Below are 230686 nucleotides of genomic sequence, written 5' to 3' on the forward strand. Positions count from 1 at the left end.
ATTGTCTATGTCAAGGCGCTCTGGGCCATCATGGTGATGAGTTTCGTCAGCGCCGCTGTCTTTCTCTTCGGCATGGTCTCTTATGCCGTGCCGTTTAATTTGCTGGTCGTCGGTGTGCTGATCGCCCAGTTCCTGTTCTCCCGCTTCGCCATTGGCCTCAACGCCATCGATAATCCTGGCAAGCCTCGCATTCATCCTTCCGAAGAGTTCTGAAGTCCCATGTCCGACACATTCAAACTGAACATCGACGGCCAGGAAATCGACGTGCCTAAGCACTACACGCTGATGCAGGCGTGTGAGGAAGCTGGCGCCGAGATCCCGCGCTTCTGTTATCACGAACGTCTCTCGGTCGCGGGCAACTGCCGCATGTGCCTCGTCGAGTGGGAAGGCGCGCCCAAGCCGATCGCCTCCTGCGCGCAGATCGTTGGCGATATGCGCCCTAACCGTGATGGCTCTGCGCCGAACGTCCGCACCAAGGGCGCCTATATCGAGAAGGCCCGCAATGGGGTGATGGAGTTCCTGCTCATCAACCACCCGCTGGACTGCCCGATCTGCGATCAGGGCGGGGAGTGCGACCTTCAGGACCAGGCCGTTGCCTATGGCCGTTCGACCTCGCGCTATGATGAAAACAAGCGCGCCGTCGAAGACAAATATATGGGCCCGCTGGTCAAGACGATCATGACGCGCTGCATTCAGTGCACGCGCTGCGTCCGCTTCGCCGCCGAAGTGGCCGGTGTGGAAGAGATGGGCATGATCAGCCGCGGCGAGAATGCCGAGATCACCACCTATCTCGAAAAGTCGCTCACCTCGGAACTCTCCGGCAACGTCATCGACCTTTGCCCGGTCGGCGCACTCACCTCGAAGCCCTACGCCTTCAACGCGCGCCCCTGGGAGCTGCGCAAGACCTCCTCGATCGACGTGATGGACGCGCTCGGTGCATCGATCCGCATCGATGCCAAGGGCGATGCGGTCATGCGTATCATGCCGGAGCTGAACGAAGAGGTGAACGAGGAGTGGCTGTCTGACAAGTCTCGCTTCGTCTGGGACGGCCTTGCCCGCCAGCGCCTCGACAAGCCCTACATCCGTGAGAACGGCAAACTCCGCGCGGCCACCTGGGGCGAGGCGTTCGAGGCGGTCAAGGCCGCGCTTGCCGTTGGCGCCGACAAGACCGGCGTTGTCGCGGGCGACCTGATTGAAGTTGAACAGGCCAAGGCCGCGCTCGATTTCTTCCGCGCCCTCGGCGTGAAGAATACGGACTGCCGCCCCGCCGGCGCCGAATACGGCACCTCTGGCGTGCGTGAGCAATACATCCTCAACCCGACCCTGATGGGCGTTGAGGAAGCGGATGCGCTGCTCCTGATCGGCGCCAATCCGCGTGTTGAGGCTGCCGTCTGGAATGCCCGTATCCGCAAGTCCTGGCTCTGGGGCGATCTGAAGGTTGGTATGATCGGCGAAGCCGCAGACCTCACCTATGAGTATGCCCATCTCGGCACGAGCGCGGCAGACCTCGACAAGCTTGCCTCGACCGACTTCTACAAAGTTCTGAAAGATGCCAAGCGCCCGATGATCGTGATCGGCGAAAGTGCGCTTTGTGGCCCCGGAAGTGCCGAATTGTACGCAAAAGTACACAAACTGGCACAAGATGTATCCGCTGTGGTCGAAAACTGGGCCGGATTGGGCGTCCTTCACACGGCTGCTGGCCGCGTCGGCGCGCTCGATGTCGGGTTCGTTCCTGCAGAGGGTGGCCTGGCAACGGCTGGTATTCTCGGGGGCGACCTTTCCACAGTCTTCCTCCTCGGCGCTGATGAGGTTGATCTGTCAAAGCTCGGAAATTCCACGGTTATTTATGTCGGCTCGCATGGCGATGCCGGTGCCAGCCGGGCAGACATCGTTCTCCCGAGCGCCGCATACACCGAAATGACTGCAACCTATGTAAATACCGAAGGCCGGGTCCAGATGACCAGCCGCGCCGTCCAGCCCAAGGGTGAGGCACGCGAAGGCTGGGCAATTTTCCGCGCACTTTCAGGTGTTTGCGGTAAGGCGCTTCCGTACGACACGGCCGATCAGCTCCGGGCTGCCCTGCGCGGCAAAGAAGGTGAAAACACCGTCTTCTCCGGTCGCGGATATGCCCCCGGCGCGCGCGGTGTTGCCGCTCTCTCTCAAGCGGTTTCCGGAGGCTCTGGTGCGCTCAGCGACACGCCGTTCGCGAGCCCGGTTGTGGATTTCTACCTGACGAACCCGGTTGCGCGGGCATCGAAGACAATGGCCGAGTGTTCTGCGCTGGCAAGCCGCCTAGACACTCCGGTAGCAGCGGAGTAGGGCGGCGCCATGAGCAATGCGATCGAGTCTCTTGGTAGCCTCTGGGGGCCGCTGCTGGTGCTGGGCCAAATTGGCCTGTTCACTCTTGTTCTGCTGCTGTCGATTGCCTTCCTACTGCTTCTCGACCGGAAGGTCTGGGCAGGCGTGATGATGCGCAAAGGGCCAAACGTTGTCGGGCCCTTTGGTCTGCTTCAATCCTTTGCGGACTTTGGGAAGTTTCTCCTGAAGGAGATCGTCATTCCGGCGGGCGCCAACAAAGTTGTGTTCCTGATGGCGCCGATCCTAACCTGTACGCTGGCCTTTGTTGCCTGGACGGCAATTCCGGTCGCGCCAGGTACCGAGACTGGCACCAGCTGGGTCATTTCGAACCTCAATGTTGGCATCCTCTACTTGTTCGCCATCTCATCGCTTGGCGTTTACGGTATCATCATGGGTGGTTGGGCTTCGAACTCGAAGTATCCGTTCCTTGGCGCGCTTCGCTCCGCTGCGCAGATGGTGTCCTATGAGGTGTCCATCGGCCTGATCATCATCACGGTCATCTTGCTCGTTGGTTCCATGAACCTCACCAGCATCGTGAACAACCAGGATGGCGGTATCCAGAACTGGCACGTTTTCAGCTTCCAGTATTTCCCGCTGATCTTCGTGATGGTGCCGATGTTCGTGATGTTCTTCGTCTCGGCCTTGGCTGAAACAAACCGCCCGCCATTCGACCTTCCGGAAGCGGAATCGGAACTGGTCGCCGGTTACCAGGTGGAGTACGGCTCCACGCCATACCTGCTGTTCATGCTCGGAGAGTACCTCAACATTGTGCTGATGTGCGCGATGATGACGATCCTGTTCCTTGGCGGATGGCATGGCCCGATCGCTCTGGGCCCCGAGCTGACGGCAAATCTGCCGCCGCTCCTCATCAGCCTTGCTGGTCTCTTCTGGTTCATGGCGAAGGTACTGTTCTGCTTCATCCTGTTCGCAATGGTGAAGGCGATCGTGCCGCGTTACCGGTATGACCAGCTGATGCGCCTGGGCTGGAAAATCTTCCTGCCGACTTCGCTGGTCGCGGTTGTTGTTGTTGCAGGTTATGTGACTTTCGTTGGAGGTCTCTCATGAGCCTTGGACAGACTCTCCGGGGCGCTCTGCTCACGGACTTCATGGGCGCTTTCTGGATTGCCACGCGGGAAATGTTCCGGCGCAAGGCGACTGTGAACTATCCTTTCGAGAAAAACCCGCTGTCACCGCGCTTCCGCGGCGAACACGCGCTGCGCCGGTATCCGAGCGGCGAAGAGCGCTGCATCGCCTGTAAGCTTTGCGAAGCCATTTGCCCGGCTCAGGCAATCACGATTGAGGCCGAGCCACGCGAAGATGGAGCGCGCCGCACGACGCGTTATGACATCGACATGGTGAAGTGCATCTATTGCGGCTTCTGTCAGGAAGCCTGCCCGGTGGATGCCATCGTCGAAGGGCCGAACTTCGAGTTCGCAACAGAAACACGTGAGGAGCTGTTCTACGACAAGGAACGGCTGCTTTCGAATGGCGATCGCTGGGAACGGTTGATTGCCAAGAATCTTGAGTTGGATGCGCCGTACCGCTGAGGTTGGCGTCGGGTTGAAACAGCGCCGGTCGATTGAGCCGGCATAGTATCAGGAAGGGGCGGACAAGCCGTGGCGTTGATCGCTTTCTCTTTGATTGCAGCGGTTGTTGTGCTGTCGGCGATGTTTGTCATCGCGGCGCGTAACCCGGTGCATTCGGTTCTCTGGCTGATTTTGACCTTCTTCTCTGCCGCAGGACTACTCGTCCTGATTGGGGCGGAGTTCCTGGCGATGCTGCTGGTGGTCGTTTATGTCGGCGCTGTTGCGGTGCTCTTCCTTTTCGTCGTGATGATGCTCGATGTTGATTTCGTCGAGTTGAAGCAAGGCACGCTTCAATACTGGCCTATCGCATTGGTTGTGGGGGTCATTTTGCTGGCGGAGCTGGTGCTTGTGTCGGTTTCTGGCGCGGCCTTGCCGACAGGCGAGATGAATGCGTCGCCAAATGCGGCGACCAACGCGGAAGCCATCGGCCTCGTTATGTATACGGACTATCTGTTGCTGTTCCAGCTTGCTGGCGTAGTCCTGCTGGTCGCCATGGTCGGCGCAATCGTCCTGACCTTGCGCCACAAGCCGCACATCAAGCGGCAAAATGTTGCGAAGCAAACCGGCCGCCGCCGCGGTGACGCTGTTGAGCTTAAAGACCCGACACCAGGGCAGGGGATCTGACCGATGGAACTCGGACTCGCGCACTATCTCATCGTTTCGGCCGCGCTTTTCACGATTGGTGTCGTCGGCATCTTTGTGAACCGCAAGAACATCATCGTCATTCTTATGGCGGTCGAGCTGATCCTGCTGTCTGTGAACATCAACCTGGTCGCGTTCTCTGTGTTCAGCGGAACAATCCAGGGCCAGATCTTCGCAATGCTTGTGCTCACGGTGGCCGCCGCCGAAGCGGCCGTGGGCCTTGCCATTCTCGTCGTCTATTTCCGGAACCGGCGCGACATCTCGGTTGAGAATGTCGACCTTATGAAGGGCTGATAAGGGTATGCTTCCTGATAGCCTTCTCCTTTTTATCGTACTCGCACCCGGCGTGGCCGCTCTGTTCGGCCTGTTTCACAAGGTGATCGGCGACAGGCCGGTGATGTATGTGACGACGGGCACGGTGCTGACTGCTGGCGCTTTGTCGCTCTATCAGCTCTTCGCCTATGTTGCGGGCCTTGGTCATTCCGGTGGTCACGACGCACATGCGGCGCTGGATGCTTATCTCACTGCAGGCGCTGTGCACGGAACAGAGCCACTGAAGCAGCACATCATTACGCTGATGCCGTGGATCCAAGTGGGTGACTTCCAGGCAAACTGGGCAATCCGCGTCGACGCGCTCTCCATCGTTATGATGGCGGTGATCACTGGCGTGTCCGGCCTCGTGCACCTCTATTCCTGGGGCTATATGAGCGAAGAGCCGCACAAGTCGCGCTTCTTTGCCTATCTGTCGCTCTTTACCTTCATGATGCTCATGCTGGTGGTTGCTGACAACTTCATCCAGCTGTTCTTCGGCTGGGAAGGCGTAGGCCTCGCTTCGTATCTTCTGATTGGCTTCTGGTACACCAAGAAGGCGCCGAACGACGCCTCGATCAAAGCCTTCGTGACCAACCGCGTTGGCGACTTCGGTCTCGCGCTGGGCATCATGGCCGTCTTCTTCGTATTCGGCAGCGTTGAGTTTGGCCCTGTCCTGGATGCGATCCGCAACAATGCTGTTGTGACGCCGGCTGCATTCGCAGAAGCAGCGCCAGCCCGTGAGGTTGTCATCGAATTCCTCGGCCACCGTGTTTACGCGCTGGAGCTGATCGGCATTCTTCTGTTCATCGGCGCAATGGGCAAATCGGCTCAGTTCTTCCTGCACGTCTGGCTGCCAGACGCGATGGAGGGCCCGACACCAGTCTCGGCGCTTATCCACGCGGCGACGATGGTCACGGCGGGTGTTTACCTCGTCTGCCTCGTGTCGCCGATCTACGAATACACCTTCTACGCCGCAGGTATGATCACCATCGTTGGCGCGGTGACGGCGCTCTATGCGGCGACTGTCGGAATGGCGCAGAACGACATCAAGCGGGTCATCGCATATTCGACCTGTTCGCAGCTGGGCTACATGTTCTTCGCCGCGGGCGTCGGCGCCTATGAAGCGGCAATGTTCCACCTCTTCACACACGCCTTCTTCAAGGCGCTCCTGTTCCTTGGCGCAGGCTCCGTGATCCACGGAATGCACCATGAGCAGGACATGCGCCGGATGGGCGGCCTCGCGAAGTTCATGCCGCTGACTTACGCAGCGATGATGATCGGGACGATTGCCATCATCGGTCTCGGCATTCCGCACACCAAGCTCGGCTTCTCCGGCTTCTTCTCGAAAGATGCGATTCTGGAGAGCACGTTTGCGGGTGGCGCGTCGGCTGTAATGTTCGGCCAGATGGCATTCTGGTTCGGCCTTCTCGCGGCCTTCCTGACGAGCTTCTACTCCTGGCGTCTGATCTACATGACGTTCCATGGCCCGATGGCGTCGCATGATGACCACGCAGAACACGGTCATGACCATGCGCACGCTGACGATCATGCGCATGACGACCACCACGGCCATGATCATACACCCCATGAAAGCCCGGTCGTGATGTTGATCCCGCTGGGGCTGCTCAGCCTTGGGGCAATGTTTGCCGGCTTCTATTTCTACGACGCATTTGTCGAGACGAACAACGAAGCGTTCTGGGCGGGGGCGATTTATCGCGCGGCTGAGAACCATGTTCTCCATGATCGCCACAATGTGCCAGAGTGGGTGCTCTGGGCGCCGCTGGTTGTCACCATCGCTGGCTTCCTGCTGGCGACGATGACGTACTTCTTCAATCGGGGCGTCGGCGCACGCGTCGCGGCCAGCGGTGGACCGCTGCACGCCCTGTTCTCAAACAAATGGTATTTCGACGAGATCTATCAGGCCACGCTGGTCCGCGGGTCCGCCTTCCTTGGAAACATCTTCTGGAAGGCTGACAAGAAGATCATCGATGGCGTTGGGCCTGATGGTGTTGCCTGGCTGACCGGCTTCAGCGCGCGCCGTCTCGCGAAACTCCACACGGGTTATCTGTATCACTATGCCTTCGTGATCATTGGGGCCGCCATCGTCTTTGGCGCGATCCTGTGGCTGCGGGCTGGAGGGGCCAACTGATGGGCGGTTTCCCCATTCTTACTGCGATGACTTTCCTGCCATTGGTGGGGGCAGCGCTTATTCTTCTCGTGCGGGCGGCAACGGCAGGCAGCCGGGGCGCAGCGGATGAAGGCCGGCAAAACCGCGCCATTCTTCTGGCATCGCTGATCATCTCCGCAGCGACATTTGTTCTGTCGGTGGCGGCGTTCCTGTCGTTCGACAAAGCGCAGGCAGGCTATCAGCTTGTCGAGCACTACGCTTGGTATGGCCCGATCAGCTACAAGCTGGGCGTCGATGGCCTCTCCATGACGCTCATCCTGCTGACGACGTTCCTGACGCCGATCTGTCTTCTGGCCAGCTGGAATTCGATCGACAAGCGCGTGACGGAGTATGTCGTCGCGTTCCTGGTCCTCGAAACCTTCATGATCGGCGTCTTCACTGCGCTGGATCTGGTGCTGTTCTACATCTTCTTTGAAGCTGGCCTTATCCCGATGTTCCTCATCATCGGTATCTGGGGCGGCAAGGACCGGATTTACGCGTCTTACAAGTTCTTCCTGTACACGCTGATCGGCTCTCTTCTGCTGCTCGTTGCCGCGATCTACATGATCTCATCGGCAGGCTCGGCAGACTTCGAAGTGTTGGAGCAGTACGCGTTCGATCCGTCTGTGCAGACGTGGCTATGGCTGGCGTTTCTTGCGTCTTTTGCTGTGAAGCTGCCGATGTGGCCGGTTCACACCTGGCTTCCAGATGCGCACGTTCAGGCTCCAACGGCAGGTTCCGTTGTGCTGGCAGGTGTCCTGCTGAAGATGGGCGGCTACGGCATGCTGCGTTTCTCGCTGCCGATGTTCCCTGATGCGAGCGCGTTCTTCCAGCCAATGATGTTTGCCCTGGCTATCATTGCAATCGTCTACACGTCGCTCGTTGCATGGCGCCAAACGGACATGAAAAAGCTCATCGCCTATTCTTCCGTCGCGCACATGGGCTTCGTCACGCTGGGTATCTTCGCGTTCAACGAAACGGGTATCCAGGGCGCCATCTTCCAGATGCTCAGCCACGGCCTGATTTCTGGCGCGCTCTTCCTCATCGTCGGCGTCGTTTACGACCGGATGCACACGCGCGATATCGCCGCGTATGGTGGCCTCGTGAACAAGATGCCGATCTACGCCGGCTTCTTCATGCTGTTTACGATGGCAAACGTAGGCCTGCCCGGGACCAGCGGGTTTATCGGTGAGATCCTCACCATGGTCGGCAGCTTCCAGGCTGCGACTTGGGCCGCTGTTGGCGCAGCGCTCGGCGTGATCTTCTCGGCCGTCTACATGCTGACGCTTTATCGTCGGACGGTGTTTGGTGAAGTCACCAACCCCAAACTTGCCGACATCAAAGATATGAACCGGATTGAATGGATCTGCATCGCGCCTCTGGCCGCGCTGACCATACTCTTCGGTGTTGCCCCGAACCTAATCTTCGCCGTTACCGGCGGTGCCACGGAGCGCATTATCGCGCTCATGGCGGGAGGCCAGTAAGCGAATGTTCGATACTCAATCCGTCGTTCAGGCCCTTGCTCCGGAGCTGTGGCTCGCGGCTGCGGCCCTTGTGCTGGTACTCGCCGGCGCAATTATCGGTGAGCGGTTCAACAGCCTCTCATACAAAGTCTGTACAGCAGTTCTGTTTGCAGCAGCCGCGCTCTCGGCGCTTCATCTGCAGGGTGGGGAAGCCTTCAACGGCCTGGTTAAAACGACGACCTTCACGAACTTCACCAAGGTGATCAGCTATACATTGGCGGCAGTCGCGGTCTTCCTCTCGGAAGGGTTCCTGAAGCGACACGAAATCAGCCGGTATGAATACCCGCTCTTGATGGTCCTTGCTTCGCTAGGCATGGGGATCATCCTGTCGGCCAACGACCTGATGACGCTCTATATGGGTATCGAAACGCTCAGCCTGTCGTCCTACGTGCTGGCTGCCTTCCATCGCGACTCCGCGCGGTCTTCGGAAGCGGGCCTGAAGTATTTCGTTCTTGGCGCGCTGGCTTCCGGCATCCTGCTCTACGGCGCATCGCTGGTTTATGGCTTCACGGGCACGACTTCGTTCAATGGTCTTACAGAAGCAGGCGAGTCTGTAGGCGCTATGTTCGGCATGGTGTTGATGATAGTTGGCCTGGCATTCAAAGTTTCCGCAGCGCCGATGCACGTCTGGACGCCTGACGTTTACGAAGGCGCACCGACACCGGTTGTCGCGTTCTTCTCTTCCGCGCCGAAGTTCGCTTCGCTCGTGGTCTTCGCAAATGTGATGTTCACACTTTTCGGTAGCGTCATTGACCAGTGGCAACTGATCATTGCGATCATCGCGGGCCTTTCCATGATCGTCGGCTCGCTTGGTGGTCTTACTCAGAACAACCTGAAGCGCCTGCTGGCCTATTCGTCGATCGCCAACGTCGGTTATGCCCTCGTCGCTGTCGCTGCGGGGCAGGCTCTTGGTGCACCGGCTTTGCTGACATTCTCGACAATTTATGTGGTGTCATCTTTGGGGCTGTTCGCCGGAGTGCTGGCGATGCGCCGCCGTGGCGGCATGGTTGAGAGCATTCAGGAGCTCGGCGGTCTCGCCCGCCGTCAGCCAATCTTCGCGATCGCGATGACGATGTTGGTGCTTTCTGTTGCGGGCTTGCCGCCCTTTGGTGGGTTTTTCGGAAAGTACGAAATTCTGCGTGCGGGCGTCGACGCAGGTTTGATCCCGTTGACGATCGTGTTGGTGCTCGCATCTGTCGTGTCGCTGGGATATTATCTGCGTCTTATCAAGGTGATGTGGTTCGACGAGCCTAAGGAAGCGTTTGAACGCGTCGATGTGACAGTGCTTGGCACGGTCATCGCCTGTGCGGTTATCGCGGGTATCGTGTTCATGGTCTTCATTGGCGAGTTGGGCGCAGGTGGCTGGGCGAGCTATGCGGCAGCAGGTCTCAACCCTTGAGCGCCAACTGGCCCGTAGTCCGGTTCAGCGAGATTGACAGCACGAATTCGGAAGCCAAGCGTCGGGCGGCTGCCGGCGGGTTTCAGGATCATTGGATCGTCGCGGATACGCAGACTGCCGGCCGAGGCAGGCAGGATCGTGTCTGGTCGTCGCCTGTCGGCAATATATTCACCACGGCGCTGTTTTCTGAAGCCGGCGGCATCAATGTCGCGCTTCGTGTTCCGTTCTCTGCAGCGCTTGCAGTAGTCGATACTGTCCGCACCTATGCGCCGGATGCGGCTGCGCGGGTGAAGTGGCCAAATGATGTGCGCATTCACCAACAGAAGATTTCAGGCATCCTGGTCGAGACCGGTGGATCAGGACGCGATTTTTGGGTCGCGGCTGGTATCGGAATAAATGTCGCTTATGCGCCAGAGAATGTTGGACAAGGCGCCACCTGCCTCAATCAGCTCAGTGGGCGCGCTTTGGATTTCGGCGCCGTACTCAGCACCTTTCATATGGCATTCGAACAGCGGTTGGCGCAGGCTCGCTTGGGTTTTGATAGCCTGCGGCAGGATTGGCTAAGCGTCGCAGAAGGCAGGGGCCAAGAGGTCTCTGTTCGAGTTGGTGAGCAGTATGTTCAGGGCCAATTCGAAGACCTTGAGGCGGATGGGGCCCTTCGACTGCGGTTGCCCGATGGCAGCGCGCGCATCATAAGAGCGGGCGAAGTAAATCTGATCGGGCAGTCCTAATCATGCTTTTGGCCATCGACGTCGGCAACACCAATACGGTTTTCGCCCTTCATGATGGAGAAAGCTGGGTCAATCAGTGGCGGAGCGCTACGGATTCAACCAAGACTGCAGATGATCACGCCTCCTGGCTCTGGCGCCTGGCAGATATGTATGGCGTGGACCTTAGCCGGGTTGAGGGATGCGTCGTTTCTTCCGTGGTTCCACATGCACAGTTTAACTTCCGGAACCTTGCACGCCGTTACCTGAACGTTGAGCCGATGTTTATCGGAGAACCGGGATTAAAGACTGGGATGAACGTTCGCGTTCGTCACCCCGAGCAGGTTGGGGCAGACAGGATCGTCAGCGCATTGGGCGCGCATGTCGCCTACCCAGGTGACCTCATCGTTATAGACAGTGGCACTGCGACGACATTCGATATTGTTGCTGCCGATGGTGCTTTTGACGGTGGGATCATTTGCCCTGGCATCTACCTATCCATGAAGGCGTTGCATGAAGCGGCGGCTCAGCTGCCGCGTATTGCAATTCAAAAGCCGCCGCAGGTGATAGGCAAGGATACAGTGTCTGCAATGCAATCTGGTGTGTTTCTGGGCTATGTCGAACTGATTGATGGGCTGGTTCGTCGGATCAAAGCGGAGTGGGGTAGTCCGATGACTGTTGTTGCGACCGGCGGTGTCGCGTCGCTCTTCGAGGGCGCCAGCGATACGATTGACCACTACGATCAGGATATCCTGATCCGCGGCCTGCTTGAAATTTGGATACGGAACCGTTGAGCCTGATGGCAGATTTTGAAACTCAGCCTAGAGACGAACTAGTCTTCCTTCCCCTCGGCGGTTGCGGCGAGATCGGGATGAATTTGAATGCCTATGGCTATGGCCCGCCCGAGGCGCGCCGTTGGATAATTGTGGACCTTGGCGTTACTTTTGGCACGCCTGAGACGCCCGGCATTGATCTTATCTGCGCTGACCCTGCTTTTCTTATCGGCGAGCAAATTGACGCTGTGTTCCTTACGCACGCCCATGAAGATCATATTGGTGCTGTAGGGCTGATTTATCCACTGCTGCGCACACGCGCGCCGATCTATGCAACGCCGTTCACTTGCGAGCTAGTCCGCTCCAAGATGGATGAACGCGGCGTTGATCACAAATGGCTCAAGACCGTTTCAATGGGCGGTACGGTCAAGGCCGGCCCGTTTGAAGTTACTTATGTGACGCTTACGCATTCTATTCCAGAGCCCAATGCCCTCGCAATTCGAACCCCTGCAGGGACGATCCTGCACACGGGTGACTGGAAGATCGACCCATTGCCTCAAATCGGTTCAGCAACCGACATCGAAGGGCTGACAGCGCTTGGTGATGAAGGCGTGCTCGCCATGGTTTGCGATTCGACCAATGTCTTTGAAAATGGCGAGTCCGGCTCAGAAGATACAGTCCGCCAAGGCCTGATTGAGTTGATCGCCGAGCAAAAGCAAGCTGTGGCCGTCACGACGTTTGCTTCAAATGTAGCGCGGGTTAAGTCCATCGTTGAGGCGGCGGGGTTGGCTGGGCGAAGTGTTTGCCTTGTCGGGCGCAGCATGCACAGGGTTACAGCCGCCGCGAAGGCGGTGGGTATTCTGCCATCGCGCCTGGAGTTCGTGGACGAAGCAGAAGCAGGATACTTGCCTCCTGAAAACGTACTTTATCTGTGTACGGGCAGTCAGGGAGAACCTAACGCGGCGCTATCAAGAATCGCGCGCGGTAATCATCGGCATGTTGTGTTGCGTGAGGGCGATAGCGTCATATTTTCCTCGCGCCTCATTCCCGGGAATGAAACGTCAGTCTACTCCCTGCAGAATACATTGGCGGAGCAGGGTATTCGTGTGATTACGCCCCGCATGGTTCCGCAGACGATACATGTGTCTGGTCATCCGTGTCGGGATGAGTTGCGCCGTATGTATCAATGGGTTCGGCCAAGGGTCGCTGTTCCCGTGCATGGGGAGCGGAGGCATATCCTGGAACATGCTAGCTATGCTGAGTCTCTGCAAATCTCTGAAACAGTCGCGCCTCGCAATGGCAGCCTTGTCCGACTGGCTCCAGGCGAAGCGGAAATCATCGACGAAGTTCCTGCAGCAAGACTGTTCCTCGATGGAAGCCGCCTCGTTCCAGAAGGAGCTCAAGGCCTAATCGAGCGGCGACGGTTACACAATAGCGGCGTGATCTTCGCGACAGTCAGTCTCGATGATGTCGGGCGCGTGATCGATGGCCCAGTAATTGTGGTCAAGGGCTTTTCCGAAACGGACGGGCGCGTCGCTGAAGAGAGCCTGGAAGCACTGGAAGATGCGGCCGAGACCGCACTTGAAGGTTTGTCGCGCAAGGATCGCTCTGACGATGAGGCGATAGAGCGCGTTATGGGGCGTGCATTGCGTAAAGCCTGCGATATAAATTTCGGGCTTAAGCCGATGATAGAAGTAGTTGTGTTGAGGAGCTGAGATTTACATGAGCGAATTCAAGATCGGGCCGCTGAACCATGTCGGTGTTGCCGTTCCGGATATCGAGCAGGCTTGCGAGACTTATAGGTCGCTTTATGGCGCAACCGATATCACAACCCCGTTTGATATGCCCGAGCAGGGTGTAAAGGTTTGCTTCGTCAACCTTCCCAACAGTCAGATTGAACTGATCGAACCCCTGAATGAAGCGTCGCCTATTGCGAACTTCCTGAAGAAGAACCCAGCAGGCGGACAACACCATGTCTGTTTCGAGGTTGAGGACATCAATCAGGCCGTGATTGAGATGGAAAAGCGCGGCGCCACTGTGCTCGGCAAACCCCGTATCGGCGCGCACGGCACGATGATCATCTTCGTACACCCCAAGAATTCCAATGGTGTGCTGGTTGAGCTGATGGAAACGCCGAAAGGTCACCACTGATGGAGCTTTCCGGGGCGATCATTGTCTTTGTGCTAAGCTGGTGGATCACTTTCTTTGCGGTCCTTCCTATCGGCGTTCGTGGCCAATGGGAGGACGGTTCAACCGTTCCTGGGACAGAAGAAGGCGCCCCGAAGACGCCAATGGTTCTGAAAAAGGCCATTTGGGCGTCCATTGGCGCGGCAGTGATTACCGGCATTGCTGCCTTGATTATACCGCTCGTGCTTGCGCAGCAGGCTTAGCTGCGGCTAGTGGGCGCAAATAAATTCTGAAAAATCTGGATGATTCATGCGCCTGTCGAAGTTTTTCCTGCCCGTTTCCAAAGAGGCGCCGTCTGATGCGGCGATCGTCTCACACCAGCTGATGCTGCGCACCGGTATGGTCCGGCAGAATGGCGCCGGGATCTACACCTGGCTGCCTCTGGGCTACCGTGTTCTGAAACGCATCGAGCAGATCGTGCGCGAAGAAATGAACCGCGCTGGCGCTGTCGAACTGCTTATGCCGACGCTGCAACAGGCCGATCTGTGGCGTGAATCCGGCCGGTACGACGACTACGGCAAGGAAATGCTCCGGATCAAAGACCGGCATGACCGTGACATGCTGTACGGGCCGACCAATGAAGAGCTGATCACCGATGTCTTCCGGACTTATGTGAAGAGCTACAAACAGCTGCCGCTGAACCTCTATCATCAGCAATGGAAGTTCCGTGACGAGGTGCGCCCGCGCTTTGGCGTTATGCGCGGCCGGGAATTCCTGATGAAGGATGCCTACTCGTTCGATCTGACCGAGGATGGTGCCCGTGCAGCCTATCGAAAGATGTTCTGTGCGTACCTGAACGCTTTCAATCGCATGGGCCTGACGGCAGTGCCGATGCGTGCCGATACCGGTCCGATTGGTGGCGACCTCAGCCACGAGTTCATCATTCTCGCGGAAACAGGCGAAAGTGCCGTTTTCTGTGACAAAGCGCTGCTTGACCTGCCGCCTCCGGGCCTGGATCTCGACTTCGACGCGGATCTGACGAGCGAAGTTGAAAAGCGCACGCAGTTCTACGCGGCCACGGAAGAAATGCACGACGAGGCCGTGTTTGATGCCCTGCCGGATGACCGCAAAGTTTCCGCACGTGGCATCGAGGTTGGCCACATCTTCTATTTTGGTACCAAATACTCCAAGCCGATGAACGCTGTCGTGCAGGGGCCCGATGGTCAGATGGTGCCCGTGCAGATGGGCAGCTACGGCATTGGCGTGTCGCGTCTGGTGGGCGCGCTTATCGAGGCATGCCATGACGAGAGCGGCATTGTATGGCCGGAGGCTGTCGCTCCGTTCGATGTTGGCCTGATTAACATGCGTGTTGGCGATGAGGCGTGCGATGCGGCTTGCAAGGAACTTTATGCGGCGATGTCGGCCGCCGGGCAGGAAGTCCTCTACGATGACACCGATGACCGCGCCGGCGCAAAGTTTGCGCGGATGGATCTGATAGGCCTGCCTCGTCAGATAACAGTTGGCCCCCGCGGACTTGCTGATGGCAAGGTGGAAGTTAAGGATCGCAAGACAGGCGACAAACAAGAGGTCAGCATCGCACACATGCTGGCGCAGCTGAAGGCTTCCTGATGAGCGCAACTCCCTCGGCTACTCCGTTTGGAAAGCTGGAGCGAACGCTGGCCTGGCGTTACCTTCGCGCGCGGCGAGAGCATGGGGGCGCTAGCCTCATCGCTGTGATTTCCTTCATCGGCATTTTCTTTGCGGTTGCCGCACTGATCATCACCATGTCGATCATGAGCGGATTTCGAGCGACCTTGCTGGATGCGCTGCTTGGTGGTGAACCGCACATCGCTGCAGCGGTGGATGGTATTCCGCAGGATGAGGCGCAAGCGATCGCAAAGATCATCGCGGAAACCCCCGATGTTGTCAGCGTTTCTCCGTATATTGAGCAATTCGTCCTGCTTTCGGCAAACGGCGTCCGGACAGGGGGCATCGTTCGCGCCATTCCGCCCGCTGATCTGGCGACCATGCCGATCCTGAAGGATGGTGGACAGGCGGCACTGGCTGCCGGTTTTGGCGAAGGCCGCAATGGCGGCAACATCATCATGATCGGTCAGTATCTCGCCGCCAACCTGGGGCTGGAGCCCGGCGACAGTGTCGAGGTCGTTACCTCACAGATGCGCTCTGGTCCAATTGGTCAGACGCCCATTAGCAAGTCGTATGTTGTCGGAGACATATTCCGGACGGGATCGGCTCAGCTCGACAATGTATATGTCTTTATGCCGATGGAGCAGGCGCAGATCCTCTTCCAATCCAAGGGCAGGTATCAGAATCTCGATATACGAGTGAAAGATCCCGACATGACCGAAATTGCCATGCAGCGCATCGCCGAAGCGACGGGCTATAGCCTGCTGATGCGCGATTGGAAAACCAAGAACAGAACCTACCTCGGCGCGCTGAGAACCGAGCGTGTGATGGTCAGGCTGCTTGTTACCATCATCATGATGATTGCGACACTGAACATTATCGTTGGTGTTGTCATGCTGGTGAAGAATAAAACCCGCGATGTTGCTATTCTGCGCACGATTGGCCTCAGCAGGGGAGGCGTGATGCGCGTGTTCCTGATGGTCGGAACGGTTCTCGGATCACTTGGGGCGCTTCTCGGCATGGCCGTTGGTGTTCTGTTTATCCTGAACATTGAGCCCATCGAGGGCCTGATCAATTTTGTGATCGATGGCGAGGTTTTTCCTGCAGAGCAGTACGGCCTCGACCATTTGCCCGCGATCCTGGATTGGGCGGATGTGATCAGCACCGGCGCTTATGCATTGTTTATGTCTATGTTTGTCTCTCTGATCCCTGCCATGTGGGCCTCTTCACAGGATCCGGTCAAAGCTTTGAGGTTCGAGTGATGGCACCGGTATTGGAACTTCGGGGAATTGAGCGAACCTACCGCACCACTGCAGTTGATCTTCATGTTTTGCGCGGCACCGACCTGACGGTCGCCGCAGGCGAACTCGTTGGGCTCGTCGGGCCGTCGGGTTCGGGCAAATCGACGTTGCTGCATACCGCGGGCCTTTTGGAGCGCCCGGAATCCGGCACCATCCTTTTGGATGGTATCGACTGCATGAAGCAGAACGACAACGGACGAACGAGTATTCGCCGTAAGAAAATCGGCTTCGTCTACCAATTCCATCACCTGCTTCCCGAGTTCAATGCGATCGACAACATCGCCATGCCGCTCATGATCGCCGGCATGAAGAAAAAGGCTGCGCGCGAAAAGGCGTCGCGGCTGCTGGGAGAAATGGGGCTGGAAGACCGTGCATTTCACCAGCCTGGCCAACTTTCCGGCGGCGAGCAGCAACGTGTTGCCATCGCGCGGGCGCTTGCAAACGATCCGCGTCTTGTGATTGCGGATGAGCCAACGGGCAATCTGGATCCCGCGACCACTGAAAGGGTCTTCGGAACGCTTATCAAAATGGTGCGCGAAGAGGGGGCTGGTGTGCTTGTTGCAACCCACAATCTGGCGCTCACGCGTCACATGGACCGCGTTCTGACACTCAAAGACGGCAAGCTGGTCGAGTACGCCGAGTAACGGCTTGTGGACAGCTGATGGCTCCGGCTTCCGGGTTTGCTGATTCGGTGAGATGATCTGCGCCGAAGAGGGCTTCCGCGTGTCACAAACAGTATTCATCCATCTCGCCGTCAGATCCAGCTATTCGCTGCTTGAAAGCATGATCACGCCCAGTGATCTGGCAAAATGGTGCAAGCAGCATGAAATGCCGGCGCTTGCGGTGACCGACCGCAATTGCCTGTTTGGCGCACTGGAGCTTTCCACCAAGCTGTCGGACTATGGCATCCAGCCGATCATGGCCTGCTGCTTCGATGTGACGGACGGCACCCCGAAAAGCGAGCCGTTTCGTCTCTCGGTCTATGCGCAGAATGAAGTCGGCTACAAGCGGCTGATGTTCCTGTCTTCCAGTGCGTATCTGGAGGCCGACGATGGTGTCCCGCGCCTTCACAAGAAGCACATCCTGGAGAACACGGAAGGTCTCATCCTATTTACCGGGGGCGCGCAGGGCGAGATCGCACGACACATACTCAAAGGCCGGATGGCCGATGCGCGGACTGAGCTATCGACATTGGCCGCGGCGTATCCTGGACGGTGCTATGTCGAGGTAACTCGGCACGGCACGCAGGACGAAATCAAGGTCGAGCCAGGCTTGATTGAACTGGCTTATGATCTCGAGCTTCCGCTGATTGCGACCCACGATGCGCGTTTTATGAAGCCAGACGATGTGACGGCGCATGATGCCATGATGTGCATCGCGAATGGTCAATATCTGGGGCAGGATGACCGCAAGCGCGTGGAACCCGATCAATACCTAAAAAGCGCCGACGAAATGGTCGCGCTGTTTGATGATCTGCCGGAGGCAATCGCCAACACGCAGGAGGTTGCCACTCGTTGTGCTGTGCGCGCCGAGACCAGAAAACCAATCTTGCCGAACTTCAGCAAAGAAGGGCGATCAGAAGCCGAAGAATTGGCGTACCAGGCTAGACAGGGCCTGGAGCAGCGCATGGCGGAAGCAGACCGTCTTTATGCAGATCGGGAAAAATATATCGAGCGACTGGATTACGAGCTCAGTATCATCGAACGGATGGGCTTTCCGGGCTACTTCCTGATCGTCTCCGACTTTATCAAATGGGCAAAGGAAAACGGGATTCCGGTGGGGCCGGGCCGGGGATCCGGCGCTGGATCGCTCGTTGCTTGGGTATTGCTGATCACGGATCTCGATCCGCTCCGGTTTGATCTGCTTTTTGAGCGGTTTCTCAATCCCGAACGTGTTTCGATGCCAGACTTCGACGTCGACTTCTGTCAGGAGCGGCGCGGCGAAGTGATCCGCTATGTGCGGGAAAAGTACGGCGCCGATAGCGTTGCAATGATCATCACGTTCGGCACGCTGCAGGCGAAAGCTGTGGTTCGCGATGTGGGCCGTGTGATGCAGATGCCCTATGGTCAGGTGGACAGGCTCGCGAAACTGATCCCATTCAATCCGGCCAAGCCGCCGACGCTTGATGAGGCGATAGCAGCTGAACCAAAGTTTGACGAAGAGATCGCTGCTGACCCTCGTGTCGGCGAATTGATCGACACAGCGCGCGCCCTCGAAGGAATGTACCGGAATGCGGGCACACACGCCGCTGGCGTGGTGATTGGAGACCGGCCACTTGTCGAACTCGTGCCGCTTTACAACGATCCGCGTGCTGATCTTCCGGCAACTCAATTTAACATGAAGTACGCCGAAATGGCGGGCCTCGTGAAGTTCGACTTCCTGGGGCTCAAGACTCTTACGGTGATTGACCGCGCGCTGAATTTCATTCGACGCGATGGCAAAGACGTTGGGCCAGCTTGGCGGAGCATGGATGATCCTGAGACATTCGAATTGATGGCGAGTGGCGAGACGCTCGGCGTGTTCCAGCTCGAGGGCGCGGGTATGCGCGATACGCTTCGGCGTGTTCGCCCGAACAACATCGAAGACCTGATTGCTATCATCTCGCTTTATCGCCCCGGCCCAATGGAGAACATCCCGGTCTATGTTCAGGGCAAGGAAGATCCGGCGTCCGTCCGGTATCAGCATCCGGATCTGAAGCCGGTCCTTGAGGCGACCTACGGCGTTCCTGTGTATCAGGAGCAGGTTATGAGGATGGCGCAGGAGATTGCCGGCTATTCGCTTGGGGAAGCCGACCTGTTGCGTCGCGCAATGGGTAAGAAGAAACTTGAAGAAATGATCGCGCAGCGCAAACGCTTCGTTGAAGGCGCTGCGGCTAATAAGGGCATGAAAGACAATCTCGCCAACGAGATCTTCGACACGATGGAAAAGTTTGCCGGCTATGGCTTCAACAAGTCACACGCGGCCGCTTACGCGCTGATTGGCTACCATACCGGCTTCCTGAAATGTCATTATCCCAAGGAGTTCCTGGCGGCCTCCATGAGCCTTGATATCGGTAACACCGATAAACTGGCGGCTTTCTTCCAGGAGGCCAAACGCCTCCACATTCCGGTGCTCGCTCCAGATATCAACAATTCGGAATCCGATTTCGATGTGAATGATCAGGGGATCGTCTACGCCCTCGGCGCGATCAAGGGCGTGGGCATCGAAGCCATGCGCCATGTCGTTGGCATTCGGGCTGAAAACGGTCGCTTCAAAGATCTGTATGACCTGGCTGAACGTGTGGATCCCAAGCACGTCAATAAAAAGGCCCTGGAATCTCTCGCGAGGTCAGGCGCGCTCGATCACCTTGAAAGCAATCGGGCCCGAGTGTTTGGCGCAGTCCCGCTGATTGCACAGTATTGCGTGAGCCAGGCTGAAGATCGGAATGGTGGGCAGGGGGGGCTTTTTGGCGAGGCCGAACCCGCTTTGCGGCCGGAATTTCCCGCTGCCAAACCTTGGACGGGGCAGCAAAAGCTCGATGAGGAGTTCAAGTCGATAGGCTTCTACTTCTCCGGACACCCGCTTGATGACGTCCTTACAGCCATTGATCGTGATCGCGTGACACTGGCAATGGAAGTGCAGGACCGGGCGGCGGATGGGAAGCCGCTCGAAATGATCGGCATTGTTCGCTCCAGAAACGACAAACCCAGCCGGAACGGCGGAAAGTTCGCATTTTTGACTATCTCCGATCCGACTGGTGAACTGGAGATGATGGTCTTCAATGAGGGGCTTCAGCAATATGGTGACCTGCTTCAGCCGGGAAGGGCTGTCGCGATCACCGTTTCCGCCAAAATTAATGGTGAAGAGTTGCGTCTGAACCTGGACCGGGCGGTGGAGCTAGAGGCTGCCCGCCTGTCGAAGCCTTCCAATTCGCTGATGGTGCGGCTCGGGCCAGATGCTAACCCGGCCGACCTGGCGGGCGTCGTTCACCGTCTGGAGCAGGTTACAGATGGGGAACGCGGAGTCATCTACGTCGAAATGATCCTTCCGGATGGCCGGCTTGTCATGATGCGCTTGCCGCAGACTTATACGATAGGCCTGCGCGCGCAGCGGGCTTTGAAGGAAATTCCGGGCGTGGAAAAGGTGGACCTACGCGAAGCTGCCTGAAACTACAGCGTTTTGGGGCTTGCTGTTCCGCCCGAATTGGGTATACGGCGCGCATTCTAAACCATGTCGCGGGTGCATCCGGTGCGACGGGATTTCCCGTAGTTCCCCCTGCGACGGCCAACCGGATGGAGAAAATCGATGGCCCTTCCTGACTTCTCGATGCGTCAGCTGCTCGAAGCTGGTGTTCACTTTGGTCACCAGACCCACCGCTGGAACCCCCGCATGAAGCCGTACATCTACGGCGAGCGTTCCGGCATCCACATCATGGACCTTTCGCACACCGTTCCGTCGCTGCACCAAGCGCTGGTTTTTGTGCGTGACACCGTCGCCAAAGGCGGCCGTATCCTTTTCGTAGGCACCAAGCGTCAGGCCCAGGACCCGGTTGCAGAAGCGGCTCAACGCTGCGCGCAATACTACATGAACCACCGCTGGCTCGGCGGCACGCTGACCAACTGGTCGACCGTTTCCAACTCGATCAAGCAACTGCGCGAACTCAACTCGATGTTCGAAAGCGGCGGCGGTTCGGGCCTCACGAAAAAAGAGCTGCTGGACCTTCAGCGCCGCCGTGAAAAGCTCCAGAAGTCCCTCGGCGGTATCGCCGACATGGGCGGCCTGCCGTCTGCGATCATCGTGATCGACACGAACAAAGAAGCCATTGCGGTCCAAGAAGCTCGCAAGCTCGGTATTCCTGTCGTTGCTGTGCTCGACACGAACTGCGATCCGGCCGATGCCGACTACGGCTTCCCGGGCAACGACGATGCGGCACGTGCGATTTCGCTGTACTGCAACCTCTTTGCTGATGCCGTTCTGGACGGTCTGGCGGAGTCCACAGCCGGCCTCGGTGTGGACCTCGGTGCTTCTGCCGACGTGGCGGCACTGGCCGAAGCCGATGTCAAAATCGCTGATGAAGAAGCTGCGGGCGAAGCCTGATAGCCCGCCCGGCTAACTCAAGATGAAGGAACAATCTCATGGCTGAGATTACTGCTGCACTTGTGAAAGAACTGCGCGAAAAAACCGGCGCAGGAATGATGGACGCAAAGAAAGCGCTCGTCGAAAACGATGGTGATCAAGCTGCTGCTATCGAATGGCTCCGCGCAAAGGGGCTTTCGAAAGCCGCTAAAAAGTCTGATCGTGCTGCTGCTGAAGGCCTCGTTGCCGTCAAGGTTTCTGCCGACGGTAAGTCTGGAGCCATCGTTGAGCTGAACGCTGAAACGGACTTTGTTGCTCGCAACGAGATCTTCCAGAAGTCGCTGGTTGGCATCGTGGACGCGGCGCTGTCTACCGATGGTTCTGTTGCTGCTGTTTCGGGCACTGCCTCCCCGGATGGTGAAGGCACTGTGGACGACCTGATCAAGCGCATGATCGCAACGATTGGTGAAAACATGACCCTCCGCCGTGCAGCCAAGCTGACGGCTGAAGGCGCTGTGGCCGCTTATGTGCACAACGCAGCTGGCCCCGGCATGGGTAAAGTCGGCGTTCTCGTCGCGCTGGAAGGCTCGGGCGACCTGGAAGATGCCGGTCGCAAGGTTGCGATGCACATTGCTGCAACGTCGCCGGCAGCCGCTACCACGGATGAGCTGGACCCCACGCTGATCGAATCGGAGAAGCGCGTTCTCACCGAACAGGCCCGTGAAAGCGGTAAACCGGACGCCGTGATCGAAAAGATGATCGTTGGCCGGATGCAGAAGTTCTACAAGGAAGTTGTCCTTGTTGAGCAGCCCTTCATCATGGACTCCGACAAGACGGTTGGTGAATTCCTGAAAGAGCAAGGTGCTACGCTGAAAGGCTTTGTGCACTACAAGCTCGGCGAAGGCGTTGAGAAAGCTGCGGATAACTTCGCCGACGAGGTTGCCGCTCTCACAAAAGGCGCCTGATCGGGCTTGCCTTTCCGCCCGTGAGGGGCTTTGAACAATCCCGGCTGCCCCTTTGGAGTGGCCGGGATTATTTTATCCAGCGCTCAGAATACAAGGGATTGGGGTGTTCGTATGCCGTCCGGCGAGCCTGAAACTAGCAATTTGAAATACCGCCGCGTTTTGCTGAAACTGTCCGGCGAAGCGCTCATGGGAAGCGGTCAATTCGGAATCGATATCCCGACGTGCGAGAAGTTCGCCAAGGCCATCGCGGGTGCACGTGAAGCTGGTGCCGAAATCTGCCTGGTGATCGGCGGTGGGAATATATTCCGCGGTGTCGCAGGCGCTGCCAAAGGCATGGAGAGAGCGCAGGCCGACTCCATGGGCATGCTCGCAACAGTAATGAACGCCCTGGCGATGCAGAGCGTCCTTGAAAGCCTTGGTGTGCCGACGCGGGTTCAATCCGCTATCAATATGGATGCGATCTGTGAGCCTTACATTCGCCGCCGGGCGCAGCGGCATATGGAAAAAGGGCGCGTGGTTATCTTCGCTGCCGGGATTGGCAATCCGTTCTTTACTACGGACACTGGCGCAGCGCTTCGCGCGATCGAGATGAATTGTGATGCCCTGCTGAAGGGCACGCAGGTCGATGGCGTCTACACCGCCGATCCCAAGCTCGACTCAACAGCGACGCGCTATAATCAGGTGGCCTACCAAGAGCTTCTCGCAAAAGATCTCCGCGTTATGGATTCTTCCGCAGTAAGCCTAATGCGCGACAATAACATTCCGATCGTCGTTTTCTCGCTGAAAGAGGAAGGATCACTGCTGAATGTCCTTTACGGACGTGGCACATCTACGACGATTAGCAACAAGGGAGCAGACAACCCATGAGCTATAGCAAGCAGGATCTCGAGCGGCGGATGGAAGGTGCACTCGCGTCTTTGGCATCAGAGTTCGCTGGGCTTCGTACTGGCCGCGCTTCGGTCAATCTGCTCGATACGATTCAGGTGTCGGCGTATGGTGGTGTCGTTCCGCTGAACCAGGTCGCGTCTGTAACCGTAACGGATACGCGAATGCTGTCCGTGAACGTCTGGGACAAGACGGTCGTTGGCGCCGTCGATCGTGCGATCCGTGAGTCCGGGCTCGGGCTGAACCCGGTGATGGATGGCCAGAACCTCCGGATACCGATCCCGCCGCTGAACGAAGAGCGCCGCGTCGAGCTGACCAAGATTGCTGGCAAGTATGCAGAAGCCGCGCGCGTGGCGGTCCGCAACGTTCGCCGCGACGGAATGGACGCGTTGAAGAAGGCAGAGAAGGACGGGGAGATCAGCGAAGATTCGCATCGCGGCCTCTCCGAAGAAGTTCAGAAGGTGACTGATCTGTATGTGAAGCGCGTCGATGAGGCGCTGAAAGCCAAAGAAGCGGAGATCATGCAGGTTTAATGGTGCGGGCGGCCGTCCCTTCTGACTTGGTGCCAGCAGGCCCTCAGCCTGCTGCCCCCCGCCATGTTGCGATAATCATGGATGGGAATGGTCGCTGGGCGACATCCCGCAGCCTACCGCGCACTGCAGGCCACGAGCGGGGCGTTGAAGCGCTCCGCAGGACGGTAGAAGCTGCCGGTGACCTTGGCATAGAATACTTGACCGTCTTTTCCTTCTCGACAGAAAACTGGCGCAGGCCGGCGTCAGAAGTGAACATGCTGTTCGGTCTGTTAAAAGCGTATGTTCAGCGGGACCTTGCGCGCCTTAAGAATGAGGGGGTCCGAATCCGCGTAATCGGTGTGCGGGATGGCTTGCCGCCAGATGTCGCCGAGCTGGTACAGAAATCCGAGGCTGAGACACGCGAGAACCACAAATTCAACCTGACCATTGCGTTCAACTATGGTGCCAGGGACGAAATCTTGCGCGCCGCCCAAGCGTACGCTCGGGATGTGAAGGCGGGCGTTCGGGACGAGCAGATCACTGAAGCGGGCTTCCAGGAATATCTTGATACGCACGGAATTCCTGATCCCGATCTCCTGATCCGGACGAGCGGTGAATTCCGCATTAGCAATTTCCTCCTTTGGCAGGCGGCTTATTCGGAGCTTTTGTTTTTTGACGTGCTCTGGCCAGATTTTGGCAAGGCACACCTTGAGGAGGCGTTGCGCCGTTATGCAGAGCGCGAACGGCGCTATGGTGCTGTCGCGCCAGGAGCTGGCTGATGGGTGACTGGACGCCTGCCGAGAGGCGGTTTTCTGAACTTCCCGTCCGATTGGCGTCCGCACTGCTGCTTATTCCGATGGCCTTGGGCGCGGTTTGGATGGGCGGCGGTTGGTTGGCGGCTGCCTGCGCGGTTTTTGCAGGCATAATGATACTTGAATGGTGCGCAATGAGCGCTGCACCCAATGGCAAATTGCTCGCGCTTCTGGGGGGCGCTTTTGCCGCGTCATTCCCGTTTGGTGATTACCATATTACCCTATTGATCGGAACGACTGCGTTCGCCCTAGCAGTTTCCGGTGCGCGCAACGGCTTTAAATCCCGGCTGGTTGCAGGATTCGGCGTCCTTTACGTTTTCAGCATGGTTGCTGGGCTTTATTTGCTTCGGGAGGGGCCTTGGGAAGGCCGGAATGCTGCACTTTATTTCATGTCCTTTGTCTGGGCATCGGACGCCGCTGCGTATTTCACGGGTAGGGCGGTTGGTGGGCCAAAGCTTTTACCCAAGGAAAGCCCCAACAAGACTTGGAGTGGTGCAATTGGCGCTGTCATAGCGTGCGCCATATGTGGTTACTTCGCTGCGGGAATCGAAGGCGCTCAACTTGGCGCCTGGATTGCATGTGGCATTGCCATTTCGATTGTAGCGCAGGCGGGTGACTTGTTCGAAAGCGGTTTGAAGCGTCGTTTCAAGGTCAAGGATTCCGGGCGAATTTTGCCCGGCCATGGCGGCCTATTGGACCGGGTGGATGGTTTGGGCGCCGTCAGTGTCTTTGGAGCGGTCGCTCTTTACTGCGTTCCGGATTTCGCTGGATCTTTGGGACTTTAATGGTCCATGACGCGGAGTGTATCCATATTCGGATCTACAGGATCGATCGGGCGCTCAGCTATTGAGGTCATCCAGCACGCCAATGAGCTTGCTGAAGGCACATTCAGGATTGCCGCTCTGGCTGCCGGTCGGGACATAGAGGGACTTGCTGAGCAGGCCCGGCTGGTGAAGCCGGATGTCGCGGTCATTGCTGATGAAACACTCAAGTCAGACCTGTCAGACCTGTTGGCAGGCACCGGCATTGAAATCGCCGCCGGTGACGCGGCCCTAAATGAAGTCGCTGCACGGCCATGCGATCGTTTTTTAGCGGCCATCGTTGGGGAGGCTGGCTTAGGATCTACCTTGTCAGCTATTCGCGCGGGCAATGACATTGCGATTGCAAACAAGGAAAGCATTGTTTGCGGCGGACCTTTGATGCTCGCCGAAGCGCAGCGGTCAGGCGCGCGTATTTTGCCTGTGGATTCAGAGCATAGCGCTATTTTCCAGTGCATCGGTGATGGCAAACAACTCGAACGCCTGACAATTACGGCGTCAGGGGGGCCGTTTCGGGAATGGTCTTTGGAACAGATGGCGACCGCGACGCCAGCTCAGGCAGCAGCGCATCCTGTCTGGTCGATGGGCATCAAGAATTCGATCGATAGCGCGACTCTCATGAACAAGGCGCTGGAGTTCATCGAAGCGGCCGTCCTCTTCGACATTCCGGCGTCCGAGATTGAGGTTCTGGTTCATCCTCAGTCAATCATTCATGGAATGGCGCATTTTGCCGATGGGTCGGTTATCGCGCAGCTTGGCTCGCCGGATATGAAAACGCCGATCTCCTTTGCCCTGGGGTGGCCTGAAAGAGTTACTACAGCAGTTGATCGGCTTGATTTGGCGGCGCTCGGTAGGCTGGAGTTTGCTGCAGTAGACGAGTCGCGCTTCCGTTCAATAACGCTTGCGCGCCGCGCCATGCAGGAGGGGCCGGGCGCGCGGGTGATATTAAATTGCGCTAATGAAGCGGCGGTATCCGCTTTTGTCGCGGGTAAATGCGGGTTTTTGGACATTCCCCAATCTGTGGAAGCCGCATTGGAGTGCTTTTCATCGGGTAATTTTGCCTCTAGCAAATGCGAGACGCTTGAAGAGATAGCAGAATTAAGCCGATACGGACGGTTCCTTGTGTCCGACTGGCTTAGCAGCGCCCATAGCCGGGCAGGAGGATGATCGTATGGATCAGATTCTGAGCCAGGGGCCGCTCTTTATAATTTGCCTAGTGTTCATGATGGGCATCGTGGTCGTCGTTCACGAGTTCGGACACTATCTCGCCGCGCGGCTTTATGGTGTTGCCATTGAATCGTTTGCAGTCGGCTTTGGGAAGCCAATGGCCGAGATTCGCGACAAACGCGGAACGCGCTGGCGGGTCAACTGGGTGCCGCTCGGTGGATTTGTGAGCTTTCTGCCCGCGTCTGCTCGCGACGCCAATGATCAATATGCCAGTGTGATCGGCAAATCGTTTGACGACCTAAAGCCGTTTCCCAAAATCGTGGTGAGCCTTGCGGGACCTTTCGCCAATTTTGTGCTGGCGACCTTGGTGTTCGCGCTCGCATTCGGTGTGTTCGGCTCGCCCAAATACGAGGTGCTGGTTACTTCTGTCGCTGACGATATGCCTGCTAAAGAAGCCGGCTTGATGCCGGGCGACATCATTCGTCAAATCGACGGAAGAAATATTCTAAGCGGCGGCGACGCGACGATGCTGATTCTCGTTAGCCCAAATCGCGCGATGAATTTTCAGATCGAACGGGGTGAGGCTCTGATGGAGCTATCCGTCACGCCGCGTGAAATTGTGCGTCCGAACGAGTTTGGGCAAGTTGTGCCGCAGAGTACTGCGGGCTTTTCGCTCGCGCATTCGAAATTTATCGAACGGGTGCGTTATGGACCGATTGGTGCTGTAGTTGCTGGCACGGCGCAGACCGGTCGAACCATAGACCAAACGGTTAAAATGCTTAGCCGCATCGTGACCGGGAATATGTCAGTGCACGCGATGTCCGGTCCAGTCGGTGTAGGGGATATTTCGCGGCGCGTCGTCAACCGCATCATGGAACAGCAGGAGCTCACGGCTTGGCAGAAAACCGAGCAGCTATTCTGGATGCTCCTCAGCGTCTGCGCTGCCGTATCTGTCGGCGTGGGTTTCTTTAACCTGCTGCCGCTGCCTGTACTTGATGGCGGCCGTGTGGTGTTTCATGCATACGAAGCGTTCACTGGGTCAAAGTTACCCAGCCAAGTGGAGGCCTTCGCTTTGAGGGCTAGCGTGTTTTTGCTGCTGCTGATGGTGGTGGTTATCACCTGGGGAGATGTGCTTGAAACAGGCTTGTTTGGACGGGGAGGTGGCTGACCGCGGGTCAGCTCGTTACAAGAGAGTGATATCCAGAATGCGTAAGTTCCTCGCGGCCACTATTCTTGCGACAAGTGCCATTGGCTTGGCGGCCAATGGCTTCGGCCTTGCGGCCAGTGCGCAAGAGGATGCACTCTATGGCGGCACGATCCGCTCCATCGTTGTGGAGGGCAACCAACGTATCGAAGCACGTACGGTTCAGTCATACTTGTTGGTAGAGCCGGGCGATCCTTTCGATCCTGATCGGATTGACCTCTCTTTGAAGACACTCTTCGCGACGAATTTGTTTGCCGATGTGTCGATTGATCGCCGCGGCAGCGATCTCGTCATTCAAGTTGTTGAGAACCCGATCATTAACCGCGTTATCTTTGAGGGTAATCGTGCCCTTAAAGACGACAAACTGCGCGAGGAAATTCAGGCCGCGCCGCGGGGCATCTTTACGGCAGCACGGGTTCAGTCGGACGTGCAGCGTATCATGGAGCTGTACCGGCGTTCTGGCCGCTTCGCGGCGAAAGTTGAGCCGCAATACAAACCGCTTGAACAGAACCGCGTGGACCTGATTTTTGAAGTCACAGAAGGGCCGGTAACGGGCGTTCGCTCGATCAACTTTATCGGCAACGACGTTTATTCCGACTCGCGACTGCGTAGCGAGATCGTGACGAAGCAGTCACGCATTTGGCGTTTTTTCAGTTCTAACGACAATTACGACTCCAGTCGTCTTGAGTACGACCGCGAGAAGCTGCGCGAGTTCTATCAGAACAACGGGTATTATGATTTCCGCGTGACTTCTGCAGTCGCGGAGCTAACGCCGGATCAAAAAGATTTCTACATCACCTATACGGTGGATGAAGGAAGGCAGTACGACTTTGGCGTTATCAAAGTCGAGACCGCTTTGGAAAAGCTTGATGCAAATGTCCTGCAGGCTGTGGTGCCTATTCAGGAAGGTGAGCTTTTCCGTGGTAGCCAAATTGAAACGACGATCGACGCGTTGACCTACGCGGCTGGCGTCGCCGGTTATGCCTTCGTAGACGTCCGCCCACAGATCACAATCAATGATCAGACCGGTCGTATCGACATTACGTTTGCTCTAGACGAAGGGCCACGTGTTTATATCGAACGCGTGAATATCGTGGGAAACACGCAGACCCTGGATCGCGTTATACGCCGGGAGCTTCGGCTGTCGGAAGGGGACGCCTTTAACAGGATCCTTCTTGATCGCTCACGCAATAGGGTGCGCGCGTTAGGATTCTTCAAGGACGTTGAAGTGGTTGAATCGCCTAGCGAACAGCCCGACCGCACGATCGTCGACATTAAAGTCACGGAGCAGTCCACTGGCGAGCTGTCTTTCGCTGCCGGCTTCTCATCCGTCGATGCATATTTGTTTGACCTCAGCGCTTCTCAACGCAATCTGCGGGGGCGTGGGCAATCCGTCGTGGCGCGGACTTCCTTGTCCAGCCGCCAGCAGGTTGTGGACCTCCGTTTCACGGAGCCACGCTTCCTGGATCGGAACCTTTCTGCCGGCGTAGATATATTCGCAACGAAGCAGGACTTCGAAGAGTATACGGGCTTCACGAGCGATACCCTTGGCGGCGGCATACGGATGGCATTTCCGTTGACGGACCGTATGCAGGTTGGCGTCCGCTATCGTCTCCAGTCGGATGATGTGAAAATTTCGGACCAGAATATTATCATCGACTCTAATGGGATGTTCGTCACTCGGATTGTCCAGATCGCGGGGCAGGATACGCCAAACGATGTGACTGACGATGTTTATCGCGCTCCACAGCCGGGCGATGAAGGGCCAGGGCAGTCAGTAGTAGATATCTGCGATCCCGCCTATCTGCTGCGCAATACCATCTGTCGTTCCGAGCGTGCGGATATCTCAAGCATTGTCGGTTATGATTTCTTCTGGGATCAAACCAACGATCCGATCACGCCTACTCGGGGTTTCAATTTCCGTTTCAGTCAGGATCTGGCCGGTATTGGCGGAGACGTGAAGTATATCCGGACGGAATCTAACGCTTCTTTCTATCGCGGCATTTGGCGCGATATGGTAGCGAGCGCAAACTTCTCAGGCGGCATTATTGTCCCTCTGGATGATGATCAGGGTGTTCGCATCAACAATCGCTTCTTCCGGGGTGGAAGCACATTCCGCGGTTTCGATGTGGCCGGCCTTGGCCCCCGCGAAATTCAGAAGATTGTGGATCCGGCGACGGGCGAAGTCATCGCAACTCAGCGCCTGAATTCGCTGGGCGGCAATGCTTACTATCAGGGCACCTTTGAGCTGACGGTACCGAACTTCATTCCAGAAGAATATGGCATCAAGAGCGCTCTGTTCGTGGATGTTGGCTCGCTCGGCCTTCTTGAGGATGGCGATAAGGGCAGCACAATCATTCTGAATGATGGAGCGCCGCTTGGATATGGCGGATACGGAGTGGCTCGCTATACCAAAGATGCGCTCTCGCTTCGTGCTTCAGCCGGTATCAGCGTGTTCTGGGATTCGCCTTTTGGCCCCATCCGCTTTGACTTCTCTCAGATCCTCCGCAGAGAGGATTACGACCGAACCGAAACCTTCCGGTTCTCGACTTCAACGCGATTCTGATATCGCCAGCCCCAGAGTAGGACGCAAACAAATGTCTATCTTCAAAGCTCTTGCAGCTGCTGTGCTTTTCGCGGCGACTGCATCGGTCACATCCCTCCAGCCTGCGCAAGCGCAGGGTACTACTGTGATGGTAATTGATGACATGCAAATCCTTCGCGACAGCAAGGCGGGCAAGGACATCCAGAAAAAGCTCCAGAACATCGAGACTCAGATCAACAATGAGTTGGAGCCCACCCGGAAGTCTCTGGAGGATGAAGCGAAAGCTCTTCAGCCCAAGCTTGAAGGCAAGACACGTGAGGCAATTGCGGCCGACACGGCGCTCGTGAGCCAGCTCGGTGCTTTTCAGAAAAAAAGCAACGACTTCAACCAAAAACGGGCCATCGCAGCTCGCGAATTTTCTATGACTGAAGAGAAGGCGATTGTTGATTTCAACAAAGCGCTTGAGCCGGTGCTTATGGAGGTCATTCGTGAGAAAGGTGCGCAGGTTGTCCTGCTCAAGAGCCAGGCCGTTTTCTCTGCGGATACGGTTGACGCGTCGTCTGCGATCATCACCAAGCTGGACGCAAAGACGCCGGCAATTGCCGTGACGCGTCAGAAGTTGCCTGCTGCTGCCCCACAGGGCGGTAACTGATCGGGGGCCAGCCAGTGACTGTCGACACTCGCTTCTATGCGCCCTTGGGGGCTTTAACGCTGGAAGAGATTGCCGGCAGCACCGGCGCTACACTCTTCGGTGATGGTTCGAAAAGCATCACCGGCGTTGCTTCAGCGGCCAACGCGATGGCCGCTGAAATTGCGTTTGTGGATGGTGACGGGAAGTCGACGCCGGAACTCAGTTCAAACCTGTCTGCCGTATTTGTTAATGCTGCTACGCGTGTGTACGCGCCGGAAGGCGTTGCCATTCTCGAAACGCCGTTTCCGAGGCACGCACATGGCATTGTCGCCAAAGCTATGTTCCGTCCACGGCATTTGCTGCCCAGTGGAGCAGAACGTGTGTCAGAGCACGCTCAGATCCATTCGAATGCTGTGGTTCAACCTGGTGCGATTGTCGGTCCGGGCGCCGCGGTCGGCGAAGGTTCGGTCATCGGTGCAAACGCCATAATAGGTCCGGGCGTACAGATTGGCCGAAATACCCACATTGGAGCAGCCGCGTCTATTTACTGCGCCTTGGTTGGCGACAATGTCACGGTGCTGGCGGGGGCGAGGATCGGCGAAACCGGCTTTGGTGTCCTTGTCGGTCCCTCAGGCGCAGAAGATGCGCCGCATTTCGGCAGGGTTATTATTCAGGACAATGTAACGATCGGTGCGAACACCTGCATCGACCGCGGAATGTTTGAAGATACCATCATCGGTGAGCGGACGAAGATCGATAATCTTTGCCAAATTGCCCACAATGTGGTGTTGGGCAGGGGCGTCATCGTCGCCGCTTTCGGTGGGATTTCTGGGTCTGTGCGCGTCGGGGACGGCTCAATGCTTGGCGGGCGCGTGGGTATTGCTGATCACGTCAAGGTCGGGGAGCGGGTCAGTTTGGCTGCATCTGCCGGTCTGTTCCGCGATGTTGATGCCGGCGAAACCTGGGGCGGCACGCCTGCCAAACCGATACGCCAATGGATGCGTGAAGTCGCCTGGTTGCAGAAACAGACAAATCCGAAGAAAAGCGGTTGATGGTTGGATCGCCCGTCTGTCGTCAGAAAGTCTGAGTAATGAGTGTAGAGGTACACGCCACCGCTGTCGTCGAAAAAGGCGCCGTGTTGCATGATGGCGTGCGCATAGGCCCGTTCTGTCACGTAGGGGCTATGGCGGAGCTGGGCGCAGGAACAGAGCTGATTTCTCACGCATCTGTCACTGGCAACACCAGGCTGGGTGAAAACTGCATTCTTTATCCTCATGCGGTTCTGGGTTGCGGCCCACAAGTGCTCGGCGTCCGAGAGACGGCGGATTCGCGCCTCGAAATCGGCGCAGGAAGCGTGTTCCGGGAGTACGCTACGGCACACACCGGCAGCCCGAAGCATGGCGGTTTGACCAAGGTGGGCACATCCTGCTTCATCATGATCGGTGCGCACATCGCGCACGACTGTGTAATCGGCGACAATGTGGTGATGGCGAACAATGTCTCGCTCGCCGGGCATATCGAAGTTGGCGACAATGTCTGGTTCGGTGGCTTGGCTGCCGTGCATCAGTTCAGCCGTATCGGGCGCAACGCCTTCATCGGCGGTGGGGCAATCGTCGTCGAGGACGTGATCCCATTTGGCTCCGTCGTGGGTAATCACGCCAAGCTTGCCGGCCTTAACACTGTTGGACTGAAGCGTCGCGGCTTCAGCAAGTCGGACCTTCACGAGATCAGGTCGGCCTTCAAAGCTGTGTTCGAAGGCGAAGGTCTGTTCAAGGATCGTCTGGCCAAAGCGGCACAAAATTTTGCGGACAAGAAACTTGCAATGGAAATGATCAACTTCATCCTCGAAGGTGGTGATCGTCCAATTTGCAAGCCGGCTTGAGCCCGATGAGCGCGCCCCTCGGTCTGATCGCTGGTCTTGGAGAGCTGCCGGTGGCCATCGCCGAGAATGCGGTTGCCACGGGGCAGGGCGTTTATATTCTGCGGCTAAAAGGTTTTGAAGAGCCTAAGCTGAAAGATTACCCTGGCAGCATCGTTGGTCTGGGTGAGATTGGCGCCGTCATCGATCGTTTGAAGACTGCAGGATGCAAAGAAGTCGTTTTTGCTGGCAATGTCAGCCGACCGGATTTCAAAAATCTGAAACTTGATTTCCGTGGGATTGCTCTTTTGCCGAAAGTAATTGCGGAAGCTCGCAAGGGTGATGACGCTTTGCTCCGTGTGCTGGTGAATGAGTTTGAAAAGAACGGCTTTACGGTGGTCGGCAGCCAGGCGGCGCATCAACAATTGCTCGCGCCGGGCGGGTTGATCGCAGGCCCGGCGCCCAGCGCGTCCGCTCTGCATGACATCGAAGTCGCTGCCCGCGTCGCTGCTGCCACTGGCACATTGGACATAGGTCAAGGATGCGTCGTATGCGATGGTCTGGTGCTCGCCGTTGAAGCGCAGGAAGGCACTGATGAGATGCTTCGCCGGTGTGCCGGCCTGCCGACGACCATTCGTGGAACCTCCGATGATCGTCGCGGCGTCTTGGTCAAGCGACCCAAACCCGTTCAAGAACGTAGGATTGATCTGCCGACGACTGGGGTGTCCACGGTCGAACTTGCGGCAGAGGCAGGCCTCGCCGGCATCGCAATTGAAGCAGGCGGCGCGCTGATGTTGAATCGAAATGCGATGGAAGAAAGGGCAAACGAGCTTGGTGTTTTCATCTTCGGCTTTTCACCAGAACTCGGTGCTCCCTGAATATGGCTGACATTTATTTTGTTGCAGCAGAAGCGTCCGGCGATCTTCTGGCAAAAGAAGTTATTCAGGTTATCCTGCGAGATCGACCGCACTTGGAAGTTAGTGGTATCGGTGGTCAGGAGTTGGCCTCAATTGGTATCGCGTCACCAATTGATATTGCCCCTCTGTCCGTCCTCGGATTTCTTGAGGGGATCAAGGCTTATGGCGATGTGGTCAAGCTGGCAGATGCCGCGGCCGACGCAATCATTGCATCAGAGCCAAAAGTTGTGGTGCTTGTGGACTCTTGGGGGTTTATGCTGCGCGTCGCGCAGCGCGTTCGCGCTCGCGCACCACATGTTCGGCTGGTAAAGTTGATTGGTCCTCAAGTGTGGGCAACTCGGCCGGGGCGCGCCAAGACCCTGGCAGCAACAGTCGACCACCTGCTTTGCATGCACGATATTGAGGTGGACTATTATGCGCCCTTTGGCTTGAAAACGACGGTCATTGGGAATCCGGCTCTGTCACGAGGCGGGAAAGGGAACAGGGAGGAATTTCGGCGTCATAATGGACTTCTGGAAGATGATAAAGCCATTCTGGTTCTTCCCGGCAGCCGCCGCAGTGAGATCGAGCGCGTAGCGCCATCACTGATCGACGCTGCCTTGAGCGTGAAAAAGTCGCTGCCGGCCACGAGGCTTTTTGTTCAGCCTGCGGAGAGTGTATCAGATCTTTTCTTCCAATCATTCCCGAACGTGCGGAATGAGTTTGTTGTGCTGGGTAACGGAGAAGGGCGCTTTGATGCCATGGCTGGCGCAGACATCGTGATGGCATGCTCCGGTACTGTCACCAGCGAAGTGGCAATTCAGGAAACTCCCATGATCGTCGCTTACAAGACGGGATGGATCACCTGGGCGCTCGCGCGCGGACTCTTGTATAAGAAGAAACACATTACGCTTCTGAATATCCTGAACGATGATCAGGAAATCGCGCCGGAGTTTGTTCAAACTAAGCAAGACGCGGCGCTCATCGCCGCACAGGCTGTCCGCTGGCTGAAAGAGCCCGGCGCATTGGCGAACCAGCGTGCGCTGCAGGCGAACGCGCTTCTGCGGCTCCAAAAAGAAGAAACCCCGGCAGCGGTACTCGCGGCCGGGGCTATTCTGGAAGAGTTTTCCGAAGCTTAGCGCTCGGTCAGTGGTTTGTAGTCCCGCATAGCTGCGCCCGTGTAGATCTGGCGCGGACGGCCGATCTTCTGCGTCGGATCGTCAAGCATCTCGTTGAGCTGGGACACCCAGCCGACGGTCCGTGCGACGGCGAACAGCACCGTGAACATGGAGGTCGGGAAGCCCATGGCTTCTAGGATGATGCCTGAATAGAAGTCGACGTTCGGGTAGAGCTTCTTGGCGATGAAGTAGTCGTCCTGCAGGGCGATCCGCTCCAGCTCCATGGCAACCTTGAGCAGCGGATGGTCACGCAGGTCGAGAGCGTCGAGAACCTCATACGCGGTTTTCTGCATCACCTTTGCGCGCGGGTCGTAGTTCTTGTAGACGCGGTGGCCAAAGCCCATCAGGCGAACGCCGCTGGACTTGTCCTTCGCCATCTTTACGAAGTCTGGAACGTTGCTGATGTCGCCGATTTCGCGGAGTTGGCGTAGGGCCGCTTCGTTGGCGCCGCCATGGCTCGGTCCCCAGAGACTCGACACGCCAGCAGCGATAGCTGCGAAGGGGTGTGCACCGGAAGACGCAACAAGGCGAACCGTCGAGGTCGATGCGTTTTGCTCGTGGTCGGCGTGCAGCATGAAGAAGCGATCCATGGCGCGCGCCAGAACCGGATTTACTTCATAATCCTCGGCGGTGACCGAGAAGCACATATTGAGGAAGTTCTCGGAGTAGGAGAGACGGTTCAGCGGATCAACGAAACGCTGGCCGGCATTGTATTTCATGCAGCGCGCAGCGATCGTCGGCATCTTTGCGACCAGGCGGATCGAGCTGACGCGGCGTTCTTCAGGATCTTCATTGCCCATGGCGCCGGGGTAGAACGATGCCATGCCGCCGACAGCGCCCGTCAGCATAGCCATCGGGTGGCTGTCACGGCGGAAGCCGTCAAAGAAGCGGTCTTGCTGGGTATGAAGCAGCGTGTGATTCCGGATCTGCTTGTTGAAGTCGTCGTATTGTTGCTTATTCGGCAGCTCGCCGTTCAGCAGCAGGTAGCAGAGTTCCATATAGTTGGACTTCTCGGCCAGCTGCTCGATAGGGTAACCGCGATGTAGAAGGATGCCCTCGTCGCCGTCGATGAATGTGATTTGGCTTTCGCAACTGCCAGTGGAGGTGAAGCCTGGGTCGAGCGTGAAGTGATCGGTTTCAGCATAGAGTTTGCGAATATCGATCACATTGGGACCATGCGTGCCCGAATAAACGGGCAGATCTACCGTTTTGCCGCCGACTTCAAGTTTGGCTTTGCCTGCGTCTTTAACCTTGTTTTCCATCAGCCTCTAACCCTGTTCATATCTGTTGGCCGGCTTGCTTGTCAGCCGGCGAGTTGGTCATCAATACGTGCGAGCGTTTCTTCCCGGCCAAGCCATTCCATCACCGGCGCGAGGTCCGGAGCTGGAAGTCCGCCGGTAAGTGCGGCTCTGAGTGGCGGGCCTATCTGCCCCATAGATAGACCTGTTGCGGCGCAATATGACTTTATCGTTTCCGAAATGCTAGCGTCTGACCACTGCGACATTCGATGCAACTCGTCCTGGAGTCCCTTCAGGCGCGATTTTCCTTCGTCCGACAAAGCCTTACGCGCGTTTTTATTCAATTCGAGCGGCCGTTTAGCCCTCAAGAAGTCGAATGCGTTGGCCAACTCTATCAGCGTTGAGCCGCGATCTTTCATGTGCGGCAACGCTGTCCGGATTCGACGCGCTTCTTCATCTCCTATCGCCCCATCTGTCGTCAGGAAGGGGTAAAGCAGGTCAAACAGGCGATCATTGTCAGCGAGGCGAATAAAGTGCGCGTTGACGGTGGCAAGCTTGTCCAGGTCGAGACGGGCGGGGGCCTTGTTGATGCCGGAGACATCAAATACCCGGATGGCTTCTTCATCGGTGAAGATTTCCTGATCGCCGTGGCTCCAGCCGAGACGAAGCAGGTATGCTTTGAGGCCCTCGGGAAGGTATCCCATGTCGCGATAAACGGTAGTGGAAAGCGCTCCGTGCCGTTTGGAAAGCTTTGCGCCGTCATTCCCATGGATCATCGGCACATGCGAGAAGCGCGGCACATCCCAGCCCATGGCTTCATAAATTGGCACCTGGCGGAAAGTATTGCGCAGGTGGTCGTCGCCCCGGATCACATGCGTGACGCCCATGTCATGGTCATCAACCACTACGGCCAGCATATAGGTGGGCGTGCCGTCAGCCCGCAGCATGACGAGATCATCGATCTCGGACGCATCGATCGTTACTTGCCCCTGAACGCCGTCGTCGACTGTCCTGGAGCCGCTTTCCGGCGCGCGGAGGCGCACGGTGAACGGTGCATCAGGTGTCGGGGGCGTCCCACCGTCACGATAAGGCGACCGGAACGGCGCCAAAAGGCTTGAAGCCTCCGCCAACAGGGCGTGACGCTCTGTGTCGCTAATGCCGTCCTGCTTAGACGCCTGGCGCTTTTCCTCACCGAGTTCGCGGCGCGCCTGCAGCTCTTCGGGTGTAACGTAGCATTTGAACGCAGTACCGCGCGCAATCATCTCATGCGCGACGTCTGCATGGCGCCCGGCTTGTGCCGACTGCATGACGGGCGCTTCGTCAGGGGTCAGCCCCAGCCAAGCCATAGCGTCGAGGATAGCATCGGTCGCCGCCTGCGTTGAGCGTTCCCGGTCAGTGTCTTCAATTCTCAAGAGAAAGCGACCGCCATTACGGCGCGCAAACAAATAGTTGAAAAGTGCGGTCCGAGCGCCTCCAATATGCAGCATTCCCGTTGGGGATGGGGCAAATCGAGTAACGACAGACATCAGCGCTCATACTCCCTTTGGCGGTCTCGGGGACCGCAGCAGGGGTGGTCAAACACGAGGACGGGGCGAAGTGCAAGAGGGGGACAGCTTCTTCCGAAAGCTCGCGCGAGATGCGACCGCAATTGTTGGTCCGGATTCGCGCGCATTGCTGCTTGCGTTCGCCATGTGTGGCGGGGCCGCGGTCTATTTGTCGGTCCCATTTGAGCCGACCCTGACTGAAACCATTGGTCTGTTTTCCGGCGGCGCAATCCTCATTGTGCTCGTTCGCCGCTTTCACAGCTCCAACACTGTTTATGCTTCGGTGATCGCCCTTTTCGGCGTGGTGCTCGGCTATTCGGCGGGCGCGCTCAGGGCCAGGCTCGTCGATGCCCCCATTATCGAGCGCGAAACCCGACCTGTTATGCTTGAGGGGTGGGTGGCGAACATCGAGTCCGGCCAAAAGGGTCCAAGGCTAAAGATCAATGTCCATTCCATTGCGGGTTTTCCGCATGACGCGCTGCCCAAAACAGTAAGGGTCACCCATCGCGCGCGGATTGAAGTGTCGTCAGGTCGCTTCGTGCGATGTTGGGTCGTGCTCCGCCCCCCGCCATCGCCAACCATCTCCGGGGATTATGATTTCAGGCGGCAGGCATATTTCCAACAACTTGGCGCGGTTGGATACGTCCAGGGAAGATGCCGTGGCGGCGCTCTTGGGGCGCCGCATTCCTTTTCCGAGCGCGCCGAACTTTGGATTGCCGCAAAGCGCAGAAACGCGGCTGTGTATATCAACGATGCGGCCGGCGAGCGCGCCGGCGGCTTGGCAGCCGCTTTGATCGCCGGCGATCGCAGCTTTCTTTCTCAGGAAGATCAGGAAGCCATGCGGAACACAGGCCTCGCCCATCTTCTGGCAATTTCGGGACTGCATCTGTCGATCGTTGGCGGACTGACATTCTTCATGGTTCGACGGCTGCTTGTCCTCATCGAGCCTCTGGCGCTTCGGGTTCCGGTGCAAAAGATTGCGGCGGTTGTCGCGCTGACGGTCTGCGCCGCCTATCTGATTGCGTCCGGCGCAACGGTCTCTACGCAGCGGGCCTTCATAATGGCGGCAATTGTTTTCCTTGCGGTGGTATTTGACAGGGCAGCAATCAGTCTGCGCACCTTCGCCGTCGCGTTCATCGTTATCGTTTTGGTTCAGCCTGAAAGCGTTCTGACGCCGGGTTTCCAGATGTCTTTCGCCGCTACCGGCGCCTTAATCGCGGCGTACGAAGTGTGGCGCAATCATAGGTCTACGAAAGAGCGTGTCCTCGGCCCTATGGCGTTCGCCTGGGCGTCGATCATCGTTACATCAGTAGTATCCGATGCAGCTACCGCGCCATTTTCGTTCTACCATTTCGACCGCCTCTCGCCGGTGGGCTTGTTTGCCAACTTCGCGATCATGCCAGTCGTAACCTTCGTCGCGGCACCGGCCGCCGCCTTGGCGGTTATCCTTGCCATCTTCGGACACGCCGATATCGGTCTCCATCTATTTGGCCAGTCCCTGGAACTGGTCTTGTCGATGACGCATTTCTTCAACGATCTTTCCCCTGGCGTGGTGCGTATGCCCGTGCCAATGCCGTCATCCGCATTGCTCTGCCTGTCGCTGTCACTGGCGGCCATAATGATCTTTTCTGGCTGGATGCGCATTCTTGGCGGTCTGGCGCTCATGCTGCCCGCGGTCCTCCTGTGGATCGACGCTCCGCGCATTTTGCTTCATTGGTCAGCGTCCGGGGATGTATTCATTGCTGATGACAGCGGATACGTCTCACGGATCGAGCTGACGAAAGGGGAGGGGCTAGCGCCTCTGCGTTTCAGTGAGGCGGAAGATGCGCCGGTTTGTGGCGCGCCAGTGTGCGACTATTCCTCTCTGGACGGAAGAACAATCCGTATATCTGGAATGCCCGGCCAAACGGATGCCAAGTTCGTAGGCTTGCATATCGCCCTTGGGCGCAGCTCGACGCAGCCGGAAATGGAACTGGACTGGAGTGAAATTGAAGCTCTGGGCAGCGTCAGCATCTATATCCAGAATGGCGAACTGAGACTATCCCGAATGCAAAACTGCACCGAACGTCCATGGCGCCGGTGCAGTTCCAACGCTCAGTCCGGGCCGAAAGGCGCCGCTGCATATTTTTCAGAAATTATTCATAGCGGCGAATGAGGGCAACAAGTCTCCCCTGGACCTCCACCCGGTCCGGGCCAAAAATACGGGTCTCAAAGGCCGGATTCGCCGCTTCCAGAGCGACAGACGCGCCCTTGCGGCGCAGTCGCTTTAAGGTCGCTTCTTCACCGTCTATCAGCGCGACCACAATGTCCCCGGTTTGCGCGGTATTGGTTCGCTTCAGGATGACCGTGTCCCCGTTGAGGATACCTGCCTGGATCATGGAATCGCCTTGCACTTCGAGTGCAAAGAAGTCGTCTCCATCCGGCAAGCCGCCAGGGCTGGCGACCTGTCCGTTGTCCTGCTGGATGGCCGAGATGGGTGACCCTGCCGCAATCCGGCCGACGAGCGGAATCATGCCCGGTACGCGCGGGGTCTCTATGCCGTTCGAGGAAACCAGTGCTGGTCGGAAGTCTCGACGTTGACGCGCGCTGGTTTGAGGCACAGCGGAGTCCGGAAGTTTCAGGACTTCGAGCGCCCGCGCCCGGTTGGCTAGTCGCCGAATGAAGCCGCGCTCTTCCAGCGCAGTGATCAGCCTGTGGATCCCTGACTTGGAGGCGAGATCAAGCGCTTCTTTCATTTCATCAAAAGAGGGCGACACACCCGTTTCCTTGATGCGATCATTGATGAAGAGCAGCAGCTCTTTCTGCTTGGTTGTGAGCATGGAGCGGTTCCCGATGCGAATCTATGTTCGCTTTTGTTCTACAAGCGTTCCCGGTTCGGGTCAATCTCAACAGGCGAGTTTTAGACGCGTCACTTGCTCTGCGCGGGAGGCGCCCTGTTTCATCAGCCATTCGCCAATCAGGAACCGCCGTGCGCCGACATTTCGCAGGCGGACGATGCTTTCTGGATCCGCAATGCCGCTTTCCGAAACGAGGACGCGCCCTTCGGGAAGCATCGTGGCCAGCCTTTCCGTCGTCGTCAGGTCCGTGACCATGCGTTTGAGGTCGCGGTTGTTCACGCCGATGAGGGGAGAAGAAAGGCGCAATGCACGCTCCATCTCCACTTCATCATGGGTCTCGATCAAAACGTCCATGCCAAGACGGATAGCCGTGTCGTGGAGTTCTGCTGCAAGCACATCATCCACCGCCGACATAATCACGAGGATGCAGTCTGCTCCATGTGCCCGGGATTCGATGATTTGCACGGGGTCGATCATGAAGTCCTTGCGCAGCAATGGCATGCTGACGGCCGCGCGGATGGCGGCGAAATCTTCAAGCGTTCCGCCGAAGCTGGGCGTATCCGTCAGTACCGAGAGACAGGCCGCGCCGCCGCGTTCATAGTCCTGCGCGATCGCAACCGGGTCTGCGCCTGGGAGAATGTCGCCCGCCGATGGGCTCTTGCGTTTGATCTCGCAAATCAGGGCATTGTGGCCAGCGCTGGCGACGGCCTCCAACGCTTTTCCAAACCCGCGCACAGGAGACGCCGCCGCCGCCGCCGCTTCCAGCTCCCCTAGACTGCGCGCCAGCTTCAGGACGCGAACTTCATCCCGTTTGTAGTCAATGATGCGATCAAGGGCCGTGGCCATCTAGTCGATCTCCCGCGAGGTGCGGACAAGCGTGTTGAGTGTTTCCCGCGCGGCTCCGCTATCAATTGCCGCTGAAGCTTTCGTTACACCTGCAGGCAGGTCTTCCACCAGTCCGCTCACGAGCAGGCCTGCTGCGGCATTCATCAAAACAATGTCCCGGAAGGGGCCTTCTCGGCCATCCAGAAGATCTCGAATAGCTGCGGCGTTATCTTCCGGCGCGCCCCCCTCAAGGCGGGAGAGAGGGTGGGTTGGAAGCCCAGCATCGTCTGGAATAAGCTCGAAATGGCGAACCGTGTCCGGTGTAACTTCGCAAACCAGCGTAGCGCCGGAGATGGAAATCTCATCAATCCCGTCCACACCATGAACGACCCACGCCCGCTTTGTGCCCAGCGCTTTCAAGGCTTCAGCCATGGGGCTTACCCATTGCCGGTCATACACGCCGAGAACGGAGTATTCTGCGCCAGCAGGATTGGAGAGAGGGCCGAGCAGGTTGAAAATGGTCCGGATACCAAGCTTGTTCCGGATCGGCGCTACATGGCGCATAGCCGAGTGATAGCTGCGGGCAAAAAGGAAGCCGACGCCAGCGGTGTCGAGGCAAGCGCGGAACGCCGTATCGCTCAGCTCCAATCGCAGCCCGAGCGCTTCCAGCACATCTGCCGAGCCTGTCTTGGGCGGGACCGAGCGGTTACCATGCTTCGCTACCCGTCCACCGGACGCGGCAATCACTATTGCGCTCGCCGTAGATGTGTTCAGCGACTTCCAGGGGAGCCCGCCGGTCCCGCAGGTGTCCAGAAGAGGGCCGTCAACGCTGACCTGACGTGCATGCTGCCGCATGATGCGTGCGCCAGCGGTCAACTCATTCGCGGTCTCACCGCGAACTGTCAGGCCCGCCAGAAACGCTCCAACTTCTTCGGGTGACGCTTCGCCGGACAGCAAAGTATCGAATGCGCCTTCGAGAATGGGGCCATCGAGCGGCAGCCCGCGTGCGATCGCTTTGATCGCTTCGTTCAGCGCGCCCCCAGTCACTGCTTGATCCTTGAGAGAAAATTCTTGAGCAGGGCATGGCCATGTTCAGTCAGGATGCTTTCAGGGTGGAACTGAACGCCAAAGATCGGTCGGTCCTTATGGTGCACGGCCATGATCTCTCCATCGTCGGTATGGGCGTCGGCGATCAATGCATCGGGGAGGTCGTCGGTGCGGATCGCGAGCGAGTGGTAGCGAACCACCTGGTATGTTTCCGGCAGCCCCTCAAACAGACCCGTCTGATTGTTACGGATCTCGGAAATCTTACCGTGACGGATTTCCCGTGCACGGATCACTGCGCCGCCAAATGCCTGCCCAATCGCCTGGTGCCCCAGGCAAACGCCCAGGATGGGCAATCTCGCCGGCGCCGCCTTCAAAAGGTCTAGGCAGATGCCCGCTTCATTTGGTGTGCAAGGACCCGGCGAAAGAAGAACACCATCCGGCGCCAGGCCAAGCGCTTCCTCAACCGTCAGCTGGTCATTCCGCACGACATGCGTCCGCGCACCCAGTTCTTCCAGATAGTGGACCAGGTTCCAGGTGAAGCTGTCATAGTTGTCGATGACGAGGATCATTGGTCGTGCTCGTAGGCTGCAGCCAGCTCCGCTGCGCGTCGTAGCGCGCCTGATTTGTGGACCGTTTCATCGTATTCATACTGCGCATCGGAATCGAGAACGACGCCGCCGCCCGCCTGAATATGCAACACGCCGTCTTTCAGCACCGCCGTACGCAACGCGATACAGGTGTCGAGGTCACCGTTCCACCCAAAATAGCCCACCGCGCCGCCATAGATGCCGCGCCGATGCGTTTCCATCTCATCGATGATCTGCATGGCGCGGATCTTCGGCGCGCCCGAAACCGTCCCTGCGGGGAACCCGGCCAGCAAGGCGTCAACCGCGTCGAGGCCCGGGCGCAAATTGCCTTCTACATGGCTGACAATATGCATCACGTGACTGTAGCGTTCGACGATGAATTGCTCGGTCACTTCCACTGACCCGAATTCGGCAACCCGGCCAACATCGTTCCTGCCAAGGTCCAGCAGCATCAGGTGTTCCGCGCGTTCCTTTGGATCGTTCAGCAACTCCTCGGCGCGGCGCGCATCTTCTGCGGGGATGCCGCTACGTGGTCGTGTTCCAGCGATCGGGCGGATTGCAACCCGGCCCTCACGAAGGCGCACCAGAATTTCCGGGCTCGAGCCAACCAGCCGGACGGTGCCCAGATTAATATGGAACATGAAAGCCGACGGGTTCAGGCGCCGAAGCGCCCGGTAGAGGCTGATCGACTTCTGCCGGAAAGGCGCCGAAAACCGCTGACTGGGCACCACCTGAAAGATATCGCCTGCCTTGATGTAATCGCGACACGCTTCAACGATCTCGAAATATCGCTCCTTCGATGTGTCCGATATCAGATCGACCGCCTGTGCCACACCATCCTTGGGCGGAAGGGAGGGCAAACTTTCAAGTTGCGCTTCAACGTGATCCAGTAGGGCATTGATTTCGGCTTCATCAGCGCCATTCACACGGCCAATCAGCAGCAGTTCTTGATAGATGTGATCGAAGATCACCATGACGCGCGGGATGACAAGCAAAGCTTCCGGCACATCCAGCTGGTCAGGCTTGGTAATGCTGACGGGTTCGACATATTGGATCATGTCGTACCCAACATAGCCGAATGCGCCCGACGCCATGGGGGGCAGGGCCTCGCTTGTTTCAGCCTGGGCAGATTGGGTGAACACCCGCAATGCGTCGACCGGCGCCTGTGGCATAATCTGCGCATCGGAGAAGTCAGCGCTTTTGCTGGTTTCCGCAATGCCATTGTGGATACGAAACCAGGTCTCCGGCTTCAGACCGATAAAGGAGTATCTCCCTAGACGTTCGCCGCCGGCAATCGACTCAAACAGGAATGTGCCCGGGTCATCAGAGCCGAGCTTCATCATGGCGCCAACCGGCGTTTCAATATCGCCGATGCGCCGCCTGACGATTAGGCGGGCCGTCATTGTGCTGCCGTGATCGAGCGCTTGTAAGCAGCAATTGCGGCCGGGTTTTCGCGCACTTTCACCGCGCGGCGAATTTCGTCATCCAGCGCTTCGCCAAGGTCTGATGTCAGCGCGTTGGTGATGTCCGCTGTCGCAGCAACGCCCATGCCGGCCACTGTATCGGGGGTAGGCGGATTAACGCTGACGACCTTGAGGATGGCAAACATCGAACCATCCCCTGTCGGCAGGCTAACGATGCTTCCGGCCGGATTGTTGAACGTCGCCTGCATAAGCGGAGCGGGCACACCCATAGCCTGAGCGTTGGAGCGCGACACGGGTTCCGGCAGCCGGTCGACCTCGGCGCCCGCATTCGCTGCAGCCGCTTCAAACGAAACCTCGCGGCTCTGCAGTCTCTGGGTCAGCTCAGCGACGGCGGCTTGAGTGGCCGTCGCTTTGCGCTCAGCGACGACAAGCTCGCGCACAACGTTCTTGATCGTGTCGAATTCCGGAGTGGTCGGCGGAACAATCTTGCGCGGCGAGATGAGGATGACAGCCCCGGACACATCAAACCGGCTGCTGATTTCGTTCTCGGGCAGGCGGAACGCCTGGGGCAGGGCTTCCGGCACGTCAGCAAGCAGTGTCGTGCGGGCGCCATGTTCCATTGTGCCAGCCTGATCGATTGGAGCAAGGCTAATCACCGGCACGCCGATATCGGCGGCAATCTGGTTGATATCATGGCCGGCGGCGAGCGCTTCATCCATGGCCTCAAGGGCCGTGGCGAACAGCATCTGACCACGCTCACGGGCAAGGCTCATGCGGATCTCTTCGGAGACCTCTTCCAGCGGCTTCACAGCGCCCGGTTGGACTGAGATGAGGCGAGTGACCATCCATTGACTATTCACTTCGCGTGGGCCGAACATCGCGCCGCTCTGCTTGCCGGGGCCAAACATGGCGTCGCGCAGGGCTTCGTCCGCAATATCTTCAGCGCGCGCGGTGCGCATATTGATGGAGTTGGCTCCGGTGACGCTATTGGGGTCGGCGCCGCCCGCCAGAAGGCCAAAAGCTGTCCGGGCCGCATCTCGCGTCGGGAACAGAAGTTCAGCGTAGGTGCGCTGGTCCGGCGCCGAAAAACGCTCGGATTTTGTCGCTTCGTAAACTGTGGCGATCTCCTGATCGGTTACTTCCACCTTGCCGGTGAAGTCGTCGGTCGACACACGCAGAATATCAATCGCCCGGCGCTCGGGTTGCTTCAGACGCTCCAGGTGCTCGTCATAATAAGCTTTCACCTCGGCATCGGTCGGGGTTGCTGGCGCGGGCAGCTTTGAAGTGTCGAAGAAGAACCAGGCCACCTCGCGCGTTTCCCCCAGATACTGCGCCTGAATATCGGCTAGGACTTTGGGGCCGTACACGGCAACTGTGCCGCCTGTGCCAAGCGCTCGAATGAGAATGTCATCCTGCAGCTGACGCTCGAATTGTGCCGGCGTCATACCCAGCTGAGATATGCGGTCGCGGAACATGGCCGGGTCCAGTTCGCCTGTCAGCGGGTTCTGGAAGGCCTGAATCGTATTCATTTCCTCGACCACAGCTTCCGGTGAGGGGGAAATTCCGATGCTCTCGCCATAGCCCAGGCGTGTCACGCGGGCTTTTTCCACCTCGATGATTTGGTCAATCAGGCCTTCTTCAAGTGCCTCTGACTTGCTCATAGGCTTTTCAGCAGTCGCGTTGATGTTGCGCAGCACGCTTTCTACGCGGAAGTCCAGGTCCGCTGGATCGACACCGCGATTCCCGGCTGCCACTACGTTGGCGCCAAGCCCGCTGCGGATCTGATTGACGACGGCGTCAACGCCCCAAAACGCCATCCCGACGATAATGATGATGAAAACCAGCTTCCCGAGGGGGGAACGGGTCAGCTTCTTCATAAATGCGAGCATGCAGCGTTTCTCTATTTCTGGGGTTTGCCCGGTGGCTCAGAGCTTGCTAGGCGACCGATCTATGACTTGCAAGAGAGGGAAGGCCGCATGCCACGCACGCTGATCGCTGGAAACTGGAAAATGAATGGCCTGAGAGCCAATCTGGCGGAAATCGAACAGGTAGGCGCCGCTGTGCCTGCTTCCGATTTGGGACCGGAAGTCCTTCTTTGCCTGCCAGCGACATTGATTCAGGCCGCTGCGGCTTCTGTAGTCGGCTCCGGGCTTAAAATTGGCGGTGAAACCTGCCATTCGAAGGAAAAAGGCGCACACACCGGCGATATTTCTGCAGAAATGCTGAAAGATGCTGGCGCCAGCTTCGTCATCGTTGGCCATTCGGAGCGCCGCGCAGATCACGCCGAGACAGATTCTGTTGTCGCTGCGCAGGCGTCCGCTGCGCTTCGCGCGGGACTGACTCCGATTATCTGCGTTGGTGAAACATTGGCCGAGCGCGATGCCGGAGAGGTGTTGAAAATTATCTCCAGTCAGATGGCAGGATCGATTCCTCAGGATGCTGAAGCGAGCACCATTGTGATCGCGTATGAGCCAGTTTGGGCTATCGGCACGGGCCGCGTTGCGAATACGGACCAGATTGCTGAGGTTCACGGCCTGATCCGAAACCTTCTGACCGATCGCTTCGGAGAAGCTGGGAAGGGCGTGCGCATTCTTTATGGAGGCAGCATGAATCCCGGAAACGCTGCAGAAATTCTGGGAGTTGCTGAGGTAAATGGCGGCCTGATCGGTGGCGCCAGCTTGAAGGCGGCAGACTTTCTCGCCATCTACCGGCAGGCGGCCCAATAACTTGTATGGAACCGCTGACTTGGCGAACCGCATGATAGGGGTTATGCGGGCGCCTTGAAATTCAGGAAAGCTGGTCGCGCCCATGCAGAACGTCATTCTTGTTATCCATATTCTCGCCTGTCTGGCGATGATCGGTCTGGTGCTGGTCCAGAAGTCTGAAGGCGGCGGCCTTGGCATCGGCGGCGGCGGCGGTAATTCGCTGATGTCCGGCCGCGGTGCTGCAGGCGCGCTTGTGCGTACCACCATGATTTTTGGCGGTATTTTCTTCGTGACCAGCCTCGTCCTGACTGCCATCGCAAACCGCGGTGCCGACAATCGCAGCGGCATTGAGCGGATTCTAGATGAACAAAGCCCGGCGCTTGCGCCGCAGGAAGGCCCGGTCGATCTGTTCGATCCGACTGCGCCGCTGCTGGGTAATGAAGCGGCTGGTTCGGATAATGTCGGCATTGCGCCCGCGCCGGAGCCTGAAGCAACTGCACCGGAATCCTCGGTAGATGCGGCTCCAGCTACGGAAACGGAAGCAGATCCGGCTAATCCCCAGTAATTTTGTTTTGAAGGCTGGTTGAGGTCGCGCGGAAAGCGCGAATCATTTCATGAGTATAACCCCATGATCCGCTACATTTTCATCACTGGCGGCGTGGTGTCCTCGCTCGGAAAAGGCATCGCCTCCGCCGCTCTCGGCGCATTGCTCCAGTCACGCGGCTATGGCGTGCGGCTGCGCAAGCTTGATCCTTACCTGAACGTTGACCCCGGCACGATGAGCCCCCGCCAGCATGGCGAGGTCTATGTCACCGACGACGGCGCAGAAACCGATCTGGACCTTGGCCACTATGAACGCTTCACCGGCGTCTCGGCCCGCCAGTCGGACAACATCACCACCGGGCGCATCTACCAGCGCATCATCGAGAAGGAGCGCCGGGGGGACTATCTCGGCGCGACCATCCAGGTCATTCCGCACGTCACCAACGACATCAAGGAGTTCGTTCTCTCCGATCCGGGCGAGGGCGTGGACTTTGTCCTCTGCGAAATCGGCGGCACGGTTGGCGATATCGAAGGCCTACCGTTCTTTGAAGCGATCCGCCAGCTGGGCCAGGAACTCGGCCCCCAGCGCGCCTGCTTCATCCACCTGACGCTGCTGCCCTACATCCCGGCGGCCGGCGAAATGAAAACCAAGCCGACCCAGCACTCTGTCAAGGAACTCCGCTCGATCGGCATCCAGCCGCAAATCCTTCTGTGCCGCTGTGATCGGCCCATCCCGGTCAACGAGAAGGGCAAGATTGCCAGCTTCTGTAACGTTCGCCCGACGAGTGTCATCGAAGCGCGCGATGTCGGCCACATCTACGATGTCCCGATGGCTTATCATGCAGAGGGACTCGACTCCGAAGTCCTCTCCCATTTCGGCATCGCCGACGCGCCCCAGCCGGATCTGACCTCCTGGCAAAGCATCGCCCACACGATCCACAATCCGGACGGCTATGTCAGCATTGCGCTGATCGGCAAATACACCGACGTGCCGGACGCCTACAAATCCGTCTCTGAAGCGCTCGTTCACGGCGGCCTGGCCAACAAGGTCAAAGTCGACATCCGCTTTGTCGATTCGGAAAAGTTCGACGATCCCAATACCTCTCTTGAGGAGCTGGACGGCGTTGACGGCATTCTGCTCCCCGGCGGTTTCGGTGAGCGCGGCGCCCATGGCAAAATGCGTGCGGCCCGCTATGCCCGTGAACAGAAGCTGCCTTGCTTCGGCATCTGCTACGGCATGCAGCTTTCCGTCGTTGAAGCTGCCCGCAACCTCGCCGGCATCAAGGACGCCTCCACCTCCGAGTTCGGCCCGACCAGCGAACCGGTCGTCGGCCTGATGGGGGAGTGGACCAAGGGCAACGAAAAAGTCACCCGTGATGCCTCCACCGATCTCGGCGGCACCATGCGCCTCGGCGCTTACCCGGCGCGCCTGAAGGAGGGCAGCCTCGTCTCCGAAGTCTATGGCGGTCTCGATATCTCTGAGCGCCACCGCCATCGCTACGAAGTCAACGCCAGTTATATCGACCGTCTCGAAAAAGCTGGCATGATCTTCTCCGGCATGTCGCCGGATGGCCGCCTGCCGGAGATCGTCGAACTGAAGGACCATCCGTGGTTTATCGGCGTGCAGTTCCACCCGGAACTGAAGTCCCGTCCGTTCGAGCCGCATCCACTATTTGCGAGCTTTATCGCTGCGGCCGTGAAGCAGTCCCGTCTGGTCTGATAAGGATCAGGCGGGCCGCGTCACCTGGAACTGGCCGACATTGATCCGGCCATCGCTGAAGCCTGCTTCGCAATAGCTCAGATAGAAGTTCCAAAGTCGCCGGAACGGCTCATCAAAGCCCAGTTCGCGGATCTCGTCCCAGCGGCCGTTGAATGCCCGCGCCCATTCGCGGCAGGTGCGCGCATAGTCCTGCCCGAAATACGAGACGCCATCATGGCGTAGGCCCGCTTTGCTGAACTGTCCCTTCAGCGCTTCCTCACTGATCAGCATGCCGCCTGGAAAGATATGCTGCTGGATAAAGTCCACACGCTGACGATACCGGTCAAACAGTGCGTCATCGATGGTGATGATCTGCAGCGCCGCGCGCCCGCCAGCCTTGAGGGACGAGAACACCTTGTCGAAATAGCTCGGCCAGTAAGCCTCGCCGACTGCTTCAAACATCTCGATCGACGCGACGCCGTCATACTGTCCCTGATGGTCGCGGTAATCTTCGAGGCGAATATCGACGCGCTCGCTCAACCCTTCGCGTTGCATCCGTGCCAGCGCAAAATCCCGCTGCGAAGGAGAGATCGTCAGGCAGGTCACCTTCGATCCGCGATGCTTTGCGGCATATTCGGCAAACCCGCCCCATCCGCATCCGATCTCCAGGATATGGCTCGAAGGCCCAGCCTGGATACGGTCACAAATGCCGCCATACTTGTTCATTTGCCCCTGCTGGAGCGACTGGTTGGGGCTCTCGAACAGGGCTGAGGAGTAGGTCATGCTCGGGTCCAGCCACTTCTCATAGAAGGCGTTCCCCAGATCGTAATGCGCGATGATGTTTTTCTTCGCGCCCTCGCGGGAATTGCGGCGCGCAAACATATGCCGCAGCATATTCATGGAGCGGACGATCCAGCCACCACGCGCCAACTGCCCGGCAGCCTCAAAGTTAGCAGAGAAAAACCGCAACACTTCCGTCAGGTCCGGGGTCGACCACATGCCTTCGATATAAGCGTCGGCAAACCCGACATCGCCGCCCGCCATAGCCTTCCTGATGAAGCCGTAGTCGTGCACTTCGACCATCGCCTTCGGGCCAGCTTCCTTGTTGCGAAACACAAGCTCGCGCCCGTCAGGCAAAAGGAAAGTCAGTTCCCCGCGCTCTGTCTTCAGGAGCATAAGCGCCGCAATCCGGAACGACGCAGGCACCCCGCTCAGTGTCCGGATCGTGTTCGGGCTTGCGACAATCACTTGGTTCATACGAATTCTCCAGTCCTTGCGGGAGCCTTCTCGATGATCGGCTGGGCAACGGTCGCTGATGTTGTGGGTGGGGATGGCTTGCGGCGATAGCCTGCGCCGCGCATCCAGACCCTCAGCGCCTCCCAGTGGATTCCAATTATAACACCGATCGAGGCAAATGGTTGCATCAATGCCAATTTGGCGAATGCGGCCTTTGTAGATGGCTGCCGGCGCGCGGCGATTGTCGCGAGGTGGATGCGTTCGCCGTTTTCGCGGTTTTCGACGGTCAGGTGCAGCGTGTCTCCGGGTGTTTGCAGGGCAAAGCGATACTTCCCGGAAACGTCCATAAACGGCGAAACGTGAAATGACTTGTCCGCCTCGTGTACTGCGCGTTCCGCGTTTATCGGCGCAACATAGCAATGGTGCTCACCAAACGTATTGTTCACCTCATAGATCACGCCGGAGAGTTGGCCACTGGGGTTGTATCCAAACCAGACCGAAAGCGGCGCAAACTTGAAAAACATGTGCTTTGGAAATGTTACGAGGCGGATGGTTCCGCCTGATACGTCAACACCAGCGCCACCAAGCATTTCCGCTGCCCATGTGCGCAGGTCTGCGCCCGCTTTGCGTGGCCCGTGATCCTTCCGGTGAAAGCAGTAAAGCGCGCTTCTGTCGACGCCAAACGCCCATCCGAGTTTGTCGGCTTCGTCCAGTCGGTCAATGTCGAGATCAATCAGCGCAATCTTGTAATCAAACCGGCGCAGGAAGGGCGCAAACCGTTGATGCACGGTTTTGCCTTTCCACAACTGGAGCGCTGGCCGGGTCACGCCACCACCTCGACGGAGTGGCTCTCCACAGCCGCTTTGCGGGGAGTATAAGTCTCCACGCCCTCGGTGTTCCAGGAAACCTGTCCGCCCAGCGCCAGCCCGGCCGCGAGCCCCGATTTCAGCCCGTCCTCATGAAAACCGCGCCCCATCCAGGCGCCAGCAAACCAGATATTGTCCTTGCCCTGAATACGCTTCAGGGCCCGCACCGCGGCTTCAGCTGCAGCGTCAAACTGCGGATGATCGAAAACATAGTGATGGAAGGTTAGTTCCGGCCGGGGAGGGCAGGCCGGGTTCAGCGTGATGAACAAGGGCCGGTCAGGATCGAGCCCCTGCAGCCGGTTCATCCAATAGGTCAGGCAAACATCTTCACCTTCCTGTTTCAGCACGTTCCAACTTGCCCAGGCGCTCCGCCGTTTCGGCATCAGGGCAGGATCTCGGTGCAGCCAGATCGAATTGGGCCGATAGCGAACAGATCGCAGCAGGAATGCCTGATCCTGAAAACTGTCTTCCGTCAGCGCCAACGCCTGATCGGAATGCGCCGCCAGGATCACGTCATCGAATACTTCATTCTGGCCGGTGGACAAAGTGAGGGAAACCTTGCTCCCGAAGGGCTGCATCCGGCTGACGCCAACGCCAGTGCGGAGGCGGTTTCCCAGTGCGGCGGCAACTTTCGTTACATAGCTCTGGCTGCCACCGGTCACCGTACGCCATTTCGGGCGCTCTTTGTGCATCAGGCGGTGATTGTCGAAGAACTGGAAAAAGCTCTGCGCCGGATAGTTCAGCATGTCCCGCTCAGGTGTCGACCAGATCGCCGCGCCCATCGGCAGGATATAGTTCTGGCGGAACGTTTCATCGAAACCATGTCGGTCCAACCAGCCGCCAAGCGTCGCCGACTGGATGGCGCCGCTCGTCAGCTCTGCGCGTGCCTTGTCGTTGAACTTCAGGATCGTCCGCCAGAAACGGTGAAAGTCCGGGTTCAGAAGATTGCGCTTCTGGGAAAACAGGCCGGGTAGGGTGGAGGCCCACTCCCATCCGCTGGGGTCGGACACGGCAAAACTCATGTCCGACGCCTGCGTTTCAACGCCCAGCTCGTCAAAGAAAGCAATAAGGTTCGGATAGTTCAGCCCGTTATAAACGATGAAGCCAAGATCGACAGATGTTTTATGGCCGTCATAGTCAAAGGTGTGCGTGCAGGCATGGCCGCCGGGGCGATCGCCCTGTTCGAAAACCGTAACATGCGCATGGTCTTTCAGGGCCCAGGCTGCGCCGAGACCGGAAATGCCAGCGCCGATGATCGCGATCTTCTTCATGCGGAGGTCTTGTCCTCTTTCAGGGCGCTATAAGCATCGAGTGCGCGCTGTCGGCCAACCGGATGGTCCACCATGGGTTCCGGATAGGTGTTTCCGAGCTCGACTTTCGATCTTGCTAATATCTGCCGGTCAGCCTCGAACGGCGCATGCAGGTATTTGTCCGGCAGACGCGAAAGTTCACGGCACCAGCGGCGCACATAGGCGCCGCTCTCGTCAAACTTTTGGCCCTGCGTGATCGGATTGAACACCCGGAAGTAGGGCGCGGCATCGGCGCCGCTTCCCGCCGTCCATTGCCAGCTTGCAGGATTGGACGCCGGGTCGGCGTCCACCAGGGTGTCCCAAAACCATTTCTCGCCCCACTGCCAGGGCAACAGCAAATGCTTGGTCAGGAAGGATGCGCAGATCATCCGCACACGGTTATGCATCCATCCGGTATGCCACAGCTCGCGCATGCCCGCGTCAACGATGGGGTAGCCCGTCTGGCCGTGGCACCAGGTATCGAACGCCGCCTTGTCGCTGCGCCATTTCATGCGGTCGAAATTGGCGTTGTAGTTTGCGGTGGCGAGGGCGGGATTGTAGTAGAGCAGGGTATAGGAAAATTCCCGCCAGGCGATCTCGGAGAGGAACACGCGTGCAGACTCCTCGTCCGCGCTTTCCGCCTCGATCCGCGCCTTCACCGCCCGCCACACCTGCGCCGGGCCGATCTCACCAAAGCGAAGATGCGGCGAAAGCCTGGATGTGCCATCAGGCAGGTCTGGCCGGTTGCGCGTGGCAGCGTAGTGGCTCACTGGCCCATCCAGAAAATCGGCAAGCCGCGCCATCGCGCCTGCCTCTCCCGGAACCCAGGCCTCGGCCATCCCGCCGGACCAGTCCGGCTTCACCGGATGCAGCTTCCAGTCTTTTAGCTGGTCCCCGTCAGCTCGCGCGGTGGCAATCCTCTTCGGCGCCTTGAGGGCAGGGGGTGCGCGATAGTTTGCCTGCAGCGCTTTCCAGAACGGCGTAAATACCTTGTACCAGCCGCCGCTCCCGGTCTTTAGCTCCCACGGCTCCACCAGGAGGCGCCCATTGAAACTCTGGCAATTGATGCCCTTGTCTTTGAGGGCCTTCTTGACCGCAGCGTCCGTCTCCCTGTCGCTCAGGCCATAGCGCCGGTTCCAGCCGACTGCCTCTGCGCCTGTTTCCGCGACAAGGCCGGTGAGAACATCAAGCGCCGCGCCGGAGCGGAGCACTAGCTTACCGCCAATCCTTTCGAGCGCCCCGGCGAGTGCTGCGAGGCTCTTTTCCAGCCACCAGTCGCTCGCGCCGCCCGGTGTTCGCGGCGCTGTTTCGCCAGTTTCCCGAATGTAGAGGCAGATCAGAGGGCGCCCGGTTTCCGTCGCCCAGTTCAGCGCCGGGTTGTCGGCCAGTCGCAGATCTTCTCGGAACCAGACGATTGCGGGGGCGGAAGAGGACATGGACCCACCAGGTTGAGTAAGTATCTGAATAATAGCATCTTACGCCTCGGTGGAGCGATTGGATCACTCGTGCAGTGTCTTGCGCTTTTGCATGTCCGGCGTCCCCGCTATACGCGGTGTCAGGCACAGCTGCGGTTCAGCGGGAGACCTTCAACATCATGACATCCAGGCTCTCGGCACTGATTGAGCACGCCGCCGGCAAGCGCGTCCTCTGCATCGGCGACGTGATGCTCGACCGGTTCATCTATGGATCGGTAGATCGCATCTCTCCTGAAGCGCCCGTACCCGTCCTTCGCCACACCCGCGAGTCCGCCATGCCGGGCGGCGCCGCAAACGTCGTGCGCAACCTCTCGTCTCTCGGTTTGCAGCCGGTCCTGATCGGTGCGTGCGGTGACGATGATGCAGGAAGGCAGCTTTTGTCCCTGTTTGGGGCCGATGAGTCCTCAAAAGTACGCATTTTGACACTGAATGATCGTCCAACGACACTGAAAAGCCGCTTCGTCGCCGGGGGGCATCAGCTCCTGAGGGTGGACACCGAAAGGGTCGCGCCGATCTCAGAAGCCGCCGAGAAAGAGCTCGCGGCGATCATCGCCGAAGAAGCCGCCGGCGCCGCCGTCATCCTCATTTCCGACTATGCCAAAGGCCTCCTGACAGACGGCCTCCTGCAGGCAATCCTGCAGATCGCGGCCAAGGCCGGCATCCCCGTCATCGCTGACCCCAAGGGCAGGGACTTCACCCGCTACGGCGCCGTTGATGTCCTCAAGCCCAACGCTTCCGAACTGGCCGCCGCAACCGGAGCCTCCGTCGGCACCGACGAGGAGGCCGAATGGTCCCTCCGCAAAGCCTCAGACCTGTTGCCAGCACAGGCAATCGTGGTGACCCGCGCCGCCCGTGGCATGTCCTTCATCGCCGCTGACAAAACCATTCACCACGAGGCCGGCCGGGCCCGTGAGGTGTTCGATGTTTCCGGTGCCGGCGACACCAGCCTCGCCGCCCTCGCCACAGCCATCGCCGGGGGCGGCACGCTCGCAGATGCCGTCAGCCTCGCCATCGCGGCCTCCGGCATTGCGGTCGGAAAGGCCGGAACTGCAACAGTTTCAGCAGAAGAGCTCAAGGCTGTCCTCGCCGACACCGGCCCCGTTGGCAAAGCCGGCGTCCTGCCGCTGGACGCCATGATCGGACAGGTCGAGCGCTGGCGCGCCGCGGGCCTCCGGGTCGGCTTCACCAATGGCTGCTTCGACATTCTTCATCCCGGCCATGTCCGCGTCATTGAGCAGGCGCGCGCCAATTGCGATCGGCTGATCGTCGGTTTGAACTCGGATAGCTCAGTAAAGCGCCTCAAAGGCCCGGAGCGCCCCATCAACAGCGAACAGGCCAGGGCCGATGTCATCGCTGCGCTGGCCGCCGTCGATGGCGTCACCATTTTCGAGGCAGATACCCCGCTCGAAGTCATCACCGCCCTGAAGCCCGACGTCCTCGTCAAAGGTGGGGACTATACGCGGGACACAATCATTGGCGCAGATGTTGTAGAAGCGCGCGGGGGGAGCATTTTGGTCGTCCCGCTCGTGCCTGGACATTCCACGACAGCAACCATCGCCCGGAGCAAATCCGGCGATTAATTTGAATTTATAGTGAATTTTAGTTGGTCGCCTGCTTTTTCAGTTCGTAGGTGCCTTGTCCGGTCATCGTGAACCACTCCGAAATGTCGGGATGGCTCAACGGCACTTCTGAATCGTCCGGAATGAGGTTCTGCTCGGAAACATAGGCAATATAGTGCGTCCGGTCGTTCTCCGCGAACAGATGGTAGAACGGCTGGTCCTTGCTCGGTCGCACTTCTTCGGGAATGGATTCGTACCATTCTTCCGTGTTTGCGAATTGTGGGTCTACGTCGAAGATCACCCCGCGGAACGGGAACAACTTATGGCGAACCACCTGCCCAATCTGGAACTTGGCCACATGTCGGGAAATCGAATTGTAGTAATAGTGGCTGTCGACCATGTCCGTCAGCAACAGCGGACCAAGATCGGCTTGTTTCCCCCGTTTCCGGAAGATCTTGCTCAGCCAAGCGGTGCGGCCGCGTCTACTGGTCATTTTCAGCTCCTGTGGTAGACATTGCCCCAAGTTTTCCTTTCGGGCCACACTATGGCTGACAAAAAAGATCGGGGTGGGCCTCCCAAACGTGCGCAGGCCCGCTCTTCAACTGGGCGTCCGCTGTACGCAGCGGTCGACCTGGGCACAAACAATTGCCGCCTCCTGGTGGCAGAGCCGCGCGGGCAGACGTTCCGCGTGGTCGATTCTCATTCTCAAATTGCAAGATTGGGGGAAGGGCTCCACGATACCGGCCGGCTATCTGACGCCGCTATCGATCGGGCCATCGACGCGCTGCAGGCAATCCGCCGCAAGCTGCGCCACCACGGCGTTGGGCGTGTGCGATGCATAGCGACGGAGGCCTGCCGGAAGGCTGAGAATGGCGCTGAGTTCATCCACCGTGTTCACACGGAAACAGGTCTGACTTTCAAGGTTATAGGCGCAAAGGAAGAGGCGCGGTTGGCGACCATCGGCTGCCATGATCTGCTGGTCTCGCCCGCCAAATCCGTGCTGGTTGTCGATATTGGCGGCGGCTCGACGGAATTGTCCCTGATGGATGCAGAGACGGCCCGTCACAGAGGCCTCAAAGGCATTCTCGACCGCGCGCCCATAATCGACTGGACCAGCCTGAAGATGGGAGTCGTTACCATGAGCGATGCCTTCTCTGATCAGGACGAAGTCACCGCCTGGCCCCTGATGCTGGAAAAGGCTCGCGCCATCGTGGCGGCCTGGCCGGCTCTCGCGGAAGTTCAGAAGCGTCTGCAGGCCGATGAAGGTTATCTCATCGGCACATCCGGCACAGTCACGTGCCTGGCCGGCGTGCACCTGAAGCTTGACCGGTACCGCCGCGATAGGGTGGATGGCGCCTGGATGAGCCAACAGGAAGGCTGTTCGACGATAAATCTTCTTCGGGACCTTGGTGTCGAAGGCAGGGCCAAGCTGCCGACGATTGGGGAGGAACGCGCGCCACTCATGCTGGCGGGTTGCGCCATCACACTGGCAGTCTGGGAAGCATTCGAAGGCACGCGCCTGCGGGTAGCCGACAGGGGCTTGAGGGAAGGGCTGTTGCTATCAATGATGTATGGCCAACCACGCAGCCGCTCGCGCCGCAGAAAAGGCCGAAACAATAACAAGCCGCGTATTCAGGAGGCGCCGAATGAGTGACGAAGACAAACGGCGCTGGAAAGGCCCTGGTGCAGACCGGAAAGATTCTGGTCGCCGGATGAGCGAGCGCAAGGTCATCGCTCGAAACGCGAGGACCGAAAGCTCCAAACGCTGGATCGAGCGCCAGTTGCAAGACCCTTATGTCCGCAAGGCAAAGGAAGATGGTTACCGCTCGCGAGCCGCTTTCAAGCTTCTCGAGATCGATGAAGCTGCCGCCATCCTCAGAAAAGGCCAACGGGTTATCGACCTTGGATGTGCGCCGGGTGGCTGGATCCAGGTTGCGCTCCAGAAAGGCGCGTCGGAAGTGGCGGGCATTGACCTTCTGCCACTAGACCCCATCGAAGGGGCCCACATTATCGAGGGTGATGTCAACAACCCCGAAGACGTAGCGCGCATGATGTCCGGTCTTTCCGGCCAGCCAGACCTTATTTTGTCCGACATGGCCGCGAACACGACGGGGCATAAACAGACTGACCACCTCAGAACTGTAGCGCTGGTTGAAATGGCCGTGGCATTTGCGATCGAGCATCTCGCCGAAGGAGGCTCTTTCTGTGCCAAAGTCTTCCAGGGCGGCACCACCAAAGAGCTTCTGGTTTTACTGAAGCAGCACTTCAGGTCTGTGAAACACATAAAACCATCCGCCAGCCGCGCCAGCAGCCCCGAAATCTATGTGGTCGCCAAGGGCTTCCGGCGTTAGCATCCTCCAAAACTGGAGGATGCCATGAAAATTACGGGCGGTTGTTACTGCGGGAACGTTCGTTATGAAGCGACAGGCGAACCGATAATGAAGGCGCGCTGCTTTTGCCGCGAATGCCAATATTTCACCGGTGGGGAAGGCAACGACTTCATAGCGGTGCCCGCAGACAGCTTCAGTTACACCAAAGGCGCGCCAAAGCCCTTTGCCCGCGCAGACCTTCCCATGGCGAATACGCGGGAATTCTGTTCTGATTGTGGAACGCCGCTTGTCACACGAGCGCCGGCATTGCCAACTGCAGTCATCATAAAGGTCGGAAGTCTGGACGATGCGGCGGCGTTTGGTGGTCCACAGGTCGTCATGCAGACTGCGGATGCTCACGCGTTTCACCTGATGCCTGACGGTGTGCCCACTTTCTCTCGTTTTCCTGGCCAGTAGCGCGGCGGCAGCTCGAGGGGGCTTCACAAGGCTTCGCGACTCCCTTAGGAGGCCAAAAAGGGAGCTCCCCACATGAAAATCCGACAAGCCATTACCTTCGACGACGTGCTTCTTCAGCCCGGCGCAAGTGAGGTGTTACCGGCAGATGTCAACGTTTCGACGCTGTTGACCAAATCCATTCCATTGAACATTCCGCTTCTGTCCGCAGCGATGGACACAGTGACCGAGGCGCGCTTGGCGATCGCGATGGCGCAAGCTGGCGGCATCGGCGTCATCCACCGCAACCTGTCGATCGAGCAGCAGGCCGGCGAAGTCGCCATGGTCAAGAAATACGAAAGCGGCGTGGTGATGAACCCCGTCACGATCAGCCCCGAAGCCACCCTGGGCGACCTTCGCGAATTGAAGCGACGCACCGGCTTCTCCGGTATCCCGGTCGTTGAGACCAAGGGCACGGTGGTCGGCATCGTGACGAACCGCGACACGCGCTTTGCTGACGATCTCAACGAGAAGATCGCCAATCTTATGACGCGCGATGTTGTGACTGCGCGGATGGACATGGCGCCCGAGGAAGCGCGCCGCTTGCTGCACAAGCACAGGATCGAGCGTCTTGTGATGGTTGACGAAGCCGGCCGCTGCATCGGCTTGCTTACTGTCAAGGATATGGACAAAGCCGCCGTCCACCCAAACGCAGCCAAAGATGGCGCTGGCCGTCTCCGCGTTGCCGCCGCTTCGACGGTTGGCGATGCCGGGTTTGAGCGCACCCTGGCACTGATCGAGGCTGGCGCTGATGCGGTGGTGATCGACACAGCTCACGGCCACTCCAAGTCTGTTGCAGAGGCCGTCACCCGCGCCAAGAAGATCTCGAACTCTGTTCAGATCATCGCCGGAAACGTCGCGACAAGCGAAGCCACCAAGGCGCTGATCGATGCTGGCGCAGACGCTGTCAAAGTCGGCATCGGCCCCGGATCAATTTGCACCACAAGGATCGTTGCCGGCGTGGGCGTTCCTCAGCTCACGGCCATTGAGCAATGCGCTACGGCGGCCCAGGTGTCTGGCGTTCCGGTTATCGCAGATGGCGGCATCAAATTCTCAGGCGACTTCGCCAAGGCGCTTGCGGCCGGAGCCTCCACCGCGATGATGGGTTCTATGTTTGCCGGCACAGAAGAGGCTCCGGGCGAAGTGTTTCTGTATCAGGGGCGCAGCTACAAAGCCTATCGCGGCATGGGCAGCCTCGGCGCTATGGCGCGCGGTTCGGCGGATCGTTACTTCCAGAAAGACGCGGCTGCAGAAAAGCTCGTGCCCGAGGGAATCGAAGGGCAGGTGCCCTTCAAAGGCCCAGTCGGGGCGATCATTCACCAGATGGTCGGCGGCCTGCGTGCGGCCATGGGTTATGTTGGCGCCAAAGACATGCACGAACTGCATGTGAAAGCTGAGTTTGTTCAGATCACGGGTGCGGGCCTTCAAGAAAGCCACGTCCACGATGTGATGATGACGCGCGAAGCGCCGAATTACTCGCTGTCGCGCGGATAGTTGTAACTCGACCGGGGCTCGCGCCACATCGCCTCAAGCGGCGGCGCGCCGGGCCCCGGTTCGAACAGCTTCATCCGCTCGAAACCATGGCTCATATAGAAGCCAGTATTCGCCGGATTGGAGTTCTCCAGATAGCAGGGCAGGCAAGCGCGATCAGCGGCGGCGAGGGATGGTGTGATCAGGCGCTTTCCAACGCCTTTGCCGCGCGCCGCTGCGCGCGTTCCGATCGTGAATAGGTAAAGGTGTTCGCCCGCAGGATGCTCGCGAGCCATGGCTTCACCGGCGGCAATGGCTCTGCGCGCTGCGCTATTGGAGCCTTTCTGCAATAGGATCCATACCAGCGCCAGGGTCGGCAAAGCACCAAGTTCTTTCCGCTTAGAATTCAGTGCCCACATCGCGGCGCCCTCATCGCCGGCCAGATGGCAAATGCCGTGTGGTAGGTAGAGGTACTTTGCCAAGGTGGAGAATGTTGGCGCGAGAGCTTTGCGTTCTCCAAATATCCAAAGGTTTACCGGATCTTCCGAAAAGGCTTCGCCAGTAATCGCGCCAAGCTGTTTCCAGTCCCGCTTATCTGCGTTCCGCAAACCCTCATGCAGCTGAATATCCAGCATTTTCCGCCCTTTGTTGTTTTCTGCGAGCGCATTGGACGCTAACACCCACGCTTTCGCAACCGGAGAGCCGAACAATGCGTAACGGTGGACGTATCAGCGCCGCAATTTCTGTCCTGTCGGACGTTCTGCAACGTCACCAGCCGGTCAAGATTGCCGTGCGTGATTGGGGCAAGCGGGCGCGGTATGCTGGCTCCAAAGACCGGGCCTGGGTATCAGGTCTCGTTTTGGACGCCCTCCGCCGACGCAATTCCACGGCACACCACATGGGACATGACGACCCGCGCGCGTTGATCTTCGGCACGCTTCGCTTTGCCTGGAACTGGCCGGCACGCGACATCGAGCAAGCCTGCTACGATGATCACGGCCCGACACCCCTGACGAACGCAGAGCGTAGCGCCCTCATCATGGCGCCCGATCCGTCTGCTCCGGCTCATGTGCAAGGGGATTTTCCCGAATGGCTAACGCCGCATATGGAACGTGTCTTCGGTCCCGATGCGGTGATCGAAGCGCAATCCATGGCGGTTCGCGCCGATGTCGATCTGCGCGTCAACACGCTCAAGACTGATGTTGAGAAGGCTGCGTTGCCGTTGAAATCAGTTCGGGCTGAACCCTCAAAACTTTTGAAGAGTGCCTACAACATTCCAGCGCGCGACCCGACCGAGCGCGAAGACTCCATCGAAGGCATTCCGGCGTTCTCCAAGGGGTGGGTGGAAGTTCAGGATGCCGGCAGCCAGATCGCTGCCGCCGCTGCCAACGCCAAACCCGGCGAGCAGGTGCTCGACTACTGCGCGGGCGGTGGCGGTAAGACACTTGCCATGGCGGCCCAGATGGAAGGCAAGGGGCAGATCTTCGCCTATGACATCGACGGCAAGCGCCTGTCGGCTCTGATCCCGCGCCTTAAACGATCCGGGGCGCACAATGTGCAACTTGTTCACCCCAGCGAAGGCACCAGCCTGCAGCCTCTCGTTGGCAATATGGACCTGGTCTTTGTGGATGCACCCTGCACAGGAACTGGAACTTGGCGTCGCCGTCCAGATTCGAAGTGGCGCGTAAAGCCCGGCCAGCTCGACAAGCGCATCGAAGACCAACGCCAAATTTTGGCTGAAGCGGCCAACTATGTGAAAGTTGGTGGCCGGATCCTCTATGCGACATGTTCCTTCCTTATTGAGGAGGATGAGGACCGCGTGGCCGAGTTCCTCGCGGCAGCGCCGAATTTCAAAGAAGAGGATGCTGCGGAGGCGGCGATTGCGTCGGGCCTGTTGACCGACCACGGCGCCAGTGTTGTGCGGAAATTCCGCGGACCGACCGGCAGTGTGCGTCTGACTCCGCGGCGCGCGAACACAGATGGCTTCTTCTTTGCCGTTCTAAGCCGGGTCAGCTGATTTCAGCTTAGCTTTCTCGTGCGACTGCCTCACCGGAATACTCAGCAATTGCACTGATCAGCTCGGAAATCTGCTGCCTCTCGGGCAGCGTGATTTCCGGGCGCCAGAAATCAAACAGCAGGACGACACGCGTTTCCGTCGCCTCATTCTTGGCTTCGTGTTCAATTGAATCGTCGAATACGACGAGCTTGCCTTCCTTCCAATAGTGCACCTCATTGCCCACCCGCAGCCAGGCTGGCCCCGGAACGATAAGGGGCAGGTGACCGATCAAACGCGTGTTGATCAACCCGCAGTGGGGCGGAATGTGCGCGCCCGGCTTGAGACGCGAGAACAAGACCGAAGGGGCTTGCCCAGGGAGGAAATCGAGCGGCACTTTGTCGAAAGCAGAAGCGGTCACCGGACACCGCGCAGCGTTGGTCGCCACTTTCTGGCCGTCTTGCCAAATGTAGAACGCTGCCCAATCCAGACTGCCCTGCAGCGGCACAGACCGGACATGGGCGCTGGTCTTGTCTTCCTCCGGAAGATAGGGGGCGAAAGCGGCCTCGTCGGCCATGACATTGAGCAGTTCATGCCGGATGCTGTCGGTTTTCGCTTCCAGGTCTGCAGCCCAATCAAAAAGATCCGTGTTGTAAAACTGGATTTGGGGCAGTCCGGGAAAGTAGAACTTGGTTGGCTGCTGCACGTATATCTGCCGGCGGCCGAACAGTATTTCGAGAGATTCGCTGAAGCGGCTGCTCTCACCGCCGCCTGTCAATTTTGAACGCAGAAAAGCTTCATATTGACGTGCGTATTCGTTGCGGCGGTCGCCCGCCCGGTTCAGGGCTTCCTGTATCCCAGGGGGAATAGACGAAGAGGCAATCTGAGAAGCCAAACGAAGCGCAACACCGTAACTTTGCCCTGCTTGTTTTCGTTGTCCGGCGGCATGCTGCGCGTCGCCTAGAAACAGGATCAAGCCAATGTCCCGCGGCGCCTGAAGTAACGCTTCCTGCAATGCGATGACTGCGGTTGCAGCGTTGCCGCCAGGCAGGAGCGCCATACGCGCTGTGTCAACAAGTTCCGAAATTGTAGCCCGATGCGTGGAATTGGTCATTCTGCAAGCTAATGCGTAGCTGCCTAAATTGGCAAATCCTCAATTTCTGCGCCTTTTCGACACGAGGAACCCCCGTTAATAGAGGCCATGACACATCCCGCCGATTCCGCCTCCTCGCCCTCCCATGAACGCGTTCTTATTGTCGATTTCGGCAGTCAGGTAACCCAGCTCATTGCGCGAAGGCTCCGCGAAAGTGGTGTTTATTGCGAAATTCATCCCTTCAACAAGGTCAATGCCGCCTTCCTGGGGCAGTTTGATCCCCAGGCAGTTATTCTCTCGGGTGGTCCAGCGAGTGTCACATGGGAAGACGCGCCGCTTGCAGATCAGGCAATTTTCGATTCCGATTTGCCGGTCCTCGGCATTTGCTATGGCCAGCAGGTGATGATGCACCAGCTCGGCGGCCGCGTGGAAAGCGGAACGAGCCGAGAATTCGGCCGCGCCTTTATCGAACGTGTTGAAAATGATCCCATTCTAAACGGCCTGTTCGAGGGCGGAAATTCTGAGCAAGTATGGATGAGCCATGGTGACCACGTCGCGGAGATGGCCCCGGGCTTCGGTGTCATCGCGAAATCGCCGGGCGCGCCCTTTGCCGTTATTGCAGATCCCGAGCGCCGCTTTTATGCGACGCAGTTCCACCCGGAAGTCGTCCACACCACGCATGGCGCGCGTCTCCTGCGCAACTTCACGCACGGCGTCGCCGGCCTGAAGGGCGACTGGACGATGGCGGCTTACCGCGCCGAAGCTATCCAGAAGATTCGGGCACAAGTTGGCTCTGGCCGAGTGATCTGTGGCCTCTCAGGTGGCGTGGACTCTTCTGTTGCGGCTGTCCTGATTCACGAAGCCATCGGTGATCAATTGACCTGCGTTTACGTCGACCATGGCTTGATGCGTGCCGGAGAAAGCGAGCAGGTCGTCAATCTGTTCCGGGAGCATTACAATATCCCCCTGATTCACGTGGATGCTTCGGAACTTTTCCTGGGACAGCTCGACGGCGTCACAGACCCCGAAAAGAAGCGCAAGACCATTGGCGCACTCTTTATCGACGTTTTCGATGAAGAAGCACGGAAGATCGGTGGCGCGGACTTTCTCGCACAGGGAACTCTTTATCCGGACGTTATCGAGAGCGTGTCTGCAATCGGAGGCCCGTCGGTGACTATCAAGAGCCATCACAATGTGGGCGGGCTCCCGGCACGGATGAAGATGAAGCTGGTCGAGCCGCTCCGTGAACTGTTCAAGGATGAGGTCCGCGCGCTGGGGCGCGAGCTGGGATTGCCGGAAGCTTTTGTAGGGCGCCATCCTTTTCCGGGCCCCGGTCTCGCGATCCGTATTCCTGGTGCTATTACTCGGGAGAAGGCGGACACGCTTCGCAAGGCGGACGCGATTTACATTGATGAGATCCGCAAGGCGGGCCTCTACGATGAGATTTGGCAGGCCTTCAGCGTCCTTCTGCCCGTAAATACAGTGGGGGTAATGGGAGATGAACGCACATATGAGGCCGTGCTGGCCTTGCGCGCTGTGACGTCGACGGATGGTATGACCGCAGATTACTATCCTTTCGAACATGCATTCCTGGGGCGCGTCGCCACGCGGATCATCAATGAAGTGAAGGGCGTCAATCGGGTAGTCTATGACGTAACGTCCAAACCTCCCGGCACGATCGAGTGGGAGTAGTCTTGAACGCGAGAGGGAAGCTTTGACCGACGGGCCAGCAGGATCGGCATTTGGCGGAATAGCGCTGCCATCTATGTTTTCCGGGAACCCGGAAGATCCGTCCATCGTCCTGGTGGATGAACCCGGTGCGCTTGACTCATTTTGGGCGGATGTTGAGGCGGCGCTCGTTAAGGCTGGCCGCCGAGTTATTCGCTTCAGGGTGTCGCGGATCGCTTCCGAAGAGATGATTGATCTTGATCTGCACAAGGCGCTTTCTTTGCTTCCGGCGCGCCCCGCCATCATTGCGGCCCGCGGACGATCGAGCGCAGTGGCACGCCTCGTCGCCAGAGACGCGGCGCCACTAGTAACAGGCGCCGTCCTTATCGATCCGGAAACCGGCGATCAAAGTCTAGCGGCGATGGCTGCGCAGGGGGGCATTCCCGTTCTGATCGCAACGGGCGCGACCCGCGAACAGACAAGCAGCGTCGGCCCCTCAGAACTGCCAGACAGTTCTTCAGTCGAGGCTGTGGAAATCGGCAGCGAACAACCGCTTTCATTGTCAGACCGCATCGACACGTTCAGTGCGGTACTCGTTGATTTCCTGGAGCGACGCCTACCAAGGACGACCCCGGAATACCGTCTGGGATCCGACGCGCGCACCCTGCGTGATGCCCTTGGCTGTTTCGCAACAGGGGTCACAATTCTAACCACACTTGATGCCTCCGGCGCGCCGGTCGGGCTGACAGCAAACTCGTTCACCTCCGTGTCTTTAGATCCGCCATTACTGCTGGCCTGCATATCCGCGACGGCGTCGAGCGCGGTCTCATTTGAGGGCGCAGCGCACTTTGCCGTAAACGTGTTGCACATTGGCCAGCAGCCAGCGTCGCAACGTTTCGCCCGGCGCGGTGAAGACCGATTTGGCGAAACGGCCTGGGAGCCGGGCCTGCACGGGACGCCCATCATCAGTGGCTCTTTGGCGACATTTGAATGCAGTCGTTACGCGATGCATGAGGGAGGGGACCACCTAATCCTCGTCGGACAGGTTGATCGCGCACGGTTCGAGCCCACACGTGACCCGCTATTGTATTTCAAAGGAAAGTACCGCCGGCTGCACTTCTCGTGAACCGGCCACAATTCTTAACGCAGCGCTAATTCTGTGTTGGCGTGTGTTGATCCGAAGAGGGGAAGGGGTGGATCAGGCGGTCTTTGAAAGCGCGTCGTCGGATATCAGCACCAAGATATGCTCCAGCGTATTCGCGCGCATAGCCAGCGCCTAGGGCCTTCATTATGCCGCAAGTCGCATAATCTATATTATGGGCAATTTTGTTATACAGCGCAGCCCAGACCCACAACGCTGTATTCGTTTATGATTTCCACGCTTGCTCAAACCGGCAGATTGGGGTGCGCAGCTGCTGTCGTCGTGCCCGCCTTTACGCATCAAATGCGATCGCCATGCGATCAAAGGCTGGCTCTACATGTGCCGGCAACGTCCGGCGCAGTGTCTGGTAGTCCATGTCCACATGGAGATTGGTCAAAACCGCCCTAGCCGGCTTTAGCTCTTCTATCCACGCCAAAGCCTGGTCGAGGTGGGCATGCGATGGATGTGGCGCGTAGCGCAGCGCATCGATGACAAGCAGGTCGAGCCCAAGTAGGCGCTTCATTGCGGTCGCCGGAAGCTCGTTAACATCGTTGCAATACGCGACATCGCCGATGCGATACCCCGTGCATGGAATTGGCCCATGCACCATGCCCACGGGAAGGAATTCCACAGCCCCACCCGCCCCTTCAATTACAAACGCCTGCCCTTCAATCACGACCGTCTGCGGAGACAGGATCGGAGGGTATCCCTTGTCGCCGGTGAAGCAGTATTTGAACCTCTCAAGCAGACTCCCGCGCGCCACTGGATCGAAGAACACCGGAATGGCCGCGCGCTGCCTGATCGCCAGAGGCCGCACGTCATCGATGCCGTGCGACTGGTCTGCGTGATCGTGTGTGAACACGACCGCATCGAGATGTTTGACTTCAGCGTCGAGCAACTGCTCTCGCAAGTCTGGCGAAGTATCGATGAGGATGTTTGTCTGATCCCCGTCAGTGTTCGTTTTTTGAACAAGCGCACAGCATCTGCGTCGGCGGTTCTTCGGCTCGGCCGGATCGCACGCGCCCCAGTCTCCACCAACTCTCGGCACACCGCCCGACGATCCGGTGCCAAGGAGAACAATCCGCGCGTTCACAGCACACCCGTCTTGGAAAACAGGGCCAAAGCATTTGCTTCTGTAATTTCCTTCACCTCATCGACAGGCATGTTCTTGAGTGCCGCCAGCGCTTCAGCAACATATTGCAGAAATGACGGCTCGTTCCGCCGCCCTCGCATGGGAACCGGCGCCAGATAGGGGCAATCCGTCTCCAGAATGATTTTTTCAATCGGCACGTCGCTTATTACGGCGCGCACTTCCTTGGCGCTCTTGAAGGAGAGAATTCCGGAAACGGAGAAATATGCACCAAGGCTCAGCGCCCGTTTTGCCAGGCCCGCCCCGCCGGTATAGCAATGGAGTAATGGCCGGAACGCGCCCTTGGTGAACTCCTCCTCCAGAATATCTGCCATCAGATCGTCAGCTTCGCGCGTGTGCAGGATTAGTGGAAGATCCAGGGCTCTGGCCGCGGAGATATGCTGCAGCAGGCTCGAGACCTGCTGGTCCTGCGGGCTGTATCCATAATGGAAATCAAGCCCCGTCTCACCAATGGCAACTACCTTGTTGCTCTCCGCCGCAGCTATCATTTGCTCGGCGGTTATATGCGTGAAGTCATTCGCATGGTGTGGATGTGTGCCCACGGAACACCACATGTCCAGCTCGGCATCCGCAATCGCCTTGACCGCCGGAAAGTTATCAAACCGGTCGCAGATCGCCAGAAACCGGCGCACGCCGCTTTCACGCGCACGCGCCAAAACATCCTGAAGGTCTTCGGCGAAGGCCTCGCCATGTAGGTTTACGTGAGTATCAAACATCGAACCGTCTATCTGGTGCCTGCTGCCGCATCATTCAGCGCAGCGATCATTTTGGACGCCACCTGCGCAGCGTCCATGTTCAGGGTTTCCGCATCGCCCGAGAGACGCGCCATGGCGAGCCAGACCTTGGCGGCGGCGGGCTCGCGCTCTGCTTTTTCGGCCACCCAATCGAGGATTTCATCCCTGAAGGCAATTGCGGCTTCCGGACCGTCGCTCGCTGCGCCCAGCGCCGCCGTGATCTGTTTATCCGAAGGTTTTGGCATGCCCTTGATCAGTGCGCGTGCAGCGCTCGCCGCATTGGCCGCCGAGGGGGAAGACAGCCGCAAGCCGAGCCCCGGTCGGCCCTTCGCCAGTTTCCGCGCATCCTCCGGCGCGCCAGCGGCATTCAGCGCGTTCTCACAGTCTTCGTCAGATAGCACAGAAAGATGCAGCACGCGGCACCGCGACCTGATCGTCGGCAGGATCGGCCTGGAGCGATGATTGACCAGTAGAAGTAAGCTCTGCGGCGGTGGCTCTTCAAGCGTTTTCAGGAGCGCGTTGGCCGAGTTCCGGTTGGCCTCGTCGATAGAGTCGATGATGCCGACCCTCCACCCACCCATGGCGGGCTTCATCGAGAAGAAGTGTGTCATCTGCCGGATCTGCTCGACATTAATGTCCTGCGCCAGCTTGCCCTTGTCGTTGAGTTCGCGCCGCTGGACATTCATGTCCGGATGGCTACCCGCCAGAAGAATGCGCATCACTGGGTCATCGGTCGATGCATCAAAGGGCGATGATGCCGGTCCGCGCGCGCCCAGCAGATACGCAGCAATGCGCTCAGCGAGGCGCGCCTTGCCAATTCCGGATGGGCCTTCGATCAGCCAGGCGTGATGAAGGCGCCCGCTCCGCAGCGCGGAAAGGAAGGACGCCTCTGCTGCGCCATGTCCGTAGAGAGGAAGCGCTACGCTCATGTTGTCGGGCTCATCACGTCATGCAGTGCGCGCCATGATGCAGAAAGAACGGCGTCTGCATCTTCGCTCGCATCAATCAAGCGGCAACGCCTGGGCTCGGACTGAGCAATCTCGATAAATGCGCGTCGCACAGCTTCATGGAAACTGTCCGGCCTGCGCTCGAAACTGTCCAATGCGCCAGCCCGCGCTGTACGTCGCACGTGGGCCACATCTAGCGGCACATCTAACACAAGCGTCATGTCCGGCACGGTATCGCCGAGAACCAGCCGCTCAATTGAGAGGAGGGCGCCGGCATCCACATCGCCGCCCACGGATTGATAGACGCGCGTTGAATCTGCAAACCGGTCGCAGATCACCCAATCACCACGCGCAAGAGCCGGCCGTATCAGCTTTTCGATATGGTCCCGTCGCGCCGTGTTCACGAGCAGCGCTTCGGATAGCGCCGACCATGCCTGCCCTTCTGGCGGATGTAGCAACAATTCGCGGGCCGCTTCCGCCAAAGGCGTGCCGCCCGGTTCACGGGTCAGCACGACTCCTTTGCCCTGCTCTTTCAGTTTAAGCGCAAGCGCCTTTGCCAGCGTGGACTTGCCGGAGCCTTCGCCGCCTTCCAGCGTGACAAAGCGTCCAGCAGGCCGGTCACTCATCGCCGCGCTTCATAAACGTACTGACGCCTTCGATTGCCATCCCGACGAAACCAAGTTTCTTCACATCGGCTTCCGCAATGATCGTCGCCTCCGAAGGATCGCCCCCCTCCATTGTAATCACCAGTTTCCCGATTTCCTGACCTTTCTTCACCGGAGCTTTCACTGGCCCATCAAGCACGATCTCAACTTCAGCCTTGGAGAACGCTGCCTTATGGCCAACCACTTCTACAGGCTCTGCAAGCGATACCGGCACAGAGCGGGCTTCACCCAGCCAGACCGGCACATCCGGAAGCGCCATTGTTTCGGGGCCAATCGATTTCAGTTCAAAACTCTGGAAGGCTACACGCATCAGGCGTTCGCTTTCTTGGGCGCGGGCCGCCATCGTCGGAAATCCGTTGACGACAATCGTACGCCGGACGCCGTCACGCACAGCAGAGGCCGTCAGTCCGTAGCCCGACGATTCAAGATGACCTGTTTTGAGTCCGTCAGCACCCGCGACTTCAAGCAGTGGATTGCGGTTGGCCTGAGTGTATTCGCGCCAGGTGTAGGAGGGTAGCGAATACCAGCTATAATACTGCGGATATTTGTCGATCGTCATTTTCGCGAGGCGGGCCAGATCTTCTGCGGAGATCACGTGACCTTCACCCTCAAGCCCCGTCGCGTTGACGAAATTGACGGTGTTCAATCCGAGTTCGTGCGCCATCTCCGTCATCCGGCGGGAGAAGGCCGCTTCGGATCCGGAAATTCCTTCAGCCAGCACGATGCAGGCATCGTTGCCAGACATTGTGATAACGCCGTGCAGGAGTTCCTCAACGGTGGGCGTGTCCTTGGGCTTGAGGCCCATGGTTGATGTGCCGGAAGGGAAGCCGCCCCGCCGCCAGGCGTCCTCGCTGACGGTAAACTTGTCAGTCAGGGAGAGTTCGCCGCGATCGATCAGCTCGAAGACGACAAATGCCGTCATCATCTTGGTCATGGAGGCCGGCGTCATCGGCTCATCGCCGCGTTTCGAATAGAGGATCTTTCCGGTCGCGTGATCCATGATCACCGCATAACTCGCCGGCGTGTCGATCATCTGAGCCGAAACACTGGCGCCGCTGAGCGCCCCGAGGGTCAGTAAGGCCGCAAACACCTTGCGAAAGGGAACCACGATATCTCTCTCCTGTGCCAGTCTGCCGACTGCAGGATATCCAGCAGCCTTCTGCACTGTATAGGCAGGAAAAAGGGCCGGTTTGTGGTCTGCGTCAATGGGGCCTGCTGAGGCTTTCCTCAGGAACCGCTGACAATCCGGCCTTCGGCGGTGCCATTCGCGGAGAGGCGGGCGCGCACCCGTTCAGCGGCGTCATGTCCATCGAAGGGGCCAACGCGGACCCGGAAGAAGTCTGCGCCGTTAACGCGCGCCGGAACGATCTCCACCGGTAGTTCGCGTTCGACCTTGCGAAGCATAGCCTCAGCATTGCCGATATCGGAGAACGACGCCAACTGCACGAAAACGTCGCCCGAAGCGGCCACTGGCGCGGAATAGGTGGCTGCCTGAGGGGCCAGCGTCATGGACATCAGGCGCGGCGCCGGGGTAGCTGCGCTGGTAGCGCCGCCGCCAAGAAGTTCATCCTCAACCGGCATCGCAACGGAGGCCATCTGAGCCTTCACCGGCTGGAATTCCGGCGCTTTGGCGGCGGGCGTCAGCGGTGCGGGGCGCTGCGCAACGGGCTGGGTTGCCAGAACGGGCGCGGTGCTCAGATAACGAAGCTGCACATTCCCCTTCCCCGCCGGGCTCATACCCAGCGCTTCAGCCGCTTTCTGCGACAGCTGCAGATTGGCGCCGTCTTCGAATGGGCCGCGGTCGTTGACCCGGACAACGACTTCACGGCCGGTGTCGAGATTGGTGACATATACAAGGCTGGGCAGCGGCAGGCTGGGGTGGGCGGCCGTCATTTCGGCTTGGCTGAACAGCTCGCCGTTTGCTGTCGGCAGGCCCGAGAACTCCTGACCGTAAACAACGGCAACACCGGTTTCAACAAACTCACCGACAGCTGGCCCGGCCGCAATCGGTTGCGGAGCGGGGGTAAGGGGAGTGTAACCCATGCCCTGCCCCGCCGGTTCCGGCATCGACTGAAGCGAAGACGCCTCCACAACAGGCTTGGAAGGCAAGATCACCTGCGGCGCTTCAATGACAGCGCTTTCACGCGCAACCGGCGCAGCAGAAACCGGACCCGCAGAAGCGGGCACATATTCGCCACCCGCCAGTTGAGAGTCGGGGTAGCGGAACTCTATGCGCGCGCGGGCCTTATCGACAGGCGCAGCTTTCGCCTGGGGCGCGGGCGCAGAAGGCGCCTGAACATAGCGAACAGGCGCAGCCGCCGTCACATTATCGCCCTTGAACACGATCGGGGCAGCACGAGAGCCCGCCTCGGCTACTGCGGATACGGCGCAGGCCAGGGCGATAACTGAGATGGCTACCTTGGAACGGCTAACAAGAGTCGGACGCTTGGACGGCATGGGCCGGTAATCTCCTCATTCTGAGTGCCGGATCACATTCGGTGTTCCGGGCGGCTTTCTGCCGCTCTCAAATGCATGTTTACCACGCGATGGTGGAATCCTCGTCAATGCGAACAGTTAATCCGGGGCTGTGGATTAATCTTGGAGTAACAGATTGGCAGCGCCTGCCCTCTTGCCTTCCGGCGAGGCTTCGTGAAAACAGCACCAACGCGGAGGAGTGGCAGAGTGGTTTAATGCGGCGGTCTTGAAAACCGTTGAAGGTTCGCGCCTTCCGGGGGTTCGAATCCCTCCTCCTCCGCCACATACGAGATCTAAGTTATTGATTACGTGCAGGTTTCGGGGCAATCTCGGACGCTTACCCATCCTTTTACCCATCCGAGCGCCCAGTTACGGCTTTTAGTGGCGGGCGTGATGACCAGCCAACCTCGATCATGATGCTTCAACTTTAAACGCTGGCCTAGTCTATCAAAGCGTTTATTTGTTGTGGTGGGCGCAAGTGGCCACGCGTGGCAATCAGGATTTCCAGGGTTTGCGAAATGGCAGAGGTGGGCAAATGAGCTTTCGTCGTCAGAAATGGGGCAAGGCGCGCAATCCAAAAACGGTTGAGTATGCGTCCTACTTGGCGAGGTGCTCCGAAGACACAGCAGTCGCCTGGCTGCAAACGCATCGCCATTTATCCACCCAAGACCTTATCACCGAGCGCCATTTGCGCTGGAATTTCGACGATCAGCCCGAATGGGATCAACTGCTCGATGGCGTGCTTTACCTGCGGCGCAGCAAGGCTATCAATTCGGCGCTCGCGAGGTACGGCACCAGACCAATGTGCCAGCTTCTATTGAAGCGTCATCCTACGAAATCCGATACGATCAATCTCGCCGCAAACCCGTTTGGGCCCCACTGGGATTTAATTGATAGCAGCCACGACAAGGATGTCTTGAGGGCCGTCATTCAAAATCCCGCATTGTCGCTGGAAGCAATGGGCGTAACCCTCGATGCAAAACGGATTGGTTTTGGAGGGGACCGTAAGCAGCGCGGGCTCACACCTGACGAGATTGCACTGCGATTGTTCTTTCTGGGTGGAAATGAGCGTTTCATAGGTGCAGCGAGGGGCGCGCCTCAAAAAGAGGACTCTTCTCCAGAGTATATTGGCTTTCCTTGGGCGGATCTCAAAAAGCGGCTGGGTGAATTGATTATGGAGTTGCCAATTCAGGCCAACACCTGTGTCGCGCTGAGTGAAGCGCTTCAGCATTTCGGCGCAGGGCTGCATAACCAAATCAAGCTCGACGACCCCATCGCAGCAATCGAGCGATGGCGCTTCGATCCCCCCACAGGTTCGGTTATCGGCGAACTCGGTTCGTTTATGGGTCAGGAGGCATTTTCTTCCACCGTTATGACTGTGATCGCATCAGCAGCCATTCCAGGCACAAAGGAATGGATGCACACAGAACACCATGAAGCCTTTGGTGGCTTCTGTCACAATGTGCGCGCGCTCGGCTCATACGAGGGAATTTATCCGGAAGATCTTCTAACGGAACAATTTGAAGAACGGGTCAAGGCGTGGAAGGCAAAGGAAACAGAGGGGCACTCTTCAATGAGAGGTTCCCCAAATCCTTTGTGGTCAAATGAACATATGTGGATGACGCGGGAGCGGCGTCGCGTCGTTCGCCATTACACCGACTGGTATGGCGATTACGAAAGTCACCGCATTTTAGACCAACGGCTGGCGTATCTTTTGGAAAAGTATCCGCATGCAGAGCGAGAGCCTGTCGAAAACGAACATGTCGAAGCTCAACCCGAGCACAGCCTGCTAGGCTTACGGCAGGATCTGGGTATCCTCTATCAAAGAGTGAACGAGATTCAGAGGTCGCAGATTCCGAATTGGCTCGCCCTTTTGGGCTTCTTGGTCTTGGGTGGCCTGACGGCCGTACTAGCGATTGCCTTCTGACTTTTGCATTGAAGCACGCGGCATCCAAAGGCATTTCATCATTGATCGAAACTCAAGCCCCGATCCTCCAATTCGCGGAAAAGTACCGCCTCTTCGGCAGTGAAGCCACCTTCGCGGAACGCCTTGCATATGAGGCGCTCAAGCTCATACGTCGGAACCTCCGAGATGTCCGAATAGAACGCGGGCGTCTTGCGTTGCAGTCGGTCCAGTCTGCGCTTCAGCGTCATGACCTAAACCCATTTCGGAAATAAACTCGGCGCCGCTCCCGTTGCGGCCTTCGATTTGCACCTTTGCATACCCAAGACACCCCTCATCTCGTCAACCCAGAAAGCCAGATGCCATTTGCTTTAAGGAACGTCTCAATCTCCGGATCCAGCGGTCCTGATGCCTGAAGCTCTTTCGCCAGCCAGACGATGCGCGCCTCTAGCTCTTCATCTGACATGTGACTGTAGTCGCTCGCACCAGCCCGCGCCTTTGTCTCCAGACGGCGAATGCGTTGGAGTAGTGTCATAATCCGGCCGCTGTCCGCTCGACACGGCTCATGAATGCCGTTTCAGTTTCACCCTCTTCACGCACCATCCAAGTTCCCCTGTTAGGGCCTGAAACTATGCTCGCGCAGATAGGTCCCGCGACTTCAGAGCCGTGCCCAGATCGCGATACGCCCGTTCGTATGATGACTGACAATCCAGGCTCATTGACGCCCGCCATTTCCTCAAGTTGCCTCAGCCTTCGGTCTAAGCCCCTCATGGCTGGCGTTCCTCAAGAGCTTTCAAGCGGGCCTCCAGTTCGGTTGTCTCAAGCGTCTTCCGGTAGACCTCAACAAGCCCGGCAAGGCTGGTTGCCTCAGACGGCGCCAGGTCGCCGCTCGCCACGCTTGCCAGGATAGCGCCCATCGCCTCCGCTGCATTCTCTGCGCCTTCCATGGGCGGTAAAGTGAAGCGCACAGGCGCATCTTTGCGGGGCGGCGCCAACCGCTCCAGGCAAAGCCTCAGCGCAACCGTATCGCCAGCCAAAGCCATATCGATTGCTTTGCGGGTCAGCGCCTCCCCTTCCCCATCTATCAGCGCAAGGGCCGCCTGCGTGGCCTTGTGGCGGGCACCGCGCGGTTTGCCAGGGTTGCCCTTGGAGAAGGTGCCATCCGTTTTGCGTCCGTTTTTACGGTCTGGATCTGGCATGCGCGCTCACTGAAGCATATCGATACGATATGTATATCGCAGAAGGCCTTGAGTTTGAAGAGTGAAGTCTTCAGTCTGCCTGGCGCGGGAGGCTGGGTTAGCGCAATGAAAAGCTTAGGGCGGTTTTTTTGGAGCCCGGTTCGACCTTCAGAGAACTGGGCGCAGACACTTGTTAGGGTTGCGGGCAACCTTCTGCGCTGGGTCATTGGGCTACCGATAGTGGCCGGACTTATCGGCTGGGGAGTTTTCAGCTTCCACAGTTGGTGGAGTGATAGGCCGTACCGCCTCACCGGGCTTGAGGGTGTCGAGATCGGAATGACACCCACTGAGGTCACTTTGATTAAGGGTGCACCGCAACTAAATAGTTTTACTAGGAAAGATCCGCTTGGGCCTGCCAATTACTTTGATCAGTTCGATGAGGCAGATCCTGAAAGAGATCCCCTAATTACAAAAACAAATGAAGATCACTACACGGTCAATCGAAATACAGGCGAAGTTCGCAAAAGAGACAATCTGGGCACCTTCAGAAAGATCCGATCAGCGATTAATGCAGATGGAGATATTTTGATTAATGAAGGTGCGGGCTGGGTACCATTGCCGTCTAGTGCGGTCGAAAAGCACCAAGAGTCCTCAATTGAGGTGATGCGGTTCGACGACCTTGCTGTTTTTTTTGACCGCGATTCCGAGGGATCTTGGCATGTTTTCCGGATCTGTCTAACGGCCCCTCGGTATTATGATAAGGTGATTGGCGTATCTGGTTCAGATACGGAAGCACAGGTAGTCCGCCATCTTGGACAACCGGACTCGGTTAGCGTTGACGATGATGGCCTTGGAAAGCGGTCATCTTTTGAACGATACAATCTTCTCGTTCGGTTTGAAAAAGCCCGCGTAGCAGGTATTTGTGCAGGGGCATGATTCCCGCTTCCGCCTGCCAGCCACCTGCAATTTGTCCACGGTTTGCAGGCGTTGTTCACGGTGTGGCAGGGGGTCTATCCGTGATCCATTCGTTTCCCATAGGAGTCTCCTGTGCAGGCATTATTTTGGATTGGCATTCTGTTGACACTACTGGGCTTGATTGTTGCGATTTTTTATCTGCCGATCTGGGTGATCGTCTTACTCGGCTTAGGGATCGGCTGTTTAGCGGTTGCTGTCTGGGACGGCATCGCTGCCGAAAATCGATCCAAATTGAAAAGGTGATGCAATGACTAAGTGGCGCTGGTGGGACCACGCGGTCTTCTATTTTTTTAATTTCGGATTTTTCTGGCTGATCCCAGAGTCAGATGGCACGCTTTTGTTGCCATTGTGGATTTCCATTCCCTGGATCCTGCTAGGGGCCCTGCTTTGGTTTGGCTGCTGTGGCGGCTTTCGCTGGCTTGTTAAGCTAATCAAGGATAGCAGGGCCCGCTCGATGGAAGCGATAATCGACAGAACTTTTTTGTGAAGTATTTTGCTAGCTGATATAGCCCAGCAAACACTTGTGAGGCGGTTGAACGATTACCGCGGCTTTGGGGCCCTCCTAAAATACCTTTTTGTCTAACATGCGTTCAAATTCTTCGAGCGTCTTAAAGGTATCTTGGATCAAACATTCACCGCTCAATGTCACGACCGTCTTAAAGTCTTCATCGTATAGCTGCTCGCTTCGAATTGCTGCGAACTGAAGATTACGACGATCAATGTTTATTCCAATTCTTGTCTGCATGTTGGGGCTGACCCTGTATTGGTACTCTATGCGCATTGTTTGTTCGCTTAGACTTGCTAGCTCGATAGGTATCATAGCTCGGCTGCCAAATAGGGACCAAATTTCCCATCCCTGGCCTTCTCCAAAATAGAACTCATGAAAAAGGTTTGGCTCGGCCCGATCCTGACAATATAACCATTTTCCTTCGATGAAACTGAAATCAGATTGGGCTACCTCCTCATCAGCTAACGCAATAGGAGCAAGCAAAAAGAGCCCAACTACGACTGCAGTCCGAATATTCGTGAGAGGAGATTCAGAAAACATTTTATTATCTTTCCACTTTTTCCATTGCAGAACTGCTTTGAATCGCGCCGGATGTACCAAAGGCCATTTCAATTGAGAGAATAACCCTTTGACAGAGAAAAAGCTAACACTAGATCGCTTCGCCTAGGCGCGTGAAAGTGCCGCCCACAGATCACTTGTTTCGCCTTTCATCCAGCCTGATGATCTCAGCCGCCGCGCTCTCAGCCTTTGCGCGGGCCATCCCGCCATCATACTCCATGATCACAGCACGTTCCTGCCAGTCCATCCAGTCAGAGACGTGAGCATCCCGACAGGCGCACTTTTCTGCATCGTCCCCCGTGCCAAATAGGCCAAACGTGCCAATGGCGGTTTCAGGTTCCCCCATTGGCCTATTTGGCACGTTTGGCACGGGCGCATGGTCAGGAAAGTATTTGCGCGCAGCATCCCGCCAGCTCATGGCTTCCCCCCTGCATGCAAGACCGGGTTCACCTCAAGCACTTTCGCCCGCGTGCTTTTCCTGACAGCGCGGGCCCAGCCAGATTCGACAATCAGCTTCACCGCATCATCAAATAGTTTCGTGGCGTCCTTGCTCCTTGCGCCGGGGATCTCCCACTCGCGGCGAGCGTCCCTCACATTGAAGCTTGCCAGGCCCAGCTTCCGGCAATGCTGAAGGATCGCAGCGGCGATACTTTCCTCCGCTGACAGATCAGCGCCATGATAGACACGCCGGATTTGTGGGACGAAATAATCCTCCACCAGCGCCAGCGCCGCCGTGACGTGGATTTCTTCAATTGACGTTGGCAGTTCAGCCTCACCTTTCGAAAAGGCCCAGTCCATGATGTGAAGTACGCCAGCAAGGCGCGCGACATATCCAGGGAGTTTTCCGTATGCGCTACCGGCCTTACCCAGCTTGCCGACGCGTGCGCTATGATCCTTCCCATACCAATCGTCGAAGGCTTCAAAGGCGTTAGACGCTAAGGTGAGGGTCAAGCCGTATTCGCCGAACTTCTGGGCTGCAATGCGTTCAAGGGCCTCATCCATTTCATCGTGGAATGTGCCTTCCGGAATGCTCGCCGGTTTCACTGGGACCGGCCAGAATGGAAGCAGCCGCGCGGCAAACCCATCGTCATCGCCTGCCATGGTCAAAAGGCTGCGATAACGGTCTGGCTGAATGCCGCCCACAATCGAAAACCCGTGACGCTCAATTAACTTGCTCCCGTATTTCACCCGGTCAAGCTGGAATGGCCCTCCCATCCAAGCCTCCAGATAGAAGGGCCGATCAGAACCGGCACTGTAGCGCTCTAGGGCGCAGATAAGGCCCGTCAGCTCGTCACGCTCCACAAGCAGTCCTTGCGCGGCACTGGCCTCTACCGACGCTAATGCTTCGACGGTTGCATCGTTGACGAGGCAGCGTGGCGGCGAAAGCCGCAAAGCCTCCAGGCGCTCCAGCTCCAGCTTGTTCGCCGCTTTGTCTTCTTTCGCAGTACTGCCAGCCAGTGAATTTGCCTTCAGGTCAGCAATCATCTGGTCCGCCATGGCCTCATGGTCGGTCACCATTTTCTTCTGTATTGCAAACAGCCGTTTACGGATCGCCTTTGCGGCAGGTGTCTTGCCGGAACTTGGCGGACCGATGAGGGCTAGCCAGAGAATGAGGTCTTCATACCAGCTGCGGTTTATCCTGACTGACACCGACTTGCATACGAGGCCGGAAACTGCTGCGATCAACATCCCTGCAACATAGTCTGGCGGGGCGTTTGTCCCTTCCGCTGCCCGCCTGATGTATTCAGCTGCCTTTCCGAAGCATTCGAGCGGCAGGCAAGGCGCGTCAGCCATCGCGCCGCCGAGCACGCTCCAATCCGGCACAGGCCAAGCTTCATCGCCATTCGCATCAGACTGGCCGCTATAGTCACGCGCAGCACTTGCAGCCGCAGATTTCCTGTAAGCATCAATCATGGCGCGCCCCCAATCTGGGAGAGGGCAAAGCGTACGCGGTCTTCCGGAGACGCTCCTACCAGGCCAAGCTCATCGTCATCCACCAGCGCCACCATCTGCAGGCTGATCGCCCTGAAAGAAGCACGCATGCTCATTGGAAAGCGCGGATCATGCCGAAGCTCGAACAGGAGACCAATCGGCGGACCAAGCCATTCACGAATGCCGAAGTGGCCGGGAGGGTATTTATTCATATCCCCTCCTCCACACTCAGTCCTGCCAGTTCTGCGTAGAGCCGCGCCACAGAGGGTGTGACATTGCAGAGGCGTTGCACATGTAACACAGCGATTGGCCGGGCCCTGCGGTGAGCCGCGTCGGCCCATGCGAATAACGGAAGCGCCGTGCTAGCTTGATTGTCGTGGAGTTTTCTGTATCTTTTCCGTGTCATCTCTATCTCTCAAATGATTGGGATGGCGCGCCCGCAAAGACGCAATCGAGACCCGCTCCGTGTTCAGACGTGAGCGGGTTTCCACTTTCAGGGTTTCGTGTAGGTGATCCGGGCGTCTGGCTGGCTTGCTAGGTAATCTCGAAGCGACTCGTCCAGAACGACTGTGCGTGAGCCGATCTTTTTTGCCCGGATCTTGCCTTCGGCAATCAGCTCGTAAGTCTTGCTCGTTTTAAGACCCAGTATGTACGCGGCGTCGGGCACCGGGTGGGCGTAGCGGGGATGGCGCATTGGTTTCTCCATACGTGACCGCGCGGGATGAGGCGGCGACGGATGGACAATGATCAATTCGGGTGGGGTGGTGGTGGGGTTTCTCGCCTCGATTTTTGGTCCGAGAAACGACCCACCTAGAGATCTGGAATCAAACCGTCCACGAACTGCGCCGGATATGCTGCGTGCTTCCGGCACACTTCTTTCAGAACGCCTGACAAATCCTGCATATCCCTTTTGCCAAAGGCCAAAGTCACCATGCGCTCGTAAAAGTCCATGAACGCGGTGGGTGCTTTATGGCGAGCATCGCTCGGAAAGTTGTTAGCAGTGGGGCTGTCTCCGAATGCGGCTTCGAATACAGTGGCGAGATACAAGCCACGCTCAACTCGAAGCTGCCTCAGTTCAGACCTCTTCCATGCACCCTTCTGCTTTTGGACATTCTTGGCGGCATTGCGAAGGAAGGTCGCTACCCAATCGAGTTCATTTACTGCTGCGTTGTACCTATCGATAAGCCCCGGATTGCCGATTATCATTCCGTTTTCATCATACTGGTCGCTTTCATCACCCCACGCATAATGCCAGAGGTATGCATCGACCGGCCATTCGATCTCAAAGAGTTTCTGCCAAGTTGACTGGGCGTCATTGGCTAGCTGTAGCAACTTTTTCTGAATGTCTGCATTCGACATTCGGTCGGGACTATCTGAGGGATTCGGTATTGAGATGCTGAGGGCGCGCCTTGTTGCCATCGCCAGCCATGCCAAGGATCGTCCTTCAGCAAGTTCCAGACGGAACCCGGCAAGCGCGTCTGACACGGCTTCCTCAGTCATCTGCGGAAGTTCCACTTCACCGGAAAGAAAGGAGGCGAACTCGTCCTTGTCAGCAAAGCTCATGGCAGCACCTTTCGAGATTTAGCGCTCATGGTCGTTGGAGGCGTACGACATTGGTGGGGACACTTTGGTCACAGTAATCCGCCCACGCCTGCATAAGCGCCCGCCGCTTTTCCAGGGCATCACCGCGCCGGTAAGCCCGCTCAGTTTCGTCACCCACCTTATGGGCAAGCGCCATCTCGGCGACGTCGCGGGCAAAGTTCGTTGACTCTCCAGCCCAGTCCCGGAGCGTGCTCCGGAAGCCGTGAATGGTCCACTCGCCAGCGCCCATGCGGCCCATAAGGTTGCGGATTGCAGCCTCGGATACAAAGCCTTCGCCGCCCATCTTTGGGAAGACGAATATGTCATCATCGCTTTTAAGTTCATGGAGGGGCTCAAGGACGGCCATGGCGGCATCGCTCAGAGGCACGCGGTGCGCCTTGTTCGCTTTCATGCGCTCGCCGGGTATTGTCCAGACGCGGGCTTCCAGATCAATCTCAGACCATAGTGCGCCCCGCCCTTCCGTAGACCTGGTGCCGGTCAGGATAAGGAACTCCAGCGCCCGGGCGCTCAGGGCGTCGCGTCCGCGCAACTCCGCCATGAACCCCGGCAGCGCTTCAAAGGGCATGGCTGCATGATGCTGTACCGGCTTTTTCTGGTCAGGCAGGATTGCCTTCAGGTGGCCGCGCCAGCGCGCTGGATTCTCCCCCGTTCGCAGGCCCTTGGCCTTGGCTGCGTCCAGAATGCGTTCAATGCGCCCTCGCACGCGGCGAGCGGTTTCCCGCTTGGTGGTCCAGATGGGCTGCAGCACTTCGAGAACGTGCGCCGTTTCTATGGCGTCAATCGGCTTATCCTTCAGCGGCTTGGCGTAGGCTTCCAGTGTGTTGCGCCATTGCTGTCGGTGCTTGGCATTGCGGAAGTCATCCAGATTGGAAGAAAGCCATTGCTCGGCAAACTCCCCGAATGTGGTGGGCTCGCCCTCCTCCGCCTTTAGCGCCTCCACGGGATCTTTTGGCGGCAGCTCGGCAAGCGCAGACCTTCCCAGTTCCGCCCTGCGGCGTGCCTCGGCGAGCGTGACGGCTGGGTAAGGCCCCAAACCAATCTCAGGGCGTTTGCCCTGCCAGCGATACCGGAACAACCAGGACCTGCCGCCCTTGCCGGAGACCTGAAGGTAAAGTCCGCCACCATCCGCCAGCATCTGCTTTCCCTTGGCAGCATCGATCTTCTTTGTTGTGAGCTTGTCGATGGTTCGCGCCATGCTGATGCCTTCCGCTATGGCGAATGGCTACCCATCCACCTACCCATCCTGTATACGCGGGTATGGGTGGTTTGTCGTGGAAAATGGTGGAAGGATTGCATCTAATTCACTGAATAAACAGTGGGTATTGCGGTTGGACATGGTAGGCTGCGGAAACACGTATTGCGGACTCCTCCTCCGCCAGCTCGCGCCTATTGCCCTCTGTAACGCATTATAGTCGCCGATCACCGCATTCCGCCGGGCGGGATAGCAAGCCGCAGTTTCTACGCTACACGCCTGACAAATATTGGGAATCAGGCTGCTCGCTTCTGCCCCCTTGGCGGCCGTTGATCGTCATGAATGGTGTCCCTTGAAGCAGGCGCTTGGGACGCTGAACCTGCCTCAGATTTTGGGAAATTGTGACGGACGAGCGTAATCATCTCGACCCGTCGGTGTAGAACTGCTCGAAAATCCGTTCAGATTCGCGCCAGGAAATAGACTAGATGCCTAACCCTCCAACAGATCAGTCCGGCGGACTGGTCGAACAGCTTGACCTCGCCCCCGTACGGAACGGCCCACTGAATGGGCTTAGCTTCACCGTGAAGGACAACATCGACCTTGCGGGATATAAGACTTCCTATGGAAGCCCTGCTTGGCGGGATGCTCATCCCACACCTGTTCACAACGCCCTTTGTGTTGATCAACTGCTTGGAGCTGGTGCGCGGTGCGTCGGCAAGGTCGTGGCGGATGAGTTCACGTATAGCCTCGACGGAGAGAGCTTCTATTTTGGCACGCCGCGCAACGCGAAAGCGCCAGATCGCGTCCCCGGCGGCTCGTCCAGCGGCTCGGCTGCTTCCGTCGCCAATGGTCTTGCGGATTTCTCTCTTTGCACGGACGCGGGAGGTTCGGTCCGTGTCCCGGCAAGCCTTTGCGGTCTTTGGGGGATGCGTCCCTCCCTTCATCGGATTTCCGAAGCCGGCGTTTTGCCGTTCCAGCCCAGCGTCAGCACCGTAGGCCTGCTGGCGGATCGGTTCGACGTGCTCGATGCAGCGATGCGTGTCTTGCTGAACGCACCCACTTCGCCGATGTCCGCTCCACGGCGTATTCTCGTCTTGCAGGAAGCGTTGGAGATCGCGGATGCCGCCGTTCGCGACGAAGTTGGCGGCGCATTGGATCGAATAACAGAACATACCGGCATCGTGGTTGAGCCGGTAAGATTTTCCGAGATCGCCGGGGAAGCGTGCGAGCTGAAGGTCTGCAACCTGAATGGATTGCGCGATCTGCAGACCGCGGAATTCCAGAGCACGGTGGGCAACTGGATCGAAGCCTGCAAGCCCGAACTCGGCTTCACGTTCTCGATGGCCTACGGAAATGTCCAGAGGTTCGACCGCATAGCGGCGCTAGACAACATGGCGAGGTGTGAAAGCCTCTTCAGGCAGATCAACGCCTTCTTCACCCCGGAAACGGTGATCTGCTTCCCAACGACGCCGAAAATCGCTCCCCGGAAAGGGTCCCTGAACACGCTCGAAGCGGTGATGGACTTCTATGATCCGACGATGACCATCACCGCGTTTTCCGGTGTGGCGCGCTTGCCGGAAGTCTCTGCCCCGGTGATGACAGTGGATGATTGTCCGGTCGGCCTATCCATCGTCGCGGGTCACTACCAGGACGAGTTTCTATTGAGCGCAGTAAAGCGAATGATCAGTTGATCTATCATGGAAATCCTGTGCGTCGCATTCAAATCGGCGGCGCTGATTTCCCGAGGAAACTCGGCCGCAAACGCCGGCGCAGAAGTCTGAATTTCGCCCGCGCCTATTGTTCTGTCCGGCGCGATACCATCCAGCTGCGATAGGCCTTGGCCTGACTGCGTGCGCCAATCTGCGAGGAAATCAGCGCCCAAAGAGGCGACACGTTCCGGTTCGTGGACCGGTCTCGGCTTAGGCGTGTGAGTTGGTATTTAACGGCGGCCATATGCGCCGATGATGCCAGCGCTTTGTTTTTCCAGGTAATCGGCTTGAGAGCGGGCGCGTTCTTCGCGCCTGCTTGCCATTTTATGGGCAGATCCGGCTCGATCGCCAGGGCTGTTGCAATACCTGCAATGGCAATGCCGCTGTCCAATACTTGCTGCGCCACTTCGGGGCGCCGGATGCCCCCGGTAACCATAAGCGGCATCGGCGCGACCTTCGCTATGTCCTTCGCAAACTCAAGGAAATATGCCTCCCGGGCCAGCGTCCGCTCATCACGCGAGCTTCCCATCATTGCGGGCGCCTCGTAACTGCCTCCTGAAAGTTCAACCAGATCAACACCGAGCGACCCAAGCATTCCGACAACTTGCTGCGCATCTTCCGGAGAGAAGCCACCTCTCTGGAAGTCAGCTGAGTTGAGCTTCACTGAAACGCAAAATCCTGATGAGACCGCCGCCCGAACTCGCTCGACTATCTGAACGAGAAGCCGCGCGCGATTCTCAAGGCTCCCGCCCCATTTATCCTGTCGCATATTGGACAAGGTAGAGAGAAACTGGCTCACAAGATACCCATGTGCTGCGTGGATCTGGACGCCGTCAAACCCCGCCTGCTCTGCCAGCTCTGCTGTGCGGACAAACCGGCGGATGACATCTTCAATGTCTGCCTCTGTCATTTCTCTCGGAATGGGGAACTGGCTCGACAGCGCGCCAAGATCGAGCGCAATCGCTGACGGCGCAAGCGTCTCCTGCCCCAAGGCTCCAGGCATCTGCCGACCCGGATGATTTATCTGCATCCAGACCTGCGCCCCACCAGACTTGGAGACCACCGCCCACTTTCTGAAGCGTTCGATAAAACGGTCATCCTCCAGCACAGCGCCGCCAGGACCGGTCATTGCGTGGGCGTCTACCATTACATTGCCTGTGATGATGAGCCCGGCCCCGCCAGATGCCCAGGCCTCATAAAGACGGAATAGTTCAGCAGACGGCGCATGGTCCGTGTCCGCCATGTTCTCTTCCATTGCCGCCTTCCCAATACGGTTTGGAATCGTGGCCCCCGAGCGCAACACCAGCGGAGAAAACAAAGACATCCTGAAGCTCCGATTGCTCAATTTCTCAAAGTCTAACCTTTAAGCTAAGTTGAGGGTCAAGCGCATTCATATGTGGAGGATCAGATGCAGATCGGTGAACTCGCCAAGCGCAGCGGCATCACTCATTCCCGCATCCGCTTCTATGAAAGCATCGGCCTTCTGAAATCCGTTTCACGGCGCTCGAATGGCTACAGGAGTTACCCTCCCGAAGCGCTTTTGTTGCTAGACTTGATCGCCAGCGCTCAGAAAGCCGGCTTCAGTCTCGATGAGATAAAGTCGCTTATCCCTCCCGATCTTCAGAATTGGGAACATGATGCCCTGATTGGCGCCCTCAAAAGAAAGATTTCCGAGATTGAGGCGCTTCAGGCGCGCCTGGCTCGCAGTAAATTTCATCTGATGGGGCTCATTCGGGAAATCGAAGCAAAGTCAGAAGGGCTCGACTGCTCGGAGAACGCGTCGCGCCTGATTGCGCGAATGCAGGGCGACAAGCGCAGCCAGCAAGATTTGGCGCCCAAAGCAGACATGGTTACCAAAAGGAAAAGGCCCCGCCTTCAATTGAGGCAACCAGCGTCCGCCGCCACCAAAAAATTCCCATAATGGTAGAATTCTCGAGTCAGATACAAGAAACGCATCCGGTAACTTTAGTTTCCGGTTGAGTCCCTCCGCCCATCGCCTCTAAGACTATTCGCGGGCAGAGGATCGATTCCTCTGAATTTCGGCCAGAAGGGCGGGAACTTGTGACAGAACTGCTACGGAAAGCCGTTGAGGCGCCGCGCGAGCGCGCCTGGATTTCCATCAGCTCAACCGGCGTTCCGGAAGTCGTCTCTGTCGGTACGGAGACACAAGGTAAATCCGCAACAGCGACTTTGCCGCCCGTCTATCCAGAGTGGCTGGGTGACCGTTCTTTCGCCGCCGATCACGGCGCTCGTTTCTGCTATGTTGCAGGCGAAATGGCACGCGGCATTGCCACGCCGAAAATGGTCATTGAAGCAGCGCGCGCAGGCTGCGTCGGCTTCTACGGAAGCGCTGGTCTTGCAATCCCTGAAATCAAATCCGGCGTCGAAGAAATCAAATCGGCTCTGGGTGATCAGGCGAAGAACTGGGGGGCCAACCTCATCCACTCTCCGCAGGAGCCCGGTCAGGAAAAGGCGGTTATTGACCTCTTCCTTGGTCACAAGGTTTCCCGGGTTTCGGTTTCTGCCTTCATGCGCCTGACGGCTGAAGTGGTGCGCTATACCGCGCTGGGCCTTTCCCGTTCCGTCGATGGCGCCATCCTGCGGTCCAACCACGTATTCGCCAAAGTTTCGCGCGCAGAAGTGGCGGAAGCGTTCATGGCGCCCGCGCCGGAGAAAATCCTGAAGGCCCTCGTCGCGGAGGGCGCCATCTCTGCCGAGCAGGCTGATCTTGCGGTGAAGGTGCCGGTGGCCGCAGATATCACGGCAGAAGCAGACTCCGGGGGCCATACGGACAACCGCCCGGCATTCACGCTCTTCAGCTCCCTTGCCGCCGCGCGCGCGCGCGTTTCCCTGCGCCACAGCATTCCCGAAAGCAGCATTCGCATCGGTTTGGCCGGCGGGATCGCGACACCGCAATCTGTCGCTGCCGCCTTTCAGATGGGCGCCGCCTATGTGCTGACCGGTTCCATCAATCAGAGCACTGTCGAATCTGGCCTTGCCCTGCCCGGTCGCAAGCTTCTGGCAAATGCTGGTCCGGCGGATGTAGCAATGGCTCCAGCTGCAGATATGTTCGAACAAGGCGTCCAGGTTCAGGTGCTGAAGCGCGGTACACTCTTCGCCATGCGCGGCAAGAAACTGCATGCCTTCTATCGCAGCGGCGCTTCTTATGAGACATTGCCGGTCGAGGACCGCAAATGGCTTGATGACGTTCTAGGCGAACCCTTTGAAGCAGCCTGGGATGCAACGCGCAGCTATATCCAGCGCGTAAATCCTGTAGAAGCGGCTCGCGCCGACAAGGATGGCAATAAGCGGCTCGCTTTGGTCGCGAGGCGCTACCTGTTCATGGGCGCCCAATGGGCACGCGAGGGCGCAGATGGCCGCGCCGCCGATTACCAGATCTGGTGCGGCCCCGCGATGGGGGCATTCAATGAATGGGTCGCCGGCAGTTTTCTGGAGCCCGTTGAGGCGCGCACCGTTCGCCAGATCGCACTGAACCTGATGGAAGGCGCTGCGCGGGTAACCAGAGCCGCACAGCTCAGATCCACTGGTATTGCCGTACCCGCAGAACTGTTTTCCTACCGCCCCGTGGCCTTTGAGTGAAGTTTATGGCTGAGACGCGTAAATCCGGACCCGCAATTCCCGCAACGCCGATTGCCATCGTCGGCATGGGCGCAATCTTCCCCGGTCGGGGAGATACGACCGGCTTTTGGCGCGATATCTTTGAAGGCCGCGACCTGCTCAGCGATACGCCGCCAACGCATTGGCTGCTTGAGGACTATTACGACGCCAATCCCCTGACGCCGGACCGCACTTACGGCCGGCGTGGCGGCTTCCTGTCGCCGGTCGCTTTCGATCCAATGGCGTTCGGCATCCCGCCTGCTGCTCTTCAGACCACGGACACAGCGCAACTCCTCGCCCTCATCGCCGCAAAGATGACGCTGGATGATGCCGAGCGAGACAGCAATGGCCGCATTGACCGCTCACGAACAAGTGTTGTCCTCGGTGTTGCGTCTGCCACCGAACTGACAGCCCACATGGCTGGCCGTCTCCAACGCCCGGCCTGGGTCAATGCCATGCGCCAGGCCGGTCTCCCGGAAGATCAGGTTCAGGACATCGCCCGGCGCATTGAAAGCCATTACGCCGAGTGGAAGGAAAGCACCTTCCCCGGCCTGCTGGGCAATGTCGTCGCCGGACGTATTGCCAACCGCCTCGACCTTGGCGGCAGCAACTACGTTACCGACGCAGCCTGCGCCTCCAGTCTCTCCGCGCTCCAGATCGCCATGCACGAATTGCGCGCTGGCGATTCTGACATGGTGCTCACCGGCGGTGTCGACGCGTTGAACGACATTCTGATGTTCATGTGCTTCTCCAAGACGCCGGCACTCTCGCCGACCGGAGATTGCCGTCCCTTCTCCAACGCCTCGGACGGCACCATGCTGGGCGAAGGCATCGGCATGCTGGCGTTGCGCCGCCTTGAAGATGCAGAGCGTGATGGCAACACGATCCACGCCGTCATCTGTGGCCTTGGTGGCGCGTCTGATGGCAAGGGCACTGCCATCTACACGCCCCTGCCCGCTGGACAGGCCCGCGCCCTGCGGCACACTTACGAGCAGGCGGGCTATGGTCCGGAAACGGTCGATCTCGTCGAAGCCCATGGCACAGGCACCAAGGCGGGCGACAAGGCAGAGATTGAAGGCCTGCACCTCGTCTTTGGCGAGAAGGCAGTCGCTGGGGGTCCCTGGTGCGCCGTTGGCTCGGTCAAATCTCAGATCGGCCACACCAAAGCCGCCGCAGGCTCGGCCAGCTTGCTCAAGGCAGTCGAAGCACTGCGCCGCAAAGTCCTTCCGCCCACGATCAAGATCGAAGAGCCTGCCGACGCCATCCGCGACAGCAACTGTTTCTATGTAAACACCGAAGCACGCCCCTGGATCACGCCGGGCAATCGCCCCCGCCGCGCTTCTGTCAGTTCCTTCGGCTTCGGCGGCAGCAACTTCCACGTCACGCTTGAGGAATACACCGGCCCTAACGCCGCAAAACCGGCGCGTGTCTTCCCGGCGGAACTGTTCCTCTACAATGCAAACTCTCCGGCAGAACTGGCGGATAGTCTCGCCGCAGCCGCGACAGCGCCGCTCACCGAAGACGCCTTCGCCGCGGCTTCAGAATCCACCCTCAAACGCTTCAGCGCTGACGCGCCCGTGCGCGCTGCCATTGCCGCCACGTCGCCTGAAGACTTTGCAGCCAAGGCACAGCGCCTCGCCGCTCAAATCTCGGATGGCTCGGCGGGCCGCGCACCCTTGCCACAAGGTTGCAATCTGTCGCTGGCGCCCTCCGCGCCGAGCAAGATCGCGTTCCTGTTCTCGGGGCAAGGCAGTCAGTATACGGGCATGGGGGCGGACCTTGCGATGGCGCTCCCCGCCGCTCGCGCTGCCTGGGATCTTGCCGCCAGCCATCCGGTCACCGGCGCGCTGAAGCTGCATCGGCTAGCGTTCCCGCCATCGGCATTCGATCAGGTCGAGTTTGGCAATCAGACGCGTCGTCTCACGGCGATGGAACATGCCCAGCCCGCCATTGCGACCGTCGCGCTGTCCCATCTCGCGCTCATCCAAAGCATTGGCCTTGAAGCGGACATGACCGGCGGCCACTCCTTCGGCGAAATCATGGCCCTTCACTATGGTGGCGCCTTTGACGCGGAAACTGCGCTCACCATTGCCGCCGCGCGCGGCCGGGCCATGGCGGACGCCGCCGCCTCCAATGAAGGCGCCATGCTGGCGGTCCAGTGCGAAGCGAGCGCCATACGTAGCCTCGTCGATCAGGTCGGCGGCGATCTCGTGATCGCCAATGACAACGGCCCCAGCCAGGTTGTTCTCTCCGGCCCAGTCGCCGCGATCCAGAAAGCCGAAACGCTGATCTCCGAGCGTGGCATCAAGGCCCGCCGCCTCCCAGTGGCAACCGCCTTCCATTCCAGCGTCGTCAGCCCGGCAGTCTATCCGTTCAGGGAGGTTCTGAGCGGCCTCAAGATCAAGAAGCCGCGCCTTACGGTTTACGCCAACGCCACTGCTGCGCCCTACAAAGCGAAGGCAGCGGACCTCTCCGGCGAAATCGCCTCCCAGGTCGCCACGCCCGTCCGTTTCCGGGAAGAGGTTGAAGCGATGTATGCCGCCGGCGCGCGCATCTTCGTTGAGATCGGTCCCGGCAATGTCGTCAGCGGCCTCGTTGCCGATACGCTGGGCGACAGGGACTATCTCGCTGTCCCGCTGGACAACAAGCGCGTCAACGGCGTCACGCAATTCCTCTCGGCGCTCGGCGCGCTCAGCGTGGCCGGTCTCTCGCTCGACTTCGATGCCCTTCTGGCTGACGCGCCGGCGCCAACGCCAAAGCCAGCGCCGTCACGTCACGCCGTGATGCTGACCGGCGCGAACCATGACCGGCCCTACCCGCCCAAAGAAGGCGCGGCGGGCCGCACGCCGCCAAATCCTATCGGCAGCAAGTCTGCCGCCGCACCTCAACAGTCCCCCACCGCCTCCCAGCCAGTCGCCGCCGCTTATCCAGAAAGGATCTCGCCTCCCATGCCCGATCTGCCCCGAACGCCCGATCCTGCATCCCAATATCCGGCAGAGCATACTGAATATGCGGCGCCCGCCAGCGCGGTGGAGCGCATTTGGCAAGAAGTTTCCCAGCGCCATCAGGATTATCTGCAAACGACCGCAGCTGCGCACACGGCCTATCTCAACGCCGCCGCGTCGATCCTGGGCAGCGCCCGTATCGTCGCTGCGCCTGTGGCAACTCCAGCCCTTCCGCCGCCGCGCCCCGTCGCTGCGCCCGCCCCATCTCAAGCCCCCATCGTTGCGAACGCACCGGCGTCCAGGCCTGCTGCAGCACCCGCCCCCGCTGCCGCCAAGCCCTACACAAACGGCCACGCCGCTCCCGCGCCGGCGCCCATCGTAAATGTAGCGCCGATGCCTGCGCCGCAGTCCGCCACAAAAGCCGTAAGCCATGCCGATCCCATCGCCATTGTGCGCGCAATTATTTCGGAGAAGACTGGTTACCCCGAAGACATGCTCGAGCCCGACATGGACCTGGAAGGCGAACTCGGCGTCGACTCCATCAAACAGGTCGAAATCCTCTCCACGCTGCGTGACCGTATGCCGGAACTGCCGGAGATCGAGCCCGAAAAGCTGGTGGAACTGAGAACCATCTCGGCAATTGCCGCGATGATCTCCGGCTCGTCGCCTGCGCCGCAAAAGCCGGTCACCACATCAGCGCCAATGCCACAGGCCGCACCAGTCGCTGCGCCCGCCCAGGTCAACGGAAGCGGCGTCTCCGCCGATGTTGTCCGTGCGCTGATCGCAGAGAAAACGGGTTACCCGACGGACATGCTTGAGGACGATATGGACCTTGAGGGCGAACTCGGCGTCGACTCCATCAAACAGGTCGAGATCCTATCGGCACTCCGCGACCGCTTCCCTTCCCTCCCGGAGGTTGATCCGGAAGACATCGCAGAGCTGCGCTCCATTCGGAAGATCGCCGATTTTTTTGCCTGAGGGATGGAGGGCCGGCTCCTTCCGCCCCCCGTCCCGACCGGTCTGAACCCAATCTCCCACCCTACGCTTGCGACGTGCGCGCAGCGCGTTGGGAAGTTGTTGTCCCCCAGTCCGGCCACTCCAATATCGGGTCGATTGAGATTACGAACGCCGAGCCGAATGCCGCCGCCGCCATCGCCGGCGCCTTTGCCCAAACCGGCATGATAGCGTCCATCGTCACATCGCCCAGCGGCGCGGCGCCTTATGTGCTTTTCACCGAAGCCCTTGCAGAAGGCAGCGTCACCTCCCGCCACTGGTCGGCACTTAGCGCCGCGCGTCAGGCACGCAAGTCCGGCGCCTCGCTCGTCTTCCTCCAGCAAGCGTCTGCCACCTCCGGCCTGGAGGGCCTCTCCCGCACGCTGCGCCGTGAATGGCCTGAATGCCAGTCTATCTGTTGGTCATTGATAGACGCCGTTCCGGCTGAGAACCTCATCAGCTGGCTTGGCAATACATCCGAAGACCTGTGGCTCTCCGCTGATGGTCTCGCCCGCCGGGCCGTCCTCGGGGAGCTTGTCTCGCCTCGTCCGATCGCATCGTCTCCACAAGGTCTGTGGCTTGTCACGGGTGGCGCGCGCGGCGTAACAGCATCCTGCGCGATCGAATTCGCCCGCCACGCCGGCGGCACGTTCATTCTCGCCGGGCGCTCCGCTGAAACAGCTTGGCCAGAAGGCGTTCCGGAAACGTCCGATCTGAAAGCGCTCCGAGGCCTGATGGCCACCTCCGCCGTAAAGCGCGGAGAAAAACCCTCGCCCGCCGCAATCGACAAAGCGGCCCGCGCGGCCATCGCTGGCTTGGAGATCCGCGCAACGCTCGCAGACATTCGCACCGCTGGCGGCCAGGCGGTTTATATGCCGATGGATACGTCCAACGCGGCATCTGTCGAAGCGGTCCTTGCCGTGATCCAGAGTAAATATGGCGCGATCACCGGTCTTGTTCACGGCGCCGGCATCATCGCTGACCGTCTCGTCGAAGAGAAAACTGAAGACGAACTTGCCCGCGTGTTCGCGCCAAAAGCCGAAGGCTTGTTCCATCTCCTTTCCCGGCTCGACCTCTCCGCATTGCGCCATGTCGGCCTCTTCTCGTCCGCCTCCGCCTTCTTCGGCAATCGCGGCCAGTCCGACTACGCCATGGCGAACGCCATCCTCGCCAATGCCGGCCGGGCGCTGGCCGCCGATTTGCCACAGGCGCGCGTGAAAGTCTTCGATTGGGGGCCATGGGAAGGCGGCATGGTGGACGCGACCCTTGCGAGCCATTTCAAGGAACAGGGCGTCCCCCTTATCCCGCTGGCCGAAGGCGCCCGCATTTTCGCCCACGAGCTTCTCGCCGGCGATCCGTCCGATGTCGAACTGATTGTCGGCACTGTCTGGAGTGAAGAATGAGTGCCTTCGAGCCAATCGCGATTATTGCCGAAGGCTGCATTCTCCCCGGCGCCCAAACGCCGGACGAGCTTTGGTCGATCGTCACGGAAAAGCGCATCGTCACACGCCGTGTCCCTGCCGATAGACTTGGCCTGAAAGACCGCGGCACCGGCAATCCATCCTGGGTGTCTGGCCTCATTGATGAACCTGCGTCCCTCAATGCTGCGCTGGATCCCGTCTGCCGCTGGCCCCTCAAAGCCGTGAGCGACGCCTGGTCGAAGGTTCAGGCCGAAGGCATTGCCCCGGAGCGCCGCGCTGTCATCCTGGCAAACTTGCTCTATCCCAGCCGCGCCAAAGCCGAATACGCTGCCGACATCTGGCAGACAGGCAGAACCAACCGCCCCCTCACAGATACGCAAAACAGCGCCTACCCTGCCCGCCTCATCGCCGAACATATCGGCGCCACTGGCCCGGTTCTTGCGCTCGACGCCGCCTGCGCGTCCTCGCTCTACGCGCTCGAAATCGCCTGCCGCAAACTCGCCAGCCACCAGATCGACATCGCCGCTGTCGCCGGCGTAAATGCCGCTGACAATCTGATCCTCCATATCGGCTTCAGCGCCCTCAAAGCGCTCAGCCCCACCGGTCGTTCCCGCCCCTTCATCGAAGGCGCAGACGGGCTCGTTCCGTCCGAGGGCGCCGCCGCCGTCATCCTCAAACGCCTGTCAGACGTGAAGACAGGCGAAACCGTCCACGGCATCATTCGCGGCATCGGCCTCTCCAATGACGGGCGTCGCAAGGGTCTTCTCGCGCCCGACGCCGGCGGCCAGACCGAAGCCATGCGCCGCGCCTATACGATGGCGGGCATTGATCCGGCCTCTGTCGATTTCCTTGAGTGCCACGCCACCGGCACGCCTGTGGGCGATGGCGTGGAAGTGCGCGCGTCGGCTGGCGTCTTCGGCAACCGACGCCTGCCAACCGGATCGCTCAAGGCCAACACCGGCCACCTCATCACCGTTGCCGGTCTCGCCAGCCTCCTGAAGCTCACCGGCGCCATGCGCCGCAAGATTCTGCCCGCGATGCCACTGGATGGCGCCCTCCTCCCGGCCCTTTCCGAAACCGGCCTCACACCGCTTGGCGAGGCCGAAATCTGGGCGGCCAAAGCCGCGCCCCGCCGCGCAGCCATCAGCAATTTTGGCTTCGGCGGCAACAACTCCCACCTCATCCTGGAACAGCACCAGCCGACCACAGGCTATGTAAGCGGTGCCACTCTACCGTCCGCCGACAGGTGCGACATCGTCATCTGCGGCATCGGCCTCCTGGCGGGACCGGACAGAGGCCAGCGCGCGGTCCTCCGCCGCCTGATGAACGCGCCGCTTCAGCCTGCGCCCGCCGCTTCCACTGTTGGCGCCGATCCCATCCGCGCCCGCACGCCCCCGGCAGACCTGCTGCGCGCCGAGCCCCAGCAGCTCGCTATCCTCGATGTCGCCGCCGCCGCACTCGAAGGCGTCGCCCGCCCTGCCCCGGAAGCCTGCGGCGTATTCACCGGTGTGCGCTGCGCCAATGATGCCGCTCGTTGGCTGCTCCGCGAGCGTGTCGCGTCGGAAGGCGCAACAGACGCGGCGCTCAACGCCATCGCCCCTCCCCTCGTCGCCGCCGATGTCCTTGGCGCAATGGCGAACATGACCGCCAATCGCCTCACTGTGTCGGAAGATTTCCGCGCCCGCGGCTTCGCCATCGCGGCAGGCGCACGCTCTGGCATGGCGGCGCTCGACGCGGCCTGCGACGCCTTGCGCAGCGGTGACCTCTCCCTTGCCGTCGTCGCCTCAGCTGACTTCGCCACGGAAACCGTCGCTGCCCACGCCGCAATCCATCCGCCTGCGGACCTGGCTGCTGCACTCGTTCTAAAGCGCCGCGAAGACGCCGAGGAAGATGGTGACCCGATCTATGGCGGCGTTTCCGCCATCAACTGGGCCGGAATGCCCCAACCGCCAAACAACTTGATCCGCGCGGCCTATGGCGCCGCGCCAATCGCCGAAGGCCTGTTCGCCGCCGCAGCCCAGCTTGCACTAGCCGCCCGTGGCCTCGCCCCTTCCACTAGCGAGACAATCGCAGCCCCCGCACTTGCAGACCCGCCCCCCGCTTTCAACGCTTGCGGCGCCACCTTTACACCCGCCCCAGTTCGCCCCTCGCCCGACATGCTGCGCCCAACACCATTCCTCTTCTGGGCGATTGGCGCGAGCCCCGCCGCCCTCGCAAGGAAGCTCGAAAGCGGCAAACCCGGCGGTAAAGGCAAACACCGCATCGTGCTCGTTGCTACCAGCGCCGAACACCTCAGTGAACTGAAGGGCCGCGCCATCAACGCCCTCGCTTCCGGCGCCGTTCCCGCCGGAGACGGCATCTTCTACGGCCAGGGCGCGCCGGAAGGCGAACTCGCCTTCGCCTTCACCGGCTCTGCCGCCTCCTATCCCCGCATGGCGCGCGGGCTTCTCTCCGCTTTCCCGGAAATTTCCGCCAAACTCGCGGAAATCCCAGTCGCTGCCGCCATGACGCCGCTGCTGGCAAAGTCCTCGCTGTCCGAGTTTGAACAGCTCTGCGCCGTCAGCCTCGTCACGCAGGCCCATGCCATCCTCCTGCGCGATGTGCTGGAGCTTCAGCCCACCGCCGCGCTCGGCCTGTCGCTGGGCGAAAGCAACGCCCTCTTCGCCTTTGGCTACTGGAAAGATATGGGCGGCCTGCTCACGGATATTTCCAACGCCGCAATGTATGAGCGCCATCTGGGCGGCGACTTTGAAACGGCCAGGGAAGCCTGGGGGCCGAACGTCCCCTCCGGCTGGACCAACTGGCGCCTGCGCGCCCCCATCGCCGAGGTCCGCAAAGCCGTCGCCGCTTATCCGAATGTCGAGATCACGATCATCTATTCGGATTTGGATTCTATGATTGGCGGCCCTGCTGAGGCCTGCCGCGCCATCGCGGAGTCGCTCGGCAAAGGCGCGGGCGCCCTGATGCACCAGCATCTCATCGTCCATGCCAGCGCCATGCAGCCCTTTGCGGAAAAGTGGCGCGCGCTTCACACGCGGCCCGTCTCGCGCATCGAGAATGGCCCGCGGCTTTACGCCAACGCCATCAACGCCGCCTACACGCCCACCAAAGCCAAAGTGGCCGACATGCTGACCCGTCAGGCCGTTGCCACGGTGGATTTCCCGGCGACGGTGCGCCAGGCTTGGGAAGATGGTGTGCGGACCTTTGTCGAACTTGGCCCGAGGGACTCCCTCACCCAGTCGATCCGCTTGACCCTGCAGGGCAAGCCTCACCTTGCAGTCGCGACGGATGAGGTTGAAAGCGCAGACCTAACTCAGCTTGCCCGGCTCTGCGCCACCCTGTTCGCCGCAGGCCATCATGTCCGCATCGACCGGATTGCCGAACGGCTGGACACGGCCCGCGCCCATCCATGGCCGCTGTCGTCGCCTGCCCCCATCTCGCGCCCCGCGCAGTATACTGCCCCCGTGGTGCCCCCTCGCGCCCAGCCCGCTTCGCCCGCCGGCAATGTCATGCCAGCTGCGCCTGCCTTGCCGGCGCCGGCCTATCTGGCTGTGCCGCCGCGCGCTGCCATCACTGGCCCCATTCCTTTTCCGCCACCGCCACACGCCGCAAAAACGCCGCCGCCACAAGCGGTACTTTCCGGCCTCCAGCCACTTCGAGTCCGCGCGCCAATTGGCAAGTCTTGGGAACGTCCTACGATTGAAGCGGCGTCGCGCGGCCCGATGTCAGAATTCTTTGGCCCCGCTTTCAGGGCGCAAGATCAGTATGCGCGCAATGTGCGCCTGCCCGCGCCACCCCTCTTGCTGGTGGACCGGGTCACCGGAATTGACGCCGAGCCGCTTGTGGACGGCAAAGGCGTTATCTGGACGGAAACAGACCTCACCGAAAATCATTGGATGATGTTGAACGGGCGCATCCGCCCCGGCCCGCTCATCGAATGCGGCCAGGCTGATCTTACGCTGATCGGCTGGATGGGCGCAGACCTGCGCAACAAGGATGAACGTGTCTACCGCCTGCTCGGTTGCGAAATCACCTTCCATGAAGGCGGCCTGCCGGAGGCGGGTGACACGTTGAAATTTCAGATCGAAATTACCCAGCACGCCACCTTTGCAGGTGTGCGGATGTTCTTCTTCCAGTATGATTGCACGGCGGGTGGCCGCCCTGCTTTCTCGGTCCGTCAGGGTCAGGCAGGATTCTTCACCGATGCAGAGCTGGCGTCCGGCAAAGGCGTCGTCTGGTCCCCGGAAAGAGAAGCTCCGCCCACGGCGAATGCGGCGCCAATCCAGATTGATCGCGCCAGCGCCAAGGCCGCCTTCACGGAGGAAGATGTAAGCGCCTTCCGCCGGGGCGATGCGTTCGCCTGCTTCGGGGCAGGTTTCGAAATGTGCGCGGCCCATTCCTTCCCGCCCCATCTGCCCGATGGCAAACTCGCCTTCTTCGACGATGCGCCGGAGTTCGACCCTGCCGGCGGCCCGTGGAAGCGCGGCTATCTCAAGGCGCGGGCCAACGCGCCAAAGTCTGCTTGGTTCTATGAGGGCCATTTCCACAACGACCCATGCATGCCCGGCACGTTGATGGCCGAAGCCGCCGTTCAGGCGCTGGAATTTCACGCCGCCGCAATCGGCCTCACGCAGGACCGGGATGGCTATGGGTTCGAGCCTGTTCCCGGCCACACGGCAAAGTTCATTTGCCGGGGCCAGGTTGTTCCGGATGCCGATCACGACCTCACCTATGAAGTCTTCATTGATGAAGTAATCGACGGCGAAACACCAAAAGTGTTCGCCTCCCTTCTGGCGCGCAGTGATGGCCGCAAGGTCTTCTACTGCCCGCGTTTCGGCATCCAGCTCCGCCGTCATTGGCCAAAGCCGCGCGTCTCCCCCACCCCCATTCGCACCGGGCCGGAAAAGGAAAGCCGCGGCGATTATGCTGCCCTGCTCGATTGCGCCAATGGCGCACCGTCTTCCGCGTTCGGTGAAATGTATCGCCGTTTTGATACTGAGGGTAAGGTTCCCCGCCTGCCGCAGCCGCCCTACCATATGATGTCCCGCGTCGTTGCCGCGACGGACCGCCCTGGCGTGCGCCGTGCGGGCGCCACCATCTCAGCGGAGTACGATATACCGCCGGATGCCTGGTATTTCGCGGATAATAAAAACGGTGAGATGCCCTTCTCGGTCCTCTCTGAAATCGTGCTTCAGCCTTGCGGCTGGCTCGCCAGCCATTGTGGCTTTGCGCTTGATGGTGGCGACCGGTTCCGGAACCTTGAGGGCGATGGCCGCGTCCATCGCGTACTCAGACCGCGCGATGGAACTATCTGTGTAGATACAACCTTGTCTTCGTTCTCCAAGGTCGGACCGATGACCATCGTCGCCTTCGATCTAAAGGCACGCCTCAAGTCAGGCGAGCCGGTGATGGACTTGGCCACCCGCTTCGGCTTCTTCCCCGCTCAGGCGCTTGTGCGTCAGGCCGGGCTAGGTGCCGGCCAAATCGATAAATCCTATCTCGCGCTCCCCAGCGCGGCGAAAGATCTCACGCTGCCAGACAAGCGCCTCGCCACCGGCCAGCTCCGGATGCTGGACCGGGTCGACTTCTTCGATCCCGCCGGCGGCAAGTCCGGCCTCGGCCTCGCTCGCGGGCGCCAATCGATCGATCCCTATGCCTGGTATTTCAAAGCGCACTTCTTCGGCGATCCGGTCCAGCCCGGCTCTCTCGGCCTCGATGCGCTCGTCCAGCTCCTCATGCGCGCATCGCTCCTGAAAGGCATCGCTGCCGATATACCCGGCGCCCATGTCGAAACGCTCGCCGCCGACACGCCGGTAAGATGGTCCTATCGGGGCCAGGTCACGCCGGAGAAGAAAGAGGTCACCACAGTGATGGAGATCGTCAGCATCACCGAAGACGCTGGCCGCCGCATCGTCACCGGTCGCGGCTCCCTCTGGTGCGATGGATTGCGTATCTATGAGGCAAACCCAATCTCGATTGCCTTCACGTCGGCAGCCTGATCAAGAGAGCCACCGCAACATGTTCGGGCCGGCATTCTTCCCCCTGCCGGTCGTTTTCCACCCTGTATCGCTGAACAGCCAAAGCCTCTGGAATGCATGACTGGATTTGTCGTGAAAGCGTGCACGTAACGGCTCGCTTCGTCCTCGATTGGGATCAATTTGAACTCAGATTGCCGCAAAATGACACGGTTATACGCAACATCGACACAGATGCGCATGCCCTCAACGGATGGGGCGGCGCCACACACTCACTCGCCGAAAATACCTGCAATGTCTGTTGAATAGTGAAGCGAAGTTGGGCGCAATACTCTCCGGCGACGAATATTGACGCTCAATTTCCCCCACTACGCGAAGCTTTCTGTGGTGAAAACTTCCACACGTACCAGCGCAAGGGAATCAGTTCTCAAATCCGGTGCACGCCAGCGACAGCCAAAACGCGATCCGCGCTCCACGCCCATCAAAGCGGGTGAAAAAACAATATAAAAAACCGCCACTTACCTGACCCCGGCAAACATAATTCAGTTTCTCGAATATTAATGCCCTGTATTGCCGCCCGTAGAGTATTGTGGCTTTACTTCAGCTAGTTTCAGGGCACGGCGCAGGGCCCCTCCGCCCATAGGAGCGGCACCAGCAGAGGCGGTAGAATGTCGGTCGACTCCACGCAGTCGGATAAGCAAAGCATCACCGCGACACGGCAATATGTCCGCGTCGAAGCTAGTTCTTTGCCTTTTTTTCCCTACGGCTTCTTCCCCATCGCCGGCCTGGTAGCGCTGCTGTTGTTCGGCTGGACCGCTCTGGCTTTTTCCGCTGTTCAGGGCACCGCGCAGTCGGTCGCCAACAGGCAGCTTACCGAAGCCGGCGAAACCTGGGCCAGGGCTAAGGCCTCTGGCCAATGGATCACGCTTGAAGGCACCCCGCCCTCTCCGGAAGCCGGCCAGCGCGCGGTCGATGCAGTCCGCGGAGGCGCCACAAGCACATGGCTCGGGAAAGCCCGTCCCGTAACGCGCATAAAAACAAAGTATACAGCGCCTGCGTCCCCCGCTCAGGCCAACTCTATTACTGCCGCAGCGCCCGCACATGAGTTCCTCTTTCGCCTTTCCGCCGGAACGCTCACTCTGAGTGGCCGTGTTCCCAGCGAAGCATTGAAGTCGGAACTCGGCGCCCGCGCAGAGGCGCTCCGACATCCCCCCATCCTGAGCACGGTCGTCAATGGCCTTGAAGCGACGGGCAGCGCGCCAGTGGATGGCTTCGCGCCGATCGCCGAACGCGCAATCGACAATATCGCCAAATGCGAAACCGGCACCGCCAGCTTTGCAGATCAGACTTTCAGCTTCCGCTGCCAAGCCGACGATGGCGCAGTTCCGGGAATCCGCAGCGCCGTGCGCGCAGGCCTTCCGCTCGGCGCATTCGGCCGCGTGGAAATCCTACCCCTTGAAGCGGTGGCGAACTGCGAAGACGAGCTTGCTCGCTTGCTGGCCGCAGCGCGTATAGAGTTCGCGCCCGGAAGCACTGTTCTTAATGTAAACAGCGGCGCGGTGCTCGATCTTGCCGCCCGCGCAGCCAGCGATTGTCCCGGCACGCTGCGTGTTGAAGGCCACACCGACACCACGGGAAATGCGCTGCTGAATGATGATCTAAGCCTGCGCCGCGCAGAAGCTGTTCGCGCAGCCATGATCGAGCGAGGCGTGCCCGCTGAACGCCTGCTTGCGGCTGGCTTTGGGCAGTCCCGCCCAGTCGGCGACAATGCGACCGAAGAAGGCCGCGCCAGAAACCGGCGCATCGAAATACGAATTGTGAGGCCGGACGAATGACCGGCCGCCTGCCCCACCCCAACGCGCTTGCTGGCGGAGACTGACCATGTGGTTCCTGTATATACAGATCTTCTTCTTCATGTGCGTCGCCGCTGCGCTCGGAGCAGCGCTGGCCTGGTGGTGGCTGCGCCGCCGGTTTGTAGATGTCACCGAGACACATGCAGAGCTCACCAAGAAGATCGAAACGGCAATTTCTGATGGCCGAGTCCTCAAAAAGGAGGACATAGACGCCAGCCTGACAGCAGCTCTTTCCGCCTATAAGCCGCCCCAACCGGATTTTGATCCACTGCGGGAGCGCTTCCTGCAGTTAGAGCAGCAGATCGCGACGCCCGATCCGGATATGGCCATCCTGAAAGAACGGATCGCCATGATCGAGCAGGTCGTATCGACCGTGTCGGGATCGATTGCCTCGCTCCGCAGCATTCATTTGGAGTCCCTCGATCAGGGCTTGAAAGACGTTTCGGCCAAAGTGTCGAACATCCAGATGCCAGACGTGGAAAGCGTCAATTCTCGCGTAATGTCCTTGTCGGAAACGATCGCTGCGAGCCGGCCAAACCTCGCGCCGCTGGAACACCGGCTTAGCAGCCTGGAACAACAGATCGCAGACATTCGCATTCCGGAAGTCGATCTCGGCCCCGTCCACAGCGGCCTCGCACGGATCGACCTCAGCCTGTCTGAGCTTCACCCCCCTGAAGTAGACCTGCGCCCATTGGAAACACGCCTCGCACGCGTGGAAGAGCTACTGGAACTTCTAGACTCCAAAGATGCATTAACGGCAGTTGCGCTTGATGTTTCCTCGCTGACCTCAGAGATCAATGGCCTGTCAGCTGATCTCGCCGCGCTGTCTTCCGGTCTCGGCGGCGTCGCCGGCGAGGTTTCCTCCGTCGGTCAAGCGGTGGCGCGAATTGAAATTCCAGAGACACCGGATCTTGATCCCGTTCACAATCGCCTCGCTGAGATCGATGCTTCACTCGCCGACAGGTTTGCGCTGGTTCAGGAGCGCATCGCCGCAACAACGCCGCTCAATGATGCACTGATAGCGACTCTGGCGGCCATTGAGGCCGATCTGGAGGTCGTCGCTTCGCGCAGAGGGCCCGATATTGAGCCAGTGTTCACACAATTGGCGTCGCTCGACTCTTCCATCGGCACCATCCGAAACGAGCTGCGCAGTCAAACGCGCCTGGAAACCCTTGAACGCCGCCTCGTCTCCATTCAGGAGGCAGTGAATAATCCTCCTGCAGGTGACGTCACCCGCGAAGACCTGACCGCTCTGGAAGATCGGCTCACGTCGATCGAGTATGGTATCACGGCGCTGCACCACATGCTGCGCGCGAGAAGCGATCTTGCCCGCGAAACGGAACCCCGCGCGAGGGCTGAAGCGACCATGTACGAAACGCGCACCACGACCCGCACAACCCGGTCCATTTCCCCCGCCGAATCCATCCGCCGGTCAGAAGCCATTGCCTCTGCGCGCAAACCCGACGATCAGGCCAATCTCCTGACGCACGCTGCTTTCGGCGAGGGGGACGATCTTGCGCAGATCGTTGGCGTCGGACCAATCCTGACTGAATTGCTCCACGAAGTCGGTGTCTTCTACTTCTGGCAAATCGCCGAATGGACCGATGACGACGTCGCCTATGTCGATGAAAAGTTGCTGCATTTCAAAGGCAGAATCGAGCGGGATGATTGGGTTGGCCAGGCGCGGGCGCTTGCAGAGATGCCGGGCGCTGCGTCTCGTCCGGAAGCAAGCTGAACTGCCCTCGCGGCAAGGGTTGGCGATATAGCCCACCCAGCCCTAAACTCCCGTTAAACAGCGGCCTACCGGGTCGCGCATCCCGGGAGAACATGAATGCTCGAAGGCATCCGCGTCGTTGAATATGCCACCTACATGGCCGCGCCTGGCGCAGGCTGTATCCTGCGGGATTGGGGCGCCGATGTCGTAAAGATCGAACCACCGGGAGGCGATCCTATCCGACTGTTCTTCCGGACAATCGGAACGGACATTCAGGACAATCCAGTCTTTGACTTTGACAATCGCGGAAAGAAGTCGGTTGTCATCGACACGAGCAAGCCTGAAGGTCAGGCATTGATCCGTGAACTGGTAAAAGACGCCGATGTATTCCTGACCAATGTCCGCCCCGGTGGGTTGACAAGATCCGGATTGGATTTTGACTCGCTCAAGGAACTCAACCCGAAGCTCGTTTATTGTTCGCTGACCGGCTATGGGCTGGAAGGTCCGGATGCGGATCGCCCCGGCTTCGACATTGCCTCCTTCTGGAGCCGTACTGGTGTGGCCAGCCTCACCATCCCCAAAGGGGACGAACCATTCCCCCTGCGCACGGCTTTCGGCGACCACACCACGTCAATTGCCGCCGCCGCCGGCATTTGCGCCGCCCTCGTTGAAGCGCAGCGGACTGGCAAAGGCCGCCTTGTGGAAGCATCCCTCTTCCGCACCGGTCTTTACACAATGGGATCGGACCTCGCGATCCAGCTCTTCTTCGGCCGGGTGGCATCGACCAAGAGCCGCCACGAACAAAATGTACCGATCTCGAACTTCTATAAAACTAAAGATGAAAAATGGTTCTGCATCGTTGCGCGTCAGGGCGAAACGGATTGGGCACCGCTTTGCCGGGTGATCAACCGGCCGGAACTGGCGACTGATCCAAAGTACAACAACGCCAAAGGGCGCCGCGCAAACAATGCTGAAGTTGTGGACATTCTGGACGCTGGGTTTGGCGCCTACGACATGACGGAGCTGGCAGTCCGGCTGGATGCCGAGTCAATCGCCTGGGCGCCCGTGCAGACACTCGCGGATGTCTCCAAAGATCCTCAGGCCTTCGCAGCAGGCGCAATTGTGCAGACGCCAAGCGCAAAGGGGGATGGATCCACTTACGCTTCCCCCGCGTCCCCTGTTCGCTTTCCGGGTGCGGATGACGGCCCCAAAGGCCCCTCCCCGGCGCCCGGCCAGCACACGAAGGACGTATTGGCCAGTCTTGGCCGGAGTGAAGCGCAAATTGCTGCGCTGTTTGAAAGCGGCGTGGTCTACTGAATAAAAAAGGGCGCGGAGCACCGCGCCCTTTTCGTTCTGCCTGCCGGCAACTATTGGCCTTTGAAGACGGGATTGCGTTTCTCAAGGATCGCATTCACCCCTTCAATATGATCTTCAGTTTCGTGCATCAGCGCCTGCGAGGCAGCCGACAGCTCCATGATCGTATCATAGGAAGCATTGGTACCATGACGCATCAGCGTTTTGGCGAGGCGCAACGCTTGAGGCGGCTGCCCGGCAATCTTTTCCGCCATCGCCATCGCTTCATCCATCAGCTTGTCTGCCGGTACAACGCGCGACACGAGGCCCCATTCAGCGGCCGTTTTTGCATCGATCACATCGCCGGTGAAGAGCAGCTCCGCTGCCCGAGATGATCCGATAAGACGTGGAAGCAGCCAGGCCCCACCATCACCAGGAATAAGACCCAACTTCAGGAAGGTCACGCCAAGTTTGGCCGTTTCCGACGCGATACGAATATCCGCCATACAGGCTACATCACACCCCAGTCCGATGGCCGGGCCGTTAATCGCGGAGATAAGCGGCGTTTCCATATTATACAGGGAGCGGACGATCATATGAATGTTGCGGCGGTAACCTTCACGAATGTCCGCCGGAGAACCGCCGAACGCACCTGTTTTTTCCTTCATCGCTTTGACATCGCCGCCCGCAGAGAAGGCACGCCCTGCGCCAGTCAGCACGGCGCAGCGAATTTGCGGGTCGGCAGCGATCTCAGCGCACACAGCAGCAACTGCCGGTCCATCGCCTTCCTGCCCGAGCGCATTCATCATCTCCGGGCGGTTAAGCGTCATGATGGCGATCGGGCCACGCTTTTCGAGCAATAGAATGGACATGTCTGATTTCCTTGCTGTGAGGTCTTTTAAATGGTTGCGACTGGTTTCTTATACCGCTCGCCTGGCGCTGGTGGCTGCGCCGGCGGCCCGGCAAAACACTGCGCCTTGGACATCCAATCAGCAGCGAGGGCGCCGGTGACTTTCAGCTGCGTATCCGCGATGTTTCGCGTTTGGGTAACGACCTGGCAGAACTCTTCGGCGAGCCCTTCGATGCGCTCAGAGTCGCTTTCCGAACCATAACTCCAAACCGCACCAGACGGCGCCGCGAGCACCAGATAAGGCATCTCGCCCGGCGGCTTCTCGCGCCGCGTTGCGTAGGTCCAGCCAAACGTATTGACGCCCAAAGTGACAATGTTTCCGATACGATCTTCGTTCCTCCGCGCGACGCCGAGGTGATCGTAAACCTCTTGGCCATGCGCCCATGTCTCCATCAGCCGCGCCGTGATCGAGGAACGTGCACTCATTTCAGGCCCGGCCCATTTCAAGCGCGCCTTGGGATCTGCCGAGGCGAACTTGTCAGCGGTTTCTTCGAACTGCTTTTGCCATTCAGCAACGAGCGCGACCCCATCAAGCCCGGCGAGTGCTTCACTTTCATAGGCGCGCATGGACTTTCCGGACGTCGCCATTGTTTTCAGGTGATGGGTGAGTTCTGTTTCATCAGCTAATTGAAGGTATGCCATGCGGTTCCAGAAATGCAGGTGCTGGAGCACATCGTGAATACCCCACCCCTTGAACTGCGTCGGCTCGCGATATCGTATCGGCGCAGTCTGCGAAATCAGTGCATGGAGCGCGCGGCTTTCCGCCCGGAAGTCTTCAGCCTGCTGCATGGATCAAAGCTGCCCTTTCAGGTCTTTCATGACTCCGGAAAAGTCGAGACCGCCAAACCCCCGATCGGATAGGTTTTGATAGATGCTTTCTGCCAGTTCCCCAACCCGGATCTCAGCGCCCGCAGCCCTGGCGGCGTCCGCGGCGAGATGCAGATCCTTCAGCATCATTGCGACGGCGAATCCGGGCTTGTAATCCCGGTTGGAAGGCGCTGTCTGAACCGGTCCCGGCGCCGGGCAATAACTGGTCATTGACCAGCACTGACCAGAAGAAACCGAAGAGATCTTGAAGAAGGTTTCCGCATCAAGACCCAACTTTTCCGCAAGGTTAAAGGCCTCGCATGTGCCGATCATCGAAATGCCCAACAGCATGTTGTTGGCAATCTTTGCAGCCTGGCCGTTACCAGCCCCGCCAGCATGGAAGATATTTTTTCCCATTCCTTTGAGGATCGGTTCTGCTTTCGCAAAGGCCGCTTCTTCGCCACCTGCCATGAAAGTCAGCGTCCCCGCTTCTGCTGCCGCGACACCGCCGGAAACGGGCGCATCCACCATCAGGAAGCCGGCAGCTTCCGCCTTGGTGTGCGCTTCTCGTGCATCGGTGACCGCAATCGTGGAGCAATCGATCAACACTGCGCCCTTGGGCGCATTTGCAGCGACGCCGTCTGCTCCAAAATAAACGCTCAACACATGCTTGCCCGCCGGAAGCATGGAAACCACGACTTCTGCATCGCGCACCGCATCAGAAACCGTGTCTGCCGCGCGCGCTCCTTTGCTGCTGGCCAACGAGACCGCTTCCGCATTCAGATCAAACGCGGCGACAGTATGCCCGGCCTTTATGAGGTTGGCGCACATCCCGCCGCCCATATTGCCGAGCCCGATGAAGGCTATTTTTGCCATGCCGTTTCCTCCCGAGACCTAAGTGCCTACTTGTCTTTAAACTGAGGAGCGCGTTTTTCGCTGAACGCGCTCATGCCTTCCTTCTGGTCTGCCGTGCCGAAGAGGCCCTGGAAAAGACGGCGTTCGAATTTGACGCCTTCTGCTGTCGGCAACTCCAGAGCGCGGGACACCATTTCTTTTGCAGCCATGATGGACGGAATGGAAAAGCCACCAATTTCCGTGGCAACGCTCACTGCGACATCCAGCAACGTATCATGCGACACCACGCGCGAAACGAGCCCGATGCGATCGGCTTCGTCTGCCTCTATCATGCGACCGGTAAGGACCAGATCCATCGCTTTGGCCTTGCCGACTGCTTTGGTCAGACGAATGGAACCGCCCATACCCGGAGTCACGCCAAGTTTAATTTCCGGCTGGCCGAACTTTGCCTTGTCAGAGGCGATGATCAGATCGCACATCATGGCGAGTTCGCATCCACCGCCGAGTGCGAAGCCATTGACCGCCGCGATGACAGGCTTACGGCACGCTGCGAACCGGTCCCACTCAGCGAAATAGTCTTCGACATACATATCGGAGAAACTCTGCGGCTGCATTTCCTTAATGTCGGCGCCGGCGGCAAAGGCGCGCCCCGCCCCAGTCAGAACGCTCGCCGCAATTTCTTTGTCCCGGTCAATCGCCGCAAAGGCCGCGGCAACGTCACGCATCACTTCGGCATTCAAAGCATTCAGCGCCTCAGGGCGATTCAGCGTTACAATCGCAACACGACCTTTTTTCTCTACTGTAATCGTCTTGTAGTCTGTCATCTGATTATCCCATTGTCGGAATGATAAACGCTTGGTCGCCGATGTCTCCATCAGGCCAGCGCTGAGTAACGGTTTTGATTTTGGTCCAGAAGCGGATGCCTTCCGGGCCATGCTGGTTCGTGTCCCCGAAGGCGGAGCGCTTCCAGCCACCAAATGTGTGGTACGCAACCGGCACAGGAATGGGCACGTTCACGCCGACCATCCCGACATTGACCTGTGCCGCGAACTCCCGCGCCGCCCGGCCGTTAGAGGTGAAGATTGCGCAGCCATTGCCATACTGATGGTTGGAAGGCAGCGCCGCCGCCTCCTCAAGCGTGTCGGCGCGAACAACCTGAAGCACCGGCCCGAAGATTTCTTCCTGATAGGATTTCATGGTCGGCTTCACATTGTCGAACAGGTTGGGCCCGATGAAATAGCCACCTTCATTGCCCTGCAGCGTCAATCCGCGACCATCGAGCAAAAGATTCGCGCCTTCGTCCACGCCCATCTGAATGTAGCTTTCCACCTTTGCCTTATGAGCGGCAGATACGACGGGACCATAATGAGCTTCAGAGTCGGTAGAGATGCCGACTTTCAAGGCACGGGCCGCGTCAATCATGCGCTCGACGAACTCGTCACCTGTTTTCTTGCCAACGGTGACCGCGACCGGTAGCGCCATGCAGCGTTCACCGGCGGACCCATAGGCCGCGCCAACGATGTCCTTGACCGCTTGCTCCAGGTTTGCGTCCGGCATGATGATGCCGTGGTTCTTCGCCCCGCCCATAGCCTGCACACGCTTCCCGTGAGCGGTGCCCGTGGCGTAGACATATTGTGCGATGTCGGACGAACCAACAAAGCTGATGGCCTTGATGTCGGGGTGCGTGAGAATGGCGTCCACGGCCACCTTGTCCCCGTTCACGACATTCAACACACCCTTCGGCAGGCCTGCCTCCAGCATCAGCTCGGCAAGACGCATCGGCACCGACGGGTCTTTTTCCGAGGGCTTCAGGATAAATGTGTTGCCGCAGGCAATGGCCACTGCAGCCATCCAGCAAGGGATCATGGCTGGAAAGTTGAACGGTGTGATACCCGCGCAGACACCCAGCGGCTGGCGCATGGAAAATACGTCGATCCCCGGTCCGGCGCCCTCGGTGTATTCGCCCTTCAGAAGGTGCGGAACGCCGCAAGCGAACTCGACCACATCCAGCCCGCGCTGAACGTCGCCCTTGGAATCGGCGATCACCTTGCCATGCTCGGAAGACAACAGATGCGCCAGCTCGTCCATATTGGCTTCAACGAGGCGCTTGAACTCGAACATCACCCGCGCGCGGCGCTGCGGATTGGTATTCGCCCAGGCCGGCAGCGCCTCTTTTGCCGCGTCGACAGCCGCCCCCAGTTCCGCAGCCGTCGCCAGCGCCACTCGGGCCTGAATTTCGCCCGTGTTGGGGTTGTAGATGTCGCCGAACCGGCCGGATGTCCCGGCAACAGCCTTGCCATGTACGAAATGGTGAACTTCACGCATTGAGCGTTCCTTCCTGAGCGGGCCTTAGGGAGCATAGAAATACGATTTCAGAGCTATGCCACGGCGTTTCCTGTGGCAGCGGCTTGCCGCATTTTCCGGCGACTTGCAAGGAAGCCCCAGGGACAAGACTAGCACGATATCGCAGCGCTGAGTGCGCTGTCTCTACGGTGCTTTCGGGGAAGTCTGGCGATCCTTGATCTTGCCACGACCTGAAAAGTGGTGCCGGCTGCAGGACTCGAACCCGCGACCCTCTGATTACAAATCAGATGCTCTACCAGCTGAGCTAAGCCGGCACGATGTTCGCGTTAGCGGAAAGACATTCCCGGCGCAAGCCGCCGATCTGCAGTGCTTGTGCCGCGCGCGCCGGCCTGCTTCTCTGGCCGCCGCTGTCAGGAGCCCACGATGCCCCACCCAACCGAGCGCTCATTGACGGCGGATTTGGTGCGCGCTTTCGCCTTGATAGGCATTGCTGTGGTCAACGTCTTCGGCTTCGCTTTTCCAGCTTCTGAAGTTTTTCAAGGCTCAGCGCTGGAAACACAGTCCGACAAGACCGCATACCTGACCGTTGCGTCCCTGTTCCTCATGAAGTCCTACCCGTTATTCTCCATGATATTCGGCGCGGGGCTACTCTGGCAGGTGCAGGCAGCAGCAGCACAAGGCGCAAGCCCCGCGGGAAGGTACTATCGGCGCATGCTTTTTCTGATCTGTCTCGGCTTGCTTCATTTTACCTACCTTTGGCATGGCGACATCCTGATGATCTACGGCGCCCTTGGATGCTTGCTCTTTCTGATCCGCGGACTCTCATCGGCGGCCCTTGCCGCTCTGGGCACTGCGCTCATCGGCCTCAATGTAATGATCCTGCTGTTGCTTGGAGTTCTGCTTGGAGCCGCTGATCTCGGCGACGTAGCCGAATCCCTCGCCAGCAGAGATGCGCTCCAGGCAACAGCCTTCACGACAGGCAGCTTCTTTGACGCCGCCAGCTGGCGCCTGTCTCAATTACCCAGCGTTCTGCCTTCAGTCCTGCTCCAGCAGGGCATTTCTGTTTTCGGCTTTTTCTGCCTGGGCATAGCCCTCGCAAAACTCGACGTCTTCGACCAACCATCGGCCAAAATCTGGAAAATTTCCCGACGCTTCCTTCTTCCAATCGGGCTCGCCGGAAGCATCTGGGCCGCAACACTGCTTATGAGCGCGCCGGGCATGGTTTCCAGCCGGTTTCTCTTCGGAAGCGCCCTTCTGATGGCGTTCTCGCCGCTTTCGGCGCTGGGTTATGCCGGGCTCATCTCCCTGCTCGCCCGTCGCCGCGCTGGCGCAACCACACACTTCTTGGCGCGCGCCGGATCAGCGTCCCTGACAGCCTATCTGCTTCAGTCTGTGATCTTTTCCGCGCTCTATTCAGGCTACGGCGCCGGGCTCTTTGGCAATATGAGCACCTCGGAGGCATTTCTCACCGCAATCCTGGTCGGCATGTTTTCATTGGGCTTTTGCGGCGTCTGGCGCGCCCACTTGGCCTATGGGCCGATGGAGATCCTTCTGCGCCGGGTCACCTATTGGAACCGCGCCTAACGCTTTCCTTTGCCCACAGGCGCGTTAAAAGGCGCGTTCCTGCAAAAGAAAGGCTTTGAAACAGCCCCATGACCACCCCTCGGCGCATTCTCATCACGTCCGCTCTGCCCTACATCAACGGCATCAAGCACCTCGGCAACCTCGCCGGGTCGATGCTCCCGGCCGATGTGTATGCGCGCGTGATGCGGCTCTTGGGCCATGATGTGACCTATATCTGCGCCACGGATGAGCATGGAACGCCCGCTGAACTCGCCGCGCAGGCTGCCGGCCAGACGGTGCAGGCATATTGCGACGAGCAATACGAAATCCAGCGCAAGGCCGGTGAGGGCTTCAGCCTGTCGTTCGATTGGTTCGGCCGCACCTCCCGCCCCGCCAATCACAAGATCACGCAGCATTTCGCCCAGCAGCTCGAAAAGAACGGCCTCATCGAAGTGCGCACCTCCAAACAGGTCTACGCGATCGACGATGGCCGCTTCCTGCCGGACCGCTATGTAGAGGGCACCTGCCCCCATTGCGGTTATGAAAAAGCGCGCGGCGACCAATGCGACAGCTGCGGCCGCCTGCTCGACCCCGTAGACCTCATTAATCCCTATTCCTCCGTGACCGGAAGCCGAAACATCGAGATCCGCGACACAGATCATCTCTACCTGCTTCAAACCGGCATGCAGGACCGCATCCGCGAATGGGTCAACGAAAAAGGCAAGAACTGGCCATCGCTCGCCGTTTCCATCGCCAACAAATGGCTTGATGAAGGCCTCATCGACCGATCCATCACGCGTGACCTCAGCTGGGGTATCAAAGTGACGGATGCGGACGGCAATCCACGTCCGGGCTTTGAAAAGAAAGTCTTCTACGTCTGGTTCGATGCGCCCATCGGCTACATCTCCGCAACGCAGGAATGGGCCGAGGCGACGGGCAATGACTGGGAACCGCTCTGGAAGACGGACAAAGGCGCCGACCAGACTGAATATGTCCAGTTCATGGGCAAGGACAACGTCGCCTTCCACACGGTCGGTTTCCCGGTAACCCTGCTAGGTAGTGGCGAAGCGTGGAAAACCGTCGACAAGCTGAAGGCCTTCAACTGGGTCACCTGGTATGGCGGGAAATTCTCGACCAGCCAGAAACGCGGCGTCTTCATGGATCAGGCGCTGGAAATTCTGCCGTCTGACTATTGGCGTTGGTATCTCATCTCCAATGCGCCTGAAGGCTCTGACGCGGCATTCACATGGGAAGGCTTCCAGGCCGCTGTAAATTCGGATCTGGCCAACGTGCTCGGAAACTTCGTGAACCGCATCACGAAATACTGCGCCTCGAAGTTCGACGGCAAGGTTCCCTCCACCGGCGCGCCCGGCGAGGCAGAAGCCTGGATGGCAAATGAACTGGCAGAGCGCCTGCCGCGTCTCATCGAATTCTATGAGGCCATGGAGTTCCGTAAGGCCGCCGCTGAAACGCGCGCAATCTGGGCCGCTGGCAACGAGTACCTCACCAAGGCTGAGCCTTGGGTGAAGTATAAGTCCGATGTCGACGCCGCCGCCATCGGCGTTCGCGCAGGGCTCAATCTGGTCGCCCTGTTCGGCATCATCGCGCAACCGATCATTCCGGACGCAGCAAAGCGAATTCTGGATGCGCTGGGCATTCCGGAAGAGAACCGGAAAATGCCCACAGGCACGAAGCCGGAAGACTTTGCCGCGCTGCTCGACGCGCTTCCGCACGGCCACGCGATTACACCGCCCGATGTGCTCTTCCAGAAAATCGAAGATACGCAGGTGGAAGAATGGACTGAACGCTTCGGCGGCGGCAAGGCATAGTTGAACAATCCCGAAACAGCCGCCGCATATTCTGCTTGCGGATGATGCGGCGCGCTAATTCTTGATGAAGAACACCATCAGGTTGTTCGCGGGCATCTCTACGATTTTGTCCAATCTAAGCTCGGCGGCTTCTGCCAATGGCCGCAGATCCCATTCAAGATCGCGCACGCCCCAACGCGCGTCCCTGCCCTTCAGGTTTTCGCTGAAGGCTGCGTTTGATGGCGCAATCTCGCCCGCGCGCGCAAATGGTCCGTAAAGCACGAGCTGTCCGCGCGGTTGAAGCAATCTGCCTGCGCCTCGGAACAGCCCTTCAGCAACATTGAACGGCGCAATATGAACCATATTGGCGCTATAAATTGCGCCCCACTGGCCAGTCTCTTCCGCATTACCCCAATGTCCGCTTGCCGCATCCAGATGCAGAGGCCCGTGTAAGCGCGGCGAGTTCAACGCGCCCCGCCATGCGCGCTGACTGTCGAGGCCCGCCGGATCAATGTCGGAATAAGTCCAGTGGAGGTCGGAAAGCGCTTCTACAAAGAACGCGCCATGCTCACCCGTTCCCGAAGCAATCTCCAGAACGTTCGCCTTCGCAGGCAAAACGTCACGAAGCACATCGAGAATTGGCTGCCGGTTCCGAGCGCTGGAGGGTGAATAGCGCCTGCCATCATCCCCCTCGCCGCGCGCCTCCATCGCAACTGGCGGCTTATCCGCCATGAAACGATTTCTCGAAGTCGAACATCTCTGTCGTCACGGTGGCTTGTCCGGCTCTGGAATATCTCGGACCTGCTGCCCGTTCGGGTGCGAAGTGCGCGTCCAGGCGCGAGACCTGCTCCTGCGGCAGGCTCACGCCGGCGGCCGCGTGATTATCCTCAAGATGCGCCAGACTGGTTGTGCCGGGGATCGGGATAACGTGGTTCCCCTTCGCCAGCGTCCAGGCCAGCGCAAGCTGCGCCACCGTGCAGCCAGCCTCAGACGCAATCGCCCGCGCTTCATCCAGTAGTGCCAGGTTTGCCGAGTAGTATTCCGGCAAGAAGCGCGGAAACATGGTCCGCCGCATATCCGTTGCATGGAAGGTTTCAGGATTTGGTGGCGGGTCTGCCAGAAAGCCTCGCCCCACCGGAGAAAAAGCAACCAGAGCGACATCCAGTTCCTTGCAGGCATCCAGCACCGCGATCTCAGGGTTACGCACCCAAAGAGAATATTCCGACTGCATAGCCGCAACTGGATGAACCGCGTGCGCCCGGCGCAGCTGCTCTTCGCCCATTTCGGAGAGGCCGTAATATCTGATCTTTCCCTCCCGGATCAGATCCGCCATCGCTCCTGCGGAATCTTCAATCGGAACATTTGGGTCGGGCCTGTGCAGGTAATACAGATCGATAACATCTGTATTCAGACGTTTCAGGCTTGCTTCGCACGCGGCCTTGATCGCCTCCGGACGTGCGTCCAGAATGCGTTCGCGTTCACGAAAACCCAGGACGCATTTGCTCGCCAGGAAGTAGTCCTGCCTGCGCGCCCCCAACGCTTCCCCAATCAGCTGTTCGCTACGGCCAAAGCCATACAGCGTCGCCGTATCGAAGAAGTCGCATCCAAGATCCAGGGCACGAGAGAGCAGCGACTTGGCCGCCCCCTCGTCCATCGGTGGCCCATACGCATGTGTTATATTCATACAGCCGAGGCCGACTGCATGAACATCCCTGTCGCCAATGCGGCGCGTCTGCATTGCCATAAACGTTACCCTCTGGGCTTGAATCGCTGCCGCAGCTCCGCCTTAAGGATCTTGCCGTTGGCGTTGCGCGGGAGCGGATCTGCCTGGAACTGAATTTCGACCGGCACTTTGAACGCCGCCAGCTGGCTGGCCACATGCGCCCGCAGGTCCGCTTCAGTTGCCGACTTGCCAGGCTTCAGCTGAACCACCGCCCCGACCTCTTCTCCAAGCACCTTATGCGGAATACCGACCACGGCGGCGTCCATCACCGCCGGATGGTCATAGAGCGCGCTCTCCACCTCGATACAGTACACATTCTCACCGCCACGGATCAGCATGTCTTTCGCGCGGTCCACGAGATAGAGGAAACCTTCTTCATCGATCCGCGCAAGATCTCCGGTGACGACCCACCCATTGCGATAGGTTTCGGCTGTTGCGTCCGGGCGGTTCCAGTAGAGACGGCAGTTCGCGGCGCCCTTGCACCACAGCTCCCCCACCTCGCCGCGCGGCACTTCATTGCCATCGGGATCACAGATCTTCAGTTCGACAGCGAGCGGCGGCGCACCGGCGCTGGATGGCCGGTTCACATAGTCTTCCCCGATATTGAGCGTCGCGGTCGCGCAAGTCTCCGTCATGCCCCAGCCATTGCCCGGAGCCGCTTCCGGAAAGCGCTTCTTGATGGTGGACACAAGCTCGGGCGCAGACGGCGCACCGCCATAAGAAATGGCCTGGATCGAGGAAAGGTCGTATTTGTCCCGGTCCGGATGTTCCAGCAGCTGCCAGGCGATTGCTGGCACGCCGCCGACGGCCGTGATCTTCTCTGCCTCGATAATCGGAAGCGCTTCGCCCGCATCCCATTTATACATCGACACGATCTTGTCACCGCGCAGCGCGGACGGCACCAGAATGGCGAACGCGCCTGTCGCATGGAAGAATGGGATGGAAATCAGTGTACCGCGCATTGCCGTTGGGTCCGGCTCAGGGATCGCCTCCCCTTTGCGCAGGAACATCCGCGCCTGACAGGTCGACGAGTTGAACATGTTGGTGATGATCGCCCGGTGCGTCGCCAGCGCGCCTTTCGGCTTTCCGGTAGTTCCGGACGTATACATGATCGTCGCGTCGTCATCCGGTCCAATCTCGACACCCGTCGGCCCCACATCCTCCAGATCGATCCAGCTGTTGGGATCTCCCACAATCGCATCGAGGGAAACAACGCGTGGGTCCGCAATCTCTTCTGCCGTATCCCGCGCGATGAGCAGGTGTTTCAACTCCGGCATTTTCTCAAGGTGGTCGCGAACGCGCTCGTAAATCTGCAGGTCAACGATCGCCAGCTTCACACCGGCGAAGGAGATGCCGTATTCCAGTTCTTCTGCTGTCCACCAGGAATTCATCGGCGTCGCAATCGCGCCAAGGCTAAGCGCGGCATAAAAGCCGAGCGCCCATTGCGGATAGTTCCGCATGACGATTGCAACGCGGTCTCCCTTCTGGATGCCGTAAGTGTCGCGCAGCTCCTTGGCGAGGCGCCGGACGGCCAGTTGCATGGCGCGGAAAGTCACCCGCTCGTTCTGGTAAACCAGGTACGTTCGCTCCGGGAATTGCATTGCGGCAAGATCCAGGATCACCGGCACGTTCGGTGGCGCGTTCTTGTAGACCTTGTATTTCACCCCGCGCACTTCGGCTTCAATGAGTTCCAACGGAGAGCCGGGCCCAGCGAGGAGTGCATTCGCCTGATCGATCGACATAGCGGGCCAGTTCGGGGGGAGAAGATCTGACGACATGGGTTTCCTCGGGTTGTTTGTATCTGGTCATCAGACAACCACGCGTCGGCCAGATATTGAAGGGCCTCAGATGCGACACGGCGTCGTTTTTCTCCCCTGCGGTCGACGCTCGCGGAGTTTTGAGGACGAATTTGCCGCCGTGGGCCAAACGTTGCGTCATTCATGCTGCCATGAAGTGACTTTGATCGAATGTGCGCGGCTCAGGGCTCGGTTTGCGCTACCGCTCACCGCGTATAGCCACCAGCTCGTCCAGATCATGCTCCGGATCAAATTCCCTCGGGCGCGATTTCCACGCCCAACCGGCCAGCAAGGGCAAACTTCCAAGGATTACAATACCCTTGATCAGAGCCGCGGTCCCGGCGTTTTCCGCGCCAATGGGCAGAGCCCACAACACCGCCACCAGCAACGCCAACCCGCCAATGGCAAAGGCCAGCAACGGCCAGTAGAGCTCCGGCCGTTCGCCGGCCCGGAAAACGGCATGCGGGCTTTCCCGGCGCACACCCAGCGCGATCAGCCAGAGGAAAGGATAAAAGCTCTCTGAGCGATCCTCGAAGTTCCCTATGCCGGCGAAGTGCATGTTCGAAAGGGTAACCCGGGAAGTCTGCCCGGAAAGTTCCAGCAAAAGGCGCCCCGGCTGCATACGGCTCGGCGCCCAAGCAACGCGCAACCGGCGTACCCTGGAAAATGGAACGGTCCGGATCAAGGCGCCATCGAGCGCGTATTGTTCCAGCCTGTCCGGATAGGCTCGCCAGAGAACTTCGCCTTTCTCTAAGGCGGAAGGTCTCTGGCGAAAATCCTTGCAGTCCATGCTGCCCCCCTCATTCAGGGGAACAGTTTACGCTTACTTGCCCATGTCGCAAAAGCGGAGGTTGCGAACCGTACCATCACGATCGGTCACACTGTAGCGCTGGCCAGCAAGCCCGGTCTCATCACAGAGATAGCCAATCTGGAACATGGCGAGCGTCGCCTCGTTATCAGGCTCGATCGAATATTGGGTCATCAGGTCAATCGCATCTAGATGGCGCCCCAACTTCATCAGAGCGTTGAACTGCTCCGTGCGGGTCGCATTCGGGGAAGCGATGATTGCGTTCAGGGCTTCCATTTGCGCGCGCGCTTCTGGCAGCATGGAACCAGCTTTCTTCGCCCAATCAGTGCCCGGGTAATCGGCAATTACTTCGTCGAAATAGCCGACGGCTCCGGCGACATCGTAGCCACCCTGCCCCATGCTCAGAACGCCCATTTCATAAAGGACATTGGCTTTTTGCTCCGGCGAAATGTCCGGATCGCCGGCGAGCTGCATAAGGCGCTGAACGGCCGTCGGCACATTTCCAGCAGCCTTGAGTTCATCGGCGGTGCTCATGCCCAGCTCAAACTGGGAAGGCACAACAACCGCCGCGTCCGGCTTGCCTGCCGGTTCGGTCGAGGTCGCACAGGCAGCAAGCACAATCGCAGAAGCGGCGGCAGCAAGGCTGAGACGGATCATGTATCTAACTTCCTTCTTGCAGGCGGAATCGGGTTCCTGAAACGCCACCTGCATATCCTGCCCACATGAGCAGGCACAGGGCGGAACTGTGAAGTTAGTGTGGCAAACGATCAGGCGCGCGCCGGGCGCTCAATCGCTGCCAGGTCGCCCCGGCCCAATGCCTCAATAGCGCGCGCTGCGATGTGGCGCGCCGAAAGCCCCGCCTGATCATACATGGCTGCAGGCGTGTCCTGATCCTGGAAAATGTCCGGCAGGGTCATCACCCGCATCTTGAGGCCGCTATCGAGCGCCCCGCAATTGGCCAGATGTTCCAGCACGAAACTACCGAATCCGCCACGAGAGCCTTCTTCCACGGTCACCAGCACTTCATGCTCACGGGCCAGCCGTTCAACCAGTTCCTCGTCCAGGGGCTTGGCAAAGCGCGCATCGGCGACGGTTGCGCTAAGGCCCTGCGCGGCCAGCATGTCGGCAGCCTTCAGCGCTTCCTGCAGCCGTGTGCCGTAAGAAAGAATGGCGATTGAGTTGCCCTCGCGCACGATCCGGCCTTTGCCGATCTCCAGGGGTTTGAGGATCGCGGGAATTTCAACGCCGACGCCCTCTCCGCGCGGGTAGCGGAAGGCACTTGGGCGGTCGTCAATTTCAAGCGAAGTCGCAACCATGCGCGCAAGCTCAGCCTCGTCCGAAGGCGCCATGCACACGAAGCCCGGCAACGCCCCTAGATAGCCAACATCAAAGCTACCAGCATGGGTCGCGCCGTCTGCGCCTACCAGGCCGGCGCGGTCGATCGCAAAGCGAACCGGTAATTGCTGGATCGCAACATCGTGCACCACCTGGTCATAGCCGCGCTGCAGGAAAGTCGAATAGATGGCGCAAAAAGGTTTCATACCATCGGCTGCAAGACCCGCGGCAAACGTAACTGCATGCTGCTCGGCAATACCCACATCGAAATGACGGTTCGGGAACTTCTTGCCGAAAATGTCCGTACTCGTACCGGACGGCATGGCAGCAGTAATGGCACAAATCCGGTCGTCGGTTTCGCCCAGCTTCGCCAGCGTCTGACCGAAAACCTTTTGATAGGCGGGCGGTCCGCCCGAGCCTTTGGCCTGCTCCCCGGTGATAACCGAGAATTTCGAGACGCCGTGATACTTGTCCGCCGAGTTTTCAGCCGGCGCGTAGCCTTTGCCCTTCTGCGTCACGACATGCAGGAGGATCGGCCCATCCTGCATCACCTTGATGTTTTCAAGAAGGTCCAGCAACGTATCAAGATCGTGCCCGTCAACTGGCCCGATGTAATAGAAGCCCATCTCCTCGAAGAGTGTCCCGCCCATCGCGAAACCACGAAGATATTCTTCCGCCCGCCGCGCAGGTGACTCCAAGCCCATGGGCTGTATCACTTTTTTCGCGATCCGGCGCAGGCCGCGATAAGGGCGCGAAGAAACGAGCCGCGAGAAATAATGGCTCATGGCGCCGACGGGGGGCGCAATCGACATATCGTTGTCGTTGAGGATGACGATCATCCGGGAACGGTCTGCTCCGGCATTGTTCATCGCCTCATAGGCCATGCCGGCCGACATCGAGCCATCACCGATAACGCAGATGACGTGATTGTCCTTACCCTGAAGATCGCGCGCCTTGGCAAAACCCAGCCCTGCAGAAATCGACGTGGAAGCGTGCGCGGCGCCGAAAGGATCGAAATCGCTCTCTGAACGCTTCGTGAAGCCCGACAGCCCGCCCGCCTGGCGCAAAGTCCGCATCCGATCTTTGCGACCGGTCAGGATCTTGTGGGGATAACACTGGTGGCCAACATCCCATATCAGCTTGTCATCGGGCGCGTCGAACACGGAGTGGATCGCGACCGTCAGCTCCACCACTCCAAGGCCCGACCCGAGATGCCCGCCGGTCACCGAGACAACATCAATCACCTCATCGCGCACTTCCTGCGCGATCTGCTTCAGGTCTGCGCGGCTTCGACCCTTGAGGTCGGCAGGCGTGTCGATTGCGTCGAGAAGACGGTTGGGGCGGGAATCGGTCATAATCTGCGTGCTTTCCTGGGCGACGGGCCCTTTTTAGCGGGGTCTGTTCAGCACATAATCAACGGAATGCAGCAGGATGTGGGCCTTGTCACGAAAAATTGCCAAATGTTCCTTGGCCTGAGCGGCCAGAAGCCGCACCCGCTGGCGGGCCCCATCAACGCCCAGAAGTGTCACAAAATTCGCCTTTCCGGCATCTTTGTCCTTGGCGAGCGCCTTTCCGACCACGTTTTCATCGCCCTCGGCGTCCAGAATGTCGTCTGCAATCTGGTAGGCGAGGCCCAAATCGTTGGCAAACCCGGCCAGCGCGTTGCGTTCCGCTTCCCTTGCGTGCCCAATAATTGCTGCTGATTCAAGCGCATAGGAAATCAGCGCGCCAGTCTTCAGCCGTTGCATCCGCGTGATCGTATTCAGGTCGCGCGGGCTCTCCTCCTCCAGCATGTCGATCATCTGGCCGCCCACCATACCGCGCGCGCCGGCAGCATCAGACAGGCGCTCAATCAGCATCACCCGCACAGCCGGGTCGTCATGCGTCTCGCTGGACGCCAGGATCTTGAACGCCAGCGTCAGCAACGCGTCGCCTGCCAGTACGGCGGTTGCCTCGTCAAAGGCCTTATGAACCGTCGGCTGCCCCCGCCGGAAGTCGTCGTCATCCATGCACGGCAAATCATCGTGAACGAGCGAGTAACAATGCACGCACTCCAGCGCCGCCGCGGTCCGCAGAAGGCTCTTTTCCGACACACCGAACATGGCCCCGGCTTCCAGCACAAAAAACGGCCGCATCCGCTTTCCATTGGCCAATGCCGCATGCCTCATGGCGCGCATCAGGTTGGCCTCCGGTCCGCTGGCAGGCGGAATGAGTTGATCGAGCGCTACAGTAACCCTGTCAGCCACCTCTTTCAGGCGCTGCTCAAAGTCTGCCATTTCTTCCAAGTCTGCCCCCATAGCGGGCGCCCTAATCGAAAGAGGCCGATTCGGTCGTCGGACCGCCAGCCCCTTGCACGATTTGCTCCACTTTCAGCTCGGCAGATTTCAGGCGCGTTTCGCAATGCGCCTTAAGGGCAGCGCCCCGCTCATAAATGGCGATGGACTTTTCCAGCTCAACTTCGCCTGCTTCTAGCTGCCGCACGATGCCTTCCAGCTCCGCGAGCGCTTCTTCGAAGCTCATTTTGTCAACGGGTTTGGCCTTGGCATCGGACATTGCTTCGCCTGCTCTCAAAATGCGTTTATGACTGTCTAAAGCCCGCTTTCGGACGCGACAACCGTTATCGTGTCAGCTTCCACGGTATTCGTAGAGGCGATAGCTCCAATAGCTGTCCCCGCCATCCTTAACGCAAACCCAACCGAGCTTGCGAAGTTCCGGGCGGATCATGCGGTTGAACCATCCGTGTGCGGCGAGATACACTTTCGCATCATCAGACGCTTCGTGCAGCTTCAAGGCCGCCGCCTTGGCGCGAACACGGGCTTCCGACAGGGATTCCCCATCCAAAGAATGCCCGGTCAGCCAGGCCATCCGCGCCATCACATTCCACGTCTTGGGTAGCACCCGTAGCCCATGGAATTGCGGCGGCGGCAGCGGCGCTTCATTGAACACCGGATCGTATTGCGCCTTCAGATGCGGCGCGGCACTGTCTGCAGTCTGCTGGGCTCTCAGGCGGCCTGAGGCAAACACGATATCAGCATCCGCCACCATATCCTTCAGTGCCTGGGGTGCCTCCTGCCCTTCAGCAAGCGGGCCGATCTCGTACCGGGCCCACCAATCGATATACTCATGCCAATGCAGTTTGGGGCCAAGATCCCGATTGAGCGCGGGTTTCCCGTGGCGGGAGATGATAATCGGACCGCGACGGGCCAATGTCGATGTCTTGTCGGGCATCGCCAGCCTTCCGTCACGTGCCGTCAGGGCCCCGCGCCCCCGGTCAGACCCCGACTAGCGGTGTTGGCCCGGCCCGGCAAGATGTGGATTACCAGGCTCAGAGGCCGCGCCATACACGTTTCCGGCAGGCCTCACCGTCTTCCAGCTTGCAACGATGGAACGTCATAAGCACCGTGTCTGCCCGCCCAATCAGGTGATCGAGCGGCACAAACCCGATGGATGCATCGTCCACCGGCACGCGCAAGGGGCACCCTGTCCGGTCGACAACCCCGTTGATCGGCGGGCAATGGCCCGACAATTCGCGGCTGTCGTAAGAATTGTTGCGATTGTCACCGACGAGGAACATGTGTCCCTCCGGCACCACAAACAGTACGGTATCGTCCACCGGATGGCCCCTCAGGCCGCGATGGGTCATCCAGCTTTTGCCGTCCAGCGTCTCCCGCCATTCAAAGGCGGTATCCACAAAATCCGTTCGGTCAGGCGTGTAGCGCACCTGGCGCACAAATTCGGCGTCCACAGGCTTGCCGTTAATCACCAGCTCTTCATTGATCATCTGGATGGTATCGCCCGGCAGTCCCACCACGCGCTTGATCATCACGCGTTCCGAATAGGTATGCTCGAACACCACCACATCGCCGCGCTCCGGCGTGCTGGCAAAGAAACGGCCTTTGCCAAGTGGCAAATAGCGCCCGATGCTCAGCGGCAGAGAATAACGGCCATAGCCAAAGGCGAACTTGGAAACCGCCACCCGGTCGCCAACCTCAAGTGTCGGCACCATGCTCTCGGACGGAATAACGCGCTGCTCATAGATAAGGCCGGTGAACAGCAGGAAAGCAGGCGTCACAATCGCCAGTGTCGCGCCCCATTCGCGCAACTCCTGCTTGATCTTCGCCCAGAGGCCCTCCTGCGGCGCATCTTCGGCCACAGCGCTGTTTTCCTCAGTCATTCAAACCTCAATCCGCGGTAAGCCGGGCAAGTCTTAGACGAAAAGCCCGGCCCATGCGAAGGTCAAATACCCTGCATGACTGCAATTCAGCGTGAGGCGAAACAGCGCTTCAGGCGAGACAATAAAGCAGTGCCCCATCTTCTCCGGGGCGGGTCACCACTTCCCCCTGATGGATCAGGTAATTGAGGTGCGCCAGCGCTTCTCCAGTCGCGTTGCCATAGTCTTCAGGCCCGATGGCACGGCCAAACAGGGTCACGAACGTATCGATCACCTTCACCGGCCCTTTTTCCAGCTTCTGCCGCAAGCGCGTCAGCGAGGTTTCGTGCCCGGCGATGAGGTTCCTCAAGCGGATATGCGCGCCCGTAAACGGCTCGTTGTGGGCCGGCAGGATGAAGCAGTCTTCCGGCAACTCCCGGATCAGCTTCTCGCAGCTGCGCATCCAGTCATCCAGCGGATTGGCCGCCGGCTCTGTCGGATGCACGGACACGTTGGATGAGATGCGCGGCAACAGCTGGTCGCCCGTAATGGCCAAGTTCAGCGCTTCGCAGAACAGGCTCACATGTTCCGGCGAATGGCCATTTCCGATAATCACGCGCCAGTCCTGCCCCGCCATCTGCAGAACATCACCGTCTTCGAGTCGCACAAACGAATCGGGCATCTGGCTCACGCCGCGCCCAAAGCCGCCGAACCGCGTCTTGTAATTCTCGATGGAGCTCTCCGGCCATCCGGCGCGGTGGTAGAAGTCGATGCCCGCCTTCGGCGCCGGGCGCCCGGTATCGGCCACCAGCATCCGGCAGGTCGTATACTCCAGGCGGCTCATCAGCAGCTCGGCCCCATACTTGAAGCAAAGCCAGCCAGCACTGCCCACATGGTCGGGGTGCATGTGCGTGACGATCACGCGTTTCAGCGGCTTTTCCGGGGTAACGCGCGTATCCAGCAGCTTGCGCCAGGCGTCCTTCGTGTCCGGCAGGGGCATGCCGGTATCCACGATGGTCCAGCCATCGCCGTCATCGATGATCCACACATTGATGAACTTCAGCGAAAACGGCAGCGGCATCCGCGTCCATTCCACGCCGGGCGCCACCTCGATCGCTTCCCCGGCCTCCGGCGCACGCACACCGAAGGGGAAAGTCAGACCCTTATACTGGGTCGGTTCTGATACAAATCCATCCATACTGGCCACGATACGTGCATCAGGCAGCCCGTCGAGCCGTCACGCGGGGGAAGGATCATTTGATCGGACGGCGCACTTTCGGCGGCAGTTTGGTGCGTTTGAACTTGTCGCCCTTCAGCGCCGAAGGCTTGTTTCCATCCGCGGGCGAAGCCGATGTCGCGGGCTTGCTGCCGGGTCTCGGCGGTTTGCCACCGGGGCGGGCAGGCTTTGCGCCCGGGCGTGCCGGCTTGAAGCCATCCCGATCGGGTTTTGGGCCAAATTTCGACCGCTCCGGCCTGTCGGGCCGATCAGATCGGTCAGATCTGGCAGGTCTGTCGGCTCTATCCGGCCTACCCGGTCTGTCTGACCGTTCCGGCCTGTCGGGTCTCGGCCCCCGCTTGTCGCCCGGTTTGCCGGCGCGCGCAGGTCGGTCACCCGGCCCGCGTCTTGGCCGGTCGCCGTCCTCGCGCGGCCGGTCCCGGAAGGAACGTGGCTTGTCGCCGTCGCTGCGCGGGCCGCTGCGGCGTGGGCGTTCGTCATCCCGGCGGCGCTCTTCCCGGCGCGGCGGACGCGCACGCACTTCTTCACCGGCACCGGCTGCCAGCAGCGCCGCGCGCTCCTTCGCGCCCAGCGGTCGCCATTTGCCTTCCGGCAGGCCGGCCAGCGAAATCGGACCAACCCGGATACGTTCAAGGTCCAGAACGCGCAGCTCAACCAGATCACACATCCGGCGGATCTGGCGGTTACGCCCTTCCTTGAGGATGAAGCGCAGAACCTGCCCCTTCTCATGGGTCACCTGCGCCGGGCGCAATTGCCGCCCGTCCAGCTCCAGCCCATGACAAAGTAAATTCACCTTGCCAGGCGTGATATCGCCCCGCACGCGGACAATGTATTCCTTGTCCATCTCGCTCAGCGGCCCGATGATCGCCTTGGCTAGGACTCCATCTTCCGAAAGGATCAGCAGGCCATGGGAATCCTTGTCCAGCCGCCCTAGGGGCGCCATCTTGTTGGACCGCTGCGGGATCGCATGCGCGGCGCCTGAAAGGTTCTCCGCCGTCACCAGCCGGATCGCCGGCGTTTCATCCGGCTCCGGCGTTCCCGAGACGTATCCGACTGGCTTGTTCAGAACCACCGACAGCTGGTTATCCAGCCGGCGCGACGCTGCATCCGTCAGGCTCAGCGTCTGGCCCTTGCTGACGCGCTCGCCCGCCACCGTCACCGGCACGCCGTCCAGCTTGATAAGGCCCTTCTCGATCAGCGCATCGGCTTCCCGGCGCGAACACACGCCTTCCTGGGCCAGCCACTTGTTGATGCGCACCGGCTCATCACCGGTATAAGTCTTGGTCCAGGCCATTCGCCGGCAGCTCCTAGGGGTCAGAGCCCCTCATACCGGCCACTGCTCGCCCCATCAACAACCGGTCGACACGCTCCCCGCAATCGAGGCATAAGCCCGCCTCTTATGATCACAGATACGAATCCTTCCAGGGCGTCCCGTCTCGCCTTTGCCTTGCTGATTCTCGGCACGACGCTTGGCATCGCCGGCATAGACTTGGTCCTTCCCGCAGTTCCGGAGCTGCCGGAGATACTGAATGGCACGCAGGCCATGGCGCAGCTGGTGCTTGCGTCCTACGTCGGCGGCACGTGTCTGGGGCTCATTCTGTTTGGCGAACTCGGCGCCCGGATAGACCAACGCAAGCTGCTCATTGCGTCACTTCTCATCTACGCAGCCGTATCGGTCGCTTGCGCACTTGCCCCCAACCTGCCCGCGCTGGTTGCTCTCAGGTTCGTACAAGGCCTCAGCGGAGCAGCCGCAGCTGTGTTTGCGCCAGGAATTATCCGCGTCATGTTCAGCGCGCACGGAGCGGTACGTGCCCTCGGGCTGATGGGTTCTGTGGAGTCACTCGTGCCGGCGTTAGCGCCCATTTTTGGCCTGTGGCTCCTCCTCGCCTTCGGCTGGCAAAGCTCGTTCTACCTGATTGGCATACTGTCGATTCTCGTTGCCGGCCTGATCGCGCGGCAACAACATCGCATTCCTTTGCCGCCATCGACGCGCGGTGAAGGCAACTATCTTCACCACCTCAGAAATCCGGTATATCTCCGCTACGCGCTCAGTCAGGCTTTCACCCTCGGCGGCCTCCTGATTTTCGTCTTTGGCGCGCCGGCGATGATCACAAAAGGCCTCGGCGGCGAGCTGGGCGACTTCATCGTGATGCAGGTCACCGGCATTGTCCTGTTCATAGCGGCCTCAAATGCTGCGGGACATCTCGTCAAACGCTTCGGTGCCGAGACGATGATCCTGGCCGGATCGGTCATCTCAGCGGGCGGCGTAACCGGCATCCTGGTCTATGGCTTGACCGGCGGCACACACCCGCTCGTCCTCGCTGCGCTGTTCATCCCGGTCAACCTCGGTCTGGGCCTGCGCGGACCGCCCGGTTTCTATCGCGCGATCCTCGCCGCACAGGGCGATGACGCCCGCGCCGCAGCGCTGCTGTTAGTCGCAATGCTCCTCACAACGGCAGTGGGCACAGCCGTAGCAGCACCTTTCGTCACGCTCGGCATCGCGCCGCTCGCCGGAGTTGCGGCGATGATCTCCTGCGCTTCGGTCGCCTGCCTGCTGGCATTACCGAAGCTCCAGGAACCCACGCCTTAAACGCCAAATAGCGCCTTGCTGCCTTCCAGGAAGCGCGAGCCGCCTTCAGTGATGGACGGCACACGTCCGGGCGCTGCCGCCAGCGAGGTCTCGGCAAAGAATCCCGCCAGCGCCAGCTGACGCATCCGCTGGTCCACATCCTCCCCGCCGCGCGCGGCAAGCGCGCCCAGCGCCAGGAAATGCCCGCCGATCACATCGCCGGCCAGTGCAAGGTATTCCGTTGCGCCTGCCAGCCCCTTCTCGGGCTCGTCCGCCAGCGTCTTCACCATCCAGTCGCTGGCCTCAGATAGCGCCTCCGACGCCGCCTTCAGCCGGTCTGCAATCTGCACCAGCTGCGGATCATTGCTCGCCCGCGCCAGACGCACCGTCTCGTCGATCTCCGTCAGCATCGCCTTCATCGACGCGCCCTTGGTGCCCGAAAGCTTCCGGCCCACGAGATCGATCGCCTGAATACCGTTGGTGCCTTCATAAATCGGCGCAATCCGCGCATCGCGGTAGAGCTGAGCGGCCAGCGTCTCATTCATGAAGCCCATGCCGCCATGCACCTGCACGCCAAGGCTCGCCACCTCGACGCCGACATCCGTGCTCCAGGCTTTCGCAATCGGCGTCAGCAGGTCTTCGCGCAGCTTTGCTTCGGCACGCTCTTCCTCGCTCGCCGCGCTATGGGCAAGGTCAGCCGCGACGCCGCACGCATAGCAGATCGCCCGCGCTGCGGCGACCTTCGCGCGCATGGTCGTCAGTGTGCGGCGCACATCCGCATGATGCAAGATCGGCGCCGAGCCCGTCACGCCCGCCGCCGCGCCCTGCTTGCGCTCCTGCGCATAAACAAGCGCCGTCTGGAAAGCTGCTTCGCCGACAGCAACGCCCTCAAGGCCGACATTCAGCCGTGCCGAATTCATCATCGTGAACATACAGGCCAACCCGCGATTTTCCTCGCCGATCAACCACCCCTTGGCGCCGTCATATTCCATCACGCAGGTCGGGCTGCCGTGAATGCCCATCTTCTTCTCAAGGCCGATGCAGCGCACGCCATTGCGCTCACCCGGATTACCATCCGCATCCAGAATGAATTTCGGCACGATAAACAGCGAAATGCCCCTCGATCCCGCCGGTGCCCCCGGCAGGCGCGCCAGCACGAGATGGATGATATTCTCAGCCATGTCGTGATCGCCCCAGGTGATGAATATCTTCTGGCCGGAGATAGAATAGCTGCCATCCTCATTGGGCTCAGCCTTGGTCTTCAACGCGCCGACATCGCTGCCCGCCTGCGGCTCGGTCAGGTTCATCGTGCCTGTCCACTCGCCCGAAACGAGCTTGGGCAGGTACGCCGTGCGCTGCGCGTCCGTGCCATGCGCCAGCAGCGCCTCGACCGCGCCAAAGCTCAGCATCGGGCACAGGCCAAACGCCATATTCGCGCCATGGAACATCTCCATCACGCCCAGCGCCAGCGCCTTGGGCAGTCCCTGTCCGCCCCACTCTTCAGGCGCAGAAAGGCCCATCCAGCCGCCTTCCTGGAAGGCCTTGTAGGCATCGGCAAATCCTGGCGGCGCCACAACGCCTGCGTCGGTGAGCACCGCGCCATGCGCGTCCCCCACAGGGTTTAGCGGCGCCAGCACATCCCTGGCCAGCTTGGCCGCCTCTTCCAGGATCGGGCGCACCAGATCAGGGTCATAGGCCTCATGCCCGGCAAGGCCCTGCAGCCTGTCGATGCGGGCAAAAGCGCTCAGCGCAAATTCGATATCGCTGACCGGAGCGTCGTAAGCCATGTCCATCCCTTCTGGTTTCTGAATAAATGATATGCGGCGTGGATATTAAAGTTGAGGTTCACACTGTAAAAGCGTGCACTAATTTGAGCGTTCCCATACGGCAACTGGAGACCGATTCCATGCGACTTCTCATCCTCTCGGCTGTCAGCGCCCTCGCGCTCGCCGCCTGCTCTGAAACAACCCCCGCGGCCCCGGCCGCTGAAGCGCCTGCTGCAGAAGCCACCGTTGAAACCGCTGCTGCGCCTGAAGCCGCTGTCGAATATGGCGCCGCCGGCACCTATGTGATGGACCCGACCCACACCTCCGTCACCTTCAAGGTCGGCCACTTTGGCCTGTCGGACTACACCGCCCGCTTCAAGAAGGTTGACGGCACGCTCCAGTTCAACCCCGAAGACCCGGCCGCCAACTCCATCTCCGTCACGATCGACCCGCTTTCGGTCGAAACCGACTATCCGGCAGATTACAAAGCTGGCCACCCGGACAGCGTTTACGGCTCCTGGAACGAAGACCTTGGCCGCAACGCCAACTGGCTGAACGGCGACAGCTTCCCGGAAATCACCTTCACCAGCACCTCGGTGACGCAAGACACCGCCTCGACCGGCAAGGTCACGGGCGACCTCACCTTCCTCGGCGTGACCAAGCCGGTCACCCTGGACGTGACCTATAACGGCAAGGCGAACTTCCCGTGGGCGCCGGACGCTGACAAGATCGGTTTCTCTGCCACCACCACGCTGAAGCGTTCTGATTTCGGCAACTCGACCTACGCCCCGAACATCACGGACGAAGTCGAAATCATCATCGAAACCGAGCTTCAACAGGTCGTTGAACCCGCTCCTGCGGAGTAATCCATAATGTCGTCATCCTCACCGGCTTCCCGCTATACTGCTGTGGCCATCGCCCTTCACTGGGCCATGGCTTTCCTCCTTCTCTTCATGATCTGGCTTGGCTGGAACATGGATGACAACGAGGTGCGTTATCAGCTGCACAAGTCGGTGGGGATCACGCTTCTCTTCCTGACGGTTGCCCGCATCGCCTGGCGCCTGCTCAATCCGCCCCCGCCGCTGCCAGACGATATGAAACCCTACGAGCGCCAGCTCTCCCATTTCGTTCAGATCGTCTTCTACGCGATGATGGTCATCATTCCGCTCGCCGGCTGGCTGCTGGTTTCCATTTCCCCCTTCCAGATTTCTACCGTCCTCTTCGGCACGGTCGACTGGCCCCACCTGCCGTTCACTTCTGGCCTGCGTCAGGGCAACGAACTGCTCCACGGCATCGTGGAGAATATTCACTCCAAGGGCGCCTGGGTCATCATCGTCCTGCTCGGCCTGCATGTCGCCGGCGCCGTCAAACATGAGATCGGCAGCGAAGATGGCGTTCTGAAGCGTATGGTCCCCGGCCTCTTCGGCAAAACGTCCCCGCCCTCGCCGCCCGCCCGCGGCGCGCTCGTCGCCTTCGGCAGCAGCATCATCCTCTTTGCCATCATTGCGGCATTCCCGCTGATCGGCTCGGGCGGCGCCTCCGCCCCGGCGGCGCCCGCTGGCGCCGAAAGCGCGCAGGGCAACTGGGCGGTGGATTACGCCCAGTCCGAAATCCGCTTCACCGGCATCTATGATGGCAAGGAGTTCTCCGGCGTCTTCACCAAATGGAACGCCGATGTTGCCTTCTATCCGGAAGACCTCGCCGCCTCGTCCGTTGCGGTCACCGTCGAAACCGCCTCTGCGTCGACGGGCACCAAGCTCTACGACTCGACGCTTCGCGAAGGCGAATGGTTCAGCACCGCCGCCTTCCCGGCCGCAACGGTCGCCCTGACCGATTTCCAGAGCACAGGCCCGGACGCTTACTCCGCCACCGCCACGATGACGCTGAAAGGCAAGGAAGTCTCGGCGCCGCTCGCCTTCACCCTGACGATGGAGGGCGACGTGGCAGACCTCTCCGGCAGCGCCGTCTTCTCCCGCAAGGCCCTGGATCTCGGCCAGGTTTCCGATGCAGGCGGCAGCTGGGTGTCTGACGAAATCACGGTCTCGGTCTCCGGTAAGGCCACGCGCATTAACTGATCCGTCAATTGACGCTGATCGGCGCGGTGCTAAGCGAAAGCCCATGACCGCGCCCATCGTCCCCATCCTGCCTGAAACCGTCGCACTCGCCGTCGAAGTCCTCGCCGAAGGTGGCCTTGTCGCCATCCCGACGGAAACCGTCTACGGCCTCGCCGCCGATGCGGCCAATCCGGATGCCGTGGTCAGCCTCTACGAAGCCAAGGGCCGTCCGCGCTTCAATCCGCTGATCGCCCACGTCTCCGGCATCGAGATGGCCATGCGAGAAGCTGTGTTCTCGCCGCTGGCCGCCCGCCTTGCTGGAAAGTTCTGGCCCGGCCCGCTCACGCTTGTCCTGCCCGCGCTGATTGGCGGAACGGTCTGCGATCTTGCCCGATCTGGCCTGCAAACAATCGGCCTGCGCTGCCCGGCCCATCCGGCGGCCCGCATCCTGATCGGAGAGTTTGGCCGCCCGCTGGTTGCGCCCTCGGCCAATCGGTCCGGCCATGTCAGCCCCACGCGCGCCGAACATGTCGCCGTCGATCTGGCAGACCGGATCAATCTCATCCTCGATGGCGGCCCCTGCGAGGTTGGCATCGAATCGACCATTCTCGCAGTCGAAGGCGACACCGCCACGCTCCTGCGCGCCGGCGCGGTGCCGTCCGATGAACTGGAAGCCTTCATCGGCCAGCCGCTCGCCCGCGCCTCAGGCGCCTCGATCACGGCGCCCGGCATGCTCAAATCGCATTACGCGCCAAAGGCCAGGCTGCGCCTGAATATCGACGCGCCCGATGATGGCGAAGGCTATCTGGGGTTTGGTCCAGCCTCCCGCGGCGGCCTCAATCTCTCGCCCTCGGGCGATCTGGCAGAAGCGGCCACGAAGCTGTTTGCCATGCTCCGCGCCCTGGACGAGCGCTTTGATCGCATCGCCGTAGCGCCCATCCCGATGACGGGGCTCGGCGAAGCGATCAATGACAGGCTGGCACGCGCAGCGCACCGGGACTAGTTCAAGGCGCGGCTCAGCCGCCCATGATGTCCTCTTTGAGGACCGTCATCATGAACTGGTAGGAGGTCTCGCCCTCGTCTTCGTCCTTGTAGACGACCGCCAGGAACTCGGCGCCGAGATAGACTTCCATCGAATCAGCGGCCTTGTCGCGCGCCACGAGGCGCAGGCCGGGGTGAAGTTTTTCCTTGAGATACGCCTCAAGACGCAAGCTTTCTTCGCGCTCCATGGCGGTACTCCTTGTTATTTATCTGGTGTTTGTCGCTGGCGCGGAACCTAGTCAGTTTCGCCGCCAGCGCAACGGGCCTGCTGCACGCTTCCCTGTGACTACTCAGCCTGCCCTTCGGGAATCGCCTGGTCCATCGTCTGCGCCGGCTGGCAGCAGGTCGGGCCTGACACGATCCGCGCAGGCACGCCCGCCACGGTGCAGCGCGCCGGAACGTCTTTCAGCACCACGCTGCCCGCCGCCACCTTGGCCTCGTCGCCCACATGGATATTGCCAAGGATCTTCGCGCCGACCGACAGCAACACCCCGCGCCCGATCTTCGGGTGACGGTCGCCAACTTCCTTGCCCGTCCCGCCCAGCGTCACGCCATGCAGCAGCGAACAACCATCGCCCACAATTGCTGTCTCGCCGATGGTGATGCCCGAAGCATGGTCCAGCATCACCCCGCGCCCGATCCGGGCCGCCGGGTGAATATCCACATCGAAGAGTTCAGACGCCCGGCTCTGGAAGTGGAACGCCAGCGTCTCGCGGCCCTGCCGCCACAACTCGTGCGCAACCCGGTGGGTCTGCAGCGCCAGGAAGCCTTTGAAATAGAGGAAAGGCTGAAGCATCCCGCGCGCCGCCGGATCTCGTTCCATCACGGCCTGCATGTCGGCTTCCGCCATCTCGATCAGCTCAGTTTCGCCCTCATACACCGCGGAAAGGATATGCCTCACCTGCTGCGGCCCGGCGCCCGGACCGGCCAGCTTTTCTGCCAGGTGGAAGGACAATGCCTGCCCCAATGAGGCATGCGACAGGATCGCGGCATTGAGATAGCTTGCCAGCGTCGGTTCTTCAGCCGCTGCGGCCTGCGCTTCGAAGCGAAGGCGTTTCCAGACGGGTGGCGGGGCGCCGATATCGGGGTTTTCCATGGCCGCGGCCTCTTTGTTGCTGCGCTCTGCCGGTGGAGATGGCACCGGACGCGCGATGTTTCAATTCCCTTAGCCTATTCGGCTGGCTGATGACGCTGCGGCGGGCGGTACCCGAACAGCCGCCGGATGGGCTTCATCGTCATGATGCGGAACACGGCCGGCGTGAAATAAAGCCCGATCAGCGCCGATCCGCCTACCCCGCCTGCGATCCCCGCCGCCAGCGGCAGCCAGAACGTGTCGCCCGTCAGCAGGATCGGCACAAACCCGCCCATCGTCGTCAGCGTCGTCGCAATGATGTGCCGGGTAGCATCCATCACCACTTCGCGTTGTGCGATGATGTCGTCCGCCATCGCATCTTCATTCGCCCGAAGCAGCGACAGCACCACAATCGAACTGTTGATCGCGATCCCGAAAAGTCCAAGGCTCCCCACAATCGCGTTGAACCCGAATGGCAGGTTGAACAGCCACACCCCGAAGAAGGCATAGAACACCGAGATAATACCCGCCGTCACGATCAGCAGCATCATCCGGAAGGAGTTGAACACCAGCGTGATCGCTCCCGCCATCACCAGCATCAGCGGAATGCCGACGCTTGCGAGGTTGCCCACCGCCTCACCGGAGTTTTCCGCCTCCCCGCCGATCAGCATGTCATAGTCCGGCGGCAGCACGAACCCGCTCCCCGCCAGCCGCTCCTGGAACTGCGCCAGCGTCGGCGCAGGCAGCGTGTACGGATCAAGGTAAGCAAGGATCTGGTTCGTCCGCAGGCCATCCCGGCGGGAAATTGTCGCCGTCTTCGGCGTCAGCTCCATTTCGCCCAACGCGGAAATCGGCGTTCCGGTCATCCCCGGCGCCGCGCCAATCGTCTTGGAGCGGAGGTCGGATAGCGACTGGCGCCGCGCATCCGACGCAATCACGCGCACCGGCAGTTCTTCCGTCCCTTCCAGCACGGACCCTGCCCGCACGCCTTCAAGCTCCGTATTCAGATTGGTCGCAATATCCGCCAGCCGCGATCCCGCCATCGCCGCCGCCGCCTCATCCGCCTTCAGGCGCAGCGTCGGCGCGCCCAGCTGCAAGGATGCGACCGTATACGTTACCCCCGGCGTCTCGCTCAGGATCGCGCGCAACTCGTCGCCCAGCCGGTTCAGCGTCTCAAGGTCAGGCCCGCGCAGGATCAGCTCGATCGGGGCATCCGCCGGCGGCCCCTGCTCGAAGGGCAACGCCAGGAACCGCGCGCCCGGAAACTCCGCCCGCGCCCGCCCCTGGATATCGTCAGCGATCTCATGCGTGCGCTCATTACTGTCGAGCTGCACCCAGCCCGTCGCAAAGCCTTCCACGCCCTGCGTATTGTTGATGGCGTTGTAATAGACGCGCGGCGAAGGCTCCCCGAGCACCCAGGTCACCGACTTCACGCCCTCGGTTGCGAGGATAAAGTCCGTCGCCCGCTGGGTCACGTCCGCGGTGTCCGACAAATCCGCCTCGAAAGGCAGGTTCACCGTCACCTGGAACTGGTCCCGCTCCGTAGGCGGAAAGAATTGCTGCGGCAGGGTGCTGGTGAGATAGATCCCCATCACCGCCGGTACGATACAAATCAGGATACCCAGCGGCGGAAAGCGCAGCACAGCTTCCACCGTCGCCCGGTATCCGTCTGAAACCACATCGATGGCAATGCCGTCGCGCCACCAGCGCCGCTTGCGGGGCGCCGCGCCCCGCTCCCAATTGCGCGTGCGGTCAAACCACGCCGTCATCGCGGGCACGATGGTCACCGCAACGACAAACGACGCGGTGATCGAATAGATCACAGAAAGGCCCACCATGCCGATGAACTCACCCGCCGCGCCGGGCAGCATGGCAATCGGCGCAAAGGCGAGCACAGTCGTCAGTGTCGAGGCCGCCAACGGCGCAGCCAGCTGCTTCAGGCTCCGGCGCACAGCCTCAAGCCGCGAGCTTCCTTTGGCCCGCCATTGGTCCACATCATCAGCCACCACAATCGCATTGTCGATCAGCAGGCCAAGTGAGATGACCAGTCCGGTCACGGACATCTGGTGCAGCGGATGACCGAACACATTGAACGCAATCAACACCAGCCCGACCGTCAGCGGCATCGCAAAGCCGACCACCAGCGCTGAGCGCCACCCCATCAGGAAGAACAATACCGCAAACACGATCAGGCCGGACATGAGCAGGTTCTGCGCCAGCCCGTTCAGCCGCCCATTGGTGTAGACGCTCTGGTCGAACACAATCTCGGCCTTGAGGCCCGGCGGCATGGTCGCGGAAAAATCATGCACGATCTGCCGCGCGCGTTCAGACCAGATATCCACCCGTTGCATTGGCGAGATATACGCCGCCACCAGAACGGAGCGGTGCCCGTTCTCGAACGCCGTCTTGGTCGCCGGGTCTTGCAGGCCCTTCTCGATACGCGCCACATCGCCAAGGCGCACGGCGCTGCCATCGGGCCGCTGCAGAACGGGCACTTCGGAAATTCGCGCAATATTGGTGAACTCGCCGCCCACTTCGATGCCGATCGTGCCGCCATCGGTGCGCAGGCGCCCACCGGGATTCTTCGCGTCCGCCGCCAGCATGGCGTTTGCCGCCTGGCCAAAGCTCAGCCCGGCTGCAGACAGCGCCTCGGCATCCATCACCACGCGCACTTCTTCAACAGGCATCCCGAAAGTCTGCGTCAGCTCCGTCGCATCGAGCCGCTGGAAACGGTCCTGCAGATCCAGCGCCATCCGCCGCATGATCGGCAGCGGCGCATCGCCTTCACCCATCCATGTCAGCGAAACAGCCATCGTGGCGGCGCCGACATATTGCCGTGTTACTTCCGGCGCAGATGTTCCGGGGGGGAATGATCGTCGTGCCTGCTCAACCTTCTGCCGGATAAGTGTCCACGCATCGTCCACTTCGGCTGCGGTCAGCCCTTCCTCAATGTCGAGTGTCAGCTGCACCACACCGGCGCGCGAAACGGTGTCAACCTGCTTCACCTCCGGCAACTCCATCAGCGCAGCCTCCAACGGCTGCGCGACCAGTGCCTCCATTCGCTCCGAATCTGCGCCGGGTAGAACTGCGACAACGGTTCCGAAACGTTCGACCAGTGTCGGGTCTTCCTGCCTCGGCAGGGTCATCAAAGCGCCCAGTCCGCCCAGCAGGATCACAAGGATCGTCAGGATCGTCAGGCGCGGATTTTTGAAGAATAGCGTGCTCACCCCCAGCTCCCCCGCGCGTCAGCCGCCATTCACCGTTTCGGCGCTTTGCGCCTCTCGCGGCAAAACGGGCATCCCTGGCGTGACGCGCTGAAGGCCGTCCACGATGATGCGCTCGCCCGGCTCAATCGGCCCGCGCACGAATGCCTTGTCGCCTGCGGGATACACCATCTCCACAAGTCTCGGCTGCGCGCGCCATCCATCGCCTTCGGCCACAACGGCATATACGGTCCACATGCCGCGATTGGCACTCGCCAGCGCCTTCAACGGCACCCAGAACCCTTTCTCTTCCAGCTTCCGCTCCATCTGCAGACGCACGATGGAGCCTGCCGGAACGCCGCTCGCCGCGGGGATCTCGAACACCGCCGCCACGGTCCGCTGCGTGGCGTCCACCACGCCGGTCACATTGCGCAGCACCGCGTCCACAGGCCCAATCTCTGCTTCCAGCGTGTAGACATTGCCCGCCACAAGTTCAGGAACGATCCGCGCGGGAACGCCAATGCGCGCCTCCAGGTCTCCGGCCTCCACAAGTTCCAGAATGGATTGCGCCGGGCCGGCAATGGTGCCTTCATCGGCAAAGCGCGAAACGATCACCCCGTCATAGGGCGCCGCGATGCTGGCAAGGTCGATCTGCACGCGGAGCGTATCTGCCTGCGCCCGCGCCGCTTCCACGCGCGCCATCGCGGTGGCTGCCTGCGCGACCGCCTCGTCCACGCGCTGCTGCGAAACATGGCCTTGCGCCATCAGGGCGCGCTGCCGGTCTGCCGTATCCAGCGCCAGCTTGTGCCCGGCGCGCGCTTCTTCCACCACCGCCTGCGCAGAGGCGAGCTGCGCGCCAAGGCCGCGCGTGTCCAGCCGCGCCAGCGTTTGCCCGGCTTTCACCCGGTCGCCCACGCGCACGCCAATCATGTCGATCCGCCCGCCTGTCTGAAAGCCCAGCCGGCTCGTCCGCCGCGCTTCGGCAAGTCCGGTGTAAAGTTCTTCCACGTCCAGCTGGTCGAGATACTTCACCTCAACCACGCTCACTGTCAGCGGCTCTGGCTCCACGGTCGCAATCTTCGGCCCTTCCGCACTGCGCAGCGTCCACGCCGCCGCGCCCAGTCCCGCCAGAACAATCGCCAGCAGGAACAGGAACAACAGCCCCTTCAGAAAGGTCGGGCGGCGACGGCGGCCAGTTTCGGCTTCTTCGTAGTCTGTTTCAGTCGTCATTGGTCGTGCCCGGATAAAGCTGGCGATACAGGGGTGGTACAAAGGCTGCGAAACAGCAGCCCGGAATGGAACTGGATGAACTCATCCATATTCAACGCCCGATCTGGTGTCGGAAGTATTACGGGAAAGCCCGGCGCATGGATGAGAAGCATCGCCACGCCGTGCATGGAGGCCCAGAGCGATTTGGCCGCGACGAACGGGTCGAACGCCGCGTCGAACGCGCCCAGCGCCTGCCCTTCGCGCACCAGTCCCACAACGATCATGAAGGCCTGGCCCTTATTGCTTTTTTCAAAGTCCTCCCAGCAGGGCGCCGGATCGGCCAGCGCGTCGCGTTCGCTGGTGGAGGAGAATGCCGCCGCATAATGATGCGGACGCGCAATTGCAGTTTCCACATATCTGGCAAAGCTTAACCTGGCCCGCTCTTCAAATGGCAGGGCCTGCAACGACGCCCGGTCCACTGTCGACATCAGGCGTTCGAAGAACGACTCCTTCAATTCGTCCAGCAGCTCTTCCTTGGAGCCGAAATATTTGTAGATCGCCGCAGGCGAATAATCGATTTCATCGGCCAGCCGGCGAATGGAAAGCCCGGTTTCACCTTCCTGCGAAAACACGCGCTCGGCCGCGTCCAGAATCGCTGTGCGCACCCGTTGGCGGCGGCGTTCTGCGGGGCTTTCTTCCGGATGTGTATGGGAATCCAAGGTCGCCACCTTAACGTGCGTTCAATTAGTGAACACTGTTTACTTTTTGTGGTTGTAGGCGCGTTAACGCTGGTACGCAAGCAGATCATTGGCCTGATTGAGCCTTTCCGGCGCCCGTCTGAACCGCTAATGCGGGGGCGTGACCAAGCTCTTCCCCAATCCCCCGCCCGCCGGCACAGCGATGCTGCCCACACGCCCAGCGTATGACGTGCGCAGCTTCCTTGCCTTGCGCAAATCCGCCAACAAGCTGTTCCTCAGCGAGCCCGGCCCGAATGAGGATGAGCTTGCCCAGCTCCTCGAAGTCGCCGCGCGCGTGCCCGATCACCGCAAGATGAACCCCTGGCGCTTCATCGTCTTTCAGGGCGACAGCCGCCTTGAGTGCGGCAAGGAACTCGCCCGCATTGCCGGCAAGAAGCCGGGCGCTGAAGAGCGGGACGTTATGGACGCTGTCGGCCTCCTCCTGCGCGCACCGACCGTCGTCGCAGTCGTCTCCTCGCCCACCGATGATGGCCGTACGCCGGTCTGGGAACAGGAACTCTCCGCCGGGGCGCTCTGCTACAACCTGCTGCTGGCCGCAAACGCCTGCGGCTGGGGCGGTGTCTGGTTGTCGGAATGGATCGCCTTCGACAAGGAAGTCGATGCCCTTCTCGGCCTTCGTGAGAATGAGCGCCTCGCCGGTTACATCTATCTCGGAACCGCGACCGCCCATCCGCAGGAACGTATTCGCCCCGAGATGTCCGGGCTCGTGACGAAGTGGACCAAGCCGGACTGAAAGCGGCACCAATCTGCCGCTTTCAGTATCCAGGAGGCCTCAAACGTCCTCAAAAGTACACGGTTTGATACGCTTCAGCCGCGTCCGCGATACGACGCAACACCCGTCTCCGGCACGTAGAGCCCCTTCGGCACGTCGCCCGACTGCCAGAACACGTCGATCGGAATACCCCCGCGCGGATACCAGTATCCGGAGATCCGCAGCCAGGTCGCCTCGGTGAACTCGAAGATTTTTTTTCCAATGGAAACAGTGCATTCCTCATGGAAGGCACCATGGTTGCGGAAGCTCGTGAGATACATCTTCAGGCTTTTGGATTCGACCAGCCACTCACCCGGCGCATAGTCGATCACCAGATGCGCAAAGTCCGGCTGCCCCGTCACCGGACACAGCGAGGTAAATTCCGGAGCCACAAACCTGGTAAGATACAAGGTGTTAGCATGTGGATTACGGACACGCTCCAGCTCCGCCTCGTCAGGGTTCTGCGGTTGCGCGGTTTGCCGGCCAAGCTGGCCGAGGTTCTGATAGATAGGATTGTCAGCCATTGGATAGGATCGCCGGTACTGGGATGAGGTCGAAAGTCAGGCCCATATAGAGCACGTATCCCAGAAGCAGAACTGCCCCTTCCCAGCGCGCAATCTTGCGCCCCGTCAGCGAGAACAGCAGCAGCAGCCCGACAGACAGCACCAGCGTGCCAACATCCATGGTCGACATGATGCTCGCCGACCCGGCACTGGACATTGCTTCCGCACCGGCATCCCCGCGTACACTGAACGGCGAAATGAGTGCTGTAAGGCCCAAAATACCCAAAATATTGAACAGGTTGGATCCGATAACATTGCCCAGCGCTACGTCCGCCTTCTTGCGGAACGCCGCAACAACAGAGGTTGCCAACTCTGGCAGGCTGGTCCCGATGGCCACGATGGTGAGGCCAATCACAGTTTCACTGATACCAACCGATCTGGCCAGCGTCACCGCGCCCTCAACGAGCAGGTTCGCGCCAATGACGACGCCAATCAGCCCCCCGATCGCGATCAGGATACCCAAGCCTAGCCCGTAATGAACCTCAACGATCTCGCCCTCGCCTTCATGCATGTGGGCCGTCGCATCCTGGCGCTTCTTGTCGAGGATAATCGACAGCGTGAGATAGCCGATCAGCATTGCAACCAGCAGGAAGCCGGTCAAACGGCCGAACAGGTCAAACCATAAAAGGCCGCACAGGATCGCCGTTGCCAGCGCCATGAAAGAGCCGTCCCGCAGAATGGCATTCGGGTTCACCATGATCGGCGACAGGATCACCGCAGTTGCCAGCACCAACAACACGTTTGCGATGTTGGACCCAACGACGTTTCCGACCGCAATACCGACAGCGCCTTTATCGACCGCCTGCAGGCTGGTTACGAGCTCAGGAACAGACGTACCAAATCCGACGAGCGTCAGACCGATCACCAGTTCAGAAATATTGAGTTTTCGGGCAACACTAACTGATCCGCGGACCAGCGCTTCGCCCCCCAGGAACAGGAGGACAAGCCCTCCGGCGATCATCAGATACATCATGTAAAGTTAATCCCGCTGAAATCCGGAGCTTATACGATTCCCCGCTTCAGGATTACAATCCGACGCGGACACTCGCCTCACAGGGGCAGTACCACAGCGGTACATCAACGCTTCATGTTTCCTTTAGGATAGATGGGCCAGTTCTTGCAGGACTTTGGAGCAGCAGAACGCTGAACACCGGTAACTATGAAGCGCATAGCGTTGAATTCGGGATTTGATCGCCTCCGGCCGATTGCCGGCGCGTGCCTTCTGGGCGCGGTGACCGCCTGTGCGTCCCTGAATGGCACCCAAAATGGTACGCAGGGGACCAACGGAACCGCGTCGCAGGGAGATTTCCACCTTGTCGGCGTTCCGCCCGCACTCGCCTCTCGGGCGAATGCCCTGCTCAACACTGGCCAGCCTGCCCCGCGGTCCGTACTCGAAAAGCGGAACCGGGCCGATTCAATTGCCCGCTCGATTGAGAACCTGCTCGCATCCGAGGGATATTTCGCCGCGCAGGTCAGTGCAGAACAGCTTGCCACCATGGACACGAACGCAGCGCTGACTGTCGATTCGGGTCCTCTCTTCACCATTTCCTCGATTACGCTCAACGGCATAGACACGGTCGACGCGGATACTCAGCGCGCCCTGGATGTTCATCTGGCAACGCTGCGCCCAGGATCGGTCGCGCGCACAGCGGATGTCGAGCGCATCGAAGCATTGATCGTCACCACGCTTCAGCAACGAGGCTATGCGTTTGCAAAGAGCCCCGGCATCGACGCACTCGCGTCTCGAGAAGAAAGCGATGTAGAGATCACCTATACGGTGACCCCTGGCCCGCTGGTGAAGCTCGGCGACCTCGTCAGCAATGACCCCTCACCGCGCGGCCAGAAAGCCATCCAGACCCTCAAAACCTGGAAGACCGGGGCAACGTATACACCCAGAACGATAGATCGCTTGCGGTCGCGCCTGCGCTCAACCGAGCTATACGAAGGTATCGGCGTTGTCGTCTCCGATGAGCCGGACGCTGACGGTTATCACACCGTCTCCCTGACTCTCGCAGACTCAAAAAGGCGCTCTATCAGCTTCGGTGCAACAGCCTCAACCACAGAAGGCGTCGGCGCAGACGTTCAATGGGAAAAGCGCAACATCACCGGACGGGCCGACACCGTTACGGTGCGCGCAGAAGCCGCAACCCTGTCCCGCGGCCTGACGGGCACGTACGAACTTCCGAATATCGGAAAATTCGGCCGCACCCTGACGACCGAGCTGGGCGTGCGGCAGGAGGAGACGCAAGCCTACGACCTTGATGGCGTCAAGCTCGCGGCGACCCTGTCTCAACCTTTCACTCGCCAGCTGACCCTGTCCGTCGGCGCTGCTGTTGATGCGACCCGCATCACCGATCAGAGCACCCGGATTTATCTGGGCGACCGCGATCAGGTTACCTTCTCCATTCCGGTTTCCGCAACATATACAGATGTTGGAGACCCACTGGACCCGCAGGAAGGCGTACGCGCTTTCGCCAGCGTAGAAAGCGGTATTTCGCTTGGTGACGGTACGCCTGGCTATACGCGCATGCAGATTTCCGGCGCCACATACCGCAAGATTGCTGATGATCTGGTGGCCGCCTTCCGCGCAGAGTACGGCGCATTTGCCGGTTCGAACGCCGTGCCTACAGACCGCCTGTTCTTCGCCGGTGGCGGCGGCACGGTGCGCGGGTACGAATACCAATCCCTCTCTCCAACCGACAGTCTCGGCGAATACCTTGGCGGCCGGAGCCTTTTCTCTGCATCTGCGGAACTACGCTGGCGGCGTTCCGAGCGCTTCGGTTATGCAGCCTTTGTAGATTTCGGCGCGGCAAGCGACGATCCGGGGGCTGTCTTTGGCGAATCCAAAGCTGCCGCCGGTCTTGGTATTCGCTACTATCCCGGTTTTGGCCCTATCCGGTTCGACATCGCCGCACCGCTGAACAAGCGAGACGGCGACTCCCCGGTGCAGATTTACGTTTCCATCGGGCAGGCATTCTGATGCTGCCAACGTTCCCCCTCAAGGATTGGCGCAAACGCCACCCCTGGCTTACTGGCGCCATCCTGGCAACCGCGGGCGGCGTGGCAGCTATCAGCGCGCTGCGCATCTGGATAACGACCGACAGCGGACGCAATTTCATCCTTTCACAGATCGACGGGATGGATGTCGCAGGCTATGGCGAACTTAAAGTCGACACGCTCAAGGGCGACCCACTGTCGGACATGACCGTGGGCAGCATCCAGGTGCGCAACGACGACGGCGTCTGGGCCGAGGCCAAAAACGTTCGCCTTCGCTGGTCGCCGCTTGGTCTCCTGACACGTAAGCTATCGATCAGCGAACTGGATATCGACACCGTCTCAATTTACTCCCGGCCCGTGCGTGCGCCCCGCCCTCGTTCCGAAGGCGGCGGCAGCTGGCGCGTTCACATGAACTCGCTGGTGCTGGATCAACTCGTTCTGGCCGATGGCGTCGCTGGGCCCCAGTCGACTTCCGAAATTAGCGCCCGGTTCGTCCAGCAGGACAATGGCGCCCTGGACGCCGCGCTGAGGCTTCGCCCCATTGAGGGGCGCGGCGACCGTGTAGACCTTCTGATCGTCATGACCGCGTCCCAGCGGTTCGACATCACCGTCATCGCGGACGCCCCCGCAGACGGCATCTTCGCCCACATGCTGGAACTGGCGCCAGGCTCTACTGCTCGTCTCGAAGCCAATGGCGCCGGCGATCTCGAAAATGGCGTTGCCGAAGCGCGCTTCTCCATCGACCGGGAAGACAAGGCCTATCTCTCCGGCAAGTTAGAAAACGGACAACTCAGCGCGTCTGCCAAGCTTGACGCAACTGCCCTGCCTCTCCCCAAAGCGATTACAGCGCTGCTCGGAAAATCTGCGGAAACATCGCTCAACGCCCGCCTCAATGGGGACGAAGCCCATTTCGAATTCGATGCGCTGGTCGCCGAAGGCGAGGTCCACCTTGCCGGGCTCGCAGACCTCCAAAAGCGTGAACTGATTGGCCCCGCGCATGTGCGCGCTGACCTCGCCTCCCTGAAACCCTTTTGGCAGAATGGCGCCGGCCTAATGCTGAATGGCGAGCTTACCTATGCATCCGGTGAACCGGGCTACACGGGTGAAGTTCGTCTGATTGCGGATGAAGAATCGATCCTGCCGTTTGAGGCAGCCTCCGGAAACGTCACAGTTTCGTTGGCAGACGCTGAAATTCCGTTTTCAGGAAACCTGGAATTTCATGGCCCCTTCCCGATTGGGGATATCGCCAGCGCGGCCATTGGCCCCTCCCCGAAAGCGACCCTTTCCGGACAATTCAATGTCGCTTCGACGAAGCTGACGATCGACGCGGCAGACATTCAACACGATAGCGGAACATTGCGCCTTGCCGGCATAGTGGATGCCGCGAGCGGCGAGATGGATCTATCAGGCAGGCTTAGCCAGTCGATCTCGCCATTCGTTCCGGGCTTTTCGGGAACGGGTGAAGGCATTGTCAGCCTCAAAGGCCCCTTCAACGCAATCGATCTGTCGACGAACCTCTCCCTCCGGAACCTTTCAGGGCCGGACGCCATGGCAGAGCTGGTGAACGGCACGGGAACAGCATCAGCCGCGCTGCGTATTTCCGGCGGAGAGGTAACAGCGCGCATGGTGCGCCTGCGTCTGCCGGGCGTGAGCGCGGATGCGACCGGCCCCCTCGCAGGCAACGCCGGCCTGAACCTCAAGGTTACTGCCGAACAAACTGTTCCGCTCACCACGGCCGGAACAATGGTCAATCTCGGCGCCCTTCAAGCCAGCATCACTCAGCCCGGCGATACGATCCTGATTGCGGCCAACAGCGCTGGCGGCATGCTTCAGAATGGTTCCAATACCGTTGACAACCTGGCTGTCGCGACCTCGCTGGAACAGTCGGGCAGCAATATCGATGGCCCCGTCCGGATCACCGGTTCCTATGGCGACGAGACTGTTGACCTGTCTGCCCTGCTCGAACGCAGGAGCGCTTCCACGCGGATTGACGACGTTGCCGGCTTTCTCGGCAAACTGCGGGTTTCCGGAAACGCCCTGATCGCAGATGCAGGCGGGCTGGAGGCAGACGCGCGTATCTCTGGAAGTGATTTCGTGTTTGGCGGTGTCGAATTCGGTGAAATCCTCGTCAACGCCACGCTCAATCAGGACACGGGCGAACCGCTCGTCATCGTTCTGGACGCCGACGCAAAAAACACCATCGTGTCGAAAGATACACGGTTCGACCGTATCCGGACGAACATCCGAACACAGCCCGACGGCTATGAATATACCGCCCGGTTTGAAGATGCCACGCGCGGCCGCGAAACGGACATGCAGGTCTCCGGTTCGGCGTCCCTTGAGGGTGACGCGCCAGAAGGCACACTGCGCCTGAACGGCAAGGTGTTCGGGGAAACGATTTCCACGCGCCAGGACGCAACCTGGCGCCTCGGCGAAAATCCGGAACTCAAAGCTGACCTCAGCATCCTCGGCGGCAGCATCCAGGCATCCCTCGCCACAACCGGGGCTTCGCCGCATCTGGAATTTGCGTTCGACAATGTCGACGCTGGTCCCATCCTGTCTTCCTACGGCGCGCCCGTTTCAGCTGCCCGCATCGATGGCGCAGGCAGTTTCCTGCCTTTTGGTCGATCCCCAACTGGCTCTTTCGACATCCGCACCAGCAGTCCCGTGACCGGGCTTGATGGCGCGATCGACCTCAACATCTCCGGAAAGCTGGATGCGCGCATGCTGTCGATTGATGGCAGCGCAAGCTATGGCCCGACGCTCGGCGGAAATTTCGCCCTCGCACTACCAGTAACGGCGCGCGAAAACGAGATGGCCCGGCTGAACCGCCAGGCTGGCGTTCTCGGCAATGGTCAGTTCAAGGGTGACCTTGAAGCCATCCGCCAGATTGCGCTCGCCTACGGACATGACGTCGGCGGAACCATCGACTCCACCGTTTTCGTGACGGGCACGCTGGATGCGCCACAGATCAACGCCAAGGCCAATATCAAGAACGGCCTCTACGAATACGGTGCGATGGGCTTCCGCATTGCGCGTTTTGACATGAATGCTGCGTTTGAAAACAGCGCCCTGACGGTCGATGCCGTCGGACAAGGGCCCGATGGCGGGAACATCAAGGCGTCCGGCCGCCTGGACGAAAAGCGACAGGGGCAAGTCGGAATCGAGCTGCGCCGGCTGCTCGTATACGATCGCAATTCGGACAAGATGCGCCTTAGCGGCAATGCGGCGCTGACGGAAACAGATACCGCCAGGATCATCTCCGGCAAACTTAATGTCGATGAAGCAAACTTCTCACTCGATAACCTGCCTGCGGCCAGCGCCCGGCGTCTTGATGTGCGCTGGCGCGAAGACATTACAGATGAGCCGGAAGATCCGGTCCTAGAAAAGCCGATTCGCTTCGATATGCTGATCCAGTCCGACCGCCGCATCTTCATCGATGGTCGCGGCCTCGATTCCGAATGGGGCGTCAACGTCAATGTCACCGGCTCGCCGGCTGCCCCCCTCCTCAATGGGCGCGCGACGCTGGTACGCGGGCAGCTCGAACTGGCCCGCCGGCCCTTCGTGTTTGATACCGGCGTGGTCACCTTCGACGGTCCCGTCGATTCTGCGCGGGTTGACATAAGTGCCGAGCGCCAGGTCGACTCCTTCACCGCTGAGGTGAATGTCACCGGGTCCCCCGGCAGCCCGCGCATCGAACTCTCCAGCACACCAGAACTTCCGCAGGACGAGATCCTCGCACGTATGCTGTTTGGTCGCTCCGTCATGGACCTTTCTGCATTGGAAGCCGCAGAGTTGGCCACCTCGATCGCGCGCCTCAGCGGACAAGGCGGCGGACTTGATCCCCTGGGGCAAATTCAGGCGGGCCTGGGCCTCGACCGGTTGCGCCTCGGCGTCAGCGACGACGGCAATACGGAGCTGGGTGTCGGCCAGTATCTGGCACCGGAAGTATACCTTGAAATAACAACCGCAGGTGCATCCGGGAACTCCGTCGAAGTCGAGTGGCAGCCGAAGCCTCAGATTTCGGTAACCTCCGAAGCACGCTCCACCGGAGAGTCCCGCGTTTCCGTTCGGTGGAAGCGGGATTACTAGTATTTATAAGCAAATCCTGAGCATTCGTCATTTAAGTGGAAATCTGAGCTACCCTTAGATTTTAAACGAACCCCACCCAGCGTTTCAAAAACTTGGTAAGCGTTTCAAAATTTTTGGAACCCATTCACTTGCTTGAACGCTTGTCACTTAGGAGACAGACTAAAACCTAAAGGTGGAAAAATGATGCAAGAAGAGATTCGCGCCGCTGGCTCCCGTTCACCGACAAAGGTTGACCAGCAGGTAGGCGAAAAGATCCGCGAATTGCGCATTGCGCAGAACCTCACACTCTCCGAGCTCGGTCAGGAGCTGGGCATCAGCCACCAGCAGCTCCAGAAGTACGAAACCGGCACCAACCGCCTCAGCGCCGGTATGCTGGCCAGCGTCGCACGCGCGCTTCGGGTTCCGATCGCCGAGCTGTTCCAGGCCTCCGACGCTGCCTCCCAGGACCAGCGCGACCCGGTCAGCGAAGCCCGCGCCCGCTGCCACGCCCTGATTGACCGCACGAGCTCGGTTCCGAAGCTCGACACAATGGCCAAAGTCCTGCGCGCGCTCTCCGCAGACTGATCCATCGCACAAGACAAAAAAGAGCCGGAGCGTTTCGCTCCGGCTCTTTTTTGTGCCCGCTTGCCGGCCTCAATCCATTCGGACGTAAGGCCCGCGAAGCGTGTAAACGTCCTGCCCCAGGGCCACATCCATATTGAGATAACCCTCAATCGAGCGCCCCTGGCTATCGCGCACGCGGTCGCCGGAACCACGCAGCAGCACTGCGCCGTCCTCGTCTCGGACAGACCAGCTGACCGGCGTCATGCCGCGCGCAGAAAAGTCCGCCCGCAGGAACTCCACACCCCCGGCATTCATCGGCAGGGGGCGCGATAGCTGCCCATCCACCCGCGCCAGCAACTGCACGACGAACAGTTTCCCATTCTTCTCGGCAACGCCGATGCCAGTATGATCAAAGCTGCTGCGCACGATGTTTTCCGCATTCGCAGGGTCAGACATCAGCGCCTTGAGCACTTGCCCGGCATCCGTTCCGGCATCGACCACCGCGATTGCCGTACCGAATGTGCTGAAGAGCGATTGCCGGTCAGCAAGGCGCACCTGGTCCAGAAGCGTCAGCCCCTCTGGCGAGACATCCGCCGCATACTGGCGCTCTGCCATGTCGATGGCGTGCGCCTGCGCAACGCGGGAGAGCGAGTCAGAAACCTGCAACAGTCCGACACCCGCCTGAAGGCGTTTGCCCTGCACAGCCGCCACCAACGTTGTTTCCATCGCTGCCGCATCGAGCGATGCTGCTTCTGCCTTTGATTCCCCACCCGAAAGGAAGGGTGCAGAAGCTGGTTCTGAGAAGGAAACCCCGGGCACCGCAATCGCCAGTGCGAGGAGTGACAAAGCCTTGTATCTGAAGTGTAACATAACTGTCACACTATATATTTTACAGTTTTGCGTCAATGAGTTACACGTTTTCGTATCTTCCGTGTAACTCCTTTTTTGTTCCTGCTGCGGAGCGTTTTGGCGCGTCATGCGCACGTCACACTCCTCCCCTATTCAAGGGCACCTGAAAGGAACTCACCGATGAAGGATGTGACCGTAAATGACGAATGGGTGACCTTCACCTGGGTCCGCCTTCGATCAGGCTATGAGCCGCACGATGTAAAGCGCCAGCTCATTGGCCACGGCTTTGACGATGCTGCCGTACGATCCTTGATGCGCGCGGCCTATGATGGCCGCCGCCCTGTGGAAGATGTCGACTACCAGGCTCTCGCGAATGCCCCGATCACGCGCCGGGCATTGTCACACCCCCTGCTCCGCCGTGTGCCGGTGTCCAAGGCGCAACTCTATGTCTGGCCAAACTTCCTGGCCCCGCAAACTTGCGATGCCCTGGTCGCGTTGACTGACGAGCGCCTGCGCGCCTCAACAACAACCGACGCCTTTGCCGATCCGAAGATCCGCACCTCGCGCACCTCCGACATCGGCTCCCTCGGGCACAACCTTGTCATGCAGCTCGATGAATTGATGGCCGATGCTCTTGGTGTTCACTGGTCCTATTCCGATGCAACGCAGGCCCAGCGCTACGACACAGATCAGGAATACAAGGCCCATTACGACTACTTCCCCCCCGGCACGCGCGACTATCAGGTTCATTGCCAGTATACCGGCCAGCGCACCTGGACATTCATGATCTACCTGAATGACGTTGAGGAAGGCGGCGGAACCCGTTTCCGGCGACTGGAAAAGACAATCATGCCGGAAAAAGGAAAAGCCGTTATCTGGAACAACCTCAATCCCGACGGCACAGTTAATCCGCACACGATCCATCACGGAATGAAAGTTCGCAAGGGCTCAAAATACGTCGTGACCAAATGGTTCCGGGAGCGCGGATGGGGCGAGATGTTCCCTACAGAAACATACAATTTTTCGTAATGTTGCCAGAGCATCACACATCAACAAGCCCACTGAGGGCTTCACGGAAGTGTCATCTAAACTTCCCGTAATTGTTGCAAACAGATCTTAAGGCTCCGGCCTGCGGGCAGACAGAGATTCCTGATCTGCGAGCGCGACGGGGGGAACCGTCAGCGCACCCGCTCAGGGTTCAAGACGGAGACTTTCATGCTCACCACCAATAAATTTCGTGCAGTGCTATTGGGCTGCGCGGCAGTCGCGCTGCTGGGCGCATGCAGCGGCGCTGATGGCGTTGCTTCCCCCGGCGCCGGGGCTTTCGTGCCGCCGCCCACCACCACACCTCCGCCGACCACACCGCCGACCACGCCTCCGCCGACCGGCGGCGCAGCGGCTGACTGCCCCACCGGCTTCGCCAATGTCGGCACGGTCTCCGACATGCGCATTTGCCAGCTGCCGAATGACATCATCGGCAACCTCGTCGTCCCCAAGCGCGACGGCACGGTTTACTCGATCAACGGTCGCACGCAGGTCGGCACCGACCTTGGCCCCAATCCGAACGATCCGGCACCAGGCGGCCAGGCAGGCATCCTGACGATCGAACCAGGCGTTACGCTTTTCGGCGATGTGGGCCTGAACTATCTTCTGGTGAACCGCGGTTCGCAAATCTTCGCTGAAGGCACCGCCGCCGAGCCGATCATCATGACCAGCCGTGAGCGGATCAATGGCACCGCCACTGAAAACACCATCGGCCGCTGGGGCGGTCTGGTGATCAACGGTCGCGCACCGACCGCTGATGGCTGCATCACGGCGTCTGTGACACCGCCGAACATCGCTTGCGAAGCGCAGGTTGAAGGCTCGAACGCCTACTACGGCGGCAACTCGCCGTCCGACTCCAGCGGCCGTATCCGCTACCTCCAGCTGTCCTACTCCGGCTGGTCGATCGCTCCGGACAACGAACTCAACGGCATCACCTTTGCCGGCGTTGGCAACGGCACAACTGTTGACCACGTTCAGGTCCACAACAGCTCCGATGACGGCATCGAGATCTTCGGTGGCAACCTGAACCTCAGCCACATCGTGCTCACTGGCAACGATGACGACTCCTTCGACACCGACTCCGGCTGGCGCGGCGCTGCTCAGTTCGGCATCGTGTACCAGCGCGACGGCGGTGGCGACTTCGGTTGGGAAACGTCTTCGCGCGGCACCAACACGGCCGACTTCTTCACCCGTCCGACCTACGCCAACTGGACGGTCGTGATGCGTAACAACGGCACCCGCGACGCCATTGTTCACAACACCGGACACACGGCACGCGTTTACAACTCGGTGATCCGTCACCCCGGCGCCCACCAGTGTCTGAACATTGCGACCGCTGTCACCCTGACGAACCCGAACGGCGTTGCTGGCAACGGCCCGCTTTACAACTCGGTGTTCTTCTCTTGTGACGGCGGAAACGTCGAGGGCGCCAGCGGCGTCTCGACCGTTGACGCTGAAGCGCTGATCAATGCCGGCGCCAACAACGTCCTGAACGGTGTCTCGACGCTGACCAACGGCTTCATCAACGGCGCGAACGAAAACGCTATCACGGCGTCGGCCTTCCCGACATCGCTGAACGCCGGCATCGGCCTGAGCCCCTCCAATACGTTCATCACGGACTTCCTTGAGCCGGTGGATTATATCGGCGCCGTGCGCGATGCGAACGACGATTGGTACGCAGGCTGGACATGCAGCCTCCCAGGTCAACCGACCTGCCACTAACGCAAGACCAGATGGAGGCCTCGGATACGGGGCCTCCATTCTTTCTCACATCCGAAGCATCCATTCAGGATCTTGACTCATGAAATTCCGCGCGCTGTCCCTCCGGGCACTGTTGATCGCCTCGACGGCAATCCTTTCGCCCGCTTTCACTTTTGCACAGACCGACAACGGTACCGACAACACTTCTGAGGCCACAACGCCAGAAGCCACCGATTCTCAGGATCTGCAGCTGAACGAAGTGGTCGTTCTTGGCCGCTACATTCCCGAAGTCCTGCGCAGCACCTCTGAGGTCGCCGCCTTCCTCGCGCCGGAAGACCTCGCGCGCCAGGGCGACTCAGACGCCGCCGCAGCGCTCGCCCGCGTCACCGGCATCAACATCGCCGAAGGCCGCTTCGTTTACGTGCGCGGTCTGGGCGAGCGTTATTCCGCCGCACGCCTCAACGGCTCGCCCCTGCCGAGTCCGGAGCCACTCCAGCGCGTTGTTCCGCTCGACCTTTTCCCGACAAACATTCTCGAAAACGTCCTGGTTCAGAAAACCTATTCCGTCGAATATCCTGGCGAGTTTGGTGGCGGGATCGTAGACTTGCGCACCCGCAACATCCCGCAGGAGAGCTTTCTCGAGCTTTCGATCAGCGGCAGCTATAATACCGAAACAACCGGCAAGGACGGCATCACCTATTACGGTTCTGACGGCGACGCCTTCGGCTTTGATGATGGCACGCGCAAAATCCCCGGCGCCATCCGCCAAGCGATGTCAACCGGCCTGCGTATCCAGCCTGTGAACTTCACGGACGCTGAAATCCAGGCGATGGGCCAGTCCTTCGTCAATGCGCCGATCAACCTGATCCAGTCGAATGACAGCATCCCGATGAACGGCAGCTATGAAGCCACCGGCGGAACATCGTTCGATCTCGGCGGCGCCGAACTCGGCATCATCGGCGTCCTCGGCTACAGCAATGACTGGCGCACGCGTAACGCTGTCCAGGAGTATGGCGAAATCAGCGGTGGCGAGCTCATTGCCGCCTCGCAGTATGAATATGTGTCTACGGAACAGAATGTCGGCTGGGACGCTCTGTTCGGCGCCGGACTCGACTTTGGCGACGACAAGATCAACTGGACGAATCTCTACATCCGGCGCACCACGAAGCAGGCTTACATTCGCCAGGGCTACAACGATCTGGCTTCCCGCGACGTTCGCAGCGATCGCACCGCATGGTATGAGCGCGAACTCTACAGCACCCAGCTCAATGGTGAGCACTTCCGCGGCCCCTGGACGCTGGATTGGCGCGCCTCGCTTGCGCAGACGAAGCGTGATGCCCCTTATGAGCGGGAGATCAACTACGTCTTCAGCAGCCTGACGAATTCCTACGTCTACGATCCAGCCGGATCGGGCTCCTCCAACAGCATCAGCTTCTCGTATCTGGATGACAAGATCGTCAGCGGCGGCGCCGACATCAAATATGTCCAATCGCTGTCTTCGGCCCGCGACATTGAATACTCCGCCGGCATCGAAGCATCCCAGAACGAGCGGAGCGCCCAGACGCGCATCTTCTCGTTCCTGGTTGACAACCCGCCGCTGGATTTCCTGATCCAGCAGCAACGCCCGGACTTCCTGTTTGCAAACTACAACATCAACCCGGATGTCTTCGTCCTGCGCGAGACGACGGGCGCTGCCGGCGCTGCCGCATATGATGCAAATCTCGACGTCTTCGGCGCCTATGCCAAGGTTGACGCCGAAATCATCCCGCTGGTGCGCACCGCAATCGGCTTTCGCTTCGAAGACGCAACTCAGTCCGTAACACCGATATCGCTCATCGCTGCCGAAGCTGCCCCCGCAGCGCCGCCGGAACTGAGCAATCAGTATTTCCTGCCGGCCGCCACGCTCACCTGGAACTTCGCAGATGACCAGCAGCTCCGCCTCGGTGCCTCCAAGAGCATCGGCCGCCCGCAATTCCGCGAACTTGCACCGCAGCAATATTTCGACCCGGAAAGCAGCCGCATCTTCATCGGTAACCCCTACCTCACCGATACGGAGATCCTGAACCTCGACGCGCGTTACGAACTTTACTTCGATCGCGGTCAGGCCCTCACGGCGGGCGTGTTCTTCAAACAGCTCGACCGCCCGGTCGAAGCCGTTGTGGTCCAGCAGAGTGCCTCGGTGTTCCAGACTTACCTCAACGCACCGGAAGCCATTCTCTACGGCGTCGAAGTGGACATCAAACGGGTCTTCGACAGCCCGTTCGAGGGCGCCTTCTTCGGCAACAAGGAGTTCCTGGTTCAGGCCAACTACACCTACACCAACTCCGAAGTGAAAGCTGGCCCGGGCGATGTGGTTTACCCGCTCCAGTCCGCAGGCCAACCCCGCCCCGCCACCGACTACATCGTTGACGGCGCGCGCCTTCAGGGCCAGTCCGAGCACATCGCTAACCTTCAGCTCGGCTGGACCGATGATGTTGCCCGCTCTCAGCTGACGCTTCTGGTGAACTATTCCAGCGAGCGCTCCACGGCCCGCGCCCCTGCCGGCCAGCCTGACTTCATGCAGGAGCCCGGCATCAACATGGACCTCGTCTACAAGAAGGGCTTCGATCTGCGTGGCCAGTCCTTCACGCTGGACCTCAAAGCGAAGAACTTGCTGGGCGAAGACTATGAGGAATTCCAGAGCGGCAGTGGCGGATATGTCCGGGTTAACCAGTACGACCTCGGCACCACGCTCTCCGTCGGCCTCAGCACCGAGTTCTGATCCTGGTTAAAATTCGCCCCTACGGCGAAGCAGGCTGAAAATCGAGGCGCGGCGGGGCTTAACTACCTGCCGCGCCTCAAATTTTAGATGGAATTCAGCTCAGTTCAGGTTACTGATTTCGGGACGTCCGACAGTGCCGCGTTCGACGGTTGCAGCTCCAATTTGCTGCAGCCCACGTCTCAGAACTGTCGCACAAGTGTGATTAAGCAGGATGGCTACCTTTGGGAGTTCAGGGCTGATGAAACTTTTCGGAGCAGACGGCGCCGCACGCCTTCCCTACGCCTCCCTCGGTCGCACAGCGCTGGAGGCGGCACTCGCGCTGACAACCGGATTGCTGCTCGCCCGCTTTGCCTGGGTGATCGCTGCGCCCGGCAACGGCATGTCCAGCAACGCCCCCCTCCTCACAGCAGCGCAGACTGCGCCGCAAGCCTCCTCCAACCTCGCCCTCCTCACCCATTCAGATCCGTTCAGCCAGTCTGCCGCATTTAACGAGGCCGCTGTTCCGACATCACTGAATCTCAAGATCGCCGGCCTGCGCTGGTCCAGCAATGAGCACACCGCCAGCAGCGCCGTCATCATCCTGCCGGACAACAGCCAGAAGCGCGTCGCCCCCGGCGAACTGATCGTCTCCGGCGCAGTCCTCGACTCTGTCGCTGCAGACCGCGTTTTCCTGCGCTACAATGGCCAGCTTCAGGAATTGCTCCTCAGCGATCCGTCGAAGCCGCTCTTCGGCAATGGCGCGCCCTCGGCTGCCTCCACGGCCGCTGCGCCGCAAGCGCCGGCTACCCGCGTCGCCACTGCGCCTGCTCCCGCCCAGCAAGTTACACCCGCCCTCCTCCTGACAGATGTCGATCTCACGCCAGAACTGCGCAACGGCGCGGTCGCCGGCTACCGCCTGTCGTCCCGCGGGCAGGGCTATTTCGAAGCAGCCGGTCTTGAATCCGGCGATCTCGTGCTGCGCGTCAACGGCGCCAGCATTGAAGGCATGGGCCCGGAGGCGATCCAGTCCGCTGTCATGTCTTCCGAAATGATTGCGCTCGATGTTGTCCGCAAAGGCGCAATCGTCCGCCTACGCCTCTCTCCTGACTCCGGCCTCGCTCAATGAAAAATCACATCCTGATTGCGGCAGCTGCCGCTATTTCTGCGTCCCAGCTCGCGGCGGCGCAGGCGCCCGCCCCCAGCCAGGACCGTCACGTTCTGAACCTGGAAGATGTTGAGCTGAACACGCTCATCGAAGACATCTCCACCCTGACGGGCTACACCTTCATCATCCATCCGGATGTTCGCAAGGCGCGTGTGTCGGTCGTCTCGCAAACGCCGATGTCCACGCAGGAGCTGTTTCAGGTTTTCCTGACGACGCTTCGCATCCAGGGCTTCGCCGCCGTGCCCGCCGGCAAGGACACCTACCGCATCCTGCCGCGCGCCATCGCATCCACGGAAGCGCCCATGTCCGGCCCCGGAGCAAACGCCTTCATCACCGAAGTGATCAAGCTCGACCGCGCCAACGCGATGGAAGCGGCACAGATGATCAAGCCGCTGCTGGATTCGCAAGGCCAGGTCGTCGCCAATGCCAGCACAAACACGCTGGTCGTGGTGGATTATGCGTCCAACCTCGAGCGCGTCCGCAACATCATCGATACGTTGGACCGCGATCAGACGATCATCGAAACCGTTCCGCTGGTGAACGTTCCTGCCGCGGAAATGGAAACGGTCCTGACCCGCCTCCAGGGCGAGGCGACCGGCCAGCAGACGCAGACAGCTGCGCGCTTCTCCGCCGTCGCCTCGCTCACCAGCAACGCCATCATCCTGCGCGGCGATGCGTCGTCGGTGGAGCGCGCCAGGCGCGTCGCCATGGAACTGGACGCCACCAACCCACAGCGCGATTCCGTGCGCGTCATCACACTGAACTATGCCGACGCCGCCGAAGTCGTCCCGATCCTGGAGCGCGTCGCCAACAGCATGGCAATGCAGCGCTCGCCATCGGAAACTGCGCCCGTCGCCCAGACGATCGCGCACCACGGGCCCACCAACTCGCTGGTCATCAGCGCCAACCCGGAAACCATCCTGGCGATGGAGCGGGTCGTCTCCGCGCTCGACGTGCGCCGCCCGCAGGTGATGGTGGAAGCGATCATCGTGGAAATGTCGGACGACACGACCCGTGAACTCGGCCTCCAGTTCCTGCTCTCGGGCACGGACGGCAATGTGCCCTTCGCCTCGACCAATTTCTCCCGCGCCGCGCCAAATCTTCTGGCGCTCACCGGCGCGCTGGTCACGGATGCCTTCAGCGACATCTCGACCGCCAACCCCTTCCGGGAAGCGGCAATCAGCTCACTGACGGGTTCATCCGGCCTCACACTCGGCTTCGGTGGTCAGTCCGGTGATACGCTCTTTGGCGCCATCCTGAATGCGGTCGAAGACGATACCTCCTCGCGCATCCTTTCCACGCCCTTCGGTATGACGCTGAACAACGCGACATCCGCCCTCATCGTCGGTCAGGAAATTCCGATCACGACAGGTCAGGTTCTGGGCGACGCCAACTCGAATCCTTTCCGCACGGTCGAGCGCAAGGATGTCGGTATTCAGCTCGAAGTCACTCCGCGCATTGGTGAGAATGATACCGTTCGCCTCGACATCCGCCAGGAGGTCTCCAGTGTATTTGGCAGTGTCGGCACGGTCACGCCCGATCTGATCCTGGACAAGCGCGAAATCCGCGCCAGCGTACTGGCCGACAATGGCGAGATCATCGTACTCGGCGGCCTCGTCGAGCAGACCGATACCGTCCGTGACACCAAGGTTCCGGTGCTCGGCGACATTCCCGTCGCCGGCCGCCTCTTCCGTTCGGAAGGTAAAGGCGGAACGCGCCGCAATCTCATGGTTTTCATCCGTCCGACCATCGTCCGCTCGAAGGAAGACGCCAAATCCATCACCAATCAGAAATACCTCTACGTTCAGGCAGAGGAACTGATGCGCGACCCGGCACCCGGTACTACGATCGACAAATTCGTCCGCGAAGTGCTGGGCAATGGCGGCCCGGCTTCCCAAGCGGTCCAACCGCCGCAATAATCAAATCATGCTACGCGATCAGGTCACCTACGCTTTTGCCCGCGACAAGGGCATCGTCGTAATTCCCGGCAGGGACGGCCTGACCTTTGCTGTGCGCGAAGGCGCTGATCCAATCGCAATGACGGAGGCACGCCGGGTTGTCGGCGTTCCGGCGCATCTGGAAGCCATGAACTCGGTGCAGTTTGAGCGCCAACTGTCAGACAGTTTCGGCCAGTCGCGGCTCGATGGCAGCGCCGCGGAAGCCGCTGCCGGGTCTGGCGGGGATCTTGAAAGCCTGTTCGATGGTCTTCCGCAAACGGAAGACCTTCTTGCGGGCGATACCGATGCACCGATCATCACCCTCATCAACGGCTTGCTGCAGGACGCGATCCGGCGCCGCGCGTCCGATGTTCACATCGATCCCTTTGAGGACAAGCTGTCCGTTCGTTACCGCATAGACGGCGAACTTCAGGAAGTATTCACCGCATCGCGCCGCGTGGCTGCGCCGCTCGTATCGCGCATCAAGGTGATGAGCCGGCTGGACATCGCCGAAAAGCGCATGCCCCAGGATGGCCGCATCTCCCTAACGCTCGGCGGCCGGGCCCTCGATGTCCGCGTCGCCACACTGCCGACGCGCTATGGCGAGCGTGTTGCGCTGCGCATCCTCGACACGCGTCAGGCGCTCATGGGTCTTGAAACGCTGGGCATGGACGAAGACACCGAGCGCCGCTTTCGCGCCGCCCTGAGTGAGCCTAATGGCGTGATCCTCGTCACCGGCCCCACAGGCTCCGGAAAGACCACGACGCTCTACTCTGCTCTTGCTCAGCTCAATACGGGCCGCGTCAACATCATGACGCTGGAAGATCCCGTCGAGTATGGCCTCGATGGCATCAGCCAGACCCCGATGGATCACAAGGTCGGCCTGACCTTCGCTGCCACCCTGCGCTCCATCCTGCGTAACGATCCCAACATCGTCATGGTTGGCGAGATCCGGGATGTCGAAACCGCCGAAGTCGCGCTGGAATTTGCGCTGACGGGCCGTCTCGCCCTCTCCACCATCCACACCAACAGTTCGGCTGGTGCCATCACTCGCCTGCGGGATATGGGCGTGGAAAGCTTCCTGCTCGCCTCCACATTGCGCGCTGTGCTGGCCCAGCGCCTCATCCGGCGCCTCTGCCCGCATTGCAAGGAAGCCTACAGCCCGCCGCCCGAGCTGCTTCAGCGCCTCGGCCTTGAAGGGCGCACGGACTTGACACTCTACCGGCATGTTGGCTGCCCGGCTTGCGGCCACACCGGCTATGAAGGCCGCCTTGGCGTTTATGAGCTTCTGGTGATCGACACCGCCATTCGCCGCATGATCCATGACGGCGCCACCGAAGAAGACATTGAACGGACGGCTTTTGCGAAATCTGATATGCTGTTCCAGAACGGATTGCGGCATGTGCTGATCGGCGCCTCCAGCGCTGAAGAGTTGTTGCACGTATGCCGCCGGGAGGCGTGGTTCGGTGGCAGCGTTTGAATACAAGGCCCTGACGGCGGACGGTAAGCGCACCAGCGGCGTGATCTCCGCTGATACCGCCCGCGCTGCCCGCCGGGAGCTGCGCGACCGTCAGCTCACCCCCGTTTCGGTGTCTGAAGCGCGCGGTGAAAAGGCCGCCGGTTTTGCCGGCGCGGGCCGCCTCAAGGAGAAGGATCGCACCCTCCTCACCCGCCAGCTTGCCGTGCTGGTCTCCTCCGGCATGACCATTGAGCAGGCCCTCACCGCTGCGGCAGGCGACAGCGATGCCTCGCCCCAGCGCAGCCTGCTCCTCGGCGTCCGATCTCAGGTCATGGAAGGCGCCACCCTGGCCGAAGCCATGCGCGGCGCGCCGCGCGCCTTCCCGCCCCTCTATCGGGCCGTGGTCTCGTCGGGTGAAGCGTCTGGCCGGCTCGGCCTCGTGCTGGATCAGCTCGCCACCCACCTTGAGCGCAGTTACCGCCTGCGCACCCTGGTCCAGTCAGCGATGATCTATCCGGCCATCCTCGGGGTCATGGCGACGCTCATGGTCACCGCGCTCATGGTCTGGGTCGTCCCCAAGCTTGTCGAGCAGTTTGCCATGCTCGGCGCCGCCGAGTTGCCGCCGTTGACGCAGTTCGTGATCGCGCTGTCCCAGTTTGTCCGCGATTGGGGCCTGATTGTCCTCGTTTTGATACTGGCGAGTATCTATTTGTCCTCAATCGTCCTCAAAATGACACTGTGGAAACGCCGCTGGGATGCCTTGCTCCTGCGCCTGCCTTTCTTCGGGGATCTCATCCGCAAAGTCGCCGCCGCCCGCTTCGCCCGGATCCACGCGACCATGTCCAGCGCCGGCGCCACCGTCCTCGAAAGCCTCTCCGGCGCCCGTAATGCCATGGGAAACCTGGTGTTTCGGGATGCTGCCGATCAGATCCTGGAAACCGTCCAGCGCGGCGGCGCATTGTCCAGCGCCATGAAATCCACAGGCGTCTTTCCGCCCATGATGGTCCACATGGTCGCCAGCGGTGAAGCGGCCCGGAATGTACCCGCCATGATGAACCGCGCCGCCGATTTCATGGAAGACGAATTCGAAACCGCCACCAATGTGGCCCTCGGTCTGCTCGAACCTGTGATCATCATCCTGCTCGGCGGTATTGTCGGCACAATCGTGCTCTCGATCATGCTACCGATCATGCAGCTCAACACTCTCGCCCTCGGATAATGGAGCGCCCCATGTCGCCTGAAACTGAAGCAACCACGACAGATCGTCGCCGCAAGCAGGCCGGCTTTTCGCTGGTGGAACTGATGGTGGTCGTGTTCATCATGGGCCTCCTGGCGACGCTCATCATTGTCAATGTCGCGCCAGTCGGCGACCGTTCACGCGTCACCAAGGCCCGCGCCGATGTCGCCAATCTGGAAAATGCCCTCGAGCAGTACAGCCTGGACCTCTACACCTACCCATCCAGCGAGCAGGGCCTCGCTGCCCTCTCCGCGCCGCCTCCTGGCGTGGATGCAACGCTCTACCGCCCTGGCGGCTACATTCGCCGCGTTCAGAACGACCCCTGGGGCAATCCCTACCAGTACGCCTTCCCTGGCACGCGGTCCGGTGGGCGATTTGACGTATTCTCCTTCGGCGCGGACGGCAAACCCGGCGGCGAAGGCAACGACGCCGACATCGGAAACTGGGAATAGGACGATCCCTTGCACCATGAAAATCTCCATCTGAAACAGGGAACTTCAAGGCTGCGCAACGCGCATCCTGAGGCTGGCCTGTCCCTGGTGGAAGTCATGGTTACGCTGTCCATCGTGGCGGTCGCTACATCGCTGATCGTGCTGACCCTTCCGCGCGCGCAACCACAGAAACAAGCTGTCGGCCTTCTGCGCGAAGCGCTGGAAAGAACCTCCGAGCGCGCGCTGATCACCGGCCAGCCATCCGGCATGGTTTTCGAGCAAGGACGGTACTCGCCTGCCATCTGGCAAGATGAAACCTGGCGCCTGATCGGTAGTCAAAACCTTCCGGCCGGAATGTCCATCCTGATCGATGGCGAACCCCTGCGTGCGGCAGACGCCACTGAAGCGCCAGTCCCTGCCGTGATCTTTGATCCACTGGGCCACACGCCGCCAGTCACCATCGATCTTGTGCGCAATGACTTCGTCACGCGCCTGACCCTTGGTGCCGACGGCAAAGTCGCCGTGGATATGCCGTCATGAAGGCTCAGCAGGGCTTCTCACTGATGGAGGCGCTTGTCGCGCTGGCTGTCTTTTCGACAGCCGCAGTTGGACTTTTGACCCTCAATACCAACAGCGTACGCATCAGCGCTGAGCTCGGCGACCGGGCGCTCGCGCGGCAAGTCGCTGAAAATATTGCCGTCGACACGATCACAAACCCGCAACTCCAGGTCGTTGGCAGATCAGTCGGCACCGAAGTCCAGCGCAAGAGGTCCTACACCTGGGAGCGCGTCGTTTCACCCGCGCCCAGAGACGACCTCATACAAATAGAAATCCGCGTTCGCGCGGAAGACGCAGAGGCTGTGCTAGGTACAGTGTCCCTGCTGCACAGGGTGGAGCCGGCGGCATGACCGATGCCCGCGCCTCTCAGTCCGGCATATCGCTGGTCGAAACGCTGATCGCGCTGTTCATCATCGCGCTGCTGTCTACCGCTGGCGGCGTCATGTTGATCCAGTCTTTGCGAGGCAGCAGGCTGGTCGAGGAACGCGGCACGCAGGCCCGCGAAATTCAAACAGCGCTCTCGATGTTGAGAGACGACTTTGCCGCCTTTGTGCCCCGCGCGAGCCGCGCCGATGGTTCGGCTGATCAGGCCACCTTGTTTGAAGGACATGCCGTGCGGTTTGATGGCCGCATCGTTACATTTGTTCGTAATGGCTGGGCCAATCCGGGCGAGCATCCGCGCGGAGACTTGCAGCGCGTGGAATATCGCTTTGACAGCGGCGCCCTTGTGCGGCGCTCATGGAGCACGCCGGACGCTGCTCCAGGAAGCAGGATTTCAGACCAGACGCTGATCGCAGACCTGCAGGATATATCGGTGCGCTATGGCACTTTGGATACCTGGCGAAATGACTGGATCGTGCCGGCCTCCTCGCAGGATCAGACGACACCCGACAAAATTGAACTGACATTCCGTTTTGGAGAGGCGGACGAAATGACTGCGCGTTTCCGCATTGGACGACGCCTATGACCCACCCCGAAAACCAACGCGGCGCAGCGCTGCTCTCCATTCTCGTCGTCGTAGCTGCGCTGGCGGTAGCCGCCCTGATGGCAACAGCCGCAATTGCGCGGCAAACGGACTTGTCGAAAGCCTCGTATCGTCGGTCTGATGCCAGCTGGGCCGCCTATTCGGCTGAAGCGCTGGCCTTGAGCGCCGTGGATGAATTGGCCCGGCGCACCTCCGGCCAGATTTCACCCATCATGACGGGGCTGGGCGAAACCGTCGTCATTCCAATCCGCGGCGGGGTTGTCAGTTTTGAGATCGCCGACGCAACCAACTGTTTCAACATCAATGCTTTGGCGGACAAGGACGAGAACGTCGCTAAGCTGGCGAAGCTTTCCTGGGTGACGCTCCTGCTGGACTTGGACATCCCAGCTTCCGACGCCAATGGGCTCGCCAATGCGCTTGCCGACTGGTTGGATGCAGATTCGAACACGCGCCAAGGCGGCGCGGAGGACGGATATTACATGACACTGAGCCCTTCGTATCGCGCCGCAAACCAGATAATGGACAGCCCCTACGAACTGGCCGCCGTCATGGGATATACAGCAGACCTGCGCGCCGCGCTCGAGCCTGTCATCTGCACAAAGCGTAATACGCAGGCTGTGCGGCTGAACATCAATACGCTTTCCCCGGAACAGGCGTCACTTCTGCGTGCAGCCTATTCGGAGGCGCTTACACTCGCGGCGGCCGAGCGTATCCTGTCCGAGCGCCCGGACACGGGCTGGAGCAGCGTAGATCAGTTCGAATTGCTTCCAGATATTCGCACCATTCCGGAAGGGCAGAAACGAACTGAAGCCCTGTCTGTAAATAGCGGCCTCTATGAAGCCAGGGGCCGGACCGTACTGGACAGTGGCAGCTGGCCTTTTGCATTCCTGATCAGTACGGAGAATGGTGCAGCGGCCCACACGACGTGGCGACGCATGGGAGAAGAGTGATGAAGCAAATCCTGTACGCTGCGCTGCCCGCCCATCCTGATGAACAGATCGAGTTTGCCAGAGAGCGTGGAGACCAGCTCGAAGTGCTGTCGCACCGTGGCCCGTTCGGCACCAGCGAATGCCTTGCCTTCGCGCCAGCAACCCTAGTTGCACATTTCAGGGCGCCCGTACCCGCAAGGAACGAAAAGGATGCGGCCCGAGCGGCGCTCTACGCGATCGAAGATGAACTGGCGCAACCGGTCGAAGAAGCCCACCTTATCCTGGGTCCACGCCGCAAGGGCTCGACGCTGAGAGACATCTACGTTGCCGATAAGAAGCTCATTAGCGACTGGATCGAAAAACTGAACCGCGCAGGTTTGACGGCGGCCGCCATTGTTCCCGAACAAAGCCTCTTCCTGGAAATTGAAACGCCCGTATATCTGGACGCCCGGATTATTCAGCGCGAAGGTGACAGGATCATTGGTGTTGATACCGCGCTGCCTTCCCCCGCGCTCAATGCGCTTGATGCAGCACAAAGCAACGAAAAACCACCCGCTGGCCAAAACCTGATCCGGTTGGCCGAACGATCGGCCCGTCTCCAAACCGTCAGTTTTCGGACCGGTCCATTTGCAGCAGTCCAGGAAAAGCAAAAGGGCGTAAGCGGTTGGAGAAAAGCGGCCGGCTTCGCAATCGCAGCCATTTCCGTTTGGACCGGAACTCTCATCTTCGAAGCTCGAAATTTCAACTATGCGACGGACGAGATGAACAAACGGGCGGCGCAGCAATACAGCACCCTGTTTCCCGGCGCACAAATCCCCGTTAACATTGATCGCGCCACCCGAGACATGCTGGCGTCCAACTATACTCCGGATACAATCAATTTCCGGATTGCCGCGGCGAATATGTTTGAAGCGGTCACCGCCAACGCTTCCCTTCAACTAAAGGGGCTATCTTTTGATGGCGATGCGGGCGTTCTGACCGCCAATGTCAGCGCAACAAATTCAGACGCAATCGAAAACAGCGTATTATTCCTCGAAAGCCGCGGGTTTTTGGTGAAGTCGGCAATAGAAGCCACGGTCGACGGCACGCTGAACGGCACGGTAACTCTGGAGGCCACACCATGAAGAACTGGTGGGAAGGCCGGACTGGCCGGGAAAAAGTTATGGTCGGAGCGGCAGGCACTTTGTTCGCGATCGCCGTGATCTGGCAGTTGGTTTTACAGCCAGCCATGATGACGCTGGACCAATCGAAGCTGAACCATGAAAGAGCGGCCCAGACTCTGGCGCGCCTTGATCGCATTGGGTCCCTGATCGAACAAGGAGAGGCCATCTCACCTCACGTAACGTCTGCCGGATCGCAGGATATCGCTGCCGCTCAATCGGCCTCTCTTCGAATGGCCACAGAGGCGGGATTGGCTGCAGTATCAGCACCAATAAGTGCGACATCCGAGTTTGGTGTTCAGTTCTCTGACGTTTCGTCTCCCGCCCTGTTCACCTGGATAGAGCAAGTAGAAACAGCTTTGGGAGTTCATGTAACGTCCGCGAAGCTGCAGCCGAACGCAAACGGACACTTGGATGCGTCCCTAAAATTCCGCCTTGATGGGGTCTCCTGATGCGCTTTTTACTGATTATCTTTCTGGTGATTGGTTTTGTTGTCGGCTTGGCGGCGTTTGCGCCGCTCAGTTTCATCTTGAAAGCCTCTGGCGCGCAGGAACGCGGCCTCAGCTGGACGTCGGTTGAGGGAACCATACTCGGCGGCAAAGTTACCGGTCTGAAAGCGGGCGACGATTTTCTCGGCGATGCGAGTCTCAAGTTTGACCCATCGGCACTTCTCGGTCTCGGCATCGCCTATGATTTCGACTGGGCCGGACCTGCTGGAAAAGGCACCGGCAAAGCCGCGGCCTTTGCAAGTGGATCAACCGAATTGAAGGATTACAATCTGGAGCTGGACTTTGCAGCCCTGGACGGTGTTGCAGCCTGGATCAGGCAGTCTGGTGGCAATGCGCGCCTCTCAGGCGACATGATCCGCTTCCGGAAAGGCGCCTGTGATAAAGCATCAGGACAGGCATGGAGCGACGCGCTGGAGAAGAACGCAGCCCTGCTTGGCCCTGGTTGGCCAGACCTGAGCGGCGCCCTTTCCTGCGAGGGGGACGTATTGCTGATCCCTATGCAATCCCAGAGCCCGACAGGCACACGGCTCGATGCCGCAGCCCGGTTTCGCTTTGGCCAGTCCGGCCGGCTGGAAGCGCGGGTATCAGGCGTTATCCCGCAACAGTTCCAATATGCATTGCCGTTGGCAGGCTTTGTGCCCGATGGCGGGACCTATGTTTATCGCTACCCATCTGCTTTTTCGGAGCTGCCGCAATGATGCGCCTTATCGGAGTTTCCATACTGGCTTCAGCATTGGCTGCCTGCGCATCCACTGAAAAGGCGGCCCCCGCCAATCCGGTAGAAGCCGCCACCGCCGCCTCCACCATGGCGGACATTCCTCCGGAAGGCTTGCCCCCTCAGAAGCTCGGCGCAGGAGAATGCGGGCTATTTCTCTGGGGAATGGCCGCGCCACGCAAGTTCGTCTTCTTTGCAGAAGGCGCGACAGCGGAGGCGCTTGTCCTCCATGAAGGAGAGCCACGCGCATTGTCGGTAACAGACGCGGACGGTGAAGTGTTTGGGCAATTCTTTACCGAGATGCAGTATCTGTCCACTGACGGAAAGTGGTCCGTCAATCTCAGCCTGGCACCTGGTGAGATTTTGGAAGGAGGCCAGCGCGTAGACGCAGGGCGCCTTGTGACACGCGGCGCCGATGGTTGGGAAACCGTATTGCCGGTTACCGGCGTGCGGGCCTGCATGCCTGGATGACTTTGCACTAAGTCAAAATATCTACGGGCACTGCGAGCGCATCGGCAAGCCGTTTTGCTGTTTTGAGGCCGTATGACATTCCGCGTTCAATAGCGGAAATGTGGTTTGGGCGGATGCCGCAAAGCTCGCCCAGTTCCTTCTGGGTCATCAGCCGGAACTGGCGTACGACCCTTACTGGATGCTCACCCTCATTGATGCGCTTGAGCAGCGCAGGCGGCAGCGGAACCACGGAAGGATCCGTTCCTTTCACCCGACCACTCGTGATTTCGTTGAGCAGGCTCTCCAGCTCAGACACTTTCTGTTCGAGATCGATCACCCTCACTTCAAGCGAATAGATGAGTTTTGGATCCTGCATTACGCTAACTACCCCTGTCATACAGGATGCAGCGCTACAGGGGTTCCGCTACAATTCGGTGTCGGATGCAAGAAAGTTTTATGTCAGCACTCAATCACATTCACTGCGAGGCCACCCTGACTGGTCTCCTTATATTTCGAAGACATATCCAGCCCCGTCTGCCGCATCGTTTCGATCACCTGATCCAGAGAAACTTTGGTCTGCTCAAGCGAGTGCAGCGCAAGACGCGCCGCGTTTGCCGCCTTGACTGCACCGATTGCATTGCGCTCGATACAGGGGATTTGCACGAGTCCGCCAACCGGATCGCAGGTGAGCCCGAGATTGTGCTCCATGCCGATTTCGGCGGCATTCGCAACCTGCTGCGCTGTCCCACCCCAAACCGCCGCCAGCCCACCAGCCGCCATCGAGCAGGCAACGCCGACCTCGCCTTGGCAACCCATCTCCGCACCAGAGATGGATGCGCGCTGCTTGTAGAGCAATCCAATGCCGCCTGCGGTGAGCAGAAACTTCCGGACACGCTCGACGGAATCTTCCGTGTCCGTGCAATAATGCCGGATGACGGCCGGAATAATGCCTGCAGCGCCATTGGTCGGCGCTGTAACAACCTGCCCACCAGCCGCGTTTTCCTCATTGACGGCCATGGCGTAGACATTCAGCCAATCGAATAATTGCTCTCTCTCGTTTGAGGGGGGGCCGTCCTGCAGCTTTTGCCAGATATCGGGCGCGCGGCGCCGAACCTTCAAACCACCCGGCAGCTCACCCTTTCGCGTCAATCCTCGGTCGACGCAGGCCATCATCACGGACGCTATGCGATCCAACGACGCCTCTGTCGCGGCCCGCGAACGCTTGGCGTCTTCATTTGCCAGGATTACCGCATCGATTGACAACCGGTTTCCATGACAATGATCCAGCAGCTGCGCCGCAGAGCCAAATTCAAACGGCACAGGATCGCCAACGGGAAGAATATCATCCTCTACAGGCCGCTCGAGTTGCTTGCGCGTGGCAATGAACCCGCCACCGGTCGAATACCACGTCTCATCGGCGAGAATTTCCTGCGTTTTGTCGTAAGCGCAAATGCGCAGGCCGTTGGGGTGCAAATCAGGCATGACATCATAAGCAAAGCGAATATCGGTCTCCGGATCGAATTTTATGAAGCGACCATCTGTGAGCGGAAGGGTCTTTTCTTCATAGGCTTGCGCCACAAGCCTATCAGCCTCTTCCGGGTCCAACGTTTCCGGCTCCATATTTAGAAGGCCCAGAACGACAGCTTTAGGAGTTGCGTGGCCCGCGCCCGTAAGTGCCAATGAGCCCTGCAGTTCGGCTACAATCCGGTCAACACGACTTAGCTTTCCACTGTTGGCCAGATGCGCCATGAACCGATTGCCGATACGGATGGGCCCGACGGTGTGCGAACTGGATGGGCCAATCCCAACCCGGAAAATATCTAATACTGACAGCATCTGACGAGCCGTTTCCTCTGCGTAAGTTTTATTTGATTGGTGGCCGAATTGCGGTGCAGCCGCAAGCAGTATCAGTCAGGCTCGGTCACGTCCAAACCGTATATCCAGTCGTGCCGGCCATGTACAATAGAAGGCAGGAATTTACCCGCCACCCACATAGGCCCATAGGTGCCGGCTTGTGAGAACATATTCGACCGATGGAACAGCTTTGCGTTCTCGCGGGCGACATTCTGGATACGTGTCGCCCGTGGCTTTCGCTTCTGCTCGTAAGCTTTCAACGATGCCGAAATTGAATCTCCGCGCCCGATTTCACGCGCCAGCACATAGGCATCTTCAATAGCCATGACAGCGCCCTGCGCCATGAACGGCAGCATGGGATGGCAGGCATCGCCAAGAAGCGCGACTCGACCGTCCTGCCATGCGGGCAGCTCGGCGCGGTCATAAAGTGCCCATCTGAGAAGAAGCGGCGCCTCGTCGATGATCCTCTTGATGACGGGATTCCAACCCCGAAAGTCATTCAGCGCCTGCTCCCGCGCGCCCACCGAAGTCCAGGATTCATCGCCAGGTTCGTCGCACTCCACCACGCCAACAAAATTCGCAAGGCTGCCTCGCCGCAATCTGTAGGTAACGGCATGCCTACGTTTACCGGCCCAGACACAAGCAGTTTCAGGCGGCGGATAATCACCCAGACGCGCCACCGGAACCACCGCGCGCCAGGCAACATTCCCGGTGAAGCGAGGCTTATCCGGCCCCAGCATCTGTGTGCGGATGGTAGAGTGAATGCCGTCAGCCCCGATCAGTAAGTCTGCCGTCTGGCGCTCGCCCGTGTTGAGAACTGCTGTGACCCCGGCCTCCCCCTGTTCGTAAGAAGCAACTCTAGCGCCAAGACGAATGGTCTCGGGCGACCGGTCCGTAATGCATTCCCTTAGTGACGCCACCAGATCAGCCCGGTGAATATGCAGGTACTCACCGCGCCATCGCGCCTGCGAGGCATCTCTCAGAGGAACAGAAAAGATCTTGGCGCCGCTTCGTCCAAGGCGAAGTTCCTGCGCGCGTGGACGAAAGGCATCGCGAGACACGCGCGCTGAAGCACCAAGTGCGTCGAGCACCTTCATGCCGTTCGGGCTAATCTGCAGGCCCGCGCCAACCTCAGCAATTTCCGGAGCCTGCTCCAGAACAGTCACCGCATGACCGGCCTTCAGGAGAGCCAGCGCCGCTGTCAGACCTCCGATGCCGCCACCTGCAATCAAGATTTGCATGGGCTTTCTGCCGGTCCGGTCTGGGCCGCCTCCTTAGCGTCCGCGGGACGGGTCTTGCTTACCACCGATCAGGACGAAACGCCGGTCGCAATACTTGCACTCGACGAAATCCTCATCGCCCATTTCGTACCAGACTTTGGGATGGCCCAAAGCACCGCCGCCACCATTGCAGGACACTTTGTGGCTAGAGACCATAGAAATCTCAGGCGGCGTGAAAACATCGCGTTTGACGGGCATCCCCAGCTCTCCTCAAATGGCCGTCACGCGATTGCTTGCGGCTCGGCCAGCGGTCACCTAACTAAAGACTGGGCAGAGGCCGCGCAAGGCGCCGTGCCATCGGGAAAATACTGATCATGCCAGATCCGACCTATGCGATTGAAGTCCGCGATTTGCGGAAAACCTATGCCGCATCCGGAAAAATGCCAGAAAAACAAGCGCTAAAGGGAATCAGCCTTGCGATTCCGACCGGATCTATCTTTGGCCTCCTCGGACCAAACGGCGCAGGCAAGTCGACCTTTATCAACATTCTGGCAGGCATGGTCAAAAAAACATCGGGCACTGCCCGAATCTGGGGCCTCGATATCGATGAGCATCCCCGCCAGAGCCGGGCTGCCATTGGCGTCGTGAATCAGGAGGTTGTTGCCGACCCCTTCTTCACCCCCTTCGAAATGCTGGAATTGATGGCGGGCTTTTATGGCGTCCCGAAGTCTGAGCGGCGCTCGGTGGAAATCCTCACGGCACTTGGTCTAGCCGACAAGAAAGACGCATATGTTCGTCAGCTTTCTGGCGGCATGAAGCGACGCCTGATGGTCGCAAAGGCATTGGTTCACAACCCGCCGGTTCTGATTCTGGACGAACCGACGGCTGGCGTTGATGTCGAACTGCGCCGTCTGCTCTGGGACTACGTGCGCGAGCTCCACGCCAAGGGCACGACGATCATCCTCACGACCCACTATCTCGAAGAAGCCGAAGAGCTTTGTGACACCATCGCCATCGTCAATCATGGCGAGATCGTTGCCTGCGAGCCGACGCAACAACTCCTGTCGCGTCTCGACTACAAGACCTTGGTAATCTACCCGAAAGCCCCACTCTCGGCAGTGCCGGGCGAGCTTTCGGATCTTGATACGAAAATTCGCTCAGACGGCGGCCTCGCCATCACGTTCCGCACTGGGGAGATGGGAATTGGGCGCCTGCTAGAAAAGGTCCGCGGCGCGGGGATCAGTATCTCGGACCTTTCGACAGAAGCCCCGGACCTGGAAGACGTGTTTATCTCGCTGACGAGTGAACACGCCTGACAGGCATAGAATATGCGAGCCTCAGAGGCTCTGCTTGATCCAGTCGGTCAAAGCCTGACGGTTCATGGCGCCGTTGCGCGTCGCGGCGACCTTGCCGCCCTTGAACATGAGCAACGTCGGCAGCCCGCGAACGCCATAACGCGCGCCAACCAGCGGGAAGTCGTCTACGTTGACCTTCACGATCTTCACCTTGCCGTCCATTTCGTCGGAAACGGCCTCAAGGTGCGGAGACATCTGCTTACAGGGACCGCACCACTCGGCCCAGAAGTCCACAACAACGGGGACATCCGAAGCGGTGACCACTCCGTCAAAATCGTCTTCATTTACATTGATCGTAGCCATGGTCGCGGCTCCTTCTGCCGGCATTCAAATTCAGAGAGTGATACATAGGGACTCTGAGGCCGAGTCAAACCATCCCACGCGCACTTGTGAGAACATCTAACAACTGGCGCTCCGGCAGGCGCATCAATCTAGGCCCGTCCGTCCAACATAGCGTGGCGATCACCTCCCGGTCGGGAAAAGCTGTTCTCAGCACCGCCCAATAGGCCGCCATCTGCGCGATGTAGGTTTCGGCAACATTTTTGGGATCATCCGGCGCAGGTTGGTCCGTCTTGAAATCAATCACCAACACGCGTTCTGACGTCACGACCAAACGGTCCACCCGGCCATTTATGACCGTTCCGGGAGGCAACAGATCCGATTTCCCGATAATTGCGGCCTCCGCGCGCCCGCCGGGTAAAAACAGCTCCTGCAGGGCCTCATCCCGCATCACGCCCAGGGCAGCGGCTTTCATCTCTGCGCGCTGCGCTTCGGTCAGCTCTGCATCTTTGTTCAAATAGGTTTCAGCGGCGGCTTCCCGGCGTTCAGCGGGCAACTCCGGCAAGTATTGAAGCAAAGCGTGGATAGCGCGCCCACGCTTAAGCCGGGCTTCTCTGGCAGCGTCGAAGGGTGCCACAACCCTGGTCTTGGGACCAAGCAGACTCGTCGGTGCGGAGAGTTTTCGGCCGGCAGGATCAACGGGCGCGGTCGTCAGTGCCCAGCCAGGAAGCGCTGCTCCGGCTGAACCGCTGTCAAGGATGCCCGCCGACTTAGCTGTTAGAACGTTCCCGAAACGCCGGATGCCATCCAGCTCCACGTGCTCCAGCGCCGCCATTGCGCTGTCGCACAAAGCATACCACGAATCCTTGTCGTAGCCGGTTTTTCCTTCTCCAACCGGCCCTTGCCAATGCCCCGCGATGATCAGGCGGTCCTGCGCGCGCGTGAGCGCGACGTAGAGCAACCGGCGATGCTCTTCCCTGGCCTTTGCCTCTGAAAGCGCACGCGCTTTTGCCGAGACGTCCGCATCCGTATCCTTGCGCGGAGACCACACGACAGCATTCGCGCTTTCCAGAACCGATGGTGCTCCTGTCTTCGGCTTGAAAGTCGTGTCCGGCAGGATGACTACCGGCGCCTGAAGCCCCTTTGCTCCGTGCACAGTCATTACGCGCACTTCACGCCCAGCGTCAGCCAAGTCTCGTTTAATTTCCACGGACTCCGATTCAATCGCGGCAACAAATGCCTGAATGGAGGATGGAGCAGCGCTGTCCTGGCTGATCGATCGCGAGAGCAAAGCCTCAATCGGATCTCGCGCAGGCGTGCCGAGGCGCGCATTCAGCATTTCCCATCCGGTAGATCCGCATTCTCCGACACGGTCGAGCACATGGCTGAGGAATTCGTAGGGTGGCAGATGAGCTCGGTCCAGAAGCCCCTGAAGGAAGCGTGCAGCACGCTGAACATCCGGATCGTTGCCCTGCTGAACACGAGACCAAAGACTCTCTTCCCTGCGCCGATTTGAACCTAGCGGGAAGAGGTACCGGTCGTCGTCCACAAGACCACAGAATGGACCGCGCAGTATCTCTGCAACCGTCAGATCCCGAAGATCCAGATTGGCGAAACGCATGAGATTGAGACAATCCTGAACGCCTATAAAATCTGTGAGGATCAACCGGTCAGCGCCCGCCACGGGCAGCCCTTTTTCCTTCAATGCTGAGATGAGAGAGTCAAAAAGGCCGCCTTGCCGCTTGCTAACAAGAATAAGTACGTCTTCCGGCCGCATTGGGCGCGCGTTCTTGCCTTCCCAGACTGCTTCCCCCGTATCGATCATTCGGCGAATGCCTTCAGCGATCGAGTTTGCCAAACGCGCCTTCGGAGAAGTGGATCTCACCACGTCTACGGGGCGCTCCCAGGCATCCGCGTCTTCGTCGGCACCTTTAGGATCAACGGGCCACATTTCCACCATGCCGGGTTGATCCCAGCGACGCGCCGTATGCAGCGTGTTGTCGGCCGTAAGCGGCGGAGTATCGCCGGAGGCTACTTCAATTGGCGGCGCCAGGTTCCAGACCGAGTCCACAAACTTCAAGACTTCCGGCCCAGAGCGAAATGACATCAGCATTTCGACGCCTGCCGATCCTGGCATTCTTTCTTCGAGACGCCTTGTCTCGGTCAGCAAACGCTGTGGCTCCGCGCCTTGAAACGAGTAAATCGACTGCTTTTCATCACCGACGATGAAGATCGTTCTTGGGTCTTGCGAATAGTCGCGCCCCTCACCCACGCCGAATTCATTCGTCAGGGCCCGAATAAGGTCCCATTGGTCCGGACTGGTGTCCTGCGCCTCATCCAGAAGAATATGCGAGATGCTTCCATCGAGCTTGTAAAGCACCCAGCTCGACATGCCGTCTGCTTCCAGCAATGCCCGTGTCTTCTGGATCAAATCGTCAAAGTCGAGGGCGCCCCGGCGTTGTTTTTCATCGCGGTATGCTTCGAGCGCCGGAAGCCCAACCCGAAGCAATGCAGCCGTGCGCGCAAATGCACTCGCGCGCTTCAAGGTTTCGACAAGCGCGCGAATACGCCGGGTCTCGCGGCCATCGGCATCCTTGATCTCAAAATATTCCTTTAACGCAGGGCAAAGCTGGCCAGGCGTCTTGGTGTAAGGGTTTTGCTTCCGGAACTCGCCAGCGCTTGTAAGAAAGAAGGAGGAATACGCGCTCCAGGCCGCTTCCGGTGTTTCGGCCGCCAGAACCTTCGTCAAGACGTCTGCCCTACCCTGATCAGTCGCCGTACCTTGTCGTAAAGCATCCCGCGCTTCCCGGATTACGTCTCGCGGCAGCTGCGCGCCCATCGCTGTTTCAAGAAGTTGGTCGGGCGACTCCGCTGGAGCGGCCAAATCAACCCGCAAGGCATCCAGCATAGCGTCGATTTGGAATGCGAACCTCTCGGCAAAGCGCATGACTGCGGCGCTGGAGGACCTTAATGCGTCCAGCGCGCTGGACGCGCCTTCATTCATCGCTTCCCGCGCAAGCAGCGCTATATCTTCCGGCGTATTCTCGAACCCATGAAGTATGGCGCTCTCTTTTGCGGTTTGCCACAACGCCCGCGCATCGCGCTCTTCCATCTCGGCAAAGCCAGGCACGACGCCGGCTTCAAGAGGAAACCGGCGCAGAATGCGGGCGCAGAATGCGTGGATGGTCTCAATTCTGAGGCCACCGGGCGTCTCCAGCGCGCGCGCAAACAATCTCCGGGCGTCTCGAAGATCGTCCCGAGTATAGCTATCAGGCTCCCGCCCTTCGAGCTTTGCCAGTGCCTCCCTCAAGCTATCGTCTTCTTTGACGGCCCAATCGCCCAGCGTCTTGAACAAGCGCGTAAGCATTTCGTTCGCCGCGGCCCGCGTATACGTTATGCAGAGGATTGAGTCTGGCTCCGCCCCCGGACGGCCATCCGGCCTCCGAAGCAGCAGACGCGCAACCCGATCAATCAGAACCTTGGTTTTTCCAGACCCGGCATTGGCAGTTGCGTATGCCGAAACGTTTGGATTTGCCGCATCCGCCTGCGCGGCGATGGCTGCGCGGAAGGCTTGTTCATGCGCCGGGGCGTCACTCATCTCCGCCATCCCCACCTGATGCGTCCCGATTCCATTCCGCCCGGCGCGCAAGCAGGTTGTAGCCATAGTCATACTTCACGAACTGCACGCGCGGTGCAGACGCAAACACAGCGTCCGGAGATCGATACGCCGCGACCAGCCTCGCATAGCCGTCCCGGGCTGCCGCAATCATCTCCTCGAGCGAAAGCGGACTGTTCTTTCCTTCTCCGACCCGTCGCGCATCAGGCTTCCCGCGGACAGCAACGTATTCGAGCGCTTCAACCGGCGCAGGCGCAACATTCTCAAATCCACCATTCATTGCGATTACCGCCTGAAGCGGCATTTGCTGGTCAAACCCCGCTGCGATTGATTTATCCGTAGGCGGCATTCCAGTTTTGAAGTCGACGATCACAAGACCGCCGGTCGCCGTCCGCTCAATCCTGTCCGCAGTTGCCGATAGCGTGAAGGCCGTTCCTGCAATCTCCGTTGCGTACTGTCCTCGCACCTCACGCGCCACCTTGCCGGTGATGTCGCGCCCCCTGCGCCATTCGAGATACCAGGCGACCACATCCTCCCAAATTGCGAGGCGCCCCGCCCACGAAGCTTCAGGCTCGCCCGTCCTCTTCAGCTCTTCGCGCAACAGAGCGAGAAGCGTCTCTGAATTCTTCGCAACACCCTCCGCCTCAAACGCATCCAATGCCGCGTGAATCGCTGTCCCGCGCAAATTCGCCGCGAGCGGCGCTCCGAGAACATCAACCTCTTTGAGCCCCAGAACAGACTCCGCCCAAAGAGAATATGGATCTCGCTGAAGCCGGTCTACGCGCGTCACTGAAAGCCTGCGCGGCCAGTCTTCCGGGGCCCTCTTCTTTGGTCGCGGCTCAGCAGAAAAGCCGGGCGGCAGTCTTCCGATCCCGCGCGCCTGAATAGCAGAAACCCAATCTGGAAGGTCGCCGGCCTCCCCCTTCAAAAGCTCGCCTGTGCGTTCACCGAAGGCGCCTTCGGCCAGCGTTCTCAAGCGCCACACCCAACGGGACGCAACCGCCGGGCTATCATCGCGCCGCGCGGCATAAAGCATGACGACATGCGGCGCGGCCGCGAGTTGAGCAAAGTCGTGCGCCGACAATCCCATTCGTTCTTCAGGGTCATTCAGGCCGAGTGGCGCCCGGAACCTTCGCGGAAGGAACGCATCGGCAGGTGGCTTTTCCGGCCACACATCCTCGTTCAGGCCGGCAAGAATTACTGTGTCTGCCGATTGCAAGCGCGCTTCGAGCGGCCCCCAGATAGACAGCCTTGGGTGTTCAGGTTCGCTTGTCTGCACCGGCAACTTGGAGGCTTCAGCATCCACAAGATCCGCGAATGCCTGAGGGGTCATCTCTCCGAGATAAGGCCCAAGCTCCGCCAACCGCTGAAGAAGATTGGATGCCCCGGCTCCGTCTTCCCCCGCCCAAGGCATCGGTGTCTCGCTGATTGCCCCAGCAAGATCAGCGATACTCTTAGCAGCTGCATCTGCCGTAACGAATTTCGCAACCGTGAAATCAGCCTGCGAAATCTCGAACGCCTCAATGAGTTGGCGAACAGATTGGATAGCCTGATCCTGTTCCGCGCGCGTAAAGGCCGAACGGGGCTCCAACTGATCGCGCATATCGATACTGGCCGCCAATTCATCCAGATTGCCCCAGCGGCGCGGCCCACGAAGGAAATAGAGGTCGAGTATCCGCGCATCCATCCGGCGGCGGACGAACGGGTGCTTCAGGATGGACGCCAGCACGGCCGGTTCGCCGGGGTCTGCTGCCCACCTTGCGCAAAGACCGATCAGGCTCCCGGCCGCAGTCCGACCAAGGGGCACAGGCGCGGAGGGCGGGACATTGACACCCCACCGGCCAAGCAGCGCGGAAACGCGGCGCGCGAGACCTGCATCAGGCGTAACCAGCGCCGCCGTCTTGCCAGGCTCATCCAGCGTCCCTCTCATCAGCAAAGCCGCCGCTTCTGCCTCGGCGGCCTCGTTTGGCAGCTCGGTTACACTGAGCCCTTTTAGGCCTGCCCGCACGAACTCCTGAATGGGCTGCCCGCTTTCCTCAGACAGCCCTTCAAGAGTGGCCCGCCAGTCCGCAGTGTCTTCAGCCGGCGCAAGTGCCTCGTGGATCAATCGCACTCTCGCTCGCGCGGCTGCATCGTCGACTACACCAGGCCAGGACGCGACATCCTGCACCGGCCAATCAAGCGCATTGAGAGTCCGAATAAGAGTGTTCTGCGGATGGCCAGGCGCTTTCAGAACAGCAGCCCACTGCTTTTCTGAGAGCCCGGTATCAAGCCCGGGCAGCACAATGAGCCCCTGAGGCATATTTAGAACAGCCCGCATGAGGATACGGCCCGGCGGCGTCGCACCGGTTGATCCGGCAATTATCACCGGCCCTTTGGGCGGCACGTCCCGCCAGTGTTCCGCCAGCGACCGCGCGGCTCTCAACCGCTCCTTATACGGATCTGAAGCGCCAAGTTCATCCAGTCGCTGCGGCCAGTATTGGGTAATGATTTTCAGGAACTCAGCGGAGCGCGACCAGTGCGCCGCCAAGTCCGCCTGCAGCCCCAGAGCGTCCAGCTTGCTCCAGTCGACCGCTTCGCTCATGGCAGCTTGCTCGAGCAGACGGCTTAGCTCTCGCGCGGACGCCAAAGCGCTCGCGGGAGGCAGATCTACGCCCATTGCGCGCTGATAGAACTGCCGGACAAGGCTCGTGATCTCCCCCAGTTGTCGCGCAGAGGATAGAGGCGGCGCAATGCCGGACAATGCCTGCTCAGCTATTGGTGGCGGTTCGCCGCTATCCAGATCGCCTAGCGCCCGGATGTCTGGTGGCAAAATCGTTTGCTCTCCGGCCGCATCGTAAAGCGCCAAAGAGAGCGCTCGCGCCGATCGGCGATTGGGAACATAGATGATTGCGTCCGCGAGCGCATCGGGCCTTCCAGCCAGGCCCGTTTCAAGGGCAAGCGCACGCGCCAGTTCCCTCACAAAGGCCGTTCCCGGCGCAATCGTTCGGATGCGCGGGGCATCCGGCCCGAATAGCGCCTCAGCCGCCATGACACAGCACCCACATTTCCGCATCTTTCAGCGCCTGCGGATCGCCAACATGAAGCCAGAAAGCGTCCAGCGCCAATCCCTTGATGCGCCCTTGCGGGATAAGTTTGTCCCAGATTTTCACGGCCGAGAAGCGCTCAACGGCCATTCCATCATACACCTGAGGCTTCATGATGCGGACGCCGGCATACGCCCATGGCGCGGTGTCCGCGTCGCCTCGCCGGCGCAACTGTCCGTCCGTCGCCATGAAGAAGTCTCCGGGACCATCAAATCCCAAAGCTTTCCCGGTATCGGCCACCAGCAAACGTTCATCCTCCGCTGCCGGATCGAAAGCCGCCGCCAGCGCCACCAGTGGCGCCGCGTCTTCCGGGAACCAGAATGCATCCGTATTCAGCACAAAGATCGGATCATCCCCCAAAAGGCCGCGCGCCTTTGCCAGCCCGCCACCCGTTTCAAGCACTTCCCCCCGCTCATCGGAGACAACGACCTCAAATCCCTCCAGCGCCTCCAGATATGTTTCAATCTGATCCGCGAGATAATGAACATTGACAACCAGCCGTTTTACGCCCGCCGTCCGCAACGGACCGATCACACGATCAATGAGTTTACGCCCGCGCACTTCAATGAGTGGCTTTGGACAAGCGTTCGTAAGCGGCCGCATACGTGTTCCCAAACCAGCGGCAAGCACCATTGCGGTATGCGGAATTGGAACGCTCATGCCTTTGCCTCAAACACGAAGGGAGTTTGTTCTGCCACGAAGGCGCGCATGCCAGCGAGAGACGGATGCTGAAGGTTCCCGGCAAGGATGGACAGTTGTCGGGGCTGGAACTGGCCATAGCGCGGCTTTCCGTCCCTGTGCTGAAGACGTGAGAATACGCCGGCAATGCGCAGCGCATTCAGCGCGCCAATAACCGCAAGGCGCTCATCGAATGCCGTGCGCGACTGTCCCGTCCTGTCTAGGAATGTCTTGATTGCGGCTTCAGATGCTTCGGTGCTCACAAAGCGCCGCGCATCCTGCGTGAGCATTGCCATATCCCATGCGTCCCACCCGCGCACAGCGTCCTGAAAATCAAGCAACCCCACTTTTCCGCCGGGCAACCAAAGCAGGTTTTCAGCGTGATAGTCCCGCAGCGTCAATGTTCGTGGAAAAGAAAGCGCCTTCCCGATAAGCGCGTCCCGCTCTTCTTCCCAGCGCGCCCGTCCGGCGCCGTTCAACGCTGGCGCGCCTCGTTCAGCAGGCAGCCAGTCCGCATAGAGATCAGCATTTGCGCCAAGCGCCACCGCATCAAAATCCAGGAGCGGCCAGACGGCCTGCCCCTGCACGAGCACGCCCGGCACTGGCGCTTTATGCAGTTCGGCAAGCGTCTCTGCCGCGGCGCGATAAAGAACACGCTCATCGGCCTCGCCGCGCTCAATCACACGGGCAAATTCGAGCCCTTCGCCAAAATCTTCGATCAGCGCAAAGCCGTGGGCGGCATCAAAGGCGTAAACTTCCGGAGCGTGCAGCCCTAGTCCGCGCAAATGTTGCGAGATGAGGGCAAATGCCTCGACGCGCGAAGCAGCCAGTCGCGTCATCGCATTCCAGCCCATGCGCGCCCGCGTTTGCGGGTCTGCCTCTGGCGGGCAAGGGTCGCTTTCGACGCGCGGCGCATCCATGAGCAGCGCTTTGGCGCCATCTTCCCGGGTCAGCCGGAAATACCGGCGCGTGGATGCGTCCTGATTGAGCGGATTTAGGTGGGCGCGGTCCCATCCATCGCCAATGCTGGCGAGGAAACGACCGATCTCTTGCGCGCGCGAGTCAGAGGCTGAGTCCATGTAGCCGTTCCTGCCAGCCTTCGCCCTTCGGTTCCAGCCTTAGCCGGCGGTGATCTCCGGTTATTTCAAGGAATACATCCAGCCGCGTTGCCGGCAGGTGGCGTCCCGCGCGATCCGGCCACTCAACCAACGCCACTCCATCGATCGTCTCATCCCAACCGAGCTCAACAACGCCCTCCGGGTCGTCCAGACGATAGAGATCATAGTGCCAGACAGGGAAGTCCGGCCCCTCATAGACCTGTACAAGCGTATAAGTTGGGCTTGTGACTTCATCGCCGCTTCCCAGTATGGCCTGCACCAGCCCTCGCGACAGCGTGGTTTTCCCTGCTCCGAGATCACCGTGCAGCGCCACGAAGTCGCCTGCCCGCAGCAATCCCGCCAACGCCTGCCCCATGCGGAGCGTATCTGCCTCAGCGGCAAGTTCAAAAGTCTGGCCCATACCCCTTCCTAGCCTTGCTCTGCCCTTGCGCAAGCCAGCTTTAATCGCAGTATAACATGGAGTGATCCAGCTTGCGGCGCTTGCGGGGAACGCTACAACAGCATAGAACCTTTCAAAAGATGACGCTTGCGTCACGAAATTGACTTCAGGGGGCGTCGTGGACCTTTCGGGCGCAGAAAAGATCGTTATTGCGGGCGCCGGTCAGGCCGCCGCACAAGCTGCGCAGTCGCTTCGTCAGGGCGGATACGCGGGCGAACTCATCATTGTCGGCGAAGAGCCTGCCCTGCCTTACCAGCGCCCGCCGCTCTCCAAAGCCTACATGAAAGGCGAAATGGATGAGGAGCGCCTCTATTTCAAACCCGCCGCCTGGTATCAGGACAACAAGATCGAAGTCCTTCTCGGCACCACTGCCACAAGAATTGATCGGGCCGCCCGGCAACTTCACCTGCAACACGGTGCCGTTCTGGACTATGATGCGCTGATCCTTGCGACTGGTTCCCGCCCCCGCGCGCTACCCTGCAAAGGCGCTGACCTGGCGAACGTTCATGACCTGCGCACCCTGGCCGATGTCGAGCGCATCCGGCCGCAGATGGTTTCTGGCCGCCGCATTGTCATCATCGGCGCTGGCTATATCGGGCTGGAAGCTGCTGCTGTCGCGCGTACGATGGGCCTCGACGTTACGGTGCTTGAGATGGCGCCCCGCGTCCTTGCGCGCGTAACTAGCCCGGTGATGAGCGAGTTCTTCACGACCGAGCATACAGCCAAAGGCGTCAAGATCCTCACGAATACGGCGCTCTCCCACCTTGAAGGCCAGGACGGCGCCGTCAGCGCAGCAGTTCTGGCCGATGGTAGCAGCCTGCCCGCGGATCTCATTCTGGCGGGTATCGGCATTCTCCCGAACGAAGAACTCGCCAAGGACGCCGGCATCGCCTGTTCCAATGGCATCCTGACGGACCGCGACGGCCGCACCTCGGATCCACATGTGTTCGCCGCGGGCGATTGCGCCAGCCGGCCACTGGTCCATTACGGTCGCGCAGGCCGCCTTGAGAGCGTTCACAACGCCATTGAGCAAGGCAAGCTCGTCGCCGCCGCAATCCTCGGCGCGCCTCGTCCGGCAGAAGATTGCCCTTGGTTCTGGTCGGACCAGTATGATCTGAAGCTCCAGATCGCCGGCCTCAGCACCGGATACGACACAATCGCCCTGCGCGGAGATCCCGGCGAGCGTAAGTTTGCTGCCTTCTACCTGCGCAACGGTACCCTGATCGCCGTCGACGCTGTGAATAGCCCACCAGAGTTCCTGGCGTCGAAGAAGATGATCATGACAGGCGCGAGGATCGCACCTGAAATGCTCAGCGATACTTCAATTTCAATGAAAGAGATCGCCGCAAAAGCCGCGGCCTGAAGGAGACGGAAACACACATGGCAAAGATCACCTATGTTTCGCATGACGGCACCGAACGCACGGTAGAAGCGAAGAACGGCGAATCTGTAATGGAAGCAGCGATCAAGAATTCCATTCCCGGGATTGATGCCGATTGCGGCGGCGCCTGCGCCTGCGCGACCTGCCATGTCTATGTCGACGATGCCTTCATGGACAAAGTCGGCACACAGGAAGAAATGGAAAAGTCGATGCTCGACTTTGCAGAGAACGTGAAAGCGAACTCCCGCCTCTCCTGCCAGATCAAGATCAGCGATGCGCTCGACGGTCTGCGCGTCACCACGCCAGAAAGCCAGCACTAATTCCTGATGCCTTTGCGGGCTGCCCACGCCCCGGCCACAAGCCGGGGCGTTTTCATTTTGACGCCACGTGACCGCTTGGTTCTCTTTCGGAACTGGATAGCATCCAGCCAAGGTCCGCCCCACACCCTCTACCGTCCTCCCGGAGTCTCGCCATGAACTACACAGACCTGATCGCTGCGCTTGAGAGCGCCGAAGGCGACGCCTGCAGCGTAGATGTGCCAGAGACCTGGATGCAGGGGCGCACGGCCTATGGTGGCCTGACAGCCGCGCTCTGCCTTGAAACGGCGCGCCGGCTGGTGCCCGATCTTCCAGTGCGCTCAGCTCAGGTTGCCTTTGTTGGGCCGGTCAATGGCACCGTTACCTGCAGGCCCGAAATCCTCCGGCGCGGCAAGAACACAGTTTTCGTGTCGGTACGCATGACAGGCGCAGACGGCGTCCTGGCTGAATGCATCATGACGTTCGGCGCAGCCCGCCAATCCAGCTTGAGTTTCGCGCTTCTTCCTGCGCCGGAAGTGCCTGACATCAACAATGTGCCGCCCTACTTCAAGAACCATCAGGGGCCTGCCTTCGCGCAGAACTTCGACATGCTGATCGCTGGCGGCTCACCACCGCTCTCAGGCGCTGAAAAGGCCGATGTGTCGCTCTGGATGCGCCACAAGGACCCCGCCACGCCGCTTGATGCGGTCTCCCTGCTGGCCCTTGCAGACGCCCCGCCTCCGGCTGCGATGTCCATGTTCACCCAGCCGGGCCGCATCAGCTCAATGACCTGGATGGCCGAGTTCCTGACAGAAGACATTCACACCGAAGACCGCTGGTTCCTCGCGCGCCACACGGCGCAAACTGCGTTCAACGGATATTCGAGCCAGGAAATGCTCCTGTGGAACTCCAAGCGCGAGCCGATCATGGTCGGCCGTCAAACCATCGCCCTGTTCGTCTGAATTCCAACGACGCACGGCCAAAAGAAAAGCCCCGGCTCACTCAAGAGCCGGGGCTTTTCTTTGAATATCCGTCCAGATCAGCTCGCCAGAGCGGCGCGCAGACCTTCCAGATAGACCATCTGATGATCAAGCACGATGCGCTTGGTGTCATCCTTGTCGAGCTCGAGCAGTTTCAGCTTCACAGCTTCAATCTCGGCATCCACATCAGCAGCAGACACGTCAGACAGGCTGCGGGCCTCTTCTGCAAGGATGGTCAGGCCGGCCGGAGTAACGTCCGCAAAACCGCCGCGCACATAGAAGCGCTTCGACACGGTGTCGCCTTCCAGAACCCGGACAACACCATTCTTCAGCGTCGTCATGAACGGCGCATGGTTCACCAGCACGCCGAACTCACCTTCCGTGCCCGGAGCGATCACATGATCGACCGCGCCCGAGAAAAGTTCCCGGGCCGGTGACACCAGCGAGAAGTGCAGCTTGTCAGCCATCAGTTCCTAATCCTCAGGCAGCTTCCGCCATCAGCTTCGCGGCTTTGGCTTTCGCTTCGTCGATGTTGCCGACCATGTAGAAAGCCGGCTCCGGCAGGTGGTCGAACTCGCCGCTGATCAGGCCTTTGAAGCCCTTGATCGTGTCTTCGAGTTTCACCTGAACGCCCGGCGAACCGGTGAAGACCTGAGCAACGTCGAACGGCTGCGACAGGAAGCGCTCAACCTTACGGGCGCGAGCAACGGTGAGTTTGTCGTCTTCCGAAAGCTCGTCCATGCCGAGGATGGCGATGATGTCCTGCAGTTCCTTGTATTTCTGAAGGATCTGCTGAACGCCACGGGCCACTTCGTAGTGCTCTTCGCCGACAACCATCGGGTCAAGAATACGCGAGGTGGAGTCGAGCGGGTCCACAGCCGGGTAGATACCTTTTTCAGCGATCGAGCGCGAAAGAACCGTGGTCGCGTCAAGGTGAGCGAACGAGGTTGCAGGCGCCGGGTCGGTAAGGTCGTCAGCCGGAACGTAGACGGCCTGAACCGAGGTGATCGAGCCCTTGTTGGTCGACGTGATGCGCTCTTGCAGGGCGCCCATATCGGTGGCCAGCGTCGGCTGGTAGCCCACGGCCGAAGGAATACGGCCGAGCAGAGCGGACACTTCCGAACCTGCCTGGGTGAAGCGGAAGATGTTGTCGACGAAGAACAGCACGTCCTTGCCTTCCACATCGCGGAAGTATTCAGCTTGCGTCAGGCCAGTCAGAGCAACGCGGGCACGGGCGCCCGGAGGCTCGTTCATCTGGCCGTAAACCAGCGACATGCGGCTTTCGCCTTCGAGGTTGATAACGTTCGACTCGATCATCTCGTGATAGAGGTCGTTACCTTCACGCGTCCGCTCACCCACGCCTGCGAACACCGAGTAACCGCCGAACAGTTTGGCGATGTTGTTCACGAGTTCCATGATGAGAACAGTCTTGCCCACGCCGGCGCCGCCGAAGAGGCCGATCTTACCGCCTTTGGCGTAGGGGCAGAGAAGGTCGATAACCTTGATACCGGTCACGAGGACTTCGGCTTCGGTCGACTGGTCGACGAATTCCGGAGCCGGTGCGTGGATCGGCTGGTAAATTTCTGCGTTCACCGGGCCGCGCTCGTCGATCGGCTCGCCGATGACGTTCATGATGCGGCCCAGGGTGGCGGGGCCAACCGGAACCACGATCGGCTTGCCCGAGTCAGCAACCGGCTGGCCACGGACGAGACCTTCGGTCGAGTCCATGGCGATGGTGCGGACGGTGTTCTCGCCGAGGTGCTGAGCAACTTCCAGAACCAGGCGGTTGCCGTTGTTTTCGGTTTCGAGCGCGTTGAGGATCGGCGGCAGTTCGCCGTCGAACTCAACGTCGACGACGGCGCCGATGACCTGAGATACGCGGCCTTTGGCGTTTGCGGAAGTGGTCATGCTAGGCGTCTCCTTGGGAGATGAAGTATTCTGGTCGGTAGGCGTCTTAGAGGGCTTCAGCACCGGAGATGATCTCGATCAGCTCCTTGGTAATCTGAGCCTGGCGAGCCCGGTTGTATTTGAGGTTCAGGGACTTGATGAGGTCCTTGGCGTTGCGTGTCGCGTTGTCCATTGCCGTCATCCGGCTGGCCTGCTCACCCGCCGAGCTCTCCAGCATTGCCGAGAGGATCTGCGTGTTGATGTAACGCGGCAGCAGAGCTTCGAGGATCGCCTCTTCAGACGGCTCATAGCGATACTGAGCGCCACCCAGATCGATCGTCGCTGCGCCTTCCGGAGCTTTCGCCGGAATAAGCTGCTGCGCCGTCGGCACCTGGGCCAGGACGTTCTTGAAATGCGAGTAGATCAGCGTCGCCACGTCAAACTCGCCATTCTCGAAGCCCTGGGTCAGCATCTGGCCAACCGAAAGCGCCGGATCGGCGAAGTTGTTGCCTTTCACATCAGCCAGGCTGATGTGCGACGTGAACAGGCCGCCGAACTCGCGTGCCAGAACTTCACGGCCCTTCTTGCCGATGGTGACGACCTTAACGGTCTTCCCTTCGGACTGGAGCTGCATGATTTTCTGGCGGGCCAGTTTTGCCACATAGGCGTTGAAGCCGCCGGCGAGGCCGCGCTCTGCGGTCATGACTACGATCAGATGCGTCTGGTCGTTGCCATTGCCGGTGAGCAGTTTCGGGCCACCCTGGCCGGTCGTCGCGGCGAGGTTTGCGAGAACCGATGCCAGGCGCTCCGCATAGGGACGCGCAGCCGTCGCGGCGTCTTGCGCACGCTTCAGCTTCGCGGCAGCCACAAGCTGCATCGCCTTGGTGATCTTCTGCGTGGATTTCACGCTTCCGATCCGGTTCTTAAGGTCCTTCAAGCTGGGCATGTCAGGCCTTTACCGTCCTTCGTCCACTCAAACCGATCAGGCGAACTTCGCAGTGAAGTCGTCGAGAGCTTTTTTGAGCTCTTCTTCGATTTCGCTGGTCAGTTCTTTCTTCTCACGGAGTTTCGCGAGGAGGTCTTTCTTGGCGCCGCGCATATGGAGAAGCAGTTCCTTCTCGTAGCGGGTCACATCTTTCAGGGCGATCTTGTCGAGATAGCCACGCGTACCTGCGTAGATCACGACAACCTGCTCTTCCATCAACAGCGGCGAGTATTGCGGCTGTTTCAGGAGTTCCGTCAGGCGGGCACCGCGGTTCAGCAGGCGCTGGGTCGCCGCGTCGAGGTCCGAGCCGAACTTGGCGAAGGCGGCCATCTCGCGATACTGGGCGAGTTCACCCTTCATCGAGCCGGCGACTTTCTTCATCGCTTTCGTCTGAGCGGCCGAGCCCACCCGGGACACCGACAGACCGACGTTAACAGCCGGGCGGATACCCGAGTTGAACAGGTCGGTTTCGAGGAAGATCTGGCCGTCGGTGATCGAGATCACGTTGGTCGGGATGTAGGCCGACACGTCGTTTGCCTGGGTTTCGATAACCGGCAGAGCGGTCAGGGAGCCAGCGCCGTTGTCGTCGTTCAGCTTCGCAGCGCGCTCGAGGAGGCGCGAGTGGAGGTAGAATACGTCGCCCGGATAAGCTTCGCGGCCCGGCGGACGGCGCAGGAGCAGCGACATCTGGCGGTAAGCAACAGCCTGTTTGGAAAGGTCATCATAGATGATGAGGGCGTGCATGCCGTTGTCGCGGAACCACTCACCCATGGCGCAGCCGGTGAACGGCGCGAGGTACTGGAGCGGAGCCGGCTCGGAAGCCGTAGCGGAGACAACGATCGTGTAGTCCAGGGCGCCGCGCTCTTCGAGCACCTTGACAACCTGAGCAACCGTCGAACGCTTCTGACCGATAGCCACGTAGACGCAGAACAGCTTGTCTTTGTCGGACTTCGCAGCGTCGTTGGTCGGCTTCTGGTTCAGGATGGTGTCGATGCAGATTGCGGTCTTGCCGGTCTGACGGTCACCGATGATCAGCTCGCGCTGGCCGCGGCCAACCGGGATCATGCCGTCGATGGCCTTGATGCCCGTCATCATCGGCTCGTGAACCGATTTACGCGGAATGATGCCCGGCGCTTTCACGTCAACGCGCGAACGCGCCGCAACGTCTTTCAGCGGGCCTTTGCCGTCGATCGGTTCGCCCAGCGGGTTCACAACGCGGCCGAGAAGGCCCTTGCCAACCGGAGCAGACACGATCTCGCTGGTGCGCTTGACGGTGTCCCCTTCTTTGATGCCACGGTCGTCGCCGAAGATAACCACACCGACGTTGTCGCTCTCGAGGTTCAGGGCCATGCCCTTGATGCCGCCGTCGAACTCAACGAGTTCACCAGCCTGCACGCTGTCGAGACCATACACGCGGGCGATACCGTCACCGACGGAAAGCACCTGGCCGACGTCCGAGACTTCAGCTTCAACGCCGAAATTCTCGATCTGGGACTTCAGGATGCCCGAAATTTCTGCAGGTGAAATGTCCATCGAGCTTCTTATGCTCCCTTCATCACGGTGTTCATGCGTTCAAGTTTCTTGGCGACACTCGCATCCACGAGCTTTGAGCCCAGACGCAACTGGATACCGCCAATGAGCGAGGGATCGACCTCGCTGGTGAGTTCAACATCGCCGCCAACGACTTTGGCCAGCAGCGATTCGATCCGGGCTTTTTCAGCGCCGGTCATTTCTTTTGCGGTGCGGACAACGGCGCGCTGAACGCCGCGCTGCTTCGCATAAAGTTGGTCGAAGGCAACTTCGGCGCCCAGGATATCACGGGCGCGGCCATTCGAAGACATGACGCCAAGGAATTTTCCGAAGAGGGCCGAGTAACCAGCCTTCTGGGCCACAGCGCCGAGCGCCGCGACTTTCGCTTCACGCGCAAATGCTGGCGAATCCAGCAGTTTCCGAAGGTCTGCCGACGACTTCACGAGCGCGGCAAAAGCTCCAAAATCCTGGTGGATAGCAGCCAGTTCGCCCTTTTCCTGAGCCAGTTCGAACAGGGCGCGGGCGTAGCGCTTAGCTGTTTCGCTTGTCTGTATCACATTCGCGGCAGGCAAGGTCTTGAGATCCGTCTCAGTTAGGGGGCGGAAATGCCCTAATAATGTGGCGGGTGGCGCTCGCTAAACGGGCACCCCCCCAAGGCTGTGCGGCGCTTATCATTAGAAAATGACGCTGACAACAGGGCCACGGTGCGCAGTCATGCGGCGAAATGGCCGCGAAGGAACTCCGCCGCGGCGGAAACCAATTCAAAGGAACGAATATGGGTCGATGTCGACCGAAATTCGCACCTGCGACGGCAGCTTCAGTCGCGCGGTCCAAGCGGTCATATATGCCGAAAGATCCACGGTTCTGGGGCTTTTGACAAGGAAACGCCGCCTGTGACGCCCGCGCAGGACCGTGATCGGCGCCGGGGCCGGACCGTAGATCTCGACGCCCTCGCCATTGGGCGCGGCGGCAGCAATCTCCAGCGCGGTTTTATCCACAAGTTCTGCTGATGGCGCTGACAGGATCATCGCCGCGAGCCGGCCAAATGGCGGCAAAATAAGCTCTGATCGAACATCCCGCTCGATCTGGAGGAATCCATCGCGGTCATTGGCGGCCAGCGCCTCCATGGCCGGATTGTCGGGCGCATAGGTCTGCACCAGCGCCCTGCCCGGCCGTTCGGCCCGGCCTGCACGGCCCGCAACCTGGCTCAGCAGCTGATAGGTGCGCTCGCCGGCGCGCAGGTCACCGCCCTTCAGGCCGCTATCGGCGTCGACCACGCCCACCAGCGTCAGGTTCGGGAAGTTGTGCCCCTTGGCGACGATCTGAGTGCCGATCAGCACGTCGATCTCGCCGGTCGCCATACGATCCACCAGACCGCGCGTCTCTTCCCCGCCCTGGGCTGTATCTGACGAGAAAATCTCGATCCGTGCATTTGGCAGCAGAACGCGGGCCTCTTCAGCCACGCGTTCGACACCGGGGCCAACCCCCATGAGCGAATCAGCGGCGCCGCAGCTGGGGCAATGGGTGGGCTTGGGAATGGAATAGCCGGTGACGTGGCAGACCAGACGGCCTGTATAGCGGTGCTCGGTCAGCCAGTTCTCGGTGCCGGGCGTTTTCAGCCTTTCGCCGCAGGCCTTGCAGATCACGAGGGGCGCGTAGCCCCGGCGGTTGAGGAAGAGGAGTGACTGCTCGCCATTGGCGAGTGTCTCGATCAGCGCCCGCTCCAACACCGGGGAGAGCCACTTGCCCTTCTCTGGCGGGGCTTTTTTCAGGTCGACCAGCTCCACATCCGGCAGGCGCGAAGCACCGGGACGGGCGGCGAGGCGCAGGCGCGTATAGCGGCCAAGTTCGGCGTTTACTGTAGTTTCCAGTGCAGGAGTCGCCGAGGCGAGAATCACCTGGCCGCCCTCGAGTTTGGACCGCATCACCGCCAGATCGCGGGCGTGGTAGGTGACGCCGTCTTCCTGTTTGAAGCTGGTATCGTGTTCTTCGTCGACGATCAGGAGGCGCAGCTTGCGATATGGCAGGAACAGGGCCGAGCGGGCGCCGATGACGATGCGGGCGCGGCCATGGACAACTTCGCGCCAGGTGCGGCGGCGGTCCTTGGGGCTCATGCCGGAATGCCAGGGCGCAGGCGGGGCACCAAAGCGGGCTTCAAAGCGGGCGAGAATGGCTTGCGTCAGCGCAATTTCCGGCAACAGAACAAGGACTTGCGCCGCCGGATCGGAGCGGAGCATTTCGGCGATGGCCTCAAAATAGACCTCCGTCTTGCCCGAGCCGGTGACACCATCGAGCAGGAAAGCGGCGTAGCCGCCCTGTTGGATAGACGCGCGCAATTCGTCTGCTGCTTCGGCCTGCTCGGCCGTCAGCGTGGCGCCCGGAAGGTCCGGATCGGGGATCGGGAATGGCAGATCGATCTCGATTTCCACAGGCTCCAGCGCGCCTGCCTCGGCCATGCCACGGACGACCCCGGACGAGACCTCTGCGGCCAAAGCGATGTCAGACGCAGACAAAAGAAGGTCATTCAGCGACACTTTGGGACACTTTGGGTCACTTCTGAACGCATCCAGCACCTTCTGGCGCGCGGGCGTCATCCGTTCGGGCAGTTTGCCGGTCAGCCGGTAGCGGACCTCGACCGGCGAGGGCAGCAACCCGTCGCGCGCCCGGAGCGCCATCGAGAGGACCTGCCCGGGATGGGTGACGGTGTACCTGGCGACCCAGGCCAGGAACTCGCGCATGGGCGCGCCCATCGGCGGGACATCATAGACGGCGGTGACGGCCTTGAGCTTGCGCCCGGTGGCGACCTCATCGCCCAGCACATCGACCACCATGCCCAACCGGTCATACGGGCCGACCGGCGCGGCGACATAGGCGCCGGGCGCAAGCGTCATCCCCTCCGGAACCGAATAGTCGAACGGTTCGGGCAGAGGCAGGGTGAAGAGGATTCGCGCAACGGCCATGGCCCCGGCTTATCCCGTTGGCCCGGAGCCGTCATCCCGTCTGCACACCGCAGGCAAGGACGATGCGCTGGATAAGTGACGGCAGGCAGTCTATGGCGCCGGAATGATTGACCTTGCGCCTGAGCTGATCGCATTTTTGCTGGCCGCCGCCGTGGCAGCCGGCTTCATCGACGCCATTGCCGGGGGCGGCGGGCTGATCACCCTGCCGGCGCTGCTGGCCGCAGGCGTCAACCCGGTTTCGGCCCTGGGCACCAACAAGGTGCAGAGCAGTTTCGGAACGGCGATGGCGACCTGGAGCTACTGGAAAGCCGGGCGCATCAACTTCACCCTGCTGCGCTGGCCGCTTGTCGCCACCTTCGCTGGCGCGGGCCTTGGCACATCGGCGGTGATGGTGATCGACAGCAGCTGGCTGATGATCGTACTGCCCGGCCTTCTGATCGCCATTGCGATGTATTTTCTGTTCGGCCCGAAGGCGAGCGACGAGGACGCGCAGGCCCGGATGACGCCGGTGACCTACAGCCTGATTGCCGGCGCGATCGGATTTTATGACGGCTTCTTCGGCCCCGGAACGGGCTCCTTCTTTGCGCTGAGCCTTGTGACGCTGATGGGCATGGGCCTGACGCGGGCGACGGCGCACACCAAGGCACTGAACCTTGCCAGCAATGCCGTCTCGGTCGCGGTGTTCGCGCTGGGCGGGCAGGTTTTGTGGGCACTCGGACTGACCATGGCAGCCGGGCAGGTTCTGGGTGGGTGGCTCGGCTCCAAGGCGGCGATGCGGTTTGGCCCGCGCCTGATCCGGCCCCTGCTGGTGATCATCTGCCTGGCGATGGTGGCGCGGCTGCTGGTTGACCCGGAGAACCCGTTGCGCATCTGGCTGGCGGCCCTGCTGGGTTGAGCCGGGCTGCCTTACCCTAGCGTGAGCGCTTGCCAGCCTTCACCCCGCCCCCTACCCCTTTAGCATGGCGAAAGACATGACATCCGGCTACGAGCCGCTGACCTCAATCGAAGCGATCACTGCCGGTCTTGGCGAGGTCGGTTATATCTCCACCGCGCAGATTTCGACCGCTGTTTTCCTGGCCCATGGCCTGCGCAAGCCTATCCTGATCGAAGGCCCGGCCGGCGTCGGCAAGACCGACCTTGCCGCCTCGCTCGGCCGGTGGCTGGACCTGCCGATCATCCGCCTGCAGTGCTATGAGGGCCTCGATGAGGGCAAGGCGCTGTACGAATGGAAGTATGGCAAGCAGCTGCTCTACACGCAGATCCTCAAGGAGAAGCTGAACGAGCTGATTGGCGAGGCAGACAGCCTTGGTAAATCGCTGGGCAAGCTGGCCGACTTCGAAGACCTGTTCTTCTCGCCGCAATTCCTGGAAGCGCGCCCCCTGCTGAACGCCATGCAGCAGGACAAGGGCTCCATCCTGCTGATCGACGAGATCGACAAGTCGGATGAAGCGTTTGAAGCCTTCCTGCTGGAAGTGCTGTCGGATTATCAGGTTTCGGTTCCGGAGATCGGGACGATCCGGGCGAAGGTTCCGCCCATCGTAATCCTCACCTCAAACAATGTGCGCGAACTCGGCGACGCGCTGAAGCGGCGCTGCCTGCACCTGCATATCGGCTTTCCCGACCATGTTCGTGAACAGAAGATCGTGCGGGCGCGCGTGGACGGCATTTCAGACAGCCTTCTTTCGCAGCTTGTCCGGTTCGTTCAATCGGTTCGCGAGGCGGACATCAAGAAACGGCCTTCGATCGCCGAGACCGTGGACTGGGCCCGCACGCTGCTCTTGCTGCACGCCAGTAGCCTGGACGAGCAATTCGTGAGGGATACGCTGAACGTCCTGCTGAAGCACGAAACCGACATTGCCGCGATTGCGCCGCAAGTGCCCAAGATGGTGCGCGAGGCGGTGGGCACGGATACCGGCGGGCGGATGTCTTCGGGCTATCCGGACCTCGGCTAAGGAGCTGGCATGGAGCGCCAGATCTCCAACTTCATCCGGGCACTGAGATCGGCTGATGTGAAGGTCTCTACCGGAGAAGCGCTGGACGCTGCCCGAACGGTGGCGATGATCGGCTATGGCGACCGTACGCTGCTTAAGGATTCACTGGCCTGCGTGCTGGCGAAATCGGAAGCCGAGAAGGACATTCACGACAAGCTGTTCGACCTTTACTTCGCGCGCAGCAACAAACGCAGCGAGGCAGCCAGAGACGACAGCGAAGACGGCGAGACCGAGGGCCAGGCCAGCGCGGGCGGAGAGCCGGGCGAACAAGGCGACGCCGTGGAGCAGATGGTTTCCCTGACGCAGGAAGGCAATGAGGAAGCGCTGGCGACCGCCGTGGAGCGCGCCGCAGAAGCGGCCGGCCTCAATGACATCCGCTTTTCAACGCAGGTGGCTTATTACGCGCAGCAGATGCTGCGTGCGATGGGCGGGGAAAAACTGCAGGACCGCTTATTGCAGGCCCTGCAGAACTCCGGCGCGCAGGCCGACACTGAAGCCCAGCGCCTGATCGATGCGCGCCGCGCGCTGACGATGGCCGCGCGCGAACGGGCCGAGCGGGCCTTTGAAGTGTTCGGCGCGGGCGAGACGGAAAAGTTCCGCGATGATGTGGCCGCGACCAAACGCCTGACCGCTCTGGAAGCGCATGACATGGCGCGCATGAAACTGTTGATTGCCAAAGTGGCCAAACGGCTGGCCGTGAAGCATTCGCGGCGGCGGAAGCGGACGACGCGCGGCCTGCTGGACGTGCGCAAGACAATGCGGGCCAATGCCGGCTATGACGGCGTGCCGTTCAATGTGATCTGGCGGCAGAAGAAGCGCGACAGGCCGAAGATCGTGGCGATTTGCGACGTATCCGGATCAGTTGCCGCTTATGTGCGCTTCCTGTTGCTGTTGCTTTATTCGCTGAAAGAAGTGATCCCTGACCTGCACGCCTATGCCTTCTCCTACCGGCTTGGCGATGTGAGCGACACGCTGGAGAACAATGAGTTCGACGGAGCGATGAAGAAGATCCTGCGGGAATTCGGCCTCGGCTCGACCAGCTATGGACAGGCGTTTTCAGACTTCTCGATGAACCATGAAACGGTGATCGACCGGCGCTCGACCGTCATCGTTCTTGGCGATGGACGGTCGAATTATGGCGACCCGCGACTGGACCTGTTCAGCGGCTTTGCAGGACGCGCCAAGCAGGTGATCTGGCTGAATCCGGAAGGGCCTGCCCTGTGGGGCACGGGCGACAGCGTGATCCCGCGCTACGCGCCTTACTGCAAGCAGATGAGCCATGTGGCCACGCTCAAGGATCTTGAGCGGGCCATTGACGAAATCCTGACCAGTTATTCGTGAACGGAGGGGCTCAGGCGAGCCCCATCTCCTCACGATACCGGCGGCGCAGGAGATCGATCGGCGCAAGATCGCGCTTGTCAGTCTCGTAATGCCAATAGGTCCAGCCATTGCAGGCAGGCGCCTGTTGCACATGCGCGCCGAGACGGTGGATGGAGCCGGTGACTGCGCCGGTCGTCAGTGAGCCATCAATCCGGATGCGGGCCTGGTGGCGGCGCTGGGGCGAGAAAAGACGATCACCCGGCTTCAGCCAGCCCGTTTCGATGAGGGCGCCGAATGGGACGCGGGCAAGAGACTTCTTGCTGCGCTCTGTTTCCAGAATGTCTTCTTCCAACGGCGTGATCGCCTTGATGCGGGCGCGCGAGAGACGGGCATAGCCTTCTTCCCGCTCGATACCGATGAAATCGCGGCCAAGGCGTCTGGCCGTCGCCGCCGTTGTCCCGGTGCCGGAGAACGGGTCGAGGACGAGATCGCCCGGATGGGTGGTGGCCAGCAGCACGCGGCTCAGCAGCGCTTCGGGCTTCTGCGTCGGGTGGGCCTTGCGGCCGCCCTCATCCTTCAGACGCTCGCCGCCCGTGCACAGCGGGATGGTCCAGTCGGACCGCATCTGCTTGTCTTCATTGAAGACTTTCAGGGCATCATAATTGAACGTGACGCGGCTATCCTTCGACTTGCCGGCCCAGATCAGCGTTTCGTGGGCATTCTGGAAGCGCGTGCCCTTGAAATTCGGCATCGGATTGGACTTCAGCCAGATCACGTCATTCTGAATCCAGAAGCCCTGATCCTGCAGGATGCTCCCGACACGGAAGATGTTGTGATAAGAGCCGATGACCCAGATGGCGCCATCATCCTTCAGGACGCGGCGGCACTCCTCAAGCCACTGATGCGTAAACAGATCGTATTCGTCGAACGAGCCGAACTTGTCCCATTCATCGTCCACGCCATCGACGACCGACTGGTCCGGACGGGTGAGCCCGCCGCCGAGCTGAAGGTTATAGGGCGGATCCGCGAAGACGAGATCGACGGACTTGTCCGGAATGCGGGACAGGACCTCGATGCAATCGCCCTGGATGATCGTATTACGTTGGATGGTCATGGATCGTTCGCCCCGCGACTCTACTGTGACTGTTGAGGGCGAAACTGAATCGCGTCGGTTACCAGCGCGTGTACGAAACCCTTCTGAAACCTTACCGGGGACATTTTCACGGTTAATGGCGAGGGTGGCGCCGCAGCCCTTGCCCACACGGCGCATTCGCCATTAGCAGTGAAGCCACAGGCGCCCGGAACCGGCCGGGCGCGCGGAGTGAACTTGGCATGATGCTGGGACTGGAATTGCTGGGCGGGATCGGCCTGTTCCTTTTGGGGATGACGATGCTGACCGAGGGGCTGAAGCTCGCCGCCGGTGACGGCCTGCGCGCGATCCTGCGCGGCTGGACCCGGACGCCGGCGCGGGGGCTGGTTTCCGGCGCGCTTCTGACGGGGCTGGTACAGTCTTCCAGCGCCGTGACGGTGGCAACCATCGGCTTTGTAAATGCGGGGCTGCTGACGCTTTCCCATGCCGTGTGGGTGATCTTCGGGGCGAATGTCGGCACGACGATGACGGCCTGGCTGGTCGCGCTGGTGGGGCTGAAACTCGATATTGGCGCCTTTGCGTTGCCGATCATCGGCTTCGGCGTGCTGGCGAGCCTGTTTGCCGAGCGGCGGCCACGCCTCAGCGGCATCGGCGAGGCTATGACCGGGTTCGGCCTGTTCTTCCTCGGCATCGGCATCCTGAAGGGCGGGTTCGAGACGCTGTTGCCGTTCTTCGAATCGCTGGACCTGTCGCAGGCAGGCTTCCTGGCGCCGCCGGCTTTCCTGCTGTTCGGGATCGCGCTGGCCGCGCTGGCGCAATCCTCCAGCGCGGCGATTGCACTGATCCTGACGGCAACGGCGGGCGGCGGCCTGCCGCTGGAACTGGCAGCCGCGGGCATCATCGGCGCCAATATCGGCACGACCTCCACCGCCATCTTTGCCTCTGCCGCGGCGACGCCAGCGGCCAAGCGGGTGGCGCTGGCGCACATCGTGTTCAATCTCTATTCGGGCGCGGCAGCTTTCCTGCTGCTCTACCCGCTGATGAGCGCCAGCCATTTCCTGGCCGACGCCTTGCTGGCCAGCAACAAGGACGAGCCGCTGACGCTGGCGATCTTCAACACGCTGCTGAACCTCATGGGCGTGCTGCTGATCTGGCCGCTGTCCGGCCGACTGACAGCCTGGCTGCAGAAGCGGTATGTGAGCGCCGAGGAGACGATCGGGCGGCCAGCCTATCTGGATGCAACGCTGGCGGCGGTGCCGTCTGTGGCGCTGCGGGGACTGGTGCTGGAAATCGAGCGGATGATGCACATCGCCTTCAGCCGCGCGGGCGAACGCCTGAGCCCCGTGCCGGGACAGGGGCAGAATGGCAACACGGATGCGGGCATCCTCGCGCTGGGCCAGGCGATCCGCGACTTCATTGCGGAACTGAGCCGAAAACCGCTGCCGGCTGAAGTGGTGGCCGCCCTGCCAGACCTGATCCGTTCCGTGCACCATGTAGAAGAGACAATTGCCGAAGGCGCCTCTATCTCAACCGGCACGCAGCCTTTGCGCGGGCTGGTGGTGGGGCCCGCCTGGGACCGGCTGCGCGCCGGCGTGCTGGCGACCCTGGCAACAACCGCCGAGGGCGCCAGCGAGTTCAAGGCCGAGTTCGAACGCGAACTGGAAGAGGTCGACGCGGCCTATGAAGCGATCAAGAAAGACCTGCTGGCGAATGCTGCCGCAGGGCGGACCGGAGTTGAAGACATGGAGAACGCGCTGCTCCGTGCACGGCGGATGCGGCGGCTGGCCGAGGCCGCGCTGAAGGCAGAGCGGCGCCTGCAACCCTGGGCCTCGCTGGCAGCGGACAAGGTTGACGCCGGGCCGCAAGCGCCGGCTAAAGATCCAGGCTGAGCTGGCTGGAATTCGGCTTCCGATTTGGGCCCGGCGGGCTGAAAAGATCGGTTCGCAATACTTCGCGCGGCTGATTCAGCCCGGCGCGGGCGGCGGCCTTGAGAAACCGCTGACGGATCAGGTCTGCCACCGCCCCCCTGCCCGTGCCGCGCTCGAACCAGTTGGCATCATAATCCCTGCCGCCTCTCATTTCGCGCAGCGTGTTGATAATGCGCGCGGCACGGTCCGGCGCATGTTGGGCCAGCCATTCATGGAAGAGATCCTTGATCTCGAACGGCAGGCGCAGCACGACATAGCCTACCCCGCGCGCGCCATGATCTGCGGCCGCTTCAATCAGGGTTTCGATCTCGTGATCGTTAAGGCCCGGAATGATCGGCGCAGTCATCACCGCGACCGGAATACCGGCATCGGAAAGGGCTTTCACCGTTTCCAGCCGGCGTTGCGGCGTTGCCGCGCGCGGCTCCATCTTGCGGGAAAGTTGCCGGTCCAGCGTCGTGATCGACACGCCTACCCGCGTGAGGCCCTTGGCGGCCATCGGGGCGAGGATGTCAATGTCGCGCTGGATCAGCGCCGACTTCGTCAGAAGACTGACCGGATGGTTGTGAGCGGCGAGAATTTCCAGCAGCTGGCGCGTGAGGCGCTGTTCCCGCTCAATTGGCTGGTAAGCATCGGTATTCATGCCGAGCGCGATGGCGCGCACGATATAGCCAGGCCGCGACAACTCCCGCAGCAACAGTTCCGGCGCGTTGGTCTTGCGGAACAGCTTGCTTTCAAAGTCCAGCCCCGCTGACAGGCCAGACCAGGTATGCGTGGGCCGGGCAAAGCAGTAGATGCAGCCATGCTCGCACCCCCGATAGGGGTTCACCGTCCGGTCAAAGGAGATGTCCGGCGACTTGTTGAAGGTGATGATCGTGCGGGCAACTTCATCGAACACTTCCGTATCGAGCCGGTCTGCACCGTCCTCGATCGTGTCCCAGCCATCATCAAAGGCGTGGCGCGTCTCCCGCTCATACCGTCCGGTCTGGTTCGAGATAGCGCCGCGCCCCCGATGCTCGAAACGCTCGGACACGCTGTGTGTGTCGAGAAGCGTGACCCGTCCTGATTTCTTCAGTTTCTGTCCCGTACGCATGAGGCGGAGAAAGCCAGAAGAAAAAGAACAAAGCAAGAACTTTTGGATTCCATGTTGTGGGATTTTGGGGTAGGCCTTCATGCGAGCGTTCATCTGGCGCTCAGCCAGCCCCTGCTCAATTCATCTTAATTCTCGTCGTCGAATCGCCGGATTGGCTGCCGAAACTGCCCTTCCATCTGAAAGCCCGGTCATGCTCAGCCGCCTGAAAGTTTTTGCTGCCGCCTCATTCGCCCTGTTCCTCGGGGCGTGCTTCCTGTCGGAGCGCCAGCTGATTGGCGAAGGCGTGCGCCTGCAGGAAGGCCCGCTGGCCTTTTGCATGGAACCGGACGAACCCTGCCTTGAGGCGGTCACCCAGGAAGACGGGTATCTGGTGATGCCCCTGCCCGAACATGCAGACGAGGAAGAACCCATCTTCGTGCGCTTCGCGCCGCTGACACGCGCGGGCGGCGCCGACATCTGGCTGGGCGAAGCAGAGCTCACAGAAGAAGAAGACCGGGCCTGGGCCTATGTGGTGGCCCGCCGCGCCGGGAAAGCGGAAAATGGCGTCACGGAATACAAAATGGCCATTCCAACCTGCGAAGAAGCAAGCGATTCCCAGCTGATTCGCTACGGACTTGAGCGCAACGGCCTCTACGCTTGCACGGTGACGAACATCGACGCCTTTGCCGAATACCTGACAGAACGACATACCGCCGATTTTGCCGATGCCGACTGGTGGGACACCGCCAACTAGGCGCCAGCGCCCCTACGCCCAGCTGCCCCGATCATACGGCACACCATGCGTGGCGCAGATGTCGCGCAGGCGATCTGTTGCCCGCGGATCATTGGCAAAGAACTCAATTGAGAATGCCATCAGCAGCTGGCCCCACGCCTCTTTCGGCACGATGGTCCAGAATTCGTAATCGCTGTCGCCCCAGAACGCCTCGACCGCCTTGCCCATGTCCTGCGTGTCGATCATGAATTGGTCTTCGCGCAGGGAGGCACGCACAGAGCGAAATTCCTCCCCATCCTGACGAAAGAGCTCGACGGATTTCTCCTCGCCGCTCATCGCCTCACCCTTTCGCAGCAAACAATGTGCGCAAATACCCGCCGCCGGTGTGGCTGCGTTTCCAGCCATTCTGCTCCAGCACAGCGGCAGAGGCGCGCGCCTCCGCGCTCAAGCCCACCAGGCGATCCCGGCCGAGCGCCTTTGCAATCGCCGCTTCATCCAGCGGAAGATTGTTGCCGGTGACCTCAGAGAGAAGCTTTCGGGAAATCAGCAATCCATGTTCGGGCAGAATCAGGGCCTGCCGCTCAGCATACCGATTGGCCGATTGCTCGAGCTTGCGCGCACGCCGGTCGTCCGAGCGATAATGCAGTTCGAAATAGGCCGCCTTTCCCGGACGGGTATCGATATGGTCGCCTGCGCGCTCAGCCCAGTCGCGGGAGAGCGCAACGGGTGGCGGCACGATCAGCAGCCATTCGCCACGCGCCGCGCCGGCACCGGCGGCGATCTGGCGCCCCCGGTTGCCGCCTGCAATGATCACGCGCGCGCCGGTTGCCTCGGCGATCTTCACAGTCGTGTCGCCGGAACCGCCATCGACCAGAATCACCTCCCGGATCAGCCCCGCCTCCAGCCCGCTCATCAAGCTCTCCAGGCAGAGAGGCAGGTCGGCGGCCGCGTTCAGCGACGGGATGATGATGGACAGTGGCGCAGGCATGAAACCTCCCGGACAGGCCGGAGACAATCGGAACACAGCCCAAGGTGAGGCGTTCATTCCGAGGTTAAGTCAAGGACAAGCCCGCGCCGGTCATCTGTGAAAAGCTCAAATTTGCCCCCTCGCCGGCGCCGCCGCCTGTTGAGCAATCAAGTGAAGACGGAGGAAAACGCTTCCGGGCGCCGCAAGCTGTGGAATAGTCGCTGCTGCGCCGAAAGCGAGCTGGAAGAATACCACTCAGCGTCTCAGCTCAGTTCGCTGAGCCGTTTCTCGATCAGCTGAAGGTCTCGCCAGGCGCGGCTTTTGTCCTGCGGGCGGCGCAGGAGATAGGCCGGGTGGAGCATCGGGATCAGCGGCACGGAATACCCGCCCGGCGTGCTGTAAGTGTATTCATTGCCGCGCAGCTTCATGATGCCGTCACGGCTTTGCAGCAGGGAAACGGCAGGAATACCGCCCGCGGCCACGATGAGCTTCGGACGGGAGAGCTCGATCATGCGGTCCACGAACGGCCGGCAGACAGCCAGCTCATCGGTTTCGGGGTTCCGGTTGCTGGGCGGGCGCCAGTAATTGACGTTGGAAATCAGCGTGTTTTCGGTGCGTGTGCGGCCAATGGCGGCCAGCATCTTGTCCAGCAGCTGCCCGGCGCGGCCCACGAAGGGCTTGCCCTGACGGTCCTCGTCGGCGCCCGGCCCTTCTCCGATCACCATCAGGCTGGCACCGGGAACGCCGTCATAAACGACGGTTTTCTCAGCCCCCACCTTGAGCGGACTGCCGGTGAAGCCGGAAATCGCCTCGGCCAGCGCCTCGATGGAATCGGCCTTTGCGGCGAGCGAATGGGCCTCTCGCGTCCAGTCCGCCACGGTCTTGACGCCCCGGCGACGGATGGGGGCTCCCTCGGCCTGAGCGCCCTGAATTTCACGGGATTCGGCTTCCGCGACGGCAGGCGCAACCGCCAGCAAAGCGTCCACAAGTGGCTCGTCGACGGCCACACCCATGGCCGCCCACCACTCGGTGAGTGCAGAAATTGGCGCTCTTGACGCAGGGGTTGGCATTGCGGACAGGCTGGACCTTCGGGAAACAGGCTGTAAGTGCTTACCCGGATACAGATATAAAGCGCAAAGCGCAAACAAGGAGCAGCTTATGGCGGAGACCCCTGAGCGCGAGTCGATGGAGTTCGACCTGGTTATCGTTGGCGGCGGCCCGGCGGGCCTGTCGGCAGCCATCCGGTTCAAACAGCTCGCGAATGAAGCCGGTGAAGACCTGTCTGTGGTCGTCATCGAAAAAGGCGGCGAGATCGGCGCCCACATCCTGTCGGGCGTGGTCATGGACCCGGTCGGCCTGGACGCGCTGCTCCCCGGCTGGCGTGAGCGGGACGACCGCCCGCTGAAAACCGAAGTGACGGACGACAAGTTCATCTTCCTCGGCCCGAACGGCGCGGCGGACATCTCCTGGCTGCCGATGCCGGACTTCATGAAGAACCATGGCAATTACACCGGCTCACTGGCCAACGTAACGCGCTGGCTGGGCACCGAAGCCGAGAATCTCGGCGTTGAGGTGTTCCCAGGCTTTGCCGCCTCCGAACTGGTCTATGACGAGAAAGGCGCCGTCAAAGGCATCGTCGCCGGCGTCATGGGCATCGGCATGGATGGCGAGCACAAGGCAGACTACCAGCCGGGCATGGAACTGCTGGGCAAGTACGTCCTCTTTGCAGAAGGCGCCCGCGGCTCGCTGACCAAGCAGCTGATCAAGAAGTTCAAGCTCGACGAAGGCCGCGACCCGCAGAAATACGGCATTGGCCTGAAGGAAGTCTGGTCCGTTCCGGAAGAAAACTTCAAGGAAGGCTATGTCCAGCACACGATGGGCTGGCCGCTCGACAACAAGACCGGCGGCGGCAGCTTCCTCTACCACTTCCGCGACAATGGCGAGCCATTCATCACGGTCGGCTTCGTGGTTCACCTGAACTACGCCAACCCCTACCTTTCGCCGTATGACGAGTTCCAGCGCTTCAAGCACCACGATTCGGTGTCCCACTTCCTGAAGGGCGGCAAGCGCGTGGCCTATGGCGCGCGGGCGATCACCGAAGGCGGCTTCCAGTCCGTTCCGAAGCTGGCCTTCCCCGGCGGCGCGCTGATCGGTTGCGGTGCAGGCTTCGTCAACGTGCCGCGCATCAAGGGCAGCCACAACGCAATCCTGACCGGCATGATGGGCGCAGAAGCTGCCTTTGAAGCCATCCGCGAAGGCCGCACGGCAGACGTTCTGACGAACTATGAAGATGCCTATCACGGCTCTTCGGTTTACAAGGAACTGAAGACCGTCCGGAACGTGAAGCCGCTCTGGTCGAAACTCGGCACAGCGATCGGCATCCCGATGGGCGGCCTCGACATGTGGGTGAACAGCCTGTTCGGCTTTTCCTTCTTCGGCACGCTGCATCACGGCAAGTCCGACGCCGAGTCGCTGAAACCGGCGAAGAACTTCAAGCCGATCGATTATCCGAAGCCGGACGGTGTGCTCAGCTTCGACAAGCTGACCAACGTGTCCTTCACCAACACCTTCCATGAGGAAGACCAGCCGGTGCACCTCAAGGTGGCTGACCTGGCCCTGCAGAAATCGTCCGAGTACGATGTCTTTGCAGGCCCGTCGCAACGCTACTGTCCGGCAGGCGTTTATGAGTGGGTGACGGAAGACAGCGGCTCCATGCGCTTCCAGATCAATGCGCAGAACTGCATTCACTGCAAAACCTGTGACATCAAGGACCCGAACCAGAACATCAACTGGACAGTTCCAGAAGGTGGCGGCGGCCCCGCCTACCCGAACACCTGATCGACGAAAAAATCCAAACGCCGCTCACATTGTGGGCGGCGTTTTCACCTGTCCGTCATTTGCGAAGTGCCCGCCTTGCTCTTGCCGCAAGGGCCTGCTTCACTGATCCCCCATTACCGGAGTGAGCGAATCCCCATGCGCCACACCTGCAGCGCCCTTGGCGGCGTATTCGCACTTGCGCTGACCCTGTCTGCAGCGGCCTGCACCAGCGTGCCGCAGCTGACCCTGCCCGACAAGAAAGCTGCGTTGGCCGCCGAAGCGGAACCGGCCAAAGCCGCGGCGCCCCTTTCAGACGTCGCGCTGACGACCATTGTCGCCGGGCCTGATGGCAATGCAGCCGTCTATGCCTCGCCGGAAGATGCGATCCGGGCGGGCGATACCGCCGGACTGCTGACTTATCTGGCCGCGATGCCCGAGAGCGAGCGGGCAGACCACAATTTCTGGAACGCCTATCTCGCACTGGACCGGGCCGCCGATGGGGACTTCCCCGGCGCCCGCGCCTATCTCGGCATTACGCCCGACGCAGCCGATGATGACGAAACCCCCGGCTTTTACCTCTGGCTCGACGCCTGGTTCCTGGCATTGGAAGGCCGCCCCGATGAGGCTGTCGATCGCCACCGGGATGTTGCCGGCAGCATGCCCGGCATCACGGCAGACCTGTCGCTGGCAGCCTTGCTGGAAGCTTCCGGCCGCACGGATGAAGCGCTCGCCGTTTATGAAGCGCTGACACCAACGCGGATCGACGCACCCGAACATGAATTCGACCCGCGCAGCATCGTCTTCCAGCATGTAACCACCGTGATCGTCCGCCATGCCCTGCTGCTGCAGCGCCTTGGGCGGATCGACGAGGCCAAGGCGGTTTACCAGCAGCTGGCGGACGCTGAACCTGAACAGGCCACCAGCTATGCCGCCGCCATCGAAAGCCTCGAAACGGGCAAGAACCTTGATAACAAGGCACTTACCTATGTAACCGGATTCTCCCAATCGCTGTCGGACGTGTCCACAGCGCTGCAGCAACAACGCTACATTTCCGCGGCACTGGCAGGTTTCGACCTCAGCGGCTTCGACACCGAACGGGCCGGGTTTGATCTTGCAACGCTGCTGATCGACCCGAAGAACGAAGCCATTCGCAGCGGCGTCGTGGATGCGCTTTACGAGGAAGCCCTGTTCGAAGGCGCCGCGCATGTGGCGCTGACGGCGCCGGAAACGAGCCCTTCCCTGCAAATCTCCGCCGCGCAGGCGCTGATCATGGCAAACCGCGAGCCTGAGGCACGCGAAGCCATCGCCGAAGCGCTGGCGCTGTCTGACGACGATGACAAGCTGCAGACCCTCTATGGCGCGCTGCAGCTGAGCGCCCTGCTGAACGACCGCGAAAAGGCGATGAAGCTGCTGCCCGAGATGATGCAGCTGGCCGCCAATGCTGCCGAGCAGGCCGCCGCCAATGGCCTTGCCAGCTCTATCTACAGCCATTTTGGCGATATTCCGCAGGCCGTCAGCTATGCCGAGGAAGCCCGCCGGCTGGACGATACGCACGAGCGGCGCATGACGCTGGCTGACCTGCTGGGCCGCGAGGGACGCATCAATGACGCGCTTGTCATCCTGCGCAGCGAACGCCTGGCGCGCCCGAATGATCCCTACACGCTGAATTCGCTCGGATATTTCCTGGTGACGCGCGCAGGCCGGATCGAAGAGGGCTACCGGGTGCTGGCCCGCGCCATGCTGCTGGCCGACAGCGACCCCTATATCTCGGACTCCTTCGGCTGGGCGCTTTACCAGCTGGGCGACCTCGACCGCGCCCAGCGCCTGATCGAGGCCTCGCGGGAAGACCTGATGCCCCACCGCCACTGGGAGATCGAAGATCACCTGGGCGACATCTACTGGCATCAGGGCAAGCAGGATGAGGCGCGCGAAGCCTGGCAGACCGCGCTCGACAATCACCCTCCACAGCAGGAGGTCGAGTCGATTGCCGGAAAGCTGGCCGACGGCCTGACTGGCGCTGCCCCGGAAAAGCGGCCCCTGCCAGAGATCCGCATCGATGATGGCGAGATCAACCGCCGCGACATCTGACAGCGGCCCCTTTTGCCCGCCATCGGCGCGCCTTAGTATAGCCGGAAATGCGTGCGAACCCGCTCGCAACTAAAGTAGATTTGGGCTGAGACGCCCACGAATCGCCGCAAGGGTTGCAGATGACTGACGACGCCCCCCCGACCTTCCAGCCTTCGCGGAAGCCCGATCCCTACAAGGAAACCGGCAAGTATGCCGCGCTCTGGAAATGGGCCCGGCGGCTGGTGATCCTTGGCCTCGTGCTGGGGGTGATCGGCATCATTGCCGTGTGGGTCTACTTCGCTGCCCTTGGCCGCGACGTGCCGTCGATTTCCAAGCTGAAGCAGTATGAGCCGCCGATCACCTCGCGCATCCATGCCGGCGACGGAACGCTGATTGCCGAGTTTGCCGACCAGCACCGGGTGTTCGTGCCTTACGAGTCGATCCCGCCGCATGTCGTGCAGGCGTTCGTCTCGGCAGAAGACAAGAACTTCTTCACCCATGATGGCCTCGACTATACCGGCATGGCGCGCGGCGGCCTGAACACCGTCAAGAACAAGCTCAGCGGCTCCGGTGGGATGGAGGGTGGCTCGACCATCACCCAGCAGGTCGCCAAGAACATGCTGCTTACCAACGACCAGAACCTTGAGCGCAAGGCCAAGGAAGCCATCGTTGCCCAGCGCATGGAGAAAGAGTTCACGAAGGAGCAGATCATTGAGCTGTATCTCAACGAGATCTATCTCGGTGGCCGCTCCTACGGCGTTGCCTCGGCCGCGCTGAACTATTTCGACAAGTCGCTCTCCGAGCTTGACCTTGCGCAGGCCGCCACGCTTGCCTCGCTGCCGAAATTCCCCGGCCGCGTGAACCCCTACACCAATCCGGAGCGCGTATTGCAGCGCCGGGACTATGTGCTGCAGCGGATGCTGGAAGATGGCTACATCTCGAAGGAAGAGATGGACGAAGCCAAGGCACAGCCGCTGACCACCGTGAAGCGCCTGCGCGGGCCGGAATTTGCGGCCACCACTTATTTCGTGCAGGAACTGCGCCGTGAACTGATCAAAAGCTATGGCGAGGACACACTGGAACAGGGTGGCCTGTCGATCCGATCGACCATCGACACCCGCCTTCAGCTTGCCGCGCAGGATGCCCTGCAAACCGGCCTTATCGCCTATGACCGCCGCCATGGCTGGCGCGGTCCGTTGACGACGCTGCCGGTGGACGACAATTCCGCCGAAGCGCTGAAGGAAGTCGAACTGCCCGGCGGTTATGGCAGCTGGGAAGCCGCGCTGGTGACTTCGGTTTCCGACAAGGGCGCCGAACTCCTGCTGACCGATGGCGCCAAGATCCGCCTGCCCGGCGATGAAGTGAAATGGGCCGCCACCTACAAGCCCGCCGAAGGCAAGGCCGGCCTGCAAAAGGGCCACGTCATCCTCGCTGAGTTCAAACGGGAGGCCTCCAAGGATGGCGCAAAGGCAACGCCTGAAACCACGACAACCGAGGAAGGCACCGATGAGGCCACCGCCGAGGATGCCCCCGCAGAACCCGTGATGGTGCCGGTTGGCAATGCCACGCTGCGCCAGGTTCCGGAGGTCGATGGATCGATCATTGCGCTGGACCCGCACACAGGCCGCATCCTGGCGATGCAGGGCGGTTACTCCTTCTTCAAATCGAGCTTCAACCGCGCCACTCAGGCCAAGCGCCAACCGGGGTCGAGCTTCAAGCCGTTCGTCTATGCGGCCGCGCTGGAAAAAGGCTACACGCCCGCCAGCCGCCTGCTGGACGCGCCGTTCGTCTCGTTCGACGTGTCGACCCAGAAATACTGGACGCCGAAGAACTACACCGCCGGTCAGTCCTACGGCATGGTGACCATGCGCGTGGCGCTCGAAAAGTCGCTCAACATGGTGACCGCGCGTATGGCGCAGGACATCGGCATGCCTGCCGTGTCCGACCTCTCGGAACGTCTGGGCGTCTATGAGAAGCTTCCGCCTTACGCCGCCATGTCGCTCGGCGCGGGTGACGCCACACTGCTGGACCTGACGCGCGGCTATGCGGCGTTCGTCAATGGCGGTCGCCTCGTGACGCCCAGCCTGCTTGACCGCGTGCAGGACCGCTATGGCCGCACCCTCTACAAGCACGACACGCGCATCTGCGAAGGCTGCGATGCCGATGACTGGAATGGCGGCGAACCGCCCGTCCTACCCGACACGCGCCAGCAGGTTCTCGATCCGATCGTCGCTTATCAGGTGACCCACATGCTGGAAGGCGTCGTGGAGCGCGGCACCGCTCGCCGCGCCCTGCGGGTTGGCAAGCCGCTCGCGGGCAAGACCGGCACGACGGACGACTATCGCGACGCCGTCTTCGTCGGCTTCTCGCCCGATCTCGTGGTCGGCATCCGAATCGGCTTCGATGACAACCGCTCGCTTGGCGAAGGCGAAGCCGGGGGCTCGGTCGCCGGACCGATCTTCACAGACTTCATGGAGAAAGCGCTGGAGAAGGAACCGCCGACGCCGTTCCGTATTCCGCCCGGCGTGCGCCTCGTGAAGATCAACGCGCAGACCGGCGCACTGGCAACGCCGGGCACGGCAATCGTCATTGACGAAGCCTTCCGCCCCGGAACGGAGCCTGGCCTGACCGCGTTCAACAGCAGCGAAGATTGCCTCTCGATTTCCGGCTCGTGCGGCCCGTCGAGCGACACCACCACTCCCGTTGAAGAAGACACGGCGAACGCCGATCTCGGCGACGTGTTCTGACGCCACGCTCACAGCTTTGACCCGATTGGCCGGCCCGGTTATAGGGTCGGCTGTCATTCAATTGTTTCAATCTACGGTTACAGGGAATTCGTCATGTCCGCAGAAATACGTTCGCTGATCGAAAAGATCGAAAGCTCCGCCACCTTGCTACGGAGGCGTCTTTGACTGGGATACAGCCACAAAACGCCTTGATGAGCTGACGGCCCTTTCCGAGCGTCCCGACTTCTGGGACGACCCGCAGGAAGCCCAGGCCATGATGCGCGAGCGCCAGAAGCTCGCCGACGGTATCGCCCTCGTCCAGTCTCTGGAAAAGGAGGTCGCCGATGCGCCGGAACTCATGGAGCTGGCTGAAGACGACCCGTCAATGCTGGCCGATCTCGAATCCTCGCTGCGCCGCTCGGCGGCCCGCGCCGCGGAAGCACAACTCGCGGCCCTTCTCTCTGGCGAGGCCGACGGCAATGACTGCTACCTGCAGATCAATGCCGGCGAAGGCGGCACGGAGAGCCAGGACTGGGCCTCCATCCTGCGTCGCATGTATGTCCGCTGGGCCGACAAGCGTGGCTACTCCGTCGAGCTGCTCGACGAGCGTGAAGGCGAAGAAGCCGGCATCAAGTCTGCAACGATTCAGATCAAGGGCGAAAACGCCTATGGCTGGCTGAAGTCCGAACAGGGCGTGCATCGCCTGGTGCGGATTTCACCCTTCGACTCCTCTGCACGGCGCCACACGTCGTTTTCCTCGGTCACGGTCTCTCCGGTGATCGACGACAAGATCGATGTTGAGATCAACCCGTCAGATGTGCGCACCGACACCTATCGCGCCTCCGGCGCGGGTGGCCAGCACGTCAACCGGACCGACTCGGCTGTTCGCCTGACACACATCCCGACAAACACAGTGGTGCAGTGTCAGAATGGTCGCTCCCAACACCAAAACCGCGACGAAGCCTGGCGGATGTTGCGCTCCAGGCTCTACGAACTGGAACTGCAAAAGCGCAAGGCGGTCGCAGATGCTCAGTATGCAGACAAGAGCGCGATCGGCTTCGGACATCAGATCCGATCTTATGTTCTCCAGCCATACCAGATGGTGAAAGACCTGCGCACGGAAGTGGAGACGTCTGATACGTCCGGCGTGCTCGATGGGGATATAGACCGTTTCCTGTCCGCCGCGCTCGCCGCAACGGTCAACAAGGAAGATGATGCGTGAGTAAACCCGCGGAGCCTCCCTCCGGCAACAGCCAGCCCGTCCGTTTGGAGGGGCGGCTCGTTCGCTGGAATGGAGACCGCGGTTTCGGGTTTTTGATCCCTGTAGATGGCGGCCCTGACGCCTTTGCGCATATTCATTCGTTTCCGAAGGATGACCGCCATATCGAAGAGGGCCACCTCTATAGCTATACCGCAACAACCGATCAGAAAGGCCGCGTGCGCGCCAGCGACATACGGCCGATGCGCCCAGCCCCGCCGAAAGTTCCTCTCTGGAAAAAGTTCGTCGGGCGCAGCCCCCGCCTGCTGGTCATTCCCGCTTTCCTGTTCATTGCAACAGCGGTCGCCCTCAATGCGCAGATCTCCCAACTCTGGTTCGCCGTTTACGGCATCGCCAGCGTGGTAACCTTCATCGGATACGGTCTGGACAAACGCGCCGCCAAGCAAAACGAGTGGCGCATCTCGGAAACGATCCTGCTGATGCTCGGCCTTGTTGGCGGATGGCCTGGCGCCATCGTCGCCCAGGAGTTGTTCCGTCACAAGACGAAAAAGCTCTATTTCCGGACGCTGTTCTGGATGAGCGTTGCCATCAATATCGCAGGCTTCGTCCAGATTGCCGCCTTCACCGGCGCTTAGGTTTTCCGCCCACGGCCAATGCAAGGGCCTTTGCAAAAACGGTCGGCAAGCCGGTCTCTTCCATCGGGTCGGCCCATTCGCCATTCCCGGCCGGCGCGCGCGAAACATCTGCCGTCCACACCGTCAGCCGCAGGCTGAAATGCGTGAACACATGGCGCACTTCGCCAGTATCAACCCATTCCGCCTTCAGGGGCGGCGCCGCTTCCGGCAGCGCGCCTTCGCGCCAGTCGCCCGATGGCAGTGCCAGCATGCCGCCCAGCAGGCCTTCCGGCGGCCTTCGCACCATCCACACCTGCCCTTTGCGCCGCGCCACCCAGGCATGACCATAGCGGATCGGCTTGGCCACCTTCGCCGGTTTGATGGGATAGCGCTCCGGATTTCCTTCCGCCCGCGCCACGCAAAACTCCGTCAGGGGGCAGATCATGCAGTTTGGCGCTGTGGGGGTGCACACGGTTGCGCCAAGGTCCATCAGCGCTTCGGCAAAATCACCGGGCCGCTTCGCGGGCACGAGCGAGGCGACCTTTGCCGCCAGTTCCTTCTTGGCCTCGGCCCAGTCTGACTTCAGCGCCATCAGGCGGGCAAACACCCTGTCAACGTTTCCGTCGACGGCGGCCACCTGCTCGCCAAAGGCAAGCGCGGCGATTGCGCCGGAAGTGTAAGGCCCAATGCCCGGCAGCTCGCGCAGGCCTGCCGCTGTTTCCGGAAAGCCGCCCCGCGCGGCCACTTCACGGGCACATTTGAGCAGGTTTCTCGCGCGGGCATAATATCCCAGCCCCGCCCAGGCGCGCATTACCTCCTCATCGGCTGCTGCCGCGAGGTCTTCCACGCGCGGCCAGCGCCGGGTGAACGCTTCGAAATATGGCGCGGCATGGGGCACGGTCGTCTGCTGCAGCATGATCTCAGCGAGCCACACGCGATACGGGTCCCGCTTCTGCCCGATGGGAGCCCGCCACGGCAGCACCCGTGCATGCCGGTCGAACCAGGCAAGCAGTTTCGGGGGGAGTTCACGGAAATCTGAACGCCGGCTCATGCCTGTAACTTTCCCTTATGCGCGAAGCCGGGCAATGTGGTGATTATGGTCAGCTTTACGAACCTTGATCCCATTGCAGAAGCGCGTGCGCAGGTGAAGCTGCGTTATTCGCGCGCCCGGCCTGTGCGCGCGCCGATGAAGCCGCTGGGGCTGGCGGCGCAGCGCGTCGGGCGCAAGGTCGGCACGGCGAAACTGCCGCCGCTGAAGCAGCTGCAGCTCAATTGGCGGGAAATCGTCGGCGAGCAGATCTGGCGTTTCAGCCAGCCGGAGAAGATCAGCGCCTCCAAGGATGGCCGCATCCTGACGCTGACCGTGTTGCCGCAGGCCGCCCCGCTGATCCAGCACCAATCCGAATTGATCCGCCAGCGCGTCTCCGTCGCCGCCGGCGGAGACATTACCGGCATCCGCATCGTGCAGGGTCCGGTACGCCGCACAGGGCCGGCCGAATATCGCCGCCGCTGGCGCGACCTTTCCAGGGCCGAGAAGGCCGAAATCGCCGCATCTGCTGCGCCTATCGACAATCCGCGCCTGCGCGCGGCAATTGTTGCGCTGGGCGAGGCTGTGCTATCCGCCACAGAGTAAACAAAAGCGCCCGGTTGGTTAACGATTTGGAAACCGGTGCGACTCATTCCTTAACGCGAGGCTTATGATCATGCTCACCCATTCCCGCCGTTTCGCTGCAGTAGCGTTTTCCGCTCTGGCGCTTGTCGCCTGTGGTGCGGCTGGCGGCGGCACATCTGAAGCGGAAGGCGGCGCTGGTGCAGAAACTTCAGCTGACGGTGAACTGGGCCATGTGAAGGGCAATCCGGACGCCCCGCTGACCATCATTGAGTACGCGTCGCCCACCTGCCCGGCCTGTAAATACTTCCATGACAGCATTCAGCCCGCGATTGAGGAAAAGTTCGTCGCAACGGGCAAAGTGAAGTTCATCTTCCGCGAATACCCGCTCAACGAGATCGACGTGGCTGCCTACGCGATGGCCCGCTGCGCGCCGGAAGGAAAATTCTTCGACATCCTCGATGATCTCTACGAGAATCAGGAAGGCGTCCGCTACGCTGCGCAGACCGGTGTGGTGAAAACCACCCTCGCCGCCATTGGCCAGCGCCACGGCATCGCCGACCGCGCCACCTTCGATGCCTGCCTCGAAAACCGTGAAATCCGCCAGAAGCTGGCAGATGTCTACGCGACCTCCGAAAAATGGGGCGTCGGCGGCACTCCGACTTTCATTATTGACGGCGTGAAGCGAGACTTCGGCGGCGAATACACGACCGCTGACGGCTTTGTGAAACAGATCGAAGCGGTTCTGGCCGCCAAAGGCGTCGAGTAATCGATGAAGGGCCCGGCATGCAGATAACCGAACTCCGCATCGCCGGCTTCAAGTCGTTCGTTGACCCGCAGACCGTGCCGATTGAGCCGGGGCTGACAGGCATTGTCGGCCCCAATGGCTGCGGCAAGTCCAACCTGCTCGAAGCACTACGCTGGGCGATGGGCGCCAACTCCGCCAAGGCCATGCGCGGCGGCGAGATGGACGATCTGATCTTCTCCGGCGCCGCCTCCCGCCCGGCGCGGGAAACCGCTGAAGTCACGCTCGTTCTGGACAATTCCAAACGTACCGCGCCGCCGGAATTCAATGGCGCAGACCTTCTGGAAATCGAACGCAAGCTGAAACGCGGCGCCGGCTCCAGCTACCGCATCAATGGCCGTACCGTACGCGGTAAGGACATCCAGCTCCTGTTCGCCGACGCCTCCACCGGGGCAAACTCTCCAGCACTGGTGCGTCAGGGCCAGATCTCCGAGCTGATCGGCTCCAAGCCGCAGAACCGACGCCGCATCCTGGAGGAAGCCGCCGGCATCGCGGGCCTCAACACGCGCCGCCATGAGGCCGAGCTGAAGCTCGACGCTGCCGAGGCAAACCTGCAGCGCCTGTCGGAAGTCTCTGCCGAAGTCGAGCGCCAGCTTACCAGCCTGAAGCGCCAGGCCGCCAAGGCTCGCCGCTATCGCCGCCTGTCTGAAGAAATCCATGGCCTCGAAGCCCTGCTGGCGCATCTGCGCTGGGCCGAGGCCCGCAGCGCAGCCGATACCGCGCGCCAGCAGCTCGACACCCTCAAACGGCAGGTCGAAGATCTCTCCCGCGAGGATGCCCTGCGGGAGCGCGAACGCATCGAAGCCGCCGAAGGCATCGGCGCGCTGCGTGAGGCCGAAATGGCTGCTGCCGGCCGCCTCTCCCAGACGCGCATTACGCTCGCGCGCCTCGAGACCGAACACCGCATCGCCGCAGAAGCCGAACAGCGCCTTGAAGCGGAAGCCGCCCGCCTGACGGAAGACTTCGAGCGTGAAACCGCTGGCCGCGCCGAGGCCGAAGCCGCCCTTGCCCATGCGCGCAACGAGCTTTCGGCCCTGCCGGTGGAAGATGCCGCCACCAACAAGGCCCTTGAGACCAACGCCCAGCAAGCGCTCGACGCTGCCAGAGCGCGCCTTGCCGCCGCTGAGACGGCTGCCGATGAGGCCCAGGCCCGCCTCTCCGAAGTGCGTGCCCGCCGCCGCGCCGCCGAGGACTCAGCCGCCCAGCAGACCCGCCGCAAGACGCAGCTCACCACCGAGATCGCGCGGTTGAAGAATGAGATAACCGGCCTAGAAGACGCGGCAATCCATGTGCTGCGTGTGCGTCAGGCCAAGAATGCCGAGGCAGAAGCCGAAGCTGCGCTGGACGATGCCGAGCGCTCGGTGGAAGCCGCCGAAGCCGAACTTATTCGCGCCCGCGACGCCGAGATTGCCGCCCGCCCGCCGCAGGAACAGGCGAGCCACAGTGTCCGCGCGCTGGAAGCCGAAATTGCCGGCCTTGAGAAGCTGCTGCGCCGGGCTGACGCCGCCAATACGGCCCCGCCTGTCGTTGAACGTATTCGCACGCGCGATGGCTACGAAAAGGCCGTTGCCGCAGCGCTGGGAGACGACATCTCCGCCTCAACCGATAAGGCCTCCGCGCTCTATTGGGGTGGCGCCGGCGTCACCGCGATTGCGCTGCCGGATGGCGCAGAGCCGCTCTCGGCCTTCGTCGATGCGCCGGGCGAACTGGCTGCCCGCCTTGCCCAGTGCGGCCTCGTGCGCAGTGAAGACGGCCCCCGCCTGGCCACCCAGCTTAAGCCCGGCCAGCGCCTTGTGTCGCGCGAAGGCCATCTCTGGCGGTGGGACGGGTTTACCCGCACGCCGCAGGCCCCCGTCAGCGCCGCTGCTCGCCTCGAGCAGCAGGCCCGGCTTGACGCGGCCCGCGCCGAACTCGCCCCGCTTCAAGGCGATCTCACCGCCCGCACGCAGGCGCTGGAAGATGCCCTGAAGGCCCGCCAGCATGCCGAGGAAACTGTGCGCCATGTCCGCGCGCTGGTTGGCCCGGCCCAGAAATCGCTGAGCGAACTGCGCGCCAAGGCCGTGGAAGAAATTCAGGCCGCCGAACGTGCCAGCCTCCGCCGGGATACAGGCGGCGAAGCCCTCGCCCGCGCTGAGAGCGAACTGGCCGCGATCACCGAAGCCCTCACCTTCGCCACGCCGATGGCCGCCGATGAAGAGGCGACGCTTGAGGCGACCCTCTCAGCGGCGCGCAATGAACTGACGGCGGCCCGCGCCGCCGAAACCGAATCGCGTGGCGCGCTGACAGACCTGACGCGGGGCCGCGAGCAGGCCGCCGCCCGCCGCGCTGCGCTGGAGCGCGATGTCGAGGCCTGGACCAGCCGGCTCACCGCCGCAAACGACCGTATCGACCGCCTCGGCGAGCGCCGCGCAGACCTCGCCGCTGCGGCCGTAACCGCGCGCGAGCGCCCGCAGGCGCTCAGCGAGGAGATCGCGGGCCTCTCCCGCGAACTGGACACCTTTGAGAATGAACGCAAGGCGGCCGCAGACGCCCTCGCCGTCAAGGAAACCGCTATCCGCGAAGCCGATACCGCCGCGCGCCGTGCATCGGCAGCAGCGTCCCAGGCCCGCGAGGAACTCGCCGGCTGGAAGGTAAAGCTGGAGAATGCGGAGCTTCGCCTTGCCGAAGCGATCGAAATTGCGCGCAACAATTTCCAGCGGACACCCGAAGGTCTGCTCGCCATTGCCGAAGCCAGCCTTGATGCTGATTCGCTGGGCGCCTTTACGCCAAAAGAAGCTGAAACCAGGCTGGACGCCCTGCGCCGCGACCGGGACCAGCTTGGCGGCGTGAACATGAATGCCGAAGAAGAGGCCGAAGAGCTGGAGGCCCGGCTTGGCCTGCAGATCTCCGAGAAGGAAGACCTGACCGCCGCCATCGCCAAGCTGCGTCAGGGCGTCGAAACGCTCAACGCCGAGGGCCGCGAGCGGCTGGTGAAGGCGTTCGACACCGTGAACGAGCACTTCAAGGCCCTGTTCACCGCGCTTTTCGGCGGCGGCCAGGCAGAGCTTCGCCTGGTCGATGCGGACGATCCGCTGAACGCCGGCCTCGAAATCTTTGCCCAGCCGCCCGGCAAGAAGCTCGGCACGCTGAACCTGATGTCCGGCGGCGAGCAGGCGCTGACGGCATCGGCGCTGATCTTCGCGGTGTTCCTCTCCCGTCCGGCCCCGATCTGCGTTCTGGACGAGGTGGACGCCCCGCTGGACGACGCCAACGTCGACCGTTTCTGCAATATGCTCAACGAGATGCGCCAGCGCACGGACACCCGTTTCGTGGTGATTACCCACAATCCGGTCACAATGAGCCGAATGGACCGCCTTTTCGGTGTAACCATGCGGGAAAAAGGGGTCTCCAAGCTCGTCTCTGTCGACCTTGCAGCCGCCGAAGAACTCGTTGCGGCGGAGTAGCGCACCGCGCTCACCCCTAAACTCAATAAAATCAACAAGATAGCTTTTGCCTTTACCCGTTGACTTGAAGGGGGGGCGCTCATAGTTTGCGCCGCAATCCGGGGGGCTCCCTACCGGTGCGGATTCGCGTGCACGGAGCGCCAAAGCCCATGTCCAGCGAGCAACCAGATGACCTCAGCGATCGCATCGCAAAGGCCCTGGAAGCGCGTGAGGCAAAGGCAGAAGCGCAGCGGCGAAAACAAGCATCGGATGATGTGAGTGTCTCGGCTGGGGCGTATGCACTACGTTTCGGGATCGAATTTGTAGCGAGCGTGTTTGTCGGAGGCTTTCTGGGCTTCTGGTTAGACAAGTTCGCTGGCACCCACCCCTGGGGTCTCCTGGTGATGGGTCTGTTTGGTCTCGCAGCTGGCGTCCGCGCTGTCATCCGGGCCTACCATGAGCTGAACGCTCGGGCCCAAAAGCTTTCACAGGGGCCTCAGGCTCCAGACGACGGAACGAACGACGTATGAACCTGATGCCGGCCATCGCGCTTGACCCGATCCACCAGTTCCAGGTGACCAAATGGCTCGACCTGAAACTCGGCAGCATCGACATCTCGTTCACCAATGCCTCGGGCTTCATGCTCCTGGGCGTGGTTCTGGTCATCACATTCTTTGGCATGGCCTCCCGCAAGGGTGAGCTGGTGCCCTCGCGCCTGCAATCGGTCGCTGAGATGGGCTATGGCTTCATCGCGGACATGGTGCGCAGCGCCGCTGGCGAGGAAGGCCTGAAATTCTTCCCGTTCGTCTTCACGCTCTTCTTCTTCATCTTCTTCGCGAACATGATCGGCATGGTGCCGTATGCGTTCACCACGACCAGCCACATCATTGTGACCGGCGCCCTGGCGCTGACGGTGATCCTGATGGTCATCGTGGTCGGCCTGCTGAAGAACGGCCTTGGCTTCTTCAAGCTGTTCGCCCCTTCGGGCGCTCCCTGGTACATCTACATCATCCTGACGCCGATCGAGATCATCTCTTTCCTCGCGCGTCCGCTCACCCTCGGCCTGCGTCTCTTCGCAAACATGCTGGCTGGCCACATCATGCTGAAGCTGTTTGCCGGCTTCGTGGTGGCTCTGGTCGGCGCTGGCGCGGTGTATGTTCCGATTGCGGCCCTCGCTTTCGGCATGGGTGTCGCGCTCAACGCTCTGGAGTTCCTGGTTGCGGGTCTTCAGGCATATGTCTTCGCCATTCTCACCTGCGTGTATCTCAATGATGCACTTCACGCGGACGCCCACTAGGAGGCCCCGCGGGAGTGCGTCACGATACCCCGCATCAAACTGCTTGACGGCGCTCAGCGAACACGCTTCACGGGCGTCAAATTACCCCTAACCCCCTTTTCCCTCAAAGGAGATACCTGATGGAAGGTAACATCACAGACGGTCTGAAGTATGTCGGCGCTGGCCTGGCTACGCTCGGCATGATCGGTTCGGCACTCGGCGTGGGCAACATCTTCGCCAGCTTCCTCGACGCTGCAATGCGCAACCCGTCGGCTGCTCCGCAGCAGACCGGCAACCTCTTCATCGGTATGGCGCTCGCAGAAGCTCTGGGTATCTTCTCGGTGCTGATCGCCATCCTGATCCTCTTCGTCGCCTAATCGTCTGCCTTCAACGGTAGTTTGAACTGGGCGGAGAGAAGCCATGATCATCGCTTTCCTTGCTGAGACAGCAAGCCATGGAGACCACGAAGCCGGGGCGCCTGCGTTCCCGCCGTTCGAGACATGGCATATGCCGTCCCAGATCTTCTGGCTGGCGGTCCTGTTCACGGCGCTTTACCTCGCCCTGTCCCGGTTCATCCTGCCGAAGATGTCGGACACGATCGAAAAGCGCGCCAACCGCGTCGCTTCCGATCTCGACGAAGCTGCTCGCCTGAACAATCAGGCAGTAGAGGCCCAAAAGGCACTGGAACTGCGCCTTGCGCAGGCCCGTGCCAAGGCCCGCGATACGGCTGAGAAGGCCCGTGAGAAAACGGAAGCCGAGCTTGCCTCGGAAACCGCACGGGTCGACGCCGACCTCGCAAAGAAGCTCGAAGCCGCTGACGCCCGCATCGCAAAGCTGCGCGCCGACGCCATGAAGAATGTCGAACAGATCGCTGTGGACGCCGCTGGCGCCATGACGGCCCGTCTCGGCGTGAAGGCTTCCGACGCAGACCTCAAGAAGGCGGTTTCGACCGCTCTGGAGCAGGCATGATGAAGAAGACTGCTGCCCTCCTCGTCGCTGCGCTCGCCGCTGCGCCGCTGGCACATGCCGCTGAAGGCGGTTTCGTCGGCGGCCTGATGTACGCTGCAAAGGACCCGGTAACGTTTGTTGCCTTCCTCTGCATGGTCACCTTCCTCCTGATCGCCGCTCGCATGGGCGCGTTCAAGACGGTCCTCGGTGGTCTCGACGCCCGCGCCGCAGGCATCCGCAAGGAACTCGAAGAGGCTGCCAGCCTCCGCGAGCAGGCTGCCGAAGCCCTGGCACTCGCTGAGCGCCGCGCTCAGGACGCCGACAAGGAAGCCGAAGCCATCATCGAGCAGGCCAAGCGCGACGCGAAGGAACTCCTCGAAGAGGCCCGCCGCGATCTCGCTGAGAAGATCTCTCGCCGCGAAGCTCAGGCCACGTCCCGCATTGCGCGCGCCGAGGCTGACGCAGCCAGCGAAGTCCGCCGCGCCGCCGCTGACGCGGCCACGGAAGCTGCCCGCAGCATCCTCTCCTCGCAGACCAGCGTCGACCAGTTCGAAGCCGCTGCCCGCGATATCGAGCGCGCTCTGAGCTGAACTTCAGCTAAGATCACCACCACAAAGAAAGCCGCCCAACGGGGCGGCTTTTTTGATGCCGGATTGCCGCGAAATGAATTCAAACGGCCTCAAAAGTACACGGTTTGATACTGCGCTGCCCTACTCTGCGCCGTCCGGCTCAGATGTATCGTCGATAATCTGCGGCTGGGTGTCGTCAATAATCGGACCCGCTTCCAGCACCGTCAGAAGCGAGCGCGGCACAGTTCCCACCGGGCAGCTGGAAGCCGCAGCCATGCGGGAGTTGGCAATCGCATGCGAGGTCGCCGCCAGTTCCGGCGAGGCTTCAGACCGGAAGGCCCAGGCCAGCACCAGCATCCCAACCACGGCCACAGAGACGGCCACAATGGCGCCCCAGCCAGCGCCCAGCTCTTCCAGCGGATTTGGCTGAGCGGTCGCAACCGGCGCCGCCACAGGCGCAACGTTTGCCTTGGTGCCGTTAGTCTTCAGCGATGCAGCGGCCAGCACCGCCGCGCCAATCGCCTCACGCGCCGGCGCCGGCTTGATGCCGAGATCTTTCTCCCGCTTCTTGCGGGCATCAACCGCCAGCGGATCGTTGGGATGGGCGGCGAGCCAGTCGGCCCGCAGGTCATCATCCTTGGAGCCGAAGTTCAGCCATTCCCGCAGGTTCGTACGCCCTTCCCGGCGGCCGAGCTCCTCGACCAGCTGGTAGAAACCTTCCGGCGTCTTCCGGGATGTCATGCCTTCAATGGAGTAGCGTTTTTCCTGACGGAACGGCTCATACGGGATCGTCTTGTCGATCGCGGCCTGAACAAGTGTGCCAGGACGGGAATTGCCGACAGATGCTGCGGCCCTCACCCAGTCGCTTTTGACTGCGTTTTCCGACCAAAGGACCAAAACGGACTGCGAATTGGTCGCGTCACGGGCATCCTTGGGGTCAAAAGTCTCGTCGGTCTGGTTTTGATTGAACGCGACCTTGAACTTCAGCGACCGCAGGCGGCGGACCACCAGCTTGGCAATGTCCCGGTCTGCTACACCAGACACCAGAAAGACATCATAACTCATCGCACTCTACCTCTATAAGGCCCGTGTATAAGGATAACGGCTGGGCGCCTCAGCGCCAGCCCCACTGTTTCCTAGCGATTTTTGTGCCTGTTTTTCGAGGCCGAAAGGGGCTATGGCGCCGGTTCAGGATTTTACGAGCTTTCGGAAGGTATTCGCCCCATGGGCTTCAAATGCGGAATCGTCGGGCTGCCGAATGTCGGCAAGTCCACCCTCTTCAACGCACTGACGCAGACGGCAGCCGCGCAGGCCGCCAACTATCCCTTCTGCACGATTGAGCCAAACGTCGGCGAAGTAGCCGTGCCCGAAGCGCGCCTGAACAAGCTTGCACAGGTCGCCGGCTCCAAGGAAATCATTCCCGCCCGCATGAACTTCGTGGACATCGCAGGCCTGGTGGAAGGCGCCAGCCAGGGCGAAGGCCTCGGCAACAAATTCCTTGCCAACATCCGCGAAACAGACGCGATCATCTACGTGCTGCGCTGTTTCGAGAATGACGACATCACCCACGTTCGCGGCATGGTCGATCCGGTGGCCGACTTTGAAGTGGTCGAAACCGAGCTGATGCTGGCCGACCTCGAAAGCCTTGAGAAGCGCAAGGCGAACATCGTCAAGAAGGCCAACTCCGGCGACAAGGAAGCCAAGGCGCAGGTGGCGCTGATGGACCTCGCGCTGGAAGAGCTGAAAGAGGGCCGCCCTGCCCGCCGCGCCAACGTTCCTGCAGACGACATCAAGTCCTGGAACATGCTGCAGCTGCTGACGGCAAAGCCGATCCTGTTTGTTGCCAACGTCGATGAAGGCAGCGCAGCAACCGGCAATGAATATTCCAAGCGCGTTGAAGAGCGCGCGAAACAGGAAGGCGCCATCGCCGTCATCATCTCGGCGCAGATCGAAGCCGAACTGGCGATGCTGGACGAAGCCGAAGGCAAGGAATTCCTCGAGACACTCGGCCTTGAAGAGCCGGGCCTCACCCGCTTGATCCATGCGGGCTATGAATTGCTGGGCCTGCAGACCTATTTCACCGCCGGACCGAAAGAAGCCCGCGCCTGGACTATCCGCAAGGGCTGGACCGCGCCGAAGGCTGCCGGCGTCATCCATGGCGACTTTGAAAAGGGCTTCATCCGGGCAGAGACGATTGCGTTCGACGACTACATCGCCTGCGGCGGCGAAGGCGGCGCCAAGGAAGCCGGCAAAATGCGCTCCGAAGGCAAGGAATACATCGTCCAGGATGGCGACGTGATGTTGTTCCGCTTCAACGTCTGATACCCGCCCAAGTCTGCTGCGAATACGGGCAGCCGATAAAAACGGCTAGGTAAAGTTGAATTGGTCTTGCGCCACCCCAGAGCAATTATTAGCGTTTGGTTAATAATTGCTCTGGAGGGGACCCTATGAGTGACCGGAATAGCCCAGATCTGAACTTTGAGGTCGGGTATAACGTAGCGACGAGCAAAGCCTCTTTTTCCATAAGCATCTCGAATATCTTCGACAGGATTGGGAAAAAGAAATTCGGCTTCTCAGTTTCCCGATGGCGCACCAAAGGCTGGGCCAGGAAGGACGCCAAACAAGGAATCCCCCCCACACATTCAGTGGAGCCGGACGGCCAGGAACTGGAAATACGAACAGAACGAGATCAGCAACTCACGAAGGTCTCAAATGCCGTCGATTCAGCCGTCGATGACGCCACCAAATGGGTGAATAAGCACACACCTCAAAAACTCCATCGGGACAAACTGGAAAACGATGTCAAAGCGGCGATCGCCGGCGAGCTCGCTGACTATCGCGACAGCCTCCAGAAAGCCCGTGAGGAGCTTACCGAAAGCAAATCGCATTACGAAGATTTCCGGCATGAGCACGGCCTCAAACGAAACGCCCGGGTGCCCCTGTTTTTTCTGAAACCCATCGTCATCCTGCTTGCACTGCTGCTGGGCGAGACGATCATCAACGCTTTCATCTTTGCAGGCATCAGCCCGCAGGGCATGATTGGAGGATGGCTGACTGCGTTGGTGATCTCTGTCATCAACATCATCTTTGGGCTGGTCTTTGGCTTTGCCATAATCCGCTATGCCATGGTTTGGGAGGGAACCCCGCGTTACCTTTTAATGTTCGCTGGCGGATTACTTATTCTCCTGGCGTTTCTTTTCAATCTGTATGTCGCCCACTTTCGGGAGGTCGCAGAAGCGGCCATCCTCGCGGACCAGGCGGGAGAGGCCATCTTGACGCGCGACAGGGCGCCGACCCTGACAAGCACCTGGCCACACTTTATCGAAAATCCATTCAATATCGGCTCGGTGCTGGGCATTGGTCTTCTGGTGATCGGGTTGAGCATCTTTGGGATTGCCGCATATGAAGGATATTGCGGTTTTACGGACCCCTACCCCGGCTTCGGCAGAGTGGGCAAACGCTACTACTTGAACGAAATCACGGTTTCGTTGATCGAAAGCAGCGCCAGGAAGCGTGCATTCAGCAGACTGGATGCAATACGCCACCGCCTGAACGATTCCCTGACCATACACCGGCACTTCCAGAATGAAGTGAATACGGCGATCAGCTTCGCAGACAGGTTGTCGAAGGCGGCGGCTACGGCCGAGAAACAAGTCAATAATCATGCCTGGCTTTTGATTTCCGACTACAGAGCTGCCAACCGCCGAAAGCGCACGAAGCTGAAGCAAAAAGCCGAAAAGAAGCCGGAAAAGGCGCTCCTGAACCCCGGCGATGCCCCGGCCTATTTCGATGTAGATCCGCGCGCTTCATGGGGCGCGGCAAGCGTGGTCCCCAGCAGCGAAGAACTGTCGTCAATGGCGCAAGCGTCGAAGACAACGATCAGCGAAAACATCGCAATCATAGATTTTGTAAGCAAGTATGTTTCGGAACTCCGCACACGCATCGCCTCAAGTGTTCAAGGGCTTGATGAGGAAATACGCAGAAGCATGAGCCAATCCGCCCCCTCGGCAACCGTCTCTCCACACCCGCGGCTGAATACCGTTCAATAGCCACCGCCTGAATCAAACCGTTCGAGAGGTACTCCATGAAACGGCAAAACAAGTCCGCCTGGATCATAGGGTTTTCATTGCTGCTTGCCGGCTTCGCAGGAATTCCAGCTGCGCTTATCGCCACAAAACCACCCGCCACCGATACGGACAATTGTCGACGGGATGGGTCCCTTCCCGCGCACACAGTTGTGCTCGTCGATCAATCGGATCCATTCGATGAGACAGATGTCAATTGGGCGTGGCAACTGATGTTTGAAGAAGCCAAGATGCTCAAAAAGCACGGTAGGCTGACGATCATGGGGATCGACGCGGAAAATCCTGACTATGGAAAAGAAGTATTCTCCCGCTGCTCGCCGGGTTCACCATCCCGGGCAAACCCGATCTTTGAAAACCCTCGCTTCATCGAACAGGATTGGGAACTGAAGTTTGAGGACCAGATGCGCGGTCGCATCAGCGAACTTATGTTGACCGATCAAGCACCGCGCTCTCCTTTGGCGGAACATATAAAGGGCATTCTTCGCAGGAGCGATTTTCGTCCCTCGATGGAGCATCGCCGAATTCTGATCATATCCGACATGTACCAGCATTCGGATGCCTTCTCGATGTACAATTCCGGATTAAACAAAGAGGGAATGATCAAGGCGATGAGCGCGATGGAGTTCCCGCCGCTCAACGGCGCGGAGATCGCCATCTTCAGAGTCGACAGGAAGGGTCAACTCAAAGGGCAGGACATCAATGAATTCTGGAAATCCGTGCTCGGCCAAAGCGGAGCAGCCAACGTCGAAGTCATAAGGGATTAGGCACCGGTGCCCTCCGCTAAGTTGCGGAGGGCACCGGGCGCAGCCCAGAAAATTACGGCATCGCCTCGAAGCCCGGCGTGTCTTCCACCGGTTTGCGGTTGATATCGACACCCAGCATCAGAACGATTGCGGCAGCAAAATAGATCGACGAATAGGTACCGATGATGATGCCCCAGATCATCGCAAGGCTCATGCCTTGAAGCACCGGACCACCGAACAGAACGATCGCGAGAATGGCGATCAGCGTTGTGCCGCCGGTCAGCATCGTGCGCGACAGCGTCTGGTTGGTGGCGATGTCGATAACTTCTGTCGCCGGCATCTGCTTGTATTTCCGCCTGATCTCGCGGATGCGGTCGAACACGACCACGGAGTCGTTCACCGAATAGCCAATGATGGTTAGGAGGGCGGCGATGGTGGTCAGGTCGAACTGGATTTGCAGCAGGGCGAAGAGGCCGATAGTTCCGATTGCGTCGTGAACAAGCGCGGCGATGCCGCCCACTGCATATGACCAGCTATAGCGGAACGCGATGTAGCCGAACATCATCAGCGTCGCCACTCCGAGGGCGATAAGCCCTTCACGGAACAGTTCGCCAGAGACTTTCGGCCCAACGGAGTCGTTGCGCAGAATGTCTTCGTCGGTAAGGTTGAACTCCTGCTTCAGCGAATTGACGACAAAGGTGTTCGACGCCGCAGAGGCTCTCTCTGCCTGCGTCTCTTCCGGCAAGGCCAAAAATTCTTCTCCGAGCAGGCCTGCATCCAGATCGCCGAAACGTATGACAACCAGCTCTGCGCCATTGGAATCGGTCGCGGAGTTGACCGTCAGGCCACCTGGGATGCGGCTGCGGACCTCTGCCACCGTGACCGTATCGGTCTGGCGCAGCTCGATCACGGACCCACCCGCAAAGTCGACGCCCAGGTTCAGGCCCCGCGTCATAACCAGATAGATGGACGCCACCATCATGATCATTGACAGCGCTACACCGACATAGCGGTAGCGCATGAAGGGAACCTTGGTCTCTTTAGGCCAGTATTTGATCAGCATATGTCTGTCCTCAAGCCGCCTAAACTGCGAACCGCTTGGTTTTGAAGGTCTTCATCCAAAACACTGTCAACATGCGGGTGAACACGAAGGCCGTAAACACCGAGGTCACGATGCCAAGCGCGAGGGTGACCGCGAAGCCTTTCACCGGGCCGGAGCCGAGCGTGTAGAGAATGATGGCCGCAAACAGGGTGGTGATGTTGGCGTCCAGGATGGTGATCAGCGCGCGCTCATAGCCTGCCTGCACTGCCGTCCAGACCGACCTGCCTGATTGCTGCTCCTCGCGTATGCGTTCGAACACCAGCACGTTGGCGTCCACAGCCATACCGATGGTAAGAATGATGCCCGCAATGCCGGGAAGCGTCAGCGTGGCGCCAAGAAGCGACAGGGCTGCAAAGATCAGAACCACGTTGGCCACAAGCGAGAGGACCGCGAACAGCCCCTGCAGGCCATATGCAAGCACCATGAAGAATGCCACCAGCGACAGGCCGACGACCGCCGCCCGGAAGCCGGATTCGATTGAGTCTTCCCCCAGCGTCGAGGAAACGACGCGCTGGTCCAGGAACTGTACCTTCGCCGGCATCTCACCGGCTGCGATGATCGCCGCCAGGTCCTGCGCTTCGGTGATGGTGAAGGAGCCGGTGATGCGCACATTGCCGCCGGGGATCGCATCGTTGATGCGCGGCGCCGACATGATTACGTCATCCAGCACGATCGCAAACGGCTTGCCGACATTGTTGCGCGTTGTTTCGTAGAACTTGCGCGCGCCGTTGGCGTTCAGGCGGAAATTGATCTGCGGGCGGTTGGCTTCATCATTACCCTGGCTCGCGCTGGCGATGTCCGAACCGACAACCTCGGGAATGTCCCGCACCAAAAGCGGACCGGTCTCTGGCCCTTGCAGCAGGCGATACCCCGGCTTCACTACACCCGCCTGTGCGGCCGCAATCTCTGCCGGGCTCGATTCAACCAGATTGAACGTCATCTTGCCGTCGCGGCTGAGAAGATCTTTCAGGCGCTGCGGGTCCGGCTCGCCGGGGGCTTCGAGCACGATCCGGTTGTTGCCTGAAGGCGTCAGCGAAATCTCGGCCACGCCTTCCGGGTCGACACGGCGGCGGACGATGGTCATCGTCTTCGACAGGGCGTCTGCCAGCATCGCGGTTTCGGAAGCCTGCGGGACAGAAATCCGGATGGAATCCGTTCCGGCCCGGGTGATTTCATAGGTCTTGCCGCTGGTCAGGCCGCCTTCGAGCGGGGTGTTGATGCGGTCGAGGCGCTTCAGCGCCTCATCGACCGGGAAATTGCCTTCAGCATCCGGCCGGCTGAGCTTGATCACCATTGTGCGACCGTGAAGTTCCGGCTGGAAATAGATGGGGTCGCGGTCAGATGTCCGGGAGAAGGCAGAGCGCACATCCCGCGCGAACACTTCCAGCCGGCTGTGGATCACTTCTTCCGGCGGAATTTCCATCTCAAGGTAAACACCGCCGCGCAGGTCGAGGCCCAGATTGACGGACTTCTTCGGCAGGAAGCCCGGCGCACCGGACATATTCACCACGTTCGGAAGCGCCATGACGACGCCCCAGGCCAGAACGGCGAATACCAGAAGGACTTTCCACGGCGGGAACTGCAGCATGAGGCGATCCTATGTTTCGGGCAGCGCGGAGGGGACGGTCAGTCGTTGGCGGGGACCGGCTCGGCCTTGTTGCGAACTTCGATCACCATCGACTTGATGATGCGAACGCGCACGTTCTCCGCAATGTCGAGCGACACTTCGTTGTCGCTGACCTTGTTGACCTTGCCGATCAGGCCGCCCGAGGTGATGACCGTATCGCCACGCTTGATGTTGTTGACCATCTCGGTGTGTTTCTTCTGGCGCTGCTGCTGCGGACGGATCAGCAGGAAGTAGAAGATCAGGATCAACGGCAGGAAGAACAGGATCTGCGTCAGCACGTTCGGGCCAGCACCGGCAGGCGCAGCCTGAGCGGCTGCCGGCATGGCGAGCGCCGCAGCAATAAGACCAAGTGTCAGAAAGCGAGCGGACATAGCGACAATCTCCAGAATTCTCAGCGGCAATGTTTGGGAAAAGAGGCGTATAGCCGCCACGCCCAGCCTTGGCAAACCACCCCTGCAGGCGATTCCTCCGGTATTCAAAGCACTTGCGCGATTCCCTCAGAAAGCTGTGGCAGCCACTGAAAGAGATCGCGGCGCTCGATTTCAGCGCCGGTAGCGTCAAGGCACAGAATCGACGCCATCCCGCCTTCCGGCTGCAGCGGAACGGCCAGGACACCGCCCTTCGACAATTGCCCTATCAGGGCTTCCGGCACTTCCGGAACAGCGCCCGCCAGGACGATAACGTCAAATGGCCCCTGCTCTGCCCAACCTTCCAGCCCATCCATCTGGGCGACAGTCACATTCTCGATCCCCAGCCGTTCCAGACGGCTCCGGCCGTCTTCCGCAAGGCGCCGATAGCGCTCCGTGGCGCAGACATGGCCAGCAATCTGCGCCAGCAAGGCCGCCATGTAGCCCGAGCCGAAGCCGACCAGCAGGCAGCGCGCCTCACGTGCAGGTTTCAGTTTCAAAGCTTGTAGCAGGTGCCCCGTCGCCGTCGGCCGCAGCATCACCTGCCCGCAAGGGATCGGCAGGAACGTATCTTCAAAGGCCAGCTCGCTCAGGGCCGGGTCATCGACGAAGGCGTCCCGCCCGATCGTTTCCATGGCTGCCAGAACATCGGGATCGGTCACCCCCTCCTGCCTCAGGGTGAGCAGCAGGCGCGCAGCGCGGAATGGATCGGCAATCAGCTCGGCCATGACTCCCGGAGGGTTTTCAGGAATGGCTCATGCGTCAAGTCCACATGCAGGGGCGAGATCGAGACATAGCCATCATAGATGGCGCGCAGGTCCGTTCCCTCGTCGGGCTTCGACAGCTTGCCGCGATAGCCGATCCAGAAATAATCGTTGCCGCGCAGGTCTTCGCGCTTGTCCGTGTGGATAATGGCCTCGTCGCGGAAACCCTGCCGGGTGATCTGCACGCCGCGCACATCGCCGGGCTCAACGTCCGGGAAGTTCACGTTCATCACCACATCATTCGGCCAGCCCATATCAAGCAGCGGGCGAATGGCTTTCGCGCCCCAGGTCTTCGCCGTGTCCCAGGAGAGCGATCCGCGCTCCCGGAAGTTCTGTGCCTGGCTGAGCGCGATGGACGGAATGCCCAGCTGCATACCGAACATCGCCGCTGCAATGGTGCCGGAAAAGCTCGTATCCTCGGCAATGTTCTGGCCGCGGTTCACGCCGGAGAGCACCAGGTCCGGAAGGTCCGGCATCAGCTCTTTCGTTGCCAGCAGCACCGCGTCGGACGGCGTGCCAGAAACGGCCCAGCTCTTGGCGCCCACCTTGCGCACGCGCACCGGCTGCGTCAGCGAAATGGCGCGGCCCTTGCCCGACTGTTCTTCTTCAGGCGCAGCGATCCAGATGTCGTCGGAAAGCTCCTCGGCAATGTCCTCAAGCACCGAGAGGCCCGGCGCATTGATGCCATCGTCATTGGTCAGGAGAATTCTCACCCGATCACCTCAAGACCGCCCATATAAGGCACCAGCGCCTTGGGCACGGTGATCGTGCCGTCCGCATTCTGATAATTTTCCAGCACGGCGACCAATGTGCGGCCCACCGCAAGCCCAGACCCGTTCAGCGTGTGCACATAGTCCGGCTTCGCCTTGGGCTCGGCGCGGAAACGTGCATCCATGCGACGGGCTTGGAAGTCGCCGCAGTAGGAGCAGGACGAGATTTCGCGATAGGTGTTCTGCGAGGGCAGCCATACTTCGAGGTCATAGGTCTTGCGGGCGCCCGCGCCCATGTCGCCGGTACAGAGCAGCATGCGGCGGAAGGGCAGCTCAAGGCGCTTGAGAACTTCTTCAGCGCAGCCGGTCATTCGCTCCAGCTCGGCCAGCCCCTCTTCCTCATTCGCCACGATGGAGACGAGCTCCACCTTGTTGAACTGGTGCTGGCGGATCATGCCCTTGGTATCGCGCCCCGCGCTGCCCGCTTCCGAGCGGAAGCAGGGCGTATGCGCAGTGAAGCGGAAGGGGAGTTGCGCGACATCAAGGATCTGTTCACGGACAAGGTTGGTAAGCGAGACTTCCGCTGTTGGTGTAAGCCAATGATCCCCAGTTGTCCTGAACAGGTCCTCGGCAAACTTCGGCAGCTGCCCAGTGCCAAAGAGCGCCTGATCGCGCACCAGAACTGGCACGCTCATCTCCTCATACCCATGCTCCGTCGTCTGAAGGTCGAGCATGAAGTTGGCCAGCGCCCGCTCCAGCCGGGTCAGCTTGCCGCGCAGGGCCACGAAGCGCGCGCCGCTCATCCGGGCGGCGGCTTCAAAGTCCATCAGCGGGAAACCGCCCTGCCCTTTCAGCGCTTCGCCGAGATCGGCGTGATCCTTCGGGTCGTTGATGCCTTTCGGTTCGCCCCATTTGTGGATCTCGCGGTTGTCATGCTCGTCGCTGCCATCGGGCACTTCATCCAGCGGTAGGTTCGGCAGGCCCATCAGCAGGTCGTCCAGCGCCTTGCGGGCAGCTTCTTCGGCTTCGCCGGCTTGCTCGATGGTCGTCTTGGCCTCGGCCACGACCTGCATCAGGCGCGCGGCTTCGGCTTCATCCTTCTTGGCTTTCGCCTGGCCGATCAGCTTGGAATTGGCATTGCGGGCGCTCTCGGCGTCCTGCTTGGCAGTGGTCGCCTCGCGCCAGGCCTTATCCAGTTCGAGGATCTTCGCGACGGACGATGACCCCAGACCTTCTTTCCGGCGGTTCCAGGCACGGATGAACAGGTCGGGATTTTCGCGGATGGCGCGGATGTCGAACATAGGGAAGCCTCAGGCTCTGGTGGGTAATGGGGAAGGCTCTAATCCGCGCCGCCCCCTCCTGTCCACACTTCAGGCCCGGCCGCCCGCAGCCTCCGCCTCGGCTTCTTCGTCTTCGTCGAGGTCTTCTTCCGGCGCTTCCGGGGCCGCTTCGACCCGTTCAAGCGTGACTTCCCCGATATCTTCAGCAGGTTCCGGCAGGTCCGCATCCAAGGCCGCCTCAGCCAGAAGCGCGAGGGATGTGCGCTTGCGAGGGATCGGCGCCGCCTCCGGCGCAGGCTCGATCCGCTCAGGAGCTTTCTCTGCCAGCAACTTTGGTGCCGGTATCGGATCTGGCTCCGGCACTGGTTCCGGGCGGGTGGGCGATGGCAGCGGGATCGCCTTTTCGGGCGGCTCCCGCCAGATCACTTCCACCTTGTTCTTGCCAACTGTCGTCACCTCGATCCCCGGCTGGATCTGGGAGAGGCGGCGCATCATTGCCGCGTAATTCTTGGTGTTGAACCAGGGGCGCTGGCCGCCCTGATAGGTCGGCGTGAATTCCTGGATAACGCTGAGCGCGCGCACGATGCGCGTCTTGGACAGCGGCTGGTCGGGCATCCGCTCGCCCAATTCCTTGATGATCGCGGCGGCGCGGACCAGCTCCGGCGCTGGCCCATCCTTGGGCGCTTCGCTCGTGGCCATCGCCGCGCGCACGCGGCCCATCAAAGGCGAGCGGCGCTCCTTCATCAGCGTCAAAGGCGCAATCACCGGCGGCGGCGAGCGGAAGCGATACCATTTGCGCTTTGCCCGCTGATAGCTGAAGGCCGCCTTCAACGCGCCGATGTGCATCACGGCGTCGGCATACTGGCTGAACAGCTCATAAGTCGGGTCGGTTTCCTTGCCGCAGGTCACCACGCGAAGCTCGCCAGCCTGCACGCGGTTCACCACCGGCATGAAATCGGAATCCGTCGTCAGGATGACGAATTCCTCAACCTCGTCATCGACCAGCGCGATCTCTATCGCGTCCATCGTCATCACGATGTCTGCCGAGCTTTTCCCCGCACTGATCTTGCGCTTCGCCAGCGCCCGGCAGTTGAAGGCGGAAAAACCGGCTGCTTCGAATTGCGGGCGATACTGGTCGAACTGCAGGTTCCAGTAGACGCGCTTTTCAATAAAGCGCCGGCGGCGGTTCTTCGCAGAGAACGCGCCATCCTCCAGCCACAACAGCCAGTTGGACAGCCCCGTCACCACCTCTTCACTGGTCGCGCCGTAGATGTTGTCGAAATCGACGAGCAAGACGCTTTTCACGCGCGGCACGTAGGTAGGCTCCTCGTTTCTCGGGAGACGGGGGTTTCTGACCGGCGCCTAGGTTCAACACCTGACCGCAAATTGCAACGCCATGGCTGCAAGGAAAATCACTCGGCGGCGGCTGCCGCAGCTTCTTCCTTGCTTGCCTTCCGTTCGATCATTTTCACGCAGAAGATTGAAATCTCATAGAGGATGTAGACCGGCCCGGCGAGCAACACCTGCGAGATCGCATCAGGCGGCGTAAACACCGCCGAGAACGCCAGGATTCCGACGATGGCATAGCGGCGCCCCTTGCCAAGGCCGCTGGAGGAAACCAGCCCAATCCGGCCCAGCAGGCTGAGGATCACCGGCAGCTGGAACGAGATGCCAAAGGCCAGCATCAGCGCCATGACGAGGGAGAGATAATCCTCCACCCTTGGCATCATCTTGATCGTGGTCGCCGCCGCATCGACCTGTTCCATCGACACGGTGAACCGCGCCAGCATTGGCAGCATGATGAAATAGACGAACGCTGCGCCCAGCGAAAACAGGATCGGCGCAAACACAAGGTAGGGCCAGAACGCGCCGCGCTCTGACTTGTAGAGCCCCGGCGCCACAAAGGCGTAGACCTGCCAGGCGATGAACGGGAACGCGACGAACACACCCGCAAACAGCGCCAGCTTCAGCTTCGCAAAGAAGAACTCCATCGGCGCGGTGAAGATGAACTCCAGCTGCGATCCGCGGATGTCTTCAGCCACGGTCGCAAACGGCGCGACCAGCCAGTTGTAGATATGGTCGGCAAAGAAGAAGCAGCCGATGGTCGCCACCGCCAGTGCCAGCAGGATCTTGATGAGCCGCCCGCGCAGCTCGATCAGGTGATCGAGCAACGGCGCGCGGCTCGCCTCCACCTCATCGTCGAGGATTTCGGGCTGCTCATCCTTGGGCGGGGTATGGCTCATGCCGGCTCCCCCTTGGGCGGGGGCGACGGCGCGTCCTTGGGCTCGGTTGGTTCAGATGGCGGCGCGACGGCCTCCGGCTCAGCATTGGGATGCTCGCGCATGATGGCGGAATTCACATCCGCCTCATATGCAGCCAGGTCATCCTGCGCCGAGGTCAGCGTGTTGGCCTTTCGCAGCTCCTGGATTTCCTTCTTCAGGTCATCCAGCTCGCTCTGGCGGGCAATGTCGTCAAAGGCCGACTGGAACTCGCGCGCCATCCGCCGGCCCTTGCCGACGATCTGGCCCAGCTTGCGCATCATCATCGGCAGGTCGCGCGGACCAACGATGATCAGCGCGGCGAGGCCGATAAGCAATATCTCGGAAAACCCGATGCCGGGCAGCATGGCGATGCGCCCTCCGCGTCAGTGGCTCAGGACGAAGCTTTCGTCTCGTCTTTCTTGGGCGTGATGTCGACCATGTCGTCTTTGCCGACCGGTTTGGTTTCCTCATCCTTGAGGCCTTTGCGGAAAGCGCCGATCCCCTTGGCCATGTCGCCCATGATCGAGGAAATGCGCCCACGCCCGCCAAACAACAGCAGCGCAACAACGACCACGATGAGCAGTTGAATTATGCTTGGCGACATGAACGCGACTCCTGAGGTTTCCCCCAGTATAGGCGTCCCTGCCTGCTGGAACAATGCGGCGAAGCTGCTTAAGAGCATAAGCCATGCGTATTGCCACCTGGAACGTGAATTCGATCAAGGCCCGTCTGCCAACTGTCTTGCAAGTGCTGCAGGACATACAGGCTGATGTCGTTTGCCTGCAGGAACTGAAGTGCGAAACCGATGCCTTCCCCTATCTCGAGATCGAGGAACAGGGCTGGAATTGCGCGGTTCATGGCCAGAAGAGCTATAACGGCGTTGCCCTGCTCTCGAAATTTCCCCTGGAAGGCGTCGTCAAGGAGATGTCGACCCTGAAGGACGAGCAGGCCCGCTATATCGAGGCGACCGTGATGGCAGAGCGCCCCGTGCGGGTCGGCGGGCTGTATCTGCCCAACGGCAATCCCACACCGGGCGAAAAGTACGATTACAAGCTCGAATGGATCGCCGCGCTCGAAGAACACACGCAAGCCCTCCTCAAATCCGAAGAGCCATTTGTGCTGTGCGGGGACTATAACGCCATTCCCGCGCCGGAAGACTGCTGGGACGACACGGTCTGGAACACCGACGCGCTCGGCCTGCCCGAAACCCGCGCGGCCTACCGCAAGCTCAAGCATCTGGGCCTGACGGACGCCTTCGCCGCCTGCGATGGGCGCGCCCACCAATATACGTTCTGGGATTATCAGGGCGGCGCCTTCCAGAAGGATCATGGCATCCGGATCGACCATGTCCTCGCCTGCCCGCGCATGACCGACCGCCTCACCGGCACGGAAATCTACCGCAAGGCCCGCGCGATGGAAAAACCGTCGGACCATGTGCCGGTCATCGCCGTGTTCGAGGACTGATCGGCGCCCGCTTCCGCAATCGATGAGACAGGCTAATCTGCCGACGGGCTGACCGGCGACACCATGATTCCGGCCCTGGCCTCTTCACGCTTCCGGAGCCCCTCATGCCGCCGCATGTCCTGCCGATCGTCCTCCTGTCGATCTCCAACCTGTTCATGACCATGGCCTGGTATGGCCACCTCAAATTCAAGACGGCGCCCCTGCTGCTCGTCATCTTCGCCAGCTGGGGCATTGCCCTCATCGAATATATCTTCGCCGTGCCTGCAAACCGCTGGGGCCATTCGGTCTATTCTGCCGCAGAACTCAAAACGATTCAGGAGGTTATCACCCTGATCGTGTTTGCCGGATTTTCGGTGTGGGTGCTGAAAGAGCCGCTCGGCTGGAACCATGCGATCGGGTTCGGCCTAATTGCGCTCGGCGCCTGGTTCATCTTTCAGGGCAAGTAGGGCCAGGTGGCGGAGGCCTGAGGCACCCGCCACCTGATCGAGATCACTTCGTGATATCGTCTTTGACTTCCTTGGCGGTCTCTTCGACAGCCTGTCCACCGGCCTTCACGTCTTTGCCGATGCCTTCAATCGTGTTGCAGGCTGCCAGCGTCGGCAGGGCAACAACGGCGATCAGCGCCATCATCACTTTTTTCATTGAGGTATCTCCCGTGTGTGGTGAGCGGAAAATGGCGCGCTGCCGGGATTCCGGCAAGGGCGTTTCAATCCTTTCAACGGCTTATGTGGCTTAAAATCCTCACTCAGTTTTCCCGCCATTCCCGTTTCCAATCTCCCCGACTCCCTGCTAAAGAGCCGCCATGAAAACCGCTGTTATCGTCTTCCCTGGCTCGAACTGTGATCGTGACGCGCAGGATGCGCTGGCCAAGCTGACCGGCAAGGCGCCGGCCATGGTCTGGCACAAGGATGGGGAAATCCCCGCCGGAACAGACCTCGTGATGGTGCCCGGCGGCTTCTCTTACGGCGATTACCTGCGCTGCGGCGCCATGGCGGGCAACTCGCCCATCATCTCGCAGCTCAAAGCCCATGCCGAACGCGGCGGCTACGTCCTCGGCGTCTGCAACGGCTTCCAGATCCTCACCGAAACCGGCCTCCTACCCGGCGCACTGGTGCGCAATGCCTCGCTCCACTTCGTCTGCCGCCCGCAGAAACTGAAGGTCGAGAGCAGCAACACGGCCTTCACCAGCGCCTATGCCGGCGGCAGCGAGATCGTGATCCCCATTGCCCATGCCGAAGGCAACTTCTTCGCAGACGACGCAACGCTGGATCGCCTGGAAGGCGAAGGCCGCGTGCCGTTCCGCTATACCAGCGGCGAGAACCCCAACGGCGCCGCCCGCGACATCGCCGGCATCCTCTCGGAAAACGGCCGCGTCCTCGGCATGATGCCCCACCCCGAACGCGCCATCGGCGACCATGAAGGCGGCAGCGACGGCGTTGCCCTGTTCAAGAGCCTGATGGCGGCGGCCTAATCCGCTAAAGTGGGCTCGGGATTTCGCGAGAAGTCGAACTCAATCGGGTAGACAACCTTCTTCCGTTCAACAGCTTCTCCGCCGACTATCTTTGGGGCAAACGTGCTGGCCGCTATCCGGTCCTCAGCAAGCGTTTTGAAATTGTCGTGCGTACAGAATGCGACGATATTTTTTGGGTTTCCTTCGACATCTACATCAAACCGGACGTCACACGTTCCCGCAATGCCAGAGGCCAAAGCTTCATTAGGGACTCTTGTTTTTGGCGCGGGGATAGGCTGTGCATCAGTAGGCAGCGATCCTGCATCCAAATTCTCTGACTTTCTTTGTCCGGTGGATGGTACTGGACCGAACGCCTCCAAGCTCTCTTCGTATATCGAGCGGCCCTCGGCGATCCGATCCAGCTTCCAATAGTTCAGGATCAGGTATCCATAAGTTCGCATTTGAGGTTGTTCCGCCTCAAGGTCCTTGAGCCGCAACCCTGCCGCTAGCGATTCATTCAAACAATCAGCCTGATAAGTTGCGAGCACGTGCTCCCAAAGCTGCTCCTTATCCGGCCCCTCACCGCCGTCGTCGAACACCATGTCACAAGGTTGAGCAGGTTGAACCTCAGCCGATGGCGCATCGGTGATCGCACAGGATATAATTGCGCCCAGGCAGACAGCCATATTTCGGATACACATCATTAG

General features: G+C 60.2%; 204 protein-coding genes and 2 tRNA genes (1 of these 206 running past the window's edge). 112 read left to right on the forward strand and 94 right to left on the reverse strand.

Annotated features, from left to right (window positions below):
• From K1X12_RS11645 to K1X12_RS11800, 32 genes are all read left to right on the forward strand, one after another.
• Positions 1-213: the 3' portion of a hypothetical protein gene (locus K1X12_RS11645; protein WP_220987745.1), read on the forward strand. Its footprint begins 186 nt before the window's first position; only the last 213 of its 399 coding nucleotides appear in the window; its start codon lies beyond the left edge, outside the window; its stop codon occupies positions 211-213.
• Between the two features lie 6 nt (positions 214-219).
• Positions 220-2319, forward strand: coding sequence for an NADH-quinone oxidoreductase subunit NuoG (gene nuoG, locus K1X12_RS11650; protein ID WP_220987746.1), 2100 nt, complete (start codon positions 220-222; stop codon positions 2317-2319).
• 9 nt (positions 2320-2328) lie between these two features.
• Positions 2329-3423, forward strand: coding sequence for an NADH-quinone oxidoreductase subunit NuoH (gene nuoH, locus K1X12_RS11655; RefSeq protein ID WP_220987747.1), 1095 nt, complete (start codon positions 2329-2331; stop codon positions 3421-3423).
• The gene (gene nuoI / locus K1X12_RS11660) at positions 3420-3905 is read left to right on the forward strand and encodes an NADH-quinone oxidoreductase subunit NuoI (RefSeq protein WP_220987748.1); all 486 of its coding nucleotides are present in this window, start codon (positions 3420-3422) and stop codon (positions 3903-3905) included. Before nuoH ends, nuoI begins: the two co-directional genes overlap by 4 nt.
• A gap of 69 nt (positions 3906-3974) precedes the next feature.
• A complete protein-coding gene (locus tag K1X12_RS11665; protein ID WP_220987749.1) occupies positions 3975-4568 on the forward strand; it encodes an NADH-quinone oxidoreductase subunit J in 594 nt (197 codons plus the stop codon).
• Between the two features lie 3 nt (positions 4569-4571).
• Positions 4572-4880 carry an NADH-quinone oxidoreductase subunit NuoK gene (gene nuoK / locus K1X12_RS11670; RefSeq protein ID WP_220987750.1) on the forward strand — a complete coding sequence of 103 codons (309 nt, stop codon included), beginning with the start codon at positions 4572-4574 and terminating at the stop codon, positions 4878-4880.
• 7 nt (positions 4881-4887) lie between these two features.
• The gene (gene nuoL, locus K1X12_RS11675) at positions 4888-7047 is read left to right on the forward strand and encodes an NADH-quinone oxidoreductase subunit L (protein WP_220987751.1); all 2160 of its coding nucleotides are present in this window, start codon (positions 4888-4890) and stop codon (positions 7045-7047) included.
• Positions 7047-8549 (forward strand): NADH-quinone oxidoreductase subunit M, encoded by a 1503-nt coding sequence (locus K1X12_RS11680; protein ID WP_220987752.1) that lies wholly within the window; start codon positions 7047-7049, stop codon positions 8547-8549. Before nuoL ends, K1X12_RS11680 begins: the two co-directional genes overlap by 1 nt.
• 4 nt (positions 8550-8553) lie before the next feature.
• The gene (gene nuoN / locus K1X12_RS11685; RefSeq protein ID WP_220987753.1) at positions 8554-9987 is read left to right on the forward strand and encodes an NADH-quinone oxidoreductase subunit NuoN; all 1434 of its coding nucleotides are present in this window, start codon (positions 8554-8556) and stop codon (positions 9985-9987) included.
• Complete coding sequence (locus tag K1X12_RS11690) at positions 9984-10718, forward strand: biotin--[acetyl-CoA-carboxylase] ligase (protein ID WP_220987754.1); 735 nt, start codon at positions 9984-9986, stop codon at positions 10716-10718. Before nuoN ends, K1X12_RS11690 begins: the two co-directional genes overlap by 4 nt.
• Positions 10718-11488, forward strand: a complete 771-nt coding sequence (locus K1X12_RS11695; protein ID WP_369426166.1) for a type III pantothenate kinase — start codon at positions 10718-10720, stop codon at positions 11486-11488. The genes K1X12_RS11690 and K1X12_RS11695 overlap by 1 nt, the downstream gene beginning before the upstream one ends.
• A gap of 5 nt (positions 11489-11493) precedes the next feature.
• Entirely contained in the window at positions 11494-13182 is a 1689-nt protein-coding gene (locus tag K1X12_RS11700) for a ribonuclease J (RefSeq protein ID WP_220988880.1), read from the forward strand.
• 7 nt (positions 13183-13189) lie between these two features.
• Positions 13190-13618, forward strand: a complete 429-nt coding sequence (mce, locus tag K1X12_RS11705) for a methylmalonyl-CoA epimerase (protein ID WP_220987756.1) — start codon at positions 13190-13192, stop codon at positions 13616-13618.
• On the forward strand, positions 13618-13857 hold the full coding sequence (locus tag K1X12_RS11710) for a DUF1467 family protein (RefSeq protein WP_220987757.1): 240 nt from the start codon (positions 13618-13620) through the stop codon (positions 13855-13857). Before mce ends, K1X12_RS11710 begins: the two co-directional genes overlap by 1 nt.
• A gap of 46 nt (positions 13858-13903) precedes the next feature.
• Positions 13904-15223 carry a proline--tRNA ligase gene (proS, locus tag K1X12_RS11715; RefSeq protein WP_220987758.1) on the forward strand — a complete coding sequence of 440 codons (1320 nt, stop codon included), beginning with the start codon at positions 13904-13906 and terminating at the stop codon, positions 15221-15223.
• A 104-nt stretch (positions 15224-15327) separates the two neighbouring features.
• Positions 15328-16503, forward strand: coding sequence for an ABC transporter permease (locus K1X12_RS11720; RefSeq protein WP_369426113.1), 1176 nt, complete (start codon positions 15328-15330; stop codon positions 16501-16503).
• Positions 16500-17186 carry an ABC transporter ATP-binding protein gene (locus K1X12_RS11725; protein WP_220987760.1) on the forward strand — a complete coding sequence of 229 codons (687 nt, stop codon included), beginning with the start codon at positions 16500-16502 and terminating at the stop codon, positions 17184-17186. The genes K1X12_RS11720 and K1X12_RS11725 overlap by 4 nt, the downstream gene beginning before the upstream one ends.
• Positions 17187-17238: 52 nt before the next feature.
• Positions 17239-20688, forward strand: a complete 3450-nt coding sequence (gene dnaE / locus K1X12_RS11730; protein ID WP_225907960.1) for a DNA polymerase III subunit alpha — start codon at positions 17239-17241, stop codon at positions 20686-20688.
• A 138-nt stretch (positions 20689-20826) separates the two neighbouring features.
• Positions 20827-21618 carry a 30S ribosomal protein S2 gene (gene rpsB, locus K1X12_RS11735; RefSeq protein WP_220987761.1) on the forward strand — a complete coding sequence of 264 codons (792 nt, stop codon included), beginning with the start codon at positions 20827-20829 and terminating at the stop codon, positions 21616-21618.
• A 38-nt stretch (positions 21619-21656) separates the two neighbouring features.
• Positions 21657-22562 carry a translation elongation factor Ts gene (gene tsf / locus K1X12_RS11740; RefSeq protein WP_220987762.1) on the forward strand — a complete coding sequence of 302 codons (906 nt, stop codon included), beginning with the start codon at positions 21657-21659 and terminating at the stop codon, positions 22560-22562.
• A gap of 111 nt (positions 22563-22673) precedes the next feature.
• Positions 22674-23429 carry a UMP kinase gene (pyrH, locus tag K1X12_RS11745; protein ID WP_220987763.1) on the forward strand — a complete coding sequence of 252 codons (756 nt, stop codon included), beginning with the start codon at positions 22674-22676 and terminating at the stop codon, positions 23427-23429.
• A complete protein-coding gene (gene frr / locus K1X12_RS11750) occupies positions 23426-23980 on the forward strand; it encodes a ribosome recycling factor (RefSeq protein ID WP_220987764.1) in 555 nt (184 codons plus the stop codon). Before pyrH ends, frr begins: the two co-directional genes overlap by 4 nt.
• The gene (locus K1X12_RS11755) at positions 23980-24738 is read left to right on the forward strand and encodes an isoprenyl transferase (protein ID WP_220987765.1); all 759 of its coding nucleotides are present in this window, start codon (positions 23980-23982) and stop codon (positions 24736-24738) included. Before frr ends, K1X12_RS11755 begins: the two co-directional genes overlap by 1 nt.
• Positions 24738-25556 carry a phosphatidate cytidylyltransferase gene (locus K1X12_RS11760; protein WP_220987766.1) on the forward strand — a complete coding sequence of 273 codons (819 nt, stop codon included), beginning with the start codon at positions 24738-24740 and terminating at the stop codon, positions 25554-25556. The genes K1X12_RS11755 and K1X12_RS11760 overlap by 1 nt, the downstream gene beginning before the upstream one ends.
• A 6-nt stretch (positions 25557-25562) precedes the next feature.
• On the forward strand, positions 25563-26756 hold the full coding sequence (dxr, locus tag K1X12_RS11765) for a 1-deoxy-D-xylulose-5-phosphate reductoisomerase (protein WP_220987767.1): 1194 nt from the start codon (positions 25563-25565) through the stop codon (positions 26754-26756).
• A 4-nt stretch (positions 26757-26760) separates the two neighbouring features.
• On the forward strand, positions 26761-27924 hold the full coding sequence (locus K1X12_RS11770; protein WP_220987768.1) for a M50 family metallopeptidase: 1164 nt from the start codon (positions 26761-26763) through the stop codon (positions 27922-27924).
• A 37-nt stretch (positions 27925-27961) separates the two neighbouring features.
• Complete coding sequence (gene bamA, locus K1X12_RS11775) at positions 27962-30526, forward strand: outer membrane protein assembly factor BamA (RefSeq protein WP_220987769.1); 2565 nt, start codon at positions 27962-27964, stop codon at positions 30524-30526.
• A 31-nt stretch (positions 30527-30557) separates the two neighbouring features.
• The gene (locus K1X12_RS11780; RefSeq protein ID WP_220987770.1) at positions 30558-31157 is read left to right on the forward strand and encodes an OmpH/Skp family outer membrane protein; all 600 of its coding nucleotides are present in this window, start codon (positions 30558-30560) and stop codon (positions 31155-31157) included.
• Between the two features lie 14 nt (positions 31158-31171).
• On the forward strand, positions 31172-32188 hold the full coding sequence (gene lpxD, locus K1X12_RS11785; RefSeq protein WP_220987771.1) for a UDP-3-O-(3-hydroxymyristoyl)glucosamine N-acyltransferase: 1017 nt from the start codon (positions 31172-31174) through the stop codon (positions 32186-32188).
• A gap of 38 nt (positions 32189-32226) precedes the next feature.
• A complete protein-coding gene (lpxA, locus tag K1X12_RS11790) occupies positions 32227-33018 on the forward strand; it encodes an acyl-ACP--UDP-N-acetylglucosamine O-acyltransferase (RefSeq protein ID WP_220987772.1) in 792 nt (263 codons plus the stop codon).
• Positions 33019-33023: 5 nt separating this feature from the next.
• Positions 33024-33872, forward strand: a complete 849-nt coding sequence (locus K1X12_RS11795; RefSeq protein WP_220987773.1) for an LpxI family protein — start codon at positions 33024-33026, stop codon at positions 33870-33872.
• 2 nt (positions 33873-33874) lie between these two features.
• Positions 33875-35029, forward strand: coding sequence for a lipid-A-disaccharide synthase (locus K1X12_RS11800; protein ID WP_225907961.1), 1155 nt, complete (start codon positions 33875-33877; stop codon positions 35027-35029).
• On the opposite strand, the gene gltA is transcribed toward K1X12_RS11800, so the two are convergent.
• Positions 35026-36330 (reverse strand): citrate synthase, encoded by a 1305-nt coding sequence (gene gltA, locus K1X12_RS11805; protein WP_220987774.1) that lies wholly within the window; start codon positions 36328-36330, stop codon positions 35026-35028. The two genes, K1X12_RS11800 and gltA, sit on opposite strands and share 4 nt — an antisense overlap.
• Before the next feature lie 41 nt (positions 36331-36371).
• Positions 36372-37832: a glutamate--tRNA ligase gene (gene gltX, locus K1X12_RS11810; RefSeq protein ID WP_220987775.1), complete on the reverse strand. Its 1461-nt coding sequence runs from the start codon at positions 37830-37832 to the stop codon at positions 36372-36374.
• A gap of 145 nt (positions 37833-37977) precedes the next feature.
• Between gltX and K1X12_RS11815 the strand changes: the two genes are divergently transcribed.
• On the forward strand, positions 37978-40005 hold the full coding sequence (locus K1X12_RS11815; RefSeq protein ID WP_220987776.1) for a ComEC/Rec2 family competence protein: 2028 nt from the start codon (positions 37978-37980) through the stop codon (positions 40003-40005).
• Here the strand turns inward: K1X12_RS11815 and lexA are convergent.
• The 6 genes from lexA to K1X12_RS11845 form a co-directional block, all read right to left on the reverse strand.
• The gene (gene lexA / locus K1X12_RS11820; protein WP_220987777.1) at positions 39986-40669 is read right to left on the reverse strand and encodes a transcriptional repressor LexA; all 684 of its coding nucleotides are present in this window, start codon (positions 40667-40669) and stop codon (positions 39986-39988) included. The genes K1X12_RS11815 and lexA overlap by 20 nt on opposite strands.
• Positions 40670-40735: 66 nt before the next feature.
• A complete protein-coding gene (gene trpC, locus K1X12_RS11825; protein WP_220987778.1) occupies positions 40736-41533 on the reverse strand; it encodes an indole-3-glycerol phosphate synthase TrpC in 798 nt (265 codons plus the stop codon).
• On the reverse strand, positions 41534-42559 hold the full coding sequence (trpD, locus tag K1X12_RS11830) for an anthranilate phosphoribosyltransferase (RefSeq protein WP_220987779.1): 1026 nt from the start codon (positions 42557-42559) through the stop codon (positions 41534-41536).
• Positions 42556-43128: an anthranilate synthase component II gene (locus K1X12_RS11835; RefSeq protein ID WP_220987780.1), complete on the reverse strand. Its 573-nt coding sequence runs from the start codon at positions 43126-43128 to the stop codon at positions 42556-42558. The genes trpD and K1X12_RS11835 overlap by 4 nt, the downstream gene beginning before the upstream one ends.
• Complete coding sequence (gene trpE, locus K1X12_RS11840) at positions 43125-44549, reverse strand: anthranilate synthase component I (RefSeq protein WP_220987781.1); 1425 nt, start codon at positions 44547-44549, stop codon at positions 43125-43127. The genes K1X12_RS11835 and trpE overlap by 4 nt, the downstream gene beginning before the upstream one ends.
• Positions 44546-46459 (reverse strand): peptidyl-prolyl cis-trans isomerase, encoded by a 1914-nt coding sequence (locus K1X12_RS11845; RefSeq protein WP_220987782.1) that lies wholly within the window; start codon positions 46457-46459, stop codon positions 44546-44548. Before K1X12_RS11845 ends, trpE begins: the two co-directional genes overlap by 4 nt.
• Positions 46460-46546: 87 nt before the next feature.
• Here K1X12_RS11845 and tpiA point away from each other — a divergent pair, with 87 nt between their 5' ends.
• From tpiA to pyrG, 3 genes are all read left to right on the forward strand, one after another.
• On the forward strand, positions 46547-47296 hold the full coding sequence (tpiA, locus tag K1X12_RS11850; RefSeq protein WP_220987783.1) for a triose-phosphate isomerase: 750 nt from the start codon (positions 46547-46549) through the stop codon (positions 47294-47296).
• Positions 47297-47378: 82 nt separating this feature from the next.
• The gene (gene secG / locus K1X12_RS11855) at positions 47379-47840 is read left to right on the forward strand and encodes a preprotein translocase subunit SecG (protein WP_220987784.1); all 462 of its coding nucleotides are present in this window, start codon (positions 47379-47381) and stop codon (positions 47838-47840) included.
• A gap of 63 nt (positions 47841-47903) precedes the next feature.
• A complete protein-coding gene (gene pyrG / locus K1X12_RS11860) occupies positions 47904-49538 on the forward strand; it encodes a CTP synthase (RefSeq protein ID WP_220987785.1) in 1635 nt (544 codons plus the stop codon).
• A 6-nt stretch (positions 49539-49544) separates the two neighbouring features.
• On the opposite strand, the gene K1X12_RS11865 is transcribed toward pyrG, so the two are convergent.
• Genes K1X12_RS11865 through K1X12_RS11880 form a run of 4 tightly spaced genes read right to left on the reverse strand, consistent with a single transcriptional unit; the run spans position 49545 to position 54344 of the window.
• Entirely contained in the window at positions 49545-50774 is a 1230-nt protein-coding gene (locus tag K1X12_RS11865; RefSeq protein ID WP_220987786.1) for an SAM-dependent methyltransferase, read from the reverse strand.
• Positions 50771-51580, reverse strand: a complete 810-nt coding sequence (locus K1X12_RS11870; RefSeq protein ID WP_220987787.1) for a DUF1365 domain-containing protein — start codon at positions 51578-51580, stop codon at positions 50771-50773. Before K1X12_RS11870 ends, K1X12_RS11865 begins: the two co-directional genes overlap by 4 nt.
• A complete protein-coding gene (locus tag K1X12_RS11875; RefSeq protein ID WP_220987788.1) occupies positions 51577-52890 on the reverse strand; it encodes an NAD(P)/FAD-dependent oxidoreductase in 1314 nt (437 codons plus the stop codon). Before K1X12_RS11875 ends, K1X12_RS11870 begins: the two co-directional genes overlap by 4 nt.
• Complete coding sequence (locus K1X12_RS11880; protein ID WP_220987789.1) at positions 52887-54344, reverse strand: cryptochrome/photolyase family protein; 1458 nt, start codon at positions 54342-54344, stop codon at positions 52887-52889. The genes K1X12_RS11875 and K1X12_RS11880 overlap by 4 nt, the downstream gene beginning before the upstream one ends.
• Positions 54345-54502: 158 nt before the next feature.
• On the opposite strand from K1X12_RS11880, the gene rfaE2 reads away from it, so the two are divergent.
• Positions 54503-55963 carry a D-glycero-beta-D-manno-heptose 1-phosphate adenylyltransferase gene (rfaE2, locus tag K1X12_RS11885; RefSeq protein ID WP_220987790.1) on the forward strand — a complete coding sequence of 487 codons (1461 nt, stop codon included), beginning with the start codon at positions 54503-54505 and terminating at the stop codon, positions 55961-55963.
• A 19-nt stretch (positions 55964-55982) separates the two neighbouring features.
• Here rfaE2 and hspQ read toward each other — a convergent pair whose 3' ends face one another.
• Entirely contained in the window at positions 55983-56342 is a 360-nt protein-coding gene (gene hspQ / locus K1X12_RS11890; RefSeq protein WP_369426167.1) for a heat shock protein HspQ, read from the reverse strand.
• 144 nt (positions 56343-56486) lie between these two features.
• On the opposite strand from hspQ, the gene K1X12_RS11895 reads away from it, so the two are divergent.
• The 4 genes from K1X12_RS11895 to guaB all read left to right on the forward strand — a co-directional run bounded on the left by K1X12_RS11895 (position 56487) and on the right by guaB (position 60258).
• Positions 56487-57596 carry a Ppx/GppA phosphatase family protein gene (locus K1X12_RS11895; protein WP_220987792.1) on the forward strand — a complete coding sequence of 370 codons (1110 nt, stop codon included), beginning with the start codon at positions 56487-56489 and terminating at the stop codon, positions 57594-57596.
• Positions 57589-58293 carry an RlmE family RNA methyltransferase gene (locus K1X12_RS11900; protein ID WP_220987793.1) on the forward strand — a complete coding sequence of 235 codons (705 nt, stop codon included), beginning with the start codon at positions 57589-57591 and terminating at the stop codon, positions 58291-58293. The genes K1X12_RS11895 and K1X12_RS11900 overlap by 8 nt, the downstream gene beginning before the upstream one ends.
• 24 nt (positions 58294-58317) lie before the next feature.
• Entirely contained in the window at positions 58318-58728 is a 411-nt protein-coding gene (locus K1X12_RS11905; RefSeq protein ID WP_220987794.1) for a GFA family protein, read from the forward strand.
• A gap of 72 nt (positions 58729-58800) precedes the next feature.
• A complete protein-coding gene (guaB, locus tag K1X12_RS11910) occupies positions 58801-60258 on the forward strand; it encodes an IMP dehydrogenase (RefSeq protein ID WP_220987795.1) in 1458 nt (485 codons plus the stop codon).
• Here guaB and K1X12_RS11915 read toward each other — a convergent pair.
• A complete protein-coding gene (locus tag K1X12_RS11915) occupies positions 60237-60869 on the reverse strand; it encodes a GNAT family N-acetyltransferase (RefSeq protein ID WP_220987796.1) in 633 nt (210 codons plus the stop codon). The two genes, guaB and K1X12_RS11915, sit on opposite strands and share 22 nt — an antisense overlap.
• A gap of 74 nt (positions 60870-60943) precedes the next feature.
• Between K1X12_RS11915 and K1X12_RS11920 the strand changes: the two genes are divergently transcribed.
• The gene (locus K1X12_RS11920; protein WP_220987797.1) at positions 60944-62251 is read left to right on the forward strand and encodes an RsmB/NOP family class I SAM-dependent RNA methyltransferase; all 1308 of its coding nucleotides are present in this window, start codon (positions 60944-60946) and stop codon (positions 62249-62251) included.
• A 7-nt stretch (positions 62252-62258) separates the two neighbouring features.
• Here K1X12_RS11920 and K1X12_RS11925 read toward each other — a convergent pair whose 3' ends face one another.
• Positions 62259-63341, reverse strand: a complete 1083-nt coding sequence (locus tag K1X12_RS11925; RefSeq protein ID WP_220987798.1) for an aspartyl/asparaginyl beta-hydroxylase domain-containing protein — start codon at positions 63339-63341, stop codon at positions 62259-62261.
• An 87-nt stretch (positions 63342-63428) separates the two neighbouring features.
• Between K1X12_RS11925 and guaA the strand changes: the two genes are divergently transcribed.
• Positions 63429-65012, forward strand: a complete 1584-nt coding sequence (guaA, locus tag K1X12_RS11930) for a glutamine-hydrolyzing GMP synthase (protein ID WP_220987799.1) — start codon at positions 63429-63431, stop codon at positions 65010-65012.
• Between the two features lie 22 nt (positions 65013-65034).
• Complete coding sequence (locus K1X12_RS11935; protein WP_225907962.1) at positions 65035-66114, forward strand: flavin reductase family protein; 1080 nt, start codon at positions 65035-65037, stop codon at positions 66112-66114.
• A 307-nt stretch (positions 66115-66421) separates the two neighbouring features.
• On the opposite strand, the gene K1X12_RS11940 is transcribed toward K1X12_RS11935, so the two are convergent.
• The 6 genes from K1X12_RS11940 to K1X12_RS11965 all read right to left on the reverse strand — a co-directional run bounded on the left by K1X12_RS11940 (position 66422) and on the right by K1X12_RS11965 (position 72082).
• On the reverse strand, positions 66422-67222 hold the full coding sequence (locus K1X12_RS11940) for an MBL fold metallo-hydrolase (protein WP_220987800.1): 801 nt from the start codon (positions 67220-67222) through the stop codon (positions 66422-66424).
• Entirely contained in the window at positions 67219-67995 is a 777-nt protein-coding gene (locus K1X12_RS11945; protein WP_220987801.1) for a TatD family hydrolase, read from the reverse strand. The genes K1X12_RS11940 and K1X12_RS11945 overlap by 4 nt, the downstream gene beginning before the upstream one ends.
• Before the next feature lie 8 nt (positions 67996-68003).
• Positions 68004-68942 carry a DNA polymerase III subunit delta' gene (locus K1X12_RS11950; RefSeq protein WP_220987802.1) on the reverse strand — a complete coding sequence of 313 codons (939 nt, stop codon included), beginning with the start codon at positions 68940-68942 and terminating at the stop codon, positions 68004-68006.
• Positions 68939-69586, reverse strand: coding sequence for a dTMP kinase (gene tmk / locus K1X12_RS11955; RefSeq protein WP_220987803.1), 648 nt, complete (start codon positions 69584-69586; stop codon positions 68939-68941). Before tmk ends, K1X12_RS11950 begins: the two co-directional genes overlap by 4 nt.
• Entirely contained in the window at positions 69579-70733 is a 1155-nt protein-coding gene (locus tag K1X12_RS11960; RefSeq protein WP_369426118.1) for a D-alanyl-D-alanine carboxypeptidase family protein, read from the reverse strand. Before K1X12_RS11960 ends, tmk begins: the two co-directional genes overlap by 8 nt.
• Before the next feature lie 119 nt (positions 70734-70852).
• The gene (locus tag K1X12_RS11965; protein WP_220987804.1) at positions 70853-72082 is read right to left on the reverse strand and encodes a septal ring lytic transglycosylase RlpA family protein; all 1230 of its coding nucleotides are present in this window, start codon (positions 72080-72082) and stop codon (positions 70853-70855) included.
• Positions 72083-72293: 211 nt separating this feature from the next.
• On the opposite strand from K1X12_RS11965, the gene K1X12_RS11970 reads away from it, so the two are divergent.
• Together K1X12_RS11970 and K1X12_RS11975 are read left to right on the forward strand one after the other, a co-directional pair.
• Positions 72294-72383 (forward strand) — tRNA-Ser (locus tag K1X12_RS11970).
• Between the two features lie 252 nt (positions 72384-72635).
• On the forward strand, positions 72636-74027 hold the full coding sequence (locus K1X12_RS11975; RefSeq protein WP_220987805.1) for a hypothetical protein: 1392 nt from the start codon (positions 72636-72638) through the stop codon (positions 74025-74027).
• A 38-nt stretch (positions 74028-74065) separates the two neighbouring features.
• On the opposite strand, the gene K1X12_RS11980 is transcribed toward K1X12_RS11975, so the two are convergent.
• The 3 genes from K1X12_RS11980 to K1X12_RS11990 form a co-directional block, all read right to left on the reverse strand.
• Positions 74066-74254 (reverse strand): hypothetical protein, encoded by a 189-nt coding sequence (locus K1X12_RS11980; RefSeq protein WP_220987806.1) that lies wholly within the window; start codon positions 74252-74254, stop codon positions 74066-74068.
• Between the two features lie 83 nt (positions 74255-74337).
• A complete protein-coding gene (locus K1X12_RS11985) occupies positions 74338-74538 on the reverse strand; it encodes a hypothetical protein (protein ID WP_220987807.1) in 201 nt (66 codons plus the stop codon).
• A gap of 232 nt (positions 74539-74770) precedes the next feature.
• Positions 74771-75202: a DUF5681 domain-containing protein gene (locus K1X12_RS11990; RefSeq protein WP_220987808.1), complete on the reverse strand. Its 432-nt coding sequence runs from the start codon at positions 75200-75202 to the stop codon at positions 74771-74773.
• Between the two features lie 54 nt (positions 75203-75256).
• On the opposite strand from K1X12_RS11990, the gene K1X12_RS11995 reads away from it, so the two are divergent.
• The 3 genes from K1X12_RS11995 to K1X12_RS12005 all read left to right on the forward strand — a co-directional run bounded on the left by K1X12_RS11995 (position 75257) and on the right by K1X12_RS12005 (position 76643).
• A complete protein-coding gene (locus K1X12_RS11995; RefSeq protein WP_220987809.1) occupies positions 75257-76117 on the forward strand; it encodes a hypothetical protein in 861 nt (286 codons plus the stop codon).
• A 111-nt stretch (positions 76118-76228) separates the two neighbouring features.
• Complete coding sequence (locus K1X12_RS12000) at positions 76229-76399, forward strand: hypothetical protein (protein ID WP_220987810.1); 171 nt, start codon at positions 76229-76231, stop codon at positions 76397-76399.
• A 4-nt stretch (positions 76400-76403) separates the two neighbouring features.
• Complete coding sequence (locus K1X12_RS12005) at positions 76404-76643, forward strand: hypothetical protein (protein ID WP_220987811.1); 240 nt, start codon at positions 76404-76406, stop codon at positions 76641-76643.
• A 75-nt stretch (positions 76644-76718) separates the two neighbouring features.
• Here K1X12_RS12005 and K1X12_RS12010 read toward each other — a convergent pair whose 3' ends face one another.
• From K1X12_RS12010 to K1X12_RS12040, 7 genes are all read right to left on the reverse strand, one after another.
• Positions 76719-77276 (reverse strand): hypothetical protein, encoded by a 558-nt coding sequence (locus K1X12_RS12010; RefSeq protein WP_220987812.1) that lies wholly within the window; start codon positions 77274-77276, stop codon positions 76719-76721.
• 79 nt (positions 77277-77355) lie between these two features.
• Positions 77356-77640: a hypothetical protein gene (locus K1X12_RS12015; RefSeq protein WP_220987813.1), complete on the reverse strand. Its 285-nt coding sequence runs from the start codon at positions 77638-77640 to the stop codon at positions 77356-77358.
• Positions 77637-79136 (reverse strand): DUF3987 domain-containing protein, encoded by a 1500-nt coding sequence (locus tag K1X12_RS12020; protein WP_220987814.1) that lies wholly within the window; start codon positions 79134-79136, stop codon positions 77637-77639. Before K1X12_RS12020 ends, K1X12_RS12015 begins: the two co-directional genes overlap by 4 nt.
• Entirely contained in the window at positions 79133-79366 is a 234-nt protein-coding gene (locus K1X12_RS12025) for a hypothetical protein (RefSeq protein ID WP_220987815.1), read from the reverse strand. Before K1X12_RS12025 ends, K1X12_RS12020 begins: the two co-directional genes overlap by 4 nt.
• Positions 79367-79647: 281 nt before the next feature.
• Complete coding sequence (locus tag K1X12_RS12030) at positions 79648-79848, reverse strand: helix-turn-helix transcriptional regulator (RefSeq protein WP_220987816.1); 201 nt, start codon at positions 79846-79848, stop codon at positions 79648-79650.
• A gap of 116 nt (positions 79849-79964) precedes the next feature.
• Positions 79965-80717 carry a hypothetical protein gene (locus K1X12_RS12035; protein WP_220987817.1) on the reverse strand — a complete coding sequence of 251 codons (753 nt, stop codon included), beginning with the start codon at positions 80715-80717 and terminating at the stop codon, positions 79965-79967.
• 25 nt (positions 80718-80742) lie between these two features.
• Positions 80743-81951: a tyrosine-type recombinase/integrase gene (locus tag K1X12_RS12040; protein WP_220987818.1), complete on the reverse strand. Its 1209-nt coding sequence runs from the start codon at positions 81949-81951 to the stop codon at positions 80743-80745.
• Positions 81952-82433: 482 nt separating this feature from the next.
• Here K1X12_RS12040 and K1X12_RS12045 point away from each other — a divergent pair, with 482 nt between their 5' ends.
• Positions 82434-83639, forward strand: a complete 1206-nt coding sequence (locus tag K1X12_RS12045; RefSeq protein WP_220987819.1) for an amidase family protein — start codon at positions 82434-82436, stop codon at positions 83637-83639.
• 103 nt (positions 83640-83742) lie between these two features.
• Here the strand turns inward: K1X12_RS12045 and K1X12_RS12050 are convergent, their stop codons facing one another.
• Positions 83743-84981, reverse strand: a complete 1239-nt coding sequence (locus K1X12_RS12050; RefSeq protein ID WP_220987820.1) for an NADH:flavin oxidoreductase/NADH oxidase family protein — start codon at positions 84979-84981, stop codon at positions 83743-83745.
• Between the two features lie 84 nt (positions 84982-85065).
• On the opposite strand from K1X12_RS12050, the gene K1X12_RS12055 reads away from it, so the two are divergent.
• The 8 genes from K1X12_RS12055 to K1X12_RS12090 all read left to right on the forward strand — a co-directional run bounded on the left by K1X12_RS12055 (position 85066) and on the right by K1X12_RS12090 (position 103493).
• The gene (locus K1X12_RS12055) at positions 85066-85578 is read left to right on the forward strand and encodes a MerR family transcriptional regulator (protein WP_220987821.1); all 513 of its coding nucleotides are present in this window, start codon (positions 85066-85068) and stop codon (positions 85576-85578) included.
• Positions 85579-85718: 140 nt separating this feature from the next.
• The gene (locus K1X12_RS12060) at positions 85719-87257 is read left to right on the forward strand and encodes a PfaD family polyunsaturated fatty acid/polyketide biosynthesis protein (RefSeq protein WP_220987822.1); all 1539 of its coding nucleotides are present in this window, start codon (positions 85719-85721) and stop codon (positions 87255-87257) included.
• A gap of 5 nt (positions 87258-87262) precedes the next feature.
• Positions 87263-91198 (forward strand): type I polyketide synthase, encoded by a 3936-nt coding sequence (locus K1X12_RS12065; RefSeq protein WP_220987823.1) that lies wholly within the window; start codon positions 87263-87265, stop codon positions 91196-91198.
• A 74-nt stretch (positions 91199-91272) separates the two neighbouring features.
• Entirely contained in the window at positions 91273-92616 is a 1344-nt protein-coding gene (locus K1X12_RS12070) for an SDR family NAD(P)-dependent oxidoreductase (protein ID WP_220987824.1), read from the forward strand.
• Complete coding sequence (locus tag K1X12_RS12075; protein WP_220987825.1) at positions 92613-98633, forward strand: beta-ketoacyl synthase N-terminal-like domain-containing protein; 6021 nt, start codon at positions 92613-92615, stop codon at positions 98631-98633. Before K1X12_RS12070 ends, K1X12_RS12075 begins: the two co-directional genes overlap by 4 nt.
• A 644-nt stretch (positions 98634-99277) precedes the next feature.
• Positions 99278-100444: an OmpA family protein gene (locus tag K1X12_RS12080; RefSeq protein WP_220987826.1), complete on the forward strand. Its 1167-nt coding sequence runs from the start codon at positions 99278-99280 to the stop codon at positions 100442-100444.
• A 46-nt stretch (positions 100445-100490) separates the two neighbouring features.
• Complete coding sequence (locus K1X12_RS12085; RefSeq protein WP_220987827.1) at positions 100491-102197, forward strand: helix-hairpin-helix domain-containing protein; 1707 nt, start codon at positions 100491-100493, stop codon at positions 102195-102197.
• Between the two features lie 96 nt (positions 102198-102293).
• Positions 102294-103493, forward strand: coding sequence for a CaiB/BaiF CoA transferase family protein (locus tag K1X12_RS12090; RefSeq protein WP_220987828.1), 1200 nt, complete (start codon positions 102294-102296; stop codon positions 103491-103493).
• A gap of 50 nt (positions 103494-103543) precedes the next feature.
• On the opposite strand, the gene K1X12_RS12095 is transcribed toward K1X12_RS12090, so the two are convergent.
• The 6 genes from K1X12_RS12095 to K1X12_RS12120 all read right to left on the reverse strand — a co-directional run bounded on the left by K1X12_RS12095 (position 103544) and on the right by K1X12_RS12120 (position 108659).
• On the reverse strand, positions 103544-104341 hold the full coding sequence (locus K1X12_RS12095) for a crotonase/enoyl-CoA hydratase family protein (RefSeq protein ID WP_220987829.1): 798 nt from the start codon (positions 104339-104341) through the stop codon (positions 103544-103546).
• 26 nt (positions 104342-104367) lie between these two features.
• On the reverse strand, positions 104368-105168 hold the full coding sequence (locus K1X12_RS12100; protein WP_220987830.1) for a TIGR03084 family metal-binding protein: 801 nt from the start codon (positions 105166-105168) through the stop codon (positions 104368-104370).
• A gap of 3 nt (positions 105169-105171) precedes the next feature.
• Positions 105172-106062 carry a 3-hydroxyisobutyrate dehydrogenase gene (gene mmsB, locus K1X12_RS12105; RefSeq protein ID WP_220987831.1) on the reverse strand — a complete coding sequence of 297 codons (891 nt, stop codon included), beginning with the start codon at positions 106060-106062 and terminating at the stop codon, positions 105172-105174.
• Between the two features lie 26 nt (positions 106063-106088).
• Positions 106089-106865 (reverse strand): enoyl-CoA hydratase, encoded by a 777-nt coding sequence (locus K1X12_RS12110; protein ID WP_220988885.1) that lies wholly within the window; start codon positions 106863-106865, stop codon positions 106089-106091.
• 4 nt (positions 106866-106869) lie between these two features.
• Positions 106870-108366: a CoA-acylating methylmalonate-semialdehyde dehydrogenase gene (locus tag K1X12_RS12115; protein ID WP_220987832.1), complete on the reverse strand. Its 1497-nt coding sequence runs from the start codon at positions 108364-108366 to the stop codon at positions 106870-106872.
• A 217-nt stretch (positions 108367-108583) separates the two neighbouring features.
• Positions 108584-108659: transfer RNA gene (locus K1X12_RS12120), tRNA-Thr, on the reverse strand.
• Between the two features lie 109 nt (positions 108660-108768).
• Here K1X12_RS12120 and K1X12_RS12125 point away from each other — a divergent pair.
• Both K1X12_RS12125 and metG read left to right on the forward strand, forming a co-directional pair.
• Entirely contained in the window at positions 108769-109929 is a 1161-nt protein-coding gene (locus K1X12_RS12125) for a DUF418 domain-containing protein (RefSeq protein ID WP_220987833.1), read from the forward strand.
• A gap of 68 nt (positions 109930-109997) precedes the next feature.
• Complete coding sequence (metG, locus tag K1X12_RS12130) at positions 109998-111737, forward strand: methionine--tRNA ligase (protein WP_220987834.1); 1740 nt, start codon at positions 109998-110000, stop codon at positions 111735-111737.
• Positions 111738-111791: 54 nt separating this feature from the next.
• Here the strand turns inward: metG and K1X12_RS12135 are convergent, their stop codons facing one another.
• From K1X12_RS12135 to K1X12_RS12190, 12 genes are all read right to left on the reverse strand, one after another.
• Positions 111792-112448, reverse strand: a complete 657-nt coding sequence (locus tag K1X12_RS12135; protein WP_220987835.1) for a DUF938 domain-containing protein — start codon at positions 112446-112448, stop codon at positions 111792-111794.
• Positions 112438-113454, reverse strand: coding sequence for an aldo/keto reductase (locus K1X12_RS12140; protein ID WP_220988886.1), 1017 nt, complete (start codon positions 113452-113454; stop codon positions 112438-112440). Before K1X12_RS12140 ends, K1X12_RS12135 begins: the two co-directional genes overlap by 11 nt.
• Positions 113455-113465: 11 nt before the next feature.
• Entirely contained in the window at positions 113466-115217 is a 1752-nt protein-coding gene (locus K1X12_RS12145) for a class I adenylate-forming enzyme family protein (protein ID WP_220987836.1), read from the reverse strand.
• 217 nt (positions 115218-115434) lie between these two features.
• A complete protein-coding gene (locus K1X12_RS12150) occupies positions 115435-115839 on the reverse strand; it encodes a hypothetical protein (protein ID WP_220987837.1) in 405 nt (134 codons plus the stop codon).
• 219 nt (positions 115840-116058) lie between these two features.
• The gene (locus K1X12_RS12155) at positions 116059-116700 is read right to left on the reverse strand and encodes an outer membrane protein assembly factor BamD (RefSeq protein WP_220987838.1); all 642 of its coding nucleotides are present in this window, start codon (positions 116698-116700) and stop codon (positions 116059-116061) included.
• Between the two features lie 110 nt (positions 116701-116810).
• Positions 116811-118733, reverse strand: coding sequence for a 1-deoxy-D-xylulose-5-phosphate synthase (gene dxs, locus K1X12_RS12160; protein ID WP_220987839.1), 1923 nt, complete (start codon positions 118731-118733; stop codon positions 116811-116813).
• A 33-nt stretch (positions 118734-118766) separates the two neighbouring features.
• Positions 118767-119654: a polyprenyl synthetase family protein gene (locus K1X12_RS12165; RefSeq protein ID WP_220988887.1), complete on the reverse strand. Its 888-nt coding sequence runs from the start codon at positions 119652-119654 to the stop codon at positions 118767-118769.
• 31 nt (positions 119655-119685) lie between these two features.
• Positions 119686-119931: an exodeoxyribonuclease VII small subunit gene (locus K1X12_RS12170; protein WP_220987840.1), complete on the reverse strand. Its 246-nt coding sequence runs from the start codon at positions 119929-119931 to the stop codon at positions 119686-119688.
• A gap of 72 nt (positions 119932-120003) precedes the next feature.
• Positions 120004-120606 (reverse strand): histidine phosphatase family protein, encoded by a 603-nt coding sequence (locus K1X12_RS12175; protein WP_220987841.1) that lies wholly within the window; start codon positions 120604-120606, stop codon positions 120004-120006.
• Positions 120607-120703: 97 nt separating this feature from the next.
• Positions 120704-121552, reverse strand: a complete 849-nt coding sequence (gene lepB / locus K1X12_RS12180; RefSeq protein ID WP_225907965.1) for a signal peptidase I — start codon at positions 121550-121552, stop codon at positions 120704-120706.
• A gap of 109 nt (positions 121553-121661) precedes the next feature.
• Complete coding sequence (locus K1X12_RS12185) at positions 121662-122726, reverse strand: MBL fold metallo-hydrolase (RefSeq protein WP_220987842.1); 1065 nt, start codon at positions 122724-122726, stop codon at positions 121662-121664.
• Between the two features lie 55 nt (positions 122727-122781).
• Complete coding sequence (locus tag K1X12_RS12190; RefSeq protein ID WP_220987843.1) at positions 122782-124059, reverse strand: pseudouridine synthase; 1278 nt, start codon at positions 124057-124059, stop codon at positions 122782-122784.
• 105 nt (positions 124060-124164) lie between these two features.
• On the opposite strand from K1X12_RS12190, the gene K1X12_RS12195 reads away from it, so the two are divergent.
• A complete protein-coding gene (locus K1X12_RS12195) occupies positions 124165-125355 on the forward strand; it encodes an MFS transporter (protein WP_220987844.1) in 1191 nt (396 codons plus the stop codon).
• Here K1X12_RS12195 and K1X12_RS12200 read toward each other — a convergent pair.
• Positions 125352-127121 (reverse strand): acyl-CoA dehydrogenase family protein, encoded by a 1770-nt coding sequence (locus K1X12_RS12200; RefSeq protein WP_220987845.1) that lies wholly within the window; start codon positions 127119-127121, stop codon positions 125352-125354. The two genes, K1X12_RS12195 and K1X12_RS12200, sit on opposite strands and share 4 nt — an antisense overlap.
• 119 nt (positions 127122-127240) lie before the next feature.
• Here K1X12_RS12200 and K1X12_RS12205 point away from each other — a divergent pair, with 119 nt between their 5' ends.
• From K1X12_RS12205 to K1X12_RS12215, 3 genes are read left to right on the forward strand one after another with little or no spacing between them, the layout of a single operon-like run.
• Positions 127241-127966 carry a YceI family protein gene (locus K1X12_RS12205; RefSeq protein ID WP_220987846.1) on the forward strand — a complete coding sequence of 242 codons (726 nt, stop codon included), beginning with the start codon at positions 127241-127243 and terminating at the stop codon, positions 127964-127966.
• A 6-nt stretch (positions 127967-127972) separates the two neighbouring features.
• Complete coding sequence (locus K1X12_RS12210; protein WP_220987847.1) at positions 127973-129175, forward strand: cytochrome b/b6 domain-containing protein; 1203 nt, start codon at positions 127973-127975, stop codon at positions 129173-129175.
• Positions 129176-129218: 43 nt separating this feature from the next.
• Positions 129219-130157, forward strand: coding sequence for an L-threonylcarbamoyladenylate synthase (locus K1X12_RS12215; protein ID WP_220987848.1), 939 nt, complete (start codon positions 129219-129221; stop codon positions 130155-130157).
• A gap of 13 nt (positions 130158-130170) precedes the next feature.
• On the opposite strand, the gene K1X12_RS12220 is transcribed toward K1X12_RS12215, so the two are convergent.
• From K1X12_RS12220 to K1X12_RS12240, 5 genes are all read right to left on the reverse strand, one after another.
• The gene (locus tag K1X12_RS12220; protein WP_220987849.1) at positions 130171-130383 is read right to left on the reverse strand and encodes a DUF3126 family protein; all 213 of its coding nucleotides are present in this window, start codon (positions 130381-130383) and stop codon (positions 130171-130173) included.
• Between the two features lie 98 nt (positions 130384-130481).
• Complete coding sequence (cysE, locus tag K1X12_RS12225; protein ID WP_220987850.1) at positions 130482-131291, reverse strand: serine O-acetyltransferase; 810 nt, start codon at positions 131289-131291, stop codon at positions 130482-130484.
• 74 nt (positions 131292-131365) lie between these two features.
• On the reverse strand, positions 131366-134494 hold the full coding sequence (locus tag K1X12_RS12230) for an efflux RND transporter permease subunit (protein ID WP_220987851.1): 3129 nt from the start codon (positions 134492-134494) through the stop codon (positions 131366-131368).
• 18 nt (positions 134495-134512) lie between these two features.
• Complete coding sequence (locus K1X12_RS12235; RefSeq protein ID WP_220987852.1) at positions 134513-135700, reverse strand: efflux RND transporter periplasmic adaptor subunit; 1188 nt, start codon at positions 135698-135700, stop codon at positions 134513-134515.
• On the reverse strand, positions 135697-136407 hold the full coding sequence (locus K1X12_RS12240; RefSeq protein WP_369426119.1) for a TetR/AcrR family transcriptional regulator: 711 nt from the start codon (positions 136405-136407) through the stop codon (positions 135697-135699). The genes K1X12_RS12235 and K1X12_RS12240 overlap by 4 nt, the downstream gene beginning before the upstream one ends.
• 130 nt (positions 136408-136537) lie before the next feature.
• Here K1X12_RS12240 and K1X12_RS12245 point away from each other — a divergent pair, with 130 nt between their 5' ends.
• Positions 136538-137170: a nitroreductase family protein gene (locus tag K1X12_RS12245; protein ID WP_220987853.1), complete on the forward strand. Its 633-nt coding sequence runs from the start codon at positions 136538-136540 to the stop codon at positions 137168-137170.
• A 74-nt stretch (positions 137171-137244) separates the two neighbouring features.
• Here K1X12_RS12245 and queF read toward each other — a convergent pair whose 3' ends face one another.
• Both queF and K1X12_RS12255 read right to left on the reverse strand, forming a co-directional pair.
• Positions 137245-137712 carry a preQ(1) synthase gene (queF, locus tag K1X12_RS12250; RefSeq protein WP_220987854.1) on the reverse strand — a complete coding sequence of 156 codons (468 nt, stop codon included), beginning with the start codon at positions 137710-137712 and terminating at the stop codon, positions 137245-137247.
• A complete protein-coding gene (locus K1X12_RS12255) occupies positions 137705-138724 on the reverse strand; it encodes a calcium/sodium antiporter (RefSeq protein WP_220987855.1) in 1020 nt (339 codons plus the stop codon). Before K1X12_RS12255 ends, queF begins: the two co-directional genes overlap by 8 nt.
• Before the next feature lie 186 nt (positions 138725-138910).
• Between K1X12_RS12255 and K1X12_RS12260 the strand changes: the two genes are divergently transcribed.
• The 3 genes from K1X12_RS12260 (at position 138911) to K1X12_RS12270 (ending at position 145404) form a co-directional block, all read left to right on the forward strand.
• Complete coding sequence (locus K1X12_RS12260; protein WP_220987856.1) at positions 138911-140731, forward strand: autotransporter assembly complex protein TamA; 1821 nt, start codon at positions 138911-138913, stop codon at positions 140729-140731.
• Entirely contained in the window at positions 140731-144840 is a 4110-nt protein-coding gene (locus tag K1X12_RS12265) for a translocation/assembly module TamB domain-containing protein (RefSeq protein ID WP_220987857.1), read from the forward strand. The genes K1X12_RS12260 and K1X12_RS12265 overlap by 1 nt, the downstream gene beginning before the upstream one ends.
• 180 nt (positions 144841-145020) lie before the next feature.
• Positions 145021-145404, forward strand: a complete 384-nt coding sequence (locus K1X12_RS12270; protein ID WP_220987858.1) for a helix-turn-helix domain-containing protein — start codon at positions 145021-145023, stop codon at positions 145402-145404.
• 69 nt (positions 145405-145473) lie between these two features.
• Here the strand turns inward: K1X12_RS12270 and K1X12_RS12275 are convergent, their stop codons facing one another.
• Positions 145474-146253 (reverse strand): CAP domain-containing protein, encoded by a 780-nt coding sequence (locus tag K1X12_RS12275; RefSeq protein ID WP_220987859.1) that lies wholly within the window; start codon positions 146251-146253, stop codon positions 145474-145476.
• Between the two features lie 159 nt (positions 146254-146412).
• Here K1X12_RS12275 and K1X12_RS12280 point away from each other — a divergent pair, with 159 nt between their 5' ends.
• The 16 genes from K1X12_RS12280 to K1X12_RS12355 all read left to right on the forward strand — a co-directional run bounded on the left by K1X12_RS12280 (position 146413) and on the right by K1X12_RS12355 (position 163273).
• On the forward strand, positions 146413-147261 hold the full coding sequence (locus K1X12_RS12280; RefSeq protein WP_220987860.1) for a prolyl hydroxylase family protein: 849 nt from the start codon (positions 146413-146415) through the stop codon (positions 147259-147261).
• Positions 147262-147447: 186 nt separating this feature from the next.
• On the forward strand, positions 147448-148998 hold the full coding sequence (locus K1X12_RS12285; RefSeq protein WP_220987861.1) for a beta-helix domain-containing protein: 1551 nt from the start codon (positions 147448-147450) through the stop codon (positions 148996-148998).
• Positions 148999-149077: 79 nt separating this feature from the next.
• Positions 149078-151738: a TonB-dependent receptor domain-containing protein gene (locus K1X12_RS12290; protein WP_220987862.1), complete on the forward strand. Its 2661-nt coding sequence runs from the start codon at positions 149078-149080 to the stop codon at positions 151736-151738.
• A gap of 238 nt (positions 151739-151976) precedes the next feature.
• On the forward strand, positions 151977-152843 hold the full coding sequence (locus K1X12_RS12295) for a type II secretion system protein N (RefSeq protein WP_220987863.1): 867 nt from the start codon (positions 151977-151979) through the stop codon (positions 152841-152843).
• Positions 152840-154801 (forward strand): type II secretion system secretin GspD, encoded by a 1962-nt coding sequence (gene gspD, locus K1X12_RS12300; RefSeq protein ID WP_220987864.1) that lies wholly within the window; start codon positions 152840-152842, stop codon positions 154799-154801. Before K1X12_RS12295 ends, gspD begins: the two co-directional genes overlap by 4 nt.
• 7 nt (positions 154802-154808) lie before the next feature.
• The gene (locus K1X12_RS12305; protein WP_220987865.1) at positions 154809-156299 is read left to right on the forward strand and encodes a GspE/PulE family protein; all 1491 of its coding nucleotides are present in this window, start codon (positions 154809-154811) and stop codon (positions 156297-156299) included.
• On the forward strand, positions 156286-157497 hold the full coding sequence (gene gspF, locus K1X12_RS12310) for a type II secretion system inner membrane protein GspF (protein ID WP_220987866.1): 1212 nt from the start codon (positions 156286-156288) through the stop codon (positions 157495-157497). Before K1X12_RS12305 ends, gspF begins: the two co-directional genes overlap by 14 nt.
• Before the next feature lie 11 nt (positions 157498-157508).
• Positions 157509-157967 (forward strand): type II secretion system major pseudopilin GspG, encoded by a 459-nt coding sequence (gene gspG / locus K1X12_RS12315; protein WP_220987867.1) that lies wholly within the window; start codon positions 157509-157511, stop codon positions 157965-157967.
• A gap of 9 nt (positions 157968-157976) precedes the next feature.
• Positions 157977-158486, forward strand: coding sequence for a prepilin-type N-terminal cleavage/methylation domain-containing protein (locus K1X12_RS12320; protein WP_225907966.1), 510 nt, complete (start codon positions 157977-157979; stop codon positions 158484-158486).
• Positions 158483-158854, forward strand: a complete 372-nt coding sequence (gspI, locus tag K1X12_RS12325; RefSeq protein ID WP_220987869.1) for a type II secretion system minor pseudopilin GspI — start codon at positions 158483-158485, stop codon at positions 158852-158854. The genes K1X12_RS12320 and gspI overlap by 4 nt, the downstream gene beginning before the upstream one ends.
• Positions 158851-159471, forward strand: coding sequence for a type II secretion system minor pseudopilin GspJ (gene gspJ, locus K1X12_RS12330; RefSeq protein ID WP_220987870.1), 621 nt, complete (start codon positions 158851-158853; stop codon positions 159469-159471). The genes gspI and gspJ overlap by 4 nt, the downstream gene beginning before the upstream one ends.
• A complete protein-coding gene (gene gspK, locus K1X12_RS12335) occupies positions 159468-160439 on the forward strand; it encodes a type II secretion system minor pseudopilin GspK (protein ID WP_220987871.1) in 972 nt (323 codons plus the stop codon). The genes gspJ and gspK overlap by 4 nt, the downstream gene beginning before the upstream one ends.
• Entirely contained in the window at positions 160439-161542 is a 1104-nt protein-coding gene (gspL, locus tag K1X12_RS12340) for a type II secretion system protein GspL (protein WP_220987872.1), read from the forward strand. Before gspK ends, gspL begins: the two co-directional genes overlap by 1 nt.
• Positions 161539-162030, forward strand: coding sequence for a type II secretion system protein M (locus K1X12_RS12345; RefSeq protein WP_220987873.1), 492 nt, complete (start codon positions 161539-161541; stop codon positions 162028-162030). The genes gspL and K1X12_RS12345 overlap by 4 nt, the downstream gene beginning before the upstream one ends.
• On the forward strand, positions 162030-162785 hold the full coding sequence (gspN, locus tag K1X12_RS12350) for a type II secretion system protein N (RefSeq protein WP_220987874.1): 756 nt from the start codon (positions 162030-162032) through the stop codon (positions 162783-162785). Before K1X12_RS12345 ends, gspN begins: the two co-directional genes overlap by 1 nt.
• Complete coding sequence (locus K1X12_RS12355) at positions 162782-163273, forward strand: hypothetical protein (protein ID WP_220987875.1); 492 nt, start codon at positions 162782-162784, stop codon at positions 163271-163273. Before gspN ends, K1X12_RS12355 begins: the two co-directional genes overlap by 4 nt.
• Before the next feature lie 7 nt (positions 163274-163280).
• On the opposite strand, the gene K1X12_RS12360 is transcribed toward K1X12_RS12355, so the two are convergent.
• The 4 genes from K1X12_RS12360 to K1X12_RS12375 all read right to left on the reverse strand — a co-directional run bounded on the left by K1X12_RS12360 (position 163281) and on the right by K1X12_RS12375 (position 166584).
• Positions 163281-163628 carry a helix-turn-helix domain-containing protein gene (locus K1X12_RS12360; RefSeq protein ID WP_220987876.1) on the reverse strand — a complete coding sequence of 116 codons (348 nt, stop codon included), beginning with the start codon at positions 163626-163628 and terminating at the stop codon, positions 163281-163283.
• A gap of 83 nt (positions 163629-163711) precedes the next feature.
• Positions 163712-165088: an L-serine ammonia-lyase gene (locus K1X12_RS12365; protein ID WP_220987877.1), complete on the reverse strand. Its 1377-nt coding sequence runs from the start codon at positions 165086-165088 to the stop codon at positions 163712-163714.
• Between the two features lie 71 nt (positions 165089-165159).
• On the reverse strand, positions 165160-166347 hold the full coding sequence (locus K1X12_RS12370; RefSeq protein ID WP_220987878.1) for an FAD-dependent monooxygenase: 1188 nt from the start codon (positions 166345-166347) through the stop codon (positions 165160-165162).
• 33 nt (positions 166348-166380) lie between these two features.
• Positions 166381-166584 carry a zinc-finger domain-containing protein gene (locus K1X12_RS12375; RefSeq protein WP_220987879.1) on the reverse strand — a complete coding sequence of 68 codons (204 nt, stop codon included), beginning with the start codon at positions 166582-166584 and terminating at the stop codon, positions 166381-166383.
• 116 nt (positions 166585-166700) lie between these two features.
• Between K1X12_RS12375 and K1X12_RS12380 the strand changes: the two genes are divergently transcribed.
• Entirely contained in the window at positions 166701-167642 is a 942-nt protein-coding gene (locus tag K1X12_RS12380) for an ABC transporter ATP-binding protein (protein WP_220987880.1), read from the forward strand.
• A 21-nt stretch (positions 167643-167663) separates the two neighbouring features.
• Here the strand turns inward: K1X12_RS12380 and trxA are convergent, their stop codons facing one another.
• From trxA to tsaE, 6 genes are all read right to left on the reverse strand, one after another.
• Positions 167664-167984, reverse strand: a complete 321-nt coding sequence (gene trxA, locus K1X12_RS12385; RefSeq protein WP_220987881.1) for a thioredoxin — start codon at positions 167982-167984, stop codon at positions 167664-167666.
• Positions 167985-168048: 64 nt separating this feature from the next.
• The gene (gene addA / locus K1X12_RS12390) at positions 168049-171558 is read right to left on the reverse strand and encodes a double-strand break repair helicase AddA (RefSeq protein ID WP_220987882.1); all 3510 of its coding nucleotides are present in this window, start codon (positions 171556-171558) and stop codon (positions 168049-168051) included.
• The gene (addB, locus tag K1X12_RS12395) at positions 171551-174607 is read right to left on the reverse strand and encodes a double-strand break repair protein AddB (RefSeq protein WP_220987883.1); all 3057 of its coding nucleotides are present in this window, start codon (positions 174605-174607) and stop codon (positions 171551-171553) included. Before addB ends, addA begins: the two co-directional genes overlap by 8 nt.
• Positions 174597-175322, reverse strand: a complete 726-nt coding sequence (locus K1X12_RS12400) for a nucleotidyltransferase family protein (protein ID WP_220987884.1) — start codon at positions 175320-175322, stop codon at positions 174597-174599. The genes addB and K1X12_RS12400 overlap by 11 nt, the downstream gene beginning before the upstream one ends.
• Positions 175319-176419 (reverse strand): aminoglycoside phosphotransferase family protein, encoded by a 1101-nt coding sequence (locus K1X12_RS12405; protein ID WP_220987885.1) that lies wholly within the window; start codon positions 176417-176419, stop codon positions 175319-175321. Before K1X12_RS12405 ends, K1X12_RS12400 begins: the two co-directional genes overlap by 4 nt.
• Positions 176403-176858, reverse strand: a complete 456-nt coding sequence (tsaE, locus tag K1X12_RS12410; protein ID WP_220987886.1) for a tRNA (adenosine(37)-N6)-threonylcarbamoyltransferase complex ATPase subunit type 1 TsaE — start codon at positions 176856-176858, stop codon at positions 176403-176405. The genes K1X12_RS12405 and tsaE overlap by 17 nt, the downstream gene beginning before the upstream one ends.
• A 157-nt stretch (positions 176859-177015) precedes the next feature.
• Here tsaE and K1X12_RS12415 point away from each other — a divergent pair, with 157 nt between their 5' ends.
• The 3 genes from K1X12_RS12415 (at position 177016) to K1X12_RS12425 (ending at position 179536) form a co-directional block, all read left to right on the forward strand.
• Positions 177016-178260 carry an NAD(P)/FAD-dependent oxidoreductase gene (locus K1X12_RS12415; RefSeq protein ID WP_220987887.1) on the forward strand — a complete coding sequence of 415 codons (1245 nt, stop codon included), beginning with the start codon at positions 177016-177018 and terminating at the stop codon, positions 178258-178260.
• Positions 178261-178277: 17 nt separating this feature from the next.
• Positions 178278-178598 (forward strand): 2Fe-2S iron-sulfur cluster-binding protein, encoded by a 321-nt coding sequence (locus tag K1X12_RS12420; RefSeq protein WP_220987888.1) that lies wholly within the window; start codon positions 178278-178280, stop codon positions 178596-178598.
• Positions 178599-178750: 152 nt separating this feature from the next.
• A complete protein-coding gene (locus K1X12_RS12425) occupies positions 178751-179536 on the forward strand; it encodes a thioesterase family protein (protein ID WP_220987889.1) in 786 nt (261 codons plus the stop codon).
• A 77-nt stretch (positions 179537-179613) separates the two neighbouring features.
• Here K1X12_RS12425 and K1X12_RS12430 read toward each other — a convergent pair whose 3' ends face one another.
• From K1X12_RS12430 to K1X12_RS12455, 6 genes are all read right to left on the reverse strand, one after another.
• Entirely contained in the window at positions 179614-180021 is a 408-nt protein-coding gene (locus tag K1X12_RS12430; protein WP_220987890.1) for a F0F1 ATP synthase subunit epsilon, read from the reverse strand.
• A 13-nt stretch (positions 180022-180034) separates the two neighbouring features.
• Positions 180035-181462, reverse strand: coding sequence for a F0F1 ATP synthase subunit beta (atpD, locus tag K1X12_RS12435; protein ID WP_220987891.1), 1428 nt, complete (start codon positions 181460-181462; stop codon positions 180035-180037).
• Positions 181463-181508: 46 nt separating this feature from the next.
• A complete protein-coding gene (locus K1X12_RS12440; RefSeq protein ID WP_220987892.1) occupies positions 181509-182387 on the reverse strand; it encodes a F0F1 ATP synthase subunit gamma in 879 nt (292 codons plus the stop codon).
• Between the two features lie 36 nt (positions 182388-182423).
• Complete coding sequence (atpA, locus tag K1X12_RS12445; protein WP_220987893.1) at positions 182424-183959, reverse strand: F0F1 ATP synthase subunit alpha; 1536 nt, start codon at positions 183957-183959, stop codon at positions 182424-182426.
• Between the two features lie 8 nt (positions 183960-183967).
• Entirely contained in the window at positions 183968-184528 is a 561-nt protein-coding gene (gene atpH / locus K1X12_RS12450; protein ID WP_225907968.1) for an ATP synthase F1 subunit delta, read from the reverse strand.
• 189 nt (positions 184529-184717) lie between these two features.
• The gene (locus tag K1X12_RS12455; RefSeq protein WP_220987894.1) at positions 184718-186916 is read right to left on the reverse strand and encodes a primosomal protein N'; all 2199 of its coding nucleotides are present in this window, start codon (positions 186914-186916) and stop codon (positions 184718-184720) included.
• Between the two features lie 103 nt (positions 186917-187019).
• On the opposite strand from K1X12_RS12455, the gene K1X12_RS12460 reads away from it, so the two are divergent.
• The 3 genes from K1X12_RS12460 to K1X12_RS12470 all read left to right on the forward strand — a co-directional run bounded on the left by K1X12_RS12460 (position 187020) and on the right by K1X12_RS12470 (position 190248).
• On the forward strand, positions 187020-187811 hold the full coding sequence (locus tag K1X12_RS12460; RefSeq protein ID WP_220987895.1) for a TSUP family transporter: 792 nt from the start codon (positions 187020-187022) through the stop codon (positions 187809-187811).
• 76 nt (positions 187812-187887) lie between these two features.
• Complete coding sequence (locus tag K1X12_RS12465) at positions 187888-188868, forward strand: AAA family ATPase (RefSeq protein WP_225907969.1); 981 nt, start codon at positions 187888-187890, stop codon at positions 188866-188868.
• A gap of 9 nt (positions 188869-188877) precedes the next feature.
• Positions 188878-190248, forward strand: coding sequence for a vWA domain-containing protein (locus K1X12_RS12470; RefSeq protein ID WP_220987897.1), 1371 nt, complete (start codon positions 188878-188880; stop codon positions 190246-190248).
• A gap of 10 nt (positions 190249-190258) precedes the next feature.
• Here the strand turns inward: K1X12_RS12470 and K1X12_RS12475 are convergent, their stop codons facing one another.
• Positions 190259-191341 carry a site-specific DNA-methyltransferase gene (locus tag K1X12_RS12475; RefSeq protein ID WP_220987898.1) on the reverse strand — a complete coding sequence of 361 codons (1083 nt, stop codon included), beginning with the start codon at positions 191339-191341 and terminating at the stop codon, positions 190259-190261.
• 218 nt (positions 191342-191559) lie between these two features.
• Between K1X12_RS12475 and K1X12_RS12480 the strand changes: the two genes are divergently transcribed.
• On the forward strand, positions 191560-193206 hold the full coding sequence (locus tag K1X12_RS12480) for a Na/Pi cotransporter family protein (RefSeq protein WP_220987899.1): 1647 nt from the start codon (positions 191560-191562) through the stop codon (positions 193204-193206).
• Here the strand turns inward: K1X12_RS12480 and K1X12_RS12485 are convergent.
• Positions 193190-194335, reverse strand: a complete 1146-nt coding sequence (locus tag K1X12_RS12485; protein ID WP_220987900.1) for a PA0069 family radical SAM protein — start codon at positions 194333-194335, stop codon at positions 193190-193192. The two genes, K1X12_RS12480 and K1X12_RS12485, sit on opposite strands and share 17 nt — an antisense overlap.
• 151 nt (positions 194336-194486) lie before the next feature.
• Here K1X12_RS12485 and K1X12_RS12490 point away from each other — a divergent pair, with 151 nt between their 5' ends.
• On the forward strand, positions 194487-195068 hold the full coding sequence (locus K1X12_RS12490; protein WP_220987901.1) for a hypothetical protein: 582 nt from the start codon (positions 194487-194489) through the stop codon (positions 195066-195068).
• Positions 195069-195080: 12 nt separating this feature from the next.
• Here K1X12_RS12490 and K1X12_RS12495 read toward each other — a convergent pair whose 3' ends face one another.
• The 3 genes from K1X12_RS12495 to K1X12_RS12505 all read right to left on the reverse strand — a co-directional run bounded on the left by K1X12_RS12495 (position 195081) and on the right by K1X12_RS12505 (position 197027).
• On the reverse strand, positions 195081-195383 hold the full coding sequence (locus K1X12_RS12495; RefSeq protein WP_220987902.1) for a hypothetical protein: 303 nt from the start codon (positions 195381-195383) through the stop codon (positions 195081-195083).
• 4 nt (positions 195384-195387) lie between these two features.
• Positions 195388-196035: a glycosyltransferase gene (locus K1X12_RS12500; RefSeq protein WP_220987903.1), complete on the reverse strand. Its 648-nt coding sequence runs from the start codon at positions 196033-196035 to the stop codon at positions 195388-195390.
• A 242-nt stretch (positions 196036-196277) separates the two neighbouring features.
• Positions 196278-197027, reverse strand: coding sequence for a uracil-DNA glycosylase (locus K1X12_RS12505; RefSeq protein WP_220987904.1), 750 nt, complete (start codon positions 197025-197027; stop codon positions 196278-196280).
• 145 nt (positions 197028-197172) lie between these two features.
• Between K1X12_RS12505 and K1X12_RS12510 the strand changes: the two genes are divergently transcribed.
• From K1X12_RS12510 to K1X12_RS12530, 5 genes are all read left to right on the forward strand, one after another.
• Positions 197173-198852, forward strand: a complete 1680-nt coding sequence (locus tag K1X12_RS12510; protein ID WP_220987905.1) for an electron transfer flavoprotein-ubiquinone oxidoreductase — start codon at positions 197173-197175, stop codon at positions 198850-198852.
• A 135-nt stretch (positions 198853-198987) separates the two neighbouring features.
• The gene (locus tag K1X12_RS12515; protein WP_220987906.1) at positions 198988-200919 is read left to right on the forward strand and encodes a tetratricopeptide repeat protein; all 1932 of its coding nucleotides are present in this window, start codon (positions 198988-198990) and stop codon (positions 200917-200919) included.
• A 119-nt stretch (positions 200920-201038) separates the two neighbouring features.
• Positions 201039-203645, forward strand: a complete 2607-nt coding sequence (locus K1X12_RS12520; RefSeq protein ID WP_225907970.1) for a penicillin-binding protein 1A — start codon at positions 201039-201041, stop codon at positions 203643-203645.
• A 93-nt stretch (positions 203646-203738) separates the two neighbouring features.
• Positions 203739-204846, forward strand: a protein-coding gene (prfB, locus tag K1X12_RS12525; RefSeq protein WP_220987908.1) for a peptide chain release factor 2 whose coding sequence is annotated in 2 segments (ribosomal slippage) — positions 203739-203807 and positions 203809-204846 — 1107 coding nt in all. Because the reading frame shifts where the segments join, the coding sequence is not laid out codon by codon here.
• Positions 204843-205478: a DUF1294 domain-containing protein gene (locus tag K1X12_RS12530; protein WP_220987909.1), complete on the forward strand. Its 636-nt coding sequence runs from the start codon at positions 204843-204845 to the stop codon at positions 205476-205478. The genes prfB and K1X12_RS12530 overlap by 4 nt, the downstream gene beginning before the upstream one ends.
• Here K1X12_RS12530 and mutY read toward each other — a convergent pair.
• Positions 205465-206508 carry an A/G-specific adenine glycosylase gene (mutY, locus tag K1X12_RS12535; protein ID WP_220987910.1) on the reverse strand — a complete coding sequence of 348 codons (1044 nt, stop codon included), beginning with the start codon at positions 206506-206508 and terminating at the stop codon, positions 205465-205467. The genes K1X12_RS12530 and mutY overlap by 14 nt on opposite strands.
• A gap of 45 nt (positions 206509-206553) precedes the next feature.
• Between mutY and K1X12_RS12540 the strand changes: the two genes are divergently transcribed.
• The 8 genes from K1X12_RS12540 (at position 206554) to K1X12_RS12575 (ending at position 214107) form a co-directional block, all read left to right on the forward strand.
• The gene (locus K1X12_RS12540) at positions 206554-207090 is read left to right on the forward strand and encodes a DUF721 domain-containing protein (RefSeq protein WP_220987911.1); all 537 of its coding nucleotides are present in this window, start codon (positions 206554-206556) and stop codon (positions 207088-207090) included.
• A 70-nt stretch (positions 207091-207160) separates the two neighbouring features.
• Positions 207161-207835 carry a thioredoxin domain-containing protein gene (locus K1X12_RS12545; RefSeq protein WP_220987912.1) on the forward strand — a complete coding sequence of 225 codons (675 nt, stop codon included), beginning with the start codon at positions 207161-207163 and terminating at the stop codon, positions 207833-207835.
• A gap of 17 nt (positions 207836-207852) precedes the next feature.
• Complete coding sequence (locus K1X12_RS12550) at positions 207853-211314, forward strand: AAA family ATPase (protein WP_220987913.1); 3462 nt, start codon at positions 207853-207855, stop codon at positions 211312-211314.
• Positions 211315-211463: 149 nt separating this feature from the next.
• A complete protein-coding gene (locus K1X12_RS12555; RefSeq protein ID WP_220987914.1) occupies positions 211464-211823 on the forward strand; it encodes an AtpZ/AtpI family protein in 360 nt (119 codons plus the stop codon).
• A gap of 5 nt (positions 211824-211828) precedes the next feature.
• Positions 211829-212590 (forward strand): F0F1 ATP synthase subunit A, encoded by a 762-nt coding sequence (locus K1X12_RS12560; protein WP_220988891.1) that lies wholly within the window; start codon positions 211829-211831, stop codon positions 212588-212590.
• A gap of 119 nt (positions 212591-212709) precedes the next feature.
• The gene (locus K1X12_RS12565; protein WP_011646921.1) at positions 212710-212946 is read left to right on the forward strand and encodes a F0F1 ATP synthase subunit C; all 237 of its coding nucleotides are present in this window, start codon (positions 212710-212712) and stop codon (positions 212944-212946) included.
• Positions 212947-212989: 43 nt separating this feature from the next.
• Positions 212990-213538, forward strand: a complete 549-nt coding sequence (locus tag K1X12_RS12570; protein ID WP_220987915.1) for a F0F1 ATP synthase subunit B family protein — start codon at positions 212990-212992, stop codon at positions 213536-213538.
• On the forward strand, positions 213535-214107 hold the full coding sequence (locus K1X12_RS12575) for a F0F1 ATP synthase subunit B family protein (RefSeq protein ID WP_220987916.1): 573 nt from the start codon (positions 213535-213537) through the stop codon (positions 214105-214107). The genes K1X12_RS12570 and K1X12_RS12575 overlap by 4 nt, the downstream gene beginning before the upstream one ends.
• Before the next feature lie 120 nt (positions 214108-214227).
• Here the strand turns inward: K1X12_RS12575 and K1X12_RS12580 are convergent, their stop codons facing one another.
• Entirely contained in the window at positions 214228-215151 is a 924-nt protein-coding gene (locus K1X12_RS12580) for a hypothetical protein (protein ID WP_220987917.1), read from the reverse strand.
• 159 nt (positions 215152-215310) lie between these two features.
• Between K1X12_RS12580 and ychF the strand changes: the two genes are divergently transcribed.
• From ychF to K1X12_RS12595, 3 genes are all read left to right on the forward strand, one after another.
• Positions 215311-216408 carry a redox-regulated ATPase YchF gene (gene ychF, locus K1X12_RS12585; RefSeq protein ID WP_220987918.1) on the forward strand — a complete coding sequence of 366 codons (1098 nt, stop codon included), beginning with the start codon at positions 215311-215313 and terminating at the stop codon, positions 216406-216408.
• Positions 216409-216533: 125 nt separating this feature from the next.
• Positions 216534-218135: an MFS transporter gene (locus K1X12_RS12590; RefSeq protein WP_220987919.1), complete on the forward strand. Its 1602-nt coding sequence runs from the start codon at positions 216534-216536 to the stop codon at positions 218133-218135.
• A 35-nt stretch (positions 218136-218170) separates the two neighbouring features.
• Positions 218171-218935 (forward strand): hypothetical protein, encoded by a 765-nt coding sequence (locus tag K1X12_RS12595; RefSeq protein ID WP_220987920.1) that lies wholly within the window; start codon positions 218171-218173, stop codon positions 218933-218935.
• A 52-nt stretch (positions 218936-218987) separates the two neighbouring features.
• Here the strand turns inward: K1X12_RS12595 and secF are convergent, their stop codons facing one another.
• From secF to tatA, 10 genes are all read right to left on the reverse strand, one after another.
• A complete protein-coding gene (gene secF, locus K1X12_RS12600) occupies positions 218988-219977 on the reverse strand; it encodes a protein translocase subunit SecF (protein ID WP_220987921.1) in 990 nt (329 codons plus the stop codon).
• 19 nt (positions 219978-219996) lie between these two features.
• Complete coding sequence (secD, locus tag K1X12_RS12605; protein WP_220987922.1) at positions 219997-221604, reverse strand: protein translocase subunit SecD; 1608 nt, start codon at positions 221602-221604, stop codon at positions 219997-219999.
• 38 nt (positions 221605-221642) lie between these two features.
• Entirely contained in the window at positions 221643-222014 is a 372-nt protein-coding gene (yajC, locus tag K1X12_RS12610; RefSeq protein ID WP_220987923.1) for a preprotein translocase subunit YajC, read from the reverse strand.
• A 104-nt stretch (positions 222015-222118) separates the two neighbouring features.
• Complete coding sequence (locus K1X12_RS12615; RefSeq protein WP_220987924.1) at positions 222119-222778, reverse strand: protein-L-isoaspartate O-methyltransferase family protein; 660 nt, start codon at positions 222776-222778, stop codon at positions 222119-222121.
• A complete protein-coding gene (gene surE, locus K1X12_RS12620; RefSeq protein WP_220987925.1) occupies positions 222766-223527 on the reverse strand; it encodes a 5'/3'-nucleotidase SurE in 762 nt (253 codons plus the stop codon). The genes K1X12_RS12615 and surE overlap by 13 nt, the downstream gene beginning before the upstream one ends.
• Positions 223524-224825 (reverse strand): serine--tRNA ligase, encoded by a 1302-nt coding sequence (gene serS, locus K1X12_RS12625; protein ID WP_220987926.1) that lies wholly within the window; start codon positions 224823-224825, stop codon positions 223524-223526. Before serS ends, surE begins: the two co-directional genes overlap by 4 nt.
• A gap of 69 nt (positions 224826-224894) precedes the next feature.
• Positions 224895-226118, reverse strand: a complete 1224-nt coding sequence (locus K1X12_RS12630) for an NYN domain-containing protein (protein ID WP_220987927.1) — start codon at positions 226116-226118, stop codon at positions 224895-224897.
• Between the two features lie 98 nt (positions 226119-226216).
• Positions 226217-227047, reverse strand: a complete 831-nt coding sequence (gene tatC, locus K1X12_RS12635) for a twin-arginine translocase subunit TatC (RefSeq protein WP_220987928.1) — start codon at positions 227045-227047, stop codon at positions 226217-226219.
• On the reverse strand, positions 227044-227430 hold the full coding sequence (gene tatB, locus K1X12_RS12640; protein WP_220987929.1) for a Sec-independent protein translocase protein TatB: 387 nt from the start codon (positions 227428-227430) through the stop codon (positions 227044-227046). Before tatB ends, tatC begins: the two co-directional genes overlap by 4 nt.
• Before the next feature lie 26 nt (positions 227431-227456).
• Positions 227457-227669, reverse strand: coding sequence for a twin-arginine translocase TatA/TatE family subunit (gene tatA, locus K1X12_RS12645; RefSeq protein ID WP_220987930.1), 213 nt, complete (start codon positions 227667-227669; stop codon positions 227457-227459).
• An 83-nt stretch (positions 227670-227752) separates the two neighbouring features.
• Here tatA and xth point away from each other — a divergent pair, with 83 nt between their 5' ends.
• Complete coding sequence (gene xth / locus K1X12_RS12650) at positions 227753-228529, forward strand: exodeoxyribonuclease III (protein ID WP_220987931.1); 777 nt, start codon at positions 227753-227755, stop codon at positions 228527-228529.
• 104 nt (positions 228530-228633) lie between these two features.
• Positions 228634-228975 carry a DMT family protein gene (locus K1X12_RS12655; RefSeq protein ID WP_220987932.1) on the forward strand — a complete coding sequence of 114 codons (342 nt, stop codon included), beginning with the start codon at positions 228634-228636 and terminating at the stop codon, positions 228973-228975.
• Between the two features lie 43 nt (positions 228976-229018).
• On the opposite strand, the gene K1X12_RS12660 is transcribed toward K1X12_RS12655, so the two are convergent.
• Positions 229019-229171 carry an entericidin A/B family lipoprotein gene (locus K1X12_RS12660; RefSeq protein ID WP_225907972.1) on the reverse strand — a complete coding sequence of 51 codons (153 nt, stop codon included), beginning with the start codon at positions 229169-229171 and terminating at the stop codon, positions 229019-229021.
• A gap of 160 nt (positions 229172-229331) precedes the next feature.
• Here K1X12_RS12660 and purQ point away from each other — a divergent pair, with 160 nt between their 5' ends.
• On the forward strand, positions 229332-230000 hold the full coding sequence (gene purQ, locus K1X12_RS12665) for a phosphoribosylformylglycinamidine synthase subunit PurQ (protein WP_220987933.1): 669 nt from the start codon (positions 229332-229334) through the stop codon (positions 229998-230000).
• Here the strand turns inward: purQ and K1X12_RS12670 are convergent.
• Complete coding sequence (locus K1X12_RS12670; protein ID WP_220987934.1) at positions 229997-230665, reverse strand: energy transducer TonB; 669 nt, start codon at positions 230663-230665, stop codon at positions 229997-229999. The genes purQ and K1X12_RS12670 overlap by 4 nt on opposite strands.
• Positions 230666-230686: the final 21 nt, after the last annotated feature.

Origin of the sequence: Hyphomonas sediminis, from assembly GCF_019679475.1 — a bacterium.
GTDB lineage: Bacteria > Pseudomonadota > Alphaproteobacteria > Caulobacterales > Hyphomonadaceae > Hyphomonas > Hyphomonas sediminis.

What these genes read in the sequence shown, in the direction of transcription:
- K1X12_RS11795 (WP_220987773.1), top strand. Translation starts at nt 33,024, where the DNA reads ATGAGCGCGCCCCTCGGTCTGATCGCTGGTCTTGGAGAGCTGCCGGTG.
- lpxA (WP_220987772.1), top strand. Translation starts at nt 32,227, where the DNA reads ATGAGTGTAGAGGTACACGCCACCGCTGTCGTCGAAAAAGGCGCCGTG.
- xth (WP_220987931.1), top strand. Translation starts at nt 227,753, where the DNA reads ATGCGTATTGCCACCTGGAACGTGAATTCGATCAAGGCCCGTCTGCCA.
- K1X12_RS12145 (WP_220987836.1), bottom strand. Translation starts at nt 115,217, where the DNA reads ATGTCGTCAGATCTTCTCCCCCCGAACTGGCCCGCTATGTCGATCGAT.
- K1X12_RS11920 (WP_220987797.1), top strand. Translation starts at nt 60,944, where the DNA reads ATGCGTAACGGTGGACGTATCAGCGCCGCAATTTCTGTCCTGTCGGAC.
- K1X12_RS12595 (WP_220987920.1), top strand. Translation starts at nt 218,171, where the DNA reads ATGAAACGGCAAAACAAGTCCGCCTGGATCATAGGGTTTTCATTGCTG.
- K1X12_RS12175 (WP_220987841.1), bottom strand. Translation starts at nt 120,606, where the DNA reads ATGCCCGACAAGACATCGACATTGGCCCGTCGCGGTCCGATTATCATC.
- K1X12_RS12075 (WP_220987825.1), top strand. Translation starts at nt 92,613, where the DNA reads ATGAGTGCCTTCGAGCCAATCGCGATTATTGCCGAAGGCTGCATTCTC.
- K1X12_RS12440 (WP_220987892.1), bottom strand. Translation starts at nt 182,387, where the DNA reads ATGCCCAGCTTGAAGGACCTTAAGAACCGGATCGGAAGCGTGAAATCC.
- tsf (WP_220987762.1), top strand. Translation starts at nt 21,657, where the DNA reads ATGGCTGAGATTACTGCTGCACTTGTGAAAGAACTGCGCGAAAAAACC.
- K1X12_RS12065 (WP_220987823.1), top strand. Translation starts at nt 87,263, where the DNA reads ATGGCTGAGACGCGTAAATCCGGACCCGCAATTCCCGCAACGCCGATT.
- K1X12_RS12140 (WP_220988886.1), bottom strand. Translation starts at nt 113,454, where the DNA reads ATGCAGACGCGCCGCATTGGCGACAGGGATGTTCATGCAGTCGGCCTC.
- K1X12_RS12420 (WP_220987888.1), top strand. Translation starts at nt 178,278, where the DNA reads ATGGCAAAGATCACCTATGTTTCGCATGACGGCACCGAACGCACGGTA.
- K1X12_RS12090 (WP_220987828.1), top strand. Translation starts at nt 102,294, where the DNA reads ATGCTCGAAGGCATCCGCGTCGTTGAATATGCCACCTACATGGCCGCG.
- atpD (WP_220987891.1), bottom strand. Translation starts at nt 181,462, where the DNA reads ATGACCACTTCCGCAAACGCCAAAGGCCGCGTATCTCAGGTCATCGGC.
- tmk (WP_220987803.1), bottom strand. Translation starts at nt 69,586, where the DNA reads ATGAGTGACCGGCCTGCTGGACGCTTTGTCACGCTGGAAGGCGGCGAA.
- K1X12_RS11900 (WP_220987793.1), top strand. Translation starts at nt 57,589, where the DNA reads ATGAGTGACGAAGACAAACGGCGCTGGAAAGGCCCTGGTGCAGACCGG.
- K1X12_RS12290 (WP_220987862.1), top strand. Translation starts at nt 149,078, where the DNA reads ATGAAATTCCGCGCGCTGTCCCTCCGGGCACTGTTGATCGCCTCGACG.
- K1X12_RS12110 (WP_220988885.1), bottom strand. Translation starts at nt 106,865, where the DNA reads ATGACAGACTACAAGACGATTACAGTAGAGAAAAAAGGTCGTGTTGCG.
- K1X12_RS12405 (WP_220987885.1), bottom strand. Translation starts at nt 176,419, where the DNA reads ATGGACTCAGCCTCTGACTCGCGCGCGCAAGAGATCGGTCGTTTCCTC.
- K1X12_RS12235 (WP_220987852.1), bottom strand. Translation starts at nt 135,700, where the DNA reads ATGACGACTGAAACAGACTACGAAGAAGCCGAAACTGGCCGCCGTCGC.
- K1X12_RS12190 (WP_220987843.1), bottom strand. Translation starts at nt 124,059, where the DNA reads ATGGCCTGGACCAAGACTTATACCGGTGATGAGCCGGTGCGCATCAAC.
- gltA (WP_220987774.1), bottom strand. Translation starts at nt 36,330, where the DNA reads ATGGAAAACAAGGTTAAAGACGCAGGCAAAGCCAAACTTGAAGTCGGC.
- K1X12_RS12500 (WP_220987903.1), bottom strand. Translation starts at nt 196,035, where the DNA reads ATGCCTGCGCCACTGTCCATCATCATCCCGTCGCTGAACGCGGCCGCC.
- K1X12_RS11975 (WP_220987805.1), top strand. Translation starts at nt 72,636, where the DNA reads ATGAGCTTTCGTCGTCAGAAATGGGGCAAGGCGCGCAATCCAAAAACG.
- gspI (WP_220987869.1), top strand. Translation starts at nt 158,483, where the DNA reads ATGAAGGCTCAGCAGGGCTTCTCACTGATGGAGGCGCTTGTCGCGCTG.
- K1X12_RS12155 (WP_220987838.1), bottom strand. Translation starts at nt 116,700, where the DNA reads ATGATCCGTCTCAGCCTTGCTGCCGCCGCTTCTGCGATTGTGCTTGCT.
- K1X12_RS12660 (WP_225907972.1), bottom strand. Translation starts at nt 229,171, where the DNA reads ATGAAAAAAGTGATGATGGCGCTGATCGCCGTTGTTGCCCTGCCGACG.
- gspJ (WP_220987870.1), top strand. Translation starts at nt 158,851, where the DNA reads ATGACCGATGCCCGCGCCTCTCAGTCCGGCATATCGCTGGTCGAAACG.
- K1X12_RS12050 (WP_220987820.1), bottom strand. Translation starts at nt 84,981, where the DNA reads ATGTCTTTGTTTTCTCCGCTGGTGTTGCGCTCGGGGGCCACGATTCCA.
- K1X12_RS12560 (WP_220988891.1), top strand. Translation starts at nt 211,829, where the DNA reads ATGCCGGCCATCGCGCTTGACCCGATCCACCAGTTCCAGGTGACCAAA.
- K1X12_RS11865 (WP_220987786.1), bottom strand. Translation starts at nt 50,774, where the DNA reads ATGAACCAAGTGATTGTCGCAAGCCCGAACACGATCCGGACACTGAGC.
- secD (WP_220987922.1), bottom strand. Translation starts at nt 221,604, where the DNA reads ATGCTGCAGTTCCCGCCGTGGAAAGTCCTTCTGGTATTCGCCGTTCTG.
- rfaE2 (WP_220987790.1), top strand. Translation starts at nt 54,503, where the DNA reads ATGACATCCAGGCTCTCGGCACTGATTGAGCACGCCGCCGGCAAGCGC.
- K1X12_RS12005 (WP_220987811.1), top strand. Translation starts at nt 76,404, where the DNA reads ATGACTAAGTGGCGCTGGTGGGACCACGCGGTCTTCTATTTTTTTAAT.
- guaB (WP_220987795.1), top strand. Translation starts at nt 58,801, where the DNA reads ATGAAAATCCGACAAGCCATTACCTTCGACGACGTGCTTCTTCAGCCC.
- K1X12_RS11925 (WP_220987798.1), bottom strand. Translation starts at nt 63,341, where the DNA reads ATGACCAATTCCACGCATCGGGCTACAATTTCGGAACTTGTTGACACA.
- frr (WP_220987764.1), top strand. Translation starts at nt 23,426, where the DNA reads ATGAGCTATAGCAAGCAGGATCTCGAGCGGCGGATGGAAGGTGCACTC.
- K1X12_RS12085 (WP_220987827.1), top strand. Translation starts at nt 100,491, where the DNA reads ATGTGGTTCCTGTATATACAGATCTTCTTCTTCATGTGCGTCGCCGCT.
- K1X12_RS11980 (WP_220987806.1), bottom strand. Translation starts at nt 74,254, where the DNA reads ATGACGCTGAAGCGCAGACTGGACCGACTGCAACGCAAGACGCCCGCG.
- K1X12_RS11990 (WP_220987808.1), bottom strand. Translation starts at nt 75,202, where the DNA reads ATGCCAGATCCAGACCGTAAAAACGGACGCAAAACGGATGGCACCTTC.
- gspN (WP_220987874.1), top strand. Translation starts at nt 162,030, where the DNA reads ATGCGCTTTTTACTGATTATCTTTCTGGTGATTGGTTTTGTTGTCGGC.
- K1X12_RS12615 (WP_220987924.1), bottom strand. Translation starts at nt 222,778, where the DNA reads ATGGCCGAGCTGATTGCCGATCCATTCCGCGCTGCGCGCCTGCTGCTC.
- K1X12_RS12275 (WP_220987859.1), bottom strand. Translation starts at nt 146,253, where the DNA reads ATGTTACACTTCAGATACAAGGCTTTGTCACTCCTCGCACTGGCGATT.
- pyrH (WP_220987763.1), top strand. Translation starts at nt 22,674, where the DNA reads ATGCCGTCCGGCGAGCCTGAAACTAGCAATTTGAAATACCGCCGCGTT.
- K1X12_RS11965 (WP_220987804.1), bottom strand. Translation starts at nt 72,082, where the DNA reads ATGCCGTCCAAGCGTCCGACTCTTGTTAGCCGTTCCAAGGTAGCCATC.
- K1X12_RS12475 (WP_220987898.1), bottom strand. Translation starts at nt 191,341, where the DNA reads ATGACCATCCAACGTAATACGATCATCCAGGGCGATTGCATCGAGGTC.
- K1X12_RS11780 (WP_220987770.1), top strand. Translation starts at nt 30,558, where the DNA reads ATGTCTATCTTCAAAGCTCTTGCAGCTGCTGTGCTTTTCGCGGCGACT.
- K1X12_RS12095 (WP_220987829.1), bottom strand. Translation starts at nt 104,341, where the DNA reads ATGTCCATTCTATTGCTCGAAAAGCGTGGCCCGATCGCCATCATGACG.
- K1X12_RS12220 (WP_220987849.1), bottom strand. Translation starts at nt 130,383, where the DNA reads ATGGAGCGCGAAGAAAGCTTGCGTCTTGAGGCGTATCTCAAGGAAAAA.
- nuoG (WP_220987746.1), top strand. Translation starts at nt 220, where the DNA reads ATGTCCGACACATTCAAACTGAACATCGACGGCCAGGAAATCGACGTG.
- K1X12_RS12550 (WP_220987913.1), top strand. Translation starts at nt 207,853, where the DNA reads ATGCAGATAACCGAACTCCGCATCGCCGGCTTCAAGTCGTTCGTTGAC.
- K1X12_RS12015 (WP_220987813.1), bottom strand. Translation starts at nt 77,640, where the DNA reads ATGAGCTGGCGGGATGCTGCGCGCAAATACTTTCCTGACCATGCGCCC.
- K1X12_RS12540 (WP_220987911.1), top strand. Translation starts at nt 206,554, where the DNA reads ATGGTCAGCTTTACGAACCTTGATCCCATTGCAGAAGCGCGTGCGCAG.
- K1X12_RS11835 (WP_220987780.1), bottom strand. Translation starts at nt 43,128, where the DNA reads ATGATCCTCGTCATCGACAACTATGACAGCTTCACCTGGAACCTGGTC.
- K1X12_RS11700 (WP_220988880.1), top strand. Translation starts at nt 11,494, where the DNA reads ATGGCAGATTTTGAAACTCAGCCTAGAGACGAACTAGTCTTCCTTCCC.
- K1X12_RS12305 (WP_220987865.1), top strand. Translation starts at nt 154,809, where the DNA reads ATGCTACGCGATCAGGTCACCTACGCTTTTGCCCGCGACAAGGGCATC.
- K1X12_RS12295 (WP_220987863.1), top strand. Translation starts at nt 151,977, where the DNA reads ATGAAACTTTTCGGAGCAGACGGCGCCGCACGCCTTCCCTACGCCTCC.
- hspQ (WP_369426167.1), bottom strand. Translation starts at nt 56,342, where the DNA reads ATGGTCGACAGCCACTATTACTACAATTCGATTTCCCGACATGTGGCC.
- K1X12_RS12545 (WP_220987912.1), top strand. Translation starts at nt 207,161, where the DNA reads ATGCTCACCCATTCCCGCCGTTTCGCTGCAGTAGCGTTTTCCGCTCTG.
- K1X12_RS11945 (WP_220987801.1), bottom strand. Translation starts at nt 67,995, where the DNA reads ATGTTTGATACTCACGTAAACCTACATGGCGAGGCCTTCGCCGAAGAC.
- K1X12_RS12055 (WP_220987821.1), top strand. Translation starts at nt 85,066, where the DNA reads ATGCAGATCGGTGAACTCGCCAAGCGCAGCGGCATCACTCATTCCCGC.
- tatB (WP_220987929.1), bottom strand. Translation starts at nt 227,430, where the DNA reads ATGCTGCCCGGCATCGGGTTTTCCGAGATATTGCTTATCGGCCTCGCC.
- K1X12_RS11760 (WP_220987766.1), top strand. Translation starts at nt 24,738, where the DNA reads ATGGGTGACTGGACGCCTGCCGAGAGGCGGTTTTCTGAACTTCCCGTC.
- K1X12_RS12165 (WP_220988887.1), bottom strand. Translation starts at nt 119,654, where the DNA reads ATGGCAGACTTTGAGCAGCGCCTGAAAGAGGTGGCTGACAGGGTTACT.
- K1X12_RS12020 (WP_220987814.1), bottom strand. Translation starts at nt 79,136, where the DNA reads ATGATTGATGCTTACAGGAAATCTGCGGCTGCAAGTGCTGCGCGTGAC.
- K1X12_RS12570 (WP_220987915.1), top strand. Translation starts at nt 212,990, where the DNA reads ATGATCATCGCTTTCCTTGCTGAGACAGCAAGCCATGGAGACCACGAA.
- K1X12_RS12185 (WP_220987842.1), bottom strand. Translation starts at nt 122,726, where the DNA reads ATGGATGGATTTGTATCAGAACCGACCCAGTATAAGGGTCTGACTTTC.
- K1X12_RS12430 (WP_220987890.1), bottom strand. Translation starts at nt 180,021, where the DNA reads ATGGCTGACAAGCTGCACTTCTCGCTGGTGTCACCGGCCCGGGAACTT.
- K1X12_RS12080 (WP_220987826.1), top strand. Translation starts at nt 99,278, where the DNA reads ATGTCGGTCGACTCCACGCAGTCGGATAAGCAAAGCATCACCGCGACA.
- K1X12_RS12580 (WP_220987917.1), bottom strand. Translation starts at nt 215,151, where the DNA reads ATGAGTTATGATGTCTTTCTGGTGTCTGGTGTAGCAGACCGGGACATT.
- K1X12_RS12030 (WP_220987816.1), bottom strand. Translation starts at nt 79,848, where the DNA reads ATGCGCCATCCCCGCTACGCCCACCCGGTGCCCGACGCCGCGTACATA.
- mmsB (WP_220987831.1), bottom strand. Translation starts at nt 106,062, where the DNA reads ATGGCAAAAATAGCCTTCATCGGGCTCGGCAATATGGGCGGCGGGATG.
- K1X12_RS12480 (WP_220987899.1), top strand. Translation starts at nt 191,560, where the DNA reads ATGATGCTGGGACTGGAATTGCTGGGCGGGATCGGCCTGTTCCTTTTG.
- K1X12_RS11680 (WP_220987752.1), top strand. Translation starts at nt 7,047, where the DNA reads ATGGGCGGTTTCCCCATTCTTACTGCGATGACTTTCCTGCCATTGGTG.
- dxs (WP_220987839.1), bottom strand. Translation starts at nt 118,733, where the DNA reads ATGACCGATTCCCGCCCCAACCGTCTTCTCGACGCAATCGACACGCCT.
- K1X12_RS11895 (WP_220987792.1), top strand. Translation starts at nt 56,487, where the DNA reads ATGGCTGACAAAAAAGATCGGGGTGGGCCTCCCAAACGTGCGCAGGCC.
- K1X12_RS11915 (WP_220987796.1), bottom strand. Translation starts at nt 60,869, where the DNA reads ATGCTGGATATTCAGCTGCATGAGGGTTTGCGGAACGCAGATAAGCGG.
- dxr (WP_220987767.1), top strand. Translation starts at nt 25,563, where the DNA reads ATGACGCGGAGTGTATCCATATTCGGATCTACAGGATCGATCGGGCGC.
- cysE (WP_220987850.1), bottom strand. Translation starts at nt 131,291, where the DNA reads ATGGAAAACCCCGATATCGGCGCCCCGCCACCCGTCTGGAAACGCCTT.
- K1X12_RS11755 (WP_220987765.1), top strand. Translation starts at nt 23,980, where the DNA reads ATGGTGCGGGCGGCCGTCCCTTCTGACTTGGTGCCAGCAGGCCCTCAG.
- K1X12_RS12355 (WP_220987875.1), top strand. Translation starts at nt 162,782, where the DNA reads ATGATGCGCCTTATCGGAGTTTCCATACTGGCTTCAGCATTGGCTGCC.
- trpE (WP_220987781.1), bottom strand. Translation starts at nt 44,549, where the DNA reads ATGACGGCCCGCCTAATCGTCAGGCGGCGCATCGGCGATATTGAAACG.
- K1X12_RS12555 (WP_220987914.1), top strand. Translation starts at nt 211,464, where the DNA reads ATGTCCAGCGAGCAACCAGATGACCTCAGCGATCGCATCGCAAAGGCC.
- K1X12_RS12200 (WP_220987845.1), bottom strand. Translation starts at nt 127,121, where the DNA reads ATGGCTTACGACGCTCCGGTCAGCGATATCGAATTTGCGCTGAGCGCT.
- metG (WP_220987834.1), top strand. Translation starts at nt 109,998, where the DNA reads ATGACCACCCCTCGGCGCATTCTCATCACGTCCGCTCTGCCCTACATC.
- nuoI (WP_220987748.1), top strand. Translation starts at nt 3,420, where the DNA reads ATGAGCCTTGGACAGACTCTCCGGGGCGCTCTGCTCACGGACTTCATG.
- yajC (WP_220987923.1), bottom strand. Translation starts at nt 222,014, where the DNA reads ATGTCCGCTCGCTTTCTGACACTTGGTCTTATTGCTGCGGCGCTCGCC.
- K1X12_RS12260 (WP_220987856.1), top strand. Translation starts at nt 138,911, where the DNA reads ATGAAGCGCATAGCGTTGAATTCGGGATTTGATCGCCTCCGGCCGATT.
- K1X12_RS12505 (WP_220987904.1), bottom strand. Translation starts at nt 197,027, where the DNA reads ATGGGTGTGGCCGTCGACGAGCCACTTGTGGACGCTTTGCTGGCGGTT.
- K1X12_RS12135 (WP_220987835.1), bottom strand. Translation starts at nt 112,448, where the DNA reads ATGGCGGATAAGCCGCCAGTTGCGATGGAGGCGCGCGGCGAGGGGGAT.
- tpiA (WP_220987783.1), top strand. Translation starts at nt 46,547, where the DNA reads ATGCCACGCACGCTGATCGCTGGAAACTGGAAAATGAATGGCCTGAGA.
- gspG (WP_220987867.1), top strand. Translation starts at nt 157,509, where the DNA reads ATGTCGCCTGAAACTGAAGCAACCACGACAGATCGTCGCCGCAAGCAG.
- K1X12_RS11905 (WP_220987794.1), top strand. Translation starts at nt 58,318, where the DNA reads ATGAAAATTACGGGCGGTTGTTACTGCGGGAACGTTCGTTATGAAGCG.
- K1X12_RS12365 (WP_220987877.1), bottom strand. Translation starts at nt 165,088, where the DNA reads ATGCTGTCAGTATTAGATATTTTCCGGGTTGGGATTGGCCCATCCAGT.
- bamA (WP_220987769.1), top strand. Translation starts at nt 27,962, where the DNA reads ATGCGTAAGTTCCTCGCGGCCACTATTCTTGCGACAAGTGCCATTGGC.
- purQ (WP_220987933.1), top strand. Translation starts at nt 229,332, where the DNA reads ATGAAAACCGCTGTTATCGTCTTCCCTGGCTCGAACTGTGATCGTGAC.
- K1X12_RS11875 (WP_220987788.1), bottom strand. Translation starts at nt 52,890, where the DNA reads ATGAAGAAGATCGCGATCATCGGCGCTGGCATTTCCGGTCTCGGCGCA.
- gspD (WP_220987864.1), top strand. Translation starts at nt 152,840, where the DNA reads ATGAAAAATCACATCCTGATTGCGGCAGCTGCCGCTATTTCTGCGTCC.
- nuoH (WP_220987747.1), top strand. Translation starts at nt 2,329, where the DNA reads ATGAGCAATGCGATCGAGTCTCTTGGTAGCCTCTGGGGGCCGCTGCTG.
- K1X12_RS12170 (WP_220987840.1), bottom strand. Translation starts at nt 119,931, where the DNA reads ATGTCCGATGCCAAGGCCAAACCCGTTGACAAAATGAGCTTCGAAGAA.
- K1X12_RS12375 (WP_220987879.1), bottom strand. Translation starts at nt 166,584, where the DNA reads ATGCCCGTCAAACGCGATGTTTTCACGCCGCCTGAGATTTCTATGGTC.
- lexA (WP_220987777.1), bottom strand. Translation starts at nt 40,669, where the DNA reads ATGCTCACAACCAAGCAGAAAGAGCTGCTGCTCTTCATCAATGATCGC.
- K1X12_RS12280 (WP_220987860.1), top strand. Translation starts at nt 146,413, where the DNA reads ATGAAGGATGTGACCGTAAATGACGAATGGGTGACCTTCACCTGGGTC.
- K1X12_RS12425 (WP_220987889.1), top strand. Translation starts at nt 178,751, where the DNA reads ATGAACTACACAGACCTGATCGCTGCGCTTGAGAGCGCCGAAGGCGAC.
- tatC (WP_220987928.1), bottom strand. Translation starts at nt 227,047, where the DNA reads ATGAGCCATACCCCGCCCAAGGATGAGCAGCCCGAAATCCTCGACGAT.
- K1X12_RS12205 (WP_220987846.1), top strand. Translation starts at nt 127,241, where the DNA reads ATGCGACTTCTCATCCTCTCGGCTGTCAGCGCCCTCGCGCTCGCCGCC.
- K1X12_RS12495 (WP_220987902.1), bottom strand. Translation starts at nt 195,383, where the DNA reads ATGAGCGGCGAGGAGAAATCCGTCGAGCTCTTTCGTCAGGATGGGGAG.
- K1X12_RS12345 (WP_220987873.1), top strand. Translation starts at nt 161,539, where the DNA reads ATGAAGAACTGGTGGGAAGGCCGGACTGGCCGGGAAAAAGTTATGGTC.
- K1X12_RS12040 (WP_220987818.1), bottom strand. Translation starts at nt 81,951, where the DNA reads ATGGCGCGAACCATCGACAAGCTCACAACAAAGAAGATCGATGCTGCC.
- K1X12_RS12400 (WP_220987884.1), bottom strand. Translation starts at nt 175,322, where the DNA reads ATGAGCGTTCCAATTCCGCATACCGCAATGGTGCTTGCCGCTGGTTTG.
- K1X12_RS11770 (WP_220987768.1), top strand. Translation starts at nt 26,761, where the DNA reads ATGGATCAGATTCTGAGCCAGGGGCCGCTCTTTATAATTTGCCTAGTG.
- K1X12_RS12125 (WP_220987833.1), top strand. Translation starts at nt 108,769, where the DNA reads ATGCCCCACCCAACCGAGCGCTCATTGACGGCGGATTTGGTGCGCGCT.
- K1X12_RS12460 (WP_220987895.1), top strand. Translation starts at nt 187,020, where the DNA reads ATGATTGACCTTGCGCCTGAGCTGATCGCATTTTTGCTGGCCGCCGCC.
- K1X12_RS12045 (WP_220987819.1), top strand. Translation starts at nt 82,434, where the DNA reads ATGCCTAACCCTCCAACAGATCAGTCCGGCGGACTGGTCGAACAGCTT.
- K1X12_RS12210 (WP_220987847.1), top strand. Translation starts at nt 127,973, where the DNA reads ATGTCGTCATCCTCACCGGCTTCCCGCTATACTGCTGTGGCCATCGCC.
- serS (WP_220987926.1), bottom strand. Translation starts at nt 224,825, where the DNA reads ATGTTCGACATCCGCGCCATCCGCGAAAATCCCGACCTGTTCATCCGT.
- K1X12_RS12655 (WP_220987932.1), top strand. Translation starts at nt 228,634, where the DNA reads ATGCCGCCGCATGTCCTGCCGATCGTCCTCCTGTCGATCTCCAACCTG.
- nuoL (WP_220987751.1), top strand. Translation starts at nt 4,888, where the DNA reads ATGCTTCCTGATAGCCTTCTCCTTTTTATCGTACTCGCACCCGGCGTG.
- addB (WP_220987883.1), bottom strand. Translation starts at nt 174,607, where the DNA reads ATGGCGGCTGAGGCGCTATTCGGGCCGGATGCCCCGCGCATCCGAACG.
- K1X12_RS12215 (WP_220987848.1), top strand. Translation starts at nt 129,219, where the DNA reads ATGACCGCGCCCATCGTCCCCATCCTGCCTGAAACCGTCGCACTCGCC.
- mce (WP_220987756.1), top strand. Translation starts at nt 13,190, where the DNA reads ATGAGCGAATTCAAGATCGGGCCGCTGAACCATGTCGGTGTTGCCGTT.
- K1X12_RS12575 (WP_220987916.1), top strand. Translation starts at nt 213,535, where the DNA reads ATGATGAAGAAGACTGCTGCCCTCCTCGTCGCTGCGCTCGCCGCTGCG.
- K1X12_RS11845 (WP_220987782.1), bottom strand. Translation starts at nt 46,459, where the DNA reads ATGCTCGCATTTATGAAGAAGCTGACCCGTTCCCCCCTCGGGAAGCTG.
- K1X12_RS11950 (WP_220987802.1), bottom strand. Translation starts at nt 68,942, where the DNA reads ATGAGCGTAGCGCTTCCTCTCTACGGACATGGCGCAGCAGAGGCGTCC.
- K1X12_RS12380 (WP_220987880.1), top strand. Translation starts at nt 166,701, where the DNA reads ATGCCAGATCCGACCTATGCGATTGAAGTCCGCGATTTGCGGAAAACC.
- K1X12_RS12565 (WP_011646921.1), top strand. Translation starts at nt 212,710, where the DNA reads ATGGAAGGTAACATCACAGACGGTCTGAAGTATGTCGGCGCTGGCCTG.
- K1X12_RS12670 (WP_220987934.1), bottom strand. Translation starts at nt 230,665, where the DNA reads ATGGCTGTCTGCCTGGGCGCAATTATATCCTGTGCGATCACCGATGCG.
- K1X12_RS12270 (WP_220987858.1), top strand. Translation starts at nt 145,021, where the DNA reads ATGATGCAAGAAGAGATTCGCGCCGCTGGCTCCCGTTCACCGACAAAG.
- K1X12_RS12195 (WP_220987844.1), top strand. Translation starts at nt 124,165, where the DNA reads ATGATCACAGATACGAATCCTTCCAGGGCGTCCCGTCTCGCCTTTGCC.
- K1X12_RS11710 (WP_220987757.1), top strand. Translation starts at nt 13,618, where the DNA reads ATGGAGCTTTCCGGGGCGATCATTGTCTTTGTGCTAAGCTGGTGGATC.
- K1X12_RS12515 (WP_220987906.1), top strand. Translation starts at nt 198,988, where the DNA reads ATGCGCCACACCTGCAGCGCCCTTGGCGGCGTATTCGCACTTGCGCTG.
- gspL (WP_220987872.1), top strand. Translation starts at nt 160,439, where the DNA reads ATGAAGCAAATCCTGTACGCTGCGCTGCCCGCCCATCCTGATGAACAG.
- K1X12_RS12100 (WP_220987830.1), bottom strand. Translation starts at nt 105,168, where the DNA reads ATGCAGCAGGCTGAAGACTTCCGGGCGGAAAGCCGCGCGCTCCATGCA.
- proS (WP_220987758.1), top strand. Translation starts at nt 13,904, where the DNA reads ATGCGCCTGTCGAAGTTTTTCCTGCCCGTTTCCAAAGAGGCGCCGTCT.
- K1X12_RS12510 (WP_220987905.1), top strand. Translation starts at nt 197,173, where the DNA reads ATGGCGGAGACCCCTGAGCGCGAGTCGATGGAGTTCGACCTGGTTATC.
- K1X12_RS12360 (WP_220987876.1), bottom strand. Translation starts at nt 163,628, where the DNA reads ATGCAGGATCCAAAACTCATCTATTCGCTTGAAGTGAGGGTGATCGAT.
- mutY (WP_220987910.1), bottom strand. Translation starts at nt 206,508, where the DNA reads ATGAGCCGGCGTTCAGATTTCCGTGAACTCCCCCCGAAACTGCTTGCC.
- nuoN (WP_220987753.1), top strand. Translation starts at nt 8,554, where the DNA reads ATGTTCGATACTCAATCCGTCGTTCAGGCCCTTGCTCCGGAGCTGTGG.
- lepB (WP_225907965.1), bottom strand. Translation starts at nt 121,552, where the DNA reads ATGACTGAGGAAAACAGCGCTGTGGCCGAAGATGCGCCGCAGGAGGGC.
- secG (WP_220987784.1), top strand. Translation starts at nt 47,379, where the DNA reads ATGCAGAACGTCATTCTTGTTATCCATATTCTCGCCTGTCTGGCGATG.
- ychF (WP_220987918.1), top strand. Translation starts at nt 215,311, where the DNA reads ATGGGCTTCAAATGCGGAATCGTCGGGCTGCCGAATGTCGGCAAGTCC.
- guaA (WP_220987799.1), top strand. Translation starts at nt 63,429, where the DNA reads ATGACACATCCCGCCGATTCCGCCTCCTCGCCCTCCCATGAACGCGTT.
- K1X12_RS12255 (WP_220987855.1), bottom strand. Translation starts at nt 138,724, where the DNA reads ATGATGTATCTGATGATCGCCGGAGGGCTTGTCCTCCTGTTCCTGGGG.
- K1X12_RS12485 (WP_220987900.1), bottom strand. Translation starts at nt 194,335, where the DNA reads ATGCGTACGGGACAGAAACTGAAGAAATCAGGACGGGTCACGCTTCTC.
- atpA (WP_220987893.1), bottom strand. Translation starts at nt 183,959, where the DNA reads ATGGACATTTCACCTGCAGAAATTTCGGGCATCCTGAAGTCCCAGATC.
- rpsB (WP_220987761.1), top strand. Translation starts at nt 20,827, where the DNA reads ATGGCCCTTCCTGACTTCTCGATGCGTCAGCTGCTCGAAGCTGGTGTT.
- dnaE (WP_225907960.1), top strand. Translation starts at nt 17,239, where the DNA reads ATGATCTGCGCCGAAGAGGGCTTCCGCGTGTCACAAACAGTATTCATC.
- K1X12_RS12025 (WP_220987815.1), bottom strand. Translation starts at nt 79,366, where the DNA reads ATGAATAAATACCCTCCCGGCCACTTCGGCATTCGTGAATGGCTTGGT.
- K1X12_RS12520 (WP_225907970.1), top strand. Translation starts at nt 201,039, where the DNA reads ATGACTGACGACGCCCCCCCGACCTTCCAGCCTTCGCGGAAGCCCGAT.
- K1X12_RS12455 (WP_220987894.1), bottom strand. Translation starts at nt 186,916, where the DNA reads ATGGCCGTTGCGCGAATCCTCTTCACCCTGCCTCTGCCCGAACCGTTC.
- K1X12_RS12265 (WP_220987857.1), top strand. Translation starts at nt 140,731, where the DNA reads ATGCTGCCAACGTTCCCCCTCAAGGATTGGCGCAAACGCCACCCCTGG.
- K1X12_RS12035 (WP_220987817.1), bottom strand. Translation starts at nt 80,717, where the DNA reads ATGAGCTTTGCTGACAAGGACGAGTTCGCCTCCTTTCTTTCCGGTGAA.
- K1X12_RS12285 (WP_220987861.1), top strand. Translation starts at nt 147,448, where the DNA reads ATGCTCACCACCAATAAATTTCGTGCAGTGCTATTGGGCTGCGCGGCA.
- K1X12_RS11985 (WP_220987807.1), bottom strand. Translation starts at nt 74,538, where the DNA reads ATGACACTACTCCAACGCATTCGCCGTCTGGAGACAAAGGCGCGGGCT.
- queF (WP_220987854.1), bottom strand. Translation starts at nt 137,712, where the DNA reads ATGGCTGACAATCCTATCTATCAGAACCTCGGCCAGCTTGGCCGGCAA.
- secF (WP_220987921.1), bottom strand. Translation starts at nt 219,977, where the DNA reads ATGCTGATCAAATACTGGCCTAAAGAGACCAAGGTTCCCTTCATGCGC.
- gltX (WP_220987775.1), bottom strand. Translation starts at nt 37,832, where the DNA reads ATGTCTGTCGTTACTCGATTTGCCCCATCCCCAACGGGAATGCTGCAT.
- K1X12_RS11800 (WP_225907961.1), top strand. Translation starts at nt 33,875, where the DNA reads ATGGCTGACATTTATTTTGTTGCAGCAGAAGCGTCCGGCGATCTTCTG.
- nuoK (WP_220987750.1), top strand. Translation starts at nt 4,572, where the DNA reads ATGGAACTCGGACTCGCGCACTATCTCATCGTTTCGGCCGCGCTTTTC.
- K1X12_RS12115 (WP_220987832.1), bottom strand. Translation starts at nt 108,366, where the DNA reads ATGCGTGAAGTTCACCATTTCGTACATGGCAAGGCTGTTGCCGGGACA.
- pyrG (WP_220987785.1), top strand. Translation starts at nt 47,904, where the DNA reads ATGATCCGCTACATTTTCATCACTGGCGGCGTGGTGTCCTCGCTCGGA.
- trpC (WP_220987778.1), bottom strand. Translation starts at nt 41,533, where the DNA reads ATGGCCACGGCCCTTGATCGCATCATTGACTACAAACGGGATGAAGTT.
- K1X12_RS12590 (WP_220987919.1), top strand. Translation starts at nt 216,534, where the DNA reads ATGAGTGACCGGAATAGCCCAGATCTGAACTTTGAGGTCGGGTATAAC.
- tsaE (WP_220987886.1), bottom strand. Translation starts at nt 176,858, where the DNA reads ATGGGCCAGACTTTTGAACTTGCCGCTGAGGCAGATACGCTCCGCATG.
- K1X12_RS11880 (WP_220987789.1), bottom strand. Translation starts at nt 54,344, where the DNA reads ATGTCCTCTTCCGCCCCCGCAATCGTCTGGTTCCGAGAAGATCTGCGA.
- trxA (WP_220987881.1), bottom strand. Translation starts at nt 167,984, where the DNA reads ATGGCTACGATCAATGTAAATGAAGACGATTTTGACGGAGTGGTCACC.
- gspK (WP_220987871.1), top strand. Translation starts at nt 159,468, where the DNA reads ATGACCCACCCCGAAAACCAACGCGGCGCAGCGCTGCTCTCCATTCTC.
- K1X12_RS12370 (WP_220987878.1), bottom strand. Translation starts at nt 166,347, where the DNA reads ATGCAAATCTTGATTGCAGGTGGCGGCATCGGAGGTCTGACAGCGGCG.
- addA (WP_220987882.1), bottom strand. Translation starts at nt 171,558, where the DNA reads ATGAGTGACGCCCCGGCGCATGAACAAGCCTTCCGCGCAGCCATCGCC.
- K1X12_RS12465 (WP_225907969.1), top strand. Translation starts at nt 187,888, where the DNA reads ATGACATCCGGCTACGAGCCGCTGACCTCAATCGAAGCGATCACTGCC.
- K1X12_RS12470 (WP_220987897.1), top strand. Translation starts at nt 188,878, where the DNA reads ATGGAGCGCCAGATCTCCAACTTCATCCGGGCACTGAGATCGGCTGAT.
- tatA (WP_220987930.1), bottom strand. Translation starts at nt 227,669, where the DNA reads ATGTCGCCAAGCATAATTCAACTGCTCATCGTGGTCGTTGTTGCGCTG.